Raw genomic sequence first — 230,686 nt, 5'->3', positions numbered from 1 at the left:
CACCTTAGTCGACGCATAACCATGCTGCCAAAAATATTTGGCCATAACTCCAAGCACTTCTATCTCGTCAAACTGTCTTTTCTTTGCCATTTATCTATACAACTACATAAAATTCTTATTGACACCTATTGTACTAGTTAGTACATTAATTGCAAATGTACTAACTAGTACAATTAAGCAAAACAATGAGGAACAAACGATGTATTCAGCTATAGCACTATCACTACTTGGATTTTCCACAACGGTGATTGGAAGTTTGCATTACTTTCTAAAAGTAAAAAAGAACAAGCCGCCCAAAAATCCTATCATCCTTATGCTAGCACTTGCCGCAGGTGTCCTTTTGGGGCTAGGTGCAATTATCAGTGGGATTATAAATATGCATTGGAGCTTTGTTTTCGTTGTCTTAATGTCCAGCTTTTCCATATTTCTTGGTGGTAAATTCATTTGGGTATTCAGTCAAAAAGATACTCCTCTAGGTGATATTGAGGTTGCAATTGGAGATAAGTTCCCACAATTCGAATCAACCACATATGACAACGAGATTTATTCGACTGATGACCTAAAAAATCAACGTGTTCTACTTAAGTTTTACCGAGGTGCTTGGTGTCCATACTGTAGTGCTGAATTAAAAATGTTTAACGATATGAAACCGACTCTGGATCGATATGGAGTTAAGGTCGTTGCGTTGTCGGGAGATACGGCAGAACAAGCAAAAATGCACATCGAACGAGATAGTTTAGATCTTCTTCTTTTGTCAGACCCAGAACTCAAAGTAGTTAAACAATACGGCGTTGAACACCACAAGGCTTTAGGGGCTGACTCGTCTAAAACAAAAACAGTATTAGGGCTGCCATTTCCTACTTCATTTGAATACAAATCAATGTCTATCCCAACATCGATCTTAATTGATGAACATGGTGTCATCCAATGGATAGATCAATCTGAAGACTATCGACTAAGAGCAAGCGAAGAACGATTAACTCAAGCCTTACGCAACGTTTTCACCATTAATAAATAATAAACCGAGAGAATTATTATGTTTAACTACCACAATATTGAAACAGCACCAGAAGCATCAAAGCAAATGATGGAGCAATCTAAAAAATCACTTGGTTTAATTCCAAATTTACATAAAGTGCTAGCAGATGCTCCTGCAACTTATCAAGCTTATTTGAAGACTTATGAGTTATTCACGCAAAGTACACTATTCAGTCCACTCGAAGCTCAAGTGGTTCTGATGACATCAAACTTTGAAAACAACTGTCACTATTGCGTTCCTGGTCATACGTGGATCATGAAATCAGCTAATATGCCAGAAAGCATTATTGAAGCACTACGGGAAGGAAATGAGTTACCTGATGTCAAACTACAAGCGTTGCATGTCTTTACTAAAGAGCTACTAGATAATCGTGGTCATATAGGTGATGAAAAGTTGCAGAACTTTCTAACGGTAGGATACACAGAGCGGCATGCGCTTGAAGTGTTGACAGGCCTAGCTTGCAAACTTATTTCAAATTTCACCAATGCATTATCTCATACACCAGTTGATGGCCCATTAAAGGCTTTTGACTGGACTCACCCTTCAGAGAGGTAAGATCAATCTGAAGAGAGTATCTACTGATACTCTCTTTTAATGGCCGTGTATTTTCATAAGTATATGTGTTGTGGATTAGTAAATTTGGCCACATAGTCAGAACTCTAGGCATAAAGAAAAGTAAGTCAAATTACGAACCTTTAATATAGCCTCATTCCTGCTCTAGCTTGTTATGGGGCATCAATCATTTAGCCCCAAGCAATTCTAGACTGTTTGATATTACTGCTTTTCGGCAATATGGTTGTATTTTAAGCCTGCTTCCTGAAAAATTTTTTCTAACGCTTCTTGGATCATGAAATCTGGATCTTTCCTAGCTAAAGAAGTTCGGAAAGACTCACCAGTAATTAGCAATTGCTTATTTTCAGCTTTTCTAAAATCTATCTTTATCTTGATCAAGTAATTCGTAATATCCCACTGCCAATTATCAACATAAGTGATAACAATATTAGCGTCATTTGGAACTTCAGTACCATCCAAAGGAGTGGCTGGATAACCTAGCAAAGTTAGCTTATCCGCAATAATGTAATTCAAGTTTCTCTTATCAGGGGAAAAATGTTGTACATATACATTACCTAATTCGGTCAATGATTGACCAGGGGCAACAGTTGCTTCAAGTCTCGTAGCGCAGCCCGTCATAGTAGCTATTACACTTAACAGCAATACAAATTTTAATATTTTCACAACCATACTCTTATAATTGTTATTTGGAGCGTAAATACTAAACTATCTAAAAACCTAAGTAATTGACTTAAAACAATGTTATATAGGCACAATGTAGTGGATCAGCAAATTTGGCCACATAGTCAGAGCTCTAGACATAAGGAAAAGTAAGTCTAATCGCGAGTCTTGAAATTAGCTCAATCCTGCACTAGCTTGTTTTGGGGCACAAACGAGTTACTGTTCTCACAATGTACCTTAATCACCATTCCAGACTATACTTTTAAGACGATTAACAAGGATTGTTAAGAGGTCGCATGGAGCATATTGATCTAGGTTTAATTTGGGCCACTATTGGCCTGTTGTGTGTACTTTTTTCTATAATCTATTACTTGTCATCAGGTGATTAGTTGAAGTTTTTTACTCTCATTCTATTTAACTAGCTTAATTTCTCCAGCTTCAGGCTTACTTATTATTGCGGAGGGAAACATGGATGCCTCGGCGCAGTGAAACGGAGTTCTTTTTATGGATAAAATTAATCTCTGGTGATTCTTCCATTGTGTTGAATACCTCACTCTTCTGTAATGCCTGAATGGCTTTGCCTTGAAAGACACCCTTGGGGTGTCTTTCTCGTTTTTGTGCCGGTTAAAATCTATTGATAAAAAACATTTTCTAATTCACTGCATAATACGGTTCGATATATGATTTTGCTTTGTAATAGCGCGACGTCTTGTGATGCTAAAAGTGCTTTACGAGTCTTTTTATCTACTCGAGTCACCATCTCTTCGAATAGCTGATTATGCAGTCGCTTAATATCACTAAATACCTGCAAGGATTGAGAGAACAACATGACCTTGTCGTAATAGCCATTATTGAGGCCGTAAAGCCATTTTAATAAAATGGTCTGTCGTGCAGCTTTGGTTTTAAAGGAATGTTCTAGTTCAATTGCAACAAGGCTACCCGTTGGCTCTATGACAATTCCATCTACGTTTCTTACGTCATTTGATTTAAAGAGTCGCTTAAATTCAGGCTCTGTGACTAATGAAATCCAGTACGGATTATCCTCACCTGTTTTGGCCTTATTGTGAATGCCCCGTAATTGGATATATTGCATCATTAAATCATGCATGATGGTGTTCTGATTAACCCGTAATGAGGGCTTATCGTTGGTGCGAAAGTAGACTGCGATGGATAATAACTCTTCTGCATATTTTGCGCCCGCGTAGTCCAGTACATACACACGGTCATCAACAGACCGATGTGTTATCACTAAGCTGAGCAACTTTTCTTTTACAAGCTTATTGAGGTGTTCGAGTGCTTGCCGCTTGGGAATACCATATATCACCGCGATGAGGGTTGGCGAGGTGACACCAAATCGAGCCACCATTTTAATGGTTAACTCCCGCCTGGCTTTACCCGTCTGATTATTATTTTCCCCTGGTATATATTTCATGGGCATGAACAAATAAGGTTGATACTTTTCAGCCAGTTTCCCTGATGAGAACACGGCAGTATTGATGGTTTGTTGTAGTTGTTGATACACGTTCATATTGATATTTTTTATGCTTTGATTTTTAGGTATTCATAACTAGTTTCACTGAGTACGAAGTGTCATTTTTTATCTGTAAGGTACAGATTTTCATGCCGTTAAAGCGAGTTATCCCTGTCGGGATGAAAATAGCGATGAACATCGCTACCAAGCCAGCCTTTGGCTGATGAGTGTTTAACTTCGTTAATCCCTCATATGCTCTGAAGCGCCCACCTGCTCTGATGACTCGTCATCGGCGCAAGTTTACGAGCTACGCTCTAGCACTTCACAGCATCAAACGCGCATGTATTTCGCTACGCTCTGTACTAACCGCATTTTCACCGCTTATGACGAGGGGATGTGTTCCACCTCATTTCCCTCTTTCATCGCTATGATTTTCTGGCGAAAACCACACAGGTTTAGCCTTCAATTTGTACCAAATATGAAGCTAAATTTTGCTGAGGCAAAACTAAAATTCGGTTAGTACAGACCAGCTGTACATGCGCGTGCTGCTTCTCGCCATTACTTCGTAATAACTCACATCCGCATTTTGAAAGCATGTTGCACATGCCTTTTTATTGCAGAAAATCGTGCCGATTTTTGCTCGGTAAGGATAATTCTGTCGAATCAATGCAAAGAGAATAAAAGCTGAAAAACGAATTTTTTGAGTCTTATAGGGGTCTAGGTATCTGACGAGGTGAACAAAGAAAGGACAAATATTTATTGATGAGCTTTCAGCCAAACAAGTTTGCAATTCAGTTTTATTTCATTAAATTAAATTTAGAACAGTAATTAACCTTCATCATTAAAGGACACATTATGACTTCTAAAAATAACGCCCCTATTACCAATATTGATGGCACGCCAATGGTCTCAGGCTCAGGTGTAGACATCAAAGGTAACCCATTCGGTATCACTGAAAGTAGTAGCTCAATAAGCACTTGTGATACCGATATTTCATCAAGCTTCGATACTTTTGATTCTTGTTCAAGTTTCGACTCAGGTTTTGAATCGGGGTTTGACTCGGGGTTTGATAGTGATTTTTAATCAACAAAACGAGGCTTTTTATGCTCGTTATACGCCAGTACTTATTTTACTCATCTCGACTATAGTTTGTACGACTATGCTTTGGACAACCGATAACCTTTTATTCACGTTACCCACAAACTTATTGATTTTGAAATTCGCCATCGGGGAATACGCTTATCAAAGAAGGTACAAGGATAAAGGGCTGCCTGAGGACTCTTGGTTTAAATGTCGCTACTTACTATTTAAGTTTTTTTAAATTAAAAATCAGCAAAGGTATCAGCTTATATTCATTGAGCTGATACCTGTAAAGGAGGTTCCATGGAATTTTTACTACCCTTAACGGTGTTAATCGTCGGATGCATCATTATTTGTAAAAGGTGCAATGAAACTGAAAATCAAAAGTGATAATACCAATTAAGATTGGCTACCTGTCTAGAGATTAGCTGGCGTGTTTATGGGAAAACCTTATTAGTTGGCTACTACAGGTAAAGAGGTTAGAGCCTTGGCAGGACAAAGACTTAAACCGCGGCGTGGTGTCTGAACACAGGTACTCGAACTTGATGTTCAGTGGCAACGACATAAGTGCCGCATAGTGTTGTTTTGAAATAAGAAAGCAAAGCGTTACCTGTGGTGAATGACTAATTTGCAGAGTGAGGAGTTTAGCAGTAAAGATGTGATGAAACTATACCGAATTCGCTGGCTGATTGAGCTGCTATTCAAAGAGTGGAAAAGTCACAACAACCTAAAAAAAATTTGTAACGCGTCAACCACATCTGGTCAAAGGGTTGATTTGGACTAGCCTGCTGAGTTTACTAATCAAGCATTATATCGGCCGTGTCGCCCAGAGGCGGAAGAAAGTGCGCTTAACTATGTTTCAAATAGCCAAATCTACCCAAGGTTGATTCGAGCCAGTAATGAAATCGTTGGCAGGAAAATCAATAATTCAATTGAAGGCTGATCAGGGTTGGGCAATAACATTTATCATTGCAAACTGCTGTCGAGCCCAACAATCAAAATCTAGGCAAGACAACAGCTTGGGGTCGATATTGGAACATTTAAATGCTTAAGGTTCAGGATATGTTATATGTGTAATATAGAGTCTTAAATATCAAATGAGCATTGCCCAACAGAATTCGATGTAAGCCACCTAATTTCATTTATAGTGGTATACGCATATTTGAATGAGTTTAATTCACCATTTAAATTGATATTATCATATCCTATATTCCCAAACCAAAAGAGAGGCTTTTCATCTTCTACTTTAGCCACCCATAATACTTTTAATTTATTACCATTTGCATCTTCAATAAACCCCATTTTATTATGTGCATCGCAAACATTATCACCTTTTTTAAATTGGCCAGGTTGGCTTTTACCTTTTACCCATACTAAATAGTTCATTTCATTTAATTCATCAATGATCATCTTACGTTTAGAGTAATCGTCTACGTGTTTAATATTTTTAGCTTGAAGAGTTTTTAATTCCGATTGTATCTCCTCAGCTAAAACGGTCATATATGAGCTAGCCGAAAAATCAACTTTAATAAGTGGCTTTGAGCTCCAGTCAATAATCCATTCTGCTGAGTTTTTCTTATATATATCGTAAAGATTATCATAAGCATAGTTATAACTATCTTTTACTTTTTGAATGTCATTAGCTATTTCCAATAGTTTGTCAGCATGTGCTAATAAATCTTTTTTAAAAGCTAGCATTTGTGGGGTAACATCTTGCATAACTTGCGTTTTGTGTTTTAAAAGCAGTACATCCTCTCTTCTCTTATAATTGAAAGAATTAGGAGGTAGTCTTAAAAGAAATCTTGAGTCACTTTTGTAAATGTCCATCCCCTTGCGACTATTTGTATACTGACTTCCTTTCTCATAGAAATGCGAGATGTAAATATCAGTAATTTTGTAAACACCATTGATTCTAACTACATCAAATTCAGTTCTATAAAATACTGAGTTAATTTTATCAATATTTTTTTTATCAACATTTTCAGGTAGGGCTTGCTCAAGCTCTCCTTTGAAATTAGCGAAATGTTTATTGAATTCCTTATAAGAGTCTAAATAATCTTTTTTAGCACTCTCTAATGGTGAAAGTTGTTTTTTTGCAAGAGGTTGAACTTGAGTAGATTTACATCCCACCGACAATATAGCTATTAAATAAATAAAGAAAAGCATAATACGGTTATTATTTTTATACACCTTCAAAGTTCCTTAGCTTAATAAATATTAGTTAAATAAAAGTGGTTTTCAAGAAGCAGAAGCTTTAAAGTTATTCTTACAAAGTTAGCTGTTTATCTAAAGAATACTGCTTAAACAATTTCGTAAACCCTTTAGCTGAAAATATATAACCATTGAAAACAACATAATTTGATTTAAAAAATCTATCTTTCAGAAAGTTACTATTTTCTTCTCCAACAGAAAGATACGATATATTTAGCATAGGATAATTTTTATCTTTCGATAACCATGAGCAATGAACAGTAAAATCCATCGTTCTGTCATCAACTGTTATTTTCTCTACACGAAGTAAATCCTTGTTCCAATCACTTTTACATTGCTCTAAATCTTGGGCTTTATCCAGGCTAAAACCTATAAAAGTATAAGCTTTTTTGCCGTAAATATTATTTGGAGGTAGGTGATATAAACTAGCTCTTGCAAATAAATTGGGTCCACTTAATGCGGTCCCTCTAGTCATGTACAACCCCATTGACTCTTTCCAATGAGTAAAAACATCTGCGCATACAGAAAAGCTAGAAAAAATTAAAATTGTACAAATAAAAATATTTTTCACAGAAATAAGATCCTTTTAATAGCTACTTTAACCAATGGTAGAAGTAAAGTTCAGGGTAGAAGTAAAGTTCAGGGTAGAAGTAAAGTTCAGCTTCTTTAGCTTCATATACAACCTCATAACAGCCCAGTTTATCCAGCATAATATGTTGATTTTTTGTGATGCAATAGTGAATAAGTGTGAATTGGTATAATTTACATACACTTAGAGTTAGAGTTGTTGCTTTAAAATAAAAAACATTTAACCTTATTAAAAATTACAGAAATGAAATACAGCATTACTTAAAAAATGAAATACAAAATAAATGGATTTTTAATGTCTGCAGATCTCACCTCTGCAGAGAAGGACGAACAACTAACTCTTTTTACTTACCAAGAAACAGAAGCTTTAAAGTTATTTTTAGCCTCGGAAAATGGTTTTGTAGATGCTCAAACTTTAGAGCAGACCGTGTGGGGAGAGCGAGTTGTAACTCAAAATTCATTACGTAAGCTTATTAGTGCTCTACGCTTGAAGTTGGATGACAAAAACTCAATAAAAAACGTAAGAAATAAAGGTTACCAGCTGTCGTTTGAAGCAATTCAAGATTCAGTAAAGAAATCGCCTAAAATTTTTTCTAGCACGACTATTGTTATTACTTTCATAGTATTGGTGTTAAGTATGGTAGCCATTCACTATGCCGTATCAAGCAATAACTCAACTCAATTACTACCTAAAGTTTCACAGCAAACTGTTTTTGAGTCACACGATTATATTGTCGACTATGCAAAATTTAATGACGCTTTATACGTTACAACGCGAGACTCAAAAAAATCCACACTTTATAAAACCGTAAACCGTCAAAATACGGTTCTTTTATCTGCTAATTACCCTGGCGCTTATCGAGGTATAGAGATTCATAGCAGCGGACGAACTGTAATGCATGTTGTTGAAGACTCAAAATGTAAAATTAAAATTTTTGATAAACCATTTGAACATCAGATAGATGAGATCCCATGTAATAGGCAAAATGCATATCCTTCATTCGATTGGATTGACAAAAATAAATTTTATATCACTTTCAATGTAAGGCCCTCAGATTCAATCAAACCCTACACCTATGATATTGAAGAAAAATTTTTGCAGAAGGTGACTACTACTAATTTTGATTCAGAAAATGGTAAACACTTCATTGATGCTTTTATCAAAGGTCATGGTGACGGAATGTTTTCTATGAGAGAAGATAATTTAGATGAAGTGTCTCTTATCTATTTTGAAGGAGATAATCGAAGAACCTTAATTAGATTTCGAAATAAACCATATTCAATTGCAGTATCAGAAAATAATTTATTTTATGTAGGTAATAATAATGAACTATTAAGAACAACATTGACAGATGATATCTACTCTCAAGAGTTAACCACATCTTATGTTCTTGCTCCTCAAACCGTTAAGATTTCTGATCCACTTATGTTAGATAGTGAGCTTTATTTCGCTTTAGGGAATTCAGCTCGGGAGTCAATATCAAGCCATTCAGGAAATTTCAATTATAGCCTTGAAAATACAATAATTGACTTTAACTATACCAGTAAGATTCTTTCAATATTGGCCATCACTAATAGTGGTTATGTTGTAGAGCAACTTAAAGATGGTACCGTTTTTAACTCTACTTACTTTGATACAACGCTAAGCTTAAGACAAATAGCTTTCCATCAAGGAGAAGTCTACTTAGCGGGTACCTCTGGTGTATATAAACTCGTTAATGGCAAGCTAATCAGTATTAGTGATATCAAAACCATCAAACTTGTTTCCAATGGCCAATGTTTCATTGCAGAAGCAGAGAAAGGCATTTATCAATTTGAAGCAGAAAGCAATACTTTTAAAATGTTCACAGCACAAGGTGAAAGAGCCTTTGCTAGCAAACAAGGTTGCTTATTTGTCGATAATTTATCTGGTTATATCATTAATGAGAAACGTGAAAAGGTCGCCAAGCCTCTCTTAGCGCGGTATCTATTTGAGCATAAAGGTAAAATTAGCCATTGGCATTCTGTCGGTGAGCAAACGCATATCATTGATGTGGAGTCAAGTGAGGTTATTGCAAAATTGCCCAATCGAGCATTATACAAGCGAGTTATATCTTATGAAGATGATATTCTTTACTTAGGGCCAAAAGATGTTCGCACTTCAATTGTCAAATTAAAACTTGATGAGTAACAAAATAATCATTTACCTCTAAGCTGAGCAGTTTACAAAGGGCAAAAAGTAAAACTGATTTTGATTGTTTGATAAACTTTCAAAATCAGTTGGTATTAGCTAATCGAATTTTATCAAGAATTACACTAATTTTTGGAAGGCCCCATTAATAGCATCCCTTACCTGAGATACATTCGTATGCGCATATACCAACGTATGCTTTAGTGAGGTATGGCACAGCGCTTTTGAAACCACACTAATATCGGCTCCTGATTGAATTTGCCAAGTTGCAAAAGTACGTCTTAAATCATGGGGTCTAGGTCGTATATTAGGATTATCATGATAAAGCCCTGCTTCTTTAATTGCTTGCTTCCAAACTAAGTCGCCACCAGTAATGTACCCATACTTTGACTTGGGTCCAGCAGGAAATACAAATCGAGTTTCTGAAGATGCTTTCTGACGATTCGATATAATCTCCATTGCCATATTGTGAAGAGGAATTTCGTAATGCTGGCTAGTTTTAGTTCGGGTCGATGGAATTAACCATGTGGCTGAACTTAAGTTTAAATCGCTCCACTCCATCTGCTTCACATTAGATAATCTCGCACCAGTGAAAAGCGCTAGTCGGTAGATATCGGCAACATCTTGATTGGATACACCTTTTAAAGCTGCAAATAATCGTCCAGCCTCTTCATAGGTAAGATATCGATTGCGAATTACACCAGGTAGCTTTTTTATACGGTCAAATGGGTTAAATTGAATGCCTAATTGTTCCTCATAATCAATAGCATAATTAAATGCAGCCTTGAGACCACTTAACGCTTTGTTATGAGCACAATACCCTTTTACCTCTAAGTCTTTAAAAAAAGAACGCGCACATTTTTTACTTAACTCATTAATGTAATGCGAACCAATTAATGGCTTAACATGATTTCGATATGCAACTTCAAGAGCATGGGCTCTTCCTGCAATCGTTTTTCGATAACTCAGTTCATTCTCTTTATAGAGTAGGAATACATCATCAACAGTTACAAACTGCTGTGGCATTGTTTGCACTTCAACTTCAAATGCAGTCAAAGGCTCTTTTAATTCAGACAACATATTATTAGCTAAAATCCGCGCCATACTGACACTCATGCTTCCAGCCTCTCCTAATTTCCTTTTTACATCTTTACCTCTTCGTTTTGCTCTGAAGTAAAAGCTTTTTTTCCCTGTTGGACGAACGAAAAGCTTCAAGTGCGTACAGCGATTATCAACAAAAACTTGTAGGGTGTTTTTAATCGGTAAACGTTCGATTATAATATCGGTAAATAACTTAGTAATTTCTGGCATATTTCACCTTTGTTTCACCTCTGTTTACTAACAAAAAATGAGAAGGTGGAACTGTGTGGACTGGAGTAGCGAAAAACCTGATACGAACGTGCCCCGAAGCCTGTAAAACCTTAATAAAACAGCAACTTACAGAATGGGAGGGGCCACCAATTTTGATAAGCCGCTTAAAGAAATTTAAGCGGCTTTTTCATGTCAAAAATTTAAATTACTCTCCCCTTACGCCCATTGATAACATAATCATCAACAATTCATGCAGTTCGAGCCTTGGAAAGTCACCAAATACTTGATAAGTCGTATGAAGAAGTTTAAGCCGCTTTACATGTCAAAATTTAAATGACTCTCCCCTTACGCCCATTTGATAACATAATCGTCAACAATTCATGCAGTTCGAGGCTGGGAAAGTCCACCAAATACTTGATAAGTCGTATGAAGATATTTATGCGGCTTTTTCATGTCTCGAATTCACTCAGGCTCTATATGCAAGCCAATAATCTAAGGCTGTTGAGCGTCTTTATCTCTCGCCGATTTAGCAATTTCCAAATGTGTTTGTGCTGCAGTAAAGGCTCTTACGGCACGAGACTTGAATTCTCGACGATATAAAGTGTATACCACCAGCAAACTTGCCAATATCAATAAGATAGGGTTCCAGAACCAGCATAAAGCGGCCATAGAGAAGTAATATGACCTCAGGCCATAATTATATGAGTGAGCAGCTTGATCGCCTACTGTGGCCATTTGACGGGAATACGCCAATAAGTTTTTATTTTTTCCAGTGAGATCAATTGGCGCAGCGCCAATCATGACATTCAAAAAGCCATATTGACGCATAGACCAAGTAAATTGGAAAAAGGCTAATACAAAAATAGATGCCAACATGGCTAGCTTCACTTGCACTAAAGCATGGTTAGGTTCAGCTGAAAATGGAATGGAACTAATGACTTCTTCAAGACGTTCAACTTGAGCGAATAAAGTTAATACACCCGCTAGCACCAGTAAGGTGGTTGACGCGAAAAACGCAATATTTCGCTCTAAATTGGCAAGTAAAGAAGCTTCACCAACTCGGATTTCCTTCTTCATCACTTCAGCCATCCAATGGATACGATGTTGATGTAAACAGCGCGCGATACAGTTAGTCGTTTTAGCTTTTTTACGCGCAAAAAAAGTGTAGCCCACCCAGCAGGAAAAAAAACAAGCTAATGCAACAAGGTCTAAAAAGGAAAAAAGCATAAGGCTCAATGTATTATTGGATTAATGCTCAATTATGCAACACATTAACCTTGGCATAAATAGCTTTTCATCATTTATCAATTTAAACCGCTAAACACACGTATTTCATTTCTAGATACTCATCTAGTCCATGCCTTGAACCCTCTCGGCCAAGTCCTGATGACTTAACCCCTCCAAAAGGCGCAACTTCAGTTGAAATCAAACCCGTATTGACCCCAACCATACCAAACTCTAAGGCTTCAGAGACTTGATACACTAAACTGATATCACGAGCATAGAAATATGCAGCGAGACCAAAGTCAGTGTCATTAGCCATGTTGATCACTTGCTCGACTGATTCGAATTCAAATATAGGCGCTAACGGGCCAAAGGTTTCTTCGGTAGCGACTTTCATTGCCTTTGTTGCGCCTTTAATTACGGTAGGTTCAAAATAATAACCGCCTACGGGATGATTACTCCCTCCCAATAAAAGTTCTCCACCGAGTGCTAGGGCATCTTGAATATGCGACTCAACTTTACTTATGGCATTACTGTTAATTAACGGACCAATATCTGAAGATTTATCGATACCGTTGCCAACTTTTAATTGCGCTACAGCTGCGACAAATTTTTCAGTAAAGAGATCTATCACACCTGATTGCACATAAATTCTATTTGCACATACACAAGTTTGGCCTGCATTTCTAAACTTTGCTTGCAGTGCTCCTTCGACTGCAGCATCAATATCTGCATCATTAAAGACAATAAACGGCGCATTGCCACCGAGCTCTAAAGACAACTTTTTCATGGTTGGTGCACATTGAGCCATTAATTTAACCCCAACGGCTGTAGAGCCAGTAAACGAAAGTTTTCTCACGGTTTTACTGCTGCATAGCACTTTACCAATTGCTTTCGCATCACCAGTGACCACATTAAAAATACCTGCGGGAATGCCAGCTCTATCAGCTAACTCTGCCAGTGCTAACGCGCTATAAGGGGTGTCAGGGGCAGGTTTTACAATCATAGAGCAACCAGCTGCAAGTGCTGGCGCAGCTTTACGGGTGATCATCGCTAATGGAAAATTCCATGGCGTTATAGCAGCCGTTACCCCTATAGGCTGTTTCGTCACAACAATGCGTTTATCACCTTGATGGCCGGGAATCGTTTCTCCGTAAACTCGTTTAGCCTCTTCAGCAAACCACTGAATAAATGACGCTGCGTAGCCAACCTCTGCTGCAGACTCTGTTAAGGGTTTTCCCTGCTCTAATGTCATGATTAAGGCTAAGTCATTAGTGTTTTCAATAATCAATTGATACCAAACTAATAACACCTGCTGTCTTTCTTTCGCTGTTTTAGCTTGCCATTGAGACAAAGCAACTTGGGCTGATGTAATCGCTAACTGCGTTTCTTCAGCAGCCATTTCAGGTACAGTCCCAATTGATTCATTGGTTGCTGGGTTAGTAATCACAGTAGACTCGCCAGATACTGCATCACACCACTGACCGTTAATGTAGGCTTGTTGACGAAATAGATTTGAATCGCGAAGTTGCAGCATGATGGCCTCATAACAATTAGCAAAAAATGGCAAAGAGATTGGCGTAAATTAGGTGGTGCTTTGGCATAAAGACGCACACATTGATATTGATGTTAGCGAATTTACCCTCAGATAACGAGAATAACTTACTATAAGTTAATCATTTAAAATAATTGACTTTTTTATTGGTTAACCACAAATGTGAGCTTGGTTATAAAGCTGCAAAAAAAATTGCAATCCTCGGGTAGCAGAGTATCTTAAATAGTAAAGAAGTTGTCATACATAAGGAATTAACCATGCTCGAAACGGGATTAAAAGTATTGTTTGTGCTGGTATTTTTCGTCATTGCCTACAAGCTTATCTTTTCTGGAGCTCGAGGTTTAAAAGTTTTCGAAATGCACTTTAAAGACGGAAAACTCAATAAGCATTCAGGAAAAATTCCTGAGCGTTTCTCACGTGAATGTAAATCTATCGCTAAACATGAAAAGCTCACATGTACTGTCAGAGCCGAAAAACTTAATGGTGTCAGACTGCACATTTCGGCCAATATCGATGACAAGATTTCACAACGAATTAGGAATGTGTTTCCATTTGAATACTACGATAAGAAGCAACCTGATAATTCAAAGCTCAAAGGTTAATTAAGCTGAACAATCAAACAATAAAATGGCGCTGATATTTCAATATCAGCGCCATTTTTGCATTGTGAAGTTGCACACGATGAACGTTAAACAATCAGAGTTAATTTATTGTAGTTAGATTATTGTAGTTAACTCATAATAGTTAACTCATAATAGTTAAATCATAATAGTCACAGGAGATGAAACTCGTACACACTGCTAATTAGTTAACCTTTTGAATGACTAAAGTGACTTCAGCCACTGTGATACCGAATTTAATAATGTCGCTTTTGTTAATAATGGTATTTTCATCCACTAAAAACATCCAATCATCAAAATGAACTTCATATTCTGAATCATCAACCACTAAGTTCATATCATAAGCCCAGCGAAGCGCACTGCCCCTGGCTTCACCTTCAGCTATGCCCAAGATATCGTTAGCAGTGCCTTGATACTTACCATTACCTAAATCGGTTATTTTCCAAATGCGGGTTTGTTTTTCGCCATCATCGTAAATAAACCATTCATTAATCACCCCTTCATCACCTTGCCAACTGGCTTCCATGGTGACGGTAAATTTTCGCGTCACTGTGCCAGAATAATCTTGAACAATGCCTGATGCGGTCAACTGGCCATCGAAGAATGTTTTAAGGTTTAATACAGGAGTTGTTTTATCATAATCTTCAATAGATGCAGAAGAACAAGACATCAACACCGATGCTGCGATTACCACTAAAAAGTATGATTTTATTTTGCTTAGAAGACCCATTATTTGTTTGCTCCAATCAATTGCTCACGTAATTCAGGTCTGCTGGTTTGCTCTGATAGCCAAATACCTAAAAACGCTTTTGAAAATCCAGGTTCTTCGATTATCGGTAAGGGTTTGTCATTATAATAAAATTGGCCTAAGTCATCGCTATGCATCATAAAGCTTAACTTATCGCCCTCTTTAACGTCTGGCCACGCTTGCTCTATTTGCTGCTGTAATCTTGGAATATCTTGATTGGCAATGCCAATGTGTTGCCACTGATCCACTGTTGCTTCGATAAGATCTTCAGCTTCAATATCACGATGGTATTGAATCTCAAGCTTGAGCGGTAGCTGACTATGCTGATAGTCACCATCTACCGACATTAACCTCGCGCTATAGATTGAGAACCAGAGTAAGTCCATGTCTGCTTCACCAACCATCTGCAGATCTGTATGCTTATTATCATACGCCTGCAATAAGTTAACATTGACTTGTTTTTTCTCAATTGAATCACTCTCAAACTGAGCTGATGACACTGATAATGGCGTCAATACAATACAAAGTAATAAGGTGTAGACTTTCATTGTGTTAACTCCTCTCGGCTAATATTTTTCATTGAACGATTAAAGAAAAAGATGAAACATTTCATACCAATTTTTCAAAATCGGTACGAGCATGTTTTAAGCCAATCACCTTTGACAGCCACAGAAATAAAGGGAACATCAATGACCAAATCAACATAAGTGCTAAACCAGAAGTCACTGTGCCATAGGGTAGATCTACGGCATTTAAATTGGCTCCACCGATATAACTTAAGCTGCCAAAAATGCCGCCTAGAAGGGCTTGTATCGAAATAGGAAAATGATTAAACAAGGCTAAACTGTAATTAAGTGACAGAGCAAAATAACCCCATAGTAAACCCAACCACAATGGAAATACCTGAAACTCAAACAACCCTATACCTACAAGCACGGTATCCAACAAGATCCCCACCGAGGCACAAACCATTAAGACTTTAAAATCAAAACTCTTTTGCTGACTGGCGACAAAGTGCCAAATAATCAAAATAATTGGGATAATAATAAGTTGGTTAGCTGCGAGTACACCTGCCCACCAAATCACTTGAAATGCCAGTGCATTGATAATATTGGTATGGGCAGAATGTGGCATTATTTATACGCCGCCAGCTAAAGTGGTGCGGTATTGTGGTCGCACTGCAACCAAATGTACCGTACTCGTTGTACGTTCTAAAAAGCCACCTTCGCAATAGCTTAAATAAAACTTCCACATACGGATAAAGTCATCACCGTAACCAAGTTGCTTTATGGTGTCTTGCGCCTTATCAAAACGTTCATGCCAGTGATACAGGGTTTGCGCATAATCTTTGCCCATATCATCAACAGACCACACCACCATGTCAGTTTGCTTCGCTACGTGTTTATTCATTTCGCTAACGGATGGTAAACAGCCCCCAGGGAAAATATAGCGCTGAATAAAGTCAACGCCTTTGCGATAACTGTCATAACGCTGATCGGCAATGGTAATCGCCTGAATTAACATTCTTCCTGATGGCTTTAGCAAGGTTTCTAATTTCTTAAAGAATCCAGGTAAATACTCATGCCCTACAGCCTCAATCATTTCGATAGACACTACGCGGTCATATTCACCTTCAAGCAATCGATAATCACTTTTGAGTAAAGTGACTTTATCTTGCAGACCTTCTTTATTCACTCTGTCGACAGCATAATCATACTGCGCATCTGAAATCGTGGTCGTGGTAACGTTTACATCAAAGTGCTTGGCGGCATAGATTGCCAATGCGCCCCAACCGGTGCCGACTTCAAGCAACGTTTGCCCAGCTTTTAAATCTAAACGTTCGCAAATTGTGTGCAGTTTATGCAGTTGAGCTTCTTCTAAACTCGCGTCTTTGTGAGGATATAATGCACTCGAATAAAGCATTTCTTTATCAAGAAATTGCTCGTACATTGAGTTACCTAGATCATAATGAGCGAGAATGTTTCGTTTAGAACCTGCGGTAGAGTTACGATTAAAGACGTGAGTTAATCGGTTCATCCCGACACTAAACCATGAAAAGTAGCGTTCAATATTATCGAGTAATGCTAAGTTGCGCGCGAATAGCTGAACGACTTTGGTTAAGTCAGGACTAGACCAATGACCTTGGATGTAAGCTTCACCTGCACCGATAGAGCCGCCCCAAATAATTTGCTTATAAAAACTTGGGTGAGTCACTTGAATGGTAGCGTGTAAGTCAGACTCAAAATCCCCGAATGTTAAACTTTGCTCAGCCGTATCGTCCTTGCCTGAATTAACAATGGTCAAATAGCCACCAGAGAGGAGTTTTAACGCACGTAATAAAATTTTCTTTGCAAAGCTGTCTGAAATACTTGCTTGCTCTACGTTCGCATTAATCGCTGTATTGTCCATATATCTCTCCGATTCTTACTTTTAGCATTTCAATTTTTATAATGATATCTTTCAGTACGTAACAAACTGTCTTTTGGTTTAATTTAAGTTTAATCAGTGTGGGGATGAGCAATAAATGGGATTCTTTTTACAAATAGCTTCATCGCTTGCCAATAAATGCCCCACATGATTTTCAGTGTCATCACAGGAAACCCTATCAACATGTTGCGAATATTACTGGCATTAAATGACTTCCTTCTCAGCTGAAGGCTGGCATCAAATAACTTATTATTGGCATCATCTCGATTTTGAATGGTCACATTAAGTCGCTTGCTTGGTGCAACGACTTGCCATTGATAATGCATGTCCAAATCCATAAATGGCGACACATGAAAAACTTTATCTGTGGTTTCTGTTTGCTCAAGATTCACTAGGTAACAATGGCGTTGATCCCACGGTGTGTTACTGACTTCAGCCAACATATAAATCGGCTGCTTATCTTGATAGCAAAAATAGAAATTAACTGGACTGAAGTAAAAGCCAAAATGACGCACTTGACCGGCAAAAATCACTGACTCACACGATTTAGTTGCCCCCAATTGTTCGATGGTCCACAACACTCGTTGCTTTAGTGCTTTATCTGGTGTGGTATTACTGCTTTGCTTTAAAGAGACACTGTCAGGTATCTCTGTATCACTAAATTGCGATGCAAGGGAGTTTAAGTAGTCATTGGGATTAAACTTAAGCAAAGACCACTTCGTTGTACCAAACAGTCGACTCACTTTGGCTAAATTATCAACCTCATCTAAATCGATGGCTAATAATGCCATTTCATAGGCAAAACTATGGTTTTTAGGAGTAAAACGCCTGTGACTTACTTCACCTTGATACACGCCACTATTAAAACGGTCTTCAGCTATGCTTGAACTCATAGGCTGATGCCGAAATTATTACAAACATCTAGACCACTGCGTACACCATCTTCATGAAAACCGTTATACCAGTATGCTCCGGCAAAATGCGTATGGCGCACACCGCAAATTTTTGTTCGCTCTTTTTGTGCATTCATACTGGCTTCGTTAAACACAGGGTGAGCATAGTTAAATTTACGCAAAATTTTACTGCTATCAATTAAATCAGTCTGATTTAAAGTGACACAAAATGTCGGTGCATCTTTAGGTAAGCGTTGCAGAATATTCATATTGTAAGTCACGCTAGCAGGCTTATTAGCAATATCTTCAGCGTCTTTACCTTCTAAACGGTAATTCCAACTTGCCCAAGCAGCTTTTCTTTTCGGCAATAGATTAATATCTGTATGCAATACCACCTCATTATTTTGATAAGCCATTGCTCCGAGAACTTCTTTCTCATCTTCAGTGGCATCGGTTAACATCGCTAAAGCTTGGTCGCTATGACAGGCCAATATGACTTCATCAAAATAATGCACTTCATCATTGATTTTGATATTCACGCCATCTTCTTTACGTTCAATAGATGTAACTGGTGAGTTCAAAAATAATCGTTCTTTAAAGGGTGCTATCATTGCTGGGATATAACTACGTGAACCACCTTCAAGCACATACCATTGCGGACGGTCGCTGATATTAAGTAAACCGTGGTGTTGGAAAAAGCGAATAAAGAAACGTAATGAGAAAGCACGCATATCATTGATGCTGGCTGACCAAATCGCGGCCCCCATCGGCAGGATATAATGCTCACTGAAAAAGTCTGAAAAGCCATGAGTGTCTAAAAACTCACCTAAGCTGTTTATTTGATAGTCTTCTGCTTCATATATGGCTTTACATTGATTATTAAATTTAACGATTTCAGCAAGGAAACGATAAAAATCAGGCTTTAATAAATTACGTCGCTGGGCAAACATACTCCACAAAGTGTGGCCATTGTATTCAAGCCCTGTTTGAGTGTTTTGCACGCTAAAGCTCATCTCCGTTGGCAGAGACTTAACCTGTAATCGCGCCATCAATTTTTGAAATCGTGGATAGGTTCTGTCGTTGAACACAATAAAACCACTATCGATAGCGTAAGGCTTTCCAGCCACTTCCACATCAATTGTAGCTGTGTGACCACCAATATAATCATTCGCTTCAAAAACGGTAACCTCATGCAACTCACTTAGTAAATGTGCACAGGTTAACCCTGAAATACCCGATCCAACTACGGCAATTTTTTTCATATTAATCCTTCAGGCTTATTCTTTTTATTTTATTAACTCGCCTAATAATGGTTACCAATAATCACCATTATGAGGCCTTCTCAAGTTGTCATCTTTATGCTTTGTCTGCTTTTGGCGTCAGCATATTGTTAATCACTGCTGATGGCAGACAACTCATTAACTTAAGTAAATAGGTAAAACGCTTAGGAAAATGAATTTCGCTCTTACCCGTTTGCATGCCATGCATAATTGCAGTGGCGGCTTTATCGGCTGATATTTGCATTGGCATCGCAAAGTCGTTTTTATCCGTCAGTGGCGTTTTTACAAAGCCAGGACAAATTACACTTACGCCAATACCATGTACTTTTAAATCCAAACGTAAGCTACTTGCAAGGTAGTTCACAGCCGCTTTTGATGCGCCGTAAGCCTCAGCTTTAGGAAAAGGTAAATAGGTCGCACTTGAACTCATCAAGCCGACTCGGCCATTAACTGCGATTAAAGGTAAAAAATTCTCTAAACAATAACCCATTGAAATAACATTGGTTTGAATGACACGCTCGAATAAAGCGCCATCAAACTGAACAGGGTTATTAATGTATTCACAACTACCCGCATTTAAAATGACCATCTTGAGGGTCAGATTATCTTGCTGTAAATGATGCGTAAGCTGTTCTGCCGCTTTTTCAATTTGGTGTTTATCATTGATATCAAATACCAGCGGCGTGGCGCCTTTGATGGTATTTAGCCTTTGGGCGTTACGACCACAAGCAAACACTTGGTAGCCTTCAGCGACATACTGCATCGCAAGCGCTAAACCAATGCCTGAGCTTGCACCAGTTATCAGCACTGCGTGTTGACTATTTGCTTGCTTCATTGAGGCGCTCATGATGATGCCTTAGCTTTAACCATGCTTATCACTTTGCCCAATACAGGAATTTGCTCATACAACATTTGACCAAGGTCGAAATAGTCTCGATGAGATGTGATTTTGTCTGAAAAGATAAGGTGACTCATGCCATCAACTTGGATTGGATTTCCGCGATTAAGTTTGCAGTGGCTGTAGGTCATCTTCCAAAACACTGAAGCTTGTTCGCTCGTGACACTGATCTGTTGAATATCAAAATTAATTGAGTCGACATTGGCATATAGATTGGCAAAATAATCGGTTAACGCACTCATTCCCTTAACGGTATGCAATGGATCTTGAAATACAATATCGTCACTGTATACCTGTTTTAAGAGGTGCAGTGTGTCTTTATTGAGACTTTGGTACATGTTAACAAAGTCATCAATAATCTGCGGCTGTTCAGGTTCAGTTGTCTCAGTCACCTTACTCACCTGCTTAGCGCTAGCAAGTTCGGCAGCTGAAGTCGCCATCGTCGGCTGAAGTAATTCACTAACGTTATTAGTGCTACTGTGCATTTAACTCTCCTTGAACCATCTCATTAAACATCATGTGCTGCTAATCATGCTGTTGCTAAGCATGATGCGCCAATTATCCTTCAGGCTATTTTTAACAACAAAAACGAGTAGTTATCTATTGATATTAATCTTAGTCGAAAGATTTGTCTTACAGAATTTAAACAATAAAAAAAATAATTTTGTTAATTGTTTATACGTCGGTTTTGTTTAAGCAGATCAAAAAAGGCGCTTAGAATTCTCTAAGCGCCTTTTTATTTATTTTAGCTTTTACTTTAGTTTTTACTTTAGCTCTTACTTAACCACTCGCTGAATGGCTTACTTCACTGCATACTTCGCTAGCTATTATGAACTTCGCTACTAGCTACACTGTCAAAATGATATGAGCGAGTAAGTTATTGTGTATTTATAAGTAAAGTTACTCGTAACCTCTCACCGCAATTGGGTTCCAGTTTTTCTCAACTTCTTCTTTAATGAACTTCTGTTTCGCTTCACTCAACTTAGCTTCATTAATTCCCACTGCAGCGTGGGCTGATTCTTTAGAGCTAATATCAGGGTATTCCACCTTAGTGACTTTCAAGCTTTCAAGCACTTGTGCTAATACTGCTCTTGCCATTTTAGCTTGCGATGTTGCACGGCTCAGTAACATACGACCTTCATCAGGGTTATGAGCATATAAACCGTGTGATGCCATAGCGAAATCCCAATGCCATTGACCATGACGAATAGCCATAATTGCACTGTTCATTTGTTCCCAGTTAGCACCAGCATCCCAAGCCGCTTTGGCTTCATAATGTGCTTTCACTAATAACCCTTCTACTTCACGGGCCATGGTTTCAATTTCATGCTTATCAGCATCTAATTTTGCCGTAATAGCTTCTTTGCTTTCATGACAACCAATACAGGTTTTATCAAAATGCGGTAGGGCTTTATCTACTTTATGGTTAGTAAACTCTTCGCCTTTGGCATTTTCTTCTACCGGCATATGACAAGTAATACAGGTGACATTGGCTTCAGCATGCTTACTGCGACTCCAATGCTCAAATTCTGGATGACGTGCTTTCAGTATTGGGGTTTTAGAAATCGGGTGGATCCACTCGTAAAAACGACGTGTATCGTAGTATTTCAAAATATTGTCGGTATCACTGCCGAAAATCCACGGCATGTTAACCACATTGCTTTTTTCAGGTTGGAAGTAATACGTCACATGACACTGACCACATACTTGCGCCCCTTGCATTGAGACATCTTGCTTCTCAAACGGAATACCTGTCTTCTGCATTGCGTTTTGCGCATGAGGACGTGGTAAAGCCAGTTCTGCACTACCGTCCACATGACAATCAGTACAGTAAACAACACTGTTTATCTCAGTGCCTAAATCAGTAAAGTTTGAAGCAGAATAACCTTCAAAACCCATTTCTTTAATCAAACGAGGTGCATCAGGGGTTTTACAAGTCCAGCAGCTAGCTGATGTGCCCATTTCGCCTTCTTTTGGCGGTACACCAGTACGCAATGTTTGCGTGACATCGGCTACTGCAAATTGGTGTCCACGAGGGCTATGGTACTCTTTAGCAAAAGAAGAGCCTGCCCATAGAATAATATTGGCAGGATAACTAGCGAGCATATCTTCGCGTTCAGTTTGCTCTTCAGTTTCAGCCCAAGTCTTAAACTGATCAGGGAATTTAGCTTCATTGACATCAGCTTTAGCGATCGCTGCAGCACACGTTGTCATCCCTACAAGCGACACTAAGACTTGACACAAACTCTTGCTTAACGCTTTACCCGCTAGATGTTTTTTAGCAAACAATGCTAATTGCATATTCACAATTCTTCCTTTAAAAATAATCAATAAATGGCGTAATAACATGAAGCCGTTACTTAGCCTGGACGCCCATCAATACGTGGGCGAGATAAAATTGGACTGTAATGCCAAACAAACAATCCAAAAGCGAGAAACCAAAACCCACCTGCTAACCACAACCAAGTTTGGGTTTGCGCAGGAAATATCAGGGGCATCACTGCACGCAATAACGCAGCAATAGGTAAACATACAAAAGCTAATATCATGTTAGGACCTTGATATATATTTCTGCTTGTATGACCCAGTGACACTCTTGAAATCATTGATAAACACAATGATGCTAAACAGCCGATGGCAAACAAATGTAATAAGCTGCGATAAGCAAATTCATTGTTAATAAACCAACCTAAACCCAACAAGGCAATAGGTAAAGATAAGTAAGATAAATGCAATGACCACAGCATTGGCTCTTTCAATGTTTTGTGGGGTAGCCAGCGACTGATTCTAATCAAGTGTAATACACCAGCACTGAGCAATAGCACTTGTTCAACGGCCATCGGTAAAACCTTAAAAATGGCCTGAACAACAAGGGCAATCATTAACACTAGTAAGCTTTTTTCCAATGCAAAAATGGGCTCTGCTTTGGGTTGCTTTACTCTCATTGCAGTAAAGAATGGAATCACTCTTCCACCGACAATAGTGATCAGTAATGCTAGCCAAAATAACATTCCTTGCCAGATTTGATTAGCTAAAATGAAATTACGCTCTTGTAATGCGTAATAACTCACAAGATTCACTATCAAAGCAACAGTAAGCATGATCGAGAAACCAATATTTTGCCACTGCTTCACTCGATAAACGCAGCGCCACATAGTGAAAGCTGCAATACCTAAAAACAGACTATCGAATATGGCAGGTAAGAATAATGGGATATCAAATGGCAGTAATAATAATAACCTTGCCAATAACCAACTGCTAAAAGTAATCGCTAAAGTGGGACCTTTAAGGCTAGGTTGGTTAGTCCATGTTTGTACCGCTGTCAGTAAAAAACCACACACAATCGCCATGGCAAAACCAAATAACAACTCATGTGGATGCCACCAAAGTGGCAAGACATTCGACCAAAAGTTGCTATTAAATAAACTGTACTGCGGTGTGTACCAACCCATTAGCCATAGGGGAATATATAACATTGCCAATGCAGCGCCGCCCAAGAAAAAAGGTCTGAATGCTAATCGCCATATTGCAGCGGTTTTCTCAGTTTCTGCCGGATCGTCAATATTTAGCATAATAATCAAACCTTTTTAATAACGCACTAAAGATGCATTTGAAATATATGTTTATTGTATGTCGTTATTTCTTTTACAGCAATGATAAAAATGTATCACCTTACAAACCTAGTAGAATCTGTGATCTGTCGCAAAGAAAGTGAGTTAAATTGCTCAATAAAAAAGCCACGATTAAGTGGCTTATTCAAATAACAAATGGCTTACATGGGATATTCAGTATTAGCGCTTTAGCGCACTTAACACCTCTATAGCCCGTTTTCGCGCTGCGCTATGCTCAACAATTGGTGATGGGTAAGCCTGATTGGTAACCTTATCTTGTGGCGCAACATTTCCAAACAAATCATCCTCATTAAAACGAATCTCAGACTGTTCAATAAACAAAGGCTGATGGATCAGTTTAAGTGACTGCTGCGCTAATTCAGGGACATAATGTTTTATAAAACTGGCATCGGGGTCAAATTTACTGCTTTGGTTCATTGGATTAAACACACGAAAATAAGGCTGAGCATCACATCCCGTTCCAGCGGACCATTGCCAGCCACCATTATTTGCAGCGAGATCACCATCAATGAGTTTTTGCCTAAAATATCGCTCACCCCAGCGCCAATCAATAAGCAAATGTTTAGTGAGGAAACTGGCCACGACCATTCTTAAACGATTATGCATCCAACCCGTTTGATTAAGCTGTCTCATCGCTGCATCAATGATTGGGAAACCTGTACGCCCCTCACACCATGCTGCGAACTGCACATCATCATTTACCCATTGAACATCATCGCCTTTTTCATTAAAGCTTTTGCCTTTTGAAAGCCTCGGAAAAGCGACTAAAAGATGACGATAAAATTCTCGCCAAGCCAGTTCATTTATCCATGTTTTAGCAGGGCTTGTATCATCCACTAGCGCTTCAGGGTAATAGCTCAAAGCTGTCGCTAAACATTGCTTTGCACTGATAACACCAATTGCTAAATAGGGTGATAATTTACTGGTGTTATCTAATGCCGGAAAATCTCTTTCGAGTTGATAATCCTGAATGTGCTGCTGACAAAAATAATCCAATATTCGTTTGGCTTCTCCCTCTCCTGCTCGCCATAAATTGCTTGAGACTTTTTTAGTAAAATGGTCAGTCTCAAACACTATCGGATCAGGCTCAGCTATTGCAGGCCCTATTGGCGCAGGGACATGTAAAGGAGCAATCATTTTACTCGACGCGATTTGACGCCATTTTTTGGAAAATGGCGTAAAGACCTTATACATCTGTCCCGAAAGGTTTTTCACCTCGCCCGCATTGATAATGCAGTCTTGAGCAACAAAAGTGATTGGCAGACCAATATCGAGTAATTGTTGATCGCGCTTTCGTTCATTAAACTCAGGCTCTTGAGTCGCAAACACTTGATCAATCTGATTATCAGTTAAAAAGTTGGGCAGCCAATCCATCACATCATCAAACCAAGGCAAGGTCACCACCGTGAGTTTTACACCTAACGCCGCCAGGCCTTGTGCAAGGATATTTAGATGACGCTCAATAAAATCGATTTGAATCGGGGCAACATCATGGCTTTGCCATTGTTTAGGGCTAACAATATATAAGGCTTCAACCTGCGGACAAGTCGACTTATCAAAATTGGCCAATTCTGTTTTCGCCAAAGCAAATGCTTCACAAACAGCAAGGTTGTCGGCAAGACGTAAATCTTGTCTAAACCAAATAAGTGATTTCATGTCAGGGCCTTAACTCAGATTAAAACAAGGATGAAGTGAAGAATTAATTGAACAAATACAGGCCAAATTATTGGCCTGTATTTTAATGTTTAAGTTTAATAAGCGTATCGTAGTCTTAATGCTTCAGGGTGAGGGTTTAGATAAACCTGACCTTCAATATATGGTGTTGGATACTCACGCAGATAGTGATTAATCAATGTAATAGGTACTAGTAAAGGTAACAGTCCTTCACGGTATTTCATGATTGATTCAGTTAATTCTTGTTTTTGCTCTTTAGAAAGATGCTTCTTAAAGTAGCCCTGAATATGCTGCAAGGTACTGGTGTGGTTTTTACGAGTTGCTTTAATCTTTAACGCCGTCATAAAACCTACAAAATAGCTTTGCGCAGCAGCATCAAGATCATCAATGTTCGCTAAAATCGGCCCTAAATCACGATACCATTGAGGGCTATGAGCCATTAGAAGGTATTTATAACGGGCGTGAAACTGCATTAGTTTATGCTTGGTCCAGCCTTCAGCTTGCAAGGTATGCCACTCATGATACGCATATACTCGAGTGATAAAGTTTTCTTTAATCACTGGATCATGCAAGCGCCCCTCTTCTTCCACAGGTAACTCTGGGTAGGTATCCATCAATTTTTTTGCAAATACACCCACGCCGCTTTTGGTACCGTTATTGGTGCCGTACTTATACTCAATGACTCTTTCCATGCCACAGGTTGGCGATTTAGCGCAAAGAATGTAACCACCAATAAAGTCGAGTTCACCAACACGTTTTTGACTGTACTCTTCAAGTTTATCTGTTACATCAATACTGCCATCAGCACTTTTTAAATAAATTTTATCGCCGTCGAGCTCTTGACGGATAGTTTTGCGAGGCGCGCCCATGCCTATTGCCATCTCTGGGCAAACACTGATGTAGTCGAAAAATGGAGCGAGGTCGATATTGCAGTAATTTGAGTTTTTATGGCCGCCATCAAACCGCACTTTTTGACCTAATAGGCAGCTGCTGATACCAATTTGTATTTTTTCAGGATTAAAGATTTCTCTATTCACGATACGACTCCTTGTGGCTTAAAGACCATTACGTTGTGTAATGGCGTTTAGATCACTTGCCTGTATTGATATTAGCCTTTAACTCATTAAATTATAATAAAAAGTAAATTTTTATCTTGATAGAGATGAAATCGGAGGTTTACTGTTCCAACCTATAACTCATGTGATGTTTAAAAAACAAGCATCACATGAGTAAGATTATAAACGACGCTAGAAAGCCTATGAATAGATTAGCTATCGGCCTTTTCTGCGTGGCGTTGTCCAAATATCTCTAAGCCCCAAACGAGTCCAATACCCACCAGCAGACAAATAACGGCTGCGGCAAGCTGTGATGACTCACCTGTTAGTTGCTCAAACTGCATCGGTGATAAGTTTTGCTCGGTAAGCGGTACTTGTTCGCCTTTTGAATTTTCGCGCCAGGTTAATACTTCTTTCCAGGGCCAAATTTTTCCTAAGGTGCCGAGCATTAACCCTGTTAGAAATAGTAATGTCTCATCATGGAATTTACGTAACATGGCAGATAACACATGACTAAAGCTTAATAGCCCAACGACGCATCCCATTGCAAAACATGCCAATAATAGAACATCAAACCCTTTTGCTGCTGCCAATACTGCAGGATATAGCCCTAATAACAACAAAATGAAGCTACCTGAAATACCCGGTAAAATCATCGCGCAAATCGCAATACATCCGGCAAAGAAAAAGTTCAAATATCCGGCATCTAATTCAATTGGATTTAATACAGTAATAAACCAAGCAAAGGCTACACCGAATACAAACAACACGCAGCGCAACAGGTTGATGCTACTCACCTGCCTTAGCATGTGCACCACTGAAAACAGAATTAAACCAAAGAAAAATGACCAAACTGGTACAGGATGGTTGGTCAATAACCATGAAATCAGCTTAGCGAGACTGAATATACTGGTGAGAATACCGCCAAAAACAGCCACTAAAAAAGGGCCATTAATGTGCATGAATGCAGCTTTAATGCCTTGCTGTTTTATCACGCCTAATAATGAAGGGTTAATCTTTTTAATCCCGTCTAATAATGGCTCTAAAATCCCAGTAATAAATGCAATCGTGCCACCCGAGACACCAGGAACCACATCTGCGGCGCCCATCGCCATTCCTTTGAAATAATTTAATAGTTGCTGCAAAGCTAATCCTTAGTAAAACACCTGAAATCTAAATTTATCTAACCCTATTTGCGATAAAGGTCGTGATAAAGCCCCAAATTAAGACTGAGATAAAGACTGAGATTTAGCACTTTGCCATTTAGCCAATAACAAAGTGAAAATACCAAACCGAATTATACCTGCAACGGCGCAAGAGACTAATTAATCTTTTTCAATTTACATAGGTTATGTGCAAGTGGTTACAAGGATGTTAAACTCACTGCAAACCAACTCGTCAGACCAGATGTAAAAATAATTCTAATAAGACAAGGATTGATATGAGCAGCTCAAAACCCAACCATGTATTAGCTTTATATAACAAGGTAACTAAGTACCCTTTTGGACATAAAATTTTCTCTATTATGGTATCAAGAATGGCGCCATATTTTGCCACGGTAAAACCACTGGTTACCGATCTTACTGTTAACCGATGCTCAGTATTAATTAAAAAACGTAATGCGGTTCATAATCATATTAAAACCGTTCATGTCATCGCCATTTGTAACGGTTTAGAAATGGCAATGGGAGTAATGGCAGAAGCATCAGTGCCTAAACACCTTCGTTGGATCCCAAAAGGCATGTCTGTCGATTATACCGCCAAAGCGGGTAGTGACATTGTGTGCGTTGCTGAAGTCACCCCAGAACAATGGCAAGTCGGAGATTTACTCGTCCCCGTTAACGCCTACGATACTGATGGAAATATTGTGGTTAAAGGCACGATTAAATTATGGATTTCTGAAAAGCCGCAAAAGTAATTGATATCATAAGGTTGAAAGCTTAACCCTGTATCTTTTTCGATCACAGGCTGTTACGCTTTCAGCACTTTTATCATTAGAAAACACAACAAAAATAAAGATATGAATAGCAAAAAGGATTCTGCAGCTCATATTGGTACCTCACCCAATTCAGCAAGTACCGCAGCAAATACTGTAATAAGTCGTTCGAACTCATCAAGTGCCATCGCCAGCTCAAACAAACGCCCAAATACCATTAACGAAAGCCACGGCAACCGCAATAGCAATATGGATGCACTTAGAGGCATAGCCATATTGGGCATTTTATTCATGAACATCTTTTTTATGAATGACAGTTTTTATGGTTACGCAGCGCATTTACCACAAATAGCATCAGATAGAATTTTAGAAGTGTTCAATAACTTCTTTCTAGAAGGACGCTTTTTAAGCCTGTTGTCTATTTTATTTGGCGCAGGATTACTGATTCAGTATCAACGCTTCGAAGCCAATAACTTACCCGCTTATCCGTTCATTAAAAAACGCCTTAAATGGCTCATTGTTTTCGGGCTGATTCACGGCATTTTCATTTGGGGTGGTGATATTCTGCTGACTTATGGCATTAGTGCTTTTCTAGCACTTAATTACGTTAACGCAGATATTGAAACCATTAAAAAGCGTGCCAATCAATTTATTTTTGCTGCACTAGTACTTGTGGCTTTATTCTCTCTTGCCATTGAAGAAGAACATTATTTTAGAGGCTCAGAACTGCATCAGCAGCAGCTTTTAGATTGGTCTGCAGCTTATATTAATGTCGTTTTGCTACAATTAATGCAAGTGGGCTTTATGCTAATGCTCATCCCGCTCACTATCATGTGGTATGCAGGCGGGTTAATGATGTGGGGCATGGTCCTGTATAAGCAAGGCGTATTCGAACATGGCTTGGATAGAAAAACACTGCTTCAATGTATTATTGTGGCGATATTATTTTCAACCATTGACTCAATTTTAAGCTTTTCATCCAACCCCGTTTTAGTTGAATTATCGACAAGCATGATGATGGTGAGCGCAATAGCAATGGCGTTAGTTTATGTGCATCTTATAGTCAAAATTTGCCAAAACAGTCAACTGGTTTTAGCGCCATTTCAAGCTGTCGGTAAACTTGCATTTAGCTGCTATATTTTTCAATCCCTGATTGGTGTCAGCATTTTTCGTTACGCTATAAGCCATTATGCAAGTGACTTATACATGAGCTTGAATCGAGTAGACTATTTCCTTATCGCAATCATCATAACCCTGTTACAGTTAGTGTTAGCGCCAGTCTATTTACGATTTTTTAATCAAGGCCCGTTAGAAGCCCTGTGGCGCAAACTTGTTATGGCAAAGTCCAACACGTGAACGGCAAACCAGGAAGGCCTATGAGTCAATATCTCAAAGCATTATTTGCGGGTATAGCGCTGTTAATATTAAGTAGCTGTGTCAGCTGGGTAGCGCCCAATGTTGAGTCAGATCTGCTTGAGCTGCAACCAGGTGAATATCAACTGGATGAAAACCATGCCGCGCTAATTTTTAAAATTCAGCATTTGGGCTTATCAACCTATGTTGGCCGCTTTAATCAGTTTGACGCTGAACTTAATTTTGATCCTAACGATATGGCAGCTGCGACGCTCAGCGCAGTAGTTGATATAAGCTCGATTGACATCAATAACCCTGACTTAAGCGACACCTTGCAAGAAGATACTTGGTTTCACAGTGCCCAATTCCCTCAAGCTGCATTTGTAAGTCATACAGTTACCCCCATTAATGACACCAGCTTTAATTTCAGTGGTGATTTAACCTTACGCGGTGTGACGAAACCCGTGACCTTCACGGCGACTTTTCATGGCGGCGCAGATAACTGGATGACAGGCAAGTACACTGTCGGTTTTAGTGCTGTAGGCCAAATAAAACGCTCTGATTTTGGCATGAGTAGTTATATACCGATTGTTGGCGATGAGATTGAATTAGAAATTTATGCTGAATTTTTAAAATAAAAAAAGCGAGTCTATGATGAAAATTTTCGGCCTGATAAGTTTAGCAACCATGTTAGTCATCGGCTTTATGATATCGATGAACCTTGGCTATTACTTGTTGGCAGTCAATCTGATCAGTGGCTTTATCACATGGCGAGATAAACGCGCAGCAAGTAAACAGAAGTGGCGCATTCAAGAGCAAACACTGCATGGTTTTGCACTTATAGGTGGCTGGCCCGCCGGTATTATTGCGCAAGAGGTGTTCAGACATAAAACCCAGAAAACGCCGTTTAAGTGGATTTATCGCTTAATGATATTAGTTAACTTTTCTTTTGCTTCTTTAATGGCTTATATCACTTTTTTTGCTCAATAATGTCACATCTTGCTGCTAAACCAGCGAGCCGATAAAGCCTAGGTACAACAAATGACGCTTTCGCTTTACCCCGCTTATTTCTATCAGTACCATGCATATCAGGTTCTCAATCAGAATTTTTATCGACTGACTTGCGCATAACTTCCTTGTTACTTACCTATTAAATAACAGGCTTATTAACGTAAAAGTTACTCGAGGTTGAAACGATACCGTTTCAGCTAAAAAACTTACTAAAAAATACATCGGGATTAATACTATGAAAGTCGTTTTGGCTGTATGCGTCATCGCAGGACTCATCTTTTACTTTTTCACTCAATCAAATAATAAAAAAGCTGCCCAAGAAAATATAACGAAAGGCAATGCTTTCTTACTTGAGAACCAAGCAAAAGAAGGCGTAGTAACAACACTTTCTGGGCTACAGTATTTAGTTATGCACAAAAGCGATGGCACAGAACACCCAAAAGCGACTGATACGGTTACAGTGCATTATCACGGCACATTAATTGATGGGACGATTTTCGATAGCTCGGTTGACCGTGGTGAAAGTATTGATTTTCCACTTAACCGTGTAATTCCAGGTTGGACAGAAGGTGTTCAGTTGATGAATGTTGGTGATAAATTTAAGTTCTTTGTTCCGAGCACATTAGCTTACGGCAACCGCGCTGCAGGTAAAATTGAAGGTGGTTCGGTACTGATTTTTGAAGTTGAGTTATTAGCGATTAACTAAGACGAAGCTAAAAATAAGACAGTTAACTCATCTGAATCATAAAAATGCCCTATTGGTTTAATCACCAATAGGGCATTTTTTATTCTGCATTAGGGTAGGTTGTACTTTTTAACAACGAATTCTTGCTCTAGTTTTTACTCTGGTTCTTACTCTGGTTTTCAGTCTGGTTTTAGCGCTTAAACTTACTTAGCTAAATCAAACGGGTCGTCAATAGACTTAGCCGGTGTAGTAAACCAAACAGGGCCAGCATCAGTCATATAAAAATGGTCTTCATGACGTACACCAAACTCTCCTGGTACACACAGCATTGGTTCATTACTAAAACACATACCCGCTTCTAGTGGCGTTTGATCATTTAACACTAAATATGGCCATTCATGAATATCTAAACCAACCCCATGACCTGTACGGTGTGGCAATCCTGGCACATCATACCCTGGACCAAAACCAGCATCGACAATCACAGCTCTGGCAGCTCTATCAACATTGGCACAAGTTTCACCAATTTGTGCTGCTGCGAATGCCGCAAGCTGGGCTTGCTGTTCAAGATCCCACAAACTACGTTGTCGCTCATTGGCTTCACCGAACACATAAGTACGGGTTATGTCAGAGTTATAACCGCCAAGCTGACAACCTGTATCAATCAATACCGTATCATTTTGCTCAAGAGTTTTAGGTGATTTAACCCCATGTGGATACGCTGTATCTTCACCAAATAACACGATGCAAAAATAAGAACCTGCTGGAGCGCCAACACGTTTATGCGCTTCATGGATAAAAGCTTCAACCTCAGCTGTGGTTATCCCTTCATGTAAAATACTTGCAGTGGCCACATGCACAGCAAGTGTCATATCTTTTGCGCGTTGCAGTAAGCCAAGTTCAGCTGCTGACTTAATCATTCTGCAGCCAGCTGTAATACTTTTTGCATTGATATAGTTCAGCTTGTCGTTAGCAAGGCGCATTCCATCGAAAATGAAGAATGCTGTTGATTCATCAATACCCACTTTACCGCTATGAATCCCCATATTGTCGAGCGTTTGTGCAAATAAGGCATAAGGGCTTTCATCCTCTTGCCAAGTATTCACTTTGCCTTTAATCGCCATATAGCCTTCAAGGGTATCTAGCTCAAAGGCAGGCGCAATATATTCAACATTACCTACAGCAGGAATAATCGCACCCACCACTCGCTCACTGGCGTACCATTTGGTACCAGTAAAGTAGTATAGGTTTGTGCCGGCATTGATATAAATGGCTTCAATGCCTTGTTGCTGCATTAAGCTTTGCGCTTTAGCAATACGTTGTTCGAATTCAGCTAATTCTATATGGGCTACATCAGTAGTCATATCAGATAAGCTAGCGAATGCTTGTTCTTGTGTTTGGGTGCCGACACCAATAGTCATAAATGACTCCATAAAAAGTTAACTGATGATGAGATATTTGCCATAGTGTAAACTGCTAATTTAAAATGTATACAATATAAAGTTACAAATTATGTTTAACCGCTTATCAATGATGCAACTATTACGCTGGTAACTTCTTTACTTGCAAATAACCTAACGCAATTGCGATAATCGCCATTCCTCAATAAGACTGAGTCAATCAGCAACCTCCAATGGAGCTATCATGTCAGAGAAAATCAATCAGCGGCTTGACGCTATTCGTCAGGAACTTACCAAACACAATTTAGATGCATTCATTATTCCTAGAGCTGATGAATACCTTGGGGAATATGTCCCTGAGCGCAACGAGCGCCTATTATGGGCGACTGATTTTACAGGCTCTGCTGGTATGGCCATTGTATTAAAAGACAGCGCCGCTATTTTCATTGATGGTCGTTACACCGTTCAAGTGAAGCAGCAAGTAAGTGCTGAGTTATTTAGTTATGAAAGCTTGTACGACACTCCTCAAGTAGAATGGTTGATTGAACAACTAGGCGCAGGAGCGCGCGTAGGCATTGATAGCCGTTTACACACATTAGCTTGGTACCAACAAGCTGAGCAAAAACTGGTTAAAGCGAATTTAAGTCTAGTGAGCGTTGATGAAAACCCGATTGATGTTCATTGGCAAGATCGCCCTGCACTGTCAAGCGAGCTCATTAGCTTGTTCAGCCACGAAGGCGCAGGCCGAAACAGCATTGAAAAACGTCAGCAAATTGGTGAACTGGTCGCAAAACAAGGCGCTGACATGGCGCTAATTTCAGCATTGGATTCATTTTGCTGGTTATTGAATATTCGTGGCAGCGATGTTCCAAGGCTGCCTGTGACTTTAGGTTGTGCATTACTTTCTACCAATGGCGATATGACCTTATTTGCAGATAGCAATAAACTGCCAGAAGGTTTTAGCGAGCATGTAGGTAGTGGCGTTGAGTTTAAAGATGAATCTTTACTGGCTGATGCATTATCACAATTGAATGGTGTGAAGTTACTGGCTGACCCTAATACGGCAAACGCTTGGAGCCAACTCAGCGCTAAAAATGCTGGTGCAGTACTCATCGCAGGTTCTGATCCTGTGGCACTCCCAAAAGCGAAAAAAAATGCTGCTGAGCTTAATGGCATGCGTGAAAGTCACCTGAGAGACGGCGTTGCAGTCAGTCGTTTCCTTGCTTGGCTTGACCGAGAAGTCGCAGCTAATATCATGCATGATGAAGCTGAACTTGCAGACAAGCTTGAATCATTCCGCTTAACTGATCCGCTATATCGTGAACCGAGTTTTGATACTATTTCTGCTACTGGCGGTAACGGCGCAATGTGCCACTACAACCACCTTGACGGCACACCAAGTCAGATGACCATGAACAGCATTTATTTAGTTGATTCAGGCGCGCAATATATCGATGGCACAACCGATGTTACTCGTACTATCGCTATTGGCGATGTCACCGCTGAACAGCAAAAAATGTTCACTTTAGTATTAAAAGGACATATCGCCCTCGATCAAGCTAGATTCCCGAAAGGCACATCAGGTCAACAGCTCGATGGCTTTGCACGTCAGTATTTATGGCAGCATGGCTGTGATTACGACCACGGTACAGGTCATGGTGTTGGTCACTTCCTAAGTGTTCACGAAGGCCCGCAACGTATTGGTAAAAATGTGAATAATGTGGCATTGGTTCCAGGTATGGTGCTGTCAAATGAGCCAGGTTATTACCGCGCAGATGAATTTGGTATCCGTATTGAAAATCTAGTGGCTATCGTGCCATCGAAACTTGCAAATCCTGAAAGAGAAATGATGGAGTTTGATGCATTAACCCTTATTCCAATGGATAAAAGACTGGTTGATAAATCATTATTGAGCGAAGCGGAAGTAAACTGGTTTAATCAATACCATGAATTAGTCTTCGCTAAAATTTCACCTATGATGCAAGGTGATGACTTAGCGTGGTTAACTGAAGTAACTCAAGCAATTTAATTTACTGCTTCCAATTAGCGTTTAAGAAAGCGTTTATAAAAGCACTTATAAAGCACTTATAAAAAGTGCTTTAAAATGATCAAGTTAAAAATCTAACTGTAGTAATTTTGCTTAAACTGATAATGCCAAGCTCAATCTGAGCTTGGCATTTTTGTTGATATTAGTTTTAGCCTTAACGCCTACAGCTAGCACATTGCTTATGTTTACTAAGCAGTCAGAATTCTATGCGATGCAAGCAATATGTTTACCGAAAATGCCAACTTCAGCTTAATAGATAATTTAGGTAAGAAATAATCAATTTTTTTTGTTATACTCCGCCGCCGCTTGTTATAGCCGTTATACTTCTATCTACAATCGGCAAACATTTAAACTGTTGAATAACGTGATTACCATAGGAATATACACCGATGAAATTTGAATCTTTTAGCTTCGCCCCAGAAATATTAAGTGCGATCGCTGATTGTGGTTATAAAACTATGACACCTGTTCAACAGCAAGCTATTCCAGCTATTCGCCGTGGTGAAGATGTCCTAGCGAGTGCTCAGACTGGTACAGGTAAAACGGCAGCATTTGCATTACCAATGCTTCAAAAAATGTTTGAAAATCCACGTGAATTACAGCATTCAAATACGCGTGCATTGATTTTAACGCCGACCCGCGAACTTGCAGCTCAAGTCGCTGAAAACATAAATGACTACAGTAAAAATATCAACATCGAAGTGTTGACCATTTATGGTGGAGTTAAAGTCGCAACCCAAGCGCAAAAGCTTAAACGTGGTGCTGACATTATTGTTGCCACACCAGGTCGTTTATTAGAGCACCTTCTTGCTTGTAACTTAAGCTTATCAAACGTTGAATTTTTAGTACTCGATGAAGCTGACCGTATGTTAGACATGGGTTTTAGCACTGATATTCAAAAAATTCTTCAAGCGGTTAATAAGCAACGTCAAAACTTATTATTCTCAGCAACCTTTTCTACGTCAGTTAAAAAATTGGCTAATGAAATGCTAGAGAAACCAAAGGTAATTACCGCTGACAAGCAAAACACCACAGCAGCAACCGTCAGCCAAGTGGTATACCCCGTTGAGCAGCGTCGCAAACGTGAACTTTTATCAGAGTTAATTGGCACTAAAAATTGGCAACAAGTATTGGTGTTTACCGCAACTCGTGATGCAGCAGATGTGCTAGTAAAAGAATTAAACCTTGATGGTATTCCATCAGCGGTTGTACATGGTGAAAAAGCTCAAGGTAGCCGCCGCCGCGCTTTACGTGAGTTTGTTGAAGGCAAAGTGCGCGTACTGGTTGCAACTGAAGTTGCTGCACGTGGGTTAGATATTCAAAATCTAGGTTACGTCGTAAACTATGACTTACCATTTCTTGCAGAAGATTATGTTCACCGTATTGGTCGTACAGGCCGTGCAGGTAAATCAGGTACTGCAATTTCATTTGTAAGTCGTGAAGAAGAACGTACCTTAGCGGATATCGAAAAGTTAATCGGTCAACCAATTCGCCGTATTACTGTTGCAGGCTATGAAGTCGGCAGCCGTGAAATGCTGCTTAAGCAAATTCAAAAGCGTCGTAGTTTCGCTAAGAAACAACAACGTTCTGACAATGCTGGCGAGCAAGTTGTGGCAGAGCGCAACATGCAAGGTCGCCGCGTGACTGTAGGTAAATCAAGCAGTACAGTTAAATACAAAAAACTGAAGTAATTGCTAAAGTAATAACCTAAGTTGAATATGATTAAAGGCGCTGATAGCGCCTTTTTTATTGCCTCGAACAAACTAACTAGTAAAGACGTTAAACAGAATAAGTAAATCTAAATTCACTTTTATTCAATCGAGTGAAATAAAAAATGATATGCTCAGGTCTAGTATTAGTCGTTACTGTGAAAATTCATCGATTGCCTTACTTATTTGATAAGCTGGCTTGATAAACTGGCTTGATAAACTGGCTTGATAAACTGGCTTGATAAAGCAGATTGATAAAGCAGATTGATAAGGAACAGTAACAACATTGAGCACTAGAGCGCAATAAATGCCTCGAAGAGTACGCAACATAGACCCTTTTAATTGAATATGGATTTCAGCATGTTAAAAAATTTGATGTTAGTCGCCGCAGTGGCCTTATTTAGTTTACCTTCAATGGCTAAACCCATTGCCAGTGATGAATACCACGTAATGCCATTGATGAATGGTCAGCAAATTCCTAGTGTTGACTTGCATGATGTTGATGGCAATAAGGTTAACTTAGAAGAGCTAACCGCTAAAAAGCCCACCATATTCTTCTTTTACCGTGGTGGTTGGTGTCCTTTTTGTAATATTCAAATGGGTCAATTAAAAGCCATTGAGCCTAAACTGATTGAAATGGGATTCCAATTAGTCGGCATCTCACCTGATTCACCCGCTAAATTAAAAGCATCAATTAACGACAATGAATTAGATTACTTGTTGTTGTCAGATGAAAAGATGGCTGCTTCACAAGCATTTGGCATCGCATTTTACACCAGTGAAAAAGTCACTTCGATGTATCAAGCAAAGTTAAGCGTTGATAACACGCTTTGGACAACACCAGAAGGTGATAAACGTTTAGTACTGCCAGTTCCTGCTGTTTACGTAGCGGATAAAGCAGGCTTAGTGCATTTTCAATACATTAATCCAAACTACAAAGTGCGTCCTGCACCAGAGTTAATTTTAGCTGCGGCTGAATTGTTACAGAACCAGTAATTTTTTTACTTAAAGGCGATAGTTATCACTATCGCCTTTTTGTTTTTCCAGACTATTGCAAAACAAGTTAACTTATTCTTTCTAATAAAAAAGTGATACTGCTGCCCGCTCTTAGAACTGCCCTGCTGCATAGGGAAAATTATCTGATAAACGAAAGATTTCCAAAGAAGGAGTCACCCAGATTTTAACTTCACCTAAAACCCTTAACGTTATTTCCCGCTAAATTAAACTCATTTGAAAATGGCTGAGTGTGCTGCTGAAACCCTGTTTATCCTGACATGTATTTCTAGTTAGTTTAAAGGAGAAACAAGGTCCATCGTAATAACCTAAGATACCAAGATTTACTTGACCACATCATTGACCTTGTTTCCCTTTCGTCGCTTCTGTTCTGGACAAGTAAACCTGTAAAAAATAAGAGGAGAAGTGACTAACCAACAAAAGCTCGTTTAAACCTACCAGCCTGTTTAATCGAGAAAACCTTAAATATTATTAACTTTACTTCAAAGACATAGCAAATGTAGGATATATAAAAATCAGCACTAAAATACACTAGCTTATTGGATGAGCTCTTGTAAGAACGGTTAAATTTTCGGATATCTAAAAGGATTTACTGTGTATAAAAACAACAAATCACGACCTTCTTTTTTCATACATATCGCAATCTACTTTGTCATGGCAACCCTATACGGGTGTGGTGGAAGCGACTCAGCAGAAGAAAATAAGGTTTCAAATGTTCAACCTCCTTCTGTTCAATCCCCTGATGGTGAAGATCCCAATATTATTGGTTCATGGCTATCAAATTGTGATGAAAGAGCTAATTCAGCATATTATGTAAATGAATTAACCTTTAATACTGATAGCTTAGAAATTACTGAACATAAATATGCTGCACCTAATTGTTTAGGCGAGCCACTTGAATCCATCTCACAGACAAATAATCTTTACAGCTATCCTGAATCTAACAGTGATACAAATGACAAATTTATTATTGTTGAAGTTTTCAAGCAACCTCTTTGGGAGATGACTGTATACATAGAAACGTATGACAACCTTTTGTACCTTTCCAATAATTTCTTAATCACACATGAAGGGTTTGCATTTGATTCTAGTCAAACAAGTGAAATTAACTATGTTAACTATTTAACAAAAGCTGAATAATTGTGTGATAACAGTAGCTGTTCTTGACTAAATTATATGTCGTTCAAATTTCAAGGAGCCGAAATTGAAGTGTCCAATAGATGGAACTGTTTTACAGGCTGACAAAGCTGAAGCCCATACTGGTTATGGCTGTATTTCGTGTAAGGGCTCTTGGTTACCCAAGAGCTATGTTGCCTCAATTCAATATACCAAAGAGTTTGACCCACAAACTTTCTTTGCTGAAGTATCATCTAAAGCGCATCAAACAACCCACAACAAGTGCCCGTGTAATTGTGGTTACTTAAGGACTACACCGGAGGAAGAAGGTGTGAGTTTCTGCTCTACTTGTAGTGGAGTGTGGTTTGAAAAAAATGCCTTAAAAGAGCTACTTTTGCGCTATAACAATAAAGACGATAGTTTCACTGCTGCAAGTTCAATCGATGCCATTGGATTCTTTGCTACAATTGGCGCCCTATTCAAGTAGCGATTTACGTTATTATAATAATAACAATTATCTGAATGAAAAATGGTGAAAGGCATATGACGCAAACAGTACAGCAGCAAATAGCTAATATTGCGCTCGTGGTTGAAAATTACGATGATGCAATTGCTTTTTACACTCAAAAACTGCAATTCACTTTAGTGGAAGATACTGATCTCGGTGGTGGCAAACGCTGGGTATTGATTAGTCCGCCTAACTCAAATGGTACTAATCTACTGTTAGCTCAAGCCAGTAATGATCAGCAGCTGCAAGCTGTTGGCAATCAAAGCGGCGGTCGAGTCTTTTTATTTTTACAAACGAATGATTTTTGGCGTGACTACGAGCTTATGAAGTCAAAAGGCGTCACCTTCAATGAAACTCCGCGAGTCGAAGAATATGGCACTGTAGTGGTGTTCCAAGACCTATATGGCAACAAATGGGATTTATTACACCTGAACAAAAGTGACGAACAAAAGTGACGAACAAAAGTGACGAACAAAACTAATTTATAAAACGAATAAACAAAACTGATAAATAGAATGAGAATAAACGACGATTCAGTAAATCAGCCCACCTTTTATACAATGTTAGCCTTGAGTAAGACTTCCAAGCCAAGTTTGTAGCAGCAATTTAAGTACCTCTGCTACAATACAGCTTATGCAAGTTGTCTAGTCGCAACGCCACATTACAGATGAAGCTTCTGTGATGAAATTATTAATTAAACGGTGTAAAAATAGTGCAAACCCAAACATACAATCAAGCCATTTTAGATGTCGCTGAAGCTGGTATCCAAGCTTTACAAGAGTCTGCTGAAAAACAAAAAGCAAAGCGAACTCCCGCTCAAGAAAGCCACTTTTTATGTGCATGGTTAGTTGAATCTTTTCGCGTAAAACGTTTTTCTAAATTGGTTGCCGATGATCTATCTGCTTGGATAAGAATGGCACGTAGCCAAGGTGCTGGCGCCATGTTGCCGCAATTATTTGAGCGTATTGCCAAACAATACCGCGCAGTTGAAAAACCAGAGTTAACTCAGCAGCAAGCTATTGGGCAGCTACTTACTGAACTTGAAAGTGATGATTGGTTTGTTATTTCTGACAGTGCTTTCTCTGATGATAGTGGCACCAAACTCAAATTAGCAGGCAATGGCCAATCCAGCTTAGTGGTATGTGAGCTTCAACTGGAAAGCCACTTTGAAGACGACAAGCTGGTTAAGTCATTACCGATTTATGTCCGTGGTGATGAAAATCATTTTGCTGAAAAAGCTTTAGCGAAAGGCTTATTAGTCAGCCAAGGTAATAAGAAAACTAGCTTAATCAAACATCATAAGACTTATTTGATTGCACCAAACAATCAACTTAAGCAACTGTGCTTGTTAATTAAGTAAAGCGCTATGCAACGCCAACCGCTTCGGCAAGCTAAAACAATTGATAATGTTTTCAATAGTGCTTATTGGCATCTTAGCCAGCAGGATTTCACGATTAGTGAAATCCGCACTAAGCTTGAGCGGAAAACTGACAATCAGCAATGGATTGAGACGGTACTGACCACATTAATTGAAAATGGTTACTTGAAAGACAATCATCATTTTGCTGTGCGTTATTGCGAGTTGGCTTTTAGCGATGATATTGGCAAAGGCGCGATTAAACGTAAGCTGCAACTACGGGGTATTTTAGCTGCTGAAATTGAATTAGCTCTTGAGCAAGTCATGGATGCTCTGCAGGTCGATAGCTTTGCTATGGCAACATCAAGAATGCTGAATAAATTTGAACATTTTCATGGCACGACCAAAGAGAAAGTTTACTCACAGATGACCACTAAAGGCTTCTCTAGAGCGGAAATAGATCACGCCCTATCAGAGCATCCTCAGCAAGCCACCCTGCGTAGCAAATTAGCGGTAAAAGCTGACAAAGTCGATTTAACCACTGAAATTATCAAGTTATATAATAAAGGCAAAGGCGAAACTCTTATCCTACAAGAGCTCAAACAAAGACTGATTGATGTCAGCGAGTTTGAGAATATTATTTACCAACTAAGCCTTAGCGAAGATATAGACTTTTATAAGAGCTGCCGCGAGCAGTTGGCTAGAAAACGCTATGATTTATCAGACTATAAAGGTAAATCAAAAGCCTATGCTTACTTAATGCGCAAAGGCTTTGGCAGTGATGAGATAAAAGAAGCGCTCAATCCTAGCGATGATTAAATTAAAAAAGGCTAACTCAAGCAAGCCGTATTTCTAACTCAGTCAGCAGAGCCCAAATGAAAGTAAGCAGAGCCCTAACAAAGCAAGCAGCTCCTTATCGACAGTCAGCATTTTCAGACTTAAAACGGATTTAAGCTATATCCTTGTTGCGCTAATATTGCATGAGCTGTCATTGCCGATAAAGCCATATCCACACCTGGCAGTAATGCATCCTTGTCTAAACCATAATACGCAGCGCTTTGCCCACAAATATAAATTTTTACACCATATTTTACCAATTGACTCACTAATGCTTTGTTGGCGTTAGTCAGTTCTTTATTACTTGAATGCTGACTTTGATAAAAACTATCATTTGCTAAATCGGCAACTGAAGCACCGTGTACGACCATAGCTAACTGTATATTCTCAGCTTTAACCCCCACAGCTTCATGCATATTGATAAATCTGGCTAAGGTGTTTAAATTGCGATTAACCTCATTAGGTTTAGCGGCTTTACTCATATCAAACGCGACTTTGAATTGCATACCCTTGGGGATAACAAGCTGTGAATCGATTGCAGCAATTTGACCGTAACCTTTTATCGCGGTGCCATCTTTAAATGCTTCCATACCTGCATAGGCAGAAGTTGAAAAGCTAATTACCCCTAAACAACAAAGTAACAAGGCGGCTAACGTTATCAATCTAGACATTCATTTTCCTTTTTAATGATGATTATTATTGTCACGCAAGTTCTGAGCTATCTTGCACCTAAAGCTTTCGTTATAATAGCCAACAAAATGCCCATATGTCAGCATCTGAAATGTTGTAGGCATTTTTAGCCGTATGAGTTTATTTCCACTCATACTACTGTTTGCGATTTTAGGAGTTTCCATGGCCCGCCAAGTCATTTATACCTTTAAAGGTAAAACCAAAGTTATCCCATTTAGCTATGACGTTCATCACGATTTATATGAAGCAGCAGCCGAAGCTGAAGGCATCGATTTAACTGGCTTTTTAGCAATGGAACAGCAAGTGGCAATGACGTCAAAAAAAGGCGCGAAAGCTGAAAAGGAATTCCGTAAAACTGAGTTTGCTCGATTCGGGTTTACCAGTATCAAATTTGTCCGAGAAGAAGACGAAGACACACCTGCCAGCTAATTCAAAGGGTTTACATGATTAATTCAGAACACGCTAACTTTCCCAGAGCTAGTTTTATAAAGCGTTGCGGCGCAATGATTTATGATGCTTTACTTGCCGTAGCCGTATATATGGTTGCTGGTGTGATTGGATTTGGACTCTTTTTTGGATTAACCAGCACAGGTGTGATTGGCATGAATGGCCATGAACATGTTTCTGACTTGCTTAATCAAACTCCACTATATCAAGGTTTCTATCAGCTTTGGTTAGTCATATGTGTTGCTGGATTTTATGCCATATTTTGGAGTCGCGGTGGTCAAACTCTGGGAATGAGAGCATGGCGCTTAAAAGTGCAGCATCCTAATGGGCAAAACTTAAGTTTCATTACTGCTATTGCTCGTGTTGTTTGGTCTTTTGCAGGTATTGGTAATTTATTTATTCTTATCAACCCTGACAAATTAGCCCTGCAGGATAAAATGACTCGCTCGGAAGTCGTAGTATTATCCCTTGAAGCGAATCAAATGCGTAACTGGCGCGGTGCTTAATCAAGGTTAAAGTCAGTATTGTTCGCTTCATTAAAAATGAAGCAATTAATCATATCCATAAAGCCAATTGCTCATTCAGTTGGCTTTTTTATTACCTAAAACTCTACCTTTACTGTTATATCTGTCCCAGTTTGAGCCTTATCGATAACCAATAACATGTTTCATTACTTAGTCCATTAAACAGACTATTGATTAGCATACGAATGTTACTTGGCGTAATCGATTTACTGGAGTATCTTAAGAAGATAATGAGATTAATAGATACAGCGTATCAATGAGTAGTATTGCGCGATTTCATTTAAGCTTATAAAAGGAACATTTTGGGCGTAAAGGGATGAACATAAGACTTTGAATAGCCTCATTGCGATGAAACAATTACTTTTAAGTTATCTGAACCGTGGTACAGAGCTTTATGATGATCCTGAAAAACGTCATAAAATTCTAATTATCAATTGGTTCGGCACCGTTGGCTTTTCTATTACCTTCATATTGGGCATCAATGCTTACCTAGAAAACAATATCTCTCTGGCAATCACGCTATTACTGTCGAGTATTTTATTTTTCCTCTCGTTACAAAATCATTGGCTGTTCCTAAAACAATATCGTTTTGAAACGTCTAGCACCCTAATTCAGTTAAGCTTAATCACCTTAATGTTATACCTAGTGTATAGCGGTGGTTCAAATAACACTGGGCCGTTATGGGTATTCCTAGTCCCGCCTGTAATGATGTTTTTTGGGGGATTAAAAGGCGGATTAAGAAATACCTTAGGCTTTATACTCTGTTACTGCGTGATAATGTTTTACCCTGACGATCAATTGCTGCAAGCCAGTTATTCCTATGAGTTCAAAACGCGTGTGCTGTATTCCCTGATGACACTGACGTTTTTGGCGGGATATTATGAGTACTCCCGTCACCAATCTTTTTTACATGTAAAGCAGCTCAGCGAAAAGTTTGAACAACAGGCACGCCGAGATCATTTAACCAATATTCCCAATCGTCGTGCGATGATGGAACAGCTCAGTTATGAATACGCTCGAGTAGTTAGAAACAACAACACGATGAGCATATTATTGATTGATGTAGACTATTTTAAACATGTGAATGACCAATACGGCCACAAATATGGTGATGAAGTATTGGTTAAATTAGCAAAGCTATTTGAAGGCACGTTACGAAAACAGGACATGATTTCACGCTGGGGGGGAGAAGAGTTTTTAATCTTATTACCTCTCACTCCTCTTAATGATGCTTATGAAGTTGCTGAAAAAGTTCGCCTAACCATTAAAAACCATCCAATTGAGTACGAAAATACCACCATTCCTATCACTGTCAGTATTGGCATTGGCAGCGCTGATAAAGACCACACTGTAGATTCAGCAATTACCCGCGCTGATGAGCATCTATATCAAGCTAAAGAAGGCGGTAGAAACTGTGTTTACCCCCAAATGGCCAGTTAAGATTACACATTCACTTTAGCTATAACCTTAGCTATAACTTTAGCTATATATAACTAGAAGTCTGAGCCAACAGCCTCAATTCCCTTTATGCAGTCTCTCACATGCATTAAATAAGTCATTAGCATTCAATGGCTAATAGCTATCAATAATATGTCTGAGTATTAGGTGTGAACAATTAGAGAAATAAATAGTAGACACAAAAAAAACCAGCCATTGACTCATAAATATGCTCAGGCTGGTTTTAATATTTTAAGTAAAATCAGATAATTACTTCCTAATGAAGTATAACGCCCCCGCGCTAAACAATACTGCAGGCATACTGGCACTAATATAAGCAGGTAGTCCGTACACAATACTCAACGGGCCAAATATTTCGCTACAGATATAAAAGCTAAATCCAGCAACCACACCTAATAATACTCGGGCGCCCATTGTTACCGTTCTTAATGGGCCGAATACGAATGACAATGCAACTAATATCATCACAGCTACGGTAATCGGCTGCATAACCTTACGCCAAAGTGCGAGTTCGTAACGACTGGGATCTTGCTGGTTCACTTTTAAATATTCTAAATAACCAATCAAACCTTGAATACTTAATGCTTCAGGTTTCACCGATACCACACTTAACTTATCAGGCGTTAACGTTGAATTCCAAACCCGCTCTTCCTGATACTCTAAGGTGATTTGGTCTTCAGTAATATGAGTGTTTTTTACATCCATTAAGCGCCAAACACCATTAGCAAAATGCGCCCGCATTGCTTGGGTCATGGTTTTCAGCTTTAAATCGTCACCAAACTCGTAAAAGGTGATGTTATTGAGGGTATTGATGGTTTCTACTTCACCAATATTAACGAATAAGTCACCGTCCCGAGCCCACACCCCTCGGTGAGATTTAATTAAACTACCGCCAGAGACTTTAGTGGCTTGCAACTCTTTAGCGCTCCGCTCTGCAACGGGTGCGCCCCACTCACCTAACGCCATCACGATAATCATCAGCGGAATAGCGGTTTTCATCGCTGAAATAGTAATTTGTAAACGCGACATACCTGATGCTTGCATCACCACAAGTTCTGAATTGGACGCTAACATGCCCATGCCGATTAACGCACCTAACAGCACCGCAATAGGAAAGAACATTTCAATATCACGTGGGATAAGAAAGATGACATAAATGACCGCATCCAGCATGGTATATGCACCGCGGCCAACAACACGCAATTGGTCAACCCATTTAATAATGCCCGACAAACCTGTCAAGATAAGTAGACACAAAGCTGATGTACTGATGATAACGCGTGCAATATAGAGATCTAATATTTTCATACTGCCTCCTGCTTATGCTTACGTTTAAACACCTGCAATATTTTCGCACCGTTTGGACGTTCTTTACCGAGCAAGAACAAGCCCATCACCAGCGCCGAGCCATGGATCCACCACATACCCAAGGCTAAGGGAATAACTTCGTCCTCTAGCGCTTTACGTCCAGCAACCATTAAGCCGAAATAACCCAGATACAATAAGATCGCAGGGAACATCTTGGCAAATTTACCTTGTCTCACATTAACTCGAGCAAGTGGTACTGCAATCAATGTCATTAAAGGGATCGCAAGAGGCAGTGCTAATCGCCACTGGAATTCAGCCACAGCTTCAGGCCCTGGGGTTGTTAAAAGCTCATTGACTGGTAATGCGGACAATTTACGTCGCCTTTCATCCACTTCTTGCTCTTTAATTTCCATCCGGTAACCACCAAATTCAATCATTTGGTAATCAAGATGATGAGCACTACCTTGATATCGGACGCCATTATCCAGTTGCAATTGTTGACTACCAAAGCGGTCTTCAACAACACGCCCTTGCTCAGAGACCACCACATTGGTTAGGCCTTCTTCATCTTCAGGATCGGGGAGTTGCGCTACAAATACATTTTGTAACTCATTGGATTTAGATATTTTTTCAACAAATAATACGGCGCGGCCATTAGGGCTTGCTTGAAAGCGCCCTTGGACAATCGCAGCTAAGCCTGCTTCAGACTGGGCTTGCTCAAGTACTTGGTTTTGTTTCTCTTCAGCCCAAGGGCCAACATAGAGTGACAAAATACCGGTAAACACTAGGTTTGCCACAGCAATAAGCAAAGTCACCCGAGTCACATACCATTCACTGATCCCAACGCCATGGAGAACCACCATTTCGTTTTCGGCATACATTCGCCCGTGGGCCAGCAATATCGCTAAGAAAAAACTCAGCGGCAGTACTAACACCGTCAGTTGCGGTAAATTCAGGCCTAACAATGTCAGTACTAACGTTGCAGGAAATTCACCATTTGAGGCATCCCCTAATACACGCACAAATTGCTGGCTAATAAAAATAGTTAACAGCACCAAAAGTATCGCAAATTGGGCTTTTAAAACTTCAACGATCAAGTATCTAAATACAATCACAGGTAGGATCCACTGTCTAAACTTGTCTTTTTGCTGGTATCAGAGTAAGTTCACTATAAAATGTCTGCTTTTAGCAGTTATTGATAGTTTTCTGACCAGCTCGTGAGCTTCCTTAAGTGTAATTCATTTAGCTGCATAGCAGGAAATTACCAAGGATTTATTTCCTTAAAGGTTTGTAAATATGGCCAAACAGGCCTAATTAAAACATTATCTAATAAATATAAAAATTTGTCTTTAATAATCTAGGAGTGCTCATGGAGTTTAGCGTAAAGAGCGGCAGCCCCGAGAAACAACGTTCAGCTTGTATCGTTGTCGGTGTATACGAACCTCGTCGTTTGTCTGGTATCGCGGAGCAATTGGATAAAATCAGTGAAGGTTACATCAGTAACCTACTTCGACGTGGTGATTTAGAAGGCAAACCAGGACAGATGCTATTGTTGCATCATGTACCTAACGTACTCAGTGAGCGCGTTTTGTTAGTCGGTTGTGGCAAAGAGCGTGAACTTGATGAACGCCAATACAAACAAATTATCACCAAAACGATTAACACTTTAAACGAAACAGGTTCAATGGAAGCAGTGTGCTTTTTAACTGAACTACACGTTAAAGGTCGCGACACTTATTGGAAAGTACGCCAAGCTGTTGAAACAACTTATAACAGTTTATATAGCTTCGATACTTTAAAAACCCGTAAAGGTGAGACGCGTCGTCCATTACGTAAAATGGTATTCAATGTACCAACTCGTCGTGAATTAACCATTGGCGAACGTGCAATTGAACACGGTATGGCTGTTGCTGCCGGTATGGACTTATGTCGTGATGTTGCGAACATGCCACCAAATATCTGTAACCCAGCATATTTAGCATCTCAAGCTCGTCAAATCGGCGAAGTGCATGACAACTTAACCGTGACTACCATTGGCGAAGAGCAAATGGCAAAACTAGGTATGAACTCATACTTAGCTGTTGGCCGCGCGAGTGCCAATGAATCAATCATGACAGTGATGGAATACAAAGGCGCAGTTGATGAAACTGAAAAGCCTATTGTGTTAGTCGGTAAAGGCTTAACCTTCGATTCAGGCGGAATTTCATTAAAACCTGGCGATGGCATGGATGAGATGAAATACGACATGGGCGGCGCTGCAGGTGTTATCGGCGTAATGAAAGCCTTATGTGAAATGAACTTGCCTATCAACGTTATCGGTATTCTTGCGGGTTGTGAAAACATGCCTGCAGGTGATGCTTACCGTCCTGGCGATATTCTTACTACTATGTCTGGTCAAACCGTTGAAGTATTAAATACCGATGCTGAAGGCCGTCTAGTATTATGTGATGTGCTTACCTATGTTGAACGCTTCGATCCTGAATTAGTTATTGATACTGCGACCTTAACTGGCGCTTGTGTTATCGCATTAGGTAAACATGCATCTGGTTTATTCTCGTCTCATAACCCATTAGCTCACGAGCTATTAAATGCGGGAGAACAATCAGGTGACCGTGCGTGGCGTATGCCGATTTGGGATGAGTACCAAGAAATGCTTGAAAGCCCATTTGCTGATATGACTAACTTAGGTGGTCGTCCAGCGGGGTCTATTACAGCAGCATGTTTCTTATCTCGTTTTACTAAGAAATATAACTGGGCACATCTTGATGTTGCAGGTACAGCTTGGAACAGCGGTGCAAATAAAGGCTCAACTGGTCGCCCAGTACCAATCTTAAGCCAATTCCTTATTAATCGTGCAGGTGTTGACCAAGGCGAATAAGCCTTATTGACACAAGCCGATAGATTGAGCTTGATAAGAAAAGGTGAAGAAGCAATTCTTCACCTTTTTTGTTTTTCTAAATGAATTAAAAATCACATCTAAATGTTAATTTAACCTCTGTCCGCCCTAGCCCCATGAGTTGCTTTTAGTGTAAAATCCGTCTTTACTTCGTCAAATATAGTAAAAGCATGCCAAAGACTCTGTTTTACTTAATGCCCGCTATCAATACACAGCCCAACGCTATTGAAAGTGTATTTTTAGCCGCTTGCCAATTGGCAGAAAAGCATTACCGTCAGCAGCAATTAATTTATATTCATTGCCAAGACAAACAGCAGGCGTACGCTATTGACGAATTGCTTTGGCAATTTGAGCCAACGGCATTTGTTCCCCACAATTTAAAAGGGGAAGGACCAGTAACAGGTTCCCCTGTCGAGATTGGATTTGATAAATTAGGCGCCAATAAAAGTCGTCATTTACTGATCAATCTTGCAGACCAAGTGCCATCATTTGCGGTTAATTTCCCGCATATTATCGATTTTGTTGCTAATGATGATGCGCTTAAACAAATTGCCCGTGCTCGCTACCGTGATTACAAGCAATTAGGCATTGAACTCACAACAACTGAGTTCACTGGCGTTTAAGTCAGCTGATTCGTTAACAATACCAACTATTAATTTAGATTGAGAAAACAAAAATCCCATGGAAAAAACATATAACCCGCAGTCAATAGAGCAATCTCTTTACCAAAACTGGGAAGAGCAAGGCTACTTCAAACCACATGGCGATGAGTCAAAAGGTAATTATTGCATCATGATCCCGCCACCAAATGTGACGGGTAGTTTGCACATGGGTCATGCATTTCAAGACACCATCATGGATACGTTGACGCGTTACCAACGCATGAAAGGCAAAAACACCCTTTGGCAAGTGGGCACCGACCACGCAGGTATCGCCACCCAAATGCTGGTTGAGCGTAAGGTCTTTGCTGAAGAAGGTTTAGGTCGTCATGACTTAGGACGTGATAACTTCATCGAGCGTATCTGGGATTGGAAAAACGAATCTGGTGGCACCATCACCAAGCAGCTACGTCGTTTAGGCGCATCTGTTGATTGGGAACGAGAGCGCTTCACAATGGATGAAGGCATGTCGGAAGCGGTACAAGAAGTGTTTGTTCGCTTATATGATGACGAATTGATTTACCGTGGTAAGCGCCTAGTTAACTGGGATCCAAAGCTGCACACCGCAATTTCTGATCTCGAAGTTGAGAACAAAGAAAAGCAAGGCAGCATGTGGCATTTCCGCTACCCGCTTGCTGATGGCGCATTAACTAGCGATGGTAAAGACTACTTAGAAGTGGCTACAACACGTCCAGAAACCATGTTAGGTGATAGTGCTGTTGCGGTTCATCCTGATGACGAACGTTACCAGTCATTGATTGGTAAATTCATCTTACTGCCTATCGTAAACCGCCTTATCCCAATCGTCGCTGATGATTATGTTGATATAGAGTTTGGTACCGGTTGTGTGAAGATCACCCCTGCTCATGACTTTAACGATTACGAAGTCGGTAAGCGTCACGCATTGCCAATGTTCAACATCTTAACGATTAATGCTGACATTCGTAGCTCAGCTGAAGTGGTTAATACTGATGGCACAGCAAATAACGAATTAGATAACAGCTTACCTGAGCGTTACGCAGGTTTAGAACGTTTTGCTGCACGTAAAGCGATTGTTGAAGAGTTTGATACCCTAGGTCTGTTGGGCAAAATCGACCCACATGGACTAAAAGTTCCATATGGCGATCGCTCAGGTGTGGTCATTGAGCCATTACTGACTGACCAATGGTATGTATCAGTTGCACCAATGGCTAAAACAGCCATGGAAGCTGTTGATAATGGCGACATTAAGTTCGTTCCTCAGCAATACGAGAACATGTACAACTCTTGGATGCGTGATATTCAAGACTGGTGTATTTCACGCCAACTTTGGTGGGGTCACCGTATCCCAGCATGGTACGACGAGTCAGGTAAAGTCTATGTAGGACGTGACGAAGCAGAAGTTCGCGCTAAACATAATCTTGATGAATCAGTAGTACTGCGCCAAGACAACGATGTATTAGATACATGGTTTAGCTCAGCGTTATGGACATTCTCAACCTTAGGCTGGCCGAAAAACACTGAAGAGCTAAAAGCATTCCACCCAACAGATGTGTTGGTCACTGGTTTTGATATTATCTTCTTCTGGGTTGCCCGCATGATCATGATGACCATGCATTTCATTAAAGATGAAAACGGCAAACCACAAGTGCCTTTCAAAACGGTTTACGTCACAGGTCTTATCCGTGATGAAGCCGGTAATAAGATGTCTAAGTCTAAAGGTAACGTCCTTGATCCTTTAGATATGATTGATGGCATTGACTTAGAATCATTAGTTGAAAAGCGTACTGGCAACATGATGCAGCCTAAAATGGCCGCCAAAATTGAGAAAAGTACTCGTAAAGAATTCAGCGAAGGTATCGAAGCACATGGTACTGATGCACTGCGTTTTACGCTTGCGTCTATGGCATCGACTGGCCGTGACATCAACTGGGACATGAAACGTCTTGATGGTTACCGTAGCTTCTGTAACAAGATCTGGAATGCATCACGTTACGTGTTAATGAACACTGAAGTGCAAACTGAAGGTGCTGATGAAGACGCTATTGGCGAAGCATTAGATTGTGGTCAATTGCTTGTTGATGGCAAGCCTGGTGAAATGGAACTGTCGCTTGCTGACCGTTGGATTATTGGTTTGTTTAATCAAACCGTTAAAGCCTACGACGATCATATGGCTAACTACCGCTTTGACTTAGCAGCTAACACTATTTATGAGTTCACTTGGAACCAATTCTGTGACTGGTACTTAGAGCTAACTAAACCTGTGATGCAAAGTGGCAACGAAGCGCAGCTTCGTGGTACTCGCCATACATTAGTCACAGTATTAGAGAAAATGCAGCGCTTAATGCACCCAATGATGCCATACCTTACAGAAACCATCTGGCAACGTGTTAAACCACTTGCTGGGGTTGAAGGTGACACGTTAATGCTAGCCGAGTTCCCTGAGTTTGATGCAGCTAAAGTTGATGCACAAGCGATGGAAGATTTAGAGTGGGTTAAGCAGGTCATTACTGCAGTACGTAATATTCGTGCAGAGCTTAACATTGCCCCTTCTAAACCACTCAATGCTCTACTGCGTGGTGTAAGTGAACAGGATAAAGCTCGCCTTGAAGCCAACCAAACGTTCTTCAAGACTTTGGCTAAACTAGACACTATGACCATCTTAGCTGACGGTGAAACTGCGCCAATGTCGACGACACAGCTAGTAGGCGACATGGAGTTATTAATCCCAATGGCTGGTTTGATTGATGTGGCTAAAGAAGTCGCCCGTATCGACAAACTACTTGAAAAAGCCGCTGGTGAGTTTAAACGTATCGAAGGCAAGTTATCTAACCAAGGTTTTGTGGCGAAAGCACCTGCTGCCGTTATTGAGAAAGAACGTGCTAAGCAAGCTGAGTATCAACGCGATATTGAAAAGCTAACTGAACAGAAAGCTGAATTAGCGAAATTAGAAAGCTAACTAACGGCATAAAAAACTGAAATAAAAGGCTATCAACCTATGTTATTACTAGTGGTTGATAGCCTTTTTTTGTTCTAAACCTGGGTTTAACTAAAACCTAAAACCTAAAACCTAAAACCTAAACATCTATTTCACGATGAGGGCTTATTGCTCTTCAACACTTAAAGAATACTGTAAAAATTTAGCCCCTTGACTAGATTTCTTATTGGCAACAACCTTGGCTCCAATATCAATATATTCTCCAGCAGCCCCTGGGTTTTCTAGCCCAAGAATGGGGAAGGTTTTGTAGGTTACATTTTTATAGCGTACTCTGAAGTTTTTAAGTTGAATAAGAGGTTCGTTCGCTAGGCTAATAAAGTTGATATCAATAGGGGCTGTCGAGTCTGAAGTAATGTAATATCGGCCTTGTGAGTAGTCATTATCAAGCAAGATAGAATTGGTAGAGTTGCCAATTGCTCCCTTCCAGTTAACCACAACAGTTGTACTACTACCGCTATTTTGTAATACCGTCGGAAAAGTAATTGGCTGAATTTCAGTAATAGAGATTTGAGCTGATACCATTTTCGTTATACAAACCAAACCAATAATGCAAATAGACTTCAATAATTTCGAAGTTATCATTAGATTTTGTTTAATCATATAAAACCACATTGTATATAAAATTACTTTTATTATTAGTCACTTAATTAATTAACATGCAAAAATACCAATTAACAACCAACAAATAGCTTAAAGCTTTAAAATTAGCAGTTATTAATGACCAATACGCCTCGTATTTGAATGACATCATTGCATCGGTGTTACAAAAGGTCAACAACACAGAAACGATCCGCAAGCGATCCAATCGAGCCTTTTCGATTGACTGAATGACTCAAATTAAAAACGAGCTGTACACTTAACGAGCAATTAAACACTTATTTATCACTGCTGTCACCCCGCCACAAACCCTGTACAGACCTTGATTACTACTAAAGCAACAAAGTTGAAAATAAGAGTCTTTAAATCTTATAGAGAGCGATCATATGTATTTTCAGTAACTTATTAATTTTTCCAGTATCTAATACTAATGAATTAGAAAACTTTAATCTCAATCCGTTATACCTTAGAAGATTTAGCGATAACAGAACCCTTGGTTACAAGTGTAACAATAGTGTTGCAAAATATTTCAATACTGTTACTTTTATTTTGCCCAAGTAAATAAGTCCTTGTTTACAAGAGACAATAACCCATACAAAAAATGCGGGCATACTAAAACTATAATATTATTACCTTGGAACACTAAAATGACTCATAAATTACTATTATCTACACTTATCGCATCAACCCTTCTACTTTCAACTCAAGCTGGTGCAGAAGATGCTACTGGTACTGCAAACTTCCAACTTGTGTACCCTATTACTGTTGCTGAAACTGAAGAAATGGAATTTGGTGATGTATCTATCGCTGCTGATGGCCAGTGTGCTTTAGATTATTCAGATGCAGTAACTGGTGCAGCTTGTGTTGCTGGCGGCGCAACAGCTAATACAGGGCTTTTCACTGTAACCGCTGCTGACGGAACCGTTAACCTCTCTCTTTCAGCCGCAGATACTTCAGTTCCAGGTGTTACATTCACTCCAACACTTGCTAGTGCAACTGGTACTGTTGCAAGTAATACTTTAGCTGTTGATGTTGGTGGAACGTTAGATATCCTTGCGGCTACAGCAACTCCTGGAACCCACGGATTAAGTTACACACTTTCAGTTACTTACTAATCTCATCATTACCTCTTTATTGAGTAACACGGATTAGTCGTGAGTAAAATTTCGCGGTGTAGATTCAGAATGGATCGCCGCGAGATTTTGATCTAATCTCAATCTTTAACAATAATGCGCAACATTAATTTTTAAATAATACGTTAATCTAGATTCAAGTAAGCTCGAAGTAAGCTAACGACAAAAATTATAATAATTGCAGACTATTGCATGTAAATTTAGCTGGGCAACATCATGAAATTAAAAATAATATTACTGATCACGATTGTGATTAATCTCACCTCTTTCGCACATGCCAATCTTCTTGTGACACCTACCCGTGTTGAACTCGATAACAAACGAGATAAAAGCGCGGTATTTTCTTTAGTAAACAAGAGCAACCAAACATCACGATATGAAATTTATCTTGAAGACAAACAGTTATTACCTTCTGGTGAATTTGAAATCATAGACTCTGAAACGAGCACCACATCACTTGCAAGCTTTACCCGTTATTCCCCAAGAAGAGTGAGCTTAACACCTGAACAAGGCACGCGAGTGAGACTGGCAGTGAGACCGCCAAAAGACATTAAACAGGGTGAATATCGCAGTTATATTGTCTTCCATCAAATTCCCCTCGCGCCTACCAGTAGCGAGCAAACTACCGATAAAACCGTTAGTTTAAGCTTATCTGTGACAGCTTACTTACGCATCGCTATTCCTGTCATTATGCGAGTAGGCGAATTAACCGCTCAACTTAATATCGCTAATCATCAAATATCCGATATTGAAGGGCAGCAACAGCTTATTGTGTCTATTGCCCGCCAAGGTGAGCGCAGTAGTTATGGTGATATTGAAGTATTTGATGCCAAAAGTGATGAATTGATCGGTAGCTCAAAAAATGCGGCGATTTATACTGAAATGACCCATCGTGCGTTTGCGGTTACCCTTAATAACAAGATTAAACCTGGCACTGATTTAGTCATTAAATACGTTGAAAATGACGGATTATTCAAGCCACAAACTATCGAACAGAAAATAACGCTCTAGTACTTTAAAGGCATCATATAGATAGAGAATTAACTAGAATAAATGCTATTACAGCATGTAAATCGATTACTAAAGTACACCTTTGCCATAGTCATACTGCTACTTTATATCGAACTGGTGAACCCAGGGCTTGAGTCATCAATGCCCTGGAAAACTGATTCTGACACTTTTTTAGCCACATTAAAAAGTATCCCTGCACAGCAAAATACTCTTTATATTCGCGACACTGCCTATATTCACGATACTGCCTCTATTCACGATACCGCCAGTGAGCATCCACCAACACCTGATTTAGCCAGTGCAGCCTTGCCAAATCAAACTGCGCATATAAATGAAACAGTTAAAGAAGTTGTACCAAAGAGCTCTTCAAGTCATATTTTTCGTAAGTCAGAGATTCCCAAAACAATCATTAAAACTCAGACTGAATCAAATTTACCGCAACAAAAAATCAGTTCCATTAACTCTAGCTCTAAGCATAAGTCTGTAACTACACCTGTGGCTGCACCTTTCATAGAAAAGGCTCAAGCCAAACCACAGATATCATCTCAATCAACTCCTGAAGTGATGACTGAATCAATTTCCAATAAAAAGCACCATGTTGCTCAAGAGCCCAATATTCTCACCCTATCAGCACCGACGAATCCCATAGTAGATAAAGTGGCTCCCAAAGACATCACCACTGAAGTGAAATCTAGCACCAACATCGCTGAAACTAACTCGTTTGAAACCTGCTCAAATATTATTAACCGCACTTACACTGAATCAACAACCAATGAAGAGCAGTTTCTTGTTACCCAATTTAACTATGGTTCTGAACGGCTAAGTGATGAGATGTTTATTTATCACGATAACGGCGTAATCTATTTACCCATGCAGTTTCTTGCAGACAACTTAATGCTGCCATTACAAGTTGAAATAGCGCCTCTCACGCTGACAGGCTGGTACTTATCATCCGATAACAGTATTGATGTAAGCCAAGGTTTAATGCGTTATATCGCGCAAAATAGTCAGTGTAATCATAGCCCAAGTTCAGTATTTAAAGATGACTGGGATATGTACTTGGAACTTTCAGTCGTAAAACAAATGTTGGGGCTTGAAATTACATTTGATAATGCAAGGCAACTGATCAATATCACCGAAAATAGCTTGATTCCGTTGAGCCAGTTAATCGCCCGTCAAAAACGGTTTCAGCAATTCAATGATCAGAAAAAAGCCAACGTTCCAATTAACCAACGCCACATTGATACGGGTTATGCCAATATAGGCGATTTAGCCGTACATGCAGATTTAGGCGTTTCTCAACGCAAACAAACTGACACTGATAGAGTCCGTTTTGATGGCTTTATACAAGCTAGAACCGATATCCTCGGTCATAGTGCATATGCAGGGTATTCGTGGTCAGAATATGGTGAATCCCTCAACGCCTATATCGAGAAAGAAATGGCCGATACTTGGGTTAATTACTATCGTTTAGGCAGTATTGATTCCCATAATTTAGCGCTAGTTTCCAGTGCGAGCTCCGGTGATGGAGTTATTATCAATACGGGAGATAGCTTTATCGATGATATTCGTTACCTTGTTGTCGATGGCGAACTTGAACCTGGCTGGGATGTTGAATTGTATCGAAATGGTGGATTAATCTCAGTTCAAAGAATGACAGATAATGGCCAATACAGATTTGAACAAGTGCCTTACTATATTGGTTTAAATCAATATCAACTGCGCTTCTTTGGTCCCAATGGTGAAACCCGTACAGAATCTTTCAGTAAGTTATTAGACCCTTCTCAAATGCAAGCTAACAGTTTCGGGATGAATTTCGGTGTCATGCAGCGAGAACAAGATGATCTACAACAAGTCTATGCCAGCGCAAATTGGGCTGTGACTGATAACTTCAGTGCTGGCGTGGCAATAATTGAACAACAAATATCACAAGATAAGTGGCTATTTAGTCCTACAGTCTCAGTAAATTTTCTGACTGATAACAGTGTCTGGCAAATTAACCTAACTGGAAACGATACAGGATCGGCTGCCAATATTATCGCCCAAGGCAGTAATAGTTTGGTGGATTGGCAGGCGGAATGGGCACAGTATGATAATTTTGAGTCTTGGGACAATGAAAATAATCGCCTAAAACAACGCGCGAATATAAACCTCAGTGGCAACATCAGCGACACCAATATGAGCTGGGGAGTCAATGGCCGTTGGCAGGACCAAAATGTTGCTAATGATAGTCTTTATCTTGCAACGACGATTGCAGGGCAGTTGCAGCACCTATCCTTAAGCAATGAACTCAGCTGGCAAAATAGTGTCGAAAATGAAAAGTGGGCCAATAGGTTAGCTCTTTCGGGACGGGTTGATGACTGGTACTTGCGAAGTTACGCAGATATCGCCTTATTGCCCACTACAGAGCTAACTCAGTTAGTCTCTAATGTGAGCACTTCCTTTTCAGATAGAAGTAACTACCAGTTTGAAGTACGTTATCAACCTTTAGCAGAGGCCGAAGTCACGTTCAGAAACTCACTATCCTATTTTCTCGATTCTAGCACCTTAAGACTGACCATAGAAAATGACTCTGAAGGTGATTGGTTTGCGCAATTTAAATGGAGCAGTTCAGCTTTATTTATTTCGGCAGATAATACTTGGTTGCTAGATCGAGTCAGTCATTTAAACACTGGCAGTGTTAAAATTGTCGCTTTTCAAGACGACAACAATAATGGTCAATTTGATGACAATGAATTACCGATGGCAGGGCTAAGGTTTTCTGGTCACACCAACTCAGATAATGAAACTGACGATAATGGTCAGTTATTAATTACCCATATTCAAACCTCAAGACCCCATAAATTAGTTCTCAATGAGCGCTCACTGCCTGACCCTTTTCTATTACCACTCAATAGTATTTTGATGATCGAAGCGCACCCAGGTAATGTGGCCGAAGTACTATTTCCTGTTCTATTTACCGCTGAACTTGATGGGGAGGTTTATTATGAAAACGACGTTGCCGCTAAAGGTGTCTCTGTCACCCTAATTCATGCCGATAAAACAAAGTATCATGCTCGGGTGGAATATGATGGGGTATTTATTTTTGAACAACTTGTGCCAGGTGATTACCAAATAGAAATTAATAACCAATTGCAATCAGAAACCGTAACCTTAGCGCCAGGTGAATATGTGACCTTTCCCACACAAACGATCGCCAGAAAGCAATAATCAATCAATAACACTGTTTATAAATCCACCAGCTATTACACTCTATATGATGAATTAAATTTAAATCACTAATAGGGAATTGCTGATGTCACTTTTTATGCTCGCAACAGCCATTGCCCAAGCAAATTTCACCCTCATTGCGCCTGTAGCTATAGAACAAACTCAAGAACTAAATTTAGGTAATATTACCAATCAAATGAGCGTGTATTGTCAGTTAGACCAGCATCAGAGACAAGGTAATGGTTGTATTGCTTCTGATAATCAACTGGGGCAGTTCATGCTCACTGGTAATGAACAATCCAATGTTGAAGTGATTGTTTATGCTAACAGCGGCGATGATATTTTATTTACGCCTATTTTACCTAACGGTAGTCAGCAACAAACATTTCAATTAACCCAGCAAAGCACCATGTTCGAAGTTGGTGGAAAGGTCGATGTATTAAACGAGCAAGCCAGTGGCCATCAAACCTTGTCGTATACCGTCGAAGTAAACTATCAATAGAAACTCACTATCAATTGATTTTAATTATAAAATGAGCAACTTCGAAATTATCAATCGTCCACACCAATCACCATCATCTGAAATCAATCGTCGCAATTTCAGCACAGATACCTAATATTCAGCATTTATTCGCCATTTAATTAGTCAAATGCACCTAATTCCTGTATAAGCTTCGCCTCTACTTAGATTTTTCACTAATGGTATGACTGGTGTTGCTATAAACAGCATGACTGCCGTTATTAAAACCGTTTTAATCTCTTAATATTAAATGATGGGCAGGTACAATTATGTCAGATAAATTTTTCTTTAAAGGCCGTCAAACGCCAAAACCTGCTTACGGTCAAAGTGGCTACAATACCAAGCGCCAAGCCAAAATAGGCACTGAAGCAAACCCGTTAGTATTAAGCGTGCAAACAGAAGCCCGCATGCAAGAAGTTCAGCAAATGGTTGAGCAACGTAAATTGCTTGCAAACATAACCGTTAACTCTGATGTCGCTGAAGATATCTTGCAATTGGAAGGTATATTAAATAAACCCACAGCGGTAACAGCGGAAGCCAAGATTAACCGTAATGACCCATGCACTTGTGGCAGCGGTAAAAAATATAAGAAATGTTGTGGTTAGAAGCTGACCTTGACCAAAGAGTCAAAAACCACTTGTGTACATAATAAATATTTATTAAAGCAAAACTTCGGTTTTGCTTTTTTTTTACTATATTTAAAAGAGTTAGGGAATTTAGCGCCTTTTTGAAATATTTTTTGCTTAGCCACGTTCTTATTATTTTAACCACCTTCTATCTTACTAAAGACAACAACTTAAGCACAGCATGATTGTTTTAAACGATAGAGTCGGGACTTAGCACGACTTAGGGCATCCAGCTAATAAAATACTAGAGGTAAATGTGATCAAACATTCAAAGGTAAAATACAGACTCATAGCTGGAATAGTCTTTCCCCTCTTAAGCTCACCAGTCCTCAGTAATAACTTTATGGTAATAGATTCAAATAATACCCCCATGGCTAATATGGTTGTATATCTCACACCCACAAATGAAGAATATAAGCAGCAACAGCTGAAAATGCCGGTTAAAAAACCTGTTGAAGTTCATCAAGAAAATAAACAGTTCAGCCCCTATATCACCGTGATGCAAAAAGGTTATCAGCTAAAGTTTGTTAATGACGATGACATTACCCACCATATCTATTCAGCATCTGGACCAAAACGCTTTTCTTTTAAATTACGTAAAGATAGCTCTCAGAAAGATCTTGTTTTCGATCAGGCAGGACATATTTCTATGGGCTGCAATATTCATGACTGGATGAGTGGGCATGTTCTTGTGGTTGATACACCATTTTTTGGCGTGACAAATAACCTAGGTATGGTTGAATTTAATAGCATACCTGAAGTTCAATATCGCCTAGACATTTGGCACCCACAGCTACAAACTAACAATAATACTTATAGCCAAACTGTCACTACGCCTTTACTTGAAACATTGACGATTCAAGTTAATGCGTCAATGGATGAAATCCCTACACAACAAAGTTTAGATGACTTCGAATTCTTGGAAGGTTATTAATGCTTAAATTCTTTAGCAGTATCCAAACCAGAATATTCGCCTTTTTCATGTTGCTACTCATTGCTGTACAGGCAATTTCCTTTGCTTTGACTTATTTCGCCAATAAACGTCTTGAACAGCAACAACTCGAAAGCCAGCTTTCAATTGCCGAGTTAGTATTTAAATCAGAATACGATAATCGTAATTATTACTTAACGGCATTTGCCGAAACAGCAGCAAAAGATTTTGGTTTAAAAGAAGTCTTTATTGATGATGATAGGCGAAGCTTTTTAGTTGCCTTAAACAATCATCGTAAACGGATTAATGCAGACTTAGCCATTGCAGTCGATAAACAGGGCAATATTATAGGCCAGTTATTAACAACCCCAGATGGTGCAAACAAGGGCAAAGTCAAAGTAGGCCCCGAACAAGGTAAGCAGTTTCGTACGCCTCTAGCGACAGAGTTTGAAGTGATAAGTCCACTGTATTCTTTAGATAACTATATCTACCAATTACGTTTTTCACCTTTAACCAGTGGTGCATCAAATATCATTGGTTGGGTCGGTTTTGGCTTTATTATTGGGGATGAATTAGCTCAGTCAATATCTAATCAAACAGGCTTAAACACCGGATTTATACTGGCTAAAGAGCAGCAAAAAAATCAACTAATCAGCTTATCAAGCAACACTTATTCTATAGATGCTAACCAAGCAATTGATAGTTTCATTCAACATAATCACCTTCATGACGACTACATTTTATGGCAATCTGCATTAGGTAAAGTAGAACTCAACGGCGCCAACCAAGCTCAACTTCATGCTTTCATGTTCCTGAGCCGTAATGACGCCCTTCAATCGTCCCAAGAATACTGGTTTCAGCAATTATTGCTGCTGTTAATAATATTACCCATTTCACTATTCGTAGCATTTATCATCGCCCGAGGTGTCACTAAACCACTCACATTACTGATCAAACAAGCGAAGTATATTGCCAAAGGAAATTACAACTCCAAAGTTGAAGTGGGAAATAGTGCAGAAATGCGAGAACTCGCAGAAGAGTTTACTGTGATGCAACAAGCCATATTAAGCAGAGAAAACAAAATAGCTTTTCAGGCATATCACGACCCGTTAACTAACCTTGGCAACAAAAATGAGCTAATACGGATCACTTCAGCTTGGTTTGAGGCGAAGTCCCCTATCGCTATCTGCCAGATAAATATCCGCCGTATGACAGAGATAAACGGCACACTAGGCCATGTTGTTGGTGACTTGGTCATTAAAGAAGTGGGTCTTAGGCTGGCTAGCTTTAACGAAATAGATTCTATTTGTCGCCTTAATGGCGATGAATTTGTTGTCGCGATTGAACACTCCGATCAGAAAAAGCTCATTCAATCAATAAACCATATTCAAAAATCTATTGAAGCTGAATATTGCTATCAAGACATATCTCTGCATTTACAAACAACTATTGGGGTTAGCTTTGTTCATTACCCTAGCGATCTCGAAACGCTACTTCGGCAAGCTGATACAGCACTTCAGCATGCAAAGAAAAACCGTTTACATCTGCAAATTTACCATCAACAAATTGATGTTAATACACTAGACAGGCTGCAATTAGTCAATGACTTAAAACCTGCCATTGAACATGATGAGCTAGTGTTATTCTACCAGCCTAAACTTAATCTAAAACTCAACAAAGTCACTCATGTGGAAGCTTTGGTTAGATGGCAACATCCAGTAAGAGGCATGATCCCACCTGATAGCTTTATCCCAATTGCTGAAAAAATGGGACAAATGAATGCCTTAACTCGATGGGTCATTGATCAGGCACTCAGCCAATACCTTCAATGGAAAGAACAAGGGATTGAACTGTCAATTGCTGTAAATATCTCAGCGGAAAACTTAAAAGATGACCAATTCTGTCATTACGTGTTACAAGCCATTAAAGATAAACAAGTCCCAATAGATGCCTTAACATTAGAGATCACCGAAGATGCTGTGGTCGCCGATCCTGAGTATGCAATAAAACAACTTACAGAGCTCAGACAACAAGGGCTGACACTCTCTATCGATGACTATGGTACAGGATATTCATCATTGGCTCAGTTAAAGCAATTACCTGTTCAAGAACTTAAAATTGATAAATCTTTCGTACAAAACCTTATGGTTAATGAAGATGACCAAATTATTGTTAGCTCCACGCTGCAGCTAGCACATAACCTAGGATTAAAAGTGGTAGCGGAAGGGATTGAAGATGAAGGTTCACTAAAGTGGCTAACGCAAAGAGGCTGCGAAATGGGGCAAGGTTTTTATCTCTCAAGGCCAATTGAAGCAAAGGCGCTAACAACTTGGTTATCACAATCAGCTTATAGCTAGGTGAGCGATTAATCCGTAAAAATAACAACAAGGTTCACGGATGAGAAAATGGATTTGGATTTTACTTATATGTAGCAACACCACTTTAGCTGCTGAGCATAGCGTTTCAGCCATTATCGATACAAGGCTCAGTCATACACAAGGGATAGATTCTTATGCTAACGGCGGTTTAGGAAAGTTTCGTTTCGATGAGGGCAACCAATTATCATTAGCTCAAGCAGGACTAACCTATAAAGTCGATTGGGAAAACCCACTTTCAGCTCAAGTTACCGCTAATGGATATATTGATGGAACTCGCGATGGTATAGGACTGACAGAAGCCTTTATCAAATACCGAGGCCTGCCCTTGGATAATGGGCTTAGATTACATGCGAAATTAGGCTTAATGTACCCGAGTATTTCACTGGAAAATATTGCCACTGCTTGGTCTTCTCCTTACACGCTCAGTTACTCCGCTATTAACAGCTGGCTAGGAGAAGAATTTCGCCACCTTGGGGCTGAATTAACTTTAGAGCGTCTTGGAAAGTTCCACTCTTCTAAGCATGACTTTTCAGTTTCGGCAGCGATATTCCAAAATAATGATACTGTCGGAGCCATGCTAGCTTGGCATGGCTGGACAATAAGTTCTAGGCAAACCCTTAGCCACGAAACTTTACCTTTAAGTAATATGCCAAGCCTTGATGGGGGCAGCCTTGATGAACAAGCTAGAGATTCAGACCCTTTTATTGAGTTAGATAATCGCTTTGGCTATCACGTACATGCTAAATGGAAGATTAAAGGAAAAGGTGAATTTTCTTTTGGTTACTACGATAACAACGCCGATACCACCATTGTCAAAAATGGCCAATATACCTGGTTAACTCAGTTTTACCATGCAGGGATGAGATTTCGACTTCCATACAAAATTGAGCTTATCAGTCAATTTATGAATGGGGATACATTAATGCAATCACCACAGGCCATTGATGTGGTGAATAATGAGTATCAATCAGCCTTTTTACTGTTAAGTCGCCGTTGGGATAAGCACCGTCTCACAATGAGAGTAGAACATTTTGATGTCACTGATAATGATCTTACGCCTGATGATGACAATAATGAAAAAGGCCAAGCTCTGACCGCATCTTATCAATATCGATTATTAAAAAATTGGTTTATCCAAGCCGAGTATAATTATCTTGATTCAACACGCCCTGCTCGCATTGAGCAGAATTTACCTTCAACGTTAACTGAACAGCAATATCAACTGGCTACACGTTGGTATTTTTAATCGCTGTTGCCTACCCCTTCCAACCACCTATAGCCCGTTACAAAGTGTATCACATTCATCCAAATTACCGCGTTTACAGCGACGTAACAAAGCGCCATAATCAGTAAAATATCAATACAAAATAATAATAAGAAGTAAAAAATGAAACAGAAATTACAGCTGATAAGTTTATTTACCATACTTGTATTAACCACCGCTTGTGGAGGGGGAGATTCTTCAGAGGATTTGCCAATTGAACCACCAACGACCGAGCCTCCTACAACTGAACCACCAACAACTGAACCCCCTACAACTGAACCACCTACAACTGAGCCCCCTATAACTGAGCCACCAACAACCGAACCTCCGACACCAGAACCGACAGCACCTAGCATTGAAACAATCTCTTCGATCACTTCGTGGAATGATGAATTGATCGAGGTAACTGCGCTAGTGTCTATTGATGCTAATGCTACGGCAACATACCTATGGCAACAAACTGCTGGAGAAAACGTCAACCTTAGCGGGGTTGAAACCCAGACAGTCACCATTGATGGGCAACAACTACAGCAAAATGAAACGATAGAATTAAGCTTCACTGTCACTGACAGTAACAACCTAACTGCTAATATCAACACCACTGTTACGTTAAACGATCGCATAAGCGCCGCACTGAAATCAGGGGATGCTTCAGATTTACTTTCATCAAGTAAAACAGAACAATTCACTCAGTCATTAATAGAACGAACTGAACAGGTTATTATTGATGCTCAAGAACAGCAGAGGCAATTCTTAAGCACGGTTTATGCTAGTGACACTATTGATTATTCGCCTGGTAAAAACTCTCAAATGATCATCATTAATGATGCGATTCATGGCTTTCCTTCGGCGCCTACATACGAGTTAATTCGAGGCAATCAAGGACGCATCTTAGCCGCTGCAACTGAGCAAGATACTGTGCGACACGCTGCATTTGGTACCAATATTTTTTCAAAATTCAATGCGGGTCAATTTACAGACTTTGAAAATAGCTTCCAACGGTTACTAAGTTGGCAAGTTAAACAAACGCTATCAAGTGAATCAGCCTTTAATGTTGCTACATTTAGTTTGACTGAGAACCACAGCAATAACGTTCAAACCTGGTTTAGCACACATTATCCCAATGTTTCGTTTTCATCATGCTCAGACACTAGCTTTAGCAATGAGCAAATAAGCCAATGTTTTTCTGAAGTAGATTTAGTTGTGGTTGCCTCTGACGCTATGCTCACCGATGAGCAACTAAGCTTTGGTCTGTCGGTCGCCAGTACACAGAGCATCCCGACGTTATATACCCACCAGCACTCTTGGAATAGCTCAGCACAAACCCCTATTGTGTTGGGACATATGAACTTTACTATGCAATCAATTGGAGGCCCTGGTAATTATTTTGCAGATGATAAAGCACTGTGGGCGTCAGCTTCTGAAATGCTTGAGCAATTTCCAGCATTTGTTGATGAATATCGCTGGGTAAATGCATTTAAAAACAATACTCTGCCTTTTAACTTTTCAACATGTGCTGATGATTGCGCTCAATTGTATGACGATGAATATAAGCCGAGTTTACAAACCATCAAAAGCCGGATAAATGCGCTTGATACCAGTAAAGAAAATATCTTTACGCATGATGGTCAATTTCTTGTGTATAAATCTCTCATCGTGCTCGGTGATTTATTCCGCGATGGCATCAATTATCCAATGGACGTAACCACCCTTGATAATATGTTATTTGCCAAAGCGTATTTTGCCGACCATACCATGGCTTATCAGCGACCTATAAGTCTTACGCCTCAATCGCTAGGTAACTTTAGCCGAACAGATTTTTCCCACATCAACCTAGTTGATAAGAATGTCTCAATAACCAGTAAGAAAAACTTCCGTTCAGCCGGTGTTTACGTCATCCCAGGACAAGCATTTACTGTGACTCGTAATGACCAAAGCGCAGTAAAAGCATGGGTATTTATTAACACCCAGCGTTCAGGTTCAACCAAAGAATTTGATGCTAGCAGTTATAACCGCCCTAAGTATTTACAATCTCAGCATATCGAAATTGAAGCGGGAGAAACCTTAACTCTCTCGTCAGCTTATGGCGGCCCAATTCAAGTTAAATTTGATCAAAATGACTTACCAGTATTATTAGACTTTGAACAAGTAGGACAACACCCTTACTGGCGAGAAGGCGATGATGCAGTCAAGTTTGCAGCAGATCTTGCCAGCGCAAATTTTGACTGGGCGGAAATTGCTAGCCCGCATTTTGAAGTGCATTCTCAAACAGAAAAAATGCAGCAAACCATGGAACAATACCCTCGCTGGTCAACTGCCGATACCATGGCGCAAGCTATGAATAGCAATTTACATAACTATCCTCATATTTTAGCTGGATTCCAAGGCCCTAATATCAATACGGTGGACGAAATAAGCAACTTTGCCACTGCACATAATATTGAGATGGTTGAGTTAGATATAGTGAAACATATGAATGCCGATCAAGCGACCTGTGGTTCAGGTTGTTCCGGAAACCCATATGATGCATTTTGGTCTTTTAACCCTTTAGGGCATGGAGATATTCACGAACTTGGTCATGGCCTTGAAAATAAGCGACTAAGGTTTGATGATTTCGATAGTCACGCCTCTACTAATCCATATTCATATTACACAAAATATATGAACTACCTTGAGCATGATGAGCTACCTAATTGTCAAAATCTGCCAATAGAAAATGAATTTGCACTACTGCAACAAAGCAAAAAAGAGGCGGATCCTTTCGCTTATATGCAAAGTGCTAATTTCACTGCATGGAACCAGGGGATGTCTATCATGGTTCAAATGTATGCTATGGCTCAAAATCAAGGCGCGTTAAGTAATGGCTGGCATCTTGTTCCACGTTTGCACATCATCTTAAATGAGTTTAATGCTAATAAAGGCAATGCTGACAATTGGAATGCTATCAAGGCCAATATTGGTTTTAATAATTATACCAATGAAGAAGCTGATGCAATGAGCCAAAATGATTTCTTGGCCATTGCAATGAGTCATGCAACTAAACTCAATTACCTTCCCCTTTACCAATTATGGGGGCTCACTGTCACTGATAAAGCTAAGCAACAAGTTAACGATACTGGTTATCCTGCAGTACCAGAACAAGTATTTGTTTTTGAAGGTGATGGATATTGTTATGGGCTAGATTTAGACACTGTAGAAGTAGATGGCGAGCAAAGTTGGCCATTTAACTAGCCGTTTAACTAACTATTTTATGATAAATGATGACATGTTGAGAGAGTGATTCTCTTACCATGTCATCAAATAGTTTTATTCATTCAACGATGACGACTTTTGCTAAACGTTGAAGTTCACCTCTCCCTTTAACAATAATAACCATTTTAAATACCCCTTTAGAATTTCCTCTCACTCATTATCAAAATGAACAAGCTTGGTTGGGTATAAACATTTGATTCGTTACTTAAAGATTAACTGGCCACTCATCACCTTGATGACTGTGATACCACCTCTTTTGTGGTTACTTTCAATAGAGCGAGTAACGAATTTTTACATTCGTTCGTTGTTAAATGAACAGGCTAATTTCTATTCATTTTGTTTACCAAACAGCCCAATATCACAACTAGTCTAACTTTCTGTAACCGTTCCTTTGGTAAATCCTCACAAATTAGGTAAAGTGTCAGCCGACCTATGTTAATAATAATCATAATAAAGGGTGACATATGAGTGAAAGTTCACACTCGGGTAACGACCTAAGTGAAGTAAAACAGCTAGGCATGTGGGCGTCTATTGCCAGCTTGAGCTATATATTTTGGATAGTGGGCGGCATGGAGCTGGTTGAGCGTATCGCTTACTATGGCGTTAAAGCCAGTGCGGGGTTATACGCTAAAACACCAGTTTCTGAAGGTGGTTTAGGGATTAGCCTAAGCGACTATGGTGTCATTATTGCGATATGGGCAATGATGCAAACCTTCATTCCCGTGTTTACCGGCGGTATTTCTGACCGCGTCGGCTATAAAGAAACCATCTTTGCTTCCACCATAATCAAAATTATGGGCTATCTAGTGATGGCTATGTTTCCAAGTTTTTATGGTTTTTTGATAGGGGCAATTTTGCTCGCTGCGGGTACCGGGGTATTTAAGCCAGGTATTCAAGGTACCTTAGTCTTATCTACAGGACGACAGAATACATCAATGGCTTGGGGGATATTTTACCAAGTGGTCAATATTGGTGGTTTCCTTGGTCCGTTAGTCGCTGTACATATGCGCCAGCTATCCTGGGATAACGTGTTTTATGCCTGCGCAGCGATAATTTCATTCAATTTCTTGTTTTTATTGGCTTATAAAGAGCCAGGTAAAGAAGAAAGACTTGAACGCAACCGCAAAATTAAAAGCGGCGAAATTAAACAAGAAGCACTGTGGCGTGATGCTTTACACGAACTTAAAAAACCTGTGGTCATTTACTACATGTTAGTGTTTGCTGGCTTCTGGTTCTTATTTAATGCCCTATTTGATGTATTGCCGATTCATATTGCTGAGTGGGTTGATACCAGCGTGATTGTGACCTCTTTATTTGGCCCTGAAGGTACTTCTAATGGCTTCTTCCAGTTTTGGTTAGGACTCGATAATACAGGCACAAAAGTCATGCCAGAGGGAATGCTTAACCTCAATGCCGGCATGATCATGACCACCTGTTTCTTAGTGGCTGCGCTTACTGCGAAATATCGGATTACCACCGCTATGTTAGGTGGTTGCTTATTGAGTATTTTGGCATTTGTATTGATAGGAGCTACCAATGCCGCTTGGATGATTGTTTTGGCCATTGCGCTTTTCTCTTTTGGCGAAATGATGATTAGCCCTAAGAAAAATGAGTTTATGGGTAACATCGCCCCTGAGGGCAAAAAAGCCATGTATTTAGGCTTTGTAATGCTTCCGCAAGGGATAGGCTGGACACTGGAAGGTTATTTCGGCCCTAAGCTATATGAAATCTATGCATCGAAAGAAATTTTCTCTTTGCAGCTGTTAGGCGAACGAGGTATGGATGCAGCAAGTGTTGCAGCAATTCCTCAAGGTGAAGCCTTTAGTACACTAGTCGCGTACACTGGTGAACCTGCACAAGAGCTAACAACATTATTGTATAACACACATAATATCGGTATGGCGTGGTACATCATTGCTGCTATTGGCACTATCTCAGCTGTGGGTATTTTCTTGTACGGTAAGTGGTTGTATCGTCTGCAGCAAAGCTAATAAACTGAGTTAAACCCAAACAAAAAAGCTGACCCAAAGGTCAGCTTTTTTATTATGAACCGAGCTATTAAAACGTAATTAAGCTGCTTTTAATGTCTCGTTAGTGTCTGCTACAGAGACAACTTGAGCTTGCTTTAGCTCACCAACAGGTAAAATCACCCGGCCATATTCAGCGTTTAATACTTGTGCCATGGCAAAATAAATTGCACTTGCGCCACAAAAAATGCCTTCAAAACCTGCAATCGTACCTATTAGTGCTGAACCGGTGAAATCACGGGCTGCAAGTAGGAAAAATAATATTGTTAATGAACCAAATACCACCTGCTTAGCACGAGGGTAACGCAATGAACCGACGAACATAAACGCAGTAAATACGCCCCACAAACCTAAATACCACCCCATAAAGCTTGCTGGACTTGCTTGTGAAATGCCCATTTCAGGCATAACTAACAAGCCCACTAACGTTAACCAGAATAAACCATAAGAAGTAAATGCAGTGGTGCCAAATGTGTCACCACGCTTGAAACACATCATGCCAACAATCACTTGACCAATACCGCCATAAAATATCCCCATAGCAAGGATCATTGCATCAATCGGAAAAAAGCCCGCATTGTGAATGTTCAATAATATGGTGGTCATACCAAATCCCATTAAACCTAAAGGTGCTGGGTTAGCTAATGGTTGAGATACTGGTAAAGGTGTCGACATGGCTTGCTCCTAAATGATACTCACTGAGTATGGGCAGGTTTTAATGTAAGGGTCGTTGATGGGCAAATCGGTATAAAAGCCCGCTATAAACACAAACATTAAGATAAGTTAATTAAACTGCGGCGCATTGTAAGGAAGCAAACGAAAACAGACAAATTGGCAGTAAAAGACCATGATTAGCAATTTTTACAGGACAATCGTAACTCAGCTTTAATTGCCAATATGAAATTGACACATATAAAACTCTTTAAATACAAATAACTGAATGATTTCGAGTGAATAATAATTGGTATCAGACCTAAAACATTCAACTGACAAAATACAATACGCGTGCTCTTCACAATCTGAAAATAATCACTTCTCGTCAGTTGGGCTTAAGTCACATTTATAAACAATGGTTGTCTTGACTCACAATTAAAGGGGTTTTGTATGAATAAACGCCTTTGTAAAGTCAGCTTGTAATGATGAATAATTGCTCAAGTTCACATTATCAAACATTAGTTAAACGATGATGCAATGAACTGACTAATGATCGTTTTAGCAAAAGAAAAAGGAGCCCAGAAGGCTCCTTTTACATTTATCTGCATCTTGCAGGACTACAGAAAAATGTTCACTTTACAACTTAACAATTAAGACTAGTGAGCTGCACCAGAATGCATTTTGTCGATACCGTAAGTTTTACCTTCAGCGTGACAAGTAGAACAAGACTCAACTGGTACATCAGCGGCAGATTCAACGCCATCTTCATAAACTGTCGCGCCATTACTCTTAAAGTGAGCTAACGCTGCTGCACCTGAGTGAGCATGACAAGTACGACAAGCTTCTGTTACTGGAGAAATGTAATTAACAGTAGCTCCGTAATCATTACTTTCAGCGATTGCAGTGCGTCCAGACGTTAATTCACCGTCACCAGCAAAGAAGGTCATGTCATCACCGTTTGAATCGACATCTTTATGACAAGCTTGACAGTCAGTTTTAGATGCAGGGTAATTAACCCAAGTTTCACCATCTTCACCTAAGTAGATACCGCCGCCTGTGCTACCCGCAAACATACCACTATGGAAACGGTGAGCTACAGTTGCTAAATCACGGTTGTAGTACTCTAAACCTTCAATTAGTTCAAATGTAGGTTCGCCATCTTCGTCAGTACCAGCTTGCTTATAAACATCGGCATGATACGAACCTGGATAGTTATTGTTGTGACAATCTGCACACTGAGTAAAGTCAGTCACACCATGGCGAGGGGCTTTAATGTGAGACATGTTGTCATGACAAGCATTACACTTAGCTTCATCAGCACTAGTGCGATCATTCATCGCTTGTGTTGGCATGGTGAAGTTTTCAAGTGAAGAAGGCACAAAGCGTAAATTTTCTTCTGTTTCAACACCGACAGCTGCAACATCGTCAAACATGAAGAACTTAGTCACAATATTAGCTGGAATAGCGATTTCACACTCTTCATCTGTGCCTAAAGTCGTTCTATCAATGACCATACCTGACTCAATGTCACCACACATGTTGAACTCAGAACTTACTGATAAGGTTTTTCCGTCAAGAGAGTTGGCATCAATAGCTTGAGATAAAGTGAGTTTACCGCCAGTAGTAACAAATAAACCTGAACTAGTATCAAGGCTTAAACCACGAACATAATCACCATTTTCATCTAAAGTACCCATCATAATTGCATGAGCATAGCCTTCAGCAGCTAAATAATCGGCTAAAACGGTACCATCTGCAGGTGTTTCGCCATTGATCGTTACGTCGACAACAACAGTTAATTGATCAGCTGCAACTTCAGCAGACATAACATCAAATACAACACCGTCTTTTAACGTTCCACGAGCACCCACTGCGTGAGCTTCAACTGGGCTCAAACTACCAGCGCCATGACAACCTGAACACGATGCATCACTTTCTGGCACGATACCGCGGTGATTATCGCCAGTTTCGAAGTCAACATCGGTATGACAAGACACACAAGCTTCAGCGTATACATTGTCATTCCATTGTGTGCCGCTATCGTGACATGTTGTACATTCATTTAGCTCAGCAGGGAAACCTATTTCACCGAACATCTCTTCGGCTTCACCTTCAAGATCGAGATGATGACCCGCATGAAGTGTGTGGATCATTGTATTCCAGTTGGCATTCCAACCAACCGCTGGATCATCTTCACCGCCAGCGATAGCAGGGTTATGACAAGCAACACAATTTTCTACTTTTTGATAGTTATGATGTGCGCCGATGTTTGCAATGCGCGTATCTGTATCTGCGTAGCCGTCTAATTGACTATGACATTTGATACACGCTTCATTTGATACTGAATCCTTAACAGAAATAGCTAATGCACCAGTTGCAGGAATGAAGTCAATCGGTGTGGAAAGTAACTTATCTGAGACATCTGCGCCTGAACTGTCTAGCACATCATACGAACGAACCATCACACGATAAAGATTATTAGCATCGCCATCAGCAAGTACGATTGGGGCTGCACCATCATGCTCCCAAGTACCTGTATAAGTGCCAGGAATTGCTTCATCTTCAACTAACGTACAAGCATCAACTACGCTACCCCAAGATGTGGTTGAGCCCTCAGGAGTACAATACATGTAATAGCCAGCATCGTTAGCCATTGCATTATTTTCCCACAATACTGGCGCGCCAGTGTCTGTGGTATTAGCTGCTTGGTTCAATACATAAAAACCAACTTTTTCTAAACCTGTAAATGGAAGCGTTTGACCTTTAGCATTCTTGCCCGTTACTGTAAATTTGACGGCAAATTCATCACTACCTACCACCACAATATCTTCAGGCGCTAACGTCAGCGTGAAATCTGCTGCAACATCAACTGTATCAACAACATTACCTATAGATGTACCAGGTTCGCCAGGGGCACCTGGTTCTCCAGGTGCGCCATCTTGCCCATCATCACCATCACTACACCCGGTTAACCCGATAGCTGCTATTAAGGCAACCGCGAGTATCGACTTTTTATATGTTCTCATTATCGTATCCCTTTATTTTTAGGTATTTGATTCTGCTTTAGCAGTAACCTAAATATAAAAGATACCTCTTTAGATGTATTATTCTTGTATTGCATTTGTGACTAGAATTGAAAGATGCTTACTACAAAATTTTACAATTCGATTTTGGTAATTTCTATATCTAAAATCCAGATTACTATCAATGTGATACATTCAAAAAACATTGATTTAGATCATATCCAAAACAAAATAAAACCGTCTTAAGAACATTACTAATTGAAAGCGGTGGCTGACTTTTACAGTTATTCAGCGCTAAAAAGAACATAAAAAAAGATGAAAACCAAAAAAAACGAAGAACTAAGTTCTTCGTTTTAAATGTCTAACTAAAGATGAATGTCTTGATTATTGGACAACTAACTCAAGAACTGAATCGAGGATTATTTTGCGACTTGTTTCACAATAACGTCTGTACGGCAAACCTCTTTCAATCAAATTGTACTCAGGTATAAGGCTGTTACCTAACAGCTTTTGCCTTTCATACGCAGGTAATTTCTCCACGCGAAGGTCGGTAAAGTTTACTAACGCATTAGACTCAGCTGTACTCATAAAGCTGATACTTCTCATTGTCAGTAAGTGACAAAACCACTCTTCGATTGACTTTACTCTACTAACGTTTGGTAGCTCTACTCCGAGCTGACGGCAAAATATCTGAAATGGATCCAATTTATCATTAAACCCCTTACCTTCGAGAATTAAAAAATGATGGTTAGCGACATTATCTAGACTAATATGACTACTATCCCAAATTGAGTGATTTCGTCTCGCTATGATTGAAGTCGATAGTGATGTTCCAATGACTTCTGACTCTAGTTCTGAAATGGCAGCAGGACCAAAGTTGATGCCTAAATCAATATCACCTTGATGAATTTGCTCTTCCGTATTTTCATCCCACATATGGATTCTAACTTTACCCAATTGCTCCATGATCTCTTCACGACCTAAGCTCATTGACAAAGAAGTCATAATGATTGGCGTTACGGCGATATTGAGTACTTTTGACGAGTTGGTATTGTTGCCCTCGCAGGCAATTCGTTCAATATTCATTGCCGACTCACAAAAATCGCAAATTGGTAGGTATAAATGTTCAGCTAATGCGGTGGGTTTTAGCCCCTGCTGACGCCGGTAAAATAATTCATCATCAAAAGTTAACCTTAATGTTGTTAAGCAACGACTAATTTTAGGAGCTGAGACGTTTAGCTGTCTAGCAGCAAGGTTAGCAAATCCAGTTTCGTAAATAAGTTTAAACACCATTAAACTGAATATGTCTAATTCACTGATTTCTTTTAGCGCTTTTATGTCCATTAGATAACCTAAAAAGATACATTCATCAAAACATATCATGAACAATGTAAAGATTTATTGATCCGCCCCCAAACAATTAAGTTTCAATTAAGCTTTCTGTGACGAGCACCTCAACCTCGTCTAAAGGCCGATACTCACCCTGTTTCAAGGCGTTATCTAACAAAATGTTACCAATGGATTCTCGATGAAGTGCAACCACAGGGTTTCTAAATCGACCAAACATTCGTTTTATTTGATGATATTTACCTTCTTGCAGAGTCACCCTTGCTTGAAATTCCGACACAACCTCAAGCTTTGCAGGTTTAGTGGTGATGTCTTCATAACCAAAATACATTCCGTCACTAAAAGCACTGATATAGGAATCGTCAATTGGATTAGCAAGCGTGACAAGGTATTGTTTATCAACCTTGGTTTCAGGCGCCATTAGCGCTTGCGACCATTGACTGTCATTGGTGATTAATAATAACCCTGTCGAATTTAAATCTAAACGTCCAGCGATATGCATTAGCTCAAAATCGATGCCATCGAGTAAAGATAATGCCGTCGGATGAATATCATCTTTAGTTGCACTGACAACCCCTGTCGGTTTGTTAAGCATGTAGTACTGGCGAGAATGTTGTTGTAAGCCATTTCCATCTAATAGGATTTGGCTAAATTCATTAATCTGCTTATCAACCTCTTTACAGATTCGTCCATCGACTTGCACCCTATTTTCAAGCAATAGCAACCTAACTGCTTTTTTAGAAACCTGTAATTTCTGAGCGATGAATTGGTCCAGTCGACTTCTTTTACTACGCATAAATAATTTGTTCTCATTTAACTATTTAAAAGAATTAACTTATTCTTATTCATTTTATCGGTTCGTTTGAGTTAATAAACCAGATCGAATACCCTGTTTGTGGGCAAAACAATAAGGAGTAATATGTCTTTGCAACCAGCTTATCCGATTTTACAGCCAGAAATGAGTATTGTAGAGCTTAAACAAGCCATTACTGAGTTTGATACCTGGTTAGAACAACAAATCAGCAGTTGTTCTATCGCAGAAATTCTGCAGCACCGAGCGCAGTTTTTCGACATATTACTAAACCACCTTTGGCAAGCCTTTCAATTCGAAACCGACACTATCTCCCTCAATGCTGTCGGTGGCTACGGTCGCAAAACGCTTCACCCTTTTTCAGACATAGATATTTGTATTATTCACGATGACGATTTATCTGCGACTGATGCCAGCACGCTAAGTGATTTTTTAACCCAATTATGGGATTTAGGCTTAGATTTGGGCCATGCTGTCAGACGTTTAGATGACACATATCTAGCCTGCAGTGAAGATGTCACCATTGCTACTACCTTACTTGAAATCAGACATATTTGCGGCCACGAAAACCATCAACACCAAGTCATTAGTAAGCTATATGGTGAAACCGTCTGGTCAAGCGAAGCATTTTTTGTGGCAAAATATGATGAACAAAAAGGCCGCCACAATAAAGCTCAAGGCACCGCATTCAATATTGAGCCAAATTTAAAAAACAGCCCTGGTGGTATGCGTGATATTCAAACCATCACCTGGATAGCAAGAAAACATTTCTCCATTGATGACCTAAAAGATTTGCGCCGGCTCAAATTTTTAACCGATGATGAATATGCCGAATTAATGGAGTGTCAAAACTTCATTTGGCGAGTGCGCTTTGCACTACACCAAGCCTCTAATCGACCAGAAAACCGGTTGTTACTTCAACATCAAGCAGAAGTTGCTCGTCTGCAAGGCTTTGGCGATAGTGGCAATATCGCTATTGAAAAAATGATGCGTCAGTTATTCAGAGCCATGAAGCGTATTCGCGAACTTAACCTGATGTTAATGGCCTATTTCGAACGTGAAATCGTGCCGCAGAAAAAGCCTGACATAATTCAAATAAATGAAAACTTTCAAATTTACAACGGTCAGATACATGCTGAAAATCAAGATGTATTTATTGACCGTTCACAAATCATGTCTATGTTTAACTACATTGCTATCCATCATGAGAAAGTCACAGGGATAACGCCTGAAACACTAAGATTACTTAGACAAGTGCGTCGACGTTTGATGGGCGATTTACAAGATTACCAGGTGTGTCGCGAACTTTTTGTAAGCTTATTTAAGAACCCTCATGGCATGGGTTTAGCGATAACCTTAATGCATCAGCACGGTATTTTAGCGTCATATTTACCCCAATGGCGTGAAGTCGTTGGGCAAATGCAGTTTGATTTATTTCATGCCTATACAGTCGATGAGCATACTCATAAACTGCTTAAAAACTTGTATAAATTAACTCAAGATACCGTCCCAAGCGATCAAAAATTAGCAGCGGATATTTTTGAACGTTTTCAAGCTAAAGAGTCCATCTTATTTGCTGCATTATTCCATGACCTTGCTAAAGGCCGCGGTGGAGATCACAGCGAATTAGGCGCAGTAGATGCTAAGTTATTTGCCAAATTCCACGGACTTAAGACGTCCCAGCAACAGTTAATCAGTTGGCTAGTTGAGCAGCATTTATTAATGTCTATCACCTCTCAACGTATGGATATTCACGATCCTGAAGTGGTTAAAACTTTTGCTAAATCTGTAGGGAGTATTACCAAACTTGATGCACTGTATTGTCTAACGGTTGCAGATATTCAAGCGACAAATGATGACTTATGGAATGACTGGAAAGCCAGCTTACTCACTGACTTATACTTTGCAACACGTAAAGCTTTACGTAATGGCCTTGAAAATGTGTTGCAATTAAGAACGGTAGTCAGAGAGCATAAACAAGAAGCTTTAGGATTAATTAACGCTGATGAAACGCAACTCGTTGCTGTTAACCGACTATGGAAACGCCTACCGCTGTCATTTTTCAGTAATGCTATTCCAACAGAAATAGCTAAATATACGTTGGGCATTTTAGAACATGAGTCAGCCTTTGAACATCAGTTATCCTCTTCAGAAGAAAATGTCACTGAGCCGCCATCATTAATTATACTTGATGACAGTAGCGTAAAAGGTTGTAGCGACGTCTTCGTTTATACCAAAGATAGACCTGGGCTGTTTATTTCGCTGTTTAACACCCTGTCGACACTAAAAATATCGGTTAACCAAGCGCAGATATCTAAAACCAAAGATGGTTATGTTGTTGAGGCATTTAAAGTGCTCGATTTTGACGGCAAGCCTATTTTTAGTGACCAAAGACGCAAACAAGTGACTAAAAAGCTACGCCAAATATTAGATGACAATATGTCACCACCTAAAAACCGACCATCAAGACACACTAAAAACTTTGACAATAAACCGACAATTGAATTTATTCATTCTAAAAAAGCAGATAGAACTCTAGTACACATTTTGGCATTAGAAACCCATGAATTTATGGGACAAATAGCGAGTGCATTCAGAACGCTGGATCTCAACATTCACTCTGCAGCAATCAGTACGGTGGGTGAGCGTGCGGATAATGTATTTGCCTTATCTAACCAGCATGGGGCCCAGTTAACTGAGTTAGAGCAAATAGAGTTACAGGAAAAATTAGTCAAATCGATCACTTCAACCTTATAATTGCGCCATTAAAGTCGATTATGAGTGCAATATGTCAACTAGCAATACACCATCTACTTCTGAAACCGATAACTTAACTGATATCGGTTTCAGTTTTTCTCAAGAATACATTTTAGATAAATCTCATTTCGCAGAGACATTTGATCAGTCAGTCGTCATCAATAACAGTCCAAAGCGATATTTAAAAGCTATCGCCTTTATTGTGGCTGGCTTTTTAATGACTCAAACTGACGTGTCGCCTTACCTTGCATACTTCTTTATTGGTCTTGGCGCTGTAGAGGGACTACAAGTTCGTTTCAATCGTGCATGGTGGTTAATGAGACAACTCATCAGTAAATCTGCCAATAACCCGGTAACATTAACCATCAGTGAACAAGGCATCCATTCTAAGTCGGCTTATATTGACCATTTACTAAAATGGACTGATATCGTTCGCGCTAAAGAAACTGAACAGGGTTTCTTATTAACCACTGAAAATCTTAAACATTATGTTTCTAAACGCTGCTTAAATTCAGCCGCCATCAACTTTATAAAATTAAAAGTGAACTAATTTTACTCATATCTGACTAATAAACTGCTCAGTTTATGGGCAACATATGATTCGTTAACCATAAAAAATCTATCCGTAAATATTAATAATAAGTTCTCATAAAGGACAGACTATGAAACATTCATTACTCTTAGCGACTGCACACATCACTATTATTACCACTTATTTATTTTGCTCTTTTGCAAATGCCAATGCCAATGAAGTGGAAGTCCCAAAGGACACTCTTATCTCTTTGACCGATGCTTGCAGCAAAGTCGCCGCTGAAGAACAAATTGATTCTATCGAAAAGCAACAGTTTGTATCTGATTGCGTTAATGCTCAATTAATCGAAATGGGATATCAGCGACAGCAGTCGCTAGCAAAAACAGAAATAGCAAAAGACAACCTATAACCTTTAAAAACATTAATTTACCAAAAAACAATACAGCAAATAACACATGCAACAACCGAGACTTACAAGTATCAGTTTGTATCAATTTAATTAAAGCAATTTTTCCGACCTCGATTTAGTGATAAAGTCGCATTTATTAGCTGTTTTAATGTTGATATAAATAGGTTGTTTGTTTCTGATGTATCAAATTTTTATCGTCTTTTTAGTGTTATTTTTAACCACTACACCTGTAATGGCAGACGAGCCATGCCAAGAAGATGGTGATTGCGTTGTTGTCGGAGAATGGGATATTAGTGTAGCTTTCGGCTACGGCAATAAAACCAATCCCATTACTGACTATGACGACATTCCTCTTTATGCAATCCCATCAATAGCTTACTACGGTGAGAGCTGGTTTTTTGATAATTTCAATTTTGGTTACACCTTAACCGAGCAAGAAAATTTTACGATTAACCTAGCGACAAGTTACAGTTCCGAACGCGCTTTTTTCTATCGTTGGGATCCATCTAATATTTTCTTGCCACAATCGGCAAATGTTGATTCTCACACTGTTCTACCTCCTATTGGTGGTTTCGGAATTCAAGAAGCCAGCCAACCTCTTGTTTTAAATGAACTTGAAAGTAGAAACTTCACCGTATATGGTGGAGTAGAACTTTTCTGGTATGGCAAGTTTGGTGTGTTACAACTCGCTGCTGCTCATGACTTATTAAACGTCCACAATGGACAAGAAGTGAATATTAGTTGGAACTATTCCCTTGCAGTTACTGATTGGCGCTTTGATTTAACCTTGAAGTCAGAGTGGAAAAGTTCAGAAGTTATTGACTATTACTTTGGTCTTAGAGCCAGTGAGAGTGCATACTGGAGCGAAGAATACCAACCAAGTTCAGATTGGAGTAACTCAATAGAACTGACAACGCGTTATAGTATTTCAACTAGCTGGGATTTACTTCTAGCTGCGCGTTATACCCAATTAGCCGATGAAATAATCGACAGCCCAATTATTGATGAAGATTACTCGAGCTCCTATTTCGTTGGAGCTGCATATAGGTTTTAAGCTTGTTCGTTAAAGAGCAAAAGGTCTATCACTTTTTCGGTATATTAATACTGATTTTTAGTGCTTTCTATGCCAAAGCTGATACGCTTACCGGGCAAGCACAGTTTTCGGCTACCCCACGTTTATGTCTTATTGATGCTGGTGACAGCATTTGTGAAATTGACATTGTGCTAAAATGGCAGCTCGACACTGAACAATTGGTGTGTATCACTTCAAATTACCCATCCATGGCTCAGTGGTGTAGTGACTCAGTTAATGAACACTCATTGCAAATTTCTGTAAAAACAGACAAAAATATTCATTTTGTCTTAATAAATAAAAATAATAATAATGAATTGGCGGACGTACGATTAAAAGTCACCACAACGTCAGAGACGAAAGTTCGTCGACGTTACCGTAACCCTTGGAGTTTATTTTAATGGCAACCCCCCAATCAACTCATAGAGTTTTGTTGGTAGAAGATGATATCCGTCTCGCCAATTTAATTGTGGACTACCTAAAGTCACACGATATGCACGTTGAAGTTGAACGACGTGGCGATACCGTTTTAACACGATTGATTAGTTACAAGCCTGATATTATTTTACTTGATATCATGTTACCTGGACTTGATGGATTAAGCCTGTGTGAAAAACTACCTGATTATTTTTCGGGTCCAATATTATTAATGAGCGCATTAGGCTCTCCGGAAGACCAAATCAAAGGCCTAGAATTAGGTGCTGATGATTACGTGGTTAAGCCTGTAGATCCTAGCTTATTAGTTGCCCGTATCAATAATTTACTGCGCCGTCAGGCACAACCATCAAAACCAGAGTCTCACTGCTTAAGTTTTGGTAAATTAAGTATTGACCCTCATACACAAGCGATTCGTTTAGGTAACACTGAAGTTGATCTTACCAGTCATGAGTTTGAATTATTATGGCTACTTGCATCGCAAGCAGGACAAGTATTAAGTCGTCAGTACATATACCAATATCTGCTTAATATCGACTTTGATGGTAAAGATAGAAAAATTGATGTGCGTATTTCTCGCTTACGTAAGAAATTAGGCGATAGCATCGAAACACCATTCAGGATCAAAACTGTATGGGGACAAGGTTACTTATTCGCGCCAGAAGCGTGGAATAACTAATCGAGTTATAGAAGACTTTGAAAAGACTCTTCATCAGCCTATACCTATTATTAAGCTTAAGCTTTTTGGGTATAGGCTGGACATTAGATAGCCTCTGGCAGCAACAAGTTGAAGATAATGACAACCTTGACTCACCTTTAATCGCCTTTGGTTTGCTTCTCGCTCAGCAACCTAAAGCCGATCGCCAAGCCCAACTTGATAAGATCAATAGACAATTCCCTTACCCACTGCAATTATTCGAAAAAAACGAAATAGCTTTAAGCGGTGAAGTCGTATTTTCTGAGACACAGATTATCACGACTACAGCTGATAAAAGCCATGAATTACAATTTATTGCTGTAGGTGATCAAGTATTAATGGCAGGCCCAGTAGATATTGATCCCCGTGGACAGTTACGTAACATATTCACCATAGGCTTCTATTTATCCTTAGCTTTTGTTGCTTTAATTTGGGTTTGGCCGCTATCAAAAGATTTAAAAACCTTAAAAAAGGCCACTCAAAATTTTGGCGAAGCCAAATGGAATACCCGCATTGAACTAAATGCCAGCTCTCAAGTTGCGCCGCTTGCAAATACCTTTAACGATATGGCACAACATATCAGTGACTTAATCGATAACCAAAAGCATCTATCAAATGCCGTTTCGCATGAAATTAGAACGCCATTAGCAAGATTGAAATTTGCCCTCGCACTTCTGCCACAGTATTGTCAGCCGAAAAGTGATGAGCAGCGAAGACAAAATTTCCTTGATGAAATGCAGTTAGATATCAAAGAAATGGAAACGTTATTACAGGAATTACTTACCTACGCCAGCCTTGAAGTTCAACAAGAACCAAGCCTAGAAAAATGCGAATTAATCAGCATGATTGAAGAACTTTCAGCGCGCTTGACGCCACTCAGTGATAAACCAATTAATTTCCATTATGCGAGGAATGAAATGTGCATCATGGCAGAGCCTCCACTGGTAGAACGTGCAATCCAAAACCTTATCACTAATGCACAAAGATATACTCAAACTAGCATTGAGCTGTATTTAAGTTATGATGAAAGGTTAGTGTTTTTATCTGTGGTTAATGACGGTGAAGCGATTCCAGAAGAAGACCAAGAAAAATTATTTGAACCTTTCTACCGCAGTAAGTCACAACATAAAGGCAATAAAGGTCACGGCTTAGGTTTGGCCATTATTAAGCGAATTATGCATCGTCATAAAGGCAGAGTGAACCTAGTGAGTGATGAAGATAACACGTCATTTACTTTGATTTGGCCTAGATAGCATTGAAATGTAAAACTTAAGCCTGCGACTGATATCTAAACGCAAGCATAATCAATAACTAACTCAGAAAATGAGTAAGGTTTAAGGGCTACCGTTGAGGATTGTTTCAAAAAGTCCAAATGTAATTAGTCTAAAGAAAAATCGCCAAAATCTAATTTATCTTCTTTTTCTTCTTCAAAATCCAACTGAGGATTCACTTTAGCTTGTTGTTCTTTAACAGCAATTTGATGAGCTTTATATTTTGCGTATTGTCGACGACGTTTGCGTTGCAAGCATAAACGAATAATATTGTGCTTTTGCGCATCATTGAAATGGAGCCAGTTAAAACGCTCATCTCTGTTTCTAAGGCAGCCCACACAATAACCGCGCGCATCAGTTTGACACACACCTACACACGGACTTGGTACCGAAAGAAAACTGAGCTGCTCCATATCCTCGCTTTATCATTGAACAATTATTGTTCTAATCTAGCACTAATTTAGTAAAAGGCATATTCGAAAGACCTTAATCATCATATAAATCATAGTTTAATATAGGTATAACATTGGTTAACTAGGTTAAATTGAATTAAGCTATTAACAATAAGACTACGGCTATACCGTCAAAATGATGAAACTTTCCCCAACCTTTTATCGGTTATTAGCAGCAAACACCTTTGGAGTTCCTATGATTTTTCGCCATCTTTTATTACTCTGTTTTATACTCACTATCAGTGCTTGCCAAAGTACCAAAAGTAACTCCGACTACGACACAAAGTACGATTTTAGTCAGTTAAAGAGTTTCCACTTCATTGAAACTCCCGACCAAGGTGACCAACTGAGCGCCGAACGAATTCGAGCCAATATACGAACAACATTAATTGCAAAAGGCTTCACAGAACAAGCAGAGCAAAGTGACTTTCTTATCAGCTATGCCTTCCTCACTAAAGACAAACCTAAGAGTTCAGGCCTTTCTATTGGCCTAGGTACTGGCACTAGTGGTAGTCATGGTGGAGTGGGTGTTGGCACTAGCATGGGCATTCCTATTGGCAGCGACAGTGCTAAAATTCAAGTGATTCAAGTTGATATGATTGATACAAAAGAAAATCGACTGATTTGGCGCGGCACTGATGAATTCGATTTTGAAGCCGGTGGCGATGAAAAAGTGGCAGAAACCAGTAAAACTATCAACCAAATACTCGCTCTATTCCCGCCACAGCCGAAAAGCTAAACTAACTACCAACTAATAATAAAAAAGTCCGCAATTGCGGACTTTTTTATATTAGCTTAGTTTTAATGCCCTTCAGCAAACAAGTAGTTCAGCCAACCTTGCATTCGTAGCAATACTTTTCGAATGATCGATACATGAGTGAAATGCTCTGTATATATCGCAGATTGCCCTGCTACGCCCGCAGGTAAATTAGCTAACAATTCATTTTCGTCATCAAGTTCAATAAGCACTAGCGCACGGCCTCGCTTAAACAACTCATTTGAAGATCGTAATGTGCCACCAAATTGCAACTCGCCTTCAGCCATTGCAGGTAAGACTTTAACGACTCTACCTTTATGAACCACACCCGGCATAGCATCTAAGATTAACTCGGCTTCGTCACCTTCTTTTAAACGCAGCAATGAGTTTTGCCAGAACGCGCCAGCAAAATATCTATCTTCATCAGGTATAAATGTCATCGCGGGACGCAGTGGAATAGGCACTGCCATAACACCAGGGCGAAGTGCCATCTGAGTGACAACACCATCTACAGGCGCTTTAACCTCAGTACGCTCAAGATTAAATTGCGCTTCGTCTAATTGAGCTTGAATAACTGCAACATCGGTATTTACGCCATCAATATTCGATTGAAAAGCTAAGCGGAAACGAATTTCATCAGCTTGAGCAGCTTTAAACTGCGCCTCTGAAGCCAAATAAGTTTGGCGCTTATTATCCAGTTCAATTTCAGAAAATGGCGAGTTTTTGCCACCTTTTCGTTTACCTTCGTCATAACGTTCATAAGCTTGCTTAGCTCTATCACGGTTAGCTTCAGCTTGGGTCACTTTGGCAATCGCACTGTCCCACGACGCTTTCAGTTGCGGTACAGCTTGTTTAGCATCTTCCAGTGCGGCCTGCTTTTCTTTAACTTCCGCGATAAAAGGAGTGGGGTCAATTCTAAATAATATGTCGCCTTTTTTTACAGGAACATTAGGCTTTACATTTACCTCAACCACTAAGCCACGAACCGCAGGGTTAATTGGAATAGACACAAAGTATTCACGTGTATACTTAGTGTAGGGGTGGTTATAGTTCATCAATACCAATAAGGTACCGATTAATGCTATGCCACCTAAAACAGCTGTAGGTACCGTCCATTTAGTCAACGGGATCTTGAATATCTTAAAAACAGCAACACATAGCGCGGTGTAAGTTAAAATCAGTAACAGATCCATAATTACGCCTCTTGTTGTGGTGTGGTGGTCTCTGTTTGAGACTGCTTGGTTTCTGGAGATTCAAGATTGCCTAAACGTTGATTTAACTGTTCAACTTTTTCCATCAACTCCCTCACCTCACCTTCGAGGATTAATTCACGCTTTTTGCCATTACTAAACCCCCAGCCTCTGTCTTCACGATATAAGGTTGCCCAAATCCATAAAAATGGCCAAATAGCATGCATGGTAAATAAGCTGACCCAGCCAGCAATATGAAGTGCATCTTGTTGTGGGTGATTACGCTTCTTGGCAATCTCATAGGGAATATCATGAATGGCAATTACACCATAGAAAATAACTAATGCTACAAAGAACAAAAGTCCCAAAGCAAAATAATCCAAAAACATATAACTCTCCTACTAGAAGGTAAAGCAAGTTAATCGAACCAAAATAAATCCAAAGTGTCACCCGACAACCAAGCAACACAATTACAACCCAAAGATAGCATACGCTCAACAATAAAATAACTGTAATACCCTGTTTATTCGCTAAAAAAATAACTCTTTTCTCGTGATCTTTTACACATTTATAGCCTTTGCTAATCAATCGATTACGAATAAAAGATAAAATGAAGCAGTGATATCCCTACAAGCTTCCTAACAAGGTAAAACAATGAACGCTCATACTCCTTTCAACTTTGGTACTGCCGGTACTGAAGGCTCTATAAAAGCCATGCTGCTAGGTTGCGGCGAACTCGGAAAAGAAGTAGCCATTGAGCTGCAGCGCTTCGGCGTTGAAGTCATTGGAGTCGACCGTTACCCTAATGCTCCAGCAATGCAAATTGCACACCGCTCTCATATCGTCAATATGCTCGATGAAGTCGCATTAAAAGCGGTAATTGAACTTGAGCAGCCTCATCTGGTTATCCCTGAAATTGAAGCCATTGCGACACAAGCACTAGTGGAAATCGAAGCCACTGGGGTCAATGTGATTCCAACAGCAAAAGCCACACAATTAACCATGGACCGTGAAGGCATTAGAAGACTAGCAGCTGAAACGTTAGGCATCCCAACCTCACCTTATTTCTTTTGCGATACCTTAAGCGAATTTAAAGCAGCAATAATTAAAATTGGATTACCTTGTGTCGTGAAGCCTGTTATGAGCTCTTCTGGAAAAGGGCAAAGCGTCATTAAAAACGAGCAGCAAATAGAGCAAGCTTGGCAATATGCACAAGAAGGTGGACGTGCTGGCGGCGGCCGCGTGATTGTCGAAGGTTTTATTGATTTTGATTATGAAATTACGCTATTAACCATTAGTGCTATCAATGGCATTCATTATTGCGACCCGATTGGTCATCGACAAGAAGATGGTGACTACCGTGAGTCATGGCAGCCACAAGCAATGTCAGCTGTCGCGATTGAAAAAGCACAACAAATTGGTGAACAAGTAGTGAAAGCCTTAGGTGGATTTGGCCTCTTTGGAGTAGAGCTCTTTATCAAAGGTGATAAAGTTTACTTTTCTGAAGTATCGCCAAGACCACACGACACTGGTTTAGTTACACTCATTAGCCAGGATATCTCTGAATTTGCATTACATGTTCGCGCTATTTTAGGCCTGCCAATCACGGAAATCAGGCAGCATGGTGCCAGTGCATCTGCGGTTATTCTTGCTGAAGGCCAATCAAGTAACATTCGATATCAAGGTGTAGAAAATGCTCTATTGGAAGCAGACACCCAAGTAAAATTGTTTGGTAAACCTGACATAGATGGCCGCAGAAGACTAGGTGTCGCGCTTGCAAGAGATAAAGACATCGACTCATCAATCGCTAAAGCCAAACGCTCTGCAGCTGAAGTAAAGGTCGTTTTTTAGCTCGCATTTGAATGCTGAGTACCTTATTGGTAAAACGAAAAAGCCTAACATGTGAGTGTTAGGCTTTTTACTTGAGCATTGCTTAAGACATGCTAATTCACTGTATTAATCGGTGAGCCATTCAAAAACTGCTTCACGTTATTTACTGCAATGTTCAATAGATTCTGCCTAGCTTCAATTGTTGCCCAAGCAATATGTGGAGTGATAATAATATTATCGGCTGATAACAAAGGATTATTTTTGTCTGGCGGTTCAGTAGAAAGTACATCGACAGCGGCGAAGAGTTGCTGCTGATTCAACGCTTGTGCTAATGCCGCTTCATCAATCAGACCACCACGTGCTGTATTCACTAGCAACGCCCCCACTTTCAATAAAGATAAACTGCCTTGATTAATCATCTTATCAGTGGCTTCATTTAACGGGCAGTGTAATGAAATGATATCTGATTGTGCCAGCAAACTTGCAAGTGGCTGCCAAGTGACATTATCTGGTAACCCTGTCTTTTCTCTGCCGCTAGTAATAATCACCTTCATATTGAATGCGATTGCTAACTTAGCCACTTGTTGGCCAATATCACCATAGCCCACAATACCAATGGTTTTTCCTTTGAGTGACATTAAAGGAGATAAAGTGAAGCAAAAGTCCCGAGAGCTTGTCCACTGGCCCTGCTTAACCGCGCGGTCATGCAAAGAGACTTGTTGGCAGTGCTGTAAAATCAGGGCAAATACCATCTGAGCTACGGCATCAGGTCCATAAGCAGGCACGTTGGTTACCACGATATTACGTTCACTAGCAGCATTCATATCAACAACGTTCGTCCCTGTTGCTGTGACACCAATATATTTAAGTTGTGGGCACTGCAGTATCACATTTTCAGAGATTACAGCTTTATTAGTAAGCACAATATCAGCTTGATGACAGCGAGGTATTATTTGATCATTTGAACTATGTTCAAATACTTCCACTTCACCTAGTGAAGACAAAGATGCCCATTTAAGATCGCCAGGGTTGAGTGTATAGCCATCAAGTACGACTATTTTCATGCTCGGTCACCTATTTAAAATTTAATCTCTAAACCGACATTGGCCTGCCCTTGCCACATGACATCAGCAGATATATGCCAAACGCACTCATTAGGGCCACAAAAGAATGTGTTATCTGAATTAACGAATGTCGCATAGCCTCTTACATCAGCAAATAATGCCACTTGCGGCGTGATTTCATATGCTGCACCACCACCAAAGCCCATCGAAAAGCGTGTCTCTGATGAGTAATCACCGCTTGGGCGCATATGAGTTGCCCCTGCTGTAACTGTTACGTAAGGTTTAAACTTGCCATTTGGAAAATATAAACTGCCACCTAAATGGAAATAATCAACATCAAGTTCGTTAAACACTTCATTGCTAAAAGCACCATTTCTCACATCAGTTGCTTGCGTACTGTATAGAAAATAGATATTGCCAGGATCTTTGGTTGTCGTACCAATCATGACGCCATAATGTTCTGACTCTGAAATTTTTAACTTACCGCTCTCACTGGTATTAGGATCTGAAATATCAAATTCACTACTACCAAAACTATAACCACCAAAAGGGGAAACATAAATTTCAGCTTGAGATGAAAAAGATATTGCAGCAGTGCTGACAATAGTAACGAAACTCGCAATAGCGGTTAATTTCATGTGTAACTCCGTATACAACAAGCAATTATCATTGAAATAGCTCGGGAAATTGTTTGAATATTAGCTCGAACAATAACTAGAATAATAATCCCGAGCTAACTCATACTTTTTCCATGAATATTTTTAGCGCATTCCTCGGGATGTTTTGACGGTTTCATATGCCGACTGAATGTCTTGTGCTTTGGCTTTAGCAAGCTCCATCATTTCTTCTGGCAAACCTTTAGCGACTAATTTATCGGGATGATGTTCATTCATCAATTTGCGATAAGCCCGTTTAATTTCTTGGTCACTTGAAGATTCTTCTTTACCCAGCATCGAATAAGCATCATCAAGTTGCATTGCACTGCCAGCTCCTGACTGGTGATGATGAAACTCGGCTTGCCAGCGATTAAGTAGCGCGTCTAAGTGAGCTTGGCCTAAACCTAACTCTTTGGCAACGGTAGATAAAATTTGTTTTTCTTTGCTGTGTAATTCACCATCGGATAACGCAGTTTGAATTTGAATTTCCAAAAACATTTGCAGAATTTCTGTTCGACCTTGGCTCATAGCACGAAATTCACGTAAGGTTTCTACTAAATCGAAATCGGCATCACGACCTTTTCTGAATGCCGTCTGGGCATCCTTTCTGGCATCACCAGTGAGCTTCATTTGATCCATCAACATTGACGCGATACGAATATCAACATCAGTGACGTGACCAGAGGCTTTAGCGACATGGCCCATTACTGTGAAGGTCGTATTAAAAAACTGAGCTTGGCGGGCTTGACCTTTGCGCATCATATCCGCAAACCCTGCTCGTTTATCAAATAAATGACCTAACCACAGCCCTAAAACAGCACCAAAACCTCTGCCGAACATATAGCCAATGATAAACCCAAAAACTTTGCCCCAAATACGCATCAAACTTCCCGCTAAATTACACCAAGCTGCTACGAACGTCTTGGTTAAGTGAATACATTAATGATTTTCAATATAGTGTGTGAGCTGTGCCAATCTCTCTACTGTTCCTACGTCACACCAATATGAGCCAGAATAGCTACCCGCTATTTTATCAAGCGATATTTTTTGTCTCAATAAAGGACCTAAAGCGCTTTTTCCAGGAGCTAATTCAGTAAACATTTTGGGGTGATATATTCCCATTCCTGAATAGGTAAACTTATTACTCTCAGATTCAGACACTTGTTGATCAATAATAGCAAAATCCCCTTGTGGATTATGCTTAGGATTATCAACTAACCATAAAAAAGCATCTAATTCTGAATTGGCACGCATTACAGACTTTGCCTGCTCTAGATCAGGTAATTCATCGATATATATATCGCCATTGATAAGTAAGAAAGGCTTGTCTCCCAATAACGCCAATGCTTGCTTAATCCCGCCAGCTGTTTCTAAGGCTTTTTCTTCTGCGCTATACTGAATTGATAATCCCCAGCGACTGCCGTCACCTAATGCTTCCGGCAACTTGTGGCCTAACCAAGCATGATTAATCACTACCTCTTTGATGCCGACTTTAGCCAGCTTTTCGAGATGATAAACTATCAAGGATTTACCTGCGGCCTTAACTAATGGCTTAGGCACTTTATCCGTTAAAGGTCTTAAACGCTCTCCCCGCCCAGCAGCCAAAATCATCGCCTTCATCTATAACCTCTTTAATAAAAATGGCTTACACATCTAAAAGTCATGCTATTACGCACAGTTAACTTTTGGTAATACATGTTGTTTAACCCAGTCACCAAACTGATGAAGCTGAGGATATAAAGCGGCAACTTCTACGATATAGGTTAAAGTTAACGGAATATCTTTTAGGTAACCCGCTTTTCCATCCCTATGATTCAGTCGAGCAAAAATGCCTGCGGCTTTAACATGTCGTTGTAAGCCCATTAAATCAAACCATGTTTGATATTGTGTAAAAGTAACACAGTTAGAAATTAACCCTTGCTGTAGACACAACTGCCAATGCTCTTGTTTTAATGAGTCAATGATCTCATTTGGCCATTTGATATAGCAGTCTCTTAGTAAAGAAACAGCATCATACGTAACCGGCCCTAACACGGCATCCTGAAAATCAATCAGCGCTAGCTCATTATCAACAACGAGGATATTGCGACTATGAAAATCTCGATGCATTCCGACACTTGGCTGTTCAAGCGCACTTGTTGTTAATACACTGAATGCATGCTCAATAATCTTTTTATCACTGTGGCTTAAAGTGAAACCCAAATGTTTAATTAATAGCCATTCAGTAAAAATGTCTAATTCTCGCGCCACAAATGCTTGGTCATAACCAGGTAATACGCCTTGTTCAGTTTCAGTGACGGTGGCGACTTTAGGTAATAACCCCAAAGCTTTGCGGTACAAATCGGTCACTGAATGCTCGTTTAATTGATTTAAAAGCTGCTCATCACCTAAGTCAGACTGTAAAACAAACCCGTTTAGCTCATCTTGTGCAATTATCTTCGGGGCTATCAAACCAGCCTTTTCATAAGCTTTCGCCATATAAATGAAAGGCATAATCGGCACCAATTCAATCGGTGAATCTGAGACTATATAAGAGTTTGCTAAATGTTTAACTCGAAAATAGCGACGAAAACTGGCATCCCCACAAATGAGTTCAATAGACACCTCTGTCTTAAAATATTGACTCAACCAACTCCTTAGTAAAATAAATCTTCTATCTGATAAACTCATCTCAATGGCTCTTATGGGAAAATTGCTTTATTATAGCCAACATAACATTTGGAAACAGCTAAAGATAAATTGTTAGCTGCGGCTTTTTTTCGATTCATTTTGTCTAGACTAAGAATTCATAATCATTAATTAAAATGCAGATCCGCTACTTTCTGGCATTGAGCCTGTTACCTAACCTAGTCTCGGCACAAGAACCCACTGACACAGAAGCGGTTGAGCTTCATTGTGTGATTAACCCACCGGTTTCTAGTTCGATTGACGAACGCCAACAAGTCCCTAATTTATCAGCTGAAGATATTGTGATCATTTCTGATCGTTCAGAAGCTGCTATGGGCGATAAAGCACATTTCTCAGGTAACGTCAGTTTTAGCCAAGGTACTCGTCATATCAGCGCTGACGAAGCTATTTTGGACCAAAAAAATGAACAATTAGATGCCAATGGTAACTTAATTTTCTCAGATGAGATGTTCACTGTTACAGCGGACTCCCTCAATGCGCAAATGGTTTCCAGTAGCGCGACACTTAATGGTGCGCAATATTGGTTGCATGGTCAGCAAATCCATGGCGATGCTGAACAACTAAAAGTCACTGAACAAAATAACCTTGAGTTACGCAATACCAATTTTACCACTTGTCCTGTAGGCGATAATTCGTGGCTGTTAGAAGCGGAAGAAATCCGCATTGATAGCACTGAAGAGTGGGGCGAAATTTGGGATGCTAAAATCCGTATTGCGGGTGTACCCGTGATGTATGTGCCTTATATGACAATTCCAATTTCTGATAAGCGTAAGTCGGGTTTCTTATTCCCTGACTTTAGCACCAGCACCACCAATGGTGTTGAAGTTAGCACACCTTATTACTGGAATATTTCGCCTGAGTATGACCTAACCTTCACGCCGACTTATATGTCTGCACGTGGTTTTTACTCTAAAACAGAATTTCGATATTTAGCAGGTGAAGACCAAGACGGTCAATTTAACCTAGAATATCTCGCCAATGATGACAAATTAGACAATAGTCCAGATCGTTACCTTTACCACTGGCGTCACCAAGGTTCAATTAATGAGAACTGGCGTGTACAAGCAAACTTTACTGACGTATCAGATAATAACTATTTCAATGATTTAAGTTCAGATGTCAATCGTTCTACCGATAATCAGTTATCGAGAGTGGGTGAAATCAATTACTTTGAAAAAGATTGGGATTTTGGTATGAAGGTCCAAGACATTAAAGTGCTGGGCGAAGACGAAGTGCCGTATCAAGTCATGCCACAGCTTAACTTTAATTATCAAACTAATGATTTCTGGGAAGGGTTAGATTTCAAATTTAATTCTGAATTAACAAACTTTCAGCACAAAGAAAATGAATACTCAACGGCAACGCGTTTCCACATGGAGCCGAGTATTACCCTACCTATTCAGGGCCCAGCGGGTTCATTGACCAGTGAAATAAAGTTACTTCAAACTCAATATTGGCAAAATAATATTGCCAGTGATAGTGAACTTGAAGATACGGTGAGTCGTACCATCCCTCAAGCCCGACTGCACGGTCAAATTAACTTTGAGCGTGAAACCCATATGTTTGACGCCGATTTTAGGCAAACACTAGAGCCACAATTTCAATACCTTTATGTCGGCTATGAAGACCAAGATGGTATTGGCATTTACGATTCAGCTAAATTACAAGAAGATTACTTTGGTTTATTCCGCGACCGACGTTACTCAGGTCTTGATAGAATCGCTGATGCAAACCAAATGACATTAGGTCTCACAACGCGTTTATTTGATGACGCGAATATCGAGAAATTAAAAGTCAGTATTGGTCAAATTATTTATTTCCAAGACAGTAAAATTAACTTTGCTGATGAGAATGTTGAAGTATCACCGTCAACCTCAGTATTAGCCGCTGAAGTGGATGCTAACCTTTACCAAGATTGGTTCATTAGTGGTGCTGTGCAATTTGATAGTGAACAAGGTGAAACCAAGAAAAGTGAAGTGACATTAGATTTTCGTCCAAGTAATGATAAGTTGCTTCAGTTTAGTTATCGCTATGTGCCAGACCTATTAAATACCAATACCAACGACCGAGTAGATATTTCTCAGGTGGGTATGCGTACCTCATGGCCTATTAGCGACGATTTGTATTTTGTGGGTAATTTTTATTACGACCTCAACGAATCTCGTAGTATTGAAACCTACACTGGGGTGCAATATGAGGCTTGTTGCTGGGCAATGCGTTTAAGTTATCATTACCGCATCAAGACCAATTACGACGATGATTTAAACCCTAGTATTGATACTAGAGAACAATTTGAGAGTGGCGTATACCTCAACTTTATTATTAAAGGTTTAGGTGGTTCTGGTCCTCTCGGTGTTGAAGATATGCTAAACGAAGGATTATTTAACTATCGCAAACCACTTTACTTAAGCAATTAGCCATCATTTATGCACCATTTGTGATAGATTGCTGAACCTAGTGGAAAACAAATAGTCCTATTAAACGTTAACAACACTATTTTGGCGACAGTGCCAATAATAATTAGAAAATTTAAGTGCCAAGGATTCTGTGGATGAAACACTGTAAGAAAATGATTTTTGCTTTATTTACTCTGGCTGCAAGCCAAGTATCGATAGCTGCTCCTGTGCCGCTAGACAGCGTTGCCGTGCAAATCAATGAAGGTATCATACTCGAAAGCGAAATCAGCCATATGATCACTTCGGTTAAATCAAATGCTGAAAAAGCGGGTCAAGGTCTGCCTTCAGATAATGCCTTACGCACTCAAGTTATTGAACGCTTAATTTTAACTCATTTACAGTTACAAATGGCTGAACGAATCGGTCTTTCAATTGGTGATTTACAATTAGATCAAACCATCGAAAATATTGCTAAAGAGCAACAGTTAACTGTTAGCCAAATGCAACAACAGATCGAAAGCGAAGGCATGAGCTTCGGTCAATACCGTGAACAACTTCGTGAAGAAATTACCATTGGTGAAATTCAACGTATTCAAGTTCAGCGTCGTATTCAGGTTTCTCCGCAAGAGATCAATAACTTAGTTAAGATGATTCAAGAGCAAGGCCTTAAAGATGTTGAGTTCCAAGTAGGTCATATCTTAATTGAAGTGCCTAGCAACCCAACCAGTGAGCAACTTGAAGCATCAAGCAAGCGTGCTAACATCGTACTTGATCGCTTAAATGAGGGTGAAGATTTCAGACGTACAGCGATTGCCTCTTCTTCAGGACCTAAAGCGCTAGAAGGCGGTATTTGGGATTATATGAGCATCAATGAAATGCCTACACTTTTTGCTGAGGTGGTTACTGATGCGAAAAATGGCGATGTTATCGGTCCAATTAAAAGTGGTTCTGGATTCCATATTATTAAAATCATGGATGCCCGAGGTCTACAAACCCAAGAAATCAGTGAAGTACGTTCACGCCATATTCTGCTGAAACCGTCACCGATCCTTTCTGAAGATCGCGCCAAGGCAATGCTAGAAAGCTTCTTATCACAAATTCGTTCAGGTGAAGCTGACTTTGCAGATCTAGCCCGTCAATATTCAGAAGATCCTGGTTCAGGGGCTAAAGGCGGCGAATTAGGTTGGGCTGAACCAACTGTTTACGTACCTGAGTTTGCTCAAACACTAAACAGTCTTGAAATATATGAGATAAGTGAGCCTTTCCGCACCACACACGGCTGGCACATAGCTCAATTAGAAGAAAAACGTACAACTGATGCAACGGATCAGTTTAATAGTAACCGTGCTCATCAGTTAATCTATCGTCGTAAATTTAACGAAGAACTGCAGAACTGGTTAGATGAAATGCGTACAGAAGCTTACATTGAAGTTTTTGAACCAGAGAGTACTCGAGGTTAACCTAATTTAATGACACAAAGAATTGCGATTACGCCGGGTGAACCGGCGAGTATCGGCCCAGATATTGTAATTAAACTTGCTCAGCAGGCTTGGCCTGCTGAGTTAGTTGTTTGTGCAGATCCGGAATTATTAACCAGCCGAGCTAAAATGTTAGGTTTGCCGCTGAGTCTACGTCCTTACCAGCCTACACTTGATGCTAAACCGCAAGAAGCTGGCACATTGACCATCGCTCCGTTTACATTAGCCGCAGAAGTTGAATGCGGAAAACTAAACGAAATAAACAGCGCTTATGTTGTAGATACCCTGCGTTATGCCGGTGAAAAGAACATGAGCAATGAATTTGCTGCAGTGGTCACTGGCCCAGTTCATAAAGGCATTATTAACCAAGCAGGCATTCCTTTTAGTGGCCACACTGAATTCTTTGCATTACAAGCAAATTGCCAAGATGTAGTTATGATGCTTGCTGCGCCAGGTTTACAAGTGGCGCTAATGACCACACATATTCCATTAGCGTATGTTGCCAAGGCAATAACTCGCGAACGTTTACACCATATTATCCAAATTTTGCACAGCGAATTAGTGCAAAAGTTTGGCATCACTTCACCTAAAATATATGTGTGTGGATTAAATCCTCATGCAGGTGAAGATGGACACTTAGGAAGGGAAGAAATTGATATCATGATCCCAGCGCTAAATGAGCTGCGTGAACAGGGTATTGATATTGTCGGGCCTTTGCCTGCTGATACACTATTCCAACCTAAATACTTACAAGAAGCAGATGTGGTTCTTGCTATGTATCACGACCAAGGACTTCCAGTACTTAAATCATTAGGTTTTGGAAAATCGGTTAATATCACCTTAGGTCTTCCGTATATCAGAACCTCTGTCGATCATGGCACTGCATTAGAACTTGCGGGCACTGGCGAAGCAGATTGCGGTAGTTTTACCTGTGCATTAAACAAAGCCATTGAATTGGCCTCAAAAGTAAGTAAATAAATTTCCAATGAGCAATAAAGTACATTTAGGCCACACGGCTAGAAAACGTTTCGGGCAAAACTTTTTAACTGATGAAAGTGTCATCAGTAGAATTGTGGGCGCAATCTCACCAGACAACGATCATGTAATGGTTGAAATTGGTCCTGGTTTAGGTGCATTAACTGAACCCGTTGCAGATGCAGTTGATAATTTAACGGTTGTTGAACTGGATAAGGATCTTGTAGAGCGTTTACAAAATCACCCAGTATTAAAAGATAAATTAACCATTAACCAAGGTGATGCGCTTAATTTTGATTTTAGCCAGCTTCAACAAGACGGTAAAAAGATGAAAGTATTTGGCAACTTGCCATACAACATCTCAACGCCGTTGATGTTTCACCTTTTCGAATTTGCCGAAATCATCGAAACCATGCACTTTATGCTGCAAAAAGAAGTGGTACTACGCTTGTCTGCAAGTCCAGGCACAAAAGCTTATGGCCGCTTAACTGTCATGGCTCAGTATTTCTGTAAAGTGGTTCCTGTTCTAGAAGTACCGCCAGAGAGCTTTAAGCCTGCACCAAAAGTAGATTCTGCAGTGGTGCGTTTATTGCCTTACGATGTGAAGCCTTTCCCCTGTAAAGATGTGAATGTTTTACGCCATTTATGTACCACAGCCTTTAACATGCGTCGTAAAACATTAAGAAATAACTTAAAGCAAATGATCACTGACGAAGAGTTTAGTCAATTAAACATTGATTCTACACTCAGACCAGAGCAAATAAGCGTTGAACAATATGTTGCGCTAGCCAATTTGGTTTGTGATAAAGGTGAGTAAATTCAAGGGCATTTTAATTAAATGCCCTTTCTTTTTTTAGGAAGTTTGATGACCTCTGTAGCTGCTAACGTAAAAATAAAAGTTGAAACAAATTACCTTGAAGAACAATCATCAGCAGAAGATGAAAAGTATTTGTTCAGTTATACCATCACCATTATTAACCTCAGCGAAATCCCAATCACGCTAAAAGACCGTCACTGGATCATCACTAACGCCAATGGTGATACTAGCGAAGTCAAAGGGCCTGGTGTTGTCGGTGAAACTCCAACTATTGCTCCTGATACCGCTTATCAATATTCAAGTGGCACCGTTATGGAAACCCCTGTTGGCTTTATGGAAGGCAGCTACGGCATGGTGACCGAACAAGGTGAGCCTTTTAAAGCTAATATTCCTACTTTTAGACTCGCGATTCCAGGTATTTTACAGTAGCACTATGGCACATTATTTTGTTGGCGATATACAGGGTTGTTTTGACGAACTTAAATTGCTGCTAGCAAAGGTAGACTTCAACCCAGCAAAGGATGAACTTTGGGCAGTCGGTGACTTAGTTGCTCGTGGCCATGGTTCTCTGCAAACGCTTCGTTATTTAAAATCCTTAGAAGGCAGCGCTAAAGTCACCCTAGGTAATCATGACCTCCATTTACTGGCTTTACACGGTAAGCTTAAAAGAGCTAATCCCAAAGATAACCTAGCTGAGCTGCTCGCGGCTGATGACGTTTCTAACTTGATTGATTGGCTAAGACAACAGCCCTTGGTACAAACCTTACCTTCGCATAATATCATCATGACCCATGCAGGTGTGCCGCCGCAGTGGGATTTAACCACACTGCAAACTGAAGCCCTTGCTGTGAGCAATGCGCTAAAAGAGAATGATTATCTAAACTCTCTTATCGCAAAAATGTACACTGAAGCGCCTGATTTATGGGATAGTAAGTCTAAAGGGCTACCTAGATTAAGGTACTGCATTAATGCGCTGACGCGAATGCGTTACTTACATCCAGATGGTAGTTTGGATTTTGGATGTAAAAAGCCAATAAAAGATAAAAACTCAGGGTTAACACCTTGGTTTGAATTCGATTCAGAGCTTAAAGACAACCACACTTTAGTATTTGGCCATTGGGCCGCTCTTATGGGAGTGACTCAACAAGATAACGTTTTGGCATTGGATACGGGCTGTTGTTGGGGAGAATATATGACACTTTGGCATGCTGAAACCAATGAAAAAATAATTCAGCAAAAACTAAAATAATTAATAAATTGTTAAACTAATAATAACCTTAGCCGATAAAGCTAATAGATCTCACATGATCACATTACCCTGAGCGATCAAGAGATAAATTCGGGATAAAATAATAACAGCCGGAGTATGCTATGAAAATTAATGTTGCCACCAGAGTCATTGGCGGTTTTACTGTTGTAACACTACTTTTAATCATATTGGGAGGTGTATCACTGCTTACCAATAGTACCATTAAAGATAGCACTACAACGTTGCAAAGAGTTAGCCTACCAGCCCTCACTGCAACGGGTGAATTAACCCAAAACTTAAGTGCTCAGCAAATTCAAATTTTATTTGGCTATTACACAGATCAGTCTGCACAAATCCCTGCTGTTGAGAAAAAGATCCAGACAGAATCAGCAGAATTAACTAAAACCTTGAATAAGCTGTCAAACCTCATCTCCGATAGACAAGAGTTTTCAAGTAATCTTTCGCAATTAAAATCTAGCTATTCAAGTTTTGATAAAAACAGCAAGCTCATGCTAGAAGAACATGAAAGCGCACTTATTAAGCATGAAACGCTTTTATCACTACGAAGTGACTTAGAAGATAGTGCAGATGAAGCATCGTCAATTCTGTTAGATCTGATTGACCTAGAAATGAGTGATGATGCAACCGAGCAAAGTATTGCTGCGACAGCCGGCGTTGTAGACAGTACCTTTATCAATATTATCACTACGGTATACGACTTAGTTGCAGCAAAAGACAACAGCAAGTACAACGTAATAGTTAATGAGCTTGACTATATGGTCAGTGATACACGAGTTAAGATTGAACATATAAACCGTCAAGGACAAGGTATCATCAGCGAAAATACGCTAAGTAACCTAAATACCGAAAGTGAGGCGGTATTTAAATTAATTAACGACAGCAATGCCATTGTTGCGATGAAAGGTCAGCAATTAACTCATGCTCAGCAAGCTCAAAAAATGCTAGCCGCAACAGACAAATCACGCTTGGACCTTAACGCTAAGATGATTAATTTGGCCAAGAATATCGAAAGCTTTACTGGAGAAATTAGTGATAGTGCAATTGAAAATATCGACTCTGCCAGTTTAAAAACAATGTTTGTTGTCATTCTTGCCATTCTCGTTTCGATTGTTGTAAGTATTGCAGTGGTTAAACCACTGACTCGTTCATTAGCGAAAGTGAATCAGGCATTAAATATTCTCGCCTCGGGTGATCTGACTCATAAGCTTGATGACACGGGACATGATGAATTTGCAGAGCTTGCTAAAAACTGTAACAGTTTAGTCGATAGCCTACGAAATCTGATTGTTGGTATTCTAGACCGCTCAAACCAACTTGCAGCAGCAGCTGAAGAAACGTCTGCAATCACCACTCAAACAACCAGTGGTATCCAAGAGCAAAAGAGCCAAGTTGACCAAGTCGCTACAGCCACAACACAATTAAGTTCAAGTGCTCAGCAAGTGTCAATGAGCGCTGATCAAGCACTAGAGCAAATTAAACAGGCTGATGAAGAAACACAGCATATGCGCACAATTGCTGAAGAAAACAAGCTAACGATTCTTGCCCTCGCTGATGAAGTTGCTAAAGCAGGTCAAGTGATTAATAAAGTTCATTCTGATAGTGCTTCTATTGGTTCAATTCTTGATGTTATTCGTGGTATTGCAGAACAAACAAACTTACTTGCACTTAATGCTGCAATTGAAGCTGCACGTGCAGGTGAACAAGGGCGCGGATTCGCTGTCGTAGCAGATGAAGTGCGAAGCTTAGCATCTCGAACTCAAGAATCGACAAGTGAGATTCAGCAAATGATTGAGATACTGCAGCAAGGTGCTCAACAAGCTGTGTCAGTGATGGAGTTAGGTCGCTCTCAAGCAAGTAGCTGTGTTGATAAAACAGAGCAAGCGAACTTAGCACTAGAAACCATTAGTCAATCGGTTCACAAAGCCTACGATTCTGGTAATCATATTGCTCAAGCTGCACAAGAGCAAAACCTTGTCAGCCAGCAAGTATCAGAAATGCTAGAACATATTGCCGCTATATCAGAAGAAACGGCAACGGGTGCAGATCAAACTGCGCAGTCAAGCCATCAAGTAGCAATGCTATCTGAAGAGCTACAAAGCTCTGTGGGCGAGTTTCGAGTATAAACACCCAACTATTATCATTTAAACAAAAGGCTCTTAGGAGCCTTTTTTAATACCTTAAATCCACTTTAAAGCCGACGTTTCGCCTGCAGCCACAACTTAACACTTCAGAGGATAAAAAAGGGTTTCAAAGAAGCATAAAGCAGATAAGAATAAAGCGTTTACCACCACTTCTTTCAATTAATCTAATATCTGATTAGCTAGGCAAGTGAGTTTGTAACGCTAGCTTGTTCAGTGAACAAACATCTATATCCAACATCTGTAAGACGGTTATTAATCATCAATTTAAAGCCATAAAAAAACCGCCATGATGGCGGTTTTTAGATTAATTGCTATTTGTACTAACGAAAGACGCAAATCAACAATCAATCTAGCTCGTTATGACGCAATACACTTTCTATTGCACCAAACCGTAACAAATGACTCAATACGTAAACTAACGTTTATTCACCACCGCTGATACGATCTTGAACTGCAGCAGTAATAGCACTTCCGCTATGACCATTTGCATTTGCCCAATCAAGAATGCTTTTACCGTCAGCTTCTGGTGTGCTTAAGTCACCGGCAGGAAGACGCTTTGCAATATACTCACCTACTTCTAATGAATTAGAGTTGTAAGCTGTTCTTAATAAGCTGTTACCGTCACAAGAAACACCAGTGTAAATATTGCGTAATTTTACGCGGCTTTCTTTCAACTTTTTACGTAAACGGTTTTTGTCATTAGATTTTACATAATCACAAATGTTTGCGACAAGTTGATCGGTATTCGCTTCGGCAGGGGTTGACACAAAAGATGCTGCAATTAGGGCTGCTAAGGCCACTGGCAATAAACGCATCTGACACTCCTTTTTAGGTATTTTTATTTTTGTACCTACCATCAAGGGTAAGTATCAATTCAGGGTAACACAGGACACAATTTAACATTATTTCACCAAAGTGTTAAAGCTATATTGCAATTGTGATTCATTTATCTCAACAACCTTCTCAGTTAATGTCCAGCTACCATCATCCCACTCAGGAAAAAAGGTGTCACCATCAACAGTTAACTCTATGAAGGTTAGATAAAGCGTATCGGCTAGCGGTAGAATTTCTTTATAGAGTTGTCCACCACCAATCACAACTATTTCCTCACAATCGCTAACAAGTTCTTTTGCTGCCTCAAAAGAATTTACGCAACTGACCCCTTCAGGCTGATAATCATTCTGACGAGTTATCACAATATTATGACGCCCTGGGAGTGGTCTTCCAATAGATTCAAAAGTCTTGCGCCCCATCACCACAGGTTTTCCTAATGTCATGGCTTTAAAGTGTTTTAAGTCTTCAGGTAAATGCCAAGGCATTTTATTGTCTTTACCGATAACACGATTATTTGCCATGGCGGCAATCATTGCGATGCGCATGTATAGTCCTTATAAATGCTTAAGAATTTAAATAATGGGTCGAGTGCGATAATAAACCAGTGATGGCATAGCCAGCCCCACCGCGATAGCACCCAGAATAAATACCGTTTTTAAGCCGTTAAAAATCACTAGCGAAGTTAAATCGCTGCTTATTTGTTCTTGAACACTGAGTTGTACAATTGATATCAAGGTATTGTATGCGTATGTGCCAGGTACCATAGGAATAATGGCAGCAACAGAATACATAAGCGGAGGCGCTAAATGTTTCTTAGCAAAACGGATAGTCATCACGCCAACAAGTGCAGCTGCAGCAAAGGTTGCCCACTCAATAGGCATATCAAAGTGCATCAATAAAGATCGAAAGCTATGGCCAATGGCGCCAGCTAAACCACAGTAAGGTAAAAACCGCTTTGGAACATTAAACACCATTGCAAAGCCGATCGCTGGTATTGCAGAAAAGAAAGCATCATGGAGTAACTCTAGGAAGAGATTCATAGAAAAAACTCCCCTCCCAGTGCCATTGCCAACGTAATCCCTATCACTGTGGATAAGGTTAACAACGTGGCATGTCCCCAACGGGATATTCCAACATTCATATGGCCTTTAACCATATCCGAAATAGCGTTAATCAAAGGAAAACCCGGCACCAACATTAGGACACTGGCTGCCATGGCTGTTTTAGGCGTATCAGTTACATCAATGACATAGCCAAGCTGGGCGATTAATGTGGTGATGAAAGCAGTTATTGAAAAAATAATCAGTAAATTAAAATGCTTTTTAACTAATGACAGTCGTACTGACATCCCGACAGCTGAGGCGATAAAGGTAATGATACATGACGCGACATCACCACCAAATAAGTGACAAAAACTCGCACAAGATAGGCCTATCATGCCAATAACATACTTGGCTGGGTAGCTCCTCGGTTCAATTTTTTCTAAACGTCTTTTGACCTGCTTCGCGCCATAAATGCCCTTTTCTGCAAGTAGGCAAATTCGTTGCACCTCACACACAATCATCATATTGATGCCATGCTCTCTAATACGTCTTGTGGTGGTGATACAACGCCCATGAACTAGGCTGGTTAAAACGAGAGAGTTGGAGGAGATGGAAAGTTCGATACTGGCTAAGCCGAGAGCTTTGCCTAAGCGCTGGCTGATCTCTTCAACAAGATCAGATTCAGCGCCGTAAGCTAAGAGTAATTGCGCACTGCGTACCACAAGACGAGTGATATCATTTTGAGTTTCTGCGTACACTGGTCTCTCTTATTACCCTATTAATAACACCATAATAATCTAGCCGATTTTATCTCTCAATATTAACGTTGATAAATAATCTCTACATCATAATCATCTTCGTCAAAGTCATCATCAAAATCGTCATCATAATCTTCATTGACTGATTCAACGTTTGCTTGATGATAATTATCCCACTTGAATTCAACTTCATCTTCAGGATTTGCGAGTTCATCTTCAGCAGGAAGTGCAGAAATAAAGTCTAACAATTTCAGACTGAGGTCTTCTGTATTGGTACGGTTGAATGCCGACATAGTATAAATGTCGCCTTTCCAATCGATTTCCTTAACGATGTGCTCCATTTTCTCAGCAAGCTCATCTTCTTGAAGCAAATCTATTTTGTTAAACACTAACCAACGAGGTTTGGCTGCTAACTTTGGAGAGTACTTCTCAAGTTCAGCCACAATTGAGCGAGCAGATTCAACAGGATCGCTGCCATCAATAGGATCGATATCGATGATGTGTAATAACACACGACAACGCTCTAAATGCTTTAAGAATCGAATACCTAAACCTGCACCGTCAGAAGCACCTTCAATCAAACCTGGGATATCTGCGATGACAAAGCTTTGGCCTGGACGTGGGTTTACTACACCAAGGTTAGGTACTAATGTCGTGAACGGGTAATCAGCAACCTTTGGCGTTGCACGAGAAACTGAACGTATAAAGGTTGATTTACCTGCATTAGGTAATCCCAATAAACCAACGTCAGCCAATAGCAATAACTCAAGTTTAAGCATGCGTACTTCGCCTGCTGTTCCTAAGGTTTTTTGTCTTGGAGCGCGGTTAGTACTGCTTTTAAAGCGAGTATTACCTAAACCGTGGAAACCACCTTTAGCCACTAATAATTTCTGACCATGAGTGGTTAAATCGCCTAGCAACTCTTCAGTTTCAAAATCCATTGCACGCGTACCTACTGGTACTTTTAATAACGTATCTTCGCCGCCATGACCGGTACAGTCACGACCACGACCATTCTTACCACGTTCAGCGATATAAGAACGTACAAATCGAAAATCAATAAGCGTGTTCATGTTTTCGTCTGCGACTAAAAATACGTTACCGCCATCACCGCCGTCACCACCGTCTGGGCCGCCGTCTGGCACATATTTCTCACGTCTGAAGCTAACACAGCCACTGCCACCGTTACCCGCTTCAACTTTGATTTTAGCCTCATCTATAAACTTCATACATACTCCTGACACCACTTAATGTGCCAATTATAACCTCAAAAGACTGAGATGTGCAGGGAAGCGTAGAAGATACAATCACCATAAATCGCTTACTGCAAAAAAATAACTATCGATGTGATACATCGAAATACTTCATTGAAGTTTAGTTAACTAAATTCAACAATGAGGTAAAAAACACAAAAGCCCCGCCAGAAGGCGGGGCTTTCAAAGACTGATTAGAGTCTAGAATTAAGCTTCGATGCTAATAAACTTACGGTTATTAGGACCTTTTACTTGAAACTTAACTTTACCGTCTGTTAATGCAAACAAAGTATGGTCACGACCGATACCTACGTTTACACCAGCGTGGAACTTAGTACCACGTTGACGTACGATGATGTTACCAGCAACAACTGATTCGCCACCGAAACGCTTAACACCAAGACGTTTGCTTTCTGAATCGCGGCCGTTACGAGTAGAACCGCCAGCTTTTTTATGTGCCATGAGTTAGACTCCTAAATTATGCGCTGATCGCAGTGATTTTAACTTCAGTGAACCATTGACGATGGCCCATTTTCTTTTCGTGATGCTTACGACGATTGAACTTTTGAATAGTTACTTTCTCACCGCGACCGTGGCTAACCACTTCAGCAACAACTTTACCACTAGCAACTAGAGGAGTACCAACGTGAACGTTCTCACCATCAGCAACCAATAATACTTGATCAAACTCTACAGTTTCACCAGTAGCAACTTCAATTTTCTCTAAACGAACTGTATGACCTTCAGCAACACGATGTTGCTTTCCGCCACTTTGAAAAACAGCGTACATAGCTATTTCACTCCAAATGGACTAACACTCCGATTCGTAATAGTAGATATCGGGTGCTAAAAACTTTTAATGACAATGGGCGCGGATTCTACGGCAAGATTAGCAGTCTGGCAAGCGTTAAATTTGAATCATTAAAAAAAGCTCGGTTTAACTCTCACTATCTAAGAACAAAAGCTGTCTAAGGCATGAAAATTAGTTAAAATTTGTTAATATACAATTTGAACCTTATATAGTGGGCAATATAATTTGCCCAATAGCCTAATAACTAGAGACCATTATGGATTTGAACGCCATTCGTCAACTAGCTGATAATGACATGCAAGCCGTCAATCAGTTAATTTACAAACAACTTGAGTCTGATGTTGCATTAATAAACCAACTGGGTTTTTACATTATCAATGGTGGTGGTAAGAGACTTCGTCCACTGCTTTCTGTATTAGCCGCTCGCGCTATTGACTATAAAGGTGAAGAACATCTTAAGTTAGCTGCCATTATTGAATTTATCCACACAGCTTCTTTATTGCATGATGATGTAGTAGATGAATCGACCCTAAGGCGCGGCCGCAAAACTGCTAATGCGCTTTTTGGAAATAGTGCTAGCGTACTTGTTGGTGACTTCTTATATACCCGTTCTTTCCAAATGATGACTGAACTCGACAGCATGAAAGTGCTAAGAGTTTTAGCAGATACCACCAATATTCTTGCTGAAGGTGAAGTCTTACAATTGATGAATTGTAATGACCCTGAAACCACGGAAGAAAATTATATGCGAGTGATTTACTGCAAAACAGCTAAATTATTCGAAGCCGCGACCTTACTCACAGGTGTGATTGCAGATGTGAGTCAAGAACAGCAAACCGCATTAGGTGAATACGGTAAATTCCTCGGAACTGCATTCCAGTTAACCGACGACTTATTAGATTACACTGCTGATGCTGATGAGCTTGGTAAAAATATCGGTGATGACTTAGCTGAAGGCAAACCGACATTGCCATTGATTTACGCTATGGCACACGGTAACGACACTGCAAAAGCACTGATTAAAGAAGCCATTGAAAAAGGTGACGGTACTAAGGCTATCGATGAGATTGTTGCAGCACTCAAAGAATCTGGCGCGCTTGAATACACTAAGCAGAAAGCAGACCAAGAAGCTGATAAAGCGATCGCAGCACTCGCTCCGATCCCAGATAGTGAATATAAAACAGCGTTAATTTCATTAGCTAAAATATCAGTTCAACGTAACAACTAATTTATAGCTGTTAAGTTTGCGATAAAAAAATGCACTTCGCTTTCATTAGCCAAGTGCATTTTTATTATGTTCAAAAAATGTTTGTTAGGTTTACTGAATATCTAGACCTGCCAATCAATCGGCATATTACCCTTCTGTGCCAGCAATTGATTAACCTTTGAAAAATGCTGACAGCCAAAGAAGCCACGATAGGCTGATAAAGGTGATGGATGGGGCCCAGTTAGAACCTGATGCTGCGGAGCATTAATTAACTTACCCTTCTTAATGGCATGAGCGCCCCACAACACAAATATAATAGACTCCTCACGTTCATTAAGACATTGCATGGCATTATCGGTAAAAGTCTCCCAGCCAGCCTTTGAGTGGGAGTGAGCCTTACTTTCTTCAACCGTTAATACTGTATTGAGCAACAACACACCTTGTTCAGCCCAATGGGTTAAGTTACCGTGTTTCGGGATCTCAAAACCTGCAATATCTTGTTTCAGCTCTTTATAAATATTTACCAATGAAGGTGGCGTTTTCACACCAGCTTGGACCGAGAAGCATAAGCCATGAGCTTGTCCTGCGCCGTGATAAGGGTCTTGCCCGAGTATCACCACTTTAACCTTATCTAGTGGGGTTAAATCAAACGCATTATAGATATCTTCCGATGGCGGAAAGATGACTTTATCAAGTCGTCTTTGATTATCTAGAAACTGCTCGATCGCGACAAAATACGCTTTCTTTTTTTCTAGTGCTATGAACTCTATCCAACTGTCCATCAGATTATTTACTCCACTGAATTGCCAACAACTCGCATAAAAATATTTTTTAACTTAAAATTAATTTCATAACAAAATAAAAAGGATGTTCGTTGATGCCCAAGAAACTGAACACCAACAAGACATTTGGTTTTACCCTAATAGAATTAGTCGTTGTTATTATTATACTAGGCGTTATTGCCGTTATCGCATTACCCAAGTTTATCAATATTAAACAAGATGCTGAAGTTTCTACAGTCCAAGGGACTGGCGGCGCTTTTTCCAGCGGTATTTCATTGGCTAATATGAAATGGGCAGCGTTAGGAAATTCTGGCCCTGCTGATAATCTTCAGATTTTTTAAAACGCAGGTACTGATGGTCAGCTAGACATTAATCAATGGGGCTATCCGGCGCAAAATTGGCCTCCTTTTGAATCATCCCCAAGACTCAATAACACCAATGACTGTATTTCCGTTTGGGAGACGATCTTGCAAGATGCTCCTTCCATTACAACCAGCACTAACCCTGACGACTCAGTTTACAGAGCCACTTATATCAATCCAGATCAATGTCGGTATTTCTATAATCCATTAGCCACACTCTCAATCTATTACGACTCACGCAATGGTCAAGTGATCACAGATTCTGACCCGAATACGTAATTGCTACTTTATTCTGTCGGTAAAGTAGGTAGACTCTTGGCTAATTTTTAAATCATTGTGAGAAGATTTTCATGTCTGAAGAAAAAACAGAAACAACCATGTACCAATTAGCGGATCAATTTATTGCCCTGGCAAATCAACTTGGTCAAACTGAAAATGATATCGGTAAAGTCGGTACTGCGCTTCGCTTTGCTGCTGCGCGCTACAATGCCTTCGAAGCTGCAATCAAGTCTTCAGATTTAGAAGCAGAAAAAGAAAATGCCTTAAATTGGTTCTCTGATGAATACAAAGGCATGCTGAACGAAAACTTGAATGACCATATCAAGAACCCTCCAGGCGGACAAAAAGCCACAGAAGAAAAAGCTGATGATTCAGTGCAAGTCTTCAAAGGCTAATTGATAGACTTAATATACGAAAAAGCCATCTAACCGATGGCTTTGTATTTTTCGGCTAAACCAACCTTGTAACACTAGAACAAATTAATAATCACCCTAACTGCTAGTAAAATAAGCACTACCCCTGACAACTTATCAATTATCGCCGCCTTGTCGCGAAGCCGTGACAAAACAGGCCCGTGAGACAACACCACTGCAATAATCGTATACCACAAACCATCGACCACAAGCGGGGTTAGTACAATCAAAGTTTGCCCTGTAAGCGTTTCAGCCGCTATAACGAATTGACTAAATAGGGCGAGAAAAAACAATAAGATTTTCGGGTTAAATAATGAAATTGCTAAGCCATCTCTCGCCGCTTGAAGCAATGAACTTGGCTCGCCAGATTGCAGTTTTTGCTCCATGCCTCCTTTAGATTGAAGTGCTTGAAACCCCATCCATGCAAGATAAAGTGCCCCAACAACCGCAATGGCGTTAAAAATAATGGGTGATTTTTCTAAAACAACAGCCAGTCCTAATAACGTCACCAATGCATAAACGCCAATACCGATTGAGTGCGCCCAAGCACAAACAACGCCATGTAATCGCCCGCCTGACAAAGTATGCCTCAATACCATAGCTAAACTTGGCCCTGGCGACATCGCCCCTAAACAACAAATGGCTAGTAAACCTAACCAAGTACTAAACGCCATTACACTCGATTCCCATATTTTGCATTGTTAACTCTTTGAGTCTGTATGAATCAACTCATTAAAAACCGTACGTTACCATGAATTTCTATTAACAACATTCATTTAACCTCAAATTAAGTAATCCTTGATATAGTGAATATCAATATACTGTACACATCTCAGAGAACATCATCATGACCTTAATGTTTCCTATATTGCTTGGTTTATTGCTTGCTGGTATTGCGTTACTTATTTTCTTTAAAATCAAAGGGAAAAATATTCCTACCGCCATTATTATATTGTTAGGTTTTATGACGATATGCTTTACTGGGATATATGCATTTTTACAAAAAACTGAAGATTATAATGCATATAAACGACTACAATGGCAGCCTCTCAACCCTGCACAGATAGCCCCATTAGTCGATCAAGGTTATACCGTTTTTGTCGATATATACGCTGACTGGTGTTTACCGTGTCGAAGCAATAAAGCGAATGTCACTCGTCGTGAAACGATAGTAAATGCATTAGAAGCAGATAATATTGTACTAATGAAAGGTAACTGGACAGAGCCCAACCCCATGATTGAAAGCTATGTAGGCAAAAATGGTGGAATGGGTACACCATTTAACAAAGTCTATGGTCCCAGTCATCCTCAAGGAATACTACTTCCTGTAGAGTTAACCATGAACGCTGTATTTCAATCTTTAGAAGCAGCTAAGTAATCAGTCTGATTAAGATAAGTTAAATGTAAACCTACCTATCAGCCAATAAAAAAACCTTGCCAACTGGCAAGGTTTTTTTGAAACTAAACTAGCTTAAAAGTTGTATGAACCTTTCAAATAGTAGTAGCCGCCATTAAATCCAAACGGAGAGGTTTCATAGTATTGTCCACCCCAGTTATTATTTGGAATACCCGTAGCATCCTCAAATGCTAACTTTTCAGCTTCTTGGTCAAATAAGTTTTGTGCCCCTACTGCAACAGTAAATGATTCATTAATGTAGTAACTAAATTCCATATCTACTGTTACTGCAGCACTTCCAGTAATCGCTGTTGCATCATAATCTACGTGAACGCCTTGGAATTCACCAAAGTAATTAAGTCGCGTAAATAGTCCGAAACTATCCCAGTTTTGCCCCCACGTGAAGGTCGCACGATGATTAGGTAAATCATTTTCTAAACGAGCAACTTTAAAGTCACCAGTGATATCTGAAAAGCTATCAACTTCTGTTTCGTTCCAGTTATAGGCAAGAGCAAAGGTCGAGTCTCCAGCGAATAATTCAGCAGAGTAGTTTGCTACAACATCAATACCTTGAGTGGTTGTATCAAAATCATTGGTAAAGAAACTCACTTGCGACAAACCATCTACGTTTGGTACACCGGCTGCTTTTAATGCTTCTTTATCTGCATCTGTTAAGGTGATTTTATCAGATTGGCTGATACGGTCTTCAACTTCAATGTTGTAATAATCGACAGTTAAGAAGAAATCACCTTGGGTATAAATACCACCAAAGGTAAAGCTTTGTGATTCTTCAGGGGATAGTTCTTCACCACCCAACTGTGCTGAAATTGGGTTAGTAGGCGGAAGTAACGCAGAGTCTACTAACACACCATCTGATAAGTTTGTTTGAACATTACTAACGTTTGCTTGACCAACAGTTGGCGCTCTGAAACCTGTATTGAATGAACCACGAATAGCAAATTCATCAACAATGTTCCAGTTTGCAGCCACTTTATAGTTTGTGGTTGAACCAAATGAATCATAATCTTCAAAACGTACTGCAAATTCAGCTAAGAAATCATCAGTAAATGGAACGCTAGAATCTAAATAAATCGCTTTGTTTTTGCTGTTATATTCACCAGCTGCCGATGGCTGAAATCCAGGGAAGCCGTTAGAGCCAATACCGAAACCTTGATCCGTTAATGGGCCCACTTTGAAAGAAGCCTCGTCACCAGCAATAACTTCAAATGTTTCATCATGCCACTCTAAACCTGCGGCAAAACTCACATCACCCGATAATCCAAAATCAACATATTTAACGAAATCGGCATTGAAGTTCCACTCAGTTTGAATATATTTACCAGGGCTAAAATCACGTGGAGTATCAGGACCTAAAGAAGCATTTACAGTATTAACGATTTCATATCTAGACGCATTGCTGCCGTATGAACCACTAAAATCATAGGTAATGCCTTTAAGGAAATCCATTTGGAACTCACCATTGGTACCTGCAACAATTGAAGTATCAACAATATTGCCACCAAAGTTCGGAGTAAAACCACCTGGGATCATTTTATTAAACGCAAAACAATTTGGGTTATCTTGAATTCCATTAATATAATTAGCTTGTGAGGTCACATCAGCAGAGGTAATGTCGATAACAGGACAATCTATGCCATCACCTAAACCTAGACCATCATTCACTTGACCCACAGGACCTGGGGTTAAATCACCCACAAGTAGCGTCGCACCATCATCATTTGAATAAACACCCGGACGATTGTGAGGGTTACGATAGTAAAATCCACCTTTCACATCACGCTCAGAATAGTTACCAAACAAATACGCTTCTGAGTATTCGTCTAGCTCTATGCCAAAGTTACCAAAGATAGATATATCATCACTAATTTCTGGAGAGCCCCAAATTTGAGCAGGGTTATCAACATCCAAACCTGCATCGGCAAAAGCTGCAGCATCAGGGCGTTGAGTACTGCGACTTGTTGCATCTGAATTTTTATACTGGAAACTTAAATTTGCAAAACCATTTTTAGTAAGCGGCATGCCAACATAACCAGAAACTTCTGTCGTCGCACCATCGCCTTCGTAATATTCACCAGTCTTAACTTCAATTGAGCCACCATCGGCATCATCTCTAAGTTCAAAGTTCATTACACCCGCAATAGCGTCTGAACCATATTGCGCAGCTGCTCCATCACGAAGAACTTCAACTTGCTTCAGCGCAATACTTGGGATAACTGAGATATCGGGTCCGTGAGCACCATCATTAATACCACCACCTAAAAAAGCAATAACTGAAGAACGGTGACGACGCTTGCCATTAACTAATACAAGAGTATGGTCAGCAGAAAGGCCACGAAGGTTTGCAGGTCTAACCAAACTAGCTGCATCACTAATTGGATTTGAATGAACATTTAACGAAGGGACTGAACCCTTCAAAATTTCTAACATGTCTGAATTACCCGACTTACGGATCTCATCAGCACTGATAATATCAATGGGCACAGGGGAATCACCCACTGAACGAGGTGCAGCGCGACTACCCACAACAGCAATTTTTTCTACATTCTCTGCGACTTCTTCATCTTCGGCCATTGCTTGTGTTGACATAACAGAGCCGGCTAAAGCCACTGTTACAGCAAGGCTTAATGAATTTAAGCCAAACTTCCTTTTCTTTAAATTAGTCATCATTGGTGTCTCTTTATTTATTATAATTTCATGCTTGTGACAGGTGTTTAAATCAATTCAATGACGTAAACATCGTCTCTCCCAAAATGAAGTAACTCCATTTGCAGTTACATTTTTATAACAAATAAAACACAATTGCTAATAATTTCTATTATTCATCAAAATAATCAACGCCTTTCAGTCAATAAAAAAGATAAATTAACTGAATGCATATAGAAAAATACAACTAAGCAGCACATTAACCTGCAGATTAGGCGTTACTTAATTAGTAACACCACCCAGATAACTTTATTTAGTTTAAAAAACCAGCATTAATACCTTCGTTGTACAAGTATAAAACCACATATGTAGAGTAAAAACTCTATATATATTAATGTGATAATAAAAATATATCGCGAATTCTGTTGACCTTTTGAGCACAATAGCTCTAATCTAAACGCTCGTTTGATTATCAGAAGAACAAACACAATAAAGGTGATAACCATGGCATACGACGCAGATACAATACTAAACCTAGAAAAGTATCAATCGCTGGTAGATTTAATTGAACAAACTTGTCAGCAGTATGGAGACAATGTCGCTTACGCCTGTTTGGGCAAGCAAACCACTTTTAATGAGATTGAAGCAGCATCACGTCATTTTGCCACTTACTTACAGCAACACAGTGGACTTGAAGTGGGAGATAGAATTGCAATTCAACTTCCCAATATTACCCAATTTGTCATTGCAGCTTACGGGGCGATTCGAGCAGGGCTGATTATTGTTAATACCAACCCGTTATATACCGAGCGTGAATTAATTCATCAATTTAATGATTCTGGTGCCAAAGCCTTGGTGGTGTTATCGGATTTACTGCCAACACTAAATAACGTCATTGAACAAACTTCAGTATCGTTAGTTATTAGTACGCATGCATTGGACTTGATTAATCCACAACCTCAAGCTGATACCCCATTTGAAAAGATTGAATTTAATCAGATGCTCGCACTTGGCGCGCAATCAAATTACACCCCAGTAAAACCATTACAAACTGATCTTGCCGCACTGCAATACACTGGTGGCACCACAGGGTTATCAAAAGGCGCAATGTTAAGTCATCGCAATATGTTAGCTAACTCTGCGCAAGTTAAATCTCGTATCGCTAGCACCATGACGCCAGGAGAAGATATTTTTGTTGCGCCTTTACCGATATATCACATCTATGCATTCATGGTGAATCTAGTCCTGTATTTTGAATCAGGCAGCTGCTCGGTACTCATTCCAAACCCACGTGATATTAGTGGCCTTATAAAGACCATGGCCAGCTACCCATTTACAGGTTTTGCCGGCCTAAATACCTTATTTGTTGGCTTATGCCACCAGCCAGAATTTCAAGCTCTCGACTTCAGTAAGTTAACCATTACTATCTCTGGTGGTACCGCTCTCACTAGCGCTGCAGCCAATATTTGGCAACAAACCACCAATTGCATGATCTCAGAAGGTTACGGTTTATCAGAGACATCACCAGTTGTAAGCCTTAATGCTCCGGGTTTTCAGCAGCTAGGTACCATAGGTAAACCCGTACTTGAGACTCAAGTAAAGATCCTTGATATCAATGATGAAGAAGTACCACTCGCAGATGCGGGTGAATTAGCAGTAAAAGGGCCACAAGTTATGCAAGGCTATTGGCAACAGCCAGCTGAAACAGCCAAAGTTATGACCCAAGATGGTTTCTTTAAAACCGGTGATATTGCTGTCGCGACAGCTGATGGCTTTCATAAAATAGTTGACCGTAAAAAAGACATGATCATCGTATCTGGCTTTAATGTGTACCCTAACGAAGTTGAAGACGTATTATCGCAAAATGAATTAGTACTTGAATGTGCAGTTGTCGGTGTAGCAGATGATAAGTCAGGTGAAGCAGTCAAAGCTGTTATTGTATTAAAAGAAGCGACAACTGATGAAGCGCAAACTAAGCAACAAATATCTGACTATTGCCGCAGTCAATTAACCGCTTATAAAGTACCGCGCATCATTGAATTTACACCCCAGTTACCTAAAAGTACTGTGGGCAAAATTCTAAGGCGTGAACTCAGAAAGTAATCTCATTAAGTCGCTAATATTTCATTGGCAAGTCTTAATAAAAAACGCCACTATCAGCTTAGATAGTGGCGTTTGCTTATGTTAACACTCTTGTTGTTATTGCTTAACTCATGTCAATTACGATTACGATTAACCACTCTGCTCTGTCAGTAACTGCAAGCTGGCAAACTCTTGGTAAACATCACTAGACTGCATTAGCTCTTGATGTGTCCCTATGGCAACTATTTGGCCTTTTTCAAGCACGACAATTCTGTCGGCATTAATCACTGTCGCGAGTCGATGAGCGATAATTAGCGTTGTTCTCCCCTGCATTAGGTTGTCTAACCCTTGCTTAACCTTGACTTCACTCACAGCATCTAACGCACTCGTGGCTTCATCTAATAACAATATTGGTCTATCGGCTAATATTGCCCTAGCAATGGCAATACGCTGTTTTTGTCCACCTGATAACTTAACCCCACGCTCACCAAGATAAGTATCATAACCGTCCGATAACTCCTGAATAAACTCATCCGCTTTTGCGGTAATGCAAGCTTGCTGCACTTGCTCTTTTGTTGCATCAATACGACCGTAGCGCACGTTTTCAAATACACTCGTGGCAAATATGACTGACTCTTGAGGCACCAATGCATATTGCGCCCTAAGCTGCTCTAGGCTTAACCTCGATACATCAATATCGTCTAACTTAACCAAACCTGCTTTAGGCTGATAAAAGCGTAGTAATAGCTCAAACAGCGTGCTTTTACCTGCACCACTCTCGCCCACTAATGCCACCCTTTCGCCTGCTGATATAGTAAGGTCAATGCCTTTAATGACGTCTTCTTTACTACTTGGATAGGCAAAACGAAGCGCTTCAAGACTCAAACACCCATTGATGTTGGCAGGTAAAACTATAGGGGTTGTCACTTCGGGGATATCAAGCGGAGTATGTACTAACTCAATCAGTCTTTCTGCAGCCCCTGAAGCACGCTGTATTTCACTAAAGACTTCGCTGATTGTGGCAACTGAACCTGCTGCCATCACCGCGTAAAACATAAAGGCAGACAATTCACCCGCACTGATATTATTTTGCATTACATCTTGTGCGCCTACCCACAAAACCAAGGCTATTGCTGCAATACTTAAGAACATCACTGACGAGATTAAAATTGAGCGATATAAAATTCGCCCTTTCGCTGCGGTCATAACCGATTCAACTTGGCTATTAAACTCGGTTCTATCTTTACGCTCATGCCCATAAGCCTGCACGGTATGGATCTCATGCAGAGTTTCATCAATGTATGCGCCTAAATCACCGACTTTATCTTGGCTTTTACGTGAATACTGACGCACTTTTTTGCCTAAAAAGATCACCGGAATAAACACCATTGGCACAGCGAGTAACACTAGTCCTGTAAGTTTAAGGCTGGTTATCGCCATCATCACAATAGCACCGAGCACTGTCACAGTTGAGCGAAATGCCATTGATAAACTACTGCCAACAACACTTTGTAATAGTGTGCTGTCAGCGGTAAACCTTGATATGACTTCACCAGTACGCTGCTCGGCAAAAAATGCAGGGGATAAATTCAATAAATGGTTGTAAACAGTCAAACGAATATCAGCGATAACTCGTTCGCCAAGCCAGGTCATTAAGTAAAAACGACAAAATACGGCACTGCCGCTAATGGCCGTGATGACTAATATGAACAGTACAATTTCATTAAGGCGCTCAGCGTTATCAGCCAAGAAGCCTTCATCCACCATCATCCGCACGCCTTGACCTAAAGAAAGCCAAGCAAAGGAGCCAATAAACAAAAAGATTATTGCTGCAAACACTTTTAGTTTATAAGGTTTGAGAAAATCAAATATCCAAGGTAATACAGCAATAGAAGAGGAAGTATTAGATAAGAGAGCCTCTGTTGACGCTCTCTCTTTTGAATTCGGCACAGTTTACATCCACCAGAAACTAAGTTAATTAGGATAATAACAACAAAAACAAGTAATGTAGATGTATTATCAATCGGCGTTATGTATCAACACAACCTTAAATGCTGCTACTATTGTTAACAACATAAGTAAGCCAAAAATAATAACATTACATAGAAATACATTTTTAAATATATGAATAAAACATTATTTTGCTCACCTAAAAATCACTCAGCCCAATTCAGTTATTCGAAAAAATCATTTGGTTTCACATTAATTGAACTGGTTGTGGTTATCATTATATTGGCTATTTTAGCCATAGTAGCTAGCAGCAAATTTATTGACTTTAGAAAAGATTCTATTGTCGCAACAATGGATGGAATGGAAAGTGCCATGCAGTCGGCTGCAACACTAACCTATTCAAAAGCATCTATCGCTGGCGTTGAAAAACTAGCCACATCAACTCTAAGCATTAACAATATTGATATAGAGCTAGCCTACGGTTATCCAGATGGCACCGCTGCAGGTATTGATTTACTAATGGACTTCCCAGAAGGGGATTGGAATAAACGCCCTAGTGTATTTGCAGGCGCTTGGATTTATTGGCATGGCGTTATCACTGAAGATGCAGGTCAAGCAGCTTGCTATTTACGTTATCGACAAGCTACTTCAGCAAGTGCAAGACCTATTATTAATGTCGTCACCAATGGCTGTTAACGACACATCACCATATTTACAGCATTAAGCATCAGGGTATCTTTTTTCTATACTTTTTAACGAGCGTAGAAATATCCCTAACCCACCGACACTTAACACCAATATAACGATTAAATCGAACGCGCTCATATGGCTAAAGCGGAAATTGATTGAACTTATCACACCAAATATCAAGCCGACTAATGAACCAAAAGAGAGGATCCAGCCAAAGATATTCTTAGCATTATAAAACATCAGTCCAATACCAAACATGAATGGGATCATGATCATGCCACTGGTTAACCCAACCCCGCCCACATTATAAAGGCTATGGCTAAAGCCGAATGAACTGGTCACTTTTATCGCTTTTAATAGCATATAAAAGCCACCACACATCATAATTAATCCAATAAAAAATGAGCCAATCCCACCTGATGTTCCACCTGCACCGTTCATATCATTCCTTTGTTTTGAGTAAAATTACTATTTCTGTATTGAGTGTTTATCGACTTACTTCTTCAAGCACTTGCCCTGTTGCACAGCTAGGTTGAGTGATCCGTAATTTATTCGATAAGGTTGGCGCAATGTCATATGGTGTCACCTCACGATCAATGCGTTGACCTTTAATATTATACCCAGCAAAAATAATTGGTACATGGGTATCGTATCGCCAAGGTGAACCGTGTTTAGATGCGATAACCAAACCTTCTAAATCATTAATATACTTACGTGGAGCAAACACGATATAAACGTCGCCAGAACGCTGTCGATGATGGTTGTTCATTACCAGCTGCCCGACTCGGGTTGGCGGAACATTATTCAACTCAATATCAGTCGACGTAATGGCCATTTCGACCCCTTTTACTTTCATCACTTCTTGGGCTATCGCGGTTTGCACTTGTGCAAGAGACAGATTCTTTTTGGCAATTAATTCACGGTCTAAATAAATATAAGGCTCTGAAAACAAAGTTATTACATCATCATTTAAACCAAACTCTTGTTTTAAGCGTTTTTTAACCCCTTGGTTTAATAAGCTATCAACTTCAAAGTATCCCGCATCGTGATACCCGATATCATGCACATGTGGCGCAGTTTCAGGCACACCATGATCTGCCGATAACACTATCAAAGTATTTTCTAGACCGACTTGCTTATCAACATGACTGAATAGATCTGCAAGGGTTTTATCCAAACGCAGTAAATTATCTTCGGTTTCCAGACTATTAGAGCCAAACATATGCACGACATAATCATTAGACGAGAAACTCACCGCTAAAAAGTCAGTATGCTTATTTTGTCCTAATGCTTCTTTAGATAATAAGGTTTTAGCAAAATCTGCAGTCAGCTCATCCCCTGCAGGGCTTAAGGTTAATTTTGTCGTGAAATACTTACTATCACCTGCACCGTAAGGGTGAGGAAATTGGTTATTAAATCCTGCTAGGTCAATTTTATGAGTCGCGGATGAATCGACTAAGGTGTATTCTTTTTTCGCTAAACTTAACTGCCAACTTTTGTCTGAGTAACGCTTGTAAAGCTTACTGTCATTCCAATCATTAACCCACTGAGGATATTGCGGGTAATAATAGTTACTGGTGGCAAACTCACCTTGACTCTTAGAAAACCAAAAAGCTTTTCCCATATGCCCTGCAAGTGAAATCGCGCCACGATCTTTTACGGATACGGAGTACACTTTTGATTGACCATTGGTCGCCACCATCAGCTCGTCAGAAAACGTAGTACTCAGCATTGGAATTGGAGAACGTCCATCCATTAAAGCCGTCTTCTGAGTTGGATCTATTTCAGTTGATTTATCAACGCCAGCATTCGCTGACAACATATGATAATTTTCATCTTCAACATTATAAACGAGGCGTTCTTGGCTTCGGTCATACCAAACATTACCCACCATGCCATGCACACTGGGTGTCGCGCCTGTCGCAAGCGATACGTGGCCTACAATCGTTTCAGTGTTACTGTGTTGATAATGGGCATTAGTATAATGAGTGCCTTCATCAAGCAGATACTTAAACCCATTATCACCAAAGTTATGTTTGTAGCGATCCAGTAAATCACCTCGTAGACCATCTACGGTAATTTGTAGGATTAATTTAGGTGGTGTTTCTGCTGAAATTGCCGCCAGTGGGCTTAAACTCGTCATGCACGCCAAAGCATATAAAGACAAACTAAGTTTATTCATTAGGACTCCGTGGTTTAAAAATAGAACGTTCCATATTCATTTAAAACTAGTTAGCATCTTTTGCTAATCTTAGCCCTAAATCAGACATTAAGATGGACTGACTTGCAAAGTCTCGTCGAAAGTTTTCAGACTCGATGGCATCATAAGCAAAGCTGCCACCACGGGTAGTTTTATGGGCTAAATTGATATCTGAATGCTGAGCATTATTAGGGTTATGCTTAGGCGATACTCGATAAAAACCTTCATCAAATTTATCAATAACAAACTCGCCAACATTACCTGTCATGTCGTAAAGGCCAAGTTCATTTGGCTTTTTGAGCCCTACAGGTTGTGCACGATTATTAGCATTTGGGGCATACCAGCCAACATCATCGATATTGTTCGAGCCACTGTAAGTAAAGCCTTTAGATTTATTGCCACCAATGGCAGCAAATTCCCACTCAGCTTCCGTAGGTAAACGATAATTATCGCCAGTTAATTCGTTTAAACGTTCAATGAAATATACCGCTTGCTGCCAACTTAAATTATTAACTGGCACTTTAGGGTTAACAAAAAAGCTATTTGAACCACCCATGACTGACTCAAACAGTTCCTGAGTCACTTCAAATTTTGAAATATAAAAACTATCTACACTGACTTCATGAGCCGGCTGTTCTGACTTTTTAGCGGTTTCCAAATTGGAACCCATGACGAAAGAGCCGCCATCAACTAACACCATGTCAGCCATAATCGACACAGAAATTGGGTGAGATGAAATGTTAGTGGTGCTGCAAGCGCTTAAAAAAACAAGACATGTAACGCCAATCACTCCCGACACTATCGTGCGAGTGCTCTGCAGTATTGACGGTTTAACACTATGGTTAATGTGACCAATATTATCACCAGCTTGTTTCATATATTTCCCATTATTAATCCGCTGTTTTAAGTAGCAATTATAAAACGCTATATCGATTTGTTAACCAAACTAATGGTTATATTGGATATAGCCGAATTGAGCTTATATCATCAAAGTGAATAGCTTACAATTTACCTCAATTGATACAAACCTGTCAGCTTACATACGATACAAAGCAATTCTGTACAAAACAGACACGCTCAGCCATTAAGAGGTAGTGATATGAAGATAACTCAAGGTCCACAATTTAATGGTAAAGCCTCAAAACGTATGCACGTCATGGCAAAACCCATTGGCGCTGTGTGCAACATTGATTGTGACTATTGTTACTACCTCAGTAAACAAGACTTGCTAGAATATAAAAAAGGCTGCTCCCCTGAAATGGATGAGTCCTTATTAGAAGAATATATTCAGCAATATATTAGTCAGCAGAACACACCAGAAATCATCTTCTCTTGGCAAGGCGGTGAGCCGACAATGCTGGGGCTCGATTACTTTAAAAAAGTCGTTGAGTACCAACAAAAGCATTGTCCGAAAGGGGTTGTCATCTCTAACGATTTGCAAACCAACGGCACATTGCTTAACGACGAATGGTGTCAGTTTTTTAAAGCAAATAACTTCCTGATTGGACTGAGCATTGATGGTCCAGAGCTGATGCATAACACTTACCGCACCAACCGTGCTGGTCGTGGCACATTTAGACAAGTCATGCTTGCGGTAGAACTGCTGCATAAATATGAAGTCAGGTTCGCAACATTAACCTGTGTCAACAAAGTGACCAGCCAAAGCCCTGTTGAGGTGTACCGCTTTTTACGCGATGTGGTGAAGTCTCCGCAAATGCAATTTATCCCAATTGTTGAGCAAAAAACCTTTAGAACCGATGCTCCTCAAACCGACACTAAAGCTCCGCAATATCGTCAAGGTGATAAACGTCTTATTCCGGGAAACAAAAGTTCTGTAATGGAGCCTTGGTGTGTTTCAGATGAAGCATGGGGTAACTTCCTCATTGCTGTATTTAATGAATGGGTGATGCATGATTTTGGTAAAATCATGGTGCAATATTTCGAAGCCAGTGTTGAAGCCTGGATGGGCAATAAAAATCCGTTATGCACTTTAGGTCAAGTCTGTGGCAAAGGCTTAGCGCTCGAGCCTAATGGTGATGTTTTTGCCTGTGATCACTATGTCTACCCTGAATATAAAATTGGCAATATAAAAGACACGCCTTTAGCTGATATGGCATTTTCAGAAAAACAGCAAAGTTTTGGTTTAGCAAAATCACGCGGGATAAACTCACAGTGCAGCCAGTGTGAGTATCAGTTTGCATGTTATGGCGAATGCCCTAAAAACCGCTTTATCAGCAGCCGTGATGGTGAGCCGGGCCTGAATTACTTATGTGCAGGCTGGAAAAAGTTTTTCGCCTATATCGATAAACCTTTAGCGTACATTTTACGCAATACAGGCCACCCTGTCGCACACGGTAAATATAGCGATAAGTTAATCCAACAAGCCACAAAAAACCGATAATTTTTACCTTTACATATTATTTTTAATAGAGGGTATTTGTATGCCTTCACTACATGAATTGATAGGTTTTAACTATGACATTTCGTCCATTGACATTGTTCACCTTGGTAGCGCTTTCAATGTCGCTACCTGTACTCAGTATCAGCTTGCCAGCCAATGCTGCACAAACTGAAACAACAACCAGTGAATCAAGTGAAACAGTAACTCCTCAAGCAATGGCTTATATTGCCCAAAATATTAATGAGCCTGCAGAAAAACGCGCTCAAGCACTGCGATTTATTGCCCAATACCCAAATGAAAACAGTCTGGTTGCAGTCGCTAGAGCTTTAAAGGACAGCCAACCTATAGTCCGTGAAGCGGCAATTGCAGGTGCAATGCCCTACCCATTAGAACACCGTTACCGTATGGTCGCGCCGTTACTGCAAGATGACGTTGAGTCTGTACGTTTTAGCGCAACAGTTAGCTTGATAAAAGATTTTGAACAATTACAAATGGGACAACAAGCAGAGCTTAGAAGCCAAGCTGATAAGCTGATTGCACAACTTAAACTTGATGAGTCTTATACCCAGCAACTGTTATTAGCTGATGTTTATCGTTGGACATTACGTCCTAATTTGGCGCAAAACATATATCTCGGTTTATTAGCATCAGCAGATAAGACAACAGAGTTATATTTAAATTTATCCACTAATTACTATGCACAGGGTCAAGATGAGCTCGCACTGAGTACATTGGATAAAGGCATTGAGTTTGATAGCAGTAATGCTAACCTGCATTACTCTAAAGCGCTGACGCTAGTTCGTTTAAATCAGAAAGGCATTGCCGCAATCTCGATGAGTAAAGCCACTGAATTAGCCCCTGAAAATGCCTATTACTGGTATTTAAATGGTGTGCTTCAAGAGCCACTGGATATCGAATTATCTATTGAATCATTTGAGCAAGCATATTTAATTTCAGGCTCACCTGAAAACCTATATGCAATGTGCGATATTTATATTCGTAATAACCACAAAAACACAGAAGAATGCATCAGTGCGTTAGCTGACATCGCCCCACCACAAGTTATTAATGACCTACGCGCGAAACAGGCGCAGTAAACACATACAGTAAAGACGAACAATAAAGAACGCATAAGAAAAAGCCTGCAAATAGCAGGCTTTAGCTTTTATATTATGTCATTCACAGCCACATAATATCTGACACTTAATCAGCGTTTTTCTCTAGACCAAACTGCGATATACCAAACTGTGATTTACTAAACTGGGATGCTTCATTTACTAAATAGTTTCTTAGCCATACATGCCCAGCGTCGGTATCTCTAGAAGGATGCCAGTACAATTTTATACTCAGTGTATTTTTGTCGAGGGGTAAAGCGAATGATTTAACCTTATATAACAGGCCTTGCTGTTTGACGATACTCTTAGCGCAAATAGCCAATAAATCGGTTTGTGAAACCAAAGGTAAACATTCAGTCACAGTGCTAGTTCGATACACCACATTACGAGAATCCAGTTCAGAGATATGAGCAGATCGCATAATACTACTCCGCGCTTGCCAACCTGAGACTGTAATATGCTCTTCAGCTAAAAACTGCTCTAACGTCATCTCATCATGGATCCGTGGATGCTCAGCATTCATCACAGCCACTAATTCTTCATCAAATAAGTGATGAGACTTAATAAAAGATGGCGAAAAATGATCTGCATCGATGACAAAATCATAGCGCTGCAAGCGCAAATCTAATTCAGTATCTTTTGAAAATATGGGGTGAACTTCAAAATGAAGATGTGGCGCTTCTTTGCGAAGGTGGCTAAATACCAATGGCAAGAACGTATGGCCGAGGCCCGATATAACGGCAAATGAATACACACGCTCTGCAGAGGCCGAATCGAAACCGCCATCAATTGCGATAGTACTCGTGTAATTTGTCAGTGCTGCAGCCAACGCAGGGTAAATATCTATCGCACGAGGTGTCGGTACCATGGCACTATTATCACGTAAAAATAACGGATCATTATAAATATCCCGTAACCGTTTTAATGCTTTACTTACCGCAGGCTGAGTAATATTTAATCGATTGGCAGATTTAGATAAACTGCACTCCTCATAAATAGCCACAAAAATGGGAATAAGGTTTAGATCGGTATTTTTCATTTTTACGCATTTTTCACCTAGCCATAAACCCAATAATCATAAACTATTTACCCGTTTAAGCATAACAAGGATTACTTTGATTCAGGATCTTGATTTGAATATTTTGTTAGCTGCGGCAATGCTTTAGGAAAAACCTTAGTTAGAAATCGTCGAATTAAACGACTTTGCGGTTTTTCCTCATCCGTTTTAACAGCAAACCATAAGGTATAAGCTGAACGCTTAGTTAATGGTTTTGAGTTTGCTTTCGATGGATCAAGTTGCTGAATATTAACAGCAAGATTTTGATTTTGTTGCTTAACCCCATCAAACAACGTGAGCTGTTGGTTTGACTGACGCACCTTGTAGTAAAGTAGTCTGCGCACCTTGGGCCAGGTTTTAGCTTTCACCGCCTGCAGATATAACCAGCCTATTGGCTTCTGGTGACTTTGATAATATCTAGCCATAGCCATAAATAAACTTATCAAACCAATCACTAAACAAGTCATTACAATGAGTGTATTGCGATAATATTTAAGCCAAGAAGTTAAAGTATGCTTAACAATAACAACTTTTCCTTCGAGTACTTGTTGTTTCATCTCTTTGTTAACGGTATCCCACCAACGAATAACCACATCATCAAATATCAGCTCTCCGCCTTGTTGAACAATGTAAACTTGCTGCTCAATTCGAGTCGATAAATAATCCCCGCGTTGTTCAGAATCAAATAATTGAACAGGATCGCTATAGGTTTGAAATTGTTCATTAGCCGTTTGGGGGATAATATCGCCGATTAAAACAGATAAAGTATCAGCGGCCTTAATTGTTACTGTTCGCGTTAAGCTATCACCAACATATACAGGTGAGTTTGATTGCTGCCATTGTTGCTCAATATTAACGTCTGGCGAACTGAACCAATTATCATCGGGTAAACTCGCATCAGGTATAATCGATTCAAACAGTTGTGCTTGGCTAACAAGCTTGCCACTAACTTTGCCATCGCTCGGGGTCATCACCTCTACTGATAGTCCTAATTCAGGAACTTGATAACGTCCAGGAGCTTGTGGATACAAAGAAATTTGCCACAATTGAAATGACCAGGTTTCGCCATTAATTCTTTGGGTAGAATTCACTGAAAACTGTTCACGCTGCTTACTCATCACATTAGGCAGTTCGATATTGTCTATTTGCGTACCACGAGTAAACCATCTATTGGTGCCAAGTTTGATATTTAAGGTTATCTGTTCGCCCACAACCGTTGTTAGCAAAGCCTCCCCTTTAGCACTATCAGACTGCTGACTAGCTTGATTTAGGTCGGCTCGATTCGAATCAGCCTCACTAGATAACCAGGTCTCGATGGTTAACATTTTTTGATGCTGTAAATCACTCACAGTCACTGCTGAAGCAGAGAACGAAACTAATGAAATCAAACATATCAAACACAGCAGCGGATTAAGTTTATTCAATGACATGTTCATATTATTGCGCCTCATCTTGCTTTTGCTGCAATTGTAACTGTCGCTGTAAATAAAATTTGGCTTGTAAAAAACGTTTAGGATCGGCTTCAACTCGTGATAACCATTTGTTCGCTAACTCTTCACTACCTAATATCTCACGAGCATTTAGCGTATCTTTACCTAGCACTTCTTCGGGGGCTATCTCTTCAAAACCGTCAGAGGTCAGTGGCTCATCTTTACCAAGTTCAGTAGACTCTTCCAGTCCATCGGTCGTACCTTGCTGACTCTCACTGAAACGGTTAATTTCATCAATGATAGCTTGAACAGCGGCAAGGTTATGCGCCACATCCGCACGCAATTGAACTTCAGACTCAAGTGGAGACTTATCCATTTCATTAATGAGATCGCGCAATAAATTTCTAGCCGCTATGTATTCACGCTGTCTTGCCAATGCGCTGCCAGCATAAAATAAACTAAGATGCGACGGTTGTTGCATAAAACTAATCTGCGCCGCTTTGTACTGAGCCGCATAGTAGTAGGCAATACCTTTGCGTAAAGGGTCTTGATAATACTGAGCAGCCTGAAAGTATTCTTGTTGATGAAATGCCCGATCGCCTTGTTGATCAGGCGTAAACCAAAAGTCCAGCCAAGCTTGATGTATATTCTGCCAAACATCAGTCTTCAGCTCTTGACTAGCCAGTTCGGAACTTTCACTAGCTTGGAGATTACTATCAGTGTCTGGATTTGATGGCTGCGCCTTAACACTCGCAGACTCATCTTGAGGTATTGACGATGTTGCTGCATACGCTGGCGAAGGAGCAACAACGCTGCTACCGCAAACGATTAATACTAGCCCCCAATGCACTAACCACCCCTTTCTGAACCAAAGCAATAACAGTAATGCCATCGGAAAGAGCAAGTAATAACCCATATCTTTCCAGGGCATAATGCTGTCAGTTGATATCTGCATATGCCGATCTATTTTTCTGATTAACCACTGCACATCTTGATTATCGACTGTCACTAACTGCAAACTAGCATTAGCTTTACTGGCTAAGGTTTCTAAAGAGCGAACATCTAGGGGAATAGTGGCTTCGCGATTAGAATTTCCCACACCTAATATTAATAACTGGTGAGCGGAATGTTCAAAATAAGCCTCGTAAGCATCAATGGCGTTGGGCACCATACCGTCAGTAAATAAAATAACACTAGCACCCACTTCATCTGCCAATAATGTATCAACTAAGGTTAAAGCTTCTTGGGCTTGCTTCCCTTCTACAGGCATAATTTCAGGTGCTAATGCACTGACAAAAGGCGTAAAGACTTGCTTATCTTCGGTTAGCGGTGCGACAACATGCGCCGAGCCAGCATAAGCAATTAATCCTGTTTTACCGCCGCTTCTTAATTCAATTAAATCAAGAATTTTATGTTGCGCTCGTATAAGCCTATTTGGCGCAACATCTTTTTCTAACATGGATTGGCTTAAATCAACTAAAACCACCAAAGCGGCTTTATCTTCATTAAATGGCGACTCATAACGGTTCCAGGTGGGTCCTGCACTGACAATTATGCCCATCATCATCAACACTGTGAGTAACTTTAGTGGCAATAGTTTTCGCCAGCCTTGCTCACCAACAGTTAACGCTTTCCGCAAATGTTCAGGTAAAACTTGTTGAGATTGCGCAGCTTCATTTCGATGCCAGCGGATATACACAATCAGTGCAAGCGGCAACAATAAGCACAACGCCCATGGACGGATAAAATGAAAGTTGGCCCATAATAAACTCAAAAAGGAGCTATCAAACATCTTGCTCTCCTTTGATCTTTTCTACACTAGTTTGTTGAGTAGCTTTAGTTTCGTGAGTCGCTTTAGTTTCTTGAGTCGCTTTAGTCTTAACGACCTTTGAGCCAGCTAATTTAGATTGATGCCCGCCACTTTGAAGCAATAAACTGGCACTAAAGGCGAGCAAGTAAAGCATGACGACAAAAATGACTAGATAATGATGCAATGTATAGGTTATTTGGTAACTAGTACTATTAAATAGTTGAGGTTCGAGTAACGAAACTGCCTGATATGCCTCATCAAGTTGTTGTTTATCTAACGCAGTAAAAGTGCTACCGCCCGTTTCGCTGGTTATCCGATCAATAGTTTCCATATCTAACGCTTGTTCACCTACAGTCAAAGGATCACCCATCGCAATAACATGTACCCTAATGCCTTTAACTGCAGCCACTTTAGCGGCATCTATAGGAGCAACAAAGCTTCCGGTATCATTACCATCAGTTAGCAAAATAACGACTTTCTCAACCGAAGTTTCATTTATGTCTTGGTCTGTACCTTGAGCAGAAACGGTATCTTGCTCAGCTTGTTCGAACACTTTGATTGATAAACCAATCGCATCACCAAGATGAGTACTTTGCCCTGCCATCCCAGTATCTGATTGTGTTAATAAACTCTGCCACACTGCAATATCAGCAGTAAATGGGGTTTGTAAAAAGGCCGCATCGGCAAATAAAATCAGCCCTAAACGATCGCCTTGCCTCGTTGCTGAAAAGTCCTGCAAAACTTGTTTTGCAGCATCAATACGACTAATACGCTTACCTGAATCATCCACAAAATCGGTTTCGTTCATCGAACCAGATAAATCTAATGCGATCATCACATCTCGACCTAATTGCTCGCGTAATTGTGGCTCACTTAATTGAGTCGGTTTAGTCATTGCTAGCACTAAACAGCACCAACTCAACACTAGAATAACTCGCTGCCACAAACGCGGTGAGAGCATACTCGCTCCCTCACTGGGCTTTTCATTTAAGGTATCAATCAGCACTTGAAAAAATGGCACTTTAATCGCAGTTTGCTTAGTTTTATAGGCTTTCGAAAAGCGCATAACGAGAAAAGGCAACGGCAATAATAGTAATAACCATGGATAAGTTAGGTCTATGGAGGACATGTTACTGACCCCTCACAAATGAACGTACAACCGATAAAGGCCATGACTTAATCGAAAATTGATTTCTGTGGCCGTTAATCCACAGTATTAACTGTTGGACTAATGTCGTCATTTCACTTTCACTCAAACAAATATTGGGGTTGTATAAGCTGTTAATCCAGCGCTGGCCTACGTCACTTTGCCAACTAAATGCGTCATTTTTAGATTGATGACTGATTAATTTATCCATTGCATTTAATACTGAGTTATCAGCAAGTTTTGCAGTCTGCGGCTCTACATAGGTGAGAACTTGTTTTAACACAAAAAATAATTGCTGATTCAGCATAGCCTGAGTTTTAGGCTCAGGTTGAATAACCTGGTGACCTAACATGATTTGTTTAATCGCCAATATCGCTTCAGCGCGATAGCGATTTTGCCAGCGATAATTCAAACCAATAATCACTGCTGTGACAATCAATACACTTGTTATGACAAGCAGACACCACCAACCTGTAGGAAGTTGCTCAAACCCTGGCCACCATGACACAGCATCAACTGGGTAGACATCAACAAGCTCCCGTAAAATATAAGTCGACGGCGGGTTATGCTGCATTTTAAGCTCCAATAGCGCGTTTAAGCTGACTTAAATGATTACCGTCCGTACTCAACTCAACTAACGGTAAATTGTGACGTGCCATCAAATAATTAAGTGCCTTAGCATTTTCTGTCGCAGTCGTGGTAAAGCTTTCATTAACCTTTGATATTTGCTGAGTTTGATGCAAACTAAGTTGATAATTACCATCACCCATCACCCACTGAGCATCATCAGGAATCGCTTGTTCCATCGGATCTGAAATCCTTACTGCCAGTAAGTCATTGCTACGTTGAATTTGTTTAAGCTTATTGATATCGCTAAGATTTAATGACAAAAAGTCACTTAAAATAATCACTGTGGATTGGCGAAGATCTCGCTGGGCTAGCTTGGTTAGTGACTCAGAAAAATTCACCGAATCAGTCGAGTTCACATTAAGAGATTGGTTACTTTGACTGAGTGTTTTTAATAGCTGCAATACATGGTTTTGGCCACGCATCGGCTCTGACCATAGGCATGCCTTCGGTGTTTTAAGTAGCATACCAATGCGGTCCCCTTCTCTTAATACCCGCCATGAAATTAATGCTGCCACTTCAGCTGCCACCACTGACTTCATGGTATGGGTAGAAGCAAAAAACATATTGGCACCTTGATCGACCAAAATCACCACATTACGATCTTTTTCTTCGGTATATAAACGCACATGAGGTTGGCCAGTTCTTAGGGTCACTTTCCAATCTAAACAACGAATATCATCGCCTATCTGGTAATGCTTTAGTTCTTCAAAGTTTAATCCACGGCCTCGAAACTGGGAGCTATGACGACCCGCCATTAAACTCTTTGCCTGCCAATGAGGTAATAATCTAAATGAATGGCTCAATGCCTGCAGCTTGACCAAGTGTCGATATTCGACATGCAATCGTGGATCTAATGTCGATTGCTTTGCATGACGCGATATATTGCCATTCATCATTAATTACCCAACAGCCACAATATCCAATAACTCATTAACCACTGCTTGCCCATCAATATTATCTGCTAATGCATCATAACTAAGGGTTATACGGTGAGATAACACTGAATGAGCAATACTTCTGACATCATCAGGAAGAACATGATCTCGGCCAGATAACCATGCCTCTGCGCGTGCACATTTATCCAATGCAATTGAAGCTCTAGGGCTAGAACCCGTTTTAATCCAAGCGGATAAAGGCGAATCAGGATAACGTTCTGGGTGTCGAGTGGCCATCACTAAGGCTACAATATATCGTTCTACAATGTCAGAAACGCTGAGAGTGGATAATTGTTGGCGAGCCGATAGAAAAACCAATGGGTCTATTTTCGACACTGCTGATCCTGCATTCATCACTGGCGCATTTTCTTCTGCACGCACCAAGCGAATAATATTTAACTCAGCTTCATCATCTGGATAATCCACATTAATTTTCATCATAAAGCGATCCATTTGCGCTTCAGGTAATGGGTAGGTTCCTTCTTGCTCAACTGGATTTTGCGTTGCTAACACCATGAAAAGTTCATCAAGTTGATGCGTGGTATCACCCACAGTTACCGTGCCTTCAGCCATCGCTTCTAATAATGCAGCTTGCACTTTTGCTGGAGCACGATTGATTTCATCAGCTAATACTAAATTATGAAACAGTGGTCCTTGTTGAAAGGTTAGCAATGGGCTACCGTTGTTGTCTTGATATTGCACCGTGCCAGTTATGTCGGAAGGTAATAAATCAGGGGTAAATTGTACTCGACCAAATGAGGCATTCATTGCATCAGCAAGAGATTTTACCGAGCGTGTTTTCGCTGTACCAGGAAGACCCTCTAATAGGACATGGCCTTTAGTTAATAAACCTATGACTAAAGCTCTAATGACATGGGATTGTCCAATGACAGACTTTTCAACTTGGCTTATTAATGCCGTAATACTTTGTAAACTATGGCTCATTCGTCAATCCTCACTATCATTTAGTCCATACTTTTTAATGAATAATCATAAACGTTTTTAAGTAAATAGACGTATAACAAAAGGTTATATTCTGTATTCAGTGCTAAATTTTATCCACTTAATATAATTAAACAGTTAAAAAATCAAACTAACTAATTGATTTAAATTATTTACGATTAAAAACGTTAAGCTAAACAAAGCATCACGGAGTCTATATGGCAAGTTTCTTTAATACGAGTAAGATCGCACTTTGCACAGGGTTGCTAGCTGCATCTTCAGTTGCAAACGCTGCTGACAAACCCAATATTCTCGCTATTTGGGGCGATGATATTGGTATATTCAATATCAGTGCTTATAACAATGGCATGATGGGATATCAAACCCCAAACATTGATCGAATTGCGAATGAAGGTGCATTATTTACTGATCACTATGCTCAACAGTCTTGTACCGCTGGACGTTCTGCGTTTTTAACAGGACAAGAGCCATTTCGAACAGGCCTATTAACTATTGGTATGCCTGGTTCTGATGCTGGTATTCCTGATTGGACTCCTACGATTGCTGATGTGTTAAAAGAGCAAGGTTATATGACCGCGCAATTTGGTAAAAACCACATGGGCGATCAAGATAAACATCTGCCAACTGCCCATGGTTTTGATGAGTTTTTCGGTAACCTTTATCACTTAAATGCTGAAGAAGAACCAGAGACTTATTACTATCCAAAGGATCCAGAGTTCCGTAAAAAGTACGGTCCTCGTGGTGTTATCCGCTCAAGTGCTGACGGAAAAATAGAAGATACCGGCCCTATGACGCGTAAGCGTATGGAGCATGCTGATGAAGAGTTTTTAGAAGAATCGCTAGCCTTCATGGAAAAAGCGGTAAAAGCTGAAAAACCATTCTTTATTTGGCATAACACAACCCGTATGCATGTATGGACTCGTTTACAAGAAAAATATCAAGGTATTTCAGGTATCTCTATCTACGCTGACGGCATGATAGAACATGATGATCATGTTGGTATCTTACTTGATAAGCTAGATTCATTAGGGGTTGCTGATAACACTATCGTACTTTACACAACCGATAATGGTGCTGAAACGGTTTCATGGCCTGACGGTGGTGCGACATACTTCCACGGTGAAAAAGGGACAACCTTTGAAGGTGGTATGCGAGTACCTCAGTTAGTTCGCTGGCCTGGTGTTATTAAACCTGGCACTAAAATTAACGACATCATGTCACATAAAGATTGGCTACCAACATTCGCAGCTGTTGCGGGTGATGACAAAGTCATTGAAAAGCTTAAGTCAGATAAAGGTGCTCGTTACAATGGCACAAACTGGCGTGTACATTTAGATGGTTACAACTTTAAACCTTACTTCGAAGGTAAAGTTGATAAAGGCCCTCGTGACGGTATGTTATATTTTTCAGCTAACGCTGAGCTAAATGCTGTTCGTACAGGTGACTTCAAAGTATCGTTTGCCACACTAGAAGGTAATATTGTTGATGCTGTTCGCTTCCAGTCAAACTGGCCTCAAGTGGTTCATTTACGAGCTGACCCTTTTGAGAAAGCGCCTCACGAATCTGGTATGTACTTACGCTGGATGGCAGACAACATGTGGTTATTCGTACCTGTTGGTAACCAAGTACAAGAGTTCATGGCAACATTAAAAGACTATCCTCGTCAGGAAAGTCAGGTATTGAACCCAGGTAACATTAACCAAAATACTTATATGCTTCAGGGTAAACTGCAACAAATTGAGCAAATCCGCCAAAAAGTATTAAAGTAACTTTTTAATTAACTGCTTTGTTTAAAAGTGAGTAAAAAGTACCTTTCCAAGCCAGTATCTCTCAGATACTGGCTTTTTCTTTATTTGAACCGTGTCTAAGATTTCAATCACTGCATTTAACTGCGATAATTGCTGACTTCGAGTTTTTAATTAAGGTAATCATCATGACGGCAAACCAATTCTCTTGTTCAGGGATTGAGTTATCACTTTTTCGCTATCCTAAACAGCAAGAGTCAAACCTTCAAGCTTGGGATGCTGCCGATGAACACCTAATTAAGCACTTAGTCGATAACGAGATTATCGCTCAAAATACCGCCATTCTTAATGACAACTTTGGCGCAATTCAATGTGCCCTAACCCAATTAGAAGCTTCATGGCCTTTATTTGTTGAAACCGATGCTAAAACCAGTTTATTGGGTGCGAAACAAAACCTGACAGACAATCAGTTAGCAGATAGCAATATTACTCGTTTTAATAGCCGCGACTTATTACCTGCAGACACGCAACTTGTATTAATTAAGTTGCCTAAAAACCTGACTTACTTTGCCAACCAGCTTCAGCGATTATCGCAAGTTCTCCCTAAAGGAACACAAGTACTGATTGGCGCGAAAGCCAAAAGCATCAACAAATCATTATTGGCGTTAATTGAGCAACATCTGGGCTCTGCCTCAGCCAGTTTAACCTGGAAGAAAACTCGAGTAATTAGTTGTATAGCAGATGGCAAAAAACGTCCAAGCGTGGCTGAAGTCACTTGGACGGTCGATGAATTGAATCTCACCATCAGTAACCTTAGTAATGTGTTTGCGGCCAATAAGCTCGATATTGGTGCCCGCATCATGCTCGACAACATGCCAAAAGATGAATTTAAAACAGTGATTGATTTAGGTTGCGGGAATGGCGTTTTAGGGTTGCGCGCAGCGCAATTATATCAAGATGCGAATATTCACTTTGTCGACGATTCTGAAATGGCCGTTGCATCAAGCAAACATAATTGGCAGCTAAACAATTTACCGAGTGAATTAGGCCACTTTCATTGGGATGACTGTTTAACCCATTTAGACAGTGAAATCAGTGCTGACTTAGTCTTATGTAACCCGCCATTTCACCAAGGCGAAGCCATTACCGATCATATCGCTTGGCAAATGTTCCTCGATGCTAGAAGAAGACTGGCGCCTGGCGGGTTATTACAAGTTGTTGGTAATCGCCATTTGTCTTATCACATCAAGCTACAGCGCATATTCAAAAACTGTAAGACGGTCGCATCAAACGGTAAGTTTGTTATTTTGCAGGCACGAAAATAGCAAAATCTATTTATCTGGTTTTAAACGCGTTTTCTTAATAAAAACTGTGAGTTAGATAAAGTAGCTCATGGTTTATCTCCTTTAAACACCTTATTCAATTTTTTAGCATGTAAACGCTTTTTACAAACCAAGCGCGACTCACTAGCAAACCACGTGTTAACTCCAAGCCCTACAACTCAGCTTAACACTATGACCTATCCTTAAGTGCAAGGCGTTAAGTGCTGCTTTGTATTAAGTACAGACGGTATGTAAATAGTGATACCTAAGTGTTGAGCCCAAAATCATAAGCTTAACTCAACCCGCACATACTCAATATTGAAGTTGATGCTAATACTAGTAGCCTAAAGTAATAGCCATAAACTAATAGCCTGAAACGGATGATTAATGAGGAGCTTGAGATAGATTGCTCCTTGGCATACACAACTAAAATCTCACTGCCACATCGGGATATTGGTAATAACACAAGAAACCATTGGTCGACAAAGAGTTTCGCCCCGCTCCTTTATATAGCCATAACATGATGTTTAACAGTAAGAATTGCACAAACATAACTTAACACCCTAGCAACAAGCAATATAATCCCAATCGATTTATAATATAAAAACTTGAATTTAGGCTAACCAAATTTTGCCAAAATTCAAAAAAAGAAGTGTAATTGTATGAATTTTGTTTCAGTTCAAGGATAAAATTAATTGCCTAAAACTGTTTTAAACAATTTGAAAATCATGATGGCCATAAAAGGAATGAACAGAATTGAACGCTAGTACGGTGAAAATAATCAACAGCTTATACGAGGTGACATTCAATTTTTAATCAGTAGCGCTACTCGCTTTGTCATCTTGAATGTTTAAATCGTCAAAGTTCGCTCTAAACCTTCCCCCCTCGATTAGTTCGAAGTAAAACAACTCTCATTTCTAACGTTTTCCTCCTTCAAAGTAAATCCTTTAATTTTAATAATTTATGCAGGTTTTTAGTCAATTCGTAGATATAAAAAAGCCTTTCATATAGAAAGGCTTTGATGAAATATAATCAGTTACTTGTTAACGAATCGATTATTATCTTAAATAACAGCACCACGTTAACTTAATCGGTTAACCAAATTATCAATAGAGTATAAGTCGCGTTTTTCACTGTTTTTACGACGGACTTCTTCAAGAGATCGCGCTTCGACAGTATCAAATAAAACATTAATGAGTCGGTTAAAGTGTCTATGCATTGCCAGTCTTGCTTCAGAAGCATCATTGGCTAACAAAGCTTCATATATAGAAGTATGCTCATCAAGGGTTTTCTTATTATCCTTGCTACATACACTGTCGTAATCAGTAATAATCTTTTGGCTTGAAGCTCGTAATGCCCACAAGTTTTGAAATGATTTAATCAAAGCACCATTGCGAGTCGAGTTAGCGATGATCTGATGAAACATCTCATCCGCTTCTTCAACATATGACTTATTTTCCATCATTATCAATGTTTTGTTTAACTCAACAAGTTCTTCTTTAGTTATCGTATTTGCAGCAAGAGCGGCAATCTCACCCTCTATAAGAGCACGAGCTTGCGTCAGCTCAAATGCATTAATCTTATTGGTTTGATCAGCTTGATTAGCAGAGTGTAATACATATACACCAGAGCCCGTTTTAACTTCAATTTTCTCACGCACTTCCAGTGCAATAATTGCTTCACGAACTGTTGGTCGACTGACATCAAATTTTTCAGCCAACTCCCTTTCTGGAGGTAAACGACTTCCAGGAGTATATTCGCCGCTAGCAATAGACGCTTCGATCTCTTCTACGATGCGCCAAAACATACGCCTACTTTTCATCTTTGGTCCTTCAATGGTTAAAACCAATTTTATTGTATTACTAACATAATATCTGTTTACCTAGTCAACGCAAATCCTATTTTGAAAATTTGTTGTACTAGAGCAAATTTCATATTAGCCCTGATTTGGTTAAAAAAATGTTATTGGTAATAACAGTAGCATATATTTAAGATCTTGTTGGTAACATAAATTGGTTGACAACTAACATGACCATTAGTAAGTTTCTATCTAACGCAAAGTTGTATTTAAAGATCATGTTTAAAGGATTATGTTCACTTTTATTTAAACAAACAATTAATCTGGGGAGATTAACGTGAAACTTAATAAAATAAGTCGCGCATTAAACACGATCAGAATACAGCCTAAAAGTGCCATTTATAGTTCAGCATTATTATCGTTATTAGCATCACCGGTATTCGCACAAGATGAAAATCAAGCCATTGAAGTTACAGCGCCAACTGCCCAAGTAGCAGAACAAACAGTTGACGTTAAAAAGATGATTCAGAAATGGAAGTGATCAAAGTCAGTGGTAACCACATGGATCCTTATCTTTCTAACAACTATGACTTATCGTTAGAGTGGTATCCAAGTGAAGATGCTGCGATCTCATTAGCTTATTACTATAAAGACTTTACTGGTGGCTATGAAAATGTCGAAGAAAACCGTGATATTACGGTGTCGCTCGATGGTGTTGATAGTATTTATCCAGGAGTCACCCATACCACTCGTCAAACCTCTGATGACTCATCTGTCATTCAGGGTATTGAAGTCACTGCGCAAAAGCATTTCTCTGAGCTACCTTACCCATTTGATGGCTTAGGTGCCAAAGTGGCTTACAACTATGCTGATTCAAGTTTTGTCACAGCTGAGCCTGGTAGCCCTTATGTTGTCGCTGATGCGAACCTATTTGGCTTCTCTCCACAAGTGGCTTCAGCATCAGTTTACTGGGAAGGTGATTGGGCGACATTCCGCGTACTTTATAAGTATCGCGAACAGTATTTCCAACCTAATAACTTGCCGTTTCTAACACGTTCACATCGATACGTGCAGGACTCAAGCTACTTAGATTTCTCAGCTAACTTCAAAGTGACAGATTACTTATCACTATCACTTAAAGCGCTGAACTTGTTAGATGAACCGCAAATTATGACTCGTGGTAACGATACTACTGTATCGCACTACTCTCGTTCTGGTTCAACATATTTCCTTGGTGCAAAAGTTAAGTTTTAGCCTTAAGTAAAACTTAGTCGTGCAACTCCTACCTTAATATTGAGGTAGGAGTTATTTTGTTTAGAAGCGAGCAATATAAGCAGAAAGTAAAGTAGAGAAAGTGAAGTAGAAAGTGAAGTAAGAGAAATAATGCACTGAATCAATGTACGAACTAATGAGTATGAAATCGCAGGTTTAGCCTGACATCAATAACAATTACAGCCACTAAAAATAATAAGAGAGTCTTTATGCGTTTTCAAAACAGAATCAAGCTTCACTCAGTTGCTCACAGCACACTGTTATCGGTTCGTGTTAAATCAACTCTCTTAATGGGTTTGTGCCTGCTGTCTGTTCAAGTCAATGCCGAAACCTTTACCGTAAGTACGCAAGATGAGTTTAATCAAGCAGTAAAAAAACTGGTCGCGGGCGATGACATCATTCTTTCAAATGGCACTTGGCAAGACTTTGAGATCAACTTTATCGGCCAAGGCAGCAAAGAAGCCCCTATTCGCCTTTCAGCTCAAACCAAAGGCAAAGTGATTTTATCGGGTCAATCCAATCTACAAATGTCCGGCAGCTATTTAGAAGTGTCTGGCTTAGTCTTTAAAGACGGCTACACCCCAAACAATTCGGTTATCTCATATCGAACCAGTGAGGATGAATTAGCCAACCACTCCCGTGTAACAGAAGTGGTTATCGACAATTTTAATAATCCTGACCGTCATGAGTCTGATTATTGGGTTGCACTATATGGCCAACATAACCGTTTTGATCACAACCACCTCGTCGGTAAACGCAACAAAGGCGTTACGCTGACAGTTAGGCTTCGCGGTGAAGACAGTCAACAAAATCACCACAGAATAGATCATAACTATTTTGGCCCTCGCCCAACTTTAGGCTCAAATGGCGGAGAAACCATTCGCATCGGTACCAGTCATTTCTCAATGACGAATTCATATACAGTAATCGAAGACAACTATTTTGATCGCTGTGATGGCGAGGTTGAAATTATCTCAATCAAAGCCGGCAAGAATATAATTCGCAATAACACCTTTTTTGAGTCTCGCGGCACTCTGACTATGCGCCACGGTAACGGTAACCAAGTCGACAGTAATGTGTTTTTAGGTAATGGCGTTGACCATACGGGCGGTATTCGGATTATTAACCGAGATCAAACAATTACTAATAACTATTTAGAAGGGCTAAAAGGCTATCGTTTCGGCAGTGGCTTTACCATTATGAATGGTGTACCAAATTCGCCAATCAATCGCTATCATCAAGTGGTTAATGCCAAGGTAAGCCGCAACAGCTTTATCAATGTCGACCATATTCATTTAGCTGCAGGCAGTGATAAAGAGCGCTCTGCAGTGCCAAAAGACTCAGCATTTACACACAATTTATTTGTTAATAATAACCAACAAGCACCCTTCTCCATTTTCGATGACATCTCAGGGATTCAATTTTCTGACAACTTATCCAATGAGCTTAATAATAATCAAATAAACCAAGGTATTAAACCAACAGCAATATCACTGCAGCGTGCAAATAATGGCTTGTTTTACCCATCAAACAGCCATAATGCTGAATTTGGTGCGACTCAAACACTCACCCCAACCTTAAAAGCTAACACTGGCGTGAGTTGGTACACCAAAGCTGAGCCTAACACCGCCTTCGATTCGGGAATAACTCATAGTGTATCTACAGCCGAACAACTGTTGACTGCCGTAAGTAATGCTAAAGATGGCGATATTATTGCGCTAAAAGCAGGCAAATATCAGATAGAGAAAATCATCGAAATCAACAAAACCCTTTCGATTATTGCCCAAGATACCCAAAAACCAACATTGACCTTTAGTCGAGGCAATCTATTTGAAATTCAAAATGGCGGCAGCTTAAAGCTTGATAGTCTGATAATTACAGGCACAAGCAGCCCAGACTCATCTGGTAATACTGTGGTAAGAACCAGTAAATGGGGCATGCTAACCAACTATCGCTTTAGCATGTACAACAGCAAAATTAGCCAGTTAAACATCAACCATTCCTTCCACTTTTTTGACTCTGGCGCTCGCGCTTTTGCCAACAAAATTGAGGTTATTAATAACCAATTTAGCACTATCACAGGCGACCTTTTTAGACTTAACAAAGAAACCGATGATCGCGGTATTTATAACGTGGAATATCTCACGATCAATAACAATCAATTTAATGATATTGGCGGTGCACTGGTTAAGCTTTATCGTGGAGGCACTGACGAAAGCACTTTCGGCCCGCACATTAGCTTTAATAACAACGACATGACTAATGTAGGAAATGGTAAGCGAAATAAAAGCCAAGCCAGTTTATACCTTCATGGTGCCCAAGTTGCTGATATCAATAAAAACCACTTTAACAATAGTGCCTACATTAATATCGAACACACTACGGGTGAACCAATGACTCAGGTGACGCATAACCAATTTATAGATTCTGGGGCAGTAAAAGTGACAGAGCTTTATTCAATCAGTGAATCCACTGCCAAGCTAAGCGACAACCTTGTACAACAATCAGATAAAAAAGCGCTCTAATAATGAATAACATCATGAAAGCGCTTATCAATAACATCATGTCTAAGATGAACCTGATGAGAACAGCACACTTGTTAATTGGCTTTTTATTGCTCCAAGGCAGTTTATTCGCTGCACAGGCAAGCACATTAAGCCATCCTAGTTTAGTGATTAATCAGCATGATGTGACTCAGATGCGCGCAGCACTTAAACAAGCAGGCGCTTTTCAGCAAACTTTTACTGCTAAAAAAACAGCTGTAGATAAAGTGATAAACCAACCGTTAATTGTGCCGCTTCCTGTAGATGGCGGCGGTGGTTATTCACACGAACGTCATAAGAAAAACTACCTGCAGATGTACGATGCGGGCGTGATGTATCAGCTCACTCAAGATATTCAATACGCGCATTTTGTTCGCGACATGTTGCTACAATATGCCGAACTTTACCCAAGATTACCGCGTCATCCAAAGCGTAAAAACAGCAATGAAGGTAAGTTGTTCTGGCAAGGTCTAAACGAAGCCATGTGGCTGGTGTACACCATTCAAGCCTACGATTTTATTGTTGATGCTTTAGATGAACAAGACCAGCAAACGATAGAAACTGGCATCATTTTGCCTGTGGCTAATTTCTTGTCGATAGAGTCACCTAAGACCTTCGATAAAATCCATAATCATGGCACTTGGGCAACGGCCGCTGTTGGGATGACAGGATTTGTACTCAATAAACCTGAGTTAGTAGAAATGGCTCTACTTGGATTAGACAAGTCCGGTACAGGTGGTTTCTTGCGTCAACTCGATGAGCTGTTCTCACCAGATGGTTATTATAACGAAGGCCCTTACTACCAACGTTTTGCTCTGCTACCTTTTGTCACTTTTGCTAAAGCCATTGAGCAAAACCAACCGCAGCAAAAAATCTTCAGCTATCGCGATGGTATTTTATTAAAAGCAATTTATAGCACCATCGAGTTAAGCTATAACGGCTTATTCTTTCCGTTAAATGATGCGATTAAAAGTAAAGGCATCGATACCATGGAACTGGTTATTGCCGTCAGTATTGCTTATGGGCTCAACGGCGATAACAATTTGCTTGATATTGCCAAACAGCAGAATCGTATTTTACTCACAGGTGATGGACTTAAACTCGCCCAAGCGATTGATGCAGAGGCTAAAACCAATAGCATCAGCCAATACCCGTTTTCATCTATGGTATTCCGTGACGGTAAAGCGGGAAATGAAGGGGCATTGATTGTTATGCGCCAGCAAGCACCAATCGAACAAAAGCTTACCGACCAAGCATTAGTGTTTAAAGCCACAGCCCAAGGTTTAGGTCATGGCCATTTCGATAAGCTTAATTGGCAGTTTTATGATGATGGTGAAGAAATTGTCTCAGACTATGGCGCGGCGCGTTTTCTGAATATCGAAGCCAAATCTGGTGGCGGTTATTTAACTGAAAACAAAACCTGGGCGAAACAAACCATTGCCCACAACACCCTCATCGTTGATCAAACAAGTCACTTTGGTGGCAATACAAAAGTGGGCAACAACCATCACCCTGATATCCTGTTTTATCATCATGATGCAAAAGCCACATTAGCATCTGCAAGCATTAACAGCGCCTATGAAGATGTCAGTTTCACCCGCACCATGGCGATGGTTACAGTTGAAACTGCAAATGCCTCATACCCTCTTGTAATCGATATCATGGATGTCAGCAGTGAAAATGCTCATCAATATGACTTACCCGTGCATTATCAAGGTCAGTTTATTGATTCAAACTTTACGCGCCACGCTTATACTCGTCAGCTCAATCCATTAGGTGAACACTCGGGTTACCAGCATTTATGGTTAACCGCTACGTCTCAACTGCCAAATGCAAAATCAAAACTTGAGGCAGCATCAAACCTTGCTCAAATAACTTGGTTAAATGACAACGGCCATTTTTACACTCATAGCAGCATCAATGCCGGCAATACTGAAGTACTATTTACTCAGCTTGGTGCCAATGACCCAAATCAAAACCTTCGCCTTGAGCATAGCTTTATTCAACGAGTGCAAGACAGTAAGCAACATCAATTTGTCAGTGTATTAGAGCCCCATGGCGAATATAACCCATCAGCAGAATACACATTAAATGCCACCAGCAAGTTGCAATCATTAACCTATGATAGTCAGGACGACATCAGTGTCATTGGGTTTAGTCTACAAACGACACCAAGTACAACTCAGCAGTTCGTATTGGCTATTTCTCACCGTCAGGATTTGAACCTTGCCACTCGTTTGCAACGCAACCTTGAAAACGAGAATGTAAAAAACAACCAAAAACAACAATCAAACCAACCAATAACTAATCGTTTTTCTTACGCAAACAAGCCATATAGCTTTAGCGGAAGATACCAGTTATTAACCATTACGCAGTAGGAGTTAACCATGAAACAGAGTGCACATTTTTCTTTCGGAAATGAAACAGAAATTGAAGATATCGGCGGCGGTCTTAAGCGTCAAATGCTTGGGTTTAATGAAGAATTAATGGCTGTAAAGATTTGGTTTGAGAAAGGCGCTATTGGCTACAACCATGCCCACAGACATTCTCAAGTGACCTATGTTGTTGAAGGTGAGTTCCACTTTAACATTGATGGCGTCACTAAAATCCTTCGACCGGGTGACAGCTGCATGATCCCACCTCATGCTGACCATGGCGCAACTTGCCCAACCGGCGGTATTTTGATTGATACCTTTAGCCCAGCACGAGAAGACTTCATCGAGGGCTTAAAATGAAGGTAAACAATCTTCGATGGTGGATCATCCTGCTTATTGCGCTAGCGACGGTGATTAATTATATCGATCGCTCAGCCCTTAGTGTGCTTTGGCCTGATATTGTTGAAGATATATTTCCTAACGAAACCGCGCTTGAGCGTAAACAGATTTACGCCAATATCTCTATTGTGTTCATCTTATCTTATGCGTTTGGTCAGGCGATATTCGGCAAGATATTTGACTGGATTGGCACTCGTCTTGGTTTCGTTTTATCTATTGGTGTTTGGTCTATTGCAACCGCGGCCCATGCCTTTGCACAAGGTATGCTGAGTTTCAGTATCTTTAGAGCAATCTTAGGTGTCGCTGAGGCCGGTAACTGGCCAGGTGCAGCTAAAAGTAACGCTGATTGGTTTCCAACTAAAGAGCGTGCTTTAGCCCAAGGCATTTTTAATTCAGGGGCTGCAATCGGTGGCATTATTTCTATTCCACTCATTGCCTATATGACCGTCTACTTTAGCTGGCAAATGGTCTTTGTGATCATCGGTCTGGTCGGTTTACTCTGGTTAATCCCTTGGATTATCTTAGTTAAAGCGCCGCCTAAATCACACCCTTGGATTACTGAAGAAGAACGTCAATACATCCTAACTGGGCAAAAATCCACTGACACTGACGATGGAAGTGATGCTGAAGAGTACAACCCATCAACCGTCCAACTGCTTTCTCATAAGCAAAGTTGGGGAGTGATTATTGCTTCGGCAGCTATCGATCCTATTTGGTGGCTATTTGTATTCTGGATCCCTATTTACCTGAATGAAGTGTATGCAATGGATGTTAAATCCATTGGGATATACGGTTGGGTTCCTTATGTTGGTGCAATGCTTGGCGCTTGGTTTGGTGGTTTATTGGCACAAAACCGACTCAAAGCGGGTTGGAATATCAATAAAACGCGCAAACTGACTATCACTTTAGGTTGTTTGATTATGTTGCCTGCTTTGCTTTCAATGGCAAGTCCAGGTGGTCCCACAACTGCAGTGATGATCATGGCAGTGATCCTATTTGGTTTTCAAACAGCCATTGGTAATGTGCAAACACTGCCAAGTGACTTGTTCGGTAAAAAAGCCGTGGGAACCCTAGCAGGGTTTTCAGGTATGGCAGCAAAATTAGGCGCATTAGGCTTAACCGCTTTAGTGCCTTATCTAACTGCTGATGGCAACTACACCCCTGCATTTGTGATTGGCGCATCTTTAGCGGTTATTGCCATTGCATCTGTGTGGATTTTGATCCCTAAAATCGAACCTGTTAAGTCACCTCAAAAGTAGTGGTGAAATAACAAGTCAGCGATTTATAACGATTTAGCAAGACATTATCTTTAACGTATAAATTGATAACCATGTCGATAGATTGACTGAAAAACTACTCATTGCTCAGTTGATTTTTAGAATGAGGTTATGGATTTGATATTGATAATTTAAGCTGGGGCTGTACCCAAAGAGCCCTTTTTTATTTGGTGAGACCTACTTATCACGTACTCAACCCCTTCCGAGTATGTGGTAAGTAGGTTAAACCTTCTTTCCTTTACACGACAACGGGTCAATCGACCACACTATCATCATTTCTTTCAACAGCGACCGTCTCACGAGTATTAACATCAGCTTGAGACGGGGGTGAAAATAAAACACCTAGTCGCTGCTTAATGCTCAATCCTGACTTACTCACCTCTTTAAACATCTCGCGCCATTCAGCAAAACTGACAATCAAAGGATTAAAGCTATTAACAGGCTTAGTGATCCCGTAAATCACGGTTTCTTTTTCCGGCTCAAATGTGCCAAAAAGCTTATCCCATATGATCAATACACCGGCGTAATTTTTGTCTATATATTGCGGGTTTTGACCATGATGAACACGGTGATGTGAAGGGGTATTAAATAGCCACTCAATTGGACCCAATGATTTGACAGCCTGGGTATGAACAAAAAATTGCAGCCCAAGATTTAAAAGCACCACAAATACTACCCAGTTAGGGTCAAAGCCAATCACAATCAGCGGTAACCAAAACAGCCACATTCCGGCAAGCGGGTACATTAAGCTTTGCCTAAATGCGGTGCTAAAGTTCATATTCTCAGAGCTATGATGAACGACATGAGCCGCCCACATCCAACGCACTCTATGACTTGCACGATGGAACCAGTAATAGAAGAAATCCTGTAGCACCATTAATACGATAAAACTGACCGCGCCCATTTGGATATCAAATAATTTCCAGCCAAATACTGCTAAATAGATTTTGGCAATGAGCAGCCCTGCAAGAATATCAGTTAACTGATGCATGCCCGCTAAGCTGATATTGCAAAACACTTCCGCTTTTTTATATCGCGCGGAAAGAGGGAGTTTTTGGCGTTTATCACCTAAATACCATTCGAGGAAAATACAAACAAAAAATACTGGCGCTAATGCAAGCAGCAGCATTTCCGGGTGATTGATGATTGAATTCAAATCCATTGAAAACCTTTATATTATTATTTTATTTAAATTGTTTTGTGCGGATAATTAAACGCTACCACTTAGCAAAGTGATCTTCAGTTAAACCAAGCTGATTACGCAATACATGTTTGTGGCCATTATTATCAATGATATGGCCGCTGAAATAGCCGATGTACTGCCTAAAGTTACTTTTTAGAAAACCAAAGTTGAGTTTTTCGCTGCGGCAATTAAGAGCCCTAAAAGTCAGATCGACTTGACCAGTGGCAGTGCTAATTTGCCAAAAGTCGTCACTCACATGCCGATTAAAATCGAACTTTACTCCTGGGAGTAAATGGCGCTCACCATTAATCCATAAGACATTTTCAGTCGCGCCTGTTTCGTTCACCCCAGCGGCAAGGTTTAAGCCTAAAACCCCTTGCTCCACTTGCGCATTGATTGACGCCCAACGCCAACTGGTTTCGCGGCGCATATAACCTGCAGAAAAGTCATAACCACCTAAAGCGAAGTTAAGCGGCTGCGGTTCATCTTTTATGGTTAAGCGACCAGAGACTTTTAAACCATTGTGCTTTTGAGTATAAGTCCAGCCGTTATAGCCAGTTGGAGTACACAAGCTCATGGGTAAACTTAATGGCGGAGGATTGAGCTGTAATTCTGCTTTTATATCATCGGTGTTAATGGTTAATTGCCACAGGGAGTCTTTAATTGAAAATTCAATCTTACCTTGGCGGTGCTTAATCCTTGCCTTACCTTGCTGAGGCGAGCGTGATACAGACATCCCCCAGGATAACGGTTTTAAGGCTTGAGTTTCTGTCAGCTTATTCTTTTCAATATCATATAAGTAACAAAAACTGCTGCCCACATAGCGAATATCGGCAATCGCGACACCAATGATGTATCTCGCAGTGGTAATATTAATAAATTGAAACTGTTTATAATCAAAATACTTAGCAAACCAAGAGCAAGGCTTATCCATTTCATTAAAATAGTTAAACTGTTTTACCCCTAAGTCCCCTACCACACCATCAAAGTGTCCGAAAATAGGCTGACCTTCAGTGTTCATTAGCTTGTCTGGCGCAAGTTGTAAATGATTCAAAGACATACTTCATCCGTAATATTAAAACTGGTTATTGTGTCGATATTTGTCGAGCATTATCCGAGGTAATAATGGCTTGATTGCTTTCTAGCGTTTTTATCAAGAGTATTTATTTAGAGTAAATCATCAAATACACCACACTAACGTGAATAAATTATCAGCATAAGTCAATGGCTAGTGATTGAATTAAGATGGCACTGCTTTTATTTAACGAGCTAAAATTTGTTGCGACTCACTATATTGGCACAATCTAATTAACTGCCATTTTTTGACTGGAAAGGCGCTAAAAATCTGTTATTCTGACCGCACCATTTTTTACCGTTTTTAGTCATGAAATCATTGTCATTATTGTTGTGCTCCGCATTATTTTTATCAGCTTGTGCTAGTCATACTCCTACTCATATTGCACTTAATCCCAATGTGCCTAATGTCATCAATAAAATAGATCGTTACGACACTGTCGCAGTGAGCACCATTGATGTCCGTAAAGCCAACTTTATTGTTCGCTTTAATCAAGGCGATGAGGCAGCAAAGCTTGTTAGTCCGAGTGAACCAATCAGACAGCAACTTGATAGCGTGTTTAAAAAATCAATGAGTAATGCCGGATACCAAGTGGATCCCGCCGCCAGCAATATTGTTGAGTTCCAGTTAGATTACTTACTGACAGATGTTACTGAGTCTACTTTTGGCTTTGAAGCCAACACTAACTTAACCATCAATGTTGTCGCTAAAAACCAAACCCAAGAATTCACTAAAATTTATAATGGTAAAGGCATGTTAAAAGGACCTTTTAGCCCAGATTTTGCCACCTTAGAGTTGGATATGAACAAGCTTATCGATGAGCTTACAACTAAGATTATTAACGACCCTGAATTACATCAGTTTTTACAACAGTAATCTCAATAATAACGTCAGACCACAAATTAGGAATGCCTTATGCTTAAACGGATTGTAGCCAGTGTAATGTTGTTTTCGTCAATGATGGCAAATGCTGCCGTCGATATTCAGCCTAATACCCTTTACCCAAAAGTGGAATTTGATACCACAATGGGCAAAGTCGTGGTGGAGCTAGACCGTACTCGAGCGCCTATCACCGTCGATAACTTCCTCACTTATGTGGTTCAAGGGGACTATGACAACACCCTTTTTCATCGTGTGATTGCTGATTTCGTTGTTCAAGGTGGTGGGTTAAACCCGCAGTTAGAAGAAGGCCCATCAATGGACCCTATTGTTAATGAGTCGGGTAATGGTTTATCAAATTCTGTTGGCACTATTGCAATGGCACGCGATAACGATCCTCACTCTGCAACGCGTCAGTTCTACTTTAACGTTGGCGACAACAAAAATCTCAACCCATCTAAACGCCGTTGGGGCTACGCTGTATTTGGTGAAGTCATTGAAGGTATGGCGGTGCTTGAAGCAATGTCTTACACACCAACCATGACCAATCCAGAGTTAAATTGGCCTGACTTTCCAGTAAAAGAAATTAAACTTAATAAAGCGACGCTTTTGCCGCAATAAGCGACTTTATTTATATGTCTTCTTTTGCGTTAAAGACTCGAGAGATAAGACTGCAGCAAGCACCTTTTGAAGTAAATAAAGTTTAATTTGATTACTACTGCGTGATACACAAAACAGAATAAGTGGAGTGAAATATTGATTTCATTCCACTTTTTTTAGCATGTTCTTCTTCGCTGATTCCTAATGACAGCTAAAACCACTTTTTTAGCACTTACATTGTAAATTTGAGTAATTATTCAACAATCCTGACTATACTTATTTTTACCTGTAAGCAGCTTTTTCCCGTGTTTAGATAATTACTCATTAAGTTGTCAATAAATTGCTGCTTGTTCACTCTGTATTATTTGATGAGTAAATTCGTTTAGTTTTGAGTGCTATTTGATCAATAGCAGTAATAAAAAGGATGTCATCAATGACCCCAAATGACTTCATAGAAACCAAGGCGCCACAACTGGCCTATTATGGAAAGGCTTTTTTAGATAACCAACTAGAGCATAAAGAAATCAAGCTTTACATGTGGGATGTACTAGAAGAGTGGCAAAGTATCAGCCTCGATACCAACACAGACGCAGCAACCCCCACAGATACCGAAAAAGTGTTTTGGCATTTATTACACTGCTTCGATCAATGGCCAGATATGGTTATTAGAGGTAATCAGTATCTAAGGCAACAAATTCATGATTGCTGTGATTACATTAATATTGGAGGGGATATGCCCCATGGTTGTATCGGGATCAGGCCGACAAATTGACCAACAACTTCAATTACTTTAAGTTAATTTTACACTCTTCAAAATTTCCAACCAGAATGGCTTGAACCAATACGCTACGCGACATAAGCTAGAGCCATTCTCCTTCAATCCGTTGCCTTAATGTCTGAACTGCTAACTCGTACCCGTGAAGCCTTGTCTGTTTATTATCACAAGCGTGTTCTAATCATGTTATTGCTGGGGTTTTCTGCTGGCCTACCGCTTATGCTGGTGTTTTCAACATTAAGCTTTTGGCTTCGCGAAGCAGGTGTTGACCGTGCCGCTATTGGCTACTTTAGTTGGATCGCATTAACGTATGCATTCAAATGGGCTTGGTCACCATTAGTGGACCGTATGGCGCTTCCCCTATTCACCCGATTTTTCGGACGGCGAAGAGGCTGGATGATCTTCGCCCAGCTCGGCCTAGTGGCCGCGATATTGGGCATGGCACAAAGTGATCCCTTAGTTGATTTAGAGCAACTGGCCATTTTTGCCCTGATACTGGCATTTGCCTCAGCGACTCAAGATATTGTCATTGATGCCTTCCGTATCGAATCAGCCCCCCAAGACATGCAGGCAGCATTAGCTGCTGCATATCAAGTGGGCTATCGTAGCGCAATGATTGTAGCAACCGCAGGGGCGCTAACCATTGCCGCTTGGGTAGACCCAGGTAATACCGAATATAATTTAGAAGCATGGCAAACCGCATATTTTGTCATGGCAATGCTGATGTCTGTAGGCTTAATCACCACTTTGTTTAGTAAAGAGCCACAAGTCGATACAAAAGCTGCAGATGAAAAAGAACGCCAACTTAAAGCGCAGTTTGCCCAAAAGTATCCGACTAAAATAGCCAGTGCTATGGCCTGGTTATACAGTGCCAGCGTCCTGCCTTTTGTCGATTTCTTTAAACGTTACGGCAAAAGTGCCATCTTGATTTTATTGCTGATTTCTTGCTATCGGATCTCCGATATTGTCATGGGCATTATGGCCAATGTGTTTTATGTGGATATGGGTTTCAGTAAAGAAGAAATTGCCTTTTTAAGTAAAGTATATGGTTTAATCATGACGTTACTTGGCGCGGGCGCAGGCGGAATTTTAATCATGCGCTATGGCACGATGAAGATACTATTTGTCGGTGCTTTATTGGTTGCTGTCACCAACTTACTCTTTGCATGGCAAGCTTACATTGGCTATAACGTACCATTCTTAACCTTTGCGATATCGGTTGATAATTTCAGTGCAGGCATAGCCACCGCAGCCTTTATCGCCTATTTATCCAGCTTAACCAGTAGTGGCTACAGCGCTAGTCAGTATGCTTTACTGTCTTCAATTATGTTGTTGTTCCCTAAGTTTATTGCTGGATTCTCAGGGGTATACGTCAATGCTTATGGCTACGTAAACTTCTTTATTGCCGCCAGTTTGATTGGATTTCCGGTGTTAATATTAATCAGTCTGTTATCGCGTATGCAGCCCGAGCAGCAGTCAGATAAAAGCAATATAAACTCTGAAACAGAGCCACAAAACACACCGTAATAGTAAGGCGCTCAATAATACCACCCAAGCTCAATTGGCATAGATTAGATAATAATTGCTGTAATCATGCCATCAGAGCTTGTGGTAAACCCTCACTTTTAAAACCCTGAACCCAAGGTAAAGTAAACCGCATTTTCATCACCACTGGTGGCGAAATCCATCCCCATATGAATGCCATAACGACGGGCAATTTGGTAACGAAAGCCAACCCCATAACTATCAACAGAATCGCTATTTTCTTCAATAGCATCACTGTCTGTCACGCCATAACCGTAGAATGCAGATAACGTCCAACGATGATTGAGGTGATACATCAACTGAGATTGAACTGTAGCCACTTGGTCACCTTGATACTTAAACGCCGACACACCGCGTAACTCTACATAAGGTTTAGTCGTAGGTGACAGCTGAATATCGCCAGCATATAACTGGTCATAGCCACCTGCGAACGCTAATGTCCAATGATTAGAAAGAGGAAGGTAGACTTCACCGCTTGCTTCTAATGTTTGATAATTATGATCAGAGCCAATAGATTCATCAAACACCATATATTCTGCCGAGAATATATAACCCTTCTTAGGAAAGAAAATATTGTCGCGAGTGTCATATTCCGCAATAAGCCCTAAACCAGAGGTTGTTGTTTTATCACCCAATTGTTGCTGTAAAATCCAGTCAACCACAGCGTTAGAAGATGAAACTGATGATTCAGCCCAGAATTGTTTAAGCCCTAGCATTAATGGGGTTTCAGCCACTCTAAATTGAATTTTTTGTAAGGCGAATAGCGCTTCTGTTGTGGTATCAAATTGAATAGCTTTATCAGGAGGAAGTAACCCACCTAAACGAGTATAAATATCAAGATTGGCATTAGCTGCGCCGCCTACTACGGTATAGCGAATGCTATCATCTAACCAAGAATGACGATGACCAGCAATACCAAACCAAGTACCATTGGCCGTCCCACCCGCGCCAACCAATGTCATCGCAGCTGGCATTAATTGGGCTCCGCCATCAATTGACTCAAGGGCTTTTTGTCTTCTCGCTTCTTTCTCAGCTTCTGTTTCATGTAAAAACAACCCAACGATCCCCCCACCAGCGCCAACGGCTGGTTCAGTAATTAATACCGGAACAGGAAGGAATCCATAAGCGTTTTCAGCAAGGTGATACCCTAAATCAAACTGACCATCTTTTTCATCAAAAAAGTACGAACTCTCGGCGTTCCCCACTGAAGAAACTAAGCTCAGAAAGCACAAAGAAACAAATTTAAACATGGTTTTTTCAACCTATTAATGTGGTTTTAAATATAGAGGAAGTAAGATTTGAGTCACTGCGATAGGCAGTGACTTGTGGTGTTTCAGCGCTACATAAAGTTCAACACCATGGAAATAACCAACAACATCAAAAAGCTTGAAGTAATGTATGAAATGGCTATCGCATACATTGCACTCTGCTCGTGCAAACGATAACGACTTGATATGCCAACACCATCAGCTTTGCTTTCAATATTCTTGCCTATTGCTACTGAAGGTTTGTTAAATTTCAGCATTTTACTGGCAATCGTTAATGAAAATAGTTGAGATATGAGTACGACACCTAAACCAATTAAGGGGATTTTCATACCACTGGAATTCATTTCGTTAATCATTTGCGGGCCAAAATACAACCCTGTGATGGCGATGAATGCCAGCAAGGATAACTCTCTAACAAACGTGATAGTGTGACGAGGTAACTGAGAAAGTGGATTGATTTTATTGCTCAGCCAGCCTACGAAAGTACCAGCAATCAAGCTACTCAGCCCAATGCTTAAATAAAAATACAAACCACCAATGTTGAGATTCCATAAGCTCATTAAATAAGCTGCCACTAACCCTATTCCAAACAAGGCGAAACTCTCGGTATTACGGCCAACATTGTTACTAAAGTTATGTTTAACGAATTGAATATCACTAGCACTGCCCATGATTTGTAAAATATCATCTTGTTTCACAATTAAATCTGGCGTGATTTCTATAGATTGTTGATCTCTGACAAGTCGAATGATGCAAAGATTTTTGTAGGTATTTTGGTTAATTTCAGTCTTGATATCATTTAATGATTTGCCAACAAAGCCATGGGTATTGATGAGCATATTAAAATGCACTTCATTGTTATCGACTTGAGTGTCACTAGGTAATTCACTACCTATTACATCATCTTCAAAATAATATAGCGTGTCGTGTCTACCCGTTATGGTAACGATATCGCCCGCGACAAGTGGCTCATTGTGATTAACTGCCTCATCAATCTCATTCGAACTACTTTTTGCCTTATCAACTAGATTGACTCGTTCGAACATGATGTCAAAATACGGTGCGTTCAGTTGTTCAATGCTTTTACCAAGAACCGTACTGGTTGGATTAACTTCAAAAACACGTTTTACGACCGTTTCAAGAGGGTCGATTGGGTAGTATCTATCACAATGACTTTCACCCAATTCATTTTGAGTCGCTTTATCAAAAGGTGAATCACTTTGCTTCATTGCAGCAGATTGGAGCCATTTCATCATGATCACAGGCCCTACCATGCCAAAAATGACCGTCAGTACATATCCCATGTAAGCATTATTAAGCGCCACTAATTTCACTGTTTCAGAAAGTTCAGGCAACTTTTCAATCGAATCAGTGACCATATACATTACCTCTGGGTGGACAAAGCTTCCTGAGATCATGCCTATGCTGGTATACAAATCGAGATTAAAAAACCAGGTGGCCAAGCACATGGTGGATATAGTGATAAGGCTTATAATCAAACTGGTCATTAAGATTGTTTTTTTACGTAATTGCCACACCCTTAAAATGCTATAACCACCTTGATAACCGATAACATACAGAAATAAACCGAAGAAAATCCATCGAGACGAAGGTTCAATATAACCACCCAATTGGCCAATTAAAATACCAACTAACAAGGTGCCCGCCACACAACCTAAAGAGAAACCTTTGATTGATAACTTGCCTAGCAAACACCCTAAAACTAAGGTGACCAAAACGGAAAAATATGGTGATTCTCCCAATAAAAGCTGTATTTCTTCCATCGTTATGTCACTTTTTATCACTGGCACTGAATATCGGCCATAATTGAAATCAGGTTGTTACAACGCAAAAATCTCTGTTAAAGAGCGCAATTAAGGCCTATGGAGACTTCACGTATCTAATTAACGCTGATTCTATGGCTGATAAGATGACGGTCATAATCGCGCATGAAGGATAAAACCCTACATAATTTAAAAAGAGTCACACTTGAGGGAAGAACGTTGAGGCTTTTAAACTAAGGGGGAACGAAATAGCGTATAAAAACCAACAGATTCTGATTAGTCAGCATCAATGACTTTAAACAACTGATGCCCAGTTAGCACAAGCCTTTGGCTTTACTTTACTTCATTTAATGTCAATTCATTTCTCTGGCTCTGCTCTGGCAAATGATACAAATCGGCTGGTTTGCATTAGCGCATGATGTACCGGCAATAAGGTTAAATCATCATATTGGAACGCGAGGTGAGTGATCGACAATGTTCAGTCAGATGTGGCATCAAAGGTGTATTGGGTTGAGCGGATTTGATAATTAAATATCTTCTTTCATTGAGAAATGCTGCAACAGCAACCTGTTACAGCATCTTTTTTTGATATCATTTTTATTTAAAACAACATAAATGGCTTAAAGCCAATCAAAACTAGTCGCGGAAATTATTGAACTGAAAAGGTTGGCCTAATTCAGACTCTTTCGCTAAACGCATGACCGCTTGTAAATCATCACGTTTTTTACCCGTCACTCGTACCGAGTCACCTTGAATAGACGATTGTACTTTCAGCTTGCTGTCTTTAATTTGCTTAACCAGCTTTTTAGCCACTAAGGTATCAATGCCTTGCTTAAAGTTAACTTTTAAGCTGAAGGTTTTACCGCTATGAACTGACTTTTCATCAACATCCATAGCTGAAGGCTCAACGCTACGCTTACTCAATTGAATACGCAGAATGTCCACTAACTGACGACATTGGAAATCATCTTCCGCTTTTAAAGTCACGGTATGATCTTTATGTTCAATATCGGCTTCTTTGCCGCGAAAATCAAAACGACCAGCAAGTTCGCGGCGTGAGTTCTCAACAGCATTTCGTAATTCAACTTCATCTACTTCTGAAACGATGTCCATTGATGGCATTGTTATTCTCCCAATTAATCTTTGTGCTAATACTAACATTTTCAGCGAAAGCGCAAACCCTCCATAAAATAGAAAACAATAATTAACTGGAAATTAATGACTTTAGCCGCTGCATTTTTTATTATTGCTTCAATCAAAAGATATCGCATCAGGCTAAGTACTCGACAGCATGAAATTAAAACTATTTTTTACAGCATCATTTGCGTTTGCTGTACTTGTTGTCAGTTACCTTGTTTTCTCAAAGCCCAATTACCCCGTTACGTTTAACAACATGGATAAAGTCGGTCATGTATTAAGCTTTTTCGGCTTGGCATTTTTAGCTTATTTTGCCTTTAAACCTAAATGGTATTGGATGTGTTCGATACTGGCTTTTTACGCTATTTTAATTGAAGTCATCCAATCTCAAATTCCTTATCGCAGTGCTTCTATTGCCGATGTAGTTGCCGATTTGGCTGGTATCGCGTTGTTTTATATCTTTCTGTTTGTTTTTAGAAAGTATCAGGCAGCCAAGCTGTTCCCTAAACGTTCTTCAAAAGCATCATAAGAGAGCCTGTTATGCGCTCACACTCCCCGGCTCCTAACACTGTTACTTCAAACACTGTTACCCCTAACAATGTGACTCTAAATATTGCGCCCGCTAACATTGCAATTGTCGGCGCTGGCGCCATTGGCATGTTGATCTATCATCAGCTTAATGCATTTACTCAGCCATTATTACTGGGACGAAATTTCACCCTGGCTGATGCAGAAAACCAAACTAAGCCACTGACTTTTAATGCTTTATCCAGTGACGTTAAGCCTAGCAATGTTGTTAACGTGCATACCGAACCATGTTTAGTCAACAATCTTAAAACGGTGACACCTAAGCAGTTGGCCAGCATTGAACTGGTTATTGTGTGCGTTAAGTCCTATCAAGTCGAAGCGGCGTTAACAGCGTTAATTGACAAACTGCCCCACAATGCCACTTTACTCCTTTTGCACAACGGTATGGGGCCGCATTTACAGGTCATGGCGCTGTTAGCATCTCAGCAAAGAACTGATATCAATCTGTATCTCGGCACAACCTCTCAAGCGGCAATAAAAGTAACTGAGCGTCATGTCCGTCAAACAGGTACCGGCAAAACAGTATTCGGACATTTTCATGGCCATAAATTAACTCCGCAGTTAATTGAACTACTCGTTACAGCCATTCCTAACAGCCAAATCAGTGATAATATCTTGCTCGGTTTATGGCAAAAGCTCATTGTGAATTGCGCCATTAACCCCATCACTGCCATCGAGCAATGTCAAAATGGTCAATTAGCTCAACCACAGTATCAGCAGCAAATAAATGCCATCACCACTGAATGTGTCGCTGTCGCAAATGCTGAAGGCATCACTATATCTTTATCGGAATCACTTGAGACTATTGCTCAGGTCATTACCCTCACAGCTAATAACTTCTCATCCATGCATCAAGATGTGAAACATCGACGCATGACGGAAATAGCTCAGATTAATGGCTTTGTTGCAGCTCGTGCCGGTGTTCATCAAATCAAAACCCCAGCCAATAACGCGATGACGGACAAGATCAACCAATTAACTCAACCCGACTTATAATGTCTGTTAATAAATACGACGATAGCAAACGAATTAAAACATCTTCTGTGGTTCAGACAATTCCTTTTACTCGAAAAATGGTTGCTGCTTACATCTGTTGTGGGCTAGTAACCCTGATCAGTATCGCGTTTTTTGATCGAACTATTGCTGAGTACATGCACGTTAATCTTCAATCTAACCTGCTATTACAAAGCTTTTCTAAAACCCCTTTATTACTTGAAATCATTGCACTCATTATGGTGCTAGTAAGCTTTCACAAACACTACAGACACCTTTTTCATCTCAGGCGCATCATCATTTTAGTCGCCATCGTTGCCACCATAGTGCGCGTAAGCGCTAAAATGGTCTTTGGCCGTACTTGGCCAGAAACCTGGACTAACGATAATCTTTCGTGGATTACCCATGGCGTTGAAGAGTTTCACCCCTTTTCACTCTCTAATAGCTTTCATTCATTTCCATCAGGTCATGCATTGCTCACCTTTGCTTTTGCCAGTCTATTTTGGCACTTTGCGCCGCGATATCGGTTGCTTTGCTGTAGCTCAATGGTGGCTGTTTTGATGGGACAATTGGGTCAGAACTATCATTACTTAGGGGATTTACTTGCGGGTGCATTAATTGGCACCTTAGTCAGCCACTTAGTGATTAATGGCTATAGTCATTACAATCGAAAATACATGCCAGAACGAGACAGCTGAAATAAAAAAGGCTCAATACTGAGCCTTTAACGTTAACTTGTAAGCCTAAAAACTCACTTAAATATCGATACCAAAACCCACAATAAATTGATAATCATTTTTTTTCGGCGTCAAACCGTCTGAATCAGGTTGCGGACTGGCGGTATGATCCCATACGAACGATAAATCTAAATCAAAAATGTCGGTTAGCTCAATCTCTAATGTCGCCAAAGCATGGTGAGTATAGCCACCAGAGTCGTCATCACCGTATTGCACACGATAAGAAGTAATAAAATCCATATCACTGGTTAATTCAGTATCGTACACCGTTTCAACCACCACTGTTGCCGAGCTACTATCAGTGCTTTCACCATCTTCAACATTATTAAACTTGGTATATGTATATGCAGGACCGCCCGAAATACTCCACTCCGTTTTCGAGTTATCGATAATGTTATAACCCAAACCAGAACCGACAGTAACCTTGTATTCAATGTTTAAAAACTTGTCGGTATAAATCTCGGCAAACACAGGACGTAAATAGAACTGCTTTGATAAAAACCAATCAAAGTTGGTATTAATACGATTATTGTTAATCTTCTCTTCGCTGTCCGATTTTGAATAATTGCCAATATAATCAATATTGAAACGAGATTCAGTAGTACGGCGTTTGGTTTTAGCAATGGCGCTATAGTCTATTTGTTCCGTATTACCTGAGCGAAAATTTGCCCCTAAACTAATTTTGCTCGACCAATAATTTGACTCAGATTGTTCACCCGCAATGATCGTTAGAATTTGCTCTCGCTGAAATTCTTGCCCGTCTATATACATCTTGCCATCTCGGACTAATAGCTTACCGCTTTGGGTGCTTAAATCCATAAAGCCAATACTCACCACATCAGCACTTTGCAGCACCTTTACATCTTCCCAATCGATAAACAAGGTGTCTAACTCATCACTTTCAAACTCTAATTGATCATCATAAAGGTTCTTAATTTCACCTTTTAGCAGTTCAAGTGAAGATAATTGCAACCAATCAAATTCGCTATCTTGAGGCGTAGTGACTTGCTCAGGAGTAAAAGCTGCAGGTGGCATATCATTGCTAGCATTAGTTACTGCGGAGGTAGACGTGCCAGTAGGTATGCTATTAGCATCTATAGTGGCACTGAATAAATGATTACTGAATACTAAAGATAAACTGGCGCACGCCAACGCGATACGAGTTAGCCGAAAAGAATAACGCATAAAACACTCCCTGAATCGAACTTCTTGGTTTTATTTACGCCAGTATAGTATGAAAAAACAACAAATTAAAATCACCTTTTGGCATTATTTCATCATTAGTTTAAAACACTTAATGATTAAGTACGCACTAGGTCCACATCACTAAAATTGCGGCGACTGCGATTAGCACTAACCCTAATACTTCATTTACCTTAATCTTTTGTTTGAGCCAAAAAACGCTGATGAGCATAGTAAAAAACACTTCAATTTGGCCTAAGGTTTTTACATAAGGCACCGCTTGCAATGACATCGCGCTAAACCAACCAATGGATGCGATACAACTGCAAACACTGATCAAAATCGTCAGCCTTGGTCGCTGCCATAATGCCAATAACGTCAGTCGGTCTTTCATCGCTAGATAAGTCACTAGAATAATAGTTTGCAAGCCAATCACTGACAGCAGCACCCAAGCAGCGCGGTGAGTAAAAGGAATAGGAGCAGAAACTGCAGAGTCGACAATTAACAGCAAACTCGCCTCTCGTACCCATAGCGAAGTAAACGCAAACGCAATACCGCTACTAATACCCAGTACTATGGTATTAAGCGATAAGCGTTTAACCCCTTTTTGCGTACTCAGTAGCATGACAGCAACAGCACCAATAATAACCCCGAGCCAACCTAACAAGCTCAAGCTAGTACCAAAAAACAGTACACCTAATATGGCGGCCACTAAGGCTTCACTTTTAGCAAGCCCTGCCCCAACCGCAAAGTTTTTCAGTTGGAATAATTTAACCATCAACCCCGTAGCAAGGATTTGCATTAAAGATGCACCAATAACAAACAGGTAAAAAGGATAACTAAAGGTAGGAATAGCACTCGGTTGCAGCTGATAAAGACTAATGAGATACACGGCCGCAATAGGCCCAGCCCAAATAAACCGTGCAAGGGTAACACCGCTAACTTTCACTTGTTGGCTCAGTTCACTTTGAAATGCATTACGCCAAGACTGCATAAAAGCGGCAAGGATTGTCAGCGCTATCCACATAGATTTATCCCAATAATACAGAGGTTTGAGACAGATAAAGTATCACATTATCTGAATAGCATTGTTGGTAATTTGTTCTAGCTTAGAATTACGAGATAGGTGGTAGAAAACATTAGAATATGTTCGCTTGCAAACTCATTAATAGAAGGTAAATGGTTTACGTCCCGACATGTTGTTGGACAGAAATTGGATAGAGTAAAGCTCGTAAAGTGATGAGTCTCAGTAGTGAAATATGGCAAGCGGATATTCGGTAACGCCCTGTTAACAGGCAATAAAATAGTTGGCTAAAATTAGCGACGAAGGAGCAAAAGCCAACTGTTTTTTGTCCTTGTTTAACAGCTTGTTATACGTATTTTTAGATACAGTCCCGACTAACATAGCAAATAATATATAAAGCATAAAGTGGGTACATAAATAAAACCCCACCACCAATTACAGATGAATAAATCAATTTATTGGAACTCGAAAACTTATAAGTAAGCACAGCTATGAATGGGGAAACTGAAAGAGCCAAAGTTACAGCCAGTAGTTTCAATACACCACTATGGTTTGGCAAAGCCTCTATAATATGAGATTCAAGAAGCCAAACATTAAAGGCGCAAACAACAAGAACACTAAATGCCACAAGGTACTTCGTTTTATTGGAGCTTTTAAAGAACACCAAAATTACGAGAGTGAATATTAGACAGGCTACTGGAGGAATCAGATATTGTAGCGGCACTATTCGAATACTCCTTTATACGTATAACGCCCCATTAAGGGGATTTTGATAGTTGGCTATAATACCGAGCGAAGCGAGAGTAGCCAACTGTTAAAATTCCCGCTTAAATGGCTTGTTAGAAGCACTTATACACAGAAAATATCAGATAATTGCTTCTTAACTTTTTCTTTTGAGTCTCCTGTAACCAAAAATATCTTCTGATTATCTGAGATCTGATTATGCTCTAGTATCAGCTCTTTTGTTCTTTGCGTTACACCTGAGGAAGCCACTAGGACACCGCCTTTACCAGAAGCTAAAATTATGTTTAAAAAGTTACGTGCTGTACCAAGCCCGAGTAATCTGCGGTACTTTTTAACTTCAACAATTACATCGTTACCTTGATGATTAACGACAAAGTCATATTCATTTGAGTCTGATTTGTATGGCACATCTAACTCTGATAGAGCCTCACCAACCATTTTTTCATACTCAAAAGCTGAAGCAGACATTGATCCGCCATGATGATTTATGATTATATCGCCAGATATTATATCTGCTTCTGTTTCTTTATCGGCCTTCAATTTGCCAGCGAGGCTTGATGCACCTACAGCAGCGATAATTGCACCAAGAGCAGAAAATAACCAAGACATAATTGGAACCCAATCAAACTTCTTTTCAACAGGTTTGCTTGGGGGCTTATAACTAGATCTCAGTTTATTTATTGAGGCTAACAGTGATTCTCTTTTCTCAAGCGGAATAAACTTATTTCCCATGAATCGTTCTTGCACTTGGAGAAGTAGTTCTTCAGGTGTATACGGGTACGATATTCCCTGTTTAAGTTCTTTCCCGCGAATGAACATTTCGACATCTTCAATTGAAATTGATTTTTCGTAGAAAATTAGTTCTTGCACATCATCCATGAGGCTTTCATGAATGACATTAACTTTCCCTGTAGTAATATCTTTGACATAGTCAGGAACGTACATCAGTGAAAAGTAGAATGTACCTGCAACCCCCAAAGCACCAAACAAGTTCCATGCATTTTTGAATATCCATTTGAAAAATAAATTCAAAGATTTACTCCTAGCTTCGATGTGCTTCTAACATTTGTATAGTGCGCATGCGTGTTTATTTGGCAAACGCGCATGCACATTTAATAAACCTATTATTTAAGCCTTACTAAAGTAAAGCTATTGATTTATATACACTCTACCAGAGTGGTATTGGATAAACGAGCACAAATATTTTCAAAGTGAGCATTGAAATTGATGCCTTATCTGAAGTAATCAGCAGCAGTCACTTATCGATTGGCAAAAGTAGGTCAACAGGCTTGTTACTTATCTGTACTGCTTATCGGATGTAAGTCGCAAAGGGGCATAAACGAGTTACTAGCATCAACTTTGTACTTCATTAGTATTGGCTCTGTTAATGAGAGTCGTCACTTCAATCTAATCCATTGCCTGCCGCAGGCTATCGTGCAGATACAACTGCGATACGCTGCATTCTTTATTTAAATCAAAAGGTCCCTGAAAGCTCGGCCATGACGTCCATGTCATGGACGGTCACTGCCGCGCTTACACCGGAATTTTCACCTCTTCGATTTAGCTTTATGTGTTAAGACAAGTAAAAGCAAAAGAGATGTAAATCAGTTTGTTTCCGACTCAATTTGAATTGAGGACATTGAAGAAAATGGCGTGAGCCTGACAGGACGTCAGGCTAGCTTTCGTCGGGCCATGGATGGCCCATCGGAAGCGTTAGCATTTTCGAATAAGGCCGAAGCAGTCTACAAGCGAGGTTGAAAGCTGGATCAATCCCCGTTGAAAACATGCGCTTTTCAGCATTTTTCGTTGGGGCTGCGGGGTGTTCTAAGAGGGAGTCGCAGTTCACTCCCTTTTAGTCTGGTGTGGGCGAAGCGCCACGACCTTGATCTAGATTTTGATTCGATTCAAATCTAGAAATCATTAGCTGACTAAAGCTGCTAACAAGCTTTGGAGCAAAAACGAGTTAGCGACACAGGGATTATTATCTCTTCGATTCAGCTTTTGGGTGACGAAGTTTGAAGGCTGACAGGTTCGATTAGAATTGAGAACATCGAGAAAAGGCCGTGAGCTTGGCATGGATACCCTGCTATAAATCTTTCGCTTCCCAGAAATGTCGCTACAACACAGCCTTCTTGAAAGACCTCACATATATCAATATTTTATCGACAGGGTTATTATCCTATTACTCTCGTAGCAAACATTTTGGTTATTGCCTTCATGAACTTAAACCTTATAAAACACTTTCTTGCTGTTTATGACTTTAACAGCATTTCCAAAGCGGCAGATTTCATGAACATTAGCCAGCCATCAATGAGCGCTGCGATAAAAAACTTTGAAGAGCAATCAGGTAAAAAACTATTTCACCGCACCAGTCGTTCAATTCAACCCACCGATGAAGCACACTACCTTGCTGAGCAATGTAAGGATATTTTGCATCGACTTGATATTGCATTTAATGAAGAACGTAAACTGAATGTTTGCTGCACCGAGGTGGTTTTACAATCATTACCCAGTATTGAAGATGCTTATTTTATTGAAACGCCCGCTGTTGAATACAGTACGTTAGACCAATTAAGAACAGGGCAAATTGATATCGTTATCGATGATATTTCGGTATCAGACCATTCATTTACGGTTGAAAATATTGGCATACAAAAACTTGCTTTTGCTTGCAGGAAAGAGCACCCAATCATTGGTGATGAACTCACTCTTGAGCAATTTAAAAATGCTGAGCATATTGTACTAAGACTAAATAACCGCAATGTTAGTGCACTAGAAACTCGTACCGATGAACAGTTTGATAGAAAAGTCGTTAGAGAAGTATCGGGGCAATCAAACCTGTTACTCAATGTACGCAATTCAGACGCTATTTGTATTGTCAGCGAGTCAATGTTTGAACTGGCAAATGAGCTGGGGCTAAAAGTGTTAAACGCTCCTTTTACGCTTCGCGACTATGAAATGAAGATGGTTTACCACAAACGAAATATAAATAACCAACGCCATATTACTGTGCGTGAACAAATCAAAACACATTTAATCAGTTCCGCCATTGCATAACGTATAACTATCCAATGTTTGTAATTATGGATAATTACTACCTAACAAGCCCTCTTTCATAGCTTTAAACTATAGTAGTTATAGGTTTTGCCCAATAGTTAGCTCTGAGAATCAATCTTAAAATACCTGCCATACAACGAAATTATTATTCCTTAAATGCTTATGATTTTTCTCAACTAGAAAGCACAACACAGGTTATAACCTTTGTAATAAGCATTTTCTACTCGGTAGCAGGTATCTATATGAAAAAAACGATTTTAGCGTTAACTGTTTTGGCGTCATTCAACGTGTTAGCACACTCACCAAGTGCTTCAGAGCGCTTAATTCATGGCGACCATGATCATTCATTCGATGCCAGCGAATACTCGGTTGTGTTGTCACAAAACTATAATCCGACAAAGAATGGCATCAAATTTATCGATGCAAATAAATCGGCTGAACAACAAAGCTACTTCCCGCTTGCACCAAATGCCACAACAAAACTTGCTGGTTCATTCCCTGAAGTTGTCTGGCGTGGAGAGCCACTATTCACCCCTGAGTTTAACCAGGAGAATATGAAGCAAGCGCTTGCTGAGGGGAAAATTCATCCAGAATTGGCTTCGATGGAAGAAGCGATGACAAACCCGGTTATCTTCAAATTATCTGACCGTATGTATAACGCGTTTGGTTTTGAAGGTGCTTCAATTACCTTCATTCAAGGTGACGAAGGCCTCATCATCTCTGATGCAGGTTCAACCAAAGAAACGGCAGAAGCGATGCTTGCTGCCTATCGTGAAGCAACAGGTGATAAGCGCGAAGTTCACACTATTTTTTACACCCATCACCACCCTGACCAATGGGCGGGAACGGAAGGCTTAGCAACAAGAGAAGACTTTGAAGCAGGTAAAATTAACGTTATTGCCCATGCCGACTTCCAACGAAAAATGAACGAAGAGTCTGGTATTTACTTGAACCAGCAATCAATTCGAACGGCTTATGCATTCGGTGCATTCATTCCGAACAACAATAATTATGACTCAGGTGTTAACCAAGGTGTTGGATACCCTGCCGATATTGTTATGCAGTCGAAAAACAAAAGCTTTTTTGCGCCGAATATCTTAGTTGACGATTTGCTGATTCTAGAAATTGACGGCTTAACTCTTGAGTTTTTCCATACCCCAGGGGAAGCGCCTGATGGTGTTGCTATGTATGTCCATGAAACGGGCGATATGGTCGGCGGCGACACGATTCAAGGTGAAACGATTCCTAACCTATATACCATTCGCGGAACGGAATATCGTGATGGCCTAGAATGGGCTGACTCTATTGACCGTATGCGCAGATACCAACCAGTAACGCTATCACTGCATCATGGCCGCTCAGCTGTAAACGCTGACCGAGTGGAAGATGTGATGAAAGCTTATGCTGATTCTTTACGCTACATGCAAGACCAGACGGTTCGTTACATCAACAAAGGTTACACAATGCATGAGCTATCTGACACCATTAAGCTGCCAGAAGAGCTAAAAGACCATGATTACCTGCGCCCACTTCGTGGTTCAGAATATCAAAATGTAGCCAATATTTATGCGGGTAATGTGGGTTGGTTTAACGGTGATGCGTCAGAATTCGCTAAACCTGATCATAAGAATATGGCTCAACTTTACGTTGATATGATGGGCGGTGCAGAAGCTATCAAACAAGCTGCGGCCAAAATGATTGCTGAGCAACAATACGGTGAAGCCATGCAAATTCTGACGCATGTTATTCGCGTAGATCAAGATGACATGACCGCCCGTGAACAAAAAGCGGTAGCACTTGAACGTTGGGGTTGGCAACAATCTACACCAGGCTGGCGTCATTGGGCACTTACAGGTGCAGCAGAGTTACGTGGTCAGCTTGATGGTTTATTAGGTACGATGAATTTCTTTGGTGATGCCAGTAAATTTGTTGACGCGCCAACGGATGATGTCATGTCACTTATTCCTACACGCTTAATCGCAGAACAACTGAACGATAATGAATCTATCAAGATCAATATGACGGTAGATGGTGCTAAGTATTTAGTGAATATCTCTAACCGTACGATGGCCATCGACAATGGGTTCCAATCTGAGCGAGCTAACCTGTCGGTTGAAATGTCGAAAAAAGACCTAGTACACCTATTCTTGGTCAAAGACATTAACGTAAAAGAGTCTTCTGCCAAAGCTGTAAAGGGTGACATTGCCGACCTTCAACGCTTAGTCGATGTGATTGATACGTTCTCTCCTTTCTACCTACATTTACGCTAACCAAAAAATGTTGGACGCCTGCATAAGGCGTTCAACATGATTTGTTGCTCTACTATCAATTAGATTGGCATTATCCATTTCATAACCTGTATTCATCATGAATTAACGGCCAAATAAATACAGCCGCAATGACAATGACAATCAAAACAACTGATATCCAAACCACAAAAAAGCCCTGAACTTGGTCATAAAGTTCAGGGCTTTTTATAGAATCGATTATCTACTTACTGGTATCAATTGGCTCAAATGATTTAACCAAATCGTCTACCGCTTTCATCTGCGTTAAGTAGTTTTCTAACTGATTAAGTGGCAATGCACATGGGCCGTCACATTTCGCGTTATCAGGATCTGGATGCGCTTCAATGAACAAACCCGCAAGACCTAATGCCATACCGCTACGTGCAAGCTCAGTTGCTTGAGCGCGGCGACCACCGGCACTGTCTGTACGTCCACCAGGACGTTGCAGCGCATGAGTCGCATCAAAAATGACTGGGTAACCAGACTGCTTCATTTCATCCATACCTAGCATATCAACAACTAAGTTGTTGTAACCAAAGCTTGAACCACGTTCACAAAGAATAATGTTGTCGTTACCCGCTTCATTAAACTTTTTAATGATATGGCGCATTTCATGTGGCGCTAAAAACTGCGGTTTTTTCACGTTAATGATTGAACCCGTTGCCGCCATAGCAACCACTAAATCGGTTTGGCGGGCCAAAAATGCTGGCAGCTGGATGATATCAACCACATCTGCCACTGGTTGGCACTGATGAATTTCATGTACGTCGGTAATGATAGGCACATTAAAGGTTGATTTGATTTCTTCAAAAATCTTCAAGCCTTCTTCCATACCTGGACCACGGTATGAGTTAACTGATGAACGGTTAGCTTTATCAAAAGAGGCTTTAAATACATACGGAATGCCTAGCTTTTGTGTCACTTCAACATAATGCTCTGCAATCGACATGGCCAAATCACGAGACTCAAGCACGTTCATGCCGCCAAATAAAACAAACGGTTTGTCATTTGCAATTTCAAGTTCGTTCAAACCAATGATTTTTTGTTCCATAGTCAGTTCTCTTTTATCAATACTCGTCGCGTTAAGTGTTTAACGCGACATAAAATGGGGCTAAACAGCAATAATCTGCAGTAACTGTCCACATAACCACGCCATATAAGTTCCTACAGCATAACCCAATACCGCTAATAACACGCCAACAGGTGCTAATGCAGGGTGGAATGCTGCAGCAACCACTGGTGCTGATGCTGCGCCGCCAACGTTAGCTTGGCTGCCAACCGCCATATAAAACAGCGGCGCTTTTATCAGTTTAGCGACAATCAGCATAAAGCTTGCGTGGACAACCATCCAAATCATACCAATGGCAAAATACCAAAGGTTTTGCTCGTCAGCGAGCTTTGAGACATCCATGTGCAAACCAATGGTCGCCACAAGGATGTATAAAAATGCCGAAGCGACTTTTGATGCGCCGGCCGCTTCTAACTGTTTAACAGGGCTAAATGATAACGCAAGACCAATTGAAGTCACTAGTACCACTAACCAGAAGAACTTAGAGGTTAAGCTGTAATCTCGTGTCCACGGGTAGTTAGTTTCAAAAAATGGCCCTAAAAAGTCAGCTGCAAAATGCGCTAACCCTGTGACACCAAAGCCAATAGCGACAATTAACATTAAATCACGCAGTGACGGAATACGTGCATGTTCAGCGTGATACTTTTCAACTTTTTCCTTGAGCGCTTCAAGTGCAGTCGTATCCGCCCCTGTTTTAGCATCAATCTGTTTTGCCCGTGATGCCATAAGTAACAACACTGCCATCCAGATATTAGCCACAATCACATCAACCGTGACCATCACAGAGAAGATATTGCCGCCTGCTTCATAAATCTCTTTCATTGATGCTTGGTTAGCGCCGCCGCCAATCCAACTGCCAGCAAGAGTTGTCATGCCGCGCCATACCGCATCAGGGCCATTACCCCCCAATACATCTGGGTTAATCGCTGAAATAATCAGTAAGGCAATGGGGCCGCCAATCACAATGCCCACGGTGCCAGTTAAAAACATCACAATCGCTTTGGGGCCAAGACTTAAAATCGCTTTTAAATCGACACTTAAAATCAATAGCACTAAACAAGCGGGTAATAAGTAGCGTGAGGCAACGTAATACAGTTTTGAAGTATCGCCGTCGACAATACCAAAAGTATTTAATAACGATGGTAAGAAGTAACACAACAATAAGGCTGGAATGAACTTATAAAACTTTTGCCAAAATGGATGTGAAGAAGAACTGGTGTAGAAAACGAAGCCTAGAATAACGGCTAATAAGCCCAATGCCGTAGCATCATTAGTGACCATCGGAGTGGCAGTCATGAACAATCTCCCTTGCAAATGCATTTCATAGTGAATTATTTTTATTGTTGTGCTTTTTAGCACTTATTTTTGTTTATTATTTTTTAGCTTATCAACTCATAACGGTTAATTTTAACAGCTATTTTTTATGGTTTAACGTTAGTAATTTAACGTTACTAACTCAGTTCTACTGCTTAGGTTTTATTGATGAATCGTTATTGATTTTCTGGGTAGATATTATAAAAAATTCAGGCTCAATAAATGAGCCTGAATTCACACTTTACCAAACAAAATCTAATGGTAAGTTTGCGGTTGGTCGCTGAGTTCTTTTAATTGCATTTTAACGATTTCAGTCACGGGATCGTGTGGACTGCTATCAATAAAGTGCTGTAAATCAGAAATCGCCACTTTAATACACCCCAATTGCTGAGCAATAAAAGCACGTTCGCGATTTAAATTAACGTCATCAGGATGCCATTGTAGGAGTAAGTTACAGCACTCCATTGCCTGCTCAAATTGATGAGTGACAATACAGCCTGCTTTTAGCTCATGCAGCATGCGGGTGATTAATCGCTTAAGCGACGCCGTTTTAAGGTACTTTGGCTTTAGCATTGCCGAATTACCAAGTTCACCGCGCACTAACAGATGCAATTGGTGACGACTTAGCTCAAGACCCGTTAACGGATCGATATACACGATATTGTCATTAATTCTTGAACGGACCACTGTTTGACCGGGAAGAAGCACTGCATCTAAGGTGATATCAAGCTGCTTAGCCAATAAGATCATGACCGTTGCCAGTGTTGTACTATTGCCTTGACGGCTCATAATACAACTGCCTAAATCGGCAGCTTCAACACTGAAGTAATCTTCACGCGCACAAAAACCTAAGTCGGTATAAAACCAACGCAGTAAACCTTCAAAACGTTGTTGCGGATCTTCAACATGTAAGCTCATTACTGAACCGGCAATTTCATACCAAGCCCATAATGCTTTTTTCTCTTGAGAAAAACCTAAATGCTGCGTAATTTCGAATGCAGTGTCGGGGATCTTCACTGCATCATTCAGTTGATGTTTAGCCATGAAACTCTATTAACCCATTAATACAACTTGTTTAAAATGAGCCAGCCTGGCAGCTAATACGAGCCATCCAATAGCGCCTAAAAAGGCAAAGATTTTAAAGAATTTATTGCGGTCACCTTTTAATGCCATTACACCTAGACCGATGTAAGCAAGTACTGCAAGAAACTTCTCTGTCATCCACGCATCCACAAAAGGATACTGCTTGATCATGAAGCACAATGTCAGTCCTGACAATAATAAGAAGGTATCAATTACATGCGGTGCAACTTTGATGAACTTCTTGTCCATCACTGGAGATTGGCGCATATGCAGGACAAAGCGAGTAATAAAGAATACCACACTTAATAAAATGAAGGTTAAGTGGGTGTGCTTAACAGCAGGGTATAGACTGTAAAAGGTTTCCATTATTGTTTTTCTCTTTGAGCTACAGATAAAATGGACGCTAGTTTACTTCATCAAGCAACCGGATAGCAACGTTAGGCAAAACCGCCTTTTTACAGCCTAGTCAGCCATCGACTTTATTGAAGATGACCTTAGGTTCAAAAGCTTAATTAACCTTGCCATTGCCCTAATGTGCAGCGGTCATTACTACCAAAATCTCGCACTGTCGCCACATTGTCATAGCCAAGATCAATTAACTTTTTTCTGACCACTAACGCTTGCTCAAAACCATGCTCTAGCAATAAATAGCCGCCTTCAGATAGATAGGCTGTTGCATGCTCGGCAATATGGAATAAATCGGCATAGCCTTGTTCAGCTGCAGTTAACGCACTTGATGGCTCAAAACGTACGTCACCTAAATCAAGGTGAACATCGGTTTCGTCAATATAAGGCGGATTAGAAACAATCAAATTAAAATCTTGATGGGCAACTGCGCTAAACCAATCTGATTGCAAGATGTTTACCTGGGGCAAATTGAGGTTTTCACGATTGGCTTTAGCCAGTTCAACCGCATCGTCGACCTTATCGATTGCAGTCATATGCCATTGTGGTCGTTCTGACGCCAGCGAAAGTGCAATTGCCCCTGTTCCTGTGCCTAAATCCAATACTTTAGCATCTTTCTCCAAAGGCAAATTTAGAGCAGTTTCCACTAAAATTTCCGTATCAGGGCGTGGAATAAGCGTAGTAGCATTAACAATAAATGGCAGCGACCAAAACTCACGTTCACCTATAATATGAGCAACAGGTGTTCCCTGGTTACGCTTTTCAATCATGGCTTTATAAGCATGAAACTGATCGGCTGTAAGCACTTTTTCAGGCCAAGTATAAAGGTAACTACGGGGTTTATTAAGACAATGCAGAAGCAAGGCTTCTGCATCGATGTTAGCCGACTCGGATGAGTCGACTAATTGGCTATACGCCCACTGCAAAGATTCCGCAATGGTAGAAAAAGAAGATTGTGGCAACGTCGTTCCTTAGTCATTTTAATAGCTATTGAAGCTAGCTATTGAAACTAGCTATTAAAACTTGCTATTAAAATAAGTCTTTGAAATTAATCGTCAGCTAATGCTGCAAGCAAATCGGCTTGTTCTTCTTGCATCAATGGCTCAATGATAACGTTTAAGTCGCCTTCCATGATTTCATTTAAGCGATATAAGGTTAAGTTGATACGATGCTCACTCATACGACCCTGTGGGAAGTTATAAGTACGAATACGCTCAGAGCGATCGCCACTGGCAACCAAGTTACGACGAGTTGATTCTTCTTCACTACGACGCTTTTCATCTTCAACCGCTTGCAAACGTGCCGAAAGCACACTCATTGCTTGTGCACGGTTTTTATGTTGCGAACGTTGATCCTGACATTCCACCACAATACCTGATGGTACGTGAGTAATACGGATTGCTGAATCGGTTTTGTTGACGTGCTGACCACCCGCACCTGATGCGCGGAAAGTATCGACTTTTAAGTCAGCTGGGTTAATCGAAATTTGTTCCGCTTCTGGTACTTCTGGCAATACAACCACAGTAACAGCAGAAGTATGTACACGGCCTTGTGATTCTGTTTCTGGTACACGTTGAACACGATGTCCGCCAGATTCAAACTTAAGCTTACCGTAAACACCTTCACCAGAAACTTGAACGATCAATTCTTTAAAGCCACCATGTTCGCCTTCGTTAGCGTTCATGATTTCAAGCTGCCACTTGTTTGATTCACAGTAACGTGAATACATACGGAATAAGTCACCAGCAAAAATTGCCGCTTCATCACCACCCGCACCTGCGCGGATTTCAATAAAGGCGTTACGATCGTCATTAGGATCTTTAGGTAGGAGCAAAATTTGCAATTCGTCTTCAAGACGGGCAATTTCAGACTTTGCTTCTTTGATTTCTTCTTGCGCCATTTCGCGCATTTCAGCGTCATCTTCAGCTAACATTTCGTTTGCAGACTCAAGGTTACCTTGAGCCTCTTGAAATGAAGTGAAGCTTTTAACGATGTCTTCTAATTGAGAAAATTCTTTTGATAAGGCACGAAAGCGGTCTTGATCCGCAATTACACTCGCATCACTTAGTAATGCTAACACTTCTTCATTACGTTCAAGCAAGCCTTCCAGCTTGCGAATAACCGACTCTTTCATTTAACTCTGTTACCTTAATTTTTATCTAAACCAAGCGTGACGCGTAATTGGCCTAAGGTATTCAAGTCCCCTTGACGACTAGCAGATGTTAACGCTTGTGTCGGTGCATGGATTAAGCGATTTGTGAGGCGATTAGCTAACTCTAAAATCACTTGCTCATTGTCACCACCTTGAGTCAATTTGTTCAAGGCGCGTTCTACTAATTCGTCTTTAATTGCCAAACTTTGGCTACGGTATTCTCGAATACTATCTACAGACTCTAACGATCTCACCCACTCCATAAATACATGGGCTTGTTCATCGGCAATTATCTCTGCCTGCTCGGCGGCTTCTTTACGTGAAGCCATGTTCTGTTCAATGATGCTGTGCAAATCGTCCACAGTATAAAGGAAAGCATCGTCTAATTCGCCAACTTCTGCTTCAATATCTCGTGGAACGGCAATATCAACTAATAACATAGGTTGATGACGACGTTGTTTCAGCGCCTTTTCAACCATACCTTTACCTAATATCGGTAATGGACTGGCGGTAGAGGATATCACGATATCGGCTTTAGGTAGATAGTCTGGTATTTCTTGTAAGGTAATTGCTGTGGCATTGAACTCTTCACACATGGCTTGTGCACGCTCAACCGTTCGGTTAGCAACCACAATACCGGCGACGTCATTGTCTTTTAAATGCTTGGCAACCAGTTCAATGGTTTCACCCGCACCAATTAGCAACACATTGGTGGTACTTAGTGAGGAGAAAATATGTTTCGCCATGCTCACAGCTGCAAATGCGACTGAAACAGCAGCGGCGCCGATTTCAGTTTCGGTGCGCACTTTTTTGGCGACAGAGAAAGTATTTTGAAATAGGCGATCAATCGTTACTGCCGTTGTACCCGCTTCTTTGGCTTTAACGAAAGCTTGCTTAACTTGCCCTAAAATTTGCGGTTCACCTAGCACTAATGAATCAAGACCCGAAGATACGCGCATCAAATGCTTAACGCACTCTTGATTTTCATAGCTATAGATACATGGCAACAACTCTTCGTGAGTTAAGTCATGATAATCCTCAAGCCACTCAATAATGTCTGCTTTGGAGCCATTATTACAATAGAGTTCGGTGCGATTACAGGTCGACACGATAACGGCTTCGCCAGAACTAGTGCGGCTCGCCAGACTCTTCATGGCGTCATGAATTTTATCTGGTGAAAAAGCGACTTTCTCGCGAAGGTCGACTGTGGCGGTTTTATGATTTATTCCGATTGCTACTAGGCTCATTTGACTCGTTTTAAGTTCTTCGCGGGATCATTAATTAGGCTATTCTACTTAATTGATAAAACTAAAAACACAATTGGCTTAACAAAACCGAATAATTGTCTATATTTTTTCTAATTATTCTATCTTGTTAACAAAAATATAGGAAAGTTGACCAATTCTATTAAACATTATGATGCCTATAAACGCCTAACAAGCAAAGCTTTCTTATTATATTTACTTCTATAGGTTAATAAAAACCCAAAAATCAAAATGGATTTTTACAATCGTGCTTTAGGTCAGTAGAATAAAGCATCACTATATATAGGTAGCGAATTCTTTTGCGATATTTAACATTTTCCCTGCAACGCATGATGTTAGTTTGTTGTCTTTTTCTTACCGCTTGTTCGGTTAAGCCTCCCCATAAACTCACCAATATTGATGTCAACCAGGCCAGTGAAACTAAAGCTTGGGAGTTACAAGGTAAGCTTGCTTTTCGTTCTGACGCCGACAAATTTAGTACTAATCTATTCTGGTTTCATGACCATAGCTTTAATCAGCCTCATGATGAATTAACACTCACTACTGTGATTGGCACAACGGTACTGTCGCTAAGCTCAAAACAAGGCCTCGCCAGTATCGATGTACAAGGCAAAACCTATACAGACAGAGATCCACAGCAGCTAATCTCACGTGTTAGCGGCATGCAGATCCCATTGAATAAATTGCCACTTTGGATTACAGGTCAAGTCACCAGTGACGACCAAATTGAAGCATATCACCCTGATGGCAGCATTAAAGCCTTTACCAGTAAAGACATCAGTGGAGATTGGCAAGTCAAGTTTATGAGTTATCAGCAGCAAAGCGGCGCCAATGTGCCAAGATTGTTACAAATTAATCGAGCTGATGTACAGATCAAGATTCAAATTAATCAATGGCAAGCTTTAGCGCCAATGCTTGAAAACCGTTAATTTACCGTCACTACGATAAATTAGTTAAGTTAAATCAGTTCAGTTAAATCCGTTAAGCTAATAAAGTTAACCTAATAAGCCCTTTAATAAAGAAGCGTTATATGACCACCGCAACATTGAATACTCATGAAACTTCAGCCTCTATTTCAGCAAACTGGCCAGCACCAGCAAAGTTAAACTTGTTTTTGCACATTACAGCCCAGCGCAGTGATGGATATCATGAGCTACAGACGTTATTTCAGTTTATTGACCAATGTGATTACCTGGACTTTTTGCCCACAGAAAATAAAACATTAACCTTACATTCAGAATTATCTAAAGTTGTCGCAGAAAAAGATAACTTAATTCTAAAGGCCGCAAAATCATTACAAGAATATTGCAATTATCAAGGCGGCGCAGAAATTTGGTTACGTAAAAATTTACCTATGGGGGGGGGATTAGGTGGCGGTTCTTCTGACGCAGCAACCACATTAATCGCCTTAAATCGGCTGTGGAAATTGAATTTACCGCAACAAACCTTGGCTGAAATCGGCCTCAAACTTGGTGCGGATGTCCCTGTTTTTATTAATGGTTTTTCTGCTTTTGCCGAAGGTGTCGGTGAACGACTCATCAACGTTGAACCACAAGAGCTATACTATTTAGTGATCGTGCCAGATGTACATGTATCGACTCAGGCAATTTTCCAAGATCCATTGCTTCCTCGTAACACGCCTAAATTAGCAATAGATACATTAATGCATAAGAATTGGACAAATGATTGTCAGAAGTTGGTCGCAGAAAAGCACCCTCAAGTTGCCAATGCATTAAGCTGGCTGGTAGAATATGCGCCGTCAAGAATGACCGGATCTGGCGCATGCGTCTTCGGTGAGTTCGAACAGCAGCAAACCGCATTAGATGCACTGGCAAAACTGCCAACAAATATGCATGGTTTTGTTGCTAAAGGCTTGAATCAGTCACCTTTATTGACTCGATTAAGCCAAAGCTAAAATATTTCTAAAGGTGTAATACGGTAAAACCAACTGTTCAGTTCACAGTATTTTATCTACATTTTTAGCCACTAACATTAAAGCCAACACCTGAGGTTCATAAAGTGCCCGATATCAAGCTCTTTGCTGGTAACGCTACCCCTAAACTAGCCAAAAAAATAGCCGACCGTTTATTTTGCAAACTTGGCGATGCAGTAGTAGGCCGTTTCAGCGACGGTGAAATCAGTGTTCAAATCAATGAAAACGTACGTGGTGCTGATGTATTCATCATCCAGTCTACTTGTGCGCCGACTAACGACAACCTGATGGAACTTATCGTCATGGTTGACGCTTTACGTCGTGCATCTGCAGGCCGTATCACTGCCGTTATTCCTTACTTCGGTTATGCTCGTCAAGACCGTCGTGTACGTAGTGCTCGTGTACCAATTACTGCGAAAGTTGTTGCTGACTTCCTTTCAAGTGTTGGTGTTGACCGCGTACTAACTTGTGATTTACACGCTGAGCAAATTCAAGGTTTCTTTGATGTGCCAGTTGATAACGTGTTCGGTAGCCCAGTACTGCTAGAAGACATGTTAGGTAAAGAACTTGATAACCCAGTTGTGGTTTCTCCAGACATTGGTGGTGTAGTACGTGCTCGCGCTGTAGCTAAACTACTTGATGATTCTGACTTAGCAATTATCGATAAGCGTCGCCCACAAGCGAACGTTGCTCAGGTAATGCATATCATTGGTGACGTACAAGGTCGCGACTGTATCATCGTAGATGACATGATCGATACTGGCGGCACACTTTGTAAAGCTGCTGAAGCATTAAAAGAACATGGCGCAAACCGTGTTTTTGCTTACGCAACTCACCCAGTGTTCTCAGGCAATGCAGCGGCTAACATCGCAGAATCAGTGATTGATGAAGTCATCGTTACTGACACTGTGCCATTAAGCCCTGAAATGTTAAAAGTAGAGAAAGTGACTCAACTGACAATGTCAGCAGTACTTGCCGAAGCGATTCGTCGTGTAAGCAACGAAGAGTCTATCTCAGCGATGTTCCGTCACTAATCAATTATTTGAATTAGTCGCTGGCTTAAGGTATCTGGCTTAGATCTTTGAGTTAGGTCTTCGACTTAGCGCCGACATCGAAAAAACGCACTCAATCGAGTGCGTTTTTTATTGGCTGTTATTTGGCATAAATCAATCTAGATTAATAACCCATAACTCAGTACCCTATTGGCTATAAAAATAATTCAACAATAAGTCATTACCCATGTTTAAGCCTTTCTCATTAATCTCACTGTGTTTTGTTGGCCTAATCTTATCCACTCAAGCCACTGCGCAGTGGCATCAAAAGAGCTTTGAAGTCATGGGGACCCAAGCTCATGTTGAATTTTGGCTTTCAGAAGCAAATAAGAATACAGGTTTAACTCAACAACAAACTGCAGATAACCTCATCATCGCCGTCGAACAAGAAATGCATCGCATCGACCGATTAATGAGTCCTTATAAAGCAGACAGCGAATTAAGCAAAATCAACCAACTGGCAGGAAAAGAAGCCGTTGTGATTAATCAAGAACTGTTTGATTTGCTGCTTGATTCACACAAGATTGCTGAGCTGACAAACGGCACATTTGATATCACTTACGCCTCAATTGGTTATCAATACGATTACCGCCAAGGACAAAAGCCAGCGAAACCCGAGATAAACCAAGCCCTCGAAGCTATAGATTACCGCGCAGTAACCTTAGACAAATCACAATCTAGTGTTCGTTTTAAAAACCAAGATGTACGGATTGATTTAGGCGGAATAGCTAAAGGACATGCCGTTAAGCAATGCTTAGCCATTTTACAAGCTGCAGGTATTAAGCATGCCTTAGTCAGCGCAGGTGGTGATACAGGACTGCTCGGTGACAGACGCGGCCGCCCATGGTTTGTCGGTATTAAGCACCCTAGAGCCGCTGAAAAAACAGCGGTGCAATTACCACTGGCTAACGAGTCAATTTCAACATCAGGTGATTACGAGCGCTACTTCATCGAAAATGGCGTGCGCTACCATCACATCATTAATCCTAAAACCGGCGACTCGGCCAGAAAAGTGGTCAGCGTATCCATCATTGGTAAAAACTCAACTTACGTTGATGCCCTATCAACAGCCGTATTTGTAAAAGGCTTACAACAAGGCATGACGCTGATTAACCAATTGCCAGAATACGAAGCGATTATTATTGATAATCAACAGACGTTACATGTATCAGAGGGACTACAACAGGATTAGATAAGTGGTGGATTAATGGCAGGTGCTGGGGGAGCGTTATAAGGCTCCACTTATTTTCTCTCACCCAACATATTTTCAGCACCTACTTAATTTATTTTCTTCTTCAAAAAATATCAGTCAGGTTATTTTCGACTTAATAGATCTTTTGTTACAACGAGAACCGTCGACTGCACCAATACACCATTATTTTCATGAGAGACAACCACATAATCATCAAGCTCATTTAGCAAAACGACTTTCAAAGGTTTTTCAGAATAAGGGAATTTTAGATATACATATTTACGTAATTTCTTATCAGAATAATCTTTATGATTACCAAATAAATCAAAAGAAGCTGAATTAATTAATTTCTCAAGAGCAAATTGTGAGTAGTTAATCAGATTGGACGCATTATCCGATGACCAGCTGTTATCACCTGATATAGGGAGTGATTTGCCATTAAAAAAATAATAATTTTTAGTAGATTGAATATCCGATATTGGATCAATAATTCTAACTGTAAGTCTAAATTCAATTTGAGCTAAATTATCAGAATCTAAGATAAGCTTAGCTGATGGTAACAGAATTAAATTTGGTGACTCTGTATCATTTACAATCTTAAGTTCTCTATCAAAAACCTGTTTTTGGATAATATCCGTTAATACTTCATCAAACTTTACACTCAATGTTTCATTTTCATTGTCAAATGAAACTGAATTATTTAATTGATCGACTAAGATTCCCAATATACCAAAATGGTTTGATAAATTACTTCTACCAGAAAGAAATACTTGGCTATCAGCTACTAAATAATCACCAGCGGGTATTTCCGTGGTTGTAGATATAGTAGCCGAAGAAGATTGGATTTTTACAGAGCCAGAATATTCAGGGACAATAATAGGCTCATAATGTGTCGCACAGCCAGAAATCCAAAGAAAACAAATAAAGGCAAAAAACCTTTTTATAAACGTATAAATAATATTCATAATAACCTAATATTTGTATTGTGCGCATGCACATTTAATAAACCAAATACTTAAACGTTACTAAAGCAAAGCTATTGATTAGTAAGCACTCTATCAGAGTCCTGTTGGATAAACGAGTATCTATATTTGGAACTGATCAATTGTGATGAAGGTCTATATCATTACTTCATTTACAAAGTTCTTTTGGATTAAGATCAACGTCGTGGCGCTTCGCCCACACCAGAGCAAAAGGGAGTGGACGGCAACTCCCTCTTGCATCACCCTCGCCGCTCCGGCGAAATTTAAAAAGCAAAATTTCCAACGGAGAATCATCCAGCTTTAGCCTATATTTTGAGCCTGCCTCACTAAGCTGCAAAAATCGCTAACGCTTCCGATGGGGCGTCCCTTCCCCTCGAAAGCTAGCCAGACATCCATGTCTGGACTCACGCGATTTTCTTGCTTACCTCAATTCAAATTGAACATTCATAATCTAAAAAGACACTCTAAGAGTTTGGGCTGAACAAATGAATCAGCCGACACAAGGACTCCATTGAAATTGCTGAAATGCGTTGAAGAAAATAGTGTAAGCCTGACAGGAAGTCAGGCTAGCTTTAGTTGGCCATGGATGGCCTATCTAAAGCGTTAGCTATTTTTGAATAAGCATGAGGCTTGCTCGCTTTTAAGAGCAATTTCGTAGGGGCGGCAAGGGATGTCGAGAAGGGAAATGCTGTTGTTTCCCTTTCGTCGGGTGTGGGCGAAGCGCCACGACTTTGATTCTAGTTTTGGTTTTCAGTTAAAATTAATAACAAATATAAAAACAAATATAAAAACAAATATAAAAACAAATATAAAAACAAAAAAGCTCAGAGAAAACCTCTGAGCCTTTCAATTTAACCAGCAAAATAAACTTATATTTTAATCAAACTATCGGCTGGAACGCTGTTAGCGAATCTAACATCGCACTGTTGCCCAAACCTTGTCTTGGTGCCACCATATTGAACTGGCCTTGTTCACCATGTAACGCCATGTAGTTAAGCAACACCGTATCCACCAGCAAGTTCACGTTATTTGCCGATGGAGCTGATGCGGTATCCACTGAGGCATCAGAGCGCATAAAGCCGATTTGTTGGTTTTGCGCCATTTGATCGGCACTTGAGCCCATTAATTGTGGCTTACCCGCTGGGTTATACACCAAGAAGAAAGATGCACCTGTTGACGAGTTATCTCCCGTCCATTCGCCCTTGCCTCGCCCTTCCATTGAGTCATCGATGCGGCCATTACTGGCAACCGAGCCATCACTGAATACATACATCATCAAAGGTTGATTGCGACGAGCTGCATATTCCAAACATGCGCCCATACAACGTCCTGCGCGTAAATCTCGTAACTCACCGGTACCACGCTCACCGGTGTGATAGTCAAAACCACCCATAGTGACAGTGCCAGCACCAGAGAATCCATTGACCACCAGCTTCATAATAGAAGCGGTTTTTTGGAACTCTGATTCTGAATCAAATTCATTAATGGTAAAGATACCGCTTGGGCCCACAATGTCAGGATCTAACACAGGGTTAAGCGTCGAAGGATCACCAAAACGATCGGCTAAATCAGCACTTTTCACATAGCCACAATTGACTAAGTCTTTAATCACATCATCACGAGTCACTTGAGTGTTCACCGAGGCCATTTTCTGGGCGCTAATGCGCTGGATGCTTTCCATTACCGTTACGGCATCGCGCTGAGATAACAAGTTAAACAAATCACCCACATCCACAAGCCCTGTCACATCAGACGGTCGATCGATTTTAGTTGGGCGCATGCTCAAATCGACAAAATTAGCCGCTGCCATTGAGTTGCCACCAGAGTCAGTGCTGCGCGAGCCAATGAGTGGCATCAGCGAGCCGTTAGCACCAGCCGCCGCAATAGCATACATAGGATTATGTGGGTTATTACCCGTATCGTTATCAGAACGACAAGGGATCACCGCACCATTAATCCGTGATGCGGTATCGGCTGACACCTTTTCCAATATGCCACGTAAAAACGCTGAATCAGAGTGGAACGCGAGCCCTAAATCAGTATTAATAAAATCAGACATACCAACATCAGGGTTTGCAATCGATGGTGCCATATCACCAGGTAAACCCAGCTTGTTATAGCCAGCTGTCGATAAGAAATCTTGCTGACCACCTGCGCCACCAACCAGCACATTTGAGCCAGCAATATTGGCGCCGCCCGCTAAATCGAAACTGATAAACGGAATTTTACCCGCCCCTTGTACGCTAATACCGCATGAGTCTCGCAATGCTTCTAGGTCAGAAGACAACGCAGCATTGGCTTGGTTTGGGTTAGCAAACATGCTCATTAATGATAAACCCGCGACCGCTTGGCCACCTTTTGCTAGGCCCGTTGAGATAAACTCACGGCGAGTCATGGGTTTACGATGATCGGAAAACAATAAAGGACTGTCAGGGTGAAGATGAGTACGTTTAGTCATGTTGAAGTCCTTTTAAACTCTTTTTTGCCGCCGCTTGATTGTCGATTTTCAATATTGGAAACGTCGTGATCTGTGTGGGTATTTTTATCATCATTACGCTCCTATTGAATCAACATCACAGCACTTGCCAACACTGCTGCACATGATGCTTTAGCAATAGTTTGGGTTCGCTCTGCATTACAGTTTGTGCCACACACAGACAAATTACTGACGAGTGAATCCAGCTCGTTATAAACCAAGTTAGCATCTGGCTGACTCGATAAATTCAGCGGCATAAGTTGACCAATTAACGGGTTGAGCAAGTTAGGTCTTTCTGCGCTGCTTAATGCCACGTTTGGCTCTTGCGTGAAGTCAATATCAGGGAACCAAGCGCTGCGTAAGCTATCGTCATCAATGGCGACATCACAATAGGCAATTGCCAGTTGCGTCACCCCCATTTGCTGTGCAGAAATAAAGGTATCGATATTTTCGACACTCGGCAGTTGGCTTTTTACTAGCGCATAGGTATCAAACACTTTGGTTGTTTGCTGAGGTACACCAGTTAACTCACTCATTGAGTGGTTAATTTCAGCAAAGTTTCTTAAGCCTATTTGCGCGGTTTCGGTACTTGCTGGTAACTCATCAGGTGTGATTATCACCCCAGGCACAACCACATTTTCATGCTCACCGATTTGCTCAAAAGTGAGGAAAAACTCATCCTGACTGGCACCTTTCTCGAGACCAATAATAGTGCCTAATGCCGACAGCGACATAGGTTCAGCTAACGCCTGACCGCTTTCAATGGCTAAATCTACGTTAGAATAAGCTTGTCCTTGAGCACTTTCTTTACCATTAATCCCGATACGAACTGAACGCATATCAAATGCTTCAGCCACTGGCGTACCATCGATATTCACCAATGAAGCGCCAGTAAATAAATAGCTGTAATTATCAAATTGGCTGACTTCAAACATCACATAGGTATTGGGCAAATCAATTAAATGACTTACCGAGAACAGCAAGAAGAATTTCTCACCTACACCAACATCATAGTTTTGGCTGATTTGTTCTTGCTCTAGTACGCGGTTATAAATCGCCAACAAACGAATATCACCCTGCCAGACATGTTGGTTTGAAGCCTCTCGTCCTAAAATCAACGCAAAGCTGTCATCCCAAGATGCCAACGGCGCAATATCTTCATCAGCCACTTCAATTAAGTTGCCATTGACGTAAATTTTTCGCCCTTCTGTAGCGTTATAAGTTAATACCACATGCTGCAGTGTCGCTTGTAACACTTCATCGGCATCTGGCGTACTTAAGGCTGGGTCGCCATTGGTGCTTGAAGCTTCAGTGCGCAGCATAAAGTCATAGTTATATTGGCTCTGGCCTAATGTGAAGTTACGTGCATCATCACCTGCTGAATAAGTGACGATTCTTGCAGGCCCTTCTTGGGTGACATTATTTGGTGTGACCCAAGCTTCAACTGAAAACTCACCAGTTGAGGTGATTAAATCATGGAGTTTCTTACTGTTGGCGGTACTAGCCTGCGCTTTACCATTAGTAAAAGATAAGCCCCAACTGCCGAGCCATTCAACATCACCCGTCAGCGATAAATTCGCTTCTGGCGCGATACCAGAGGTATCGTATGCAGTAGAACCCTCGCCAGTTTTGAACTGGTATAAGGCAATGACATCCGTTTCAAATCGACCACCACTTGAAGCGGTAATACCATCCGTTAAGCGTAGTGATTTAGACACCACCATTTCTGGTGAAATTTCATCGACAGCAATTGCATCACTCATCGCTGTAACAGCCGCAAGCATTTCATTGCTATTTTCTTGGCAATTTGTCCAACAGTTATGAAACTCACTGCCTAAACGAACCACTAATCGAGACTGAGATGGCTCATCGATGTTGATGACATTTTTAGCCGATTCGTAAGCTTGAGCTATATCGTTACTGGCAAAGAAAGGTGACTGAGCAAAAGTCGCTCCTTCGTTATGACAATCAACGCAGTACTGGCTAACAATGGGGTAAACATGTTGGCTAAATAGCGCACTGTCATCTGGGAAACTTTTGCTTGAACCTGGCTCTCGAATGACTGGTGCGGTTAACTCAATGGTATTGGCGCTACTGACCCGTTCATCTGACCACAATTTGATCCACGAGGTCATGGTTTCACCACAAGCACTATCACTGTCTAACCAACAATTATGGCCACCAGCCACTTTTTCAACTAAGCGAGATGAAGCAGGATCAGTTAAGTCAACCAGCGGATTAGTCGCAGCGTATGCGTCGTTAACGTCTTCTCGACTGGCAAAATATGGCGCTTGATTACCTTCAGTATGACAGGCTCCACAGCGATTTTGAGTTGAGATATTGTCCCACAATGAGACTTTATATTTTTGAATGTCTTCAGTGGCAGGTGCAGGACCGGTATACACGCCAGAGTCTGGTTCTTGCTGTTGAGGCGGATTACTTTCTACGTCACCGCCGCCACATGCCGTGAGGGTTAAACATAAACTCAGCACCGAGAGGCTAGATAAGGTTTTTTGAGATAATTTCACCGTTACTCTCCCATGCAGTAGTTGCCAACTTCAGCGAATACACGCTTAAGTTGGTATGAGTTTTGTTGAAAAGACTCAGTGGTCGCCGCAATTTGGTTAATATCCTCATTGGACTCTGCATCTCGTAAGCACACGGTTTTAAATACTTTCTTTACTTGGCATTGAGCGAAAGCTTGGCTATTAGCAAACTCCTCACCTAATGACTTAGCACCAAAGCCTTTACCTTCAAGGGTTTCATCCCAGCCAAGCTTTTGGTTAACCCCCTCACGCCAATAGTTATGCCATTCATCATCTTCAGTGACATAACCGTATGGGAAACTGGTCGAGTTAATATGGTATTTACCTTGCACTCTGGTGCCTGTATCGGGGTCAACTTGGCCACTTTGGTTGTAAGCAATAGCCCCATTATCACCAACCGGATCGGCTTCAAGGTTAAAATCATATTGATAAAATGCAAACGCTTGAGCTAATGGATCCATGCCACTGTGGCAACCTAAACAGTTATTGATAAATAAGCGACTATCGCCACCAGGGCTGCGGCTAACATCTTGGCGAATTCTATCAGGTGAACGGGTATTATCTTTTAGGGGTTCTAAATCAGTGCACAAATGATTCATTAAGGTAAAACGCACCATGGCTCTGTTTGTACCTAAATAAAAGAATGCTTTGGCAGCCGCTCTACTGGTTAGTACGCCTGCAGTAGCATCACTTGGCAAACCATTTAAGCTAGACTGACTGGTTCGCTCCAAGCCATCTTTTAAATCAATAAACTGATCTTCTAATGATTGGTAATGTTGGTTATTACTGGTGCTATAGGCTGGTAGATTAAGGCTGTTCTTCCCCACATACACCATATCGGCTTGCAGTACCTGCCTGAAATCAACGTCATCTCGTACCGTACCAATTACAGTTGCACTGTAATCATTTAGTGGTGCAAAACTGTCTTGATCGATGTTAGTCCAGGGGGTGGCGAACAATTTTAAGGTCGTGGAATAAAAAGCTGGGGTTTCCATTGCTAAATAAGCCGCTTCTATCGGTTTACTATCGCCGAGTAATTGCGCTATATCATTGAGGGTTTGTTCAGATGCGGGAACACCGGCGATACGATCATGCAATTGCTTGGCTTGCTCTAACGTCCCAGCATGAGACAAAGGAGCAAAAACTATTATTGAACCCAGTGTTAATTTATGCAAAAAGGCTCGGGTTTTATTCAGTCTAAATTGCGTTCTTAGCACATTGAATTTATTTAAAAATCGTTGACTTTTCACCGTACAAAGTTGCCTCTTCATACTGTCTCCTTGTCGTTATTTCAGCCAACAAACGCCTTAAGCGGCAGAGTTATAAAAACGCAGACAATGATAAGTATTTCGGGAATCATAAAGCTTGTTGTTTTTATTTTTGTTAACTTTATTTTTTACTTGGCAAAATAATTTTTATTAAAAAGTATTGAAACACTGGGGCTAGGCGGCAATAATGTCAAGAGTTATTACATTTTAACTATGTAACGATAACAATAATAACAATTATATATTAAGGGTAATAAATGAAGCCATTTTTCGGCTTAAAGGGATTAGGCCGTAAAACTTTTGACAATAAAGTTTTAGGCTATAAAGCTTCTATTTATCAAGCATTAATGGCGTTTCTTCTTGTTAGCGGTTGTAACACGGATACTGCGCTTAAGGATGAACAGCCTGATCCTGTTTTAGTTGAATACCCTGTAGTTTACATTCAGCGCGATCTCATTACCCAGCCCAGTGATGACAACCCAGAATCCGCTAGTTTTCAAAGTAGAAACCCAAGCCAATTTAATCCTGGCGCACAATTATTTGTAAAACGAAATGCGTTTACTGACTCACCCGTTACCAATATCACCGCCGAACTTTTTGCCGATTTAATCACCGAAGATCTTGACACTATCCAACGCATAGATATTCGTGATTTATCAGTCTCTGATGATGGTCAACAATTTTTAGTCTCTATTCGCGCGCCAGAAATTGCTGATGCCGACGAAGATGAGCAACCAAGTTGGAATATATGGCGTTACCAATTATCAGACCAATCACTGACCCGATTAATAGACAGTGATACGACCGCCGAACAAGGTGATGATTTGATGGCATCCTTTCTCCCTGATGGACGGATTATATTTGCCTCAACCCGCCAGCGCTTATCACGAGCCATTTTACTCGATGAAGGTAAACCGCAATACACCGCTCTCGATGAAAGCCGCGATAACGAAACGTTCAACATCCATTTAATGAACGATGATGGTAGCGGTATTGAGCAACTGACCTTCAATCTTAGTCATGATTTCTACCCACTGGTATTGCAAGATGGTCAAATCCTCTATAGCCGTTGGGATGACATGGGTGGCGACCATGGTATTAACCTCTACAAAATGAATCCAGATGGCACCGATAATGAATTAATGTTCGGCTGGCATTCTCATCAAATGATTCTCGATGAGCAAGATGAACATATTGAGTTTGTTAAACCGCAGCAATTACCAAATGGCAATATACTTATGCTGCTGTCATCACAGGATGAAATGAATTATCAAAAAAGGCCTGTGACAATCAATATCGATGAGTATATTGATAACCAGCAAGCCACTGCGGTATCGGGCGAAACCGACAACACAACTAACAATGCCATAAACGATTTACCGCTCAGTTTTGATTTTAAATTTAACTTCGCAGACGCGCTATCACCTTCTGGGCGCTTAACTCATTTATATCCATTACCTGATAACAGCCAACGTTATTTATTGAGTTGGGATCTTTGTCGGGTTGTTGTTGAAGAACAAATCCGTGCATGTGGTCAATTAACTGATGAACAGTTACTGGATCAAACCTTAGCACTTGCCGATCCCTTATATGAACTTTGGCTACTTAACGATGCCGACGGTACTCAGCAGTTAGTTGCCAATAGCGAAGAAGGTAAAGTGATTACTGAAGCGTTAGGGATGCAGCCGTCATCGCAACCTAAAGCCTTTATCGCCGATCAAGTGATTGGTAATGAACTTGATCCGCAGTTGCACGAAGAACTCGCTGCGGCAATTCACATTCGCAGCGTATATGATTTTGATGGTCAAGACAGCAGCAGTAATCAAGGCGGTATTAGTCGATTAAGCGATCCTTCATTAACCCCAGCCAGTGAATTACCAGCGCGCTTTTTAAAAATCGTTCGCGGCGTACCTATGCCACCTGATGAAGTTCGAGATATTGCCAATACCGATTTTGGCCGCAGCCGAAATCAATTAATGCGCGAAGTTATTGGCTACACCCCAATTCAGCCAGACGGCTCAGTGAAAATTAAAGTCCCAGCAAATGTGCCATTGGCCATCAGTGTCTTAGATAGCAACGGCCAACGCATTGGTGGTCGCCACAGCCAATGGATAAGTTTACAAGCCGGTGAAACCCTGCAATGTATGGGTTGTCACACGGGTAACAGCCAATTACCTCATGGCCGTTATGATGCCCAAGCAGACAGCATTAACACAGGGGCGATTGGTGGCTCTGCATACCCTAATGCCAGCAGCAATATTATTCCAATACAAGGTCAAACCATGGCGCAGGCCGATGCAATGGTCAATGGCATAGCAGAGCTATCGGCGAGCCTACGTTACGATGATATTTGGACTAATCCAGCTATCTCAGCGCTAAACCCGAGTATGAACCTGAGTTATGAAAACTTAACAACCCCAGCACCAAATGGCAGTGAATGTTTTAATAATTGGACCCCATATTGCCGCATTCAAATCAACTATGAAGAACATATTCAGCCCCTTTGGGATTTACCTCGTTTAGCCATAGACGAAGACACCTTAGAGGTCCTTGCAGATAACACTTGCACCGTATGCCATAGCAATGTTGATGATAATAGCCTTGCCCAGGTACCAGCTGGTCAGCTTGAATTGATTGCAGCTCCATCAATAGATCAAATCGCTCACCTGACGAGTTATCGTGAGTTATTTTTTAATGATGTCGAACAAGAAGAAGTGGATGGGATCGTTATCGACAAGCTAGTCGAAGTGCTAGATGCCGATGGTAACGTGGTTTATCAAGTGGATGCCGATGGCGAGTTGATACTCGATGCCGAAGGTAATCCAGTTCCTGTGTTAACCACAGTGAATGTACCAGCAATTATCTCGACTAATGGTGCCAGAGCCAGTAGCAGGTTTTTTAATACCATGAATGATGAAACCCATCAAAATATGCTGACAGCCGACGAACTTAAATTATTAAGCGAATGGATAGATATTGGGGCTCAGTATTACAACACCCCTTTTTACGCTCAAGATTAGTCGAAAAGACTTTTGATAACTGCCGCCTTAATAAGAGCAACTTTGGTATGAGACGGCTTGATAAGAAAAACCTTGATAACAGCAAAGTTAGAAGCCAAATAAAAACAACAATAAACAAGGACTAATGATGTTACAAAAAGGAAGCTATGTTTAATTTCGCCTGCCCATTCAAATTCATGTTGGCAGGTACATTACTCTGTTTAACGTTATTGAACTCCAATCTTGCTCACGCTGAATCCTCGGCGGCGCAGTTAACCATTGATGTTCCCTTTGTTGAGCTTCACTCAGGCCCAAGTGCAGGCTATCCCGTCGTACATGTTGTCGAGCAACATGAACAGGTCAGTGTACTACTCAAACGAACATCTTGGCTCAAAGTCCGTGATAAGCGTGGCATTGAAGGTTGGTTTCATGAAGATGACTTACGCGGACTCAGCCAACATGGTGAAGCGGTTAACCAGCATGTCATTGGCACTGAAGCCTTTATGCAAAGAGACTGGGAAGCGGGCGTGATGTATGGCGACCTTGAAGGCGCTAACTTTTATAACGTCCACTTAGGCTATGTTTTCACCCCTGTTTTTAGTGCTGAAATATCTGCAGGTAAAGCCTTAGGTAGCATTTCTGATAGTGACTTATTTGAAGCCATGCTTTACAGCCATCCTTTTCCTGAATTTACCTTGGTCCCTTACATTGGCATAGGTGGCGGCATTATCAACACTAAGCCTCACAGTGTTATCGCGGATTCTGAATCACGTCAAAGCACCTTAATGAGTGCAGCGGCTGGGGTTAAATACCATCTCGCACGTAACTTTATCTTACGCGCCGAATATAAACTCTCGTTGGCCTTAACCGACAGAGATGAAAATGAACAACTTCAATCTTGGAAAGTCGGCTTTAGCGTCTTTTTCTAATGGGCATGGGAATAATGAAGGCAATGATGAAAACAGCGATAACAACAAAAATAAGCATTAATACCATGGTTAAAAGCGCAATTAAATCTTGTTTAACCCTAAGTATCGTCACTTTAGGCATGGGCTATAGCGCCATTGCACTTTCAGCTGAAGCTAGCCAATCAAATACCGTCGGAGTTAAAGCCGATGTTGAGCGCCGCGAAGTACTCGATGATGTATTGGATACAGAAAATTTCGAGGTCGGTATTCAAGGTGGCTTGATGTCAATTGAGGACTTTGAAAATAGCCCTTGGATTAGTGCACATCTGGGGTATCACATCAGTGAACACTTTTATGTCAAAGCCAGATATGCAGTCGCTGAAGGCGGATATACCAGTTTTGAAAAGCTTGCTAACACCGCACCTTTACTGACAGATGAAGAGCGCGAAATGACCTACTACGGTCTCAATATTGGTTATAACCTTCTACCTGGTGAAATATTTTTCAGTGAAGATTTAGTCTTTAACAGTGTGTTCTCCTTTGAAGTCGGTGGTGGTAACACTGAGTTTGCCGGTGATGAACAATTTACGGTGAACTTAACCGCTAACTACCGTGTTTTTCTCAATGACTGGGTTGCATGGGATCTGGCGATGAGTGACTACATCTTTGACACTCAAATAACAGGCTCATCAAAAACGACGCACAATTTAACCTTTTCTACTGGTATTGCTGTTTATTTTTAATCTATAGCCGTTGGTCACAACCTAACTCGAAAAAGAGTTAAACAAAAATTAAATAATAAGAAATAAAGGATTATCAATGATGTTATTTAAGCGTGGGTTCATTGCCCTGTTTACCCTATTTACTTTAAGTGTATCGATTCAAGCCAATGCGTTATCAGAAGGCGATATGGCACCAGATTTCACCTTAAAAAACATGCAAGGTGAGAACCTTAAACTCTCTGAGCAGCGCGGCAATATCATCCTGATTAACTTCTGGGCATCTTGGTGTGGACCTTGTAGAAAAGAGATGCCTGTACTGCAAAAGCTTGAAGACAAATATCGAGATTTAGGCGTTGCTGTTTGGGGCGTCAATGTTGAGCAAGAAAACCAAGCAGGTAAAGACTTTCTAGCCGATCTTAATTTAAGTTTTGATATTTTTTTTGACGAAACAAACAGCCTATCTGAGACCTACGATGTAAAAGCCATGCCAACGACTGTGATTGTCGATCGCGACGGCAAAGTGCGATATGTGTTCTTAGGTTACCAAGACGGTTACGAGAAAAAATACGCCGCTGCGATTAAAAAGCTGATCAGAGAGTAACCCTATGATGAATCCAATCAAAAAAATGCTCATCCTCATAACGGCCCTGTCGTCACTATTGATACTATCGGGTTGCTCAAGTTTAGACATAGAACCTTGGGTAAAACCTTATGAACGCCAAAACCTTGCCGATCCTATTATGCGATTTGGTAGGCATCCCATTGCCAATATGCACGTAGCGCATGTATTGGAGGCCCGTGAGTCTGCTCGAGGAGCAGAAGGAACTGGAGGCGGTGGCTGTGGTTGTAACTAAGATGCTCAAGTGCTTATTAAAGACAGCCACAACAGGATTAATTCTCTGTTCGCCACTCAGCCTAGCTGCAGTGCTAGAGCCTGATCGCGCTGATGTGCTTTATCACAGCTATGAAGGCGGCGGGATGAAAATTGACGGTCCTTCGGTATTGCTTCGAAAAAAGACCTCTGAATCATTGGCGTTTACTGGCTACTACTACCTCGATAGCATTTCTTCGGCCTCTGTAGATGTGCTCAGTACAGCAAGTCCATATAGCGAAAAGCGCCATGAAGGCCAAGTTGGGGTCGAATACCTCAACGATAAGACCTTAATGACCTTTAATGCCCGCCAGAGTGATGAAGACGATTACCTCGCACAATCCTTTAGCGTTAATGTATCTCAAGATACCTTTGGCGATTTAACCAATTTAAGTCTTGGTGTGTCATATGGTGATAATGAAATACGCCGCAATGGCGATGACCAATTTGAAGAACAAAGTCAGCAGTACCGTATTCGCGCAGGCATAAGTCAAATTTTAACTCGCAACTTAACCGCGCAACTTAACTTTGAAGCCATTGCTGACGAAGGTTACCTCAATAACCCATACCGTACGGTACGCTACATAGATACGACTAACCCATCCGGTGTTGGCTATCAGTCTGAAATCTATCCAGAGACTCGAAACTCGTTTTCAACCAAATTATCGGCAAGCTACTTTCTGCCCTATCGCGCGGCGTTATTTTTTCATTATCGCTACTTCAACGACAGCTGGGAAATTGATGCTAATGATGTCGAACTCGGATACCGCCACCCTATTGGTGACTTCTTAGAACTTGAATTTAAAGTGCGTTACTACCAGCAAACTCAAGCTGAATTTTATAGTGACTTATTCCCTTATCAAGATGCACAAAACTACCTAGCCCGCGATAAAGAGTTAAGTGACTTTAATGACTTAACCTTAGGTCTAGGTGTCACTTATTTAATGCCTGAAAGCTTATCTTTTGGAGATACTCGCTCAGAAGCCAGTATTCAATGGGACTACATCACCTTCGACTACAACAACTTTAGAGATCCCACTGCTGATGGTGGCGTAGGTAACGAACCGTTTTACAATTTTTCCGCTAACGTCATCCGCGCTTTTTATAGCGTTTACTTTTAATCATTTTGCGAAATGTTAGCGATTTAGCCCATTTTCAAGGTAGAAATATGAACAACACAGAACAAGGTACTGGACAAGGTACTGGACAAGGTACAGCGCAGGGTAACACTGTTAAGTCATCTACAAATTTTAAAATATGGCTCACTTTGGGGCTATTTATAGCCATTTTCTGGAGCGCGATGCAGCCAAGTTCCGCGTTAGCCAATACTGATAATGACGCGAGTGCTAATGCAATTACTAATGGTAGCGCTGATAGTCAGAGTCAGATAGCAAGCGAACTTGAAAATATTAAAAGCCAAGTCATTAAATTAAATCGTGATTTATTCATTCTTGAAGAAGACTTATTGTTCCCCGCAAGCACTCAAATAGCTGTATTTGTGTCAGTGGATATTGGACGTTTTTTTACCCTAGACAGTGTCGAGCTAAAAATTAATCAGCAGAATGTAGCCGGTTTTTTATATACCCAACGCCAACGTCGTGCACTGGAAAAAGGCGGCATTCAAAAAGTCTATATGGGCAATTTGAAAATGGGACAGCATCAGCTTACCGCTATTTTTACCGGTGTTGATGCAGAAGGTCGCACCGTACAAAGAGCAGTGACTCATCAATTTGAAAAGACAGATGAAACCGTGATGGTGGAATTGAAACTTGAAGATAATGAATCCAGTTATCGTGCAGATGTGAAAGTTGAAGAGTGGGTTTTATAACGGTTATGCCAGTTAATATGAACCAAGCTTTCCGTGACTTTAGCCGCTATGCAGTAGCAACGCCTCAGCTAAAAGCGATAATACTGCTTATCGTTAGCGGCTGTTTTTCAACTGCTGCTATCAGTGCAGATATGCCCACTGATGTCTCAACTGATGAGCTAAATAAGCAACCAACTGAAGTTGCTCATTCAACGGCTGCAACTAATTTAACCCTTGCTCAGCAAGCTAACCTGCGCAATAAACTTTATCGCCAAGCCTTATACTTTTATTTTGAAGGTGATTACAACGCCGCATTAAGCCAAGTTAGCCTAAACAGACAGCGCTTTGATGCTGATACCGCAAAAAGCCATTTGTTTGAAGCTGGCTTACAGGTATCCATCGGCTTACATCATCAAGCTACTGAGACGTTGGCCACGTTCGAGCAAGCATTAATTCAACAACAAGCAAACGATAAGTTGGCAGGTCTTGAGCCACCAACCGAAGATAAGCAAGGCAGTAAAACTGCCACCTCAGCTGATGAGCTAAAGCTTATCGCACTACTACAGTTGTCAGAACAACAAATAGAGCAAGGTAAACACAGTGCTGCCCAGCAAACCCTCGCTAATATCACTCAACTGCCTGCTTCATATGCTGAGCAATATCAGATCCTACACCAATTGGCATATTGGCCTGCATCTGTAACTCCTTCAGCGAAAATACTTGATGAGTCATACGCAGGATCAAACCAAGCAGATACTGAATTAACTGCAAAGTCATCATTATCTGCTTACGTCATGCTTAACCAAGCACTGCAATTGATGCAAGCAAAGGATTATCAACGCGCAGAAACACTGCTGGTACGCATTAAAAACATAAACTTAGCAGCAACTGAAACGAATTTTTGGCAAAGCTTATTTACTGAAAAGAGTCCACAACAACGAGCTCAAGTTTCTAGTAAAAATGTTAATAAAGAAATGACTGACATAAGCATAATGACAGCTGATGAATTGAAGGCAGATAAACAAATCCAGCAGCAAGCCATTAATGATTATGCTCAATTATTGTTAGCCCAAATGTATGTTAAACAAGGTCTATACCAAGCAGCATTCGATCAATTACAAGATTTTCCTGAGCACAGTCCTTACACTGAGTCTGCACTATTTCTATTTGCCTTTTCAGCTCAGCAGGTCAAGCAATATGACACTTCACTGGCATTGCTTGATTTATTAAAACGTGACTATCAATACTCCCAGCTCGGTTGGCAATCAGCATTACTCATCTCTGCTCAAATTAAACAGCAAAACACGCTTTCTGAGAGCCTGTATAGCTATCAACAAGCCGAGCAACTCTATGTTGAACAATTAGCTGACTTAGCACGCTTTCATACTGATATTAAGCAAACCGAATTAACGCCATTATTGTTCAACAGTAATGTAAACGCTCAAACGGGAGCTAATAGTCAATGGCTGCAAAAAGCCTTAGAAAATCCAGAGCTGAAACACGATATCGATACCTTATCTGAGTTATCACTGTTAACGAGCAATATTGACCGTCAGCAGCAAAAAAATGCCTGGATAAAAGAGAGCTTAACACTCAATAAACAGCGCCAAGCTCGCATCATCGAACAACAAAGCCAAACCCAGTATCCTGAATTGATTCAGCAGTTAACCAATCAAAAACAGCTGTTAGCACAAAAGATTACTGAGGCTGAGGCACAAGAAAACGCAGATGTTTTTGCCAATGACGCAGAGCAAGCATGGCTAAAACGCGTCAATGAAAGTGAAAATATTATCAAGGCTATTAGTGGTCAGCGGAGCACTGAAGAGTATCAACAAAGACTAAGCCGCGTTAAAGCTGTCCTTAACTGGGAGTTACAACAGCAATTTCCTCAAAGGTTATGGCAACATAAAAAATTACTTAAACAAGTCGACCAACAACTCGTACTGGTGAGTCAGCAGCAACAACGCTTTGCTCAGTTAGCCAATTCTCAGCAACAAACCACTGCGTTTGAGCAGCGCCAAGCTCAAGCAGAAACGAGACTGGTTACAACAACTCAAAATATCGCAGCACTTGAAGCCTCAATCAAAGCTCAAATTCAACAAAAAATCTCAGTCTTTGTTTCTGAGCAACAAATTCAACTTGAACAGTTATTACTGGCCTCTCGCCATGAAATGGCGGCTGTATTAGAGCAAATGTCCCAACCTGTTATAAATGGGGAGGAATTATAATGACCCCATCAAAACCAACGCTATCTCTACTCGTTAGCTGCATGATCATTGCTGGCGTCAGCGGTTGTAAAAGCACCCTAGATACTCAAGCTAATAACAATCCCAAAAGAGCGACATTAACTGATTTAGCCAAACAACAACCCCAAGTTTCATTGGACTCACTTACGCTGACAAAAGCGCAGCGAAGCCAAAAACTTGCGCAAATTTATCAGCAATTACTGACATTAGAACCCAACCCAGAAGTCAGAACACACGTTGAATATCGTCTGGTTCAAATTAAGACTGAAAATCTTGAAGAGCAAATGTTTGGTGAGCTTGAAACCACAGTTCTTGATGAAGATACAGGGGTTAACTCGTTAGCTGCAGAGCAAAAAGCTTTGCAACAGTTCAAGCAAAACGATCAACAGCTAGTAAAATTAATCGCTGAGTATCAAACACTATTACAGCGCTACCCTAATCGCGCTGATAACGAGCATCTGCAGTATCAACTGGCAAAAGCGCTAGATTTGCAAGGCCAGCTAGATGAAAGCTTAATCGAGATGGAATCGTTATTATCCCGCTACCCTAACACTCAATATTTGGCAGAGCTTAACTTTAGGCGCGGCGAAATCTATTACAACTTGCAAGATTACCCTGCTGCGATAAGCGCTTATAAACAGGTTCAATCAGCTGATAACAATGATAAATATTTACTCAACAGCATTTATATGTCTGGCTGGTCACTGTTTAAACTGAATCGCTTACCTGAGGCTGACAGTACCTTTTTATCCGTGTTCGATACGATTTTAGCTAACCATAAACCAAAGCAAAATGAGTTAACCGCAACTGATTTCAGCTTTGCCAGTTTGAGCAGCCGCGAGCAAAACCTAGCAATTGATGCGCAGCGAGTTCTAAGTATTTCACTCAGTCAGCAGCAACAATCCGTGTCCTTAGTTGCGCTGGTGACATCAAAACAAGACACGCGTTACTTACCTATTTATCAACATGTTCTATTTGATAACTTAGCAAAATTCTTACTGAAACAAGAGCTGCAACATGATGCAGAGCTGACCTATCAAGCCTATATCGATTTGGCACAAGATAACATTTGGTCTGCTCGTTACTCATTGGCTTTACTTGAGCTTTATCAGCGCCAAGGTAAGTTTGCTTCAATGCATAAACTCAAAAATGATTATATTAACCAATACGGGTTAAATAGCACTTTTTGGAGTCAAGCAAGTGCAAAGCATCAACAAGAGTTACTACCTCATTTACTGGCATTTAGTGATGAGCATAGCCGCAGAGTTTACGCCAACGCGCAAAATCAGCCTGCAGGCATTGGCCGAGTAAGCGCTTTTAAAGCGGCAGCAAATGCATTAAGTACCTACTTACAACTCGCAAAACTGCCACAAGCAAGCAGCTTACTCAGCAAAGATATTCACACTGATGAATACCTGTTTGCTGATGCTAATTTTGAAGCCAAGCAATTTAGACAAGCACTTAACAGTTATAAAACTATCGCTTATGGTGAAATCAGTTCTATTGATGAATCGGTTCAAGCAGACCAGCCAAACCAACAAGCTGATCACTTAAGCCAAGCAAATAAGCAGCTAAACCAAGAGCAGATAGCCCTCAAAAAGCAGGCGGCTTATGCAACCACAATCACAATTCGAGAAATCCTAACGCCGCTGCAAAATCAAGCTAATGCAAATTTGGATAGCACTCAGGTAGTTCTCCAAGAGAGGGTCGCCTTAGATAAACAGTTTATCGCCAACTACCCAGATGATAAACGCGCTCTAGAGCTTGCAACTCACGGCGCCCAATATTCATTTGCATCGAAAAACTACCTGGATTTAGCCCAGTTCAGCGAATTTGTATTGGTGACTCACGGTGTCATTAATCAACCCTCTGAGAAAAGTGCAGAACAAATAGCGGTAGTAGCGCGGCAAACACCTGATGAATTAGCCAGTGTACAAAAACCTCAGGCTTATATCGCCCTCGATAAATCAAGTGTTATCAACCCAGTACAGCACGGTAAACAGCTGCCTAAAACTCAATTAAAACAAGTACAACTTGTGACTCAGTTATATGCTCACGGGTTATATCAGCAAAGCCAATATGCCCTTGCTGAGCAATCTTATAATCTGGCGTTAAAATATTTAAGTGTCAGTCAAACACCGACAGCGCAGCAAGCGACATCACGAGTTGAAATGCGCGATTTATTAGCATCAAGCATTTACTTCCAAGCACAGGCTAACAAGAACGACAATCCGCAACTTGCTGTTGTCGATTTATTACGGATTAGCAAAGCAGTGCCTGAATCAAAATATGCAGTCAGTGGCGAGTTTGAAGCGGCGAATATCTTGCTTTCGCAACAGCAATGGCAACAAGCCATTACGGTATTGGTGCCATTTCAAAAACGTTACCCTAAACATCAATTCAGTGCATCAATCCCAGCAAAACTTGCTCAGTCATATGAAGCATTAGAACAATGGGAATTGGCTGCTGAGCAACTGTTGATTATTGTTGCCAATGAACCCAAAGGAGCGCTAAAGCGTGAGGCGCAATATACTGCTGCGGAGTACTACCTCAAAGCAGGCGAAACCGAAAAAGCCCGCTTAACCTATCGAACATACGCTAAAGATTACCCTGAGCCTTTTGATGTAGCACAAGAAGTACGCCTTAAAATGAGCGAGTTTTATCAAGTTTCTAACGAGCCCAATAAGGAATATTACTGGTATCGCCAGATATTAACCTTCCACGCCAAGCAGCAAGCTAAAGCGAATACCTTTGCTGGGCGAGAAATTGAAATTGCCTCAATTGCAGCTTCTGAATTAGCCCAAGCACACCAGCAAACATTTATCGCGATTAAGTTAACCGCGCCATTAAATAAAACCTTGAAGCGTAAACAAGACGCGATGAAACAAGCTATTGGTTATTACCAGCAAGTGTTGGACTTTCAACGAGCACAATATGTGCCACAAGCGACATTTAACTTAGCTGAAATGTATCGCCAGTTAGCGGCTGATGTTATGGATTCTGAGCGCCCTAGTGACCTAGATGAATTAGCGCTGGAAGAGTACGAAATATTGCTTGAAGAGCTCGCCTATCCATTTGAGGAAAAGGCTATTGAAATTCATATCAGTAACACTGAGCGGGCTTGGCAAAATATCTATGACCAATGGATTGGCAAAAGCTTCGCAACCTTAACTGAGCTGTCACCTGCGTTATATAACAAACAGGAGGTGACACATGATGTCGTTGAATCAATTCACTAAACCTTTAAGTAAGAGAGTAAACAGGCGAGTGAATAATAAAGTGAATAATAAAGTGAATAACACACTTTTTTCAGCTCATGTCACCATCAAGTTATTACTGGGTTTCAGCCTAATGATCTTGTCTGCATGCTCAACGATGACTAATGATCAAGCGAGTGAAAACGCCGAAGCTAACGGTATTGATGCCCTAGATAGCAGTATGGTGGATATGGTCAACACAGATGATGGCATTGCTAGCTCTGTGGCAAATGGCTCTGTAGGGAACAGCTCGAACAAGCAAACGGCAAATAATGGCGCTTTAAATGACATAACAGCCAACAATTACAACTTATATGCAGAGCAAGCACAGCAACGTTTAGCCAATGTACCCAGTACGGTGTTAACTCAGTATCAAGATGCACTTGCTCTGATGAAACAACAGCAATTTGATCAAGCTGATGCATTATTTGATCAGGTACTCTTGGCGCAGCCAACCCTATCAGGAGCATTAGTAAACAAAGCCTTAATCGCCATTAATAAAAGTGACTTTAGTCAGGCTGAATCTTTGTTAAATCAAGCCATTGCTGTTAACGATAAAAACCCTTACGCCTTTCAGTTGAAGGCCTTTGTAGCAAGAAAGCAAGGTCAATTTGAACAGGCAGAAAAAGATTATTTAACCGCATTATCTATTTGGCCTAATTATCCAGAAGCACAAGTTAACCTCGCTATTTTGCTCGAGCTATACCGAGGAAAACTATTGGATTCGAGACGTTATTATCAATCTTATTTATTGCTAAAACCTGATGATGTTCAAGCCCAGCGATGGTTGGCTGGCGTTGAAATAAAAATTCAGCGCGCTGGGCTCAATTTGCAACAAGGAGAAGGATAAGATGGTTAGTTCATTAACCCCGATGACAACATACCGTGTTAACGCAGCTGTTATTGCTGTTATGACACTCTTGCTGCTATCAGTCATTAGCATTGGCCAGCTTAATGCCGCTGAAACCGTCAGCACAGCAAACAAACCCGTATTAATTGAAAGTAAAGTGACCGGCACGCAAGAGCAACCCAAAGTGCTTTACATCATGCCTTGGCAAGGAATTACCAACCCTGTAGCAATACAAGATAACAATATGCAAATCATCTTGCCGCAATTCAAACCGATTAACCCTAAAAAGTTCCAACAAGAGGTACGTGATTTCAGTGTGAATACTTCATCAAAACAATAAAGGGTGTATTCACCAAGATAAAAGTTTAACCCGAAGCAGTAACAAAAAAGCAGTAACAAAAAATAACTACATTTAGGACGAGTCAAAAACAACTTCGTTCGACTCTATAAAAAGGAAAATATCATGAGTTTTACCGACCATATCATTGCATTTTTACAAAATGGTGGCCCGTTCATATACCCTATCGCCCTAGTATTAGTTGTCGGTTTGGCCATCACTATCGAACGTTGGTTATATCTCAGTTCAGCTCATCGTACTAACCAAAAAGCATTCTCGTTAATCAAAGAAGCACTTAAAAGCGGTGATGTCGCGACAATCAGTCAACATGCGCAAAATAATAAAGCCCCTGTCTTTGATGTATTGCAATCTGGTATCGTCAGAATTTCACAAGCTAATCGTCGTGAAGATGTGGAATACGCCATGGAAGAAACCATCATGGAGTACATGTTGAGACTTGAAAAGCGCACGCCATTTATTGCTACCTTAGCCAATATTGCTACGCTACTTGGTCTACTGGGTACCATTATGGGGCTGATTGCCGCGTTCTCTGCGGTAGCCAGTGCAGATCCAGCTGAAAAAGCTAACCTGCTGTCTTCCAGTATTTCTGTTGCAATGAACACCACTGCATTTGGTCTTATTACCGCTATTCCGCTAATTCTATTTCACTCAACACTGCAAACTAAAACTGCAACTATTGTTGATTCAATTGAAATGGCTGGCATTAAATTACTTAATTCACTGTCTTTTTCTAAGCAAGCGGATTCGGACCGAGGCTAATAATTATGAGACGCCGTCGTCGCCCTAATACCGAAGATGCAGAACTCGATATCACTTCATTTATGAATTTGATGATCGTGCTCGTACCTGTGTTATTACTGAGTTTGGTATTTTCACAAGTACGGATACTAAATCTGCAATTGCCTGTTATGTCAGAGTCTCAACAAGCTGAAGATGATCAAGAACCCAAAGTATTGGAACTGGTCATTACCCAGCAAAGTCTTGAGCTCAACTACCCTGCAGGCATATTACTTAAACGTTTTGAAACAACAGAACAAGGTTATGATTTCAAGGCTTTGTCTGTGTACTTACAAGACCTTAAACTGACTTTTCAACAACAAGAAATCGATAAAAATGACATAGTGCTTTTGCTTGAATCTGATATCGATTATCAGACCATTGTGACTGCAATGGATACCGTGCGCTCATACAAAGCAGTGGTTGCGGCTAACCTAGTCGATGCTGAACTGTTTCCGCTTATCTCATTAGGCGATGCACCTGAAGAATCACTTGCTGAAACACAAGTAAGTGAAACCACAGGAGGCAAATCATGAAGCAATCACCCAGAGCTAAACGACTTGCTAAGCACCATAAGCGCTTTAAATCAGGTGGCAAACTTAACTTAGTTGCCTTGATGGATATCTTTACGATTTTGGTATTCTTCTTGATTGTGAATCAATCTGAAGTACGCGTTCTACAAAATATCGAAAAGATAAAGTTACCTGTCTCTATTGCTGAAGAACTGCCAGTTGAAAACCTGGTTATCACAGTACTTGAAGATACAGTGCTTATCCAAGAGCGAGCTGTTTGGCAAAATAGTGCTGATAAGCCTAACTTCAGTGAACAAGAAAACCTTGAGTTTATCGAAGCGATGACTACAGAGCTTACATACCAAGCGAGTAAACGTACTGAGTTAACAGAGTCAGAACAGGAAAAAGGCCGTGCCGTCACCATTATTGGCGATAGCAGCACACCTTATATGGCGTTAAAGCAAATTATGGCTGCTTGTGCTGAAACGGGATATAGAAATATGTCATTAGCCGTTGAGCGCCAAGCCAGTAAAACGGCTGAGGAGGGTTAGCATGACAGCAGCAAGCTTATCCCATTCGTTTAATGGCAGTAGCCCAAATGGTAATAGCTTTAACGACATAGGTGATTTATTTAAGCCCAGTAAACAAGATAGGTTATTTAAACAGATCTTAGTGTTACTACTGGTGATTTACGCTGTGTTCGGCATCGGTGTGCCTTTACTTGAGCAAGTTGAAGTGCCAAGAGAAGTTAAAGAGCAATTACCACCGCAGTTAGCGAAAATAATGCTTAAAGAAAAACAACTTCCAGTGCCTGAAAAGCCAGAGGTTATTCCTGAACCTGAGCCAGAACTTGAAAAAGAGCCGGAAAAGGTTGAAGAAAAGCCTGTCGATAAACCTGTTGAAAAACCAATAGTACAGCCGACAATGACCCGTGAGGCCGCAAAAGAAAAAGCACAAACTTCAGGGCTAGCAGCCATGAAAGATGAGCTTTTTTCAATGCGTGAAGCGTTTGATATCAAGCCGGCATCTCAAAGTGCCCTTGAACAAACGCAGGCGCAAGAAGTGAAAGTCAAACGTAAGATGTTAGCAGCTTCGGCCAATACCCAAAGTGAGAGTTTAACCACCTCTACCGTCAATCAAACCGTTGCGTCAGATGCTTTAAGCACTAAAAACACCCAACAAATTAGGTTGGCAGAAGAGGAAGTGTTAGCTACTCAAGGGGCAATTGCCGAGGAAGAGCAACTGGCTTCTGCGGGAATCCAACGTTCAGAGGCTGCATTACGCCGCACACTTGAGGCGAACAAAGCACGTTTATATGCCTTGTATAATCGAGCTCTGCGTAAAGACCCTTTCCTCAAAGGTAAAGTCATGTTTGAGATTGAGATCCTGCCTAATGGCAGCATTAGTCGGGTTGATATTCAATCAAGCCAGCTTAACAATGCCAAATTAGAGCGCCAACTAAAGGTTGTGTTACGTTCAATCACCTTCCCTGCAGAAGATGTTGCAACAATGACAACCATTTGGGCGATCGACTTCTTACCCAGCTAGACAGAAGTAAGCGATAAATGATTAATTAATTTTTATCAGTTAACAATACGGCCAATTGGCCGTATTTTTTTATTTGCTTAAGCCATAAAAAGTAAAACTGATTAAAGCACTTGCTTCATGATCTTAGCATCAGGGCCATAACTTGCGTTAGCCGCCTGCTCATGATCAATCTCAAAGCCCATTTTTTGCCAAAAAGGGACTGAGCCTTGTATTGCCACAAGTTGTATTTGTGAGTAATTGTATTGCTTAGCAATTAATTTTAACTGCTCAACCATTTGCTTACCGACTCCAGAGCCTTTTAATAGAGCAGATACCGCTAAATCATGTAGAAACAACTTACTACCCTCCTTTTTATCAGAAAGTGTCTGATAGAGCTTAGGAGGCGTTTTATTAGCCCAAACATGAGCCAATAGATAAGCCATTACCTTTTGCTCTTCATTTTGATAGACAAAACAGCAGTGAGCAGAATGCTGCCATTTATCCCGAAGGACTTCGAGCGGCTCTGGTTCAATATCCACATACACTTGCGATTGGAGTTTATAGATTTCAGGCCACATTGACTCTGTAATTGGATTGATTGGCATTTCGGGCAGACTCTGAATGTAATAATTTAGAAAGTAATAATTTGGAACGTATGACTTATCCATCATACAAAAATAATCATAAGGCTCAATCGATAAGTGATAATGGATAAATATAAGAAGATAAATCATAAATTTTAGGCAACAAAAAGCCCGTCATAAGACGGGCTCTTGCTTTAACCGTGAGGCTAAATTTGGCTGGGATACCAGGATTCGAACCTGGGGATGCCGAGATCAAAACCCGGTGCCTTACCACTTGGCGATATCCCAAAATTTGGATATGTATAACTTAATCTAGGAAGATGTACATATTGAAGAAAAATTTGATGGTACGGGAAGAGAGACTTGAACTCTCACACCTTACGGCACCAGAACCTAAATCTGGCGTGTCTACCAATTCCACCACTCCCGCATCAAATTTTTACCAGAATAAACTCATTTACATCATGAGTAAACACTGTTTCTTGCTCTTTCCAACTCAGTAGTAAAAGGGTAACCCTCTATTCTACCTTTTAAATATGGTAGCAATGGCGGGACTTGAACCTGCGACCCCAGCATTATGAGTGCTGTGCTCTAACCAGCTGAGCTACATTGCCGAAGATGGCTGGGATACCAGGATTCGAACCTGGGGATGCCGAGATCAAAACCCGGTGCCTTACCACTTGGCGATATCCCAATAATCTTTTACTACTTACTTTAAAATGGCTGGGATACCAGGATTCGAACCTGGGGATGCCGAGATCAAAACCCGGTGCCTTACCACTTGGCGATATCCCAATCTAAAGCTTTTTAAAAAACCCGCTATTTACATAGCCAATTTTTTTAATAATGGTACGGGAAGAGAGACTTGAACTCTCACACCTTACGGCACCAGAACCTAAATCTGGCGTGTCTACCAATTCCACCACTCCCGCACTGACTCTGTTTTTCATCCAGAACACGATGCTCATTTAACCTTGAGAAGGTTGCCGGTCATATTTCTAAAGTTATCACTTTAACTAACCAGCAATCTCTTATTTTACATCTAGAGAAGATGGTAGCAATGGCGGGACTTGAACCTGCGACCCCAGCATTATGAGTGCTGTGCTCTAACCAGCTGAGCTACATTGCCACTTTATTCTTACTTGCCCTCGTCGTGAGGACGGGGCGTATTATGCTTATTCAGGGTATCGAGGTCAACTGCTTTTTTTAGCTATTTTCATCAATTGTTGTTGTTCGGCTATAAGTTCACCAAACTGAGCACCAAATCGACAAAATATCCTAATAAAGTTAACCTCAATACTCTTTAACGGTGATCTTCAGACTATTATAGTTTGAAAATACCGATTACACGTTAAATAGGAAATGCATAACATCGCCATCTTTAACGATATAACCTTTACCTTCGACACGTAATTTACCCGCATCTTTAGCGCCAGCTTCACCTTTATGTTCGATAAAGTCATCATAGCTCATTACTTGAGCACGAATGAAACCACGTTCGAAGTCAGTATGGATCACGCCCGCTGCTTGTGGCGCACTCGCACCGACTGGTACTGTCCATGCTCTTACTTCTTTTACACCTGCAGTAAAGTAAGTTTGTAAGTCTAATAATTGGTAACCCGCACGGATCACGCGATCAAGACCTGACTCTTCAAGGCCAAGATCAGCCATAAACTCAACGCGATCTTCAGCATCCATTTCTGCAAGCTCTGATTCAATTGCAGCACAAACTGCAACAACTACTGCATTTTCAGTCTCAGCAATCGCTTTAACAGCATCTAAATGTGGATTATCTTCAAAACCATCTTCAGCTACGTTAGCAATGTACATCGTAGGCTTTAATGTAAGGAAGTTAAGGTAAGCAACAGCGGCAATCTCTTCTTTGCTTAACTCTAGTGAACGCAACATTTGGCCTTCATCTAATGTTGGGCGCATTTTTTCAAGCACTTCAACTTCAAACTTAGCTTCTTGATCGCCACCTTTAGCACGCTTCTGTTGACGGAAAATAGCACGCTCTAAGCTATCTAAGTCAGCAAGTGCAAGTTCAGTGTTAATCACTTCGATGTCACCAGCTGGATCAACTTTATTAGCAACGTGAACGATGTTTGGATCTTCAAAACAACGAACAACATGACCAATTGCATCAGTTTCACGGATGTTAGCAAGGAACTTATTTCCTAAACCTTCACCTTTTGATGCGCCTGCTACCAAACCAGCAATATCAACAAATTCCATTGTGGTTGGTAAAATACGCTCAGGGCTAACAATCGCTGCTAACTTATCTAGACGTGAATCCGGTACAGGTACAACACCTGTGTTAGGCTCAATGGTACAAAACGGGAAGTTAGCTGCTTCAATTCCTGCTTCTGTTAATGCATTAAATAGTGTCGACTTACCTACGTTTGGCAAACCCACAATGCCGCATTTAAAACCCATATTTGTTACCTTTATATATGTTGAACTGCATCGAAACTGAGGCAGTGAATATCAATAGTTGCTTTGAAACAGAAAAACCTTACTACCTTTATATAGGCTATAAAATTTAAACTGCTTTAAAAGTATGTAATCTGTTCATGGCTTTCGCCATATCTTGCTTAAATAAAATCTCAGTTGAACGCACTGCTTCATCAATCACTGCATCCATCTTTTCTTGTTCGCTTGCTGGCGCTTTACCCAGTACATAACCGCTAACACGATTTTTGTCTCCAGGATGACCTATACCTATCCGTAGGCGGTGAAACCCTTTGTCATTGGCCATTTTAGCAATAATGTCTTTTAAACCATTATGGCCACCATGACCGCCACCTAATTTAAACTTTGCAACGCCCGGTTCCATATCAAGCTCATCATGAGCGACTAATATTTCTTCTGGAGTAATTCGGAAAAAATTGGCTAATGCACCTACTGATTTTCCGCTAAGGTTCATAAAAGTGGTCGGGATCAATAATCGTACGTCTTTACCATCAATCGTCACTCTGGCAGTTAAACCAAAGTATTTACTGTCAGGTACAAGCGTTGCGCCGCATAGGCGCGCTAGCTCTTGCACATACCATGCACCGGCATTATGACGAGTTTGTGCGTATTCAGCACCAGGATTGGCAAGACCAACAATTAGTTTTATTTGACTCATTAGCACTCATTTTTAGCGAATAATATGACCGCGCTGACTTCAAATCATCCTAATAAAATTGCCGAAATGTGATTTGAAGGCGCTAAAGCGCGGCATTTTAACACTCAAAACTGAACTCAACAATTACCGCGTGTTATTTAACCTAGATTTAGGCTAAACCTAATGCATATTTGAGGACTTTCTTTTTGATAGGGTTATCATGGTTTGCGAGCTTTAGCATACCATTACGTAGTAGCTTAAGCGGCATTAAGTCATTACTGAAACCGGCATAAAATGCATCCATTGCCGACATCATTAATAAGTTGTCGCTATAACGCTTACATTGATATTGCTTTAAAGTGGTTTCAGTCCACCATGGACGGTTATTACCAACCGCATCGGCGATAGTCGCAATCAATACGTCGACATCTTTAAAACCAATATTTACCCCTTGACCTGCAAGTGGGTTAATCGTGTGAGCTGCATCGCCTAAAATCACCACATTATCTTGGCAATATGATTGCGCATGACGACGTGTTAACGGAAAGCTACCACGGTCGATAACAGTAAAATTACTGTCTAATCGCTGCGGGAAGTGTTGTCTAATTTGCTCAGCAAGTTGCAGATGATTAAGCTGCATTAACTGTTTAATACGGCTACGACTGTCATACCAAACTAATGAAGCATTGTTGCCAGGAAGCGGTAATAACGAACGCGGCCCTGCTGGAGTAAATTGCTGCCAGGTGACATCTTGCTGCTCAGTGGATGTGGCGACATTAATAAGCATCGCTGATTGGGCATAATCCCAACCAGTAATACCAATACCAGCCCATTGACGCACTTGCGAGTTCGCACCATCAGCGCCAACTAATAATGCAGCACGGATTTCTGTCCCAGAATCTAAAGTGACTTTTATCTGTTGTTGATCATCAAGGGTTACACGCTCAAAACGACTGACACTTTCAGGGCAATAGAGTGTGATATTGTCCATAGCCTCAATTTTTTGCCATAAACAAAGTTGAATTAATCGATTTTCAAAGAAGTAGCCTAAATGTGGCTCATCAATTTGATCTGCATGAAATTGAGTGATGCAATCTTCCACCTCCCAAGTTTCTAGGCCTTTATAAGCCACATGACGCAAAGATAACAATTCATCCAATACCCCAAGTCGCTCAAGCAATTGCTCTGAAGCAACACTAATAGCAGACACTCGAAGATCTAGGGGCTGTTCAGGCTCATAGGCCTTTGGTTGATAGGCTTCTATCATTGCGACATTCAGGCCAAGCTGCCCTAACCCTACCGCGACAGCTGCGCCAACCATGCCGCCGCCCACAATCACCACATCATGTTGAACTTGTAGATCTTGTTTTGCCTTATCTTGAACTGCATCTTGCATTGCTAAACCCTTCTCATCGCACTTTCGTACTTATTAGCATTAACCGTAACGATTAAAATATGTACAAACGTGTCTAAAATCGCTTAATCGTGTCGATATGTTGCTATCTAATCTTAGAGCAACACCTGCTTACAATGGTGACACATTAACCAGTAAACCTCTTCATATACTGAAACTGTCTAATGGATACACCTTGCACCACATCCGTCATGCCAAGGTAAGAGAGGATACTATGTCTAGTCAAAGCACGTACGTACATTCTAACAATATTAGCAGCAACCATTCGGGCCTACTTTCTATTCCTAAGGCTATATCAAAGCGTATGCCAAAGCGCAGAAAATCAGCAAGCATCACTCGAATGTTTACCCATAGTTTACTGGCTATCACAGCATTATTTTCTGTTGCTTCCCAAGCGCAAATGCAGCCAATGGAAACCGTCACCGTGATTTACCGTTCTTCGTTTGATTATGCCTTATATCAACAAACCACGGAAATACTCACACGCTTTAATCGGGAGCTACCACAACAAATTATTGCCAGAGCTCGTCAAGATAACGTGGCAATGGCAAAAGAATTCGGTTTTTCAGTCCAAGAAGCCAATGAATTAGTCTCGTTTGACTATCATGCAGATCAACTACAGCAAAACTTAATCGCTCAAGCGCGCCTTGATAATCAGCGCATAGCCAAGCAATTAGGCTTTTTTACCAATCAATCAAACGAGTTAGCCGACCAAGATAAATACTCGCAAAAAATAGGGGTATTAAGCTTTTCAGAATAATGCTCACTAGATGTGCACAAAGGCTAGCCAGCGAGCCTTTGTGCAGTTAAAATACTCGGCTATTTTTCTGTGGTATATAGAACGGCGTATCTGATGAGTAAAAAACTACACATAAAAACCTGGGGCTGTCAGATGAATGAATACGATTCATCTAAAATGGCTGACTTGCTGGACGATTATCAAGGTTACACCTTGACTGAGAATGCTGAAGAAGCAGACGTACTCCTGCTTAACACATGCTCAATTCGTGAAAAAGCACAGGAAAAAGTGTTTCATCAGCTTGGTCGCTGGAAAACCTTAAAAGATAAAAATCCTAATTTAGTTATCGGTGTCGGTGGTTGTGTTGCTTCACAAGAAGGTAAAGCAATTAAAGAACGTGCTCAATGCGTTGATATCATTTTCGGCCCACAAACCTTGCATCGTTTACCTGAAATGATCACCCAAATTAATAATGGCGACAAAGCCGTTATTGATGTGAGCTTCCCAGAAATCGAAAAGTTTGACCGTTTACCAGAGCCAAAAGCTGATGGTCCATCGGCATTCGTTTCAATTATGGAAGGCTGTAGCAAATACTGTTCATTCTGTGTTGTACCTTATACACGCGGCGAAGAAGTTAGTCGCCCAGTCGATGACGTGATTCTAGAAGTCGCTCAGCTAGCTGAACAAGGTGTACGTGAAGTTAACCTGTTAGGCCAAAACGTGAATGCCTTCCGTGGTCCGACTCACGACGATGAAATTTGTACCTTTGCAGAGTTATTGCGCTTAGTGGCATCAATAGATGGCATTGACCGTATCCGCTTTACAACTAGTCATCCGATTGAGTTCTCTCAAGACATCATTGATGTATATGAAGACACTCCTGAACTTGTTAGCTTCTTACACCTTCCTGTTCAATCAGGATCAGATCGTATTTTGACTAACATGAAACGTGGCCACATGGCGATTGAATACAAATCAATTATTCGTCGTTTACGTAAAGCCCGTCCTGATATTCATATCAGTTCTGACTTTATTATTGGCTTCCCTGGTGAAAGCCAAGCTGACTTTGAAGACACAATGAAGTTAATTGAAGATGTAAGCTTCGATCACAGCTTCAGCTTTATTTACAGTGCTCGTCCAGGTACCCCAGCTGCAGACTTACCAGATGATGTCACTATGACTGAAAAGAAACAGCGTCTGGCTATTTTACAAGACCGAATCACCCAGCAAGCGATGCGTTACAGCCGTCAAATGTTAGGTACTGTGCAACGTATTTTAGTTGAAGGTCCTTCAGTAAAGAATCCAATGGAGCTTCGCGGTCGTACTGAAAATAACCGCGTAGTGAATTTCGAAGGTAACCCTAAGAGCATTGGCGGGTTTGTTGACGTAGAAATCGTTGACGTATACACCAACTCTTTACGTGGCGTATTTGTTCGCGCAGAAGATGAAATGGATTTACGTCGTAGTTTGCGTCCGTCTGACATTTTAGCTAAACACAAAACTGATGATGATTTAGGCGTAACCCAATTTACCCCTAATTAAGTCATAATCTAGTGATGATATTTAGTTAATAAAGGCGGCTATAAGCCGCCTTTATTGTGCTTTTACCTAAATACCGTGGTATTTTAAATACAACACTCGTAGACTCTTTGTTAATAAACATATCGTTTTTGGAGCATTATTTTTGTCCACTAAAGTTACAACCATGAATTTGTATCTCGAGCCTGCTGAGACTCGAAGAATTGCCTCATTATGTGGTCCTTATGATGACAACATTAAGCAACTTGAGCGCCGTCTAGGTGTTGAGATTGTCCATAAAAACAACCATTTCACAATTGTTGGTCTGCCTCGTAATGCCTTTAATGCCAATAATTTATTGAAACAGCTTTATATTGAAACCCAAACGGTTAAAGGCAGCACGCCTGATCTTGAACCTGAACGAGTTCATCTCGCCATTCAAGAAGTGATTAATCTTGAGGCAGAATCTTCTGCTGAAGACGATACCCTACACATCAAAACTAAGCGCGGCATCATCAAGCCACGCAACCCAAACCAAGCTAATTATGTGGCAAACATTGCTAAACATGACATCACCTTTGGTATTGGGCCTGCTGGCACAGGTAAAACCTTTTTAGCTGTTGCAGCCGCAGTCGATGCATTAGAACGTCAAGAAGTTCGTCGTATTCTATTAACGCGTCCAGCGGTTGAAGCCGGTGAAAAACTCGGATTCTTGCCGGGTGATTTAAGCCAGAAAGTCGACCCGTATTTACGCCCACTTTATGATGCTTTGTTTGAAATGTTAGGTTTTGAAAAAGTTGAAAAACTGCTTGAACGCAACATCATTGAAATCGCCCCGCTGGCTTACATGCGTGGTCGTACTTTAAATGATGCCTTTGTGATTTTAGATGAAAGCCAGAACACCACTGTTGAACAAATGAAAATGTTCTTAACTCGTATCGGCTTTAATTCACGCGCGGTCATCACTGGTGATATTACTCAAATCGATTTACCGCGCAGTCAAAAGTCAGGACTACGCCAGGCAATTGAAGTGCTCAGCGAAGTCAATGACATTAGCTTTAACTTCTTTATGTCTCAAGATGTGGTTCGTCACCCGATTGTTGCCCGCATAGTCGAAGCTTATGAAGCATTTGATTCAAAAGAACTGGCACTAAAAGCTGAAAAAGAGCGCCAATATAAACAACGTCAGAATGCATTTAATGAACAAATGAGCAATGAAGATGCTAATACTGTTGGAGTGGTAAAAAATGACGCTTAACTCTGACGTAGCTTCAAAGCTTGATTTAGAGCTAGATTTACAAATTGCCGTTGATGACCCGCAACAATTACCAACTCAAGATGAGTTTGAGTTATGGGTTAAAACAGCACTCGGTAATACCATGGAAACGGCTGAATTAACGATTCGCATTGTCGAAAACAGTGAAAGTCAGCAGCTTAACCATACTTACCGCGGGAAAGATAAACCTACCAATGTTTTATCTTTTCCTTTCGAGGCGCCTCCAGGGATTGAATTACCACTTTTAGGTGATTTAATCATTGCCGCTGAAGTCGTAGAACTCGAAGCAAAACAACAGAATAAGCCCCTTATAGCACATTGGGCCCACATGGTTATTCACGGCTGCTTGCATTTGCTAGGTTATGACCATATTATCGACAACGAAGCTGAAGAAATGGAGTCATTAGAGACTCAACTCATTGAAGGCTTAGGTTTTTCAAATCCGTATAAGGAAGCATAAATAAGTCAAAGGATTGCATGTAAATGCCTCCGATGATTTAGTAAAATATTATGAGTGACGACATCCCACCGAGTACCAACGCCCGTAAAAAAAACTGGATTGACAAAATAGGTCAGTTGTTTCAGGGCGAACCTCAAAATCGCGAAGATCTCGTAGAGGTCATTGCGGGCGCTGAAGAGCGTGATTTAATTACTGAAGATACCCGTGAAATGATGAATGGCGTATTAGAAGTTTCAGGATTACGCGTACGCGATATCATGATCCCTCGCAGCCAAATAGTCACACTACAAATCGATAGCACAGTTGATGAATTACTGAAAACAGTAATAGAATCAGCTCACTCTCGTTTTCCTGTAGTCAACGAAGATAAAGACCATATCGAAGGCATTTTGCTTGCAAAAGATCTGCTTAAGTATGGCTTCAAGCAATCAGACCAACCTTTCTCACTGCATCAAGTCATCAGGCCAGCTGTAGTGGTTCCAGAAAGCAAACGTGTCGATGTGCTACTCAAAGAATTCCGCTCCCAGCGATATCATATGGCCATTGTGGTCGATGAATATGGTGGGGTATCCGGTCTTGTCACAATTGAAGATATCTTGGAAGAAATCGTCGGTGAAATTGAAGATGAATTCGACCATAGTTCAGTAGAAGATACGGAAATCAAAAAAATCAGTAACACCGTGTTTATGATTAAAGCACGTACCCCTATTGATGAATTTAACGAAGCTTGCGGTACTCAATTCAGCGATGAAGAATTTGATACTGTCGGCGGTTTAGTGTCACACGCCTTTGGTCATTTACCAGAGCGCAATGAAAGTGTACTTATCGATAATATCGAGTTTAAAGTCACTAACGCTGATACAAGACGGTTAATTCAACTTAGCGTTAAGTTACCAGATCCTAAACTTCAAGAAGATAACGACGACTAACACTGTGTTTAAAAAAATAAATATCTCGAAGTCATCACTATTAAAGATGGTGACGGCTTTTGCTGCGGGCGCGAGTACCACTCTCGCCTTTGCTCCTTACGCAATATGGGCTTTCTACCCCGCGGCAATGATATTTGTTCTCTATCAAAGCCGACACTTAACCCCTAAAGAAAACTTCTTTCATTGGCTAAGTTTCGGCTTTGGTTGTTTTGCTTTTGGGATCAGCTGGGTCCATGTCAGTATTGATACGTTTGGCGGATTACCGTTATTCGTTTCAATGGGGCTTATGGCATTACTGGCATTTTATTTAGCGCTATACCCTGCATTAGCGGGGTATCTCACCGCAAGACTTAGTCAGTATCCGCACTTTAAACATTGGCATCATGCCTTTCAGTATCTCGGTTTATTCCCTGCACTTTGGGTATTAACTGAATGGATGCGTGGATGGGTGCTTACAGGGTTCCCATGGTTATGGGCTGGCTACAGTCAAACCCAGGGACCGATTTCTGAACTTGGCAGCGTTATTGGCGCACTAGGATTAAGTTATCTCATCGCTCTGTTTTGCGGCAGCATTGTTTTAGTCTTAAAGAAACGTTTTATCAGTGCAGCGGTCATCAGCGCCAGCATTATCATTGCGACAATCGTTACACCATTAATATCTGACATTACCCCTCGCGGCGAAACCGTTAAAGTGGCGTTAGTGCAAGGCAATATCGAACAAAGTATGAAGTGGGAGCCTGATGCGTTATGGCCAACACTGCTTAAATATATGGATTTAAGCCGTCCAAACTTTGATGCCGATATTATCGTATGGCCAGAAGCTGCAGTACCCGCTCCAGAGTCAATGGTGGGTGATTTTTTACATAATACCGATAAAGTGGCGAATATGAATGATAGCGCCATCATTACCGGTATTATCAGCACACAGCAGCAAGAATTTTATAACTCACTTATTGTATTGGGTAACGCCAATCAGTCAGTGCAGCCCCAAGGTGACTATCAAGGCAATGGCACCAATGATTACAAAAAACATCACTTACTCCCTATCGGTGAATTTGTCCCGTTTGAAAGCCTGTTAAGACCATTAGCGCCGTTTTTTAATCTCCCTATGTCATCGTTTGGGCGCGGAACTTATCAACAGCAAAACTTAAATGCCATGGGCTATCAAATAGCCCCTGCTCTTTGCTTCGAAATTGTGTTTCCTGAGCAACTGCGCGCCAATATCGATGAAGATACCGATTTACTGTTAACGGTTTCAAATGATGCTTGGTTTGGCGATACAATTGGTCCATTGCAACACATGGAAATAGCCCAAATGCGCTCAATTGAATTAGGCCGTCCATTAGTTCGAGCAACCAACAATGGTGTAACAGCTGTGGTAGATATTCACGGTCGTATCACCCATCAAATCCCGCAATTTAAACAAGGCGTATTAGTTGCAGATGTTCCGTTATATAACGGTGAAACGTGGTTTAAACGTATTGGCCAAACACCATTATTATTACTCTGTGGTTTGTTGTTTTTGATAGGGTTAACTCAACAAATCATGCTTTGGAAAAAAGGCAGACCTGATTGAGCTTGAAACGATTTAATCAAGGTTTTACCTTAATAGAACTTGTTGTGGTGATTATTATTTTGGCCATCATAGCTATTATTGCCGCCCCCAAATTTATCAATATGTCCACTGAAGCGTATAGGGCCTATTGAGCTTTCAAGGTTGTTTTTGCAGCGAATTGTTGGCCATTTATACAAGGCAGAGACTTTGTGATGTAGTTAGTCTACATAAAACGTCGATAACGCAGTAAAAATGGCCAACAAACGCTGCCTGAAGGGTTCGTCTAAAAACGTTTTACTCTTTGTTGGATAAATCTTTGTGAACAAAAGGTGCTTAGATGACTAGGCATCAATCCATTCGCCTCAATTAAAACGTTTTTAACTCGAACAAAATTCAATCTGCAAAGTTCAACAGACCCTAGTGGCTTATCACAACTTAATGCCAGTGCAAAAACGGCAAATTCGTTAGTCTATGCTCGCTCGCAAATGAGCAGCTTCTCTACCCAAACTGTCAACAATAGAGATGACTTACTTGATATCGACCTTGAAGGTGATGGCAGCTTTAATACACGTCTTAAATGGGGTTATTTGGATAATACCGATATTGAAGAATGGTTGATCTTGGATGACGGCTTTGTCATCGAGTATCAAGGTATTGCCGATACTTTTATCGGCTATGATCTCAATGATGACGGTAAGGTGTTAGATGACAATTGTTATTTTCACTACGTACAAGCCAGTAACGCAACCACTGGGCCGCAATATAATAATGTCACAACTGGTTGCTAGCCGTTTAAACACAGCTAGTAACCATTAAATGTGCAACCTCAAAATTTAAGGCGCTAACGATTCTCGGGTAAACATTTCATTGTCGCATTGCGGGCAATCAGGAATTAAGCTCGGAAACTCAATATTCATTTCATGATTACATTCAGTACAAATCACTTTGCCCTGATTAATCACTTCACCTGACATATAAAAGCCTTTGTGTTTGAAATCTTGAGCAATCTCATGCCACTCAACTTGGCTGCGGTCAGTAATTTCACCTAACCAGTGCCAAAGGGTGTTTTCTAAGGTGATCACCGTTGGGCTATAACTAAGATTATCGGCATTTTCGTCTTTTAGGTAACTTGCAATGTCACGCTTTAAAAATTCTTCTACTAAAGCTAACTCATCTTCACCTGCATCAGATTTGAGTTGCAAATAATCTTTACACTGGGTTATTGATGCAAAAAGGCTCTTTGCTGTCAATGAGTTATCTTCATCATAACGCTGCTTAACTTGCTCAAAAAGCGTGTGATAAAGCGCTAATAACGCTGAACTTCGTCCACTCATAAAAAATACTCCTTCATCTGAACCTTTTTAATGCATCACTTCTAGTTTATTCTATGCAGATCTCACTCGCGCTTTTTAGCGTTAGATCAAACAATGGGCGGCATAGGCCGGAATAGATTGATGCAAGAGCAATATAATCCCTCAGAAATTGAAGCCTTAGTGCAAAAGCACTGGGAAGACAAAAAAACCTTCGAAGTAACAGAAGATGAAAACAAAGAGAAGTTCTACTGTCTCTCTATGTTCCCTTATCCGTCTGGCCGACTTCACATGGGACACGTCCGTAACTACACCATAGGTGATGTTGTTGCTCGTTACCAACGTTTGCAAGGTAAAAATGTTCTACAACCTATTGGTTGGGACTCATTCGGCCTACCTGCTGAAAATGCGGCAATCAATAATAAGACTGCCCCAGCACCGTGGACATACGAAAATATCGACTACATGAAGAACCAACTTAAGCTATTAGGTTTTGGTTACGATTGGAGCCGTGAAATCGCCACATGTACGCCTGAGTACTACCAGTGGGAACAATGGTTCTTCACCCAGCTTTATGAAAAAGGCTTAGTCTACAAAAAGACAGCTTCAGTAAACTGGTGTCCAAATGATGAAACGGTACTGGCTAACGAGCAAGTACAAGACGGCTGTTGCTGGCGCTGTGACACTGAGGTGGTTCAAAAAGAAATTCCTCAGTGGTTCATCAAGATCACCGATTACGCTGAAGAACTATTAAATGACATCGATCAGCTAGACGAATGGCCTGAACAGGTTAAGTCTATGCAACGTAACTGGATTGGCCGCAGTGAAGGTATCGAAATGACCTTTAATGTTGCTAACAGTGATGAGACATTCGATATCTATACCACACGTCCTGACACCGTAATGGGTGTGACGTATGTTGCAATTGCAAGTGGTCACCCACTGGCAGAGCAAGCGGCAAAGAGCAACCCTGAGTTAGCGGCATTCATCGAAGAATGTAAAAACGTTGATACCACTGAAGCTGCTATGGCTGTGATGGAAAAGAAAGGTGTTGCTACCGGTCTTAATGCTGTTCACCCATTAACAGGCAAAGAAGTCCCAATCTGGGTAGGTAACTTTGTATTAATGAACTACGGTACTGGCGCGGTTATGTCTGTACCCGCTCATGATCAACGTGACTTTGAGTTTGCTAAAAAATACGGTCTTTCGATTGAAGCTGTGATTAAGCCAGCAGATAGCGAAGTCGACATCAGTGAAGCTGCATTTACTGACAAAGGTGTACTGTTTAATTCTGCAGAATTTGATGGACTTGAATTCCAAGCTGCATTTGATGCTATTGATGCCAAACTGACTGCTGAAGGCAAAGGTAAGCGTCAAGTTAACTTCCGTCTTCGTGACTGGGGTGTATCTCGTCAGCGTTACTGGGGCGCACCAATTCCAATGGTGACCTTAGAAGACGGCACGGTAATGCCAACGCCAGCTGAACAACTTCCGGTTATCTTACCTGAAGATGTCGTAATGGACGGTATTCAAAGCCCGATTAAAGCCGACAAAGAGTGGGCTAAAACCGAAGTTAACGGTCAACCAGCACTGCGTGAAACAGATACCTTTGATACCTTCATGGAATCTTCTTGGTACTACGCACGTTACTGTAGCCCGCATGCAGATCAAATGCTTGATCCTGCTAAAGCTAACTACTGGTTACCAGTGGATCAATACATCGGTGGTATCGAGCATGCTTGTATGCATCTTCTGTACTTCCGTTTCTTCCACAAATTATTACGTGATATCGGTTTAGTTGACTCTGATGAGCCAGCAAAACGCTTATTGACTCAAGGTATGGTATTAGCAGATGCTTATTACTATAACAACGAGAAAGGCGCACGTGTTTGGGTTTCACCAGCTGATGTAACAGTTCAAGAAACTGATGACAAAGGCCGTGTAGTCAAAGCAATCGACAGCGAAGGTCATGAACTGGTTTACACCGGCATGAGCAAGATGTCGAAGTCTAAGAATAACGGTATCGACCCACAAGAAATGGTTGATAAATACGGTGCAGACACCGTCCGTTTATTCATGATGTTTGCAGCGCCGCCTGAATTAACCCTTGAGTGGCAAGAATCAAGTGTTGAAGGTGCGCACCGTTTCATTAAGCGTTTCTGGAAAACGGCACACGATCATGTTGCCCAAGGCGAAGTGGTCGCATTAGACCCTAAAGCCCTAGACAACAATCAAAAAGCACTACGCCGTGAACTGCATAAGACCATTGCCAAAGTCAGCGATGATATTGAGCGTCGTCAAATGTTCAACACTGCGATTGCTGCGATCATGGAATTAATGAACAAATTGCAAAAAGCACCGTCTGCCAATGAGCAAGACCGTGCCCTAATGCAAGAAGCATTAACCGCGGTGACTCGTTTACTTTACCCAATCATTCCACATACAAGCTTCAGCTTGTGGACTGCTTTAGGTAATACAACAGATATCGAAGACAGCTTGTGGCCAACAGTTGATGAATCAGCATTAGTTGAAGACAGCAAACTTATCATCGTACAAGTTAACGGTAAGCTTCGCGCTAAAATCACTGTTGCTGCTGACGCTTCTAAAGAAGAAGTTGAAGCCCTTGGTTTAGCTGATGAGAATGTGCTGAAGTTTGTTGAAGGCGTCACCGTTCGTAAAGTTATTTACGTCCCGGGTAAGCTGTTAAATATCGTAGCTAAGTAAACGATAATGGTGCGTTTGCTGTTATTTCAAAAGTAACAGCCAAATGCATCACACATTGCTTATACCAACAGAAAGGTTGCTATTGATTAGCAACCTTTCTTATTTCCCTGTAATCTACTATCAGGGTTGCGAAAGCAATAAATTCTATTTAAAAGTTAAGTAAAAGGATGCCGATACTAGTGATGCTAATAAAACGCATTAGCTTGGCAATGATGGCACTGGTTATATTAACCACTGCAGGTTGCGGCTTTAAATTACAACGCAGTTATTCTATTCCAGTCGAGCTTGAAGAATTGCATTTAAGCACCAACGATCAATACAGTGAACTGTCACGTTTAGTCAGCGATCGCCTACGTATTCATACTATTTCAACGGTTCCAGCATCAGATACCACGCCTACCCTTAGACTGGTAAATGATTCTCTTGAGCGTGCAACACTGTCTCTATACCCGACAGGTAACGTCGCTGAATACGAACTTATTTATTTAGTGAATTACTCACTCACACTACCTGAGTCTGAACCACAAATATTCCAAACAGAAATTCGTCGTGACTATCAAGACGATCCACGTACAGCATTAGCAAAAAGTCGTGAAATGGAAATGTTGGTCAAAGAAATGCGTATTCAGGCCGCCGACAATATTATTCAAACCCTGGCCTCCATTGAGGTGAATTAATGCGGGTTTACCCAGATCAAATAAGCCAACATCTTAAAAGCCCTCAAGGCTGTTACTTACTCTTCGGTGATGACCCATGGCTGATTGAAAACTGTAAAGCACAGATTCTAGCTGCGGCTAAAAAACACGGATTTGATGAACGTGTTCACCTAACCCAAGAAACCGGTTTTAGTTGGAATGATTTGATTCAAGAGTGGCAATCCATGAGTTTGTTTGCCAGTCGCCGCATTATCGAACTCACTCTACCTCAGGCAAAGCCTGGCACTGAAGGTTCTGCTGCATTCATTTCGATGATGCAAAATCCAAACCCTGACATCATCTTATTAATTCATGGGCCTAAGCTTTCTGCTGAAACAAAAAGTAAGTGGTTCAAAACTCTTGATGCAGCGGGTATTTACTTACCTTGTACCACGCCAGAAGGTAAGCAGTTTCAACGTTGGTTAGATAACCGTATTAGTCATTACAAGTTACACGTACAGATGGATGCAAAAGCCATGCTGTTTAACTTGTTTGAAGGTAATTTGCTCGCAGCTGAACAAGCATTACAATTACTGCAGTTACTTAGCCCTCATGAGCCGATTCATAGTGATCATTTAACTGATTATTTTGAAGATCAATCTCGCTTTACCGTGTTTCAACTGACAGATGCCTTACTGGGTAATCATCAAAAACATGCTCAGCATATGGTGGTGCAGCTCAATGGCGAAGGCACTGCAATGCCAATTTTGATGTGGGCGCTATTTAAAGAGCTAAATGTATTACTTAATCTTAAGACTGCTGTAGAACAAGGCGCTCAACTAAATAGTTTATGGCAACAACATCGGATTTGGGATAAACGTAAGCCATTATACCAAGCGGCTTTAACCCGCTTAACCCTCAGCCAAATTGAACACATGTTGGCCTTTGCGTCAAAAATGGAAATGAACCTTAAACAACATGGTATTGAAGATTGGACTGCTATGAGCCACTTATGCTTACTGTTTGATCCTAATGCTCATCGGCGTTTAGCGCATATAGAACTGCAAACATGAGCCCCATTTTGAGCAATAGTCATCATCAAGCAGGAATGAAAATTGGGTTATTAGGTGGCACCTTTGACCCAATTCACTTCGGTCATATCAAACCCGCTATAGAAGTTCAGCAGCAACTTGGGCTCGATAAAATTTGGTTAATGCCCAATCATATTCCACCGCACAAACAGACTACCCAAGTCAGTAGCCAACACCGCTTAGCGATGGCGCGACTTGTTTGTCAGCAGTATGACCATTTTGAAGTGTGCGATATTGAAATTAATCGCGATACGCCGTCATATAGCGCAACGACACTGGAACTGCTAACACAACAATATCCTCAGCATCAGTTTTATTTCATCATGGGCACTGACTCGTTCATCAACCTACCGTCTTGGTACCAGTGGCAATCCATTTTTAATTTATGTCACTTAGTTGTCTGTCAGCGTCCAGGTTGGCAATTAGACAAAAACAGCCCGATGGCGGATTTGTTAATTCAAAATGCAAAAGTGCCCGCATTAGCTAAAACGGGAAAAATATTCCCTGTCGATGTTAGCTTGCAGGATATTTCCTCAACAGAAATTCGTCGTTTCCTCAAAAATGTCCCCTTTGAACAACAAAAAACAACGCACAACACGAAAGTATTTGTTAACACAGAGATCGCTAATATGCTGCCCTTTGTGATCCAACAATACATTTGTGAGCATCATCTGTACCAAAATAAGTAAAAGCGATTTTAGATGCTTAATTGAACACGGCTTCAATTGCGCTAGCTAGGGTATTTTGCGTATAATGCTCCGTTATTTTTACATATTGAGGTAAGTGACGTGCAGAGCACGGAATTAAAAGATTTTGTTGTCGATAAGATCGACGACCTGAAAGCCAAAGACGTTGTGGTACTAGACGTGGCAAACCAATCACACATTACTGATTACATGGTAATTTGTTCTGGTACATCAAAAACTCATGTTCGCGCTATTGCAGAAAACATGATTGTTGAAGCTAAAACTGCTGGTAACCAACCATTAGGTGTTGAAGGCCGTGATAGCAGTGAATGGGTACTCGTTGATTTAGGTGGCGTAATTTTACACGTGATGCAGCAGCAAACACGCGAATTTTATGACCTAGAAAAGCTATGGACTGAAAACGACGCCTAATGAAGTTACAACTGATTGCTGTTGGCACTAAGATGCCAGATTGGGTCACCCGCGGGTTTGAAGAGTATCAACGTCGTTTCCCTCGAGATATGGCGTTAGAACTCATCGAGATCCCAGCTGGGAAGCGCGGTAAAAATGCTGATATAGCACGCATTCTTCAAAAAGAAGGCGAACTTATGCTAGCAGCTGTGCCCAAAGGCAATCACATTGTAAGCCTAGATTTGCCAGGCAAGAACTGGGAGACACCCCAACTTGCTCAGCAACTCAGTAAATGGCAACTTGATGGCCGCGATGTCAGTTTATTGATTGGCGGTCCTGAAGGTCTTGCTCCAGATTGCAAAGCTGCCGCTAGTCAAAGTTGGTGTTTATCAGCCCTCACGCTACCCCATCCATTAGTTCGCGTTTTGGTTGCTGAAAGCCTTTACCGAGCATGGAGCATAAATAACAACCATCCCTACCACAGAGAATAAGCCTAATCGGTAAACCTCTGGTAAAAGTGAAGTTAATTCAGCTAATATAGCTAAGCTGAATTTGTCAGCCTGAACCTATCGGAGAAAGCTTAAGTGTCGCCAAAAAAGCGCATTGCCATGCACGACCACGCTGCCGAGGCGTCGCTATTCAAACGTCGTGCTTTGTTTACTTTCCTGTGCGTGTTTATCCTAATCAGTATATTGCTTTCCAACTTGTATCAGTTGCAAGTTGTCTCATTTCAAGATTATGAAACTCGCTCAAACGATAACCGTATCCGTGTTGTACCTGTAGCACCAAGTCGTGGACTTATCTATGACCGACACGGTCAGTTACTCGCTGAAAACCAACCATTTTATACTCTTGAAGTTATTCCTGAAAAAACCGAAGACATAAGCGCATCACTAGATAAACTTAACGAGTATATTGAATTAAGTGCAGATGAGCGTGAAACTATCACTGAAAGGCTTCGATATCATCGTCGCTTCAAACCATTGACGATTAAATCTCGCCTGACTGAAGAGCAAGTTGCTACCTTCAGTGTTAATCAACATCAGTTCCCAGGTTTTAGAGTCGAAGCAGGTCTTAAACGCCATTATCCCTATGAAGGTCTCATGACCCATGTACTGGGTTATGTGGGTAAAATTAATGCCCGAGATAGAACCTCACTTGAAAAATCAGGCCAATGGAAAAATTATGCTGCAACCAATGACATTGGTAAGCAAGGCATTGAAAAATACTATGAAAGTCTCTTGCTTGGAAAACCAGGGCATTTAGAAGAAGAAGTAAACAACCGTGGCCGTGTTATTCGCACTTTAAAAGCCACGCCGCCAACACCTGGGCAAGATATCTACTTAACTTTAGATTTAAAACTGCAACAAAAAGCCATGGAATTGCTCGATGGACGTCGTGGTTCAGTGGTGGCAATCGATCCCCAAGATGGTGGCGTACTTGCCATGGTATCAAGCCCTACCTATGACCCTAACTTATTTGTCCATGGCATTAGCACTAAAGCCTACAGTGCTCTACTAAATGACACATCTAGACCGCTAATTAACCGAGCAACACAAGGACAATATTCGCCGGCATCGACTATTAAGCCTCATGTTGCCTTATTAGGCCTCGAAGAAAAAACCATTACAGAGAAAACCCGCATTTGGGATCCAGGCTTTTGGCAAATTCCTAACGTTGAACGAAAGTATCGTGACTGGAAACGTTGGGGCCATGGCTGGGTTGATGTTTATAGCTCTATCATGGACTCTTGCGATACGTTTTTTTACGATCTCGCTTACAAAGTCGGTGTTGATAAAATGGCAGCCTTTATGTCCAAATTTGGCTTTGGTGAGCCAAGTGGTATCGACATTTATGAAGAAGCCAATGGCATCATGCCGTCCAAAGATTGGAAACGCATGCGCTATAACCAGCCTTGGTATATTGGTGACACCATTTCAGTGGGTATTGGTCAAGGTTATTGGACCACAACGCCACTACAACTAACCAATGCAGCCACTATTTTGGCTAATCGTGGTACACGCTTCACACCGCATTTGCTGAAATCATTCAAAGATGAAACCTCTAAGATAGACACCCCAATTGATGAACGAGAACCCATCAGCCTAAATGATGATAATAATTGGGAAATTATTAACGAGGCGATGCGCCGCACAGCGCACAAATCGCGCTTTACTGACGCCACATACACTGCCGCAATGAAAACCGGTACAGCTCAGGTATTCAGTGTTGCACAAGATGAAAAATATGATTCAGACACGATTGCAGAGCATCTTAGAGACAATGCATTAATCATTGCTTATGCCCCTTATGAAAACCCTAAAATAGTCCTCGCTGTAGTGCTAGAAAATGCCGGTTGGGGCGGCGTTAACGCAGGCCCTGTTGCCCGCGCCTTATTGGACGAATATATGTTACGTGACGAATGGAAGGTGGCAGAATGAATGCCTCACACCACCCCCATAAAAAGAATATTTGGCAAAAATTACACATAGACTTACCTTTGCTTCTCGGCTTATTAGCCTTAATGGTGTTTGGGCTATTCGTAATCTATTCCGCCAGTGGTGAAGACGCTGCCATGATGGAAAGACAGCTAGTACGACTCAGTTTGTCTTTGTTTGTCATGTTTGTTTTTGCGCAAATCAACCCAGAAATATTGCGGCGTTGGGCACTGCCTATTTACATAGCAGGCATCATATTACTGCTTGGAGTACACTTTTTTGGCACCATTAACAAAGGGGCACAGCGCTGGCTAAACTTAGGTTTTATGGAGTTCCAGCCATCAGAGCTGATTAAGCTTGCCTTCCCTATTACCATGGCGTGGTATATCAGTAAATTTCCACTGCCGCCTAAAAAACGTCATTTAGCCGGTGGATTAGTGATTCTATTAATCCCAACCTTATTGATCGCCAAACAACCTGATTTAGGTACCTCAATCTTGGTTGCTGCATCAGGTGTTTTTGTATTGTTTTTATCAGGCATGAGCTGGGTTATTGTCGGTTCCTGTGTCGCCGCGGTTTTGGCATTACTGCCGATATTGTGGTTTTTCTTAATGCATGATTATCAGCGCACACGGGTCATGACTTTATTTGATCCTGAGCGAGACCCCCTAGGCGCGGGTTACCATATTATCCAATCAAAAATTGCTATTGGCTCTGGTGGTTTATGGGGTAAAGGTTGGCTACAAGGTTCGCAATCTCAGTTAGAGTTTTTACCTGAAAGGCACACCGACTTTATTTTTGCAGTGGTTGGTGAAGAGTTTGGCTTAATTGGTAGCTTAATCTTACTTGCACTTTACATGTATATTATTGGCCGTGGGTTAGTGATTGCATCTCGTGCACAAACCAGTTTTGCAAGGTTACTTGCAGGCAGTATTACCTTAACCTTCTTCGTTTATATTTTTGTGAATATAGGCATGGTATCGGGCATTTTACCTGTTGTTGGTGTACCGTTACCTTTAGTCAGTTATGGTGGTACATCAATGATGACCTTGATGATTGGTTTTGGCATATTAATGAGTATTCATACTCATCGACGTTTCATAGACCGTTAAGCTTTACGCTGTATATTCGGCTTTAGGCAGGTTACAAATAATGCCAATATGATAAAACAAACATGACAAAAGGATTGTTAATGCATTTAAAAACGACATTCGCTGCTGGTTTAGCCTTACTACTGAGTTGCTCAAGTCTCCAAGCAACTGAGATAAACACCGCGGACAGTTCAGAAGTGACGGCGCTCAAGCAGGCCTTTATCAGTGACCAAGTAAATAAAGGGTTCTCAGAGCAAGAAGTCAAAGATTTCCTCGCAACAGCAAATCATAATCAAGCGGTGTTAGATGCAATATCTAAACCTTGGGAAGCTAAGCCTTGGCATCAATACTATCCCATTTTTCTGACTGACAAACGCTTAGAAAAAGGCTTGAAATTTTGGCATGACAATGCTGAAACCATCAACAATGCTGCAGACAAATTCCAAGTGGACCCGCAAATCATAGTGGCTATTATTGGTATCGAAACTTTTTATGGCGGCTATATGGGCAACTATAAAGTCCAAGATGCGTTATACACCTTAGGGTTTTATTACCCACCTAGAGCGACTTTTTTCCGCAGTGAATTTGGCAACTTAATGTCATTGGTTAAAGAAGAACAATTAGATAATGACAACCTAAAAGGTTCTTACGCTGGTGCTATGGGTTACGGCCAATTCATTCCATCAAGCTATCGCCATTACGCAGTTGATTTCAGTGGCGATGGTCGTCGTGACTTGCTGAATAATAAACAAGATGCCATTGGCAGTGTCGCTAACTACTTCCACCAACATGGTTGGCAGCGCGGCGCACCTGTTACGCTAGAGCTTAACCACACTGTAGATACAGCACCAAAAGCCAAAGTGTGGGTGAAAGGAAAACCAACTCAAACCGTTGCCGACATTTTAACGCCAACCTTGAGCCTTGCAAAAGCGAAAGACATCGATGCATCTCAACGTGCTTTACTCGTGAAATTGGATCAACCAGAAGCGACAGAATACTGGTTAGGCTTAAATAATTTTTACGTGATCACCCGTTATAACCGCAGCCCGTTATATGCTATGGCGGTTTATCAGTTTAGCCAACAGTTAGAAGCCGCTTACCATGCTAATTAATCTGATTAACTCATCAATGCAAAAAAGAACGATTTTGAGCATCAGCACATTAAGCTTACTGGGGCTACTGAGTGCTTGTTCAAGTTCATCTTCTACTAGTCAAGATGACCGTTATCAAATGAAAAACGATCGCGCGCCGCAAAGTGCTCCAGATGTGAGTAAAGTTGAAGATGCGCATCCTAAATACGAACCTTATAGCCGCCAAGGTAATAAACGCACCTATACTGTCCGTGGTAAATCCTACACTGTGATGCCGAGTGCCAAAGACTTTAGTCAAAGTGGTTATGCTTCTTGGTACGGCTCTAAGTTTCACGGTCATTTAACTTCCAATGGCGAAACCTACGACATGTATTCAATGTCTGCGGCGCACAAAACTTTACCCTTGCCTAGCTATGTTAAAGTCACTAACGAAGCGAACAATAAGCAAGTGATTGTACGTGTGAATGATCGCGGCCCGTTTCATGAAGGTCGCATCATAGATTTATCCTATGCCGCCGCTTATAAACTCGACATGCTTGGAAGTGGCACCGCTAAGGTGAATATTGAAACCATCCACATTGAATCACCCGAGTCGATGGCATTGGATGAACTCAAAGATGACAGTGTGCATATCATCCAAGTGGTAGCCTCTAAAGATCAAGTAAGGATCAATGTGCTCGCCAAAGAGCTTGAAGCAAAATATAAAGTGCCAGCTTCTGTTGAGTCTGCTAATGGTTTTTATCGCTTGTTACTTGGCCCCATTGGTCAAAGTTACCTTGCGAATAAATTATTGCTGCAAATCAAACAAGATGGCTACCCACAAAGTTATTTAAGAGCGCCAACAAAAAAGTAGTCGTGCTTAATTCCACTGTGTAATCAAATTTAAAGATTGTAAATACGACATCCGACTTCAGTTAATAACCTGTGTTAAGGAACCTTAATGCCAAATTGAGGTCGACTAATGGTATAATCTTTTTAATTATGTCGTATCACTATGTAAATCAGCTAAAGTAGTTAGCTACTTTTTATTTAACCAGCTGTAATATAGATAATAATTGATAAACGACCTTACTTCTTTCACGACTGACCAGAGATGTGCAAACTCAATGAAGAATATTGTTAACACTCCGCTTAAATCTTTGCTGCTGCTTTCCGCTGTATCTTTATCTTCTCACGCAGCCAATGCACCCATGGTTATGCCAAATGCACCAACAGTTGCCGCTAAAGCTTACGTTTTAATGGACTACAACTCAGGCCGTGTTATCGCTGAAAGCAATGCCTACGAATCGCTAAACCCTGCCAGCTTAACTAAAATGATGACCAGCTATGTGATTGGTCACGAAGTTAAGGTAGGTAATATTTCACTAGAAGATGAAGTGACCATCAGTAAAAAAGCTTGGTCTAAAAACTTCCCAGACTCTTCTAAAATGTTTATCGAAGTTGGCAAGAAAGTCACTGTAGAAGACCTTAACCGTGGCATCATCATTCAATCAGGTAACGATGCTTGTGTTGCAATGGCTGAGCATATTGCTGGTACAGAAGATGGCTTTGTTGATTTAATGAATTCATGGTCAAAGCAGCTTGGCATGACCCAAAGTTACTTTGAAAACTCTCATGGTTTAGATTCAGACAATCACAAAACCACGGCTTATGACATGGCTTTGTTAGGCGCAGCCTTAATCCGCGACGTTCCTGATGAATACCGTGTATATTCAGAAAAATCGTTTACGTTTAACGGTATCAAACAATATAACCGTAACGGTTTATTGTGGGATAACAGCCTTAACGTTGACGGCATTAAAACCGGTCATACTTCAGGCGCTGGTTATAACTTAGTTTCTTCAGCAACCAATGATGGTATGCGCTTAATCACCGTAGTGATGGGCACAAACAGTGAATCAGCGCGTAAAGCTGAAAGTAAAAAACTGCTTAACTATGGTTTCCGTTTCTTTGAATCAATCACGCCGTATAAAGCGGGTGATACTTTTGTCACCCAGAAAATCTGGTACGGCGATCGTGAAAACGTTGATTTAGGTGTCGTAACTGATACGCCTATTACCATTAACCGTGGTCAAGCGAAAAACCTAGAAGCAAACTTCGAGCTAACTAAACCCCTAACAGCGCCATTAGCTAAAGGCGAAACTGTAGGCCGTATCTTCTTCCAACTTAATGGTAAAGATATTGCTGAGTTCCCACTTGTTACACTTAATGAAGTTAACGAAGGTAGCTGGTTTAGCAAACTGATGGATTACTTCAAGCAAATGTTTGAAGGCTGGTTTAGTTAATCAGTACCAGTAGAGAATCTAATAATTAAAGCTACCTTCGGGTGGCTTTAATTTTTTATGCTTAGGATAAATGCATAGACTCTGTGTTATAAGCCTTGTATTACAGTATAATTACCCCATATAGAACAGATAGCACATATTACAACTGCAGAGAGCAAACACATGTTAGAAACAAACTTTGGCGAACTAATGGAATTTCCGAATTCTTGCCCATTCAAAGTGATTGGTACTGCCGATGATACCCTAGCGGATCGCATTGTTGCAGTAGCGCAACAGCTTGCTCCAGGTGACTATGCACCGACTGTGAAAGCATCAAGCAAAGGCACTTACTATGCGATTTCAATCCGCATTACTGTGACCAGCAAAGAGCATATCGAGCAGGTTTATACCGACCTTGCGGCAATCGAAGGCGTGAATCGCGTACTTTAACCATGAGCAAAATGTGATCAAGCTAACACTTTGATGTCATTTTGCTGCTAGGTGCGTATAATAAGCCAACTTTTTTGAGGGGAGAGGTTGCCCTTGCAAACTCAAGCGTTACACATCAGACATCTTGGTCGCCAAGATTACGAATCCGTATGGCATGCAATGCAGGCTTATACCGATAATCGTGACAGCGAAAGCAACGATGAATTATGGATTGTTGAACACTCGCCCGTATTCACCCAAGGCCAAGCAGGCAAAAGCGAGCACATCCTTAATCCAGGTGATATCCCAGTGATCCAAGTTGACCGTGGTGGCCAAGTGACCTATCACGGGCCGGGCCAGTTAGTTGTCTATCCACTTATCGACATAAAACGCGGTAAACTCGGCGTCAGACAGTTAGTTAATAACATTGAACAAAGTATTGTTGATATGCTGGCAATGTATGACGTTAACGCATATGCCAAAGCTGACGCTCCCGGTGTCTATGTCGATGAACGTAAAGTTGCCTCACTAGGGCTTCGCATTCGTAAAGGCTGCTCATTTCATGGTCTAGCACTTAACGTCGATATGGACTTAGCACCGTTCCAACGCATTAACCCTTGCGGTTACGCGGGTCTTGAAATGGTGCAATGCAAAGCATTAGGCGGCCCTCAAACCGTTAACGATGCTGGCGACAAACTGATTCAAACATTAAGCAAAGTATTGGGCTACCAAGAACTTGTACATCATCAAGGATTAGCAGAATAATATGAATAGGCCTGAAAGATTACAACCTGGTGTAAAACTGCGTGATGCCGAAAAAGTCGCACGTATTCCAGTAAAAGTGGTTCCTTCTGAAAAGGAAACCATGTTACGCAAACCAAACTGGTTACGCGTAAAGCTACCTGCATCAAACCAGCGTATTACTGAGATTAAATCAGCATTACGTAAAAATGGTTTGCACTCAGTTTGTGAAGAAGCATCGTGCCCTAACCTCGCTGAATGCTTTAACCACGGTACAGCCACCTTTATGATCTTAGGTGCTATCTGTACTCGTCGTTGCCCTTTCTGTGATGTTGCCCATGGTCGTCCGCTTAAACCAGACGCAGCCGAACCTAAAAAGTTAGCTCAAACCATAAAAGACATGAAGCTTAAGTATGTGGTTATTACCTCAGTGGATCGTGATGATTTACGTGATGGCGGCGCACAACATTTTGCAGATTGCATCCGTGAAATCCGCGTACTTAACCCTGAAATTAAAATCGAGATTTTAGTCCCTGATTTCCGTGGTCGTATTGATGCAGCGCTCGATATTATTGCTACTGAGCCACCTGATGTTTTCAACCATAACCTTGAAACTGCGCCTAAGCATTACCGTAAAGCGCGTCCAGGGGCGAACTATCAATGGTCATTAGATTTACTGAAACGCTTTAAAGAGCGTCACCCTGATGTGCCAACAAAATCTGGCTTAATGATGGGTTTAGGTGAAACTAACGAAGAAATCGCAGATGTGTTACGTGACTTACGTAAACACGATGTTGAAATGCTCACTCTAGGTCAGTATCTACAGCCGTCTAAGTTCCATTTACCGGTTGAACGTTACGTGCCGCCAGCTGAGTTCGATGCATTAAAAGACTTGGCTGATGAACTTGGCTTTACCCATGCAGCTTGCGGACCGTTAGTTCGCTCAAGCTACCATGCAGATTTACAAGCTCAAGGTAAAGAAGTGAAATAAGCTTTCTTCCTCGTAAAAAAAACGGCGCTTTATGCGCCGTTTTTATTTGCCTAAATAAAACGACTCAAGTTACAAACCGCTTTCAACCATGGCTTTAATCTCTTTTGCCTTAACAAAATGATCAAGTCGATGAGTTTCAATCCACCATGTAGCGGCTTCCATCAATAGCTCAGGATTGTCATTTTTGTTGGCAAAAAAAGCATAAAAAGATAAACCAACGTTATCGCCTTTTGCGGCTATTTTCTTATCGCAAACTTGAATAATCTTAGCTCTTAATGCGTCTCTCATTTTTATCCTTTTATTAAATCGGCTTTTACATCGGTAAATGCATTAAATCACTGTTCAAGAAATAGTTAACAAGCTAAGTCATAGCCAATAAGTTAAAACAAAGTCATAGAGAGTCAAAGAGAGTCATAGAAAGTCAAAGAGAGCTAAAGAATATCTAAAGCCTGTAATCCATTAGAATCGCATCTTCACGACCCGATTCTGCAGGGTAATAGCCTGTTCTACGACCTGACTCTACAAAGCCCAGTTTTTGATATAAGCCAATTGCCGCTTGGTTAGACTGACGCACCTCAAGCATGACAATCACAGCCTCGTGCTGTTTTGAGTCGCTAATAATATGATTCAGCAAGTGTAAACCTAAGCCTTTACCTTGAGACTGAGGTTTGATGCAAATATCTAATAAGGTCAGCTCATCAACTATTTGCTGCACTATCGCAAAGCCAATAAGTTGTTCACCTTCGTAAGCACCAAAAACGCGATACAGGCGGCCAAAACAGTCTTCTAGATTGGTTAAGCTCATAGGGTGACTATGTGCTTGGTTTTCAACACTAGACATCTCAGCAGCGTTTTCAGGGCTAAGAGGCTTAATCACTATAGAATTCGAGAATGAGCTAGTTTCTGACATAGTTTTTAAAATAGGTTTCTTAAAATAGGTTTCTTAAAAAAATAGTTAACTGTTACCACTGTTGAAATCACGATTAAGATGGCTGTAAGCTGGTTATAAAGATTGGACATCTCTTTATCCGAACAGCTTTTTACCAAAGCGCTTCTTTATCAAAACGCTTTATTATCAAAATAAGGATTTAATTAGGCTGCGGTTTTAGCAAGGTGTCGGTATATCTGTTGCCATAATTCGCGCTTAGCTTGATGACCAGTTTCAAGAGCAGCTAATGGTGCAGATACCAGCCAAGCGACTCTAGGGCGCACCTTTAATTTGCGCATATCCCACACCACTTGCATTCCTTTGACCATCTCAGTATCAAATTCACAATCGTTCAGGTCTACAGTCAGTAACCCCAAAATCTCTAGGACAATGGCATGCTGAGAAATATCAGTATCAGAATCTTGAATAATAAGATAAGGCTTACCTTTGGCATCAGCACTGCGCCAACGAGATACACCCATTGCATCTAAATAAGCTGTTCTATCCAAACTGGTCTCCAAAATGAGTAAGTGAACGCATAACTTCTTGATGAATAGAATAACAGTTCACTACTCGGTTTGTTACCCAAAAATAAAGCGATTAACGCTTTGGGCGCAATCGCTTTATCTGTAAACGGCTTATCTCTTGTGGCATTAGCATTATGGCTTAAGTCAGTGTAAAACTAAATAATCACCGAGCAAGATGCTTTAGAGGCTTCAACATCGGCATAGTTACATACTTTATTACGGCCAGTGCTTTTAGCTAGATACATGGCATTGTCTGCATGACCTGTTAGTGCTTCAACACTGTAACCAGATTGCACACTGTCAGTGACCCCAAAACTTGCAGTAATAGGGAACGTGTAACCGCTTGGGCTGCTATCAATATTGGCAATCGCCTTACGGTAATCTTCAGCAATCTTTAATGCCGTAACAGCATCGCAACGAGACAAGATAATACAAAATTCCTCCCCGCCTAAGCGAGCAAAAATATCATTTGTACGGCTTATATTCTTACAAGTATGGGCAACATTTTTAAGCACCCAATCACCACATGCATGGCCATAGTTGTCGTTGATAGTTTTAAACTTATCTAAATCAAACAGAATACAGCTAATGTTGTCTTGATTAACTTGGCAAGCAGACATCGCATCTTGCGCTGCCGTATTAAAATGGCCACGATTAAAAATTTGGGTTAAAGAATCAATTTGAGCGAGACGCTTCAAGCGTTTTTGATTTCTATTCGAGCGAATAGCCGCAATAGCCAACAAACTGATCACCATGATCAGCAAGGCCATAAACAAACGATTATTTTCAGTTTCACTTTCGGCTAAGCGCTGACTAGCTTGCAATAGTTTGTTTTGTTTGTTGAGTAATTCGATTTGGACTTTTTGTTCGACGGCTTTATGTTGGGCTAACTGAAAAGCGAGATATTTAGTTTTGAGATCGTCAAAGTAAGCTTTGTCAGCTTCTGCAAATTTTATGTAATACTTCAACGCTTCTTCGAAATCATTAGCGTCTAAAAACACTTTATAAAGAGCTTCATAAGCGATCATTTCTGGCTCAGTCTTATTCATTCCCTTACTAAGCTCGATTGTTTTTAACCCGAAATATTTAGCTTTAATAAAGTTTTCATCAGCAACATAGCCACTTGCTAAAAGTGAGTAATAATGAAATAAAGTTGGTACGTAATTTATCTTTTCTACTATAGATAATTGATTGTGCAATAAGTTAATAGCATCAACATTATTACCTTCTTGCAAATGTAGTTTGGCAATAAAGGAATGAATCACGCTTAGCCAAACATCTTCCCCCTCTCTAGTGCACGCCTCAATAGCCGATTGTATTTCAGGAGATTCGGTTGTCAGTCCCCCTAGATAAAACCTCGATTCAAGAATCAACTCTTCTGCTACACAGCTCCCCTTACCTTGCAAACTCAAACTATTTAATTTTTTTGCATATTCTAATGCTAATTCATATTGACCAATTTTATTATAAAAATATGAAATAACGGAAATTGCCATTTTGGTTAGCTTAGCATCTTTAACTAGATGTAAATCCGCCAATATTTTTTCTACATAGGTTAAGCCTTTGCTCCACTCCTTAGAAAGTGCCATTGTATTAAGCAAGGATACATTTGACCTTAATTTTAATTCGATATTTGCACTAGAAACACTTAATGATTTC

General features: G+C 40.5%; 205 protein-coding genes, 7 tRNA genes and 1 pseudogene (2 of these 213 only partly in view). 118 read left to right on the top strand and 95 right to left on the bottom strand.

What is annotated here, in order from left to right; all coding sequences use genetic code 11:
• A protein-coding gene (locus tag L2737_RS01290; protein WP_102366904.1) for a TetR/AcrR family transcriptional regulator crosses the window boundary here: on the bottom strand, positions 1-90 show its start. It extends 504 nt beyond the left edge of the window; the window shows 90 of its 594 coding nt (coding positions 1-90); the start codon lies at positions 88-90; its stop codon lies beyond the left edge, outside the window.
• Between the two features lie 109 nt (positions 91-199).
• On the opposite strand from L2737_RS01290, the gene L2737_RS01285 reads away from it, so the two are divergent.
• Both L2737_RS01285 and L2737_RS01280 read left to right on the top strand, forming a co-directional pair.
• Complete coding sequence (locus L2737_RS01285; protein WP_102319797.1) at positions 200-1,018, top strand: peroxiredoxin family protein; 819 nt, start codon at positions 200-202, stop codon at positions 1,016-1,018.
• Positions 1,019-1,036: 18 nt separating this feature from the next.
• Positions 1,037-1,594, top strand: a complete 558-nt coding sequence (locus tag L2737_RS01280; RefSeq protein WP_102366903.1) for a carboxymuconolactone decarboxylase family protein — start codon at positions 1,037-1,039, stop codon at positions 1,592-1,594.
• 219 nt (positions 1,595-1,813) lie between these two features.
• Here the strand turns inward: L2737_RS01280 and L2737_RS01275 are convergent, their stop codons facing one another.
• Together L2737_RS01275 and L2737_RS01270 are read right to left on the bottom strand one after the other, a co-directional pair.
• Positions 1,814-2,275, bottom strand: coding sequence for a hypothetical protein (locus L2737_RS01275; RefSeq protein WP_248954501.1), 462 nt, complete (start codon positions 2,273-2,275; stop codon positions 1,814-1,816).
• Positions 2,276-2,903: 628 nt separating this feature from the next.
• The gene (locus tag L2737_RS01270) at positions 2,904-3,800 is read right to left on the bottom strand and encodes a hypothetical protein (protein ID WP_248954500.1); all 897 of its coding nucleotides are present in this window, start codon (positions 3,798-3,800) and stop codon (positions 2,904-2,906) included.
• A 798-nt stretch (positions 3,801-4,598) separates the two neighbouring features.
• On the opposite strand from L2737_RS01270, the gene L2737_RS01265 reads away from it, so the two are divergent.
• Together L2737_RS01265 and L2737_RS22480 are read left to right on the top strand one after the other, a co-directional pair.
• Positions 4,599-4,826 carry a hypothetical protein gene (locus tag L2737_RS01265; protein ID WP_248954499.1) on the top strand — a complete coding sequence of 76 codons (228 nt, stop codon included), beginning with the start codon at positions 4,599-4,601 and terminating at the stop codon, positions 4,824-4,826.
• Positions 4,827-5,442: 616 nt separating this feature from the next.
• Entirely contained in the window at positions 5,443-5,607 is a 165-nt protein-coding gene (locus L2737_RS22480; RefSeq protein WP_428848365.1) for a transposase, read from the top strand.
• Between the two features lie 302 nt (positions 5,608-5,909).
• Here the strand turns inward: L2737_RS22480 and L2737_RS01260 are convergent, their stop codons facing one another.
• Both L2737_RS01260 and L2737_RS01255 read right to left on the bottom strand, forming a co-directional pair.
• Positions 5,910-7,013, bottom strand: coding sequence for a hypothetical protein (locus L2737_RS01260; protein WP_248954498.1), 1,104 nt, complete (start codon positions 7,011-7,013; stop codon positions 5,910-5,912).
• Between the two features lie 76 nt (positions 7,014-7,089).
• Positions 7,090-7,605, bottom strand: a complete 516-nt coding sequence (locus L2737_RS01255) for a hypothetical protein (RefSeq protein WP_248954497.1) — start codon at positions 7,603-7,605, stop codon at positions 7,090-7,092.
• Positions 7,606-7,917: 312 nt separating this feature from the next.
• On the opposite strand from L2737_RS01255, the gene L2737_RS01250 reads away from it, so the two are divergent.
• Positions 7,918-9,792 carry a winged helix-turn-helix domain-containing protein gene (locus L2737_RS01250; RefSeq protein ID WP_248954496.1) on the top strand — a complete coding sequence of 625 codons (1,875 nt, stop codon included), beginning with the start codon at positions 7,918-7,920 and terminating at the stop codon, positions 9,790-9,792.
• A gap of 120 nt (positions 9,793-9,912) precedes the next feature.
• Here the strand turns inward: L2737_RS01250 and L2737_RS01245 are convergent, their stop codons facing one another.
• From L2737_RS01245 to L2737_RS01235, 3 genes are all read right to left on the bottom strand, one after another.
• On the bottom strand, positions 9,913-11,103 hold the full coding sequence (locus L2737_RS01245; protein WP_248954495.1) for a tyrosine-type recombinase/integrase: 1,191 nt from the start codon (positions 11,101-11,103) through the stop codon (positions 9,913-9,915).
• A 492-nt stretch (positions 11,104-11,595) separates the two neighbouring features.
• Positions 11,596-12,330: a DUF599 domain-containing protein gene (locus tag L2737_RS01240; RefSeq protein WP_248954494.1), complete on the bottom strand. Its 735-nt coding sequence runs from the start codon at positions 12,328-12,330 to the stop codon at positions 11,596-11,598.
• Positions 12,331-12,412: 82 nt separating this feature from the next.
• Positions 12,413-13,861, bottom strand: coding sequence for an NAD-dependent succinate-semialdehyde dehydrogenase (locus tag L2737_RS01235; protein WP_248954812.1), 1,449 nt, complete (start codon positions 13,859-13,861; stop codon positions 12,413-12,415).
• Between the two features lie 278 nt (positions 13,862-14,139).
• Between L2737_RS01235 and L2737_RS01230 the strand changes: the two genes are divergently transcribed.
• Positions 14,140-14,484, top strand: coding sequence for a DUF3634 family protein (locus L2737_RS01230; protein WP_102529750.1), 345 nt, complete (start codon positions 14,140-14,142; stop codon positions 14,482-14,484).
• Positions 14,485-14,686: 202 nt separating this feature from the next.
• Here the strand turns inward: L2737_RS01230 and L2737_RS01225 are convergent, their stop codons facing one another.
• The 13 genes from L2737_RS01225 to L2737_RS01165 all read right to left on the bottom strand — a co-directional run bounded on the left by L2737_RS01225 (position 14,687) and on the right by L2737_RS01165 (position 28,254).
• Complete coding sequence (locus tag L2737_RS01225) at positions 14,687-15,232, bottom strand: DUF3833 domain-containing protein (protein WP_102529751.1); 546 nt, start codon at positions 15,230-15,232, stop codon at positions 14,687-14,689.
• On the bottom strand, positions 15,232-15,798 hold the full coding sequence (locus L2737_RS01220) for a chalcone isomerase family protein (RefSeq protein WP_248954493.1): 567 nt from the start codon (positions 15,796-15,798) through the stop codon (positions 15,232-15,234). The genes L2737_RS01225 and L2737_RS01220 overlap by 1 nt, the downstream gene beginning before the upstream one ends.
• A 61-nt stretch (positions 15,799-15,859) precedes the next feature.
• Complete coding sequence (locus L2737_RS01215; RefSeq protein WP_248954492.1) at positions 15,860-16,384, bottom strand: DUF2878 domain-containing protein; 525 nt, start codon at positions 16,382-16,384, stop codon at positions 15,860-15,862.
• A gap of 3 nt (positions 16,385-16,387) precedes the next feature.
• On the bottom strand, positions 16,388-17,659 hold the full coding sequence (locus L2737_RS01210; RefSeq protein ID WP_248954491.1) for an SAM-dependent methyltransferase: 1,272 nt from the start codon (positions 17,657-17,659) through the stop codon (positions 16,388-16,390).
• An 89-nt stretch (positions 17,660-17,748) separates the two neighbouring features.
• Complete coding sequence (locus L2737_RS01205) at positions 17,749-18,570, bottom strand: DUF1365 domain-containing protein (protein ID WP_102529755.1); 822 nt, start codon at positions 18,568-18,570, stop codon at positions 17,749-17,751.
• On the bottom strand, positions 18,567-19,832 hold the full coding sequence (locus L2737_RS01200; protein ID WP_248954490.1) for an NAD(P)/FAD-dependent oxidoreductase: 1,266 nt from the start codon (positions 19,830-19,832) through the stop codon (positions 18,567-18,569). Before L2737_RS01200 ends, L2737_RS01205 begins: the two co-directional genes overlap by 4 nt.
• Before the next feature lie 94 nt (positions 19,833-19,926).
• Positions 19,927-20,697 carry an SDR family NAD(P)-dependent oxidoreductase gene (locus L2737_RS01195; protein ID WP_248954489.1) on the bottom strand — a complete coding sequence of 257 codons (771 nt, stop codon included), beginning with the start codon at positions 20,695-20,697 and terminating at the stop codon, positions 19,927-19,929.
• Positions 20,694-21,233 carry a nuclear transport factor 2 family protein gene (locus L2737_RS01190; protein ID WP_248954488.1) on the bottom strand — a complete coding sequence of 180 codons (540 nt, stop codon included), beginning with the start codon at positions 21,231-21,233 and terminating at the stop codon, positions 20,694-20,696. The genes L2737_RS01195 and L2737_RS01190 overlap by 4 nt, the downstream gene beginning before the upstream one ends.
• Positions 21,234-21,648: 415 nt before the next feature.
• Positions 21,649-22,962, bottom strand: a complete 1,314-nt coding sequence (locus tag L2737_RS01185) for an ammonia-forming cytochrome c nitrite reductase subunit c552 (protein WP_241906499.1) — start codon at positions 22,960-22,962, stop codon at positions 21,649-21,651.
• A 146-nt stretch (positions 22,963-23,108) separates the two neighbouring features.
• The gene (locus L2737_RS01180) at positions 23,109-24,320 is read right to left on the bottom strand and encodes an NnrS family protein (protein ID WP_102529757.1); all 1,212 of its coding nucleotides are present in this window, start codon (positions 24,318-24,320) and stop codon (positions 23,109-23,111) included.
• 219 nt (positions 24,321-24,539) lie between these two features.
• Positions 24,540-26,036: a cryptochrome/photolyase family protein gene (locus L2737_RS01175; protein ID WP_248954487.1), complete on the bottom strand. Its 1,497-nt coding sequence runs from the start codon at positions 26,034-26,036 to the stop codon at positions 24,540-24,542.
• A gap of 95 nt (positions 26,037-26,131) precedes the next feature.
• Complete coding sequence (locus L2737_RS01170; RefSeq protein ID WP_428848364.1) at positions 26,132-27,091, bottom strand: YbgA family protein; 960 nt, start codon at positions 27,089-27,091, stop codon at positions 26,132-26,134.
• A 230-nt stretch (positions 27,092-27,321) separates the two neighbouring features.
• The gene (locus L2737_RS01165) at positions 27,322-28,254 is read right to left on the bottom strand and encodes a polyprenyl-phosphate transporter (protein WP_102529760.1); all 933 of its coding nucleotides are present in this window, start codon (positions 28,252-28,254) and stop codon (positions 27,322-27,324) included.
• 296 nt (positions 28,255-28,550) lie between these two features.
• On the opposite strand from L2737_RS01165, the gene L2737_RS01160 reads away from it, so the two are divergent.
• The 5 genes from L2737_RS01160 (at position 28,551) to bamJ (ending at position 32,115) form a co-directional block, all read left to right on the top strand.
• Positions 28,551-29,027: a hotdog fold domain-containing protein gene (locus L2737_RS01160; protein WP_248954486.1), complete on the top strand. Its 477-nt coding sequence runs from the start codon at positions 28,551-28,553 to the stop codon at positions 29,025-29,027.
• A gap of 102 nt (positions 29,028-29,129) precedes the next feature.
• Positions 29,130-30,401, top strand: a complete 1,272-nt coding sequence (locus L2737_RS01155) for a DUF418 domain-containing protein (RefSeq protein WP_248954485.1) — start codon at positions 29,130-29,132, stop codon at positions 30,399-30,401.
• 20 nt (positions 30,402-30,421) lie between these two features.
• Entirely contained in the window at positions 30,422-31,036 is a 615-nt protein-coding gene (locus L2737_RS01150; RefSeq protein WP_248954484.1) for a YceI family protein, read from the top strand.
• A 13-nt stretch (positions 31,037-31,049) separates the two neighbouring features.
• Positions 31,050-31,388 carry a DUF1294 domain-containing protein gene (locus L2737_RS01145; protein ID WP_102529763.1) on the top strand — a complete coding sequence of 113 codons (339 nt, stop codon included), beginning with the start codon at positions 31,050-31,052 and terminating at the stop codon, positions 31,386-31,388.
• 256 nt (positions 31,389-31,644) lie between these two features.
• Positions 31,645-32,115, top strand: coding sequence for a BamJ family beta-barrel-assembly machinery protein (gene bamJ, locus L2737_RS01140; RefSeq protein ID WP_248954483.1), 471 nt, complete (start codon positions 31,645-31,647; stop codon positions 32,113-32,115).
• A 182-nt stretch (positions 32,116-32,297) separates the two neighbouring features.
• On the opposite strand, the gene L2737_RS01135 is transcribed toward bamJ, so the two are convergent.
• Positions 32,298-33,515 (bottom strand): M24 family metallopeptidase, encoded by a 1,218-nt coding sequence (locus L2737_RS01135; RefSeq protein ID WP_229367862.1) that lies wholly within the window; start codon positions 33,513-33,515, stop codon positions 32,298-32,300.
• 223 nt (positions 33,516-33,738) lie between these two features.
• On the opposite strand from L2737_RS01135, the gene L2737_RS01130 reads away from it, so the two are divergent.
• From L2737_RS01130 to L2737_RS01095, 8 genes are all read left to right on the top strand, one after another.
• Complete coding sequence (locus tag L2737_RS01130) at positions 33,739-35,523, top strand: aminopeptidase P family protein (RefSeq protein WP_248954482.1); 1,785 nt, start codon at positions 33,739-33,741, stop codon at positions 35,521-35,523.
• 407 nt (positions 35,524-35,930) lie between these two features.
• Complete coding sequence (locus L2737_RS01125; protein ID WP_102529767.1) at positions 35,931-37,232, top strand: DEAD/DEAH box helicase; 1,302 nt, start codon at positions 35,931-35,933, stop codon at positions 37,230-37,232.
• 378 nt (positions 37,233-37,610) lie between these two features.
• A complete protein-coding gene (locus tag L2737_RS01120) occupies positions 37,611-38,246 on the top strand; it encodes a peroxiredoxin-like family protein (RefSeq protein ID WP_102529768.1) in 636 nt (211 codons plus the stop codon).
• Between the two features lie 612 nt (positions 38,247-38,858).
• The gene (locus L2737_RS01115; protein ID WP_248954481.1) at positions 38,859-39,404 is read left to right on the top strand and encodes a hypothetical protein; all 546 of its coding nucleotides are present in this window, start codon (positions 38,859-38,861) and stop codon (positions 39,402-39,404) included.
• A 64-nt stretch (positions 39,405-39,468) separates the two neighbouring features.
• On the top strand, positions 39,469-39,867 hold the full coding sequence (locus L2737_RS01110) for a hypothetical protein (RefSeq protein WP_248954480.1): 399 nt from the start codon (positions 39,469-39,471) through the stop codon (positions 39,865-39,867).
• A 56-nt stretch (positions 39,868-39,923) separates the two neighbouring features.
• Complete coding sequence (locus L2737_RS01105; protein ID WP_248954479.1) at positions 39,924-40,343, top strand: VOC family protein; 420 nt, start codon at positions 39,924-39,926, stop codon at positions 40,341-40,343.
• Between the two features lie 257 nt (positions 40,344-40,600).
• The gene (locus L2737_RS01100; RefSeq protein ID WP_248954478.1) at positions 40,601-41,248 is read left to right on the top strand and encodes a DUF2913 family protein; all 648 of its coding nucleotides are present in this window, start codon (positions 40,601-40,603) and stop codon (positions 41,246-41,248) included.
• A 6-nt stretch (positions 41,249-41,254) separates the two neighbouring features.
• Entirely contained in the window at positions 41,255-42,064 is an 810-nt protein-coding gene (locus L2737_RS01095) for a regulatory protein RecX (RefSeq protein ID WP_229367890.1), read from the top strand.
• A 119-nt stretch (positions 42,065-42,183) separates the two neighbouring features.
• Here the strand turns inward: L2737_RS01095 and L2737_RS01090 are convergent, their stop codons facing one another.
• The gene (locus L2737_RS01090) at positions 42,184-42,753 is read right to left on the bottom strand and encodes a DsrE family protein (protein WP_229367892.1); all 570 of its coding nucleotides are present in this window, start codon (positions 42,751-42,753) and stop codon (positions 42,184-42,186) included.
• Between the two features lie 181 nt (positions 42,754-42,934).
• Between L2737_RS01090 and L2737_RS01085 the strand changes: the two genes are divergently transcribed.
• The 3 genes from L2737_RS01085 (at position 42,935) to L2737_RS01075 (ending at position 45,183) form a co-directional block, all read left to right on the top strand.
• Positions 42,935-43,201 carry a DUF2960 domain-containing protein gene (locus L2737_RS01085; protein WP_102529772.1) on the top strand — a complete coding sequence of 89 codons (267 nt, stop codon included), beginning with the start codon at positions 42,935-42,937 and terminating at the stop codon, positions 43,199-43,201.
• Positions 43,202-43,215: 14 nt separating this feature from the next.
• Positions 43,216-43,725 carry an RDD family protein gene (locus L2737_RS01080; RefSeq protein WP_248954477.1) on the top strand — a complete coding sequence of 170 codons (510 nt, stop codon included), beginning with the start codon at positions 43,216-43,218 and terminating at the stop codon, positions 43,723-43,725.
• A gap of 348 nt (positions 43,726-44,073) precedes the next feature.
• Positions 44,074-45,183: a GGDEF domain-containing protein gene (locus tag L2737_RS01075; RefSeq protein ID WP_102529774.1), complete on the top strand. Its 1,110-nt coding sequence runs from the start codon at positions 44,074-44,076 to the stop codon at positions 45,181-45,183.
• 267 nt (positions 45,184-45,450) lie between these two features.
• Here the strand turns inward: L2737_RS01075 and lptG are convergent, their stop codons facing one another.
• Together lptG and lptF are read right to left on the bottom strand one after the other, a co-directional pair.
• Complete coding sequence (gene lptG, locus L2737_RS01070) at positions 45,451-46,509, bottom strand: LPS export ABC transporter permease LptG (protein WP_102529775.1); 1,059 nt, start codon at positions 46,507-46,509, stop codon at positions 45,451-45,453.
• Positions 46,506-47,624, bottom strand: a complete 1,119-nt coding sequence (gene lptF / locus L2737_RS01065) for an LPS export ABC transporter permease LptF (protein ID WP_102529776.1) — start codon at positions 47,622-47,624, stop codon at positions 46,506-46,508. The genes lptG and lptF overlap by 4 nt, the downstream gene beginning before the upstream one ends.
• A 254-nt stretch (positions 47,625-47,878) precedes the next feature.
• Between lptF and pepA the strand changes: the two genes are divergently transcribed.
• The 3 genes from pepA to L2737_RS01050 all read left to right on the top strand — a co-directional run bounded on the left by pepA (position 47,879) and on the right by L2737_RS01050 (position 53,002).
• Positions 47,879-49,387 (top strand): leucyl aminopeptidase, encoded by a 1,509-nt coding sequence (gene pepA / locus L2737_RS01060; protein ID WP_102529777.1) that lies wholly within the window; start codon positions 47,879-47,881, stop codon positions 49,385-49,387.
• Positions 49,388-49,575: 188 nt separating this feature from the next.
• A complete protein-coding gene (locus L2737_RS01055) occupies positions 49,576-50,028 on the top strand; it encodes a DNA polymerase III subunit chi (RefSeq protein WP_248954476.1) in 453 nt (150 codons plus the stop codon).
• A gap of 58 nt (positions 50,029-50,086) precedes the next feature.
• Complete coding sequence (locus tag L2737_RS01050; RefSeq protein WP_248954475.1) at positions 50,087-53,002, top strand: valine--tRNA ligase; 2,916 nt, start codon at positions 50,087-50,089, stop codon at positions 53,000-53,002.
• Between the two features lie 144 nt (positions 53,003-53,146).
• Here the strand turns inward: L2737_RS01050 and L2737_RS01045 are convergent, their stop codons facing one another.
• Positions 53,147-53,641 (bottom strand): hypothetical protein, encoded by a 495-nt coding sequence (locus L2737_RS01045; protein WP_248954474.1) that lies wholly within the window; start codon positions 53,639-53,641, stop codon positions 53,147-53,149.
• A gap of 644 nt (positions 53,642-54,285) precedes the next feature.
• Here L2737_RS01045 and L2737_RS01040 point away from each other — a divergent pair.
• From L2737_RS01040 to L2737_RS00995, 10 genes are all read left to right on the top strand, one after another.
• Positions 54,286-54,753: a hypothetical protein gene (locus tag L2737_RS01040; RefSeq protein WP_229367909.1), complete on the top strand. Its 468-nt coding sequence runs from the start codon at positions 54,286-54,288 to the stop codon at positions 54,751-54,753.
• Between the two features lie 234 nt (positions 54,754-54,987).
• On the top strand, positions 54,988-55,782 hold the full coding sequence (locus tag L2737_RS01035) for a fimbrial biogenesis chaperone (RefSeq protein WP_248954473.1): 795 nt from the start codon (positions 54,988-54,990) through the stop codon (positions 55,780-55,782).
• A gap of 42 nt (positions 55,783-55,824) precedes the next feature.
• The gene (locus L2737_RS01030) at positions 55,825-58,992 is read left to right on the top strand and encodes a carboxypeptidase-like regulatory domain-containing protein (RefSeq protein ID WP_248954472.1); all 3,168 of its coding nucleotides are present in this window, start codon (positions 55,825-55,827) and stop codon (positions 58,990-58,992) included.
• Between the two features lie 85 nt (positions 58,993-59,077).
• A complete protein-coding gene (locus tag L2737_RS01025; RefSeq protein ID WP_248954471.1) occupies positions 59,078-59,494 on the top strand; it encodes a DUF4402 domain-containing protein in 417 nt (138 codons plus the stop codon).
• 287 nt (positions 59,495-59,781) lie between these two features.
• On the top strand, positions 59,782-60,117 hold the full coding sequence (locus L2737_RS01020) for a PBPRA1643 family SWIM/SEC-C metal-binding motif protein (RefSeq protein ID WP_229367928.1): 336 nt from the start codon (positions 59,782-59,784) through the stop codon (positions 60,115-60,117).
• A gap of 391 nt (positions 60,118-60,508) precedes the next feature.
• Positions 60,509-61,072 carry a cupredoxin domain-containing protein gene (locus L2737_RS01015; protein ID WP_248954470.1) on the top strand — a complete coding sequence of 188 codons (564 nt, stop codon included), beginning with the start codon at positions 60,509-60,511 and terminating at the stop codon, positions 61,070-61,072.
• Entirely contained in the window at positions 61,072-63,426 is a 2,355-nt protein-coding gene (locus tag L2737_RS01010) for a bifunctional diguanylate cyclase/phosphodiesterase (protein ID WP_248954469.1), read from the top strand. Before L2737_RS01015 ends, L2737_RS01010 begins: the two co-directional genes overlap by 1 nt.
• A gap of 40 nt (positions 63,427-63,466) precedes the next feature.
• Entirely contained in the window at positions 63,467-64,693 is a 1,227-nt protein-coding gene (locus L2737_RS01005) for a hypothetical protein (protein ID WP_248954468.1), read from the top strand.
• 141 nt (positions 64,694-64,834) lie between these two features.
• Positions 64,835-67,942, top strand: a complete 3,108-nt coding sequence (locus L2737_RS01000) for an ImpA family metalloprotease (protein WP_248954467.1) — start codon at positions 64,835-64,837, stop codon at positions 67,940-67,942.
• 485 nt (positions 67,943-68,427) lie between these two features.
• Positions 68,428-69,954, top strand: a complete 1,527-nt coding sequence (locus L2737_RS00995) for an MFS transporter (protein WP_229367936.1) — start codon at positions 68,428-68,430, stop codon at positions 69,952-69,954.
• Positions 69,955-70,032: 78 nt separating this feature from the next.
• Here the strand turns inward: L2737_RS00995 and L2737_RS00990 are convergent, their stop codons facing one another.
• The 4 genes from L2737_RS00990 to L2737_RS00975 all read right to left on the bottom strand — a co-directional run bounded on the left by L2737_RS00990 (position 70,033) and on the right by L2737_RS00975 (position 75,810).
• Positions 70,033-70,665: an acetate uptake transporter gene (locus L2737_RS00990; RefSeq protein ID WP_102529827.1), complete on the bottom strand. Its 633-nt coding sequence runs from the start codon at positions 70,663-70,665 to the stop codon at positions 70,033-70,035.
• A 635-nt stretch (positions 70,666-71,300) separates the two neighbouring features.
• Positions 71,301-73,670, bottom strand: a complete 2,370-nt coding sequence (locus tag L2737_RS00985) for an OmcA/MtrC family decaheme c-type cytochrome (RefSeq protein WP_248954466.1) — start codon at positions 73,668-73,670, stop codon at positions 71,301-71,303.
• A gap of 381 nt (positions 73,671-74,051) precedes the next feature.
• Positions 74,052-75,011 (bottom strand): LysR family transcriptional regulator, encoded by a 960-nt coding sequence (locus L2737_RS00980; protein WP_248954465.1) that lies wholly within the window; start codon positions 75,009-75,011, stop codon positions 74,052-74,054.
• Between the two features lie 76 nt (positions 75,012-75,087).
• Positions 75,088-75,810: a pseudouridine synthase gene (locus L2737_RS00975; protein ID WP_248954464.1), complete on the bottom strand. Its 723-nt coding sequence runs from the start codon at positions 75,808-75,810 to the stop codon at positions 75,088-75,090.
• Positions 75,811-75,933: 123 nt separating this feature from the next.
• On the opposite strand from L2737_RS00975, the gene glnD reads away from it, so the two are divergent.
• The 7 genes from glnD to L2737_RS00940 all read left to right on the top strand — a co-directional run bounded on the left by glnD (position 75,934) and on the right by L2737_RS00940 (position 82,980).
• Complete coding sequence (gene glnD, locus L2737_RS00970) at positions 75,934-78,582, top strand: [protein-PII] uridylyltransferase (protein ID WP_248954463.1); 2,649 nt, start codon at positions 75,934-75,936, stop codon at positions 78,580-78,582.
• Between the two features lie 31 nt (positions 78,583-78,613).
• Positions 78,614-79,132 carry a YcxB family protein gene (locus tag L2737_RS00965; RefSeq protein WP_248954462.1) on the top strand — a complete coding sequence of 173 codons (519 nt, stop codon included), beginning with the start codon at positions 78,614-78,616 and terminating at the stop codon, positions 79,130-79,132.
• A gap of 112 nt (positions 79,133-79,244) precedes the next feature.
• Positions 79,245-79,523, top strand: a complete 279-nt coding sequence (locus L2737_RS00960; protein ID WP_248954461.1) for a hypothetical protein — start codon at positions 79,245-79,247, stop codon at positions 79,521-79,523.
• 178 nt (positions 79,524-79,701) lie between these two features.
• Complete coding sequence (locus L2737_RS00955; protein WP_248954460.1) at positions 79,702-80,577, top strand: MipA/OmpV family protein; 876 nt, start codon at positions 79,702-79,704, stop codon at positions 80,575-80,577.
• 2 nt (positions 80,578-80,579) lie between these two features.
• Positions 80,580-80,996 carry a DUF3019 domain-containing protein gene (locus tag L2737_RS00950; RefSeq protein ID WP_229367956.1) on the top strand — a complete coding sequence of 139 codons (417 nt, stop codon included), beginning with the start codon at positions 80,580-80,582 and terminating at the stop codon, positions 80,994-80,996.
• On the top strand, positions 80,996-81,709 hold the full coding sequence (locus L2737_RS00945; RefSeq protein ID WP_102529836.1) for a winged helix-turn-helix domain-containing protein: 714 nt from the start codon (positions 80,996-80,998) through the stop codon (positions 81,707-81,709). The genes L2737_RS00950 and L2737_RS00945 overlap by 1 nt, the downstream gene beginning before the upstream one ends.
• 17 nt (positions 81,710-81,726) lie before the next feature.
• Positions 81,727-82,980, top strand: a complete 1,254-nt coding sequence (locus L2737_RS00940) for an ATP-binding protein (RefSeq protein ID WP_248954459.1) — start codon at positions 81,727-81,729, stop codon at positions 82,978-82,980.
• 125 nt (positions 82,981-83,105) lie between these two features.
• Here the strand turns inward: L2737_RS00940 and L2737_RS00935 are convergent, their stop codons facing one another.
• Complete coding sequence (locus L2737_RS00935; protein WP_102529838.1) at positions 83,106-83,411, bottom strand: DUF1289 domain-containing protein; 306 nt, start codon at positions 83,409-83,411, stop codon at positions 83,106-83,108.
• 235 nt (positions 83,412-83,646) lie between these two features.
• On the opposite strand from L2737_RS00935, the gene L2737_RS00930 reads away from it, so the two are divergent.
• Complete coding sequence (locus tag L2737_RS00930; protein ID WP_248954458.1) at positions 83,647-84,189, top strand: DUF4136 domain-containing protein; 543 nt, start codon at positions 83,647-83,649, stop codon at positions 84,187-84,189.
• Positions 84,190-84,251: 62 nt separating this feature from the next.
• Here L2737_RS00930 and L2737_RS00925 read toward each other — a convergent pair whose 3' ends face one another.
• Positions 84,252-85,400, bottom strand: a complete 1,149-nt coding sequence (locus L2737_RS00925; RefSeq protein ID WP_229367963.1) for an HlyD family secretion protein — start codon at positions 85,398-85,400, stop codon at positions 84,252-84,254.
• A gap of 2 nt (positions 85,401-85,402) precedes the next feature.
• Positions 85,403-85,786, bottom strand: a complete 384-nt coding sequence (locus L2737_RS00920) for a DUF3302 domain-containing protein (RefSeq protein WP_102529841.1) — start codon at positions 85,784-85,786, stop codon at positions 85,403-85,405.
• 265 nt (positions 85,787-86,051) lie between these two features.
• Here L2737_RS00920 and purT point away from each other — a divergent pair, with 265 nt between their 5' ends.
• Positions 86,052-87,248, top strand: coding sequence for a formate-dependent phosphoribosylglycinamide formyltransferase (gene purT, locus L2737_RS00915; RefSeq protein ID WP_102529842.1), 1,197 nt, complete (start codon positions 86,052-86,054; stop codon positions 87,246-87,248).
• A gap of 92 nt (positions 87,249-87,340) precedes the next feature.
• On the opposite strand, the gene L2737_RS00910 is transcribed toward purT, so the two are convergent.
• From L2737_RS00910 to L2737_RS00890, 5 genes are all read right to left on the bottom strand, one after another.
• Positions 87,341-88,291 (bottom strand): D-2-hydroxyacid dehydrogenase, encoded by a 951-nt coding sequence (locus L2737_RS00910; RefSeq protein WP_248954457.1) that lies wholly within the window; start codon positions 88,289-88,291, stop codon positions 87,341-87,343.
• Between the two features lie 14 nt (positions 88,292-88,305).
• Positions 88,306-88,929 (bottom strand): outer membrane beta-barrel protein, encoded by a 624-nt coding sequence (locus tag L2737_RS00905; protein WP_102529844.1) that lies wholly within the window; start codon positions 88,927-88,929, stop codon positions 88,306-88,308.
• 123 nt (positions 88,930-89,052) lie between these two features.
• Complete coding sequence (gene djlA / locus L2737_RS00900) at positions 89,053-89,829, bottom strand: co-chaperone DjlA (RefSeq protein ID WP_102529845.1); 777 nt, start codon at positions 89,827-89,829, stop codon at positions 89,053-89,055.
• Positions 89,830-89,886: 57 nt separating this feature from the next.
• Positions 89,887-90,567, bottom strand: a complete 681-nt coding sequence (gene murU, locus L2737_RS00895; protein ID WP_248954456.1) for an N-acetylmuramate alpha-1-phosphate uridylyltransferase MurU — start codon at positions 90,565-90,567, stop codon at positions 89,887-89,889.
• 48 nt (positions 90,568-90,615) lie between these two features.
• Complete coding sequence (locus L2737_RS00890) at positions 90,616-91,575, bottom strand: aminoglycoside phosphotransferase family protein (protein ID WP_248954455.1); 960 nt, start codon at positions 91,573-91,575, stop codon at positions 90,616-90,618.
• Positions 91,576-91,751: 176 nt separating this feature from the next.
• Here L2737_RS00890 and lptD point away from each other — a divergent pair, with 176 nt between their 5' ends.
• The 7 genes from lptD to L2737_RS00855 all read left to right on the top strand — a co-directional run bounded on the left by lptD (position 91,752) and on the right by L2737_RS00855 (position 100,694).
• Positions 91,752-94,052 carry an LPS assembly protein LptD gene (gene lptD, locus L2737_RS00885; RefSeq protein WP_248954454.1) on the top strand — a complete coding sequence of 767 codons (2,301 nt, stop codon included), beginning with the start codon at positions 91,752-91,754 and terminating at the stop codon, positions 94,050-94,052.
• A 134-nt stretch (positions 94,053-94,186) separates the two neighbouring features.
• Complete coding sequence (gene surA, locus L2737_RS00880; RefSeq protein ID WP_229367986.1) at positions 94,187-95,491, top strand: peptidylprolyl isomerase SurA; 1,305 nt, start codon at positions 94,187-94,189, stop codon at positions 95,489-95,491.
• A 9-nt stretch (positions 95,492-95,500) separates the two neighbouring features.
• Positions 95,501-96,487: a 4-hydroxythreonine-4-phosphate dehydrogenase PdxA gene (gene pdxA / locus L2737_RS00875; protein ID WP_102529849.1), complete on the top strand. Its 987-nt coding sequence runs from the start codon at positions 95,501-95,503 to the stop codon at positions 96,485-96,487.
• Positions 96,488-96,494: 7 nt separating this feature from the next.
• Positions 96,495-97,301, top strand: coding sequence for a 16S rRNA (adenine(1518)-N(6)/adenine(1519)-N(6))-dimethyltransferase RsmA (gene rsmA, locus L2737_RS00870; protein ID WP_102529850.1), 807 nt, complete (start codon positions 96,495-96,497; stop codon positions 97,299-97,301).
• Positions 97,302-97,349: 48 nt separating this feature from the next.
• Positions 97,350-97,730, top strand: coding sequence for a Co2+/Mg2+ efflux protein ApaG (apaG, locus tag L2737_RS00865; protein WP_248954453.1), 381 nt, complete (start codon positions 97,350-97,352; stop codon positions 97,728-97,730).
• Between the two features lie 4 nt (positions 97,731-97,734).
• The gene (locus L2737_RS00860; RefSeq protein WP_248954452.1) at positions 97,735-98,550 is read left to right on the top strand and encodes a symmetrical bis(5'-nucleosyl)-tetraphosphatase; all 816 of its coding nucleotides are present in this window, start codon (positions 97,735-97,737) and stop codon (positions 98,548-98,550) included.
• A gap of 122 nt (positions 98,551-98,672) precedes the next feature.
• Positions 98,673-100,694: a HAMP domain-containing methyl-accepting chemotaxis protein gene (locus L2737_RS00855; RefSeq protein WP_248954451.1), complete on the top strand. Its 2,022-nt coding sequence runs from the start codon at positions 98,673-98,675 to the stop codon at positions 100,692-100,694.
• Positions 100,695-101,134: 440 nt separating this feature from the next.
• On the opposite strand, the gene L2737_RS00850 is transcribed toward L2737_RS00855, so the two are convergent.
• The 7 genes from L2737_RS00850 to rplU form a co-directional block, all read right to left on the bottom strand.
• Positions 101,135-101,527, bottom strand: a complete 393-nt coding sequence (locus L2737_RS00850) for a DUF3718 domain-containing protein (RefSeq protein ID WP_102529854.1) — start codon at positions 101,525-101,527, stop codon at positions 101,135-101,137.
• Between the two features lie 87 nt (positions 101,528-101,614).
• Positions 101,615-102,091, bottom strand: a complete 477-nt coding sequence (folA, locus tag L2737_RS00845; RefSeq protein ID WP_102529855.1) for a type 3 dihydrofolate reductase — start codon at positions 102,089-102,091, stop codon at positions 101,615-101,617.
• 27 nt (positions 102,092-102,118) lie between these two features.
• Positions 102,119-102,586 (bottom strand): threonine/serine exporter family protein, encoded by a 468-nt coding sequence (locus L2737_RS00840; protein WP_102529856.1) that lies wholly within the window; start codon positions 102,584-102,586, stop codon positions 102,119-102,121.
• Positions 102,583-103,347, bottom strand: a complete 765-nt coding sequence (locus tag L2737_RS00835; protein WP_102529857.1) for a threonine/serine exporter family protein — start codon at positions 103,345-103,347, stop codon at positions 102,583-102,585. The genes L2737_RS00840 and L2737_RS00835 overlap by 4 nt, the downstream gene beginning before the upstream one ends.
• Positions 103,348-103,409: 62 nt before the next feature.
• Positions 103,410-104,576: an Obg family GTPase CgtA gene (cgtA, locus tag L2737_RS00830; protein ID WP_102529858.1), complete on the bottom strand. Its 1,167-nt coding sequence runs from the start codon at positions 104,574-104,576 to the stop codon at positions 103,410-103,412.
• A gap of 231 nt (positions 104,577-104,807) precedes the next feature.
• Entirely contained in the window at positions 104,808-105,062 is a 255-nt protein-coding gene (gene rpmA, locus L2737_RS00825; protein ID WP_055024328.1) for a 50S ribosomal protein L27, read from the bottom strand.
• 16 nt (positions 105,063-105,078) lie between these two features.
• Positions 105,079-105,390, bottom strand: coding sequence for a 50S ribosomal protein L21 (rplU, locus tag L2737_RS00820; RefSeq protein WP_102529859.1), 312 nt, complete (start codon positions 105,388-105,390; stop codon positions 105,079-105,081).
• 277 nt (positions 105,391-105,667) lie between these two features.
• Here rplU and ispB point away from each other — a divergent pair, with 277 nt between their 5' ends.
• Positions 105,668-106,639 (top strand): octaprenyl diphosphate synthase, encoded by a 972-nt coding sequence (gene ispB / locus L2737_RS00815; protein ID WP_102529860.1) that lies wholly within the window; start codon positions 105,668-105,670, stop codon positions 106,637-106,639.
• Between the two features lie 101 nt (positions 106,640-106,740).
• On the opposite strand, the gene ung is transcribed toward ispB, so the two are convergent.
• Positions 106,741-107,400, bottom strand: coding sequence for a uracil-DNA glycosylase (gene ung / locus L2737_RS00810; RefSeq protein ID WP_248954450.1), 660 nt, complete (start codon positions 107,398-107,400; stop codon positions 106,741-106,743).
• Positions 107,401-107,495: 95 nt separating this feature from the next.
• Between ung and L2737_RS22415 the strand changes: the two genes are divergently transcribed.
• The 3 genes from L2737_RS22415 to L2737_RS00800 all read left to right on the top strand — a co-directional run bounded on the left by L2737_RS22415 (position 107,496) and on the right by L2737_RS00800 (position 108,436).
• The gene (locus L2737_RS22415; RefSeq protein WP_346349183.1) at positions 107,496-107,741 is read left to right on the top strand and encodes a prepilin-type N-terminal cleavage/methylation domain-containing protein; all 246 of its coding nucleotides are present in this window, start codon (positions 107,496-107,498) and stop codon (positions 107,739-107,741) included.
• Positions 107,742-107,867: 126 nt separating this feature from the next.
• The gene (locus L2737_RS22410; RefSeq protein ID WP_346349182.1) at positions 107,868-108,041 is read left to right on the top strand and encodes a hypothetical protein; all 174 of its coding nucleotides are present in this window, start codon (positions 107,868-107,870) and stop codon (positions 108,039-108,041) included.
• 71 nt (positions 108,042-108,112) lie between these two features.
• Complete coding sequence (locus L2737_RS00800) at positions 108,113-108,436, top strand: DUF3144 domain-containing protein (RefSeq protein WP_102529863.1); 324 nt, start codon at positions 108,113-108,115, stop codon at positions 108,434-108,436.
• Between the two features lie 74 nt (positions 108,437-108,510).
• On the opposite strand, the gene L2737_RS00795 is transcribed toward L2737_RS00800, so the two are convergent.
• A complete protein-coding gene (locus tag L2737_RS00795; RefSeq protein ID WP_102529864.1) occupies positions 108,511-109,128 on the bottom strand; it encodes a LysE family translocator in 618 nt (205 codons plus the stop codon).
• Between the two features lie 173 nt (positions 109,129-109,301).
• Between L2737_RS00795 and L2737_RS00790 the strand changes: the two genes are divergently transcribed.
• Complete coding sequence (locus L2737_RS00790; protein WP_102529865.1) at positions 109,302-109,832, top strand: thioredoxin family protein; 531 nt, start codon at positions 109,302-109,304, stop codon at positions 109,830-109,832.
• Between the two features lie 93 nt (positions 109,833-109,925).
• Here the strand turns inward: L2737_RS00790 and L2737_RS00785 are convergent, their stop codons facing one another.
• Entirely contained in the window at positions 109,926-112,538 is a 2,613-nt protein-coding gene (locus L2737_RS00785) for a TonB-dependent receptor plug domain-containing protein (RefSeq protein WP_428848363.1), read from the bottom strand.
• A gap of 480 nt (positions 112,539-113,018) precedes the next feature.
• Between L2737_RS00785 and L2737_RS00780 the strand changes: the two genes are divergently transcribed.
• Complete coding sequence (locus L2737_RS00780; RefSeq protein ID WP_248954449.1) at positions 113,019-114,617, top strand: AMP-binding protein; 1,599 nt, start codon at positions 113,019-113,021, stop codon at positions 114,615-114,617.
• 129 nt (positions 114,618-114,746) lie between these two features.
• Here the strand turns inward: L2737_RS00780 and L2737_RS00775 are convergent, their stop codons facing one another.
• The gene (locus L2737_RS00775; protein ID WP_248954810.1) at positions 114,747-116,486 is read right to left on the bottom strand and encodes an ABC transporter transmembrane domain-containing protein; all 1,740 of its coding nucleotides are present in this window, start codon (positions 116,484-116,486) and stop codon (positions 114,747-114,749) included.
• 234 nt (positions 116,487-116,720) lie between these two features.
• On the opposite strand from L2737_RS00775, the gene L2737_RS00770 reads away from it, so the two are divergent.
• On the top strand, positions 116,721-117,242 hold the full coding sequence (locus tag L2737_RS00770; RefSeq protein WP_248954448.1) for a prepilin-type N-terminal cleavage/methylation domain-containing protein: 522 nt from the start codon (positions 116,721-116,723) through the stop codon (positions 117,240-117,242).
• Between the two features lie 24 nt (positions 117,243-117,266).
• Here L2737_RS00770 and L2737_RS00765 read toward each other — a convergent pair whose 3' ends face one another.
• Genes L2737_RS00765 through L2737_RS00755 form a run of 3 tightly spaced genes read right to left on the bottom strand, consistent with a single transcriptional unit; the run spans position 117,267 to position 120,313 of the window.
• A complete protein-coding gene (locus tag L2737_RS00765) occupies positions 117,267-117,677 on the bottom strand; it encodes a hypothetical protein (protein WP_248954447.1) in 411 nt (136 codons plus the stop codon).
• Positions 117,678-117,723: 46 nt separating this feature from the next.
• Positions 117,724-119,418, bottom strand: a complete 1,695-nt coding sequence (locus L2737_RS00760; protein ID WP_248954446.1) for an alkaline phosphatase family protein — start codon at positions 119,416-119,418, stop codon at positions 117,724-117,726.
• A 46-nt stretch (positions 119,419-119,464) separates the two neighbouring features.
• Entirely contained in the window at positions 119,465-120,313 is an 849-nt protein-coding gene (locus tag L2737_RS00755) for a formylglycine-generating enzyme family protein (protein ID WP_248954445.1), read from the bottom strand.
• Between the two features lie 222 nt (positions 120,314-120,535).
• Here L2737_RS00755 and L2737_RS00750 point away from each other — a divergent pair, with 222 nt between their 5' ends.
• Together L2737_RS00750 and L2737_RS00745 are read left to right on the top strand one after the other, a co-directional pair.
• The gene (locus L2737_RS00750; protein WP_248954444.1) at positions 120,536-121,837 is read left to right on the top strand and encodes an anaerobic sulfatase maturase; all 1,302 of its coding nucleotides are present in this window, start codon (positions 120,536-120,538) and stop codon (positions 121,835-121,837) included.
• 74 nt (positions 121,838-121,911) lie between these two features.
• On the top strand, positions 121,912-122,934 hold the full coding sequence (locus tag L2737_RS00745; RefSeq protein ID WP_248954443.1) for a tetratricopeptide repeat protein: 1,023 nt from the start codon (positions 121,912-121,914) through the stop codon (positions 122,932-122,934).
• A 106-nt stretch (positions 122,935-123,040) separates the two neighbouring features.
• On the opposite strand, the gene L2737_RS00740 is transcribed toward L2737_RS00745, so the two are convergent.
• The 7 genes from L2737_RS00740 to L2737_RS00710 form a co-directional block, all read right to left on the bottom strand.
• A complete protein-coding gene (locus tag L2737_RS00740; RefSeq protein ID WP_248954442.1) occupies positions 123,041-123,991 on the bottom strand; it encodes a LysR substrate-binding domain-containing protein in 951 nt (316 codons plus the stop codon).
• Positions 123,992-124,062: 71 nt separating this feature from the next.
• Positions 124,063-125,445 carry a BatD family protein gene (locus L2737_RS00735; protein WP_248954441.1) on the bottom strand — a complete coding sequence of 461 codons (1,383 nt, stop codon included), beginning with the start codon at positions 125,443-125,445 and terminating at the stop codon, positions 124,063-124,065.
• A gap of 1 nt (position 125,446) precedes the next feature.
• Positions 125,447-127,231, bottom strand: coding sequence for a vWA domain-containing protein (locus L2737_RS00730; protein ID WP_248954440.1), 1,785 nt, complete (start codon positions 127,229-127,231; stop codon positions 125,447-125,449).
• The gene (locus tag L2737_RS00725; protein WP_248954439.1) at positions 127,224-128,378 is read right to left on the bottom strand and encodes a vWA domain-containing protein; all 1,155 of its coding nucleotides are present in this window, start codon (positions 128,376-128,378) and stop codon (positions 127,224-127,226) included. Before L2737_RS00725 ends, L2737_RS00730 begins: the two co-directional genes overlap by 8 nt.
• Before the next feature lies 1 nt (position 128,379).
• Positions 128,380-128,970, bottom strand: a complete 591-nt coding sequence (locus L2737_RS00720) for a DUF4381 domain-containing protein (RefSeq protein WP_248954438.1) — start codon at positions 128,968-128,970, stop codon at positions 128,380-128,382.
• Between the two features lies 1 nt (position 128,971).
• Complete coding sequence (locus L2737_RS00715) at positions 128,972-129,922, bottom strand: DUF58 domain-containing protein (RefSeq protein ID WP_248954437.1); 951 nt, start codon at positions 129,920-129,922, stop codon at positions 128,972-128,974.
• Between the two features lie 3 nt (positions 129,923-129,925).
• The gene (locus L2737_RS00710; protein WP_248954436.1) at positions 129,926-130,906 is read right to left on the bottom strand and encodes an AAA family ATPase; all 981 of its coding nucleotides are present in this window, start codon (positions 130,904-130,906) and stop codon (positions 129,926-129,928) included.
• 215 nt (positions 130,907-131,121) lie between these two features.
• Between L2737_RS00710 and L2737_RS00705 the strand changes: the two genes are divergently transcribed.
• Together L2737_RS00705 and L2737_RS00700 are read left to right on the top strand one after the other, a co-directional pair.
• Positions 131,122-132,693 (top strand): arylsulfatase, encoded by a 1,572-nt coding sequence (locus L2737_RS00705; RefSeq protein ID WP_102529882.1) that lies wholly within the window; start codon positions 131,122-131,124, stop codon positions 132,691-132,693.
• Between the two features lie 164 nt (positions 132,694-132,857).
• A complete protein-coding gene (locus L2737_RS00700; protein ID WP_248954435.1) occupies positions 132,858-133,994 on the top strand; it encodes a methyltransferase in 1,137 nt (378 codons plus the stop codon).
• A 1,078-nt stretch (positions 133,995-135,072) separates the two neighbouring features.
• Here the strand turns inward: L2737_RS00700 and L2737_RS00695 are convergent.
• The gene (locus L2737_RS00695) at positions 135,073-135,813 is read right to left on the bottom strand and encodes a FadR/GntR family transcriptional regulator (RefSeq protein WP_102529884.1); all 741 of its coding nucleotides are present in this window, start codon (positions 135,811-135,813) and stop codon (positions 135,073-135,075) included.
• Between the two features lie 313 nt (positions 135,814-136,126).
• Here L2737_RS00695 and L2737_RS00690 point away from each other — a divergent pair, with 313 nt between their 5' ends.
• The 6 genes from L2737_RS00690 (at position 136,127) to L2737_RS00665 (ending at position 143,637) form a co-directional block, all read left to right on the top strand.
• The gene (locus tag L2737_RS00690; RefSeq protein WP_248954434.1) at positions 136,127-136,330 is read left to right on the top strand and encodes a hypothetical protein; all 204 of its coding nucleotides are present in this window, start codon (positions 136,127-136,129) and stop codon (positions 136,328-136,330) included.
• A complete protein-coding gene (locus L2737_RS00685) occupies positions 136,321-137,043 on the top strand; it encodes a TonB-dependent receptor (RefSeq protein WP_248954433.1) in 723 nt (240 codons plus the stop codon). The genes L2737_RS00690 and L2737_RS00685 overlap by 10 nt, the downstream gene beginning before the upstream one ends.
• 308 nt (positions 137,044-137,351) lie before the next feature.
• Positions 137,352-139,586 (top strand): polysaccharide lyase 6 family protein, encoded by a 2,235-nt coding sequence (locus L2737_RS00680; RefSeq protein ID WP_428848368.1) that lies wholly within the window; start codon positions 137,352-137,354, stop codon positions 139,584-139,586.
• 2 nt (positions 139,587-139,588) lie between these two features.
• On the top strand, positions 139,589-141,982 hold the full coding sequence (locus L2737_RS00675) for a heparinase II/III domain-containing protein (RefSeq protein ID WP_248954431.1): 2,394 nt from the start codon (positions 139,589-139,591) through the stop codon (positions 141,980-141,982).
• A 9-nt stretch (positions 141,983-141,991) separates the two neighbouring features.
• A complete protein-coding gene (locus tag L2737_RS00670; protein ID WP_102529887.1) occupies positions 141,992-142,339 on the top strand; it encodes a cupin domain-containing protein in 348 nt (115 codons plus the stop codon).
• Positions 142,336-143,637: an MFS transporter gene (locus L2737_RS00665; protein WP_248954430.1), complete on the top strand. Its 1,302-nt coding sequence runs from the start codon at positions 142,336-142,338 to the stop codon at positions 143,635-143,637. Before L2737_RS00670 ends, L2737_RS00665 begins: the two co-directional genes overlap by 4 nt.
• Positions 143,638-143,908: 271 nt before the next feature.
• Here the strand turns inward: L2737_RS00665 and L2737_RS00660 are convergent, their stop codons facing one another.
• Together L2737_RS00660 and L2737_RS00655 are read right to left on the bottom strand one after the other, a co-directional pair.
• Positions 143,909-144,817 (bottom strand): sterol desaturase family protein, encoded by a 909-nt coding sequence (locus L2737_RS00660; protein ID WP_248954429.1) that lies wholly within the window; start codon positions 144,815-144,817, stop codon positions 143,909-143,911.
• Positions 144,818-144,872: 55 nt separating this feature from the next.
• Positions 144,873-145,898 carry a DUF2804 domain-containing protein gene (locus L2737_RS00655; RefSeq protein ID WP_102529890.1) on the bottom strand — a complete coding sequence of 342 codons (1,026 nt, stop codon included), beginning with the start codon at positions 145,896-145,898 and terminating at the stop codon, positions 144,873-144,875.
• 324 nt (positions 145,899-146,222) lie between these two features.
• Between L2737_RS00655 and L2737_RS00650 the strand changes: the two genes are divergently transcribed.
• From L2737_RS00650 to L2737_RS00635, 4 genes are all read left to right on the top strand, one after another.
• On the top strand, positions 146,223-146,789 hold the full coding sequence (locus L2737_RS00650) for a YajG family lipoprotein (RefSeq protein ID WP_229368076.1): 567 nt from the start codon (positions 146,223-146,225) through the stop codon (positions 146,787-146,789).
• Between the two features lie 39 nt (positions 146,790-146,828).
• Positions 146,829-147,413, top strand: coding sequence for a peptidylprolyl isomerase (locus tag L2737_RS00645; protein WP_248954428.1), 585 nt, complete (start codon positions 146,829-146,831; stop codon positions 147,411-147,413).
• 412 nt (positions 147,414-147,825) lie between these two features.
• A complete protein-coding gene (locus tag L2737_RS00640; RefSeq protein WP_102529893.1) occupies positions 147,826-148,164 on the top strand; it encodes a hypothetical protein in 339 nt (112 codons plus the stop codon).
• Positions 148,165-148,284: 120 nt separating this feature from the next.
• Entirely contained in the window at positions 148,285-149,694 is a 1,410-nt protein-coding gene (locus L2737_RS00635; RefSeq protein WP_229368080.1) for an AmpG family muropeptide MFS transporter, read from the top strand.
• Between the two features lie 98 nt (positions 149,695-149,792).
• On the opposite strand, the gene L2737_RS00630 is transcribed toward L2737_RS00635, so the two are convergent.
• From L2737_RS00630 to L2737_RS00620, 3 genes are all read right to left on the bottom strand, one after another.
• Positions 149,793-150,962, bottom strand: coding sequence for a BamA/TamA family outer membrane protein (locus L2737_RS00630; protein ID WP_248954427.1), 1,170 nt, complete (start codon positions 150,960-150,962; stop codon positions 149,793-149,795).
• Between the two features lie 89 nt (positions 150,963-151,051).
• The gene (locus tag L2737_RS00625) at positions 151,052-152,764 is read right to left on the bottom strand and encodes an aspartate-alanine antiporter-like transporter (protein ID WP_248954426.1); all 1,713 of its coding nucleotides are present in this window, start codon (positions 152,762-152,764) and stop codon (positions 151,052-151,054) included.
• Between the two features lie 636 nt (positions 152,765-153,400).
• Positions 153,401-153,886, bottom strand: coding sequence for a YajQ family cyclic di-GMP-binding protein (locus L2737_RS00620; protein WP_102529897.1), 486 nt, complete (start codon positions 153,884-153,886; stop codon positions 153,401-153,403).
• 169 nt (positions 153,887-154,055) lie between these two features.
• Here L2737_RS00620 and L2737_RS00615 point away from each other — a divergent pair, with 169 nt between their 5' ends.
• Genes L2737_RS00615 through L2737_RS00605 form a run of 3 tightly spaced genes read left to right on the top strand, consistent with a single transcriptional unit; the run spans position 154,056 to position 156,180 of the window.
• Positions 154,056-154,430 (top strand): VanZ family protein, encoded by a 375-nt coding sequence (locus L2737_RS00615; protein WP_102529898.1) that lies wholly within the window; start codon positions 154,056-154,058, stop codon positions 154,428-154,430.
• A gap of 11 nt (positions 154,431-154,441) precedes the next feature.
• Complete coding sequence (locus tag L2737_RS00610) at positions 154,442-155,485, top strand: ketopantoate reductase family protein (protein WP_248954425.1); 1,044 nt, start codon at positions 154,442-154,444, stop codon at positions 155,483-155,485.
• Positions 155,485-156,180 (top strand): phosphatase PAP2 family protein, encoded by a 696-nt coding sequence (locus tag L2737_RS00605; RefSeq protein WP_248954424.1) that lies wholly within the window; start codon positions 155,485-155,487, stop codon positions 156,178-156,180. The genes L2737_RS00610 and L2737_RS00605 overlap by 1 nt, the downstream gene beginning before the upstream one ends.
• 57 nt (positions 156,181-156,237) lie before the next feature.
• On the opposite strand, the gene L2737_RS00600 is transcribed toward L2737_RS00605, so the two are convergent.
• The 3 genes from L2737_RS00600 to L2737_RS00590 all read right to left on the bottom strand — a co-directional run bounded on the left by L2737_RS00600 (position 156,238) and on the right by L2737_RS00590 (position 160,201).
• Complete coding sequence (locus tag L2737_RS00600; RefSeq protein ID WP_248954423.1) at positions 156,238-157,404, bottom strand: DUF481 domain-containing protein; 1,167 nt, start codon at positions 157,402-157,404, stop codon at positions 156,238-156,240.
• 127 nt (positions 157,405-157,531) lie between these two features.
• Positions 157,532-158,428, bottom strand: coding sequence for a DMT family transporter (locus tag L2737_RS00595; RefSeq protein WP_248954422.1), 897 nt, complete (start codon positions 158,426-158,428; stop codon positions 157,532-157,534).
• An 846-nt stretch (positions 158,429-159,274) separates the two neighbouring features.
• Positions 159,275-160,201 carry a hypothetical protein gene (locus L2737_RS00590; protein WP_248954421.1) on the bottom strand — a complete coding sequence of 309 codons (927 nt, stop codon included), beginning with the start codon at positions 160,199-160,201 and terminating at the stop codon, positions 159,275-159,277.
• A gap of 1,185 nt (positions 160,202-161,386) precedes the next feature.
• Here L2737_RS00590 and L2737_RS00585 point away from each other — a divergent pair.
• Both L2737_RS00585 and L2737_RS00580 read left to right on the top strand, forming a co-directional pair.
• Positions 161,387-162,226, top strand: a complete 840-nt coding sequence (locus L2737_RS00585; RefSeq protein WP_229368117.1) for a LysR family transcriptional regulator — start codon at positions 161,387-161,389, stop codon at positions 162,224-162,226.
• A gap of 242 nt (positions 162,227-162,468) precedes the next feature.
• Complete coding sequence (locus L2737_RS00580; RefSeq protein ID WP_248954420.1) at positions 162,469-164,496, top strand: alkyl sulfatase dimerization domain-containing protein; 2,028 nt, start codon at positions 162,469-162,471, stop codon at positions 164,494-164,496.
• Between the two features lie 220 nt (positions 164,497-164,716).
• Here the strand turns inward: L2737_RS00580 and kdsA are convergent, their stop codons facing one another.
• The 7 genes from kdsA to hemA form a co-directional block, all read right to left on the bottom strand.
• Positions 164,717-165,565 (bottom strand): 3-deoxy-8-phosphooctulonate synthase, encoded by an 849-nt coding sequence (gene kdsA, locus L2737_RS00575; protein WP_102528051.1) that lies wholly within the window; start codon positions 165,563-165,565, stop codon positions 164,717-164,719.
• Between the two features lie 60 nt (positions 165,566-165,625).
• Positions 165,626-166,879, bottom strand: a complete 1,254-nt coding sequence (locus L2737_RS00570) for a DUF819 family protein (protein ID WP_102528052.1) — start codon at positions 166,877-166,879, stop codon at positions 165,626-165,628.
• A gap of 273 nt (positions 166,880-167,152) precedes the next feature.
• Complete coding sequence (locus tag L2737_RS00565; RefSeq protein ID WP_248954419.1) at positions 167,153-167,941, bottom strand: SirB1 family protein; 789 nt, start codon at positions 167,939-167,941, stop codon at positions 167,153-167,155.
• Between the two features lie 9 nt (positions 167,942-167,950).
• Positions 167,951-168,346 (bottom strand): SirB2 family protein, encoded by a 396-nt coding sequence (locus L2737_RS00560; RefSeq protein WP_102528054.1) that lies wholly within the window; start codon positions 168,344-168,346, stop codon positions 167,951-167,953.
• A gap of 146 nt (positions 168,347-168,492) precedes the next feature.
• The gene (gene prmC, locus L2737_RS00555) at positions 168,493-169,347 is read right to left on the bottom strand and encodes a peptide chain release factor N(5)-glutamine methyltransferase (RefSeq protein WP_248954418.1); all 855 of its coding nucleotides are present in this window, start codon (positions 169,345-169,347) and stop codon (positions 168,493-168,495) included.
• An 86-nt stretch (positions 169,348-169,433) separates the two neighbouring features.
• Positions 169,434-170,519: a peptide chain release factor 1 gene (gene prfA / locus L2737_RS00550; protein WP_102528056.1), complete on the bottom strand. Its 1,086-nt coding sequence runs from the start codon at positions 170,517-170,519 to the stop codon at positions 169,434-169,436.
• A gap of 14 nt (positions 170,520-170,533) precedes the next feature.
• Positions 170,534-171,784 (bottom strand): glutamyl-tRNA reductase, encoded by a 1,251-nt coding sequence (gene hemA / locus L2737_RS00545; protein ID WP_229368126.1) that lies wholly within the window; start codon positions 171,782-171,784, stop codon positions 170,534-170,536.
• Between the two features lie 317 nt (positions 171,785-172,101).
• Here hemA and lolB point away from each other — a divergent pair, with 317 nt between their 5' ends.
• The 4 genes from lolB (at position 172,102) to L2737_RS00525 (ending at position 175,979) form a co-directional block, all read left to right on the top strand.
• Positions 172,102-172,731, top strand: a complete 630-nt coding sequence (lolB, locus tag L2737_RS00540; protein WP_241906410.1) for a lipoprotein insertase outer membrane protein LolB — start codon at positions 172,102-172,104, stop codon at positions 172,729-172,731.
• A gap of 101 nt (positions 172,732-172,832) precedes the next feature.
• Complete coding sequence (ispE, locus tag L2737_RS00535) at positions 172,833-173,717, top strand: 4-(cytidine 5'-diphospho)-2-C-methyl-D-erythritol kinase (RefSeq protein WP_248954417.1); 885 nt, start codon at positions 172,833-172,835, stop codon at positions 173,715-173,717.
• Positions 173,718-173,821: 104 nt separating this feature from the next.
• Complete coding sequence (locus tag L2737_RS00530; RefSeq protein WP_102528060.1) at positions 173,822-174,769, top strand: ribose-phosphate pyrophosphokinase; 948 nt, start codon at positions 173,822-173,824, stop codon at positions 174,767-174,769.
• Between the two features lie 205 nt (positions 174,770-174,974).
• On the top strand, positions 174,975-175,979 hold the full coding sequence (locus L2737_RS00525; RefSeq protein ID WP_248954416.1) for an FAD:protein FMN transferase: 1,005 nt from the start codon (positions 174,975-174,977) through the stop codon (positions 175,977-175,979).
• A 122-nt stretch (positions 175,980-176,101) separates the two neighbouring features.
• Here L2737_RS00525 and L2737_RS00520 read toward each other — a convergent pair whose 3' ends face one another.
• The 4 genes from L2737_RS00520 to L2737_RS00505 all read right to left on the bottom strand — a co-directional run bounded on the left by L2737_RS00520 (position 176,102) and on the right by L2737_RS00505 (position 183,255).
• Positions 176,102-176,944, bottom strand: a complete 843-nt coding sequence (locus L2737_RS00520; RefSeq protein WP_248954415.1) for a hypothetical protein — start codon at positions 176,942-176,944, stop codon at positions 176,102-176,104.
• 898 nt (positions 176,945-177,842) lie between these two features.
• A complete protein-coding gene (locus tag L2737_RS00515) occupies positions 177,843-179,420 on the bottom strand; it encodes a general secretion pathway protein GspF (protein ID WP_229370608.1) in 1,578 nt (525 codons plus the stop codon).
• Positions 179,421-179,521: 101 nt separating this feature from the next.
• On the bottom strand, positions 179,522-181,966 hold the full coding sequence (locus tag L2737_RS00510; RefSeq protein WP_248954414.1) for a LamG domain-containing protein: 2,445 nt from the start codon (positions 181,964-181,966) through the stop codon (positions 179,522-179,524).
• 2 nt (positions 181,967-181,968) lie between these two features.
• Positions 181,969-183,255, bottom strand: coding sequence for a hypothetical protein (locus L2737_RS00505; protein WP_248954413.1), 1,287 nt, complete (start codon positions 183,253-183,255; stop codon positions 181,969-181,971).
• 254 nt (positions 183,256-183,509) lie between these two features.
• On the opposite strand from L2737_RS00505, the gene L2737_RS00500 reads away from it, so the two are divergent.
• The 15 genes from L2737_RS00500 to L2737_RS00430 all read left to right on the top strand — a co-directional run bounded on the left by L2737_RS00500 (position 183,510) and on the right by L2737_RS00430 (position 200,107).
• The gene (locus tag L2737_RS00500; RefSeq protein ID WP_248954412.1) at positions 183,510-186,272 is read left to right on the top strand and encodes an HzsA-related protein; all 2,763 of its coding nucleotides are present in this window, start codon (positions 183,510-183,512) and stop codon (positions 186,270-186,272) included.
• Positions 186,273-186,418: 146 nt separating this feature from the next.
• Positions 186,419-187,180 carry an SH3 domain-containing protein gene (locus L2737_RS00495; protein WP_248954411.1) on the top strand — a complete coding sequence of 254 codons (762 nt, stop codon included), beginning with the start codon at positions 186,419-186,421 and terminating at the stop codon, positions 187,178-187,180.
• Between the two features lie 23 nt (positions 187,181-187,203).
• Entirely contained in the window at positions 187,204-187,902 is a 699-nt protein-coding gene (locus L2737_RS00490) for an outer membrane beta-barrel domain-containing protein (protein WP_248954410.1), read from the top strand.
• Between the two features lie 76 nt (positions 187,903-187,978).
• The gene (locus L2737_RS00485) at positions 187,979-188,482 is read left to right on the top strand and encodes a TlpA family protein disulfide reductase (protein WP_102528065.1); all 504 of its coding nucleotides are present in this window, start codon (positions 187,979-187,981) and stop codon (positions 188,480-188,482) included.
• Positions 188,483-188,486: 4 nt separating this feature from the next.
• Positions 188,487-188,735: a DUF4266 domain-containing protein gene (locus tag L2737_RS00480; RefSeq protein ID WP_428848362.1), complete on the top strand. Its 249-nt coding sequence runs from the start codon at positions 188,487-188,489 to the stop codon at positions 188,733-188,735.
• Positions 188,716-189,873 (top strand): DUF3570 domain-containing protein, encoded by a 1,158-nt coding sequence (locus L2737_RS00475; RefSeq protein WP_248954409.1) that lies wholly within the window; start codon positions 188,716-188,718, stop codon positions 189,871-189,873. Before L2737_RS00480 ends, L2737_RS00475 begins: the two co-directional genes overlap by 20 nt.
• Before the next feature lie 47 nt (positions 189,874-189,920).
• Positions 189,921-190,580 carry an AraC family transcriptional regulator gene (locus tag L2737_RS00470; protein WP_248954408.1) on the top strand — a complete coding sequence of 220 codons (660 nt, stop codon included), beginning with the start codon at positions 189,921-189,923 and terminating at the stop codon, positions 190,578-190,580.
• Between the two features lie 5 nt (positions 190,581-190,585).
• Entirely contained in the window at positions 190,586-192,787 is a 2,202-nt protein-coding gene (locus tag L2737_RS00465; protein ID WP_248954407.1) for a CDC27 family protein, read from the top strand.
• Entirely contained in the window at positions 192,787-196,044 is a 3,258-nt protein-coding gene (locus L2737_RS00460) for a tetratricopeptide repeat protein (RefSeq protein ID WP_248954406.1), read from the top strand. The genes L2737_RS00465 and L2737_RS00460 overlap by 1 nt, the downstream gene beginning before the upstream one ends.
• Positions 196,019-196,912 (top strand): tetratricopeptide repeat protein, encoded by an 894-nt coding sequence (locus L2737_RS00455; protein WP_248954405.1) that lies wholly within the window; start codon positions 196,019-196,021, stop codon positions 196,910-196,912. The genes L2737_RS00460 and L2737_RS00455 overlap by 26 nt, the downstream gene beginning before the upstream one ends.
• A gap of 1 nt (position 196,913) precedes the next feature.
• The gene (locus L2737_RS00450; RefSeq protein WP_102477096.1) at positions 196,914-197,252 is read left to right on the top strand and encodes a hypothetical protein; all 339 of its coding nucleotides are present in this window, start codon (positions 196,914-196,916) and stop codon (positions 197,250-197,252) included.
• Positions 197,253-197,375: 123 nt separating this feature from the next.
• Positions 197,376-198,029 (top strand): MotA/TolQ/ExbB proton channel family protein, encoded by a 654-nt coding sequence (locus L2737_RS00445; protein ID WP_102438963.1) that lies wholly within the window; start codon positions 197,376-197,378, stop codon positions 198,027-198,029.
• Between the two features lie 5 nt (positions 198,030-198,034).
• Positions 198,035-198,583, top strand: a complete 549-nt coding sequence (locus tag L2737_RS00440) for a biopolymer transporter ExbD (RefSeq protein ID WP_102438965.1) — start codon at positions 198,035-198,037, stop codon at positions 198,581-198,583.
• The gene (locus tag L2737_RS00435) at positions 198,580-199,110 is read left to right on the top strand and encodes an ExbD/TolR family protein (RefSeq protein WP_229370627.1); all 531 of its coding nucleotides are present in this window, start codon (positions 198,580-198,582) and stop codon (positions 199,108-199,110) included. The genes L2737_RS00440 and L2737_RS00435 overlap by 4 nt, the downstream gene beginning before the upstream one ends.
• Before the next feature lies 1 nt (position 199,111).
• Complete coding sequence (locus tag L2737_RS00430) at positions 199,112-200,107, top strand: AgmX/PglI C-terminal domain-containing protein (RefSeq protein ID WP_248954404.1); 996 nt, start codon at positions 199,112-199,114, stop codon at positions 200,105-200,107.
• A 101-nt stretch (positions 200,108-200,208) separates the two neighbouring features.
• Here the strand turns inward: L2737_RS00430 and L2737_RS00425 are convergent, their stop codons facing one another.
• The 11 genes from L2737_RS00425 to L2737_RS00375 form a co-directional block, all read right to left on the bottom strand.
• Entirely contained in the window at positions 200,209-200,691 is a 483-nt protein-coding gene (locus tag L2737_RS00425; RefSeq protein ID WP_248954403.1) for a GNAT family N-acetyltransferase, read from the bottom strand.
• 192 nt (positions 200,692-200,883) lie between these two features.
• Positions 200,884-200,958 (bottom strand) — tRNA-Gln (locus L2737_RS00420).
• A 57-nt stretch (positions 200,959-201,015) separates the two neighbouring features.
• A tRNA-Leu gene (locus L2737_RS00415) sits at positions 201,016-201,100 on the bottom strand.
• Between the two features lie 107 nt (positions 201,101-201,207).
• Positions 201,208-201,284, bottom strand: a tRNA-Met gene (locus tag L2737_RS00410).
• Positions 201,285-201,289: 5 nt separating this feature from the next.
• Positions 201,290-201,364: transfer RNA gene (locus tag L2737_RS00405), tRNA-Gln, on the bottom strand.
• 26 nt (positions 201,365-201,390) lie between these two features.
• Positions 201,391-201,465 (bottom strand) — tRNA-Gln (locus tag L2737_RS00400).
• Positions 201,466-201,517: 52 nt separating this feature from the next.
• Positions 201,518-201,602 (bottom strand) — tRNA-Leu (locus L2737_RS00395).
• Positions 201,603-201,722: 120 nt separating this feature from the next.
• A tRNA-Met gene (locus tag L2737_RS00390) sits at positions 201,723-201,799 on the bottom strand.
• Positions 201,800-202,014: 215 nt separating this feature from the next.
• The gene (ychF, locus tag L2737_RS00385) at positions 202,015-203,106 is read right to left on the bottom strand and encodes a redox-regulated ATPase YchF (protein WP_102528075.1); all 1,092 of its coding nucleotides are present in this window, start codon (positions 203,104-203,106) and stop codon (positions 202,015-202,017) included.
• A gap of 106 nt (positions 203,107-203,212) precedes the next feature.
• Positions 203,213-203,800, bottom strand: a complete 588-nt coding sequence (gene pth / locus L2737_RS00380; RefSeq protein WP_102528076.1) for an aminoacyl-tRNA hydrolase — start codon at positions 203,798-203,800, stop codon at positions 203,213-203,215.
• Between the two features lie 148 nt (positions 203,801-203,948).
• Positions 203,949-205,175: an FAD-dependent monooxygenase gene (locus L2737_RS00375; RefSeq protein WP_248954402.1), complete on the bottom strand. Its 1,227-nt coding sequence runs from the start codon at positions 205,173-205,175 to the stop codon at positions 203,949-203,951.
• A gap of 232 nt (positions 205,176-205,407) precedes the next feature.
• Between L2737_RS00375 and L2737_RS00370 the strand changes: the two genes are divergently transcribed.
• The 8 genes and pseudogenes from L2737_RS00370 (at position 205,408) to L2737_RS00335 (ending at position 212,458) form a co-directional block, all read left to right on the top strand.
• Positions 205,408-205,953 carry a hypothetical protein gene (locus L2737_RS00370; RefSeq protein ID WP_248954401.1) on the top strand — a complete coding sequence of 182 codons (546 nt, stop codon included), beginning with the start codon at positions 205,408-205,410 and terminating at the stop codon, positions 205,951-205,953.
• A gap of 93 nt (positions 205,954-206,046) precedes the next feature.
• The gene (gene miaB, locus L2737_RS00365) at positions 206,047-207,474 is read left to right on the top strand and encodes a tRNA (N6-isopentenyl adenosine(37)-C2)-methylthiotransferase MiaB (protein ID WP_102528079.1); all 1,428 of its coding nucleotides are present in this window, start codon (positions 206,047-206,049) and stop codon (positions 207,472-207,474) included.
• Positions 207,475-207,616: 142 nt separating this feature from the next.
• The gene (locus L2737_RS00360; protein ID WP_248954400.1) at positions 207,617-208,708 is read left to right on the top strand and encodes a PhoH family protein; all 1,092 of its coding nucleotides are present in this window, start codon (positions 207,617-207,619) and stop codon (positions 208,706-208,708) included.
• Positions 208,698-209,186 carry an rRNA maturation RNase YbeY gene (ybeY, locus tag L2737_RS00355; protein WP_102528081.1) on the top strand — a complete coding sequence of 163 codons (489 nt, stop codon included), beginning with the start codon at positions 208,698-208,700 and terminating at the stop codon, positions 209,184-209,186. The genes L2737_RS00360 and ybeY overlap by 11 nt, the downstream gene beginning before the upstream one ends.
• 50 nt (positions 209,187-209,236) lie before the next feature.
• Entirely contained in the window at positions 209,237-210,115 is an 879-nt protein-coding gene (corC, locus tag L2737_RS00350; RefSeq protein ID WP_102528082.1) for a CNNM family magnesium/cobalt transport protein CorC, read from the top strand.
• Between the two features lie 46 nt (positions 210,116-210,161).
• On the top strand, positions 210,162-211,691 hold the full coding sequence (lnt, locus tag L2737_RS00345; RefSeq protein WP_248954808.1) for an apolipoprotein N-acyltransferase: 1,530 nt from the start codon (positions 210,162-210,164) through the stop codon (positions 211,689-211,691).
• A 2-nt stretch (positions 211,692-211,693) separates the two neighbouring features.
• Positions 211,694-211,810, top strand: a pseudogene (locus L2737_RS00340) (prepilin-type N-terminal cleavage/methylation domain-containing protein); the annotation flags it as partial.
• Between the two features lie 345 nt (positions 211,811-212,155).
• Complete coding sequence (locus L2737_RS00335; protein WP_248954399.1) at positions 212,156-212,458, top strand: methylation site containing protein; 303 nt, start codon at positions 212,156-212,158, stop codon at positions 212,456-212,458.
• Between the two features lie 45 nt (positions 212,459-212,503).
• Here L2737_RS00335 and L2737_RS00330 read toward each other — a convergent pair whose 3' ends face one another.
• Complete coding sequence (locus tag L2737_RS00330) at positions 212,504-213,004, bottom strand: zinc ribbon-containing protein (RefSeq protein ID WP_102528085.1); 501 nt, start codon at positions 213,002-213,004, stop codon at positions 212,504-212,506.
• Between the two features lie 120 nt (positions 213,005-213,124).
• On the opposite strand from L2737_RS00330, the gene leuS reads away from it, so the two are divergent.
• The 14 genes from leuS (at position 213,125) to lipA (ending at position 227,572) form a co-directional block, all read left to right on the top strand.
• Positions 213,125-215,704, top strand: coding sequence for a leucine--tRNA ligase (gene leuS, locus L2737_RS00325; RefSeq protein WP_102528086.1), 2,580 nt, complete (start codon positions 213,125-213,127; stop codon positions 215,702-215,704).
• Between the two features lie 182 nt (positions 215,705-215,886).
• Positions 215,887-216,381 (top strand): LPS-assembly lipoprotein LptE, encoded by a 495-nt coding sequence (locus L2737_RS00320; protein WP_248954807.1) that lies wholly within the window; start codon positions 215,887-215,889, stop codon positions 216,379-216,381.
• Positions 216,381-217,412 carry a DNA polymerase III subunit delta gene (holA, locus tag L2737_RS00315; RefSeq protein ID WP_229370636.1) on the top strand — a complete coding sequence of 344 codons (1,032 nt, stop codon included), beginning with the start codon at positions 216,381-216,383 and terminating at the stop codon, positions 217,410-217,412. The genes L2737_RS00320 and holA overlap by 1 nt, the downstream gene beginning before the upstream one ends.
• Before the next feature lie 35 nt (positions 217,413-217,447).
• Complete coding sequence (nadD, locus tag L2737_RS00310; protein ID WP_102528139.1) at positions 217,448-218,119, top strand: nicotinate-nucleotide adenylyltransferase; 672 nt, start codon at positions 217,448-217,450, stop codon at positions 218,117-218,119.
• Between the two features lie 99 nt (positions 218,120-218,218).
• Positions 218,219-218,548 (top strand): ribosome silencing factor, encoded by a 330-nt coding sequence (gene rsfS / locus L2737_RS00305; protein WP_102528089.1) that lies wholly within the window; start codon positions 218,219-218,221, stop codon positions 218,546-218,548.
• Entirely contained in the window at positions 218,548-219,018 is a 471-nt protein-coding gene (gene rlmH, locus L2737_RS00300) for a 23S rRNA (pseudouridine(1915)-N(3))-methyltransferase RlmH (RefSeq protein ID WP_055025767.1), read from the top strand. The genes rsfS and rlmH overlap by 1 nt, the downstream gene beginning before the upstream one ends.
• A 93-nt stretch (positions 219,019-219,111) precedes the next feature.
• Positions 219,112-220,968 carry a penicillin-binding protein 2 gene (gene mrdA, locus L2737_RS00295; protein ID WP_248954398.1) on the top strand — a complete coding sequence of 619 codons (1,857 nt, stop codon included), beginning with the start codon at positions 219,112-219,114 and terminating at the stop codon, positions 220,966-220,968.
• Positions 220,965-222,077 (top strand): rod shape-determining protein RodA, encoded by a 1,113-nt coding sequence (gene rodA, locus L2737_RS00290; protein ID WP_102528091.1) that lies wholly within the window; start codon positions 220,965-220,967, stop codon positions 222,075-222,077. Before mrdA ends, rodA begins: the two co-directional genes overlap by 4 nt.
• Before the next feature lie 80 nt (positions 222,078-222,157).
• The gene (mltB, locus tag L2737_RS00285) at positions 222,158-223,168 is read left to right on the top strand and encodes a lytic murein transglycosylase B (RefSeq protein WP_248954397.1); all 1,011 of its coding nucleotides are present in this window, start codon (positions 222,158-222,160) and stop codon (positions 223,166-223,168) included.
• The gene (locus L2737_RS00280) at positions 223,158-224,000 is read left to right on the top strand and encodes a septal ring lytic transglycosylase RlpA family protein (RefSeq protein ID WP_428848361.1); all 843 of its coding nucleotides are present in this window, start codon (positions 223,158-223,160) and stop codon (positions 223,998-224,000) included. The genes mltB and L2737_RS00280 overlap by 11 nt, the downstream gene beginning before the upstream one ends.
• A gap of 253 nt (positions 224,001-224,253) precedes the next feature.
• Positions 224,254-225,432 carry a serine hydrolase gene (locus tag L2737_RS00275; RefSeq protein WP_102528093.1) on the top strand — a complete coding sequence of 393 codons (1,179 nt, stop codon included), beginning with the start codon at positions 224,254-224,256 and terminating at the stop codon, positions 225,430-225,432.
• Between the two features lie 162 nt (positions 225,433-225,594).
• Entirely contained in the window at positions 225,595-225,861 is a 267-nt protein-coding gene (ybeD, locus tag L2737_RS00270) for a DUF493 family protein YbeD (RefSeq protein WP_102528094.1), read from the top strand.
• Positions 225,862-225,954: 93 nt separating this feature from the next.
• Positions 225,955-226,605: a lipoyl(octanoyl) transferase LipB gene (gene lipB / locus L2737_RS00265; protein WP_102528141.1), complete on the top strand. Its 651-nt coding sequence runs from the start codon at positions 225,955-225,957 to the stop codon at positions 226,603-226,605.
• A 1-nt stretch (position 226,606) separates the two neighbouring features.
• Positions 226,607-227,572 (top strand): lipoyl synthase, encoded by a 966-nt coding sequence (gene lipA, locus L2737_RS00260; protein WP_248954396.1) that lies wholly within the window; start codon positions 226,607-226,609, stop codon positions 227,570-227,572.
• A gap of 69 nt (positions 227,573-227,641) precedes the next feature.
• On the opposite strand, the gene L2737_RS00255 is transcribed toward lipA, so the two are convergent.
• The 4 genes from L2737_RS00255 to L2737_RS00240 all read right to left on the bottom strand — a co-directional run.
• Positions 227,642-227,860 (bottom strand): DUF6500 family protein, encoded by a 219-nt coding sequence (locus tag L2737_RS00255; RefSeq protein WP_229370641.1) that lies wholly within the window; start codon positions 227,858-227,860, stop codon positions 227,642-227,644.
• A gap of 154 nt (positions 227,861-228,014) precedes the next feature.
• Positions 228,015-228,452, bottom strand: coding sequence for a ribosomal protein S18-alanine N-acetyltransferase (gene rimI, locus L2737_RS00250; RefSeq protein WP_428848367.1), 438 nt, complete (start codon positions 228,450-228,452; stop codon positions 228,015-228,017).
• Between the two features lie 212 nt (positions 228,453-228,664).
• On the bottom strand, positions 228,665-229,009 hold the full coding sequence (locus L2737_RS00245; protein ID WP_248954395.1) for a hypothetical protein: 345 nt from the start codon (positions 229,007-229,009) through the stop codon (positions 228,665-228,667).
• Positions 229,010-229,182: 173 nt separating this feature from the next.
• Positions 229,183-230,686, bottom strand: partial view of a GGDEF domain-containing protein gene (locus L2737_RS00240; RefSeq protein WP_248954394.1) — the 3' portion only. It continues 263 nt past the right edge of the window; only the last 1,504 of its 1,767 coding nucleotides appear in the window; its start codon lies beyond the right edge, outside the window; the stop codon is at positions 229,183-229,185.

This window comes from Shewanella electrodiphila, assembly GCF_023283985.1.
In the GTDB taxonomy this organism is placed as follows: domain Bacteria; phylum Pseudomonadota; class Gammaproteobacteria; order Enterobacterales; family Shewanellaceae; genus Shewanella; species Shewanella electrodiphila.
This window is presented reverse-complemented; position numbering and strand designations above follow the sequence as displayed.

What these genes read in the sequence shown, in the direction of transcription:
- L2737_RS00750 (WP_248954444.1), top strand. Translation starts at nt 120,536, where the DNA reads ATGAAGATAACTCAAGGTCCACAATTTAATGGTAAAGCCTCAAAACGT.
- L2737_RS00945 (WP_102529836.1), top strand. Translation starts at nt 80,996, where the DNA reads ATGGCAACCCCCCAATCAACTCATAGAGTTTTGTTGGTAGAAGATGAT.
- L2737_RS00320 (WP_248954807.1), top strand. Translation starts at nt 215,887, where the DNA reads ATGCTAATAAAACGCATTAGCTTGGCAATGATGGCACTGGTTATATTA.
- L2737_RS00580 (WP_248954420.1), top strand. Translation starts at nt 162,469, where the DNA reads ATGAAAAAAACGATTTTAGCGTTAACTGTTTTGGCGTCATTCAACGTG.
- L2737_RS00335 (WP_248954399.1), top strand. Translation starts at nt 212,156, where the DNA reads ATGAGCAGCTTCTCTACCCAAACTGTCAACAATAGAGATGACTTACTT.
- kdsA (WP_102528051.1), bottom strand. Translation starts at nt 165,565, where the DNA reads ATGGAACAAAAAATCATTGGTTTGAACGAACTTGAAATTGCAAATGAC.
- L2737_RS00630 (WP_248954427.1), bottom strand. Translation starts at nt 150,962, where the DNA reads ATGTTTAAATTTGTTTCTTTGTGCTTTCTGAGCTTAGTTTCTTCAGTG.
- L2737_RS01200 (WP_248954490.1), bottom strand. Translation starts at nt 19,832, where the DNA reads ATGAAAAAAATTGCCGTAGTTGGATCGGGTATTTCAGGGTTAACCTGT.
- L2737_RS00965 (WP_248954462.1), top strand. Translation starts at nt 78,614, where the DNA reads ATGTCAACTAGCAATACACCATCTACTTCTGAAACCGATAACTTAACT.
- L2737_RS00280 (WP_428848361.1), top strand. Translation starts at nt 223,158, where the DNA reads ATGCTAATTAATCTGATTAACTCATCAATGCAAAAAAGAACGATTTTG.
- glnD (WP_248954463.1), top strand. Translation starts at nt 75,934, where the DNA reads ATGTCTTTGCAACCAGCTTATCCGATTTTACAGCCAGAAATGAGTATT.
- folA (WP_102529855.1), bottom strand. Translation starts at nt 102,091, where the DNA reads ATGCGCATCGCAATGATTGCCGCCATGGCAAATAATCGTGTTATCGGT.
- L2737_RS01125 (WP_102529767.1), top strand. Translation starts at nt 35,931, where the DNA reads ATGAAATTTGAATCTTTTAGCTTCGCCCCAGAAATATTAAGTGCGATC.
- L2737_RS01220 (WP_248954493.1), bottom strand. Translation starts at nt 15,798, where the DNA reads ATGAAAGTCTACACCTTATTACTTTGTATTGTATTGACGCCATTATCA.
- L2737_RS00785 (WP_428848363.1), bottom strand. Translation starts at nt 112,538, where the DNA reads ATGATGACTAATTTAAAGAAAAGGAAGTTTGGCTTAAATTCATTAAGC.
- L2737_RS00730 (WP_248954440.1), bottom strand. Translation starts at nt 127,231, where the DNA reads ATGTTTGATAGCTCCTTTTTGAGTTTATTATGGGCCAACTTTCATTTT.
- L2737_RS01195 (WP_248954489.1), bottom strand. Translation starts at nt 20,697, where the DNA reads ATGAGCGCCTCAATGAAGCAAGCAAATAGTCAACACGCAGTGCTGATA.
- L2737_RS01010 (WP_248954469.1), top strand. Translation starts at nt 61,072, where the DNA reads ATGCTTAAATTCTTTAGCAGTATCCAAACCAGAATATTCGCCTTTTTC.
- L2737_RS01215 (WP_248954492.1), bottom strand. Translation starts at nt 16,384, where the DNA reads ATGCCACATTCTGCCCATACCAATATTATCAATGCACTGGCATTTCAA.
- L2737_RS00625 (WP_248954426.1), bottom strand. Translation starts at nt 152,764, where the DNA reads ATGGAAGAAATACAGCTTTTATTGGGAGAATCACCATATTTTTCCGTT.
- holA (WP_229370636.1), top strand. Translation starts at nt 216,381, where the DNA reads ATGCGGGTTTACCCAGATCAAATAAGCCAACATCTTAAAAGCCCTCAA.
- L2737_RS00930 (WP_248954458.1), top strand. Translation starts at nt 83,647, where the DNA reads ATGATTTTTCGCCATCTTTTATTACTCTGTTTTATACTCACTATCAGT.
- L2737_RS00595 (WP_248954422.1), bottom strand. Translation starts at nt 158,428, where the DNA reads ATGTGGATAGCGCTGACAATCCTTGCCGCTTTTATGCAGTCTTGGCGT.
- L2737_RS00740 (WP_248954442.1), bottom strand. Translation starts at nt 123,991, where the DNA reads ATGAAAAATACCGATCTAAACCTTATTCCCATTTTTGTGGCTATTTAT.
- L2737_RS00515 (WP_229370608.1), bottom strand. Translation starts at nt 179,420, where the DNA reads ATGACTAAACGTACTCATCTTCACCCTGACAGTCCTTTATTGTTTTCC.
- L2737_RS01225 (WP_102529751.1), bottom strand. Translation starts at nt 15,232, where the DNA reads ATGGGTCTTCTAAGCAAAATAAAATCATACTTTTTAGTGGTAATCGCA.
- L2737_RS01040 (WP_229367909.1), top strand. Translation starts at nt 54,286, where the DNA reads ATGACTCATAAATTACTATTATCTACACTTATCGCATCAACCCTTCTA.
- L2737_RS01230 (WP_102529750.1), top strand. Translation starts at nt 14,140, where the DNA reads ATGCTCGAAACGGGATTAAAAGTATTGTTTGTGCTGGTATTTTTCGTC.
- ybeY (WP_102528081.1), top strand. Translation starts at nt 208,698, where the DNA reads ATGACGCTTAACTCTGACGTAGCTTCAAAGCTTGATTTAGAGCTAGAT.
- L2737_RS00500 (WP_248954412.1), top strand. Translation starts at nt 183,510, where the DNA reads ATGAAGCCATTTTTCGGCTTAAAGGGATTAGGCCGTAAAACTTTTGAC.
- L2737_RS00375 (WP_248954402.1), bottom strand. Translation starts at nt 205,175, where the DNA reads ATGCAAGATGCAGTTCAAGATAAGGCAAAACAAGATCTACAAGTTCAA.
- lptG (WP_102529775.1), bottom strand. Translation starts at nt 46,509, where the DNA reads ATGAAAATATTAGATCTCTATATTGCACGCGTTATCATCAGTACATCA.
- L2737_RS00520 (WP_248954415.1), bottom strand. Translation starts at nt 176,944, where the DNA reads ATGAATATTATTTATACGTTTATAAAAAGGTTTTTTGCCTTTATTTGT.
- L2737_RS01145 (WP_102529763.1), top strand. Translation starts at nt 31,050, where the DNA reads ATGATGAAAATTTTCGGCCTGATAAGTTTAGCAACCATGTTAGTCATC.
- L2737_RS01180 (WP_102529757.1), bottom strand. Translation starts at nt 24,320, where the DNA reads ATGCTAAATATTGACGATCCGGCAGAAACTGAGAAAACCGCTGCAATA.
- rplU (WP_102529859.1), bottom strand. Translation starts at nt 105,390, where the DNA reads ATGTACGCTGTTTTTCAAAGTGGCGGAAAGCAACATCGTGTTGCTGAA.
- L2737_RS00975 (WP_248954464.1), bottom strand. Translation starts at nt 75,810, where the DNA reads ATGCGTAGTAAAAGAAGTCGACTGGACCAATTCATCGCTCAGAAATTA.
- L2737_RS01055 (WP_248954476.1), top strand. Translation starts at nt 49,576, where the DNA reads ATGCCAAAGACTCTGTTTTACTTAATGCCCGCTATCAATACACAGCCC.
- L2737_RS00790 (WP_102529865.1), top strand. Translation starts at nt 109,302, where the DNA reads ATGACCTTAATGTTTCCTATATTGCTTGGTTTATTGCTTGCTGGTATT.
- L2737_RS00935 (WP_102529838.1), bottom strand. Translation starts at nt 83,411, where the DNA reads ATGGAGCAGCTCAGTTTTCTTTCGGTACCAAGTCCGTGTGTAGGTGTG.
- L2737_RS00795 (WP_102529864.1), bottom strand. Translation starts at nt 109,128, where the DNA reads ATGGCGTTTAGTACTTGGTTAGGTTTACTAGCCATTTGTTGTTTAGGG.
- L2737_RS01090 (WP_229367892.1), bottom strand. Translation starts at nt 42,753, where the DNA reads ATGTCTAGATTGATAACGTTAGCCGCCTTGTTACTTTGTTGTTTAGGG.
- L2737_RS01130 (WP_248954482.1), top strand. Translation starts at nt 33,739, where the DNA reads ATGTCAGAGAAAATCAATCAGCGGCTTGACGCTATTCGTCAGGAACTT.
- L2737_RS01160 (WP_248954486.1), top strand. Translation starts at nt 28,551, where the DNA reads ATGAGCAGCTCAAAACCCAACCATGTATTAGCTTTATATAACAAGGTA.
- L2737_RS00570 (WP_102528052.1), bottom strand. Translation starts at nt 166,879, where the DNA reads ATGACTGCCACTCCGATGGTCACTAATGATGCTACGGCATTGGGCTTA.
- murU (WP_248954456.1), bottom strand. Translation starts at nt 90,567, where the DNA reads ATGAAGGCGATGATTTTGGCTGCTGGGCGGGGAGAGCGTTTAAGACCT.
- L2737_RS00470 (WP_248954408.1), top strand. Translation starts at nt 189,921, where the DNA reads ATGAACAACACAGAACAAGGTACTGGACAAGGTACTGGACAAGGTACA.
- L2737_RS00960 (WP_248954461.1), top strand. Translation starts at nt 79,245, where the DNA reads ATGAAACATTCATTACTCTTAGCGACTGCACACATCACTATTATTACC.
- hemA (WP_229368126.1), bottom strand. Translation starts at nt 171,784, where the DNA reads ATGAGCCTAGTAGCAATCGGAATAAATCATAAAACCGCCACAGTCGAC.
- L2737_RS01020 (WP_229367928.1), top strand. Translation starts at nt 59,782, where the DNA reads ATGTCAGATAAATTTTTCTTTAAAGGCCGTCAAACGCCAAAACCTGCT.
- L2737_RS00435 (WP_229370627.1), top strand. Translation starts at nt 198,580, where the DNA reads ATGAAGCAATCACCCAGAGCTAAACGACTTGCTAAGCACCATAAGCGC.
- L2737_RS22480 (WP_428848365.1), top strand. Translation starts at nt 5,443, where the DNA reads ATGACTAATTTGCAGAGTGAGGAGTTTAGCAGTAAAGATGTGATGAAA.
- L2737_RS01150 (WP_248954484.1), top strand. Translation starts at nt 30,422, where the DNA reads ATGAGTCAATATCTCAAAGCATTATTTGCGGGTATAGCGCTGTTAATA.
- purT (WP_102529842.1), top strand. Translation starts at nt 86,052, where the DNA reads ATGAACGCTCATACTCCTTTCAACTTTGGTACTGCCGGTACTGAAGGC.
- rpmA (WP_055024328.1), bottom strand. Translation starts at nt 105,062, where the DNA reads ATGGCACATAAAAAAGCTGGCGGTTCTACTCGTAACGGCCGCGATTCA.
- cgtA (WP_102529858.1), bottom strand. Translation starts at nt 104,576, where the DNA reads ATGAAGTTTATAGATGAGGCTAAAATCAAAGTTGAAGCGGGTAACGGT.
- L2737_RS22415 (WP_346349183.1), top strand. Translation starts at nt 107,496, where the DNA reads ATGCCCAAGAAACTGAACACCAACAAGACATTTGGTTTTACCCTAATA.
- L2737_RS01085 (WP_102529772.1), top strand. Translation starts at nt 42,935, where the DNA reads ATGGCCCGCCAAGTCATTTATACCTTTAAAGGTAAAACCAAAGTTATC.
- L2737_RS00615 (WP_102529898.1), top strand. Translation starts at nt 154,056, where the DNA reads ATGAAATTAAAACTATTTTTTACAGCATCATTTGCGTTTGCTGTACTT.
- L2737_RS00525 (WP_248954416.1), top strand. Translation starts at nt 174,975, where the DNA reads ATGTTTAAGCCTTTCTCATTAATCTCACTGTGTTTTGTTGGCCTAATC.
- miaB (WP_102528079.1), top strand. Translation starts at nt 206,047, where the DNA reads ATGAGTAAAAAACTACACATAAAAACCTGGGGCTGTCAGATGAATGAA.
- L2737_RS00925 (WP_229367963.1), bottom strand. Translation starts at nt 85,400, where the DNA reads ATGGATCTGTTACTGATTTTAACTTACACCGCGCTATGTGTTGCTGTT.
- L2737_RS00770 (WP_248954448.1), top strand. Translation starts at nt 116,721, where the DNA reads ATGAATAAAACATTATTTTGCTCACCTAAAAATCACTCAGCCCAATTC.
- L2737_RS00695 (WP_102529884.1), bottom strand. Translation starts at nt 135,813, where the DNA reads ATGAAAAGTAGGCGTATGTTTTGGCGCATCGTAGAAGAGATCGAAGCG.
- L2737_RS00955 (WP_248954460.1), top strand. Translation starts at nt 79,702, where the DNA reads ATGTATCAAATTTTTATCGTCTTTTTAGTGTTATTTTTAACCACTACA.
- L2737_RS00780 (WP_248954449.1), top strand. Translation starts at nt 113,019, where the DNA reads ATGGCATACGACGCAGATACAATACTAAACCTAGAAAAGTATCAATCG.
- L2737_RS00735 (WP_248954441.1), bottom strand. Translation starts at nt 125,445, where the DNA reads ATGAACATGTCATTGAATAAACTTAATCCGCTGCTGTGTTTGATATGT.
- L2737_RS00680 (WP_428848368.1), top strand. Translation starts at nt 137,352, where the DNA reads ATGGGTTTGTGCCTGCTGTCTGTTCAAGTCAATGCCGAAACCTTTACC.
- L2737_RS00855 (WP_248954451.1), top strand. Translation starts at nt 98,673, where the DNA reads ATGAAAATTAATGTTGCCACCAGAGTCATTGGCGGTTTTACTGTTGTA.
- djlA (WP_102529845.1), bottom strand. Translation starts at nt 89,829, where the DNA reads ATGCGTATTTGGGGCAAAGTTTTTGGGTTTATCATTGGCTATATGTTC.
- L2737_RS01175 (WP_248954487.1), bottom strand. Translation starts at nt 26,036, where the DNA reads ATGAAATCACTTATTTGGTTTAGACAAGATTTACGTCTTGCCGACAAC.
- L2737_RS00655 (WP_102529890.1), bottom strand. Translation starts at nt 145,898, where the DNA reads ATGTCTTTGAATCATTTACAACTTGCGCCAGACAAGCTAATGAACACT.
- L2737_RS00715 (WP_248954437.1), bottom strand. Translation starts at nt 129,922, where the DNA reads ATGATGAATGGCAATATATCGCGTCATGCAAAGCAATCGACATTAGAT.
- L2737_RS01280 (WP_102366903.1), top strand. Translation starts at nt 1,037, where the DNA reads ATGTTTAACTACCACAATATTGAAACAGCACCAGAAGCATCAAAGCAA.
- L2737_RS00650 (WP_229368076.1), top strand. Translation starts at nt 146,223, where the DNA reads ATGAAATCATTGTCATTATTGTTGTGCTCCGCATTATTTTTATCAGCT.
- L2737_RS00440 (WP_102438965.1), top strand. Translation starts at nt 198,035, where the DNA reads ATGAGACGCCGTCGTCGCCCTAATACCGAAGATGCAGAACTCGATATC.
- L2737_RS00760 (WP_248954446.1), bottom strand. Translation starts at nt 119,418, where the DNA reads ATGAATAAACTTAGTTTGTCTTTATATGCTTTGGCGTGCATGACGAGT.
- L2737_RS00725 (WP_248954439.1), bottom strand. Translation starts at nt 128,378, where the DNA reads ATGTCCTCCATAGACCTAACTTATCCATGGTTATTACTATTATTGCCG.
- leuS (WP_102528086.1), top strand. Translation starts at nt 213,125, where the DNA reads ATGCAAGAGCAATATAATCCCTCAGAAATTGAAGCCTTAGTGCAAAAG.
- pepA (WP_102529777.1), top strand. Translation starts at nt 47,879, where the DNA reads ATGGAGTTTAGCGTAAAGAGCGGCAGCCCCGAGAAACAACGTTCAGCT.
- L2737_RS00660 (WP_248954429.1), bottom strand. Translation starts at nt 144,817, where the DNA reads ATGGATTTGAATTCAATCATCAATCACCCGGAAATGCTGCTGCTTGCA.
- L2737_RS00490 (WP_248954410.1), top strand. Translation starts at nt 187,204, where the DNA reads ATGATGAAAACAGCGATAACAACAAAAATAAGCATTAATACCATGGTT.
- L2737_RS01245 (WP_248954495.1), bottom strand. Translation starts at nt 11,103, where the DNA reads ATGCCAGAAATTACTAAGTTATTTACCGATATTATAATCGAACGTTTA.
- L2737_RS00980 (WP_248954465.1), bottom strand. Translation starts at nt 75,011, where the DNA reads ATGGACATAAAAGCGCTAAAAGAAATCAGTGAATTAGACATATTCAGT.
- L2737_RS00685 (WP_248954433.1), top strand. Translation starts at nt 136,321, where the DNA reads ATGGAAGTGATCAAAGTCAGTGGTAACCACATGGATCCTTATCTTTCT.
- L2737_RS01095 (WP_229367890.1), top strand. Translation starts at nt 41,255, where the DNA reads ATGCAACGCCAACCGCTTCGGCAAGCTAAAACAATTGATAATGTTTTC.
- L2737_RS01015 (WP_248954470.1), top strand. Translation starts at nt 60,509, where the DNA reads ATGGCTAATATGGTTGTATATCTCACACCCACAAATGAAGAATATAAG.
- rsmA (WP_102529850.1), top strand. Translation starts at nt 96,495, where the DNA reads ATGAGCAATAAAGTACATTTAGGCCACACGGCTAGAAAACGTTTCGGG.
- L2737_RS01250 (WP_248954496.1), top strand. Translation starts at nt 7,918, where the DNA reads ATGTCTGCAGATCTCACCTCTGCAGAGAAGGACGAACAACTAACTCTT.
- L2737_RS00600 (WP_248954423.1), bottom strand. Translation starts at nt 157,404, where the DNA reads ATGCGTTATTCTTTTCGGCTAACTCGTATCGCGTTGGCGTGCGCCAGT.
- L2737_RS00670 (WP_102529887.1), top strand. Translation starts at nt 141,992, where the DNA reads ATGAAACAGAGTGCACATTTTTCTTTCGGAAATGAAACAGAAATTGAA.
- L2737_RS00910 (WP_248954457.1), bottom strand. Translation starts at nt 88,291, where the DNA reads ATGAAAATAGTCGTACTTGATGGCTATACACTCAACCCTGGCGATCTT.
- pth (WP_102528076.1), bottom strand. Translation starts at nt 203,800, where the DNA reads ATGAGTCAAATAAAACTAATTGTTGGTCTTGCCAATCCTGGTGCTGAA.
- L2737_RS00745 (WP_248954443.1), top strand. Translation starts at nt 121,912, where the DNA reads ATGACATTTCGTCCATTGACATTGTTCACCTTGGTAGCGCTTTCAATG.
- L2737_RS00995 (WP_229367936.1), top strand. Translation starts at nt 68,428, where the DNA reads ATGAGTGAAAGTTCACACTCGGGTAACGACCTAAGTGAAGTAAAACAG.
- L2737_RS00645 (WP_248954428.1), top strand. Translation starts at nt 146,829, where the DNA reads ATGCTTAAACGGATTGTAGCCAGTGTAATGTTGTTTTCGTCAATGATG.
- ispB (WP_102529860.1), top strand. Translation starts at nt 105,668, where the DNA reads ATGGATTTGAACGCCATTCGTCAACTAGCTGATAATGACATGCAAGCC.
- L2737_RS00700 (WP_248954435.1), top strand. Translation starts at nt 132,858, where the DNA reads ATGACGGCAAACCAATTCTCTTGTTCAGGGATTGAGTTATCACTTTTT.
- L2737_RS00430 (WP_248954404.1), top strand. Translation starts at nt 199,112, where the DNA reads ATGACAGCAGCAAGCTTATCCCATTCGTTTAATGGCAGTAGCCCAAAT.
- corC (WP_102528082.1), top strand. Translation starts at nt 209,237, where the DNA reads ATGAGTGACGACATCCCACCGAGTACCAACGCCCGTAAAAAAAACTGG.
- L2737_RS00370 (WP_248954401.1), top strand. Translation starts at nt 205,408, where the DNA reads ATGTCTAGTCAAAGCACGTACGTACATTCTAACAATATTAGCAGCAAC.
- surA (WP_229367986.1), top strand. Translation starts at nt 94,187, where the DNA reads ATGAAACACTGTAAGAAAATGATTTTTGCTTTATTTACTCTGGCTGCA.
- L2737_RS00565 (WP_248954419.1), bottom strand. Translation starts at nt 167,941, where the DNA reads ATGGCTAAACATCAACTGAATGATGCAGTGAAGATCCCCGACACTGCA.
- L2737_RS01270 (WP_248954500.1), bottom strand. Translation starts at nt 3,800, where the DNA reads ATGAACGTGTATCAACAACTACAACAAACCATCAATACTGCCGTGTTC.
- L2737_RS00445 (WP_102438963.1), top strand. Translation starts at nt 197,376, where the DNA reads ATGAGTTTTACCGACCATATCATTGCATTTTTACAAAATGGTGGCCCG.
- ung (WP_248954450.1), bottom strand. Translation starts at nt 107,400, where the DNA reads ATGGACAGTTGGATAGAGTTCATAGCACTAGAAAAAAAGAAAGCGTAT.
- L2737_RS00720 (WP_248954438.1), bottom strand. Translation starts at nt 128,970, where the DNA reads ATGCAGCATAACCCGCCGTCGACTTATATTTTACGGGAGCTTGTTGAT.
- L2737_RS00765 (WP_248954447.1), bottom strand. Translation starts at nt 117,677, where the DNA reads ATGAACGGTGCAGGTGGAACATCAGGTGGGATTGGCTCATTTTTTATT.
- rlmH (WP_055025767.1), top strand. Translation starts at nt 218,548, where the DNA reads ATGAAGTTACAACTGATTGCTGTTGGCACTAAGATGCCAGATTGGGTC.
- L2737_RS00460 (WP_248954406.1), top strand. Translation starts at nt 192,787, where the DNA reads ATGACCCCATCAAAACCAACGCTATCTCTACTCGTTAGCTGCATGATC.
- L2737_RS00465 (WP_248954407.1), top strand. Translation starts at nt 190,586, where the DNA reads ATGCCAGTTAATATGAACCAAGCTTTCCGTGACTTTAGCCGCTATGCA.
- L2737_RS01005 (WP_248954468.1), top strand. Translation starts at nt 63,467, where the DNA reads ATGAGAAAATGGATTTGGATTTTACTTATATGTAGCAACACCACTTTA.
- L2737_RS00610 (WP_248954425.1), top strand. Translation starts at nt 154,442, where the DNA reads ATGCGCTCACACTCCCCGGCTCCTAACACTGTTACTTCAAACACTGTT.
- L2737_RS00330 (WP_102528085.1), bottom strand. Translation starts at nt 213,004, where the DNA reads ATGAGTGGACGAAGTTCAGCGTTATTAGCGCTTTATCACACGCTTTTT.
- L2737_RS00990 (WP_102529827.1), bottom strand. Translation starts at nt 70,665, where the DNA reads ATGTCGACACCTTTACCAGTATCTCAACCATTAGCTAACCCAGCACCT.
- L2737_RS00905 (WP_102529844.1), bottom strand. Translation starts at nt 88,929, where the DNA reads ATGAAATTAACCGCTATTGCGAGTTTCGTTACTATTGTCAGCACTGCT.
- L2737_RS01205 (WP_102529755.1), bottom strand. Translation starts at nt 18,570, where the DNA reads ATGAGTTCAAGCATAGCTGAAGACCGTTTTAATAGTGGCGTGTATCAA.
- L2737_RS01210 (WP_248954491.1), bottom strand. Translation starts at nt 17,659, where the DNA reads ATGGACAATACAGCGATTAATGCGAACGTAGAGCAAGCAAGTATTTCA.
- L2737_RS00920 (WP_102529841.1), bottom strand. Translation starts at nt 85,786, where the DNA reads ATGTTTTTGGATTATTTTGCTTTGGGACTTTTGTTCTTTGTAGCATTA.
- L2737_RS00455 (WP_248954405.1), top strand. Translation starts at nt 196,019, where the DNA reads ATGATGTCGTTGAATCAATTCACTAAACCTTTAAGTAAGAGAGTAAAC.
- L2737_RS01240 (WP_248954494.1), bottom strand. Translation starts at nt 12,330, where the DNA reads ATGCTTTTTTCCTTTTTAGACCTTGTTGCATTAGCTTGTTTTTTTTCC.
- L2737_RS00985 (WP_248954466.1), bottom strand. Translation starts at nt 73,670, where the DNA reads ATGAGAACATATAAAAAGTCGATACTCGCGGTTGCCTTAATAGCAGCT.
- L2737_RS01025 (WP_248954471.1), top strand. Translation starts at nt 59,078, where the DNA reads ATGTCACTTTTTATGCTCGCAACAGCCATTGCCCAAGCAAATTTCACC.
- L2737_RS01285 (WP_102319797.1), top strand. Translation starts at nt 200, where the DNA reads ATGTATTCAGCTATAGCACTATCACTACTTGGATTTTCCACAACGGTG.
- apaG (WP_248954453.1), top strand. Translation starts at nt 97,350, where the DNA reads ATGACCTCTGTAGCTGCTAACGTAAAAATAAAAGTTGAAACAAATTAC.
- L2737_RS00255 (WP_229370641.1), bottom strand. Translation starts at nt 227,860, where the DNA reads ATGAGAGACGCATTAAGAGCTAAGATTATTCAAGTTTGCGATAAGAAA.
- L2737_RS01155 (WP_248954485.1), top strand. Translation starts at nt 29,130, where the DNA reads ATGAATAGCAAAAAGGATTCTGCAGCTCATATTGGTACCTCACCCAAT.
- L2737_RS01185 (WP_241906499.1), bottom strand. Translation starts at nt 22,962, where the DNA reads ATGACAACGTGTGCTGCAGCGATCGCTAAAGCTGATGTCAATGAAGCT.
- rodA (WP_102528091.1), top strand. Translation starts at nt 220,965, where the DNA reads ATGAATGCCTCACACCACCCCCATAAAAAGAATATTTGGCAAAAATTA.
- L2737_RS01135 (WP_229367862.1), bottom strand. Translation starts at nt 33,515, where the DNA reads ATGACTATTGGTGTCGGCACCCAAACACAAGAACAAGCATTCGCTAGC.
- mltB (WP_248954397.1), top strand. Translation starts at nt 222,158, where the DNA reads ATGCATTTAAAAACGACATTCGCTGCTGGTTTAGCCTTACTACTGAGT.
- L2737_RS00860 (WP_248954452.1), top strand. Translation starts at nt 97,735, where the DNA reads ATGGCACATTATTTTGTTGGCGATATACAGGGTTGTTTTGACGAACTT.
- L2737_RS01190 (WP_248954488.1), bottom strand. Translation starts at nt 21,233, where the DNA reads ATGCACAGTAGCACTAATAACGTTAGTGAATTACTTCAGCCGACGATG.
- nadD (WP_102528139.1), top strand. Translation starts at nt 217,448, where the DNA reads ATGAAAATTGGGTTATTAGGTGGCACCTTTGACCCAATTCACTTCGGT.
- L2737_RS00425 (WP_248954403.1), bottom strand. Translation starts at nt 200,691, where the DNA reads ATGCCAATCAATCCAATTACAGAGTCAATGTGGCCTGAAATCTATAAA.
- L2737_RS00605 (WP_248954424.1), top strand. Translation starts at nt 155,485, where the DNA reads ATGTCTGTTAATAAATACGACGATAGCAAACGAATTAAAACATCTTCT.
- L2737_RS00665 (WP_248954430.1), top strand. Translation starts at nt 142,336, where the DNA reads ATGAAGGTAAACAATCTTCGATGGTGGATCATCCTGCTTATTGCGCTA.
- L2737_RS01105 (WP_248954479.1), top strand. Translation starts at nt 39,924, where the DNA reads ATGACGCAAACAGTACAGCAGCAAATAGCTAATATTGCGCTCGTGGTT.
- L2737_RS00840 (WP_102529856.1), bottom strand. Translation starts at nt 102,586, where the DNA reads ATGAATCTCTTCCTAGAGTTACTCCATGATGCTTTCTTTTCTGCAATA.
- L2737_RS00755 (WP_248954445.1), bottom strand. Translation starts at nt 120,313, where the DNA reads ATGAAACAAGCTGGTGATAATATTGGTCACATTAACCATAGTGTTAAA.
- L2737_RS00495 (WP_248954411.1), top strand. Translation starts at nt 186,419, where the DNA reads ATGTTTAATTTCGCCTGCCCATTCAAATTCATGTTGGCAGGTACATTA.
- ispE (WP_248954417.1), top strand. Translation starts at nt 172,833, where the DNA reads ATGACCACCGCAACATTGAATACTCATGAAACTTCAGCCTCTATTTCA.
- L2737_RS01050 (WP_248954475.1), top strand. Translation starts at nt 50,087, where the DNA reads ATGGAAAAAACATATAACCCGCAGTCAATAGAGCAATCTCTTTACCAA.
- L2737_RS01080 (WP_248954477.1), top strand. Translation starts at nt 43,216, where the DNA reads ATGATTAATTCAGAACACGCTAACTTTCCCAGAGCTAGTTTTATAAAG.
- L2737_RS00505 (WP_248954413.1), bottom strand. Translation starts at nt 183,255, where the DNA reads ATGAAGAGGCAACTTTGTACGGTGAAAAGTCAACGATTTTTAAATAAA.
- L2737_RS00275 (WP_102528093.1), top strand. Translation starts at nt 224,254, where the DNA reads ATGAAGAATATTGTTAACACTCCGCTTAAATCTTTGCTGCTGCTTTCC.
- L2737_RS01120 (WP_102529768.1), top strand. Translation starts at nt 37,611, where the DNA reads ATGTTAAAAAATTTGATGTTAGTCGCCGCAGTGGCCTTATTTAGTTTA.
- L2737_RS00635 (WP_229368080.1), top strand. Translation starts at nt 148,285, where the DNA reads ATGTCTGAACTGCTAACTCGTACCCGTGAAGCCTTGTCTGTTTATTAT.
- L2737_RS01045 (WP_248954474.1), bottom strand. Translation starts at nt 53,641, where the DNA reads ATGATTAAACAAAATCTAATGATAACTTCGAAATTATTGAAGTCTATT.
- L2737_RS00705 (WP_102529882.1), top strand. Translation starts at nt 131,122, where the DNA reads ATGGCAAGTTTCTTTAATACGAGTAAGATCGCACTTTGCACAGGGTTG.
- ychF (WP_102528075.1), bottom strand. Translation starts at nt 203,106, where the DNA reads ATGGGTTTTAAATGCGGCATTGTGGGTTTGCCAAACGTAGGTAAGTCG.
- L2737_RS00675 (WP_248954431.1), top strand. Translation starts at nt 139,589, where the DNA reads ATGAATAACATCATGAAAGCGCTTATCAATAACATCATGTCTAAGATG.
- bamJ (WP_248954483.1), top strand. Translation starts at nt 31,645, where the DNA reads ATGAAAGTCGTTTTGGCTGTATGCGTCATCGCAGGACTCATCTTTTAC.
- lptD (WP_248954454.1), top strand. Translation starts at nt 91,752, where the DNA reads ATGCAGATCCGCTACTTTCTGGCATTGAGCCTGTTACCTAACCTAGTC.
- L2737_RS01030 (WP_248954472.1), top strand. Translation starts at nt 55,825, where the DNA reads ATGCTATTACAGCATGTAAATCGATTACTAAAGTACACCTTTGCCATA.
- L2737_RS00585 (WP_229368117.1), top strand. Translation starts at nt 161,387, where the DNA reads ATGAACTTAAACCTTATAAAACACTTTCTTGCTGTTTATGACTTTAAC.
- prfA (WP_102528056.1), bottom strand. Translation starts at nt 170,519, where the DNA reads ATGAAAGAGTCGGTTATTCGCAAGCTGGAAGGCTTGCTTGAACGTAAT.
- L2737_RS00620 (WP_102529897.1), bottom strand. Translation starts at nt 153,886, where the DNA reads ATGCCATCAATGGACATCGTTTCAGAAGTAGATGAAGTTGAATTACGA.
- L2737_RS00850 (WP_102529854.1), bottom strand. Translation starts at nt 101,527, where the DNA reads ATGCGTTTATTGCCAGTGGCCTTAGCAGCCCTAATTGCAGCATCTTTT.
- lipA (WP_248954396.1), top strand. Translation starts at nt 226,607, where the DNA reads ATGAATAGGCCTGAAAGATTACAACCTGGTGTAAAACTGCGTGATGCC.
- lnt (WP_248954808.1), top strand. Translation starts at nt 210,162, where the DNA reads ATGGTGACGGCTTTTGCTGCGGGCGCGAGTACCACTCTCGCCTTTGCT.
- L2737_RS00560 (WP_102528054.1), bottom strand. Translation starts at nt 168,346, where the DNA reads ATGGAAACCTTTTACAGTCTATACCCTGCTGTTAAGCACACCCACTTA.
- L2737_RS00710 (WP_248954436.1), bottom strand. Translation starts at nt 130,906, where the DNA reads ATGAGCCATAGTTTACAAAGTATTACGGCATTAATAAGCCAAGTTGAA.
- L2737_RS00450 (WP_102477096.1), top strand. Translation starts at nt 196,914, where the DNA reads ATGGTTAGTTCATTAACCCCGATGACAACATACCGTGTTAACGCAGCT.
- ybeD (WP_102528094.1), top strand. Translation starts at nt 225,595, where the DNA reads ATGTTAGAAACAAACTTTGGCGAACTAATGGAATTTCCGAATTCTTGC.
- L2737_RS01000 (WP_248954467.1), top strand. Translation starts at nt 64,835, where the DNA reads ATGAAACAGAAATTACAGCTGATAAGTTTATTTACCATACTTGTATTA.
- L2737_RS00480 (WP_428848362.1), top strand. Translation starts at nt 188,487, where the DNA reads ATGATGAATCCAATCAAAAAAATGCTCATCCTCATAACGGCCCTGTCG.
- L2737_RS00485 (WP_102528065.1), top strand. Translation starts at nt 187,979, where the DNA reads ATGATGTTATTTAAGCGTGGGTTCATTGCCCTGTTTACCCTATTTACT.
- pdxA (WP_102529849.1), top strand. Translation starts at nt 95,501, where the DNA reads ATGACACAAAGAATTGCGATTACGCCGGGTGAACCGGCGAGTATCGGC.
- L2737_RS00640 (WP_102529893.1), top strand. Translation starts at nt 147,826, where the DNA reads ATGACCCCAAATGACTTCATAGAAACCAAGGCGCCACAACTGGCCTAT.
- L2737_RS01265 (WP_248954499.1), top strand. Translation starts at nt 4,599, where the DNA reads ATGACTTCTAAAAATAACGCCCCTATTACCAATATTGATGGCACGCCA.
- L2737_RS01035 (WP_248954473.1), top strand. Translation starts at nt 54,988, where the DNA reads ATGAAATTAAAAATAATATTACTGATCACGATTGTGATTAATCTCACC.
- L2737_RS00800 (WP_102529863.1), top strand. Translation starts at nt 108,113, where the DNA reads ATGTCTGAAGAAAAAACAGAAACAACCATGTACCAATTAGCGGATCAA.